Source organism: Saccharopolyspora sp. NPDC050642 (assembly GCF_040654735.1).
Taxonomy (GTDB): Bacteria; Actinomycetota; Actinomycetes; order Mycobacteriales; family Pseudonocardiaceae; genus Saccharopolyspora; species Saccharopolyspora elongata.
The window spans coordinates 284,016-511,462 of record NZ_JBFAIN010000002.1; the positions used below are offsets into that span (position 1 = coordinate 284,016).

The 227,447-nt window shown below is 70.5% G+C and carries 213 protein-coding genes, 6 tRNA genes, 1 other RNA gene and 2 pseudogenes (2 of these 222 cut by a window edge); 102 read left to right on the top strand and 120 right to left on the bottom strand.

Going from position 1 to position 227,447, the window contains the following annotated elements:
• Together AB0H93_RS05035 and AB0H93_RS05040 are read right to left on the bottom strand one after the other, a co-directional pair.
• Positions 1-93, bottom strand: partial view of a hypothetical protein gene (locus AB0H93_RS05035; RefSeq protein ID WP_358567592.1) — the 5' portion only. 198 nt of this gene lie to the left of the window's left edge; 93 of the gene's 291 nt are visible here — the first part of the coding sequence; its start codon is at positions 91-93; its stop codon lies beyond the left edge, outside the window.
• 186 nt (positions 94-279) lie between these two features.
• Positions 280-528 carry a zinc finger protein gene (locus AB0H93_RS05040; protein ID WP_358567594.1) on the bottom strand — a complete coding sequence of 83 codons (249 nt, stop codon included), beginning with the start codon at positions 526-528 and terminating at the stop codon, positions 280-282.
• 143 nt (positions 529-671) lie between these two features.
• Between AB0H93_RS05040 and AB0H93_RS05045 the strand changes: the two genes are divergently transcribed.
• Positions 672-1,529: a helix-turn-helix transcriptional regulator gene (locus AB0H93_RS05045; RefSeq protein WP_358567596.1), complete on the top strand. Its 858-nt coding sequence runs from the start codon at positions 672-674 to the stop codon at positions 1,527-1,529.
• Entirely contained in the window at positions 1,526-1,717 is a 192-nt protein-coding gene (locus AB0H93_RS05050; protein ID WP_358567598.1) for a DUF397 domain-containing protein, read from the top strand. Before AB0H93_RS05045 ends, AB0H93_RS05050 begins: the two co-directional genes overlap by 4 nt.
• Before the next feature lie 52 nt (positions 1,718-1,769).
• Here the strand turns inward: AB0H93_RS05050 and AB0H93_RS05055 are convergent, their stop codons facing one another.
• From AB0H93_RS05055 to AB0H93_RS05065, 3 genes are all read right to left on the bottom strand, one after another.
• Positions 1,770-3,002, bottom strand: a complete 1,233-nt coding sequence (locus AB0H93_RS05055) for a DUF6596 domain-containing protein (protein ID WP_358567601.1) — start codon at positions 3,000-3,002, stop codon at positions 1,770-1,772.
• Positions 2,999-3,361, bottom strand: coding sequence for a YciI family protein (locus AB0H93_RS05060; protein WP_093267318.1), 363 nt, complete (start codon positions 3,359-3,361; stop codon positions 2,999-3,001). The genes AB0H93_RS05055 and AB0H93_RS05060 overlap by 4 nt, the downstream gene beginning before the upstream one ends.
• A 127-nt stretch (positions 3,362-3,488) precedes the next feature.
• Complete coding sequence (locus AB0H93_RS05065; RefSeq protein WP_358567605.1) at positions 3,489-4,346, bottom strand: alpha/beta hydrolase; 858 nt, start codon at positions 4,344-4,346, stop codon at positions 3,489-3,491.
• A gap of 75 nt (positions 4,347-4,421) precedes the next feature.
• Between AB0H93_RS05065 and AB0H93_RS05070 the strand changes: the two genes are divergently transcribed.
• Positions 4,422-4,802 (top strand): helix-turn-helix domain-containing protein, encoded by a 381-nt coding sequence (locus AB0H93_RS05070; protein ID WP_358567608.1) that lies wholly within the window; start codon positions 4,422-4,424, stop codon positions 4,800-4,802.
• A gap of 29 nt (positions 4,803-4,831) precedes the next feature.
• Here the strand turns inward: AB0H93_RS05070 and AB0H93_RS05075 are convergent, their stop codons facing one another.
• Both AB0H93_RS05075 and AB0H93_RS05080 read right to left on the bottom strand, forming a co-directional pair.
• Entirely contained in the window at positions 4,832-6,529 is a 1,698-nt protein-coding gene (locus AB0H93_RS05075; protein WP_358567611.1) for an adenine deaminase C-terminal domain-containing protein, read from the bottom strand.
• A 245-nt stretch (positions 6,530-6,774) separates the two neighbouring features.
• Positions 6,775-8,094, bottom strand: a complete 1,320-nt coding sequence (locus tag AB0H93_RS05080; protein WP_358567614.1) for an NCS2 family permease — start codon at positions 8,092-8,094, stop codon at positions 6,775-6,777.
• A 93-nt stretch (positions 8,095-8,187) separates the two neighbouring features.
• Here AB0H93_RS05080 and AB0H93_RS05085 point away from each other — a divergent pair, with 93 nt between their 5' ends.
• Both AB0H93_RS05085 and AB0H93_RS05090 read left to right on the top strand, forming a co-directional pair.
• Entirely contained in the window at positions 8,188-9,165 is a 978-nt protein-coding gene (locus AB0H93_RS05085) for a LacI family DNA-binding transcriptional regulator (protein WP_358567617.1), read from the top strand.
• Positions 9,166-9,270: 105 nt separating this feature from the next.
• Positions 9,271-10,425 (top strand): aminotransferase class V-fold PLP-dependent enzyme, encoded by a 1,155-nt coding sequence (locus AB0H93_RS05090; RefSeq protein WP_358567620.1) that lies wholly within the window; start codon positions 9,271-9,273, stop codon positions 10,423-10,425.
• Positions 10,426-10,521: 96 nt separating this feature from the next.
• Here the strand turns inward: AB0H93_RS05090 and AB0H93_RS05095 are convergent, their stop codons facing one another.
• The 3 genes from AB0H93_RS05095 to AB0H93_RS05105 all read right to left on the bottom strand — a co-directional run bounded on the left by AB0H93_RS05095 (position 10,522) and on the right by AB0H93_RS05105 (position 14,031).
• A complete protein-coding gene (locus AB0H93_RS05095; protein WP_358567623.1) occupies positions 10,522-11,133 on the bottom strand; it encodes a class I SAM-dependent methyltransferase in 612 nt (203 codons plus the stop codon).
• 69 nt (positions 11,134-11,202) lie between these two features.
• A complete protein-coding gene (locus AB0H93_RS05100) occupies positions 11,203-11,859 on the bottom strand; it encodes a maleylpyruvate isomerase N-terminal domain-containing protein (RefSeq protein ID WP_358567626.1) in 657 nt (218 codons plus the stop codon).
• Positions 11,860-12,222: 363 nt separating this feature from the next.
• The gene (locus tag AB0H93_RS05105; protein ID WP_358567629.1) at positions 12,223-14,031 is read right to left on the bottom strand and encodes an FUSC family protein; all 1,809 of its coding nucleotides are present in this window, start codon (positions 14,029-14,031) and stop codon (positions 12,223-12,225) included.
• 291 nt (positions 14,032-14,322) lie between these two features.
• Here AB0H93_RS05105 and AB0H93_RS05110 point away from each other — a divergent pair, with 291 nt between their 5' ends.
• Complete coding sequence (locus tag AB0H93_RS05110) at positions 14,323-15,690, top strand: DUF4157 domain-containing protein (RefSeq protein ID WP_358567631.1); 1,368 nt, start codon at positions 14,323-14,325, stop codon at positions 15,688-15,690.
• A 33-nt stretch (positions 15,691-15,723) separates the two neighbouring features.
• Here the strand turns inward: AB0H93_RS05110 and AB0H93_RS05115 are convergent, their stop codons facing one another.
• The gene (locus tag AB0H93_RS05115; RefSeq protein ID WP_358567633.1) at positions 15,724-16,074 is read right to left on the bottom strand and encodes a hypothetical protein; all 351 of its coding nucleotides are present in this window, start codon (positions 16,072-16,074) and stop codon (positions 15,724-15,726) included.
• Between the two features lie 28 nt (positions 16,075-16,102).
• Positions 16,103-16,384, bottom strand: coding sequence for a hypothetical protein (locus tag AB0H93_RS05120; protein WP_132479048.1), 282 nt, complete (start codon positions 16,382-16,384; stop codon positions 16,103-16,105).
• 258 nt (positions 16,385-16,642) lie between these two features.
• Here AB0H93_RS05120 and leuA point away from each other — a divergent pair, with 258 nt between their 5' ends.
• Complete coding sequence (gene leuA, locus AB0H93_RS05125) at positions 16,643-18,436, top strand: 2-isopropylmalate synthase (protein ID WP_358567636.1); 1,794 nt, start codon at positions 16,643-16,645, stop codon at positions 18,434-18,436.
• A 102-nt stretch (positions 18,437-18,538) separates the two neighbouring features.
• Here leuA and AB0H93_RS05130 read toward each other — a convergent pair whose 3' ends face one another.
• Positions 18,539-19,246: a DedA family protein gene (locus AB0H93_RS05130; protein ID WP_358567639.1), complete on the bottom strand. Its 708-nt coding sequence runs from the start codon at positions 19,244-19,246 to the stop codon at positions 18,539-18,541.
• A 141-nt stretch (positions 19,247-19,387) separates the two neighbouring features.
• Between AB0H93_RS05130 and AB0H93_RS05135 the strand changes: the two genes are divergently transcribed.
• The 3 genes from AB0H93_RS05135 to AB0H93_RS05145 all read left to right on the top strand — a co-directional run bounded on the left by AB0H93_RS05135 (position 19,388) and on the right by AB0H93_RS05145 (position 22,914).
• Positions 19,388-20,623 carry a mandelate racemase/muconate lactonizing enzyme family protein gene (locus AB0H93_RS05135; RefSeq protein ID WP_358567642.1) on the top strand — a complete coding sequence of 412 codons (1,236 nt, stop codon included), beginning with the start codon at positions 19,388-19,390 and terminating at the stop codon, positions 20,621-20,623.
• Positions 20,624-21,043: 420 nt separating this feature from the next.
• Complete coding sequence (locus tag AB0H93_RS05140) at positions 21,044-21,298, top strand: hypothetical protein (RefSeq protein ID WP_235883238.1); 255 nt, start codon at positions 21,044-21,046, stop codon at positions 21,296-21,298.
• On the top strand, positions 21,274-22,914 hold the full coding sequence (locus AB0H93_RS05145) for a hypothetical protein (RefSeq protein WP_358567645.1): 1,641 nt from the start codon (positions 21,274-21,276) through the stop codon (positions 22,912-22,914). The genes AB0H93_RS05140 and AB0H93_RS05145 overlap by 25 nt, the downstream gene beginning before the upstream one ends.
• Before the next feature lie 120 nt (positions 22,915-23,034).
• Here the strand turns inward: AB0H93_RS05145 and AB0H93_RS05150 are convergent, their stop codons facing one another.
• Positions 23,035-23,934, bottom strand: coding sequence for a LysR family transcriptional regulator (locus AB0H93_RS05150; RefSeq protein WP_358567648.1), 900 nt, complete (start codon positions 23,932-23,934; stop codon positions 23,035-23,037).
• A 71-nt stretch (positions 23,935-24,005) separates the two neighbouring features.
• Here AB0H93_RS05150 and AB0H93_RS05155 point away from each other — a divergent pair, with 71 nt between their 5' ends.
• Positions 24,006-24,941, top strand: coding sequence for an EamA family transporter (locus AB0H93_RS05155; RefSeq protein WP_358567651.1), 936 nt, complete (start codon positions 24,006-24,008; stop codon positions 24,939-24,941).
• A 63-nt stretch (positions 24,942-25,004) separates the two neighbouring features.
• Here AB0H93_RS05155 and AB0H93_RS05160 read toward each other — a convergent pair whose 3' ends face one another.
• From AB0H93_RS05160 to AB0H93_RS05195, 8 genes are all read right to left on the bottom strand, one after another.
• The gene (locus AB0H93_RS05160; RefSeq protein ID WP_132479076.1) at positions 25,005-25,184 is read right to left on the bottom strand and encodes a hypothetical protein; all 180 of its coding nucleotides are present in this window, start codon (positions 25,182-25,184) and stop codon (positions 25,005-25,007) included.
• 121 nt (positions 25,185-25,305) lie between these two features.
• A complete protein-coding gene (locus tag AB0H93_RS05165) occupies positions 25,306-26,415 on the bottom strand; it encodes an ABC transporter ATP-binding protein (RefSeq protein WP_358567655.1) in 1,110 nt (369 codons plus the stop codon).
• 178 nt (positions 26,416-26,593) lie between these two features.
• Positions 26,594-27,592, bottom strand: coding sequence for an ABC transporter ATP-binding protein (locus AB0H93_RS05170; protein ID WP_358567658.1), 999 nt, complete (start codon positions 27,590-27,592; stop codon positions 26,594-26,596).
• Between the two features lie 14 nt (positions 27,593-27,606).
• A complete protein-coding gene (locus AB0H93_RS05175; protein WP_132479082.1) occupies positions 27,607-28,539 on the bottom strand; it encodes an ABC transporter permease in 933 nt (310 codons plus the stop codon).
• Between the two features lie 4 nt (positions 28,540-28,543).
• Positions 28,544-29,554 (bottom strand): ABC transporter permease, encoded by a 1,011-nt coding sequence (locus AB0H93_RS05180; protein WP_358567662.1) that lies wholly within the window; start codon positions 29,552-29,554, stop codon positions 28,544-28,546.
• Between the two features lie 100 nt (positions 29,555-29,654).
• Positions 29,655-31,349, bottom strand: coding sequence for an ABC transporter substrate-binding protein (locus AB0H93_RS05185; protein WP_358567665.1), 1,695 nt, complete (start codon positions 31,347-31,349; stop codon positions 29,655-29,657).
• 383 nt (positions 31,350-31,732) lie between these two features.
• A complete protein-coding gene (recR, locus tag AB0H93_RS05190) occupies positions 31,733-32,329 on the bottom strand; it encodes a recombination mediator RecR (protein WP_132479088.1) in 597 nt (198 codons plus the stop codon).
• Positions 32,330-32,418: 89 nt separating this feature from the next.
• Positions 32,419-32,742: a YbaB/EbfC family nucleoid-associated protein gene (locus tag AB0H93_RS05195; protein WP_237710797.1), complete on the bottom strand. Its 324-nt coding sequence runs from the start codon at positions 32,740-32,742 to the stop codon at positions 32,419-32,421.
• A gap of 158 nt (positions 32,743-32,900) precedes the next feature.
• Between AB0H93_RS05195 and AB0H93_RS05200 the strand changes: the two genes are divergently transcribed.
• On the top strand, positions 32,901-34,706 hold the full coding sequence (locus AB0H93_RS05200; protein WP_358567669.1) for an alpha/beta fold hydrolase: 1,806 nt from the start codon (positions 32,901-32,903) through the stop codon (positions 34,704-34,706).
• Between the two features lie 250 nt (positions 34,707-34,956).
• Here the strand turns inward: AB0H93_RS05200 and AB0H93_RS05205 are convergent, their stop codons facing one another.
• Positions 34,957-37,203, bottom strand: a complete 2,247-nt coding sequence (locus tag AB0H93_RS05205; protein WP_358567672.1) for a DNA polymerase III subunit gamma and tau — start codon at positions 37,201-37,203, stop codon at positions 34,957-34,959.
• Between the two features lie 67 nt (positions 37,204-37,270).
• Positions 37,271-37,365: signal recognition particle sRNA small type (gene ffs / locus AB0H93_RS05210), an RNA gene on the bottom strand.
• Between the two features lie 250 nt (positions 37,366-37,615).
• On the opposite strand from ffs, the gene AB0H93_RS05215 reads away from it, so the two are divergent.
• Positions 37,616-37,701: transfer RNA gene (locus AB0H93_RS05215), tRNA-Ser, on the top strand.
• Positions 37,702-37,811: 110 nt separating this feature from the next.
• The gene (locus AB0H93_RS05220; RefSeq protein WP_358567675.1) at positions 37,812-39,173 is read left to right on the top strand and encodes an FAD-binding oxidoreductase; all 1,362 of its coding nucleotides are present in this window, start codon (positions 37,812-37,814) and stop codon (positions 39,171-39,173) included.
• A 15-nt stretch (positions 39,174-39,188) separates the two neighbouring features.
• Here AB0H93_RS05220 and AB0H93_RS05225 read toward each other — a convergent pair whose 3' ends face one another.
• Positions 39,189-40,976: an endonuclease/exonuclease/phosphatase family protein gene (locus AB0H93_RS05225; RefSeq protein ID WP_358567678.1), complete on the bottom strand. Its 1,788-nt coding sequence runs from the start codon at positions 40,974-40,976 to the stop codon at positions 39,189-39,191.
• Positions 40,977-41,146: 170 nt separating this feature from the next.
• On the opposite strand from AB0H93_RS05225, the gene AB0H93_RS05230 reads away from it, so the two are divergent.
• Together AB0H93_RS05230 and AB0H93_RS05235 are read left to right on the top strand one after the other, a co-directional pair.
• Positions 41,147-41,464, top strand: a complete 318-nt coding sequence (locus tag AB0H93_RS05230) for a hypothetical protein (protein ID WP_358567681.1) — start codon at positions 41,147-41,149, stop codon at positions 41,462-41,464.
• Between the two features lie 110 nt (positions 41,465-41,574).
• Entirely contained in the window at positions 41,575-41,838 is a 264-nt protein-coding gene (locus AB0H93_RS05235) for a hypothetical protein (RefSeq protein WP_358567684.1), read from the top strand.
• A 301-nt stretch (positions 41,839-42,139) separates the two neighbouring features.
• On the opposite strand, the gene AB0H93_RS05240 is transcribed toward AB0H93_RS05235, so the two are convergent.
• The 4 genes from AB0H93_RS05240 to AB0H93_RS05255 form a co-directional block, all read right to left on the bottom strand.
• Positions 42,140-42,225: transfer RNA gene (locus AB0H93_RS05240), tRNA-Ser, on the bottom strand.
• Positions 42,226-42,269: 44 nt separating this feature from the next.
• Positions 42,270-42,830, bottom strand: coding sequence for a sigma-70 family RNA polymerase sigma factor (locus AB0H93_RS05245; protein WP_358567687.1), 561 nt, complete (start codon positions 42,828-42,830; stop codon positions 42,270-42,272).
• A 137-nt stretch (positions 42,831-42,967) separates the two neighbouring features.
• Complete coding sequence (locus AB0H93_RS05250; protein WP_132479104.1) at positions 42,968-43,444, bottom strand: nucleoside deaminase; 477 nt, start codon at positions 43,442-43,444, stop codon at positions 42,968-42,970.
• A complete protein-coding gene (locus AB0H93_RS05255; protein ID WP_093267246.1) occupies positions 43,441-43,929 on the bottom strand; it encodes a tRNA adenosine deaminase-associated protein in 489 nt (162 codons plus the stop codon). The genes AB0H93_RS05250 and AB0H93_RS05255 overlap by 4 nt, the downstream gene beginning before the upstream one ends.
• Before the next feature lie 122 nt (positions 43,930-44,051).
• On the opposite strand from AB0H93_RS05255, the gene AB0H93_RS05260 reads away from it, so the two are divergent.
• Positions 44,052-45,017, top strand: coding sequence for a prephenate dehydrogenase (locus AB0H93_RS05260; protein WP_358567691.1), 966 nt, complete (start codon positions 44,052-44,054; stop codon positions 45,015-45,017).
• Positions 45,018-45,494: 477 nt separating this feature from the next.
• Here AB0H93_RS05260 and AB0H93_RS05265 read toward each other — a convergent pair whose 3' ends face one another.
• Complete coding sequence (locus AB0H93_RS05265; RefSeq protein WP_358567694.1) at positions 45,495-45,689, bottom strand: antitoxin; 195 nt, start codon at positions 45,687-45,689, stop codon at positions 45,495-45,497.
• A gap of 262 nt (positions 45,690-45,951) precedes the next feature.
• Here AB0H93_RS05265 and AB0H93_RS05270 point away from each other — a divergent pair, with 262 nt between their 5' ends.
• The 3 genes from AB0H93_RS05270 to AB0H93_RS05280 all read left to right on the top strand — a co-directional run bounded on the left by AB0H93_RS05270 (position 45,952) and on the right by AB0H93_RS05280 (position 48,416).
• Complete coding sequence (locus AB0H93_RS05270; RefSeq protein WP_358567697.1) at positions 45,952-46,644, top strand: TetR/AcrR family transcriptional regulator; 693 nt, start codon at positions 45,952-45,954, stop codon at positions 46,642-46,644.
• A 34-nt stretch (positions 46,645-46,678) separates the two neighbouring features.
• Positions 46,679-47,860 (top strand): cytochrome P450, encoded by a 1,182-nt coding sequence (locus AB0H93_RS05275; protein WP_358567700.1) that lies wholly within the window; start codon positions 46,679-46,681, stop codon positions 47,858-47,860.
• A gap of 85 nt (positions 47,861-47,945) precedes the next feature.
• Positions 47,946-48,416: a YbaK/EbsC family protein gene (locus tag AB0H93_RS05280; protein WP_358567703.1), complete on the top strand. Its 471-nt coding sequence runs from the start codon at positions 47,946-47,948 to the stop codon at positions 48,414-48,416.
• Positions 48,417-48,541: 125 nt separating this feature from the next.
• On the opposite strand, the gene AB0H93_RS05285 is transcribed toward AB0H93_RS05280, so the two are convergent.
• On the bottom strand, positions 48,542-49,327 hold the full coding sequence (locus AB0H93_RS05285) for an SDR family oxidoreductase (protein ID WP_358567706.1): 786 nt from the start codon (positions 49,325-49,327) through the stop codon (positions 48,542-48,544).
• 46 nt (positions 49,328-49,373) lie between these two features.
• The gene (locus AB0H93_RS05290) at positions 49,374-50,387 is read right to left on the bottom strand and encodes a helix-turn-helix domain-containing protein (RefSeq protein WP_358567708.1); all 1,014 of its coding nucleotides are present in this window, start codon (positions 50,385-50,387) and stop codon (positions 49,374-49,376) included.
• Between the two features lie 43 nt (positions 50,388-50,430).
• Here AB0H93_RS05290 and AB0H93_RS05295 point away from each other — a divergent pair, with 43 nt between their 5' ends.
• The gene (locus tag AB0H93_RS05295) at positions 50,431-51,696 is read left to right on the top strand and encodes an MFS transporter (RefSeq protein ID WP_358567710.1); all 1,266 of its coding nucleotides are present in this window, start codon (positions 50,431-50,433) and stop codon (positions 51,694-51,696) included.
• Here AB0H93_RS05295 and AB0H93_RS05300 read toward each other — a convergent pair.
• A complete protein-coding gene (locus AB0H93_RS05300) occupies positions 51,665-52,279 on the bottom strand; it encodes an SRPBCC family protein (protein ID WP_358567712.1) in 615 nt (204 codons plus the stop codon). The genes AB0H93_RS05295 and AB0H93_RS05300 overlap by 32 nt on opposite strands.
• A gap of 126 nt (positions 52,280-52,405) precedes the next feature.
• On the opposite strand from AB0H93_RS05300, the gene AB0H93_RS05305 reads away from it, so the two are divergent.
• A complete protein-coding gene (locus AB0H93_RS05305; RefSeq protein WP_358567715.1) occupies positions 52,406-53,494 on the top strand; it encodes a hypothetical protein in 1,089 nt (362 codons plus the stop codon).
• Positions 53,495-53,503: 9 nt separating this feature from the next.
• On the opposite strand, the gene fxsT is transcribed toward AB0H93_RS05305, so the two are convergent.
• Positions 53,504-56,182: an FxSxx-COOH system tetratricopeptide repeat protein gene (gene fxsT, locus AB0H93_RS05310; protein ID WP_358567718.1), complete on the bottom strand. Its 2,679-nt coding sequence runs from the start codon at positions 56,180-56,182 to the stop codon at positions 53,504-53,506.
• 183 nt (positions 56,183-56,365) lie between these two features.
• Between fxsT and AB0H93_RS05315 the strand changes: the two genes are divergently transcribed.
• Positions 56,366-56,989, top strand: coding sequence for a DUF1707 domain-containing protein (locus AB0H93_RS05315; RefSeq protein WP_358567721.1), 624 nt, complete (start codon positions 56,366-56,368; stop codon positions 56,987-56,989).
• A 161-nt stretch (positions 56,990-57,150) separates the two neighbouring features.
• Here the strand turns inward: AB0H93_RS05315 and AB0H93_RS05320 are convergent, their stop codons facing one another.
• The 3 genes from AB0H93_RS05320 to AB0H93_RS05330 all read right to left on the bottom strand — a co-directional run bounded on the left by AB0H93_RS05320 (position 57,151) and on the right by AB0H93_RS05330 (position 59,329).
• Positions 57,151-58,278 (bottom strand): hypothetical protein, encoded by a 1,128-nt coding sequence (locus AB0H93_RS05320; protein ID WP_358567724.1) that lies wholly within the window; start codon positions 58,276-58,278, stop codon positions 57,151-57,153.
• Between the two features lie 103 nt (positions 58,279-58,381).
• Entirely contained in the window at positions 58,382-58,699 is a 318-nt protein-coding gene (locus AB0H93_RS05325) for a hypothetical protein (protein ID WP_358567727.1), read from the bottom strand.
• A 261-nt stretch (positions 58,700-58,960) separates the two neighbouring features.
• The gene (locus AB0H93_RS05330) at positions 58,961-59,329 is read right to left on the bottom strand and encodes a nuclear transport factor 2 family protein (RefSeq protein WP_358567730.1); all 369 of its coding nucleotides are present in this window, start codon (positions 59,327-59,329) and stop codon (positions 58,961-58,963) included.
• A 196-nt stretch (positions 59,330-59,525) separates the two neighbouring features.
• On the opposite strand from AB0H93_RS05330, the gene AB0H93_RS05335 reads away from it, so the two are divergent.
• The 4 genes from AB0H93_RS05335 (at position 59,526) to AB0H93_RS05350 (ending at position 62,426) form a co-directional block, all read left to right on the top strand.
• Positions 59,526-59,894 (top strand): metalloregulator ArsR/SmtB family transcription factor, encoded by a 369-nt coding sequence (locus AB0H93_RS05335; RefSeq protein WP_358567733.1) that lies wholly within the window; start codon positions 59,526-59,528, stop codon positions 59,892-59,894.
• Entirely contained in the window at positions 59,891-60,373 is a 483-nt protein-coding gene (locus AB0H93_RS05340; protein WP_358567736.1) for an SRPBCC family protein, read from the top strand. Before AB0H93_RS05335 ends, AB0H93_RS05340 begins: the two co-directional genes overlap by 4 nt.
• Position 60,374: 1 nt before the next feature.
• Positions 60,375-60,959, top strand: a complete 585-nt coding sequence (locus AB0H93_RS05345) for a TIGR03086 family metal-binding protein (RefSeq protein WP_358567739.1) — start codon at positions 60,375-60,377, stop codon at positions 60,957-60,959.
• 108 nt (positions 60,960-61,067) lie between these two features.
• Complete coding sequence (locus AB0H93_RS05350) at positions 61,068-62,426, top strand: MFS transporter (protein ID WP_358567742.1); 1,359 nt, start codon at positions 61,068-61,070, stop codon at positions 62,424-62,426.
• 496 nt (positions 62,427-62,922) lie between these two features.
• Here the strand turns inward: AB0H93_RS05350 and AB0H93_RS05355 are convergent, their stop codons facing one another.
• A complete protein-coding gene (locus AB0H93_RS05355) occupies positions 62,923-63,354 on the bottom strand; it encodes a hypothetical protein (RefSeq protein WP_358567745.1) in 432 nt (143 codons plus the stop codon).
• A 167-nt stretch (positions 63,355-63,521) separates the two neighbouring features.
• Between AB0H93_RS05355 and AB0H93_RS05360 the strand changes: the two genes are divergently transcribed.
• From AB0H93_RS05360 to AB0H93_RS05370, 3 genes are all read left to right on the top strand, one after another.
• The gene (locus tag AB0H93_RS05360; RefSeq protein WP_358568471.1) at positions 63,522-63,695 is read left to right on the top strand and encodes a GNAT family N-acetyltransferase; all 174 of its coding nucleotides are present in this window, start codon (positions 63,522-63,524) and stop codon (positions 63,693-63,695) included.
• A 1,093-nt stretch (positions 63,696-64,788) separates the two neighbouring features.
• Complete coding sequence (locus tag AB0H93_RS05365) at positions 64,789-65,169, top strand: hypothetical protein (RefSeq protein ID WP_358567748.1); 381 nt, start codon at positions 64,789-64,791, stop codon at positions 65,167-65,169.
• Between the two features lie 406 nt (positions 65,170-65,575).
• Positions 65,576-66,466, top strand: a complete 891-nt coding sequence (locus tag AB0H93_RS05370) for a hypothetical protein (RefSeq protein ID WP_358567751.1) — start codon at positions 65,576-65,578, stop codon at positions 66,464-66,466.
• Between the two features lie 124 nt (positions 66,467-66,590).
• On the opposite strand, the gene AB0H93_RS05375 is transcribed toward AB0H93_RS05370, so the two are convergent.
• Entirely contained in the window at positions 66,591-66,797 is a 207-nt protein-coding gene (locus tag AB0H93_RS05375) for a GntR family transcriptional regulator (protein WP_358567754.1), read from the bottom strand.
• A gap of 59 nt (positions 66,798-66,856) precedes the next feature.
• Here AB0H93_RS05375 and AB0H93_RS05380 point away from each other — a divergent pair, with 59 nt between their 5' ends.
• A complete protein-coding gene (locus AB0H93_RS05380; RefSeq protein WP_358567757.1) occupies positions 66,857-67,591 on the top strand; it encodes a site-specific integrase in 735 nt (244 codons plus the stop codon).
• 126 nt (positions 67,592-67,717) lie between these two features.
• Here the strand turns inward: AB0H93_RS05380 and AB0H93_RS05385 are convergent.
• From AB0H93_RS05385 to AB0H93_RS05400, 4 genes are all read right to left on the bottom strand, one after another.
• A tRNA-Arg gene (locus AB0H93_RS05385) sits at positions 67,718-67,790 on the bottom strand.
• Positions 67,791-67,833: 43 nt separating this feature from the next.
• A tRNA-Ser gene (locus AB0H93_RS05390) sits at positions 67,834-67,923 on the bottom strand.
• Between the two features lie 80 nt (positions 67,924-68,003).
• The gene (locus AB0H93_RS05395; RefSeq protein WP_358567760.1) at positions 68,004-69,998 is read right to left on the bottom strand and encodes an acetoacetate--CoA ligase; all 1,995 of its coding nucleotides are present in this window, start codon (positions 69,996-69,998) and stop codon (positions 68,004-68,006) included.
• Between the two features lie 91 nt (positions 69,999-70,089).
• Entirely contained in the window at positions 70,090-70,791 is a 702-nt protein-coding gene (locus AB0H93_RS05400; RefSeq protein ID WP_132479170.1) for a dienelactone hydrolase family protein, read from the bottom strand.
• Between the two features lie 263 nt (positions 70,792-71,054).
• On the opposite strand from AB0H93_RS05400, the gene hisC reads away from it, so the two are divergent.
• A complete protein-coding gene (gene hisC / locus AB0H93_RS05405; protein ID WP_358567764.1) occupies positions 71,055-72,116 on the top strand; it encodes a histidinol-phosphate transaminase in 1,062 nt (353 codons plus the stop codon).
• Between the two features lie 231 nt (positions 72,117-72,347).
• On the opposite strand, the gene AB0H93_RS05410 is transcribed toward hisC, so the two are convergent.
• Together AB0H93_RS05410 and AB0H93_RS05415 are read right to left on the bottom strand one after the other, a co-directional pair.
• Positions 72,348-72,821, bottom strand: a complete 474-nt coding sequence (locus AB0H93_RS05410) for a hypothetical protein (RefSeq protein ID WP_358567767.1) — start codon at positions 72,819-72,821, stop codon at positions 72,348-72,350.
• A gap of 57 nt (positions 72,822-72,878) precedes the next feature.
• Positions 72,879-73,673 (bottom strand): L,D-transpeptidase, encoded by a 795-nt coding sequence (locus AB0H93_RS05415; protein ID WP_358567770.1) that lies wholly within the window; start codon positions 73,671-73,673, stop codon positions 72,879-72,881.
• A gap of 17 nt (positions 73,674-73,690) precedes the next feature.
• On the opposite strand from AB0H93_RS05415, the gene AB0H93_RS05420 reads away from it, so the two are divergent.
• Complete coding sequence (locus AB0H93_RS05420; protein ID WP_358567772.1) at positions 73,691-73,933, top strand: hypothetical protein; 243 nt, start codon at positions 73,691-73,693, stop codon at positions 73,931-73,933.
• Between the two features lie 70 nt (positions 73,934-74,003).
• Here AB0H93_RS05420 and AB0H93_RS05425 read toward each other — a convergent pair whose 3' ends face one another.
• Positions 74,004-74,567 (bottom strand): hypothetical protein, encoded by a 564-nt coding sequence (locus tag AB0H93_RS05425; protein WP_358567775.1) that lies wholly within the window; start codon positions 74,565-74,567, stop codon positions 74,004-74,006.
• 338 nt (positions 74,568-74,905) lie between these two features.
• Between AB0H93_RS05425 and AB0H93_RS05430 the strand changes: the two genes are divergently transcribed.
• The gene (locus tag AB0H93_RS05430; protein WP_358567778.1) at positions 74,906-75,142 is read left to right on the top strand and encodes a Scr1 family TA system antitoxin-like transcriptional regulator; all 237 of its coding nucleotides are present in this window, start codon (positions 74,906-74,908) and stop codon (positions 75,140-75,142) included.
• Positions 75,139-75,324, top strand: a complete 186-nt coding sequence (locus AB0H93_RS05435; protein ID WP_358567781.1) for a DUF397 domain-containing protein — start codon at positions 75,139-75,141, stop codon at positions 75,322-75,324. Before AB0H93_RS05430 ends, AB0H93_RS05435 begins: the two co-directional genes overlap by 4 nt.
• A gap of 79 nt (positions 75,325-75,403) precedes the next feature.
• On the opposite strand, the pseudogene AB0H93_RS05440 reads toward AB0H93_RS05435, so the two are convergent.
• The 3 genes and pseudogenes from AB0H93_RS05440 to AB0H93_RS05450 form a co-directional block, all read right to left on the bottom strand.
• A pseudogene (locus tag AB0H93_RS05440) lies at positions 75,404-76,175 on the bottom strand (ABC transporter permease).
• Positions 76,172-77,155, bottom strand: coding sequence for an ABC transporter ATP-binding protein (locus AB0H93_RS05445; RefSeq protein ID WP_358567784.1), 984 nt, complete (start codon positions 77,153-77,155; stop codon positions 76,172-76,174). The pseudogene AB0H93_RS05440 and the gene AB0H93_RS05445 overlap by 4 nt, the downstream one beginning before the upstream one ends.
• Positions 77,139-77,630, bottom strand: a complete 492-nt coding sequence (locus AB0H93_RS05450) for a MarR family winged helix-turn-helix transcriptional regulator (protein ID WP_358567787.1) — start codon at positions 77,628-77,630, stop codon at positions 77,139-77,141. The genes AB0H93_RS05445 and AB0H93_RS05450 overlap by 17 nt, the downstream gene beginning before the upstream one ends.
• 88 nt (positions 77,631-77,718) lie before the next feature.
• Between AB0H93_RS05450 and AB0H93_RS05455 the strand changes: the two genes are divergently transcribed.
• The 3 genes from AB0H93_RS05455 (at position 77,719) to AB0H93_RS05465 (ending at position 78,781) form a co-directional block, all read left to right on the top strand.
• Positions 77,719-78,186 (top strand): MarR family transcriptional regulator, encoded by a 468-nt coding sequence (locus tag AB0H93_RS05455; protein WP_358568474.1) that lies wholly within the window; start codon positions 77,719-77,721, stop codon positions 78,184-78,186.
• Positions 78,187-78,235: 49 nt separating this feature from the next.
• Positions 78,236-78,320 (top strand) — tRNA-Ser (locus AB0H93_RS05460).
• A 134-nt stretch (positions 78,321-78,454) separates the two neighbouring features.
• On the top strand, positions 78,455-78,781 hold the full coding sequence (locus AB0H93_RS05465; protein ID WP_358567790.1) for a hypothetical protein: 327 nt from the start codon (positions 78,455-78,457) through the stop codon (positions 78,779-78,781).
• A gap of 24 nt (positions 78,782-78,805) precedes the next feature.
• Here AB0H93_RS05465 and AB0H93_RS05470 read toward each other — a convergent pair whose 3' ends face one another.
• Positions 78,806-79,150: a hypothetical protein gene (locus tag AB0H93_RS05470; RefSeq protein WP_358567793.1), complete on the bottom strand. Its 345-nt coding sequence runs from the start codon at positions 79,148-79,150 to the stop codon at positions 78,806-78,808.
• 74 nt (positions 79,151-79,224) lie between these two features.
• On the bottom strand, positions 79,225-79,866 hold the full coding sequence (locus AB0H93_RS05475) for a class I SAM-dependent methyltransferase (protein ID WP_358567796.1): 642 nt from the start codon (positions 79,864-79,866) through the stop codon (positions 79,225-79,227).
• Positions 79,867-80,081: 215 nt separating this feature from the next.
• Between AB0H93_RS05475 and AB0H93_RS05480 the strand changes: the two genes are divergently transcribed.
• Positions 80,082-80,966 carry a dihydrodipicolinate synthase family protein gene (locus AB0H93_RS05480; protein ID WP_358567799.1) on the top strand — a complete coding sequence of 295 codons (885 nt, stop codon included), beginning with the start codon at positions 80,082-80,084 and terminating at the stop codon, positions 80,964-80,966.
• Between the two features lie 123 nt (positions 80,967-81,089).
• Complete coding sequence (locus AB0H93_RS05485) at positions 81,090-81,626, top strand: DUF4352 domain-containing protein (RefSeq protein ID WP_358567802.1); 537 nt, start codon at positions 81,090-81,092, stop codon at positions 81,624-81,626.
• Between the two features lie 60 nt (positions 81,627-81,686).
• Here AB0H93_RS05485 and AB0H93_RS05490 read toward each other — a convergent pair whose 3' ends face one another.
• The 4 genes from AB0H93_RS05490 to AB0H93_RS05505 form a co-directional block, all read right to left on the bottom strand.
• Positions 81,687-82,220: an NADPH-dependent FMN reductase gene (locus AB0H93_RS05490; protein ID WP_358567805.1), complete on the bottom strand. Its 534-nt coding sequence runs from the start codon at positions 82,218-82,220 to the stop codon at positions 81,687-81,689.
• A gap of 273 nt (positions 82,221-82,493) precedes the next feature.
• On the bottom strand, positions 82,494-83,564 hold the full coding sequence (locus AB0H93_RS05495) for an alpha/beta hydrolase (protein WP_358567808.1): 1,071 nt from the start codon (positions 83,562-83,564) through the stop codon (positions 82,494-82,496).
• Between the two features lie 64 nt (positions 83,565-83,628).
• Positions 83,629-84,825, bottom strand: coding sequence for an endonuclease/exonuclease/phosphatase family protein (locus AB0H93_RS05500; protein WP_358567811.1), 1,197 nt, complete (start codon positions 84,823-84,825; stop codon positions 83,629-83,631).
• A gap of 184 nt (positions 84,826-85,009) precedes the next feature.
• On the bottom strand, positions 85,010-86,521 hold the full coding sequence (locus AB0H93_RS05505) for a M28 family metallopeptidase (RefSeq protein ID WP_358567813.1): 1,512 nt from the start codon (positions 86,519-86,521) through the stop codon (positions 85,010-85,012).
• A 187-nt stretch (positions 86,522-86,708) separates the two neighbouring features.
• Between AB0H93_RS05505 and AB0H93_RS05510 the strand changes: the two genes are divergently transcribed.
• Positions 86,709-87,686: an NAD(P)H-quinone oxidoreductase gene (locus tag AB0H93_RS05510; protein ID WP_358567815.1), complete on the top strand. Its 978-nt coding sequence runs from the start codon at positions 86,709-86,711 to the stop codon at positions 87,684-87,686.
• Between the two features lie 199 nt (positions 87,687-87,885).
• Here the strand turns inward: AB0H93_RS05510 and AB0H93_RS05515 are convergent, their stop codons facing one another.
• Positions 87,886-89,085, bottom strand: a complete 1,200-nt coding sequence (locus AB0H93_RS05515) for a cysteine desulfurase-like protein (RefSeq protein ID WP_358567818.1) — start codon at positions 89,083-89,085, stop codon at positions 87,886-87,888.
• A gap of 257 nt (positions 89,086-89,342) precedes the next feature.
• On the opposite strand from AB0H93_RS05515, the gene AB0H93_RS05520 reads away from it, so the two are divergent.
• From AB0H93_RS05520 to AB0H93_RS05540, 5 genes are all read left to right on the top strand, one after another.
• Complete coding sequence (locus AB0H93_RS05520) at positions 89,343-89,873, top strand: bacterial proteasome activator family protein (protein WP_358567821.1); 531 nt, start codon at positions 89,343-89,345, stop codon at positions 89,871-89,873.
• 100 nt (positions 89,874-89,973) lie between these two features.
• A complete protein-coding gene (locus AB0H93_RS05525; RefSeq protein WP_358567824.1) occupies positions 89,974-90,834 on the top strand; it encodes an ABC transporter permease in 861 nt (286 codons plus the stop codon).
• A gap of 17 nt (positions 90,835-90,851) precedes the next feature.
• The gene (locus AB0H93_RS05530; protein WP_132479199.1) at positions 90,852-91,670 is read left to right on the top strand and encodes an ABC transporter ATP-binding protein; all 819 of its coding nucleotides are present in this window, start codon (positions 90,852-90,854) and stop codon (positions 91,668-91,670) included.
• Positions 91,667-92,581 (top strand): glycosyltransferase family 2 protein, encoded by a 915-nt coding sequence (locus AB0H93_RS05535; RefSeq protein WP_358567828.1) that lies wholly within the window; start codon positions 91,667-91,669, stop codon positions 92,579-92,581. Before AB0H93_RS05530 ends, AB0H93_RS05535 begins: the two co-directional genes overlap by 4 nt.
• Before the next feature lie 167 nt (positions 92,582-92,748).
• On the top strand, positions 92,749-96,051 hold the full coding sequence (locus AB0H93_RS05540; protein WP_358567831.1) for an arabinosyltransferase domain-containing protein: 3,303 nt from the start codon (positions 92,749-92,751) through the stop codon (positions 96,049-96,051).
• A 108-nt stretch (positions 96,052-96,159) separates the two neighbouring features.
• Here the strand turns inward: AB0H93_RS05540 and AB0H93_RS05545 are convergent, their stop codons facing one another.
• Positions 96,160-96,675 (bottom strand): LppP/LprE family lipoprotein, encoded by a 516-nt coding sequence (locus AB0H93_RS05545; RefSeq protein ID WP_358567834.1) that lies wholly within the window; start codon positions 96,673-96,675, stop codon positions 96,160-96,162.
• Positions 96,676-96,938: 263 nt separating this feature from the next.
• Between AB0H93_RS05545 and AB0H93_RS05550 the strand changes: the two genes are divergently transcribed.
• On the top strand, positions 96,939-97,199 hold the full coding sequence (locus AB0H93_RS05550) for a hypothetical protein (protein WP_358567837.1): 261 nt from the start codon (positions 96,939-96,941) through the stop codon (positions 97,197-97,199).
• A gap of 177 nt (positions 97,200-97,376) precedes the next feature.
• On the opposite strand, the gene AB0H93_RS05555 is transcribed toward AB0H93_RS05550, so the two are convergent.
• A complete protein-coding gene (locus AB0H93_RS05555; protein ID WP_358567840.1) occupies positions 97,377-97,808 on the bottom strand; it encodes a GtrA family protein in 432 nt (143 codons plus the stop codon).
• A gap of 190 nt (positions 97,809-97,998) precedes the next feature.
• On the opposite strand from AB0H93_RS05555, the gene AB0H93_RS05560 reads away from it, so the two are divergent.
• From AB0H93_RS05560 to AB0H93_RS05580, 5 genes are all read left to right on the top strand, one after another.
• On the top strand, positions 97,999-99,363 hold the full coding sequence (locus tag AB0H93_RS05560) for an FAD-binding oxidoreductase (RefSeq protein ID WP_358567843.1): 1,365 nt from the start codon (positions 97,999-98,001) through the stop codon (positions 99,361-99,363).
• Positions 99,363-100,724 (top strand): FAD-binding oxidoreductase, encoded by a 1,362-nt coding sequence (locus AB0H93_RS05565; protein ID WP_358567846.1) that lies wholly within the window; start codon positions 99,363-99,365, stop codon positions 100,722-100,724. The genes AB0H93_RS05560 and AB0H93_RS05565 overlap by 1 nt, the downstream gene beginning before the upstream one ends.
• A complete protein-coding gene (locus tag AB0H93_RS05570) occupies positions 100,721-101,482 on the top strand; it encodes a decaprenylphospho-beta-D-erythro-pentofuranosid-2-ulose 2-reductase (protein WP_358567849.1) in 762 nt (253 codons plus the stop codon). The genes AB0H93_RS05565 and AB0H93_RS05570 overlap by 4 nt, the downstream gene beginning before the upstream one ends.
• Positions 101,483-101,753: 271 nt before the next feature.
• Positions 101,754-102,584: a hypothetical protein gene (locus AB0H93_RS05575; RefSeq protein ID WP_358567852.1), complete on the top strand. Its 831-nt coding sequence runs from the start codon at positions 101,754-101,756 to the stop codon at positions 102,582-102,584.
• 317 nt (positions 102,585-102,901) lie between these two features.
• Complete coding sequence (locus AB0H93_RS05580) at positions 102,902-104,203, top strand: hypothetical protein (RefSeq protein ID WP_358567855.1); 1,302 nt, start codon at positions 102,902-102,904, stop codon at positions 104,201-104,203.
• Positions 104,204-104,291: 88 nt separating this feature from the next.
• On the opposite strand, the gene AB0H93_RS05585 is transcribed toward AB0H93_RS05580, so the two are convergent.
• Positions 104,292-105,767, bottom strand: a complete 1,476-nt coding sequence (locus AB0H93_RS05585) for a hypothetical protein (RefSeq protein WP_358567858.1) — start codon at positions 105,765-105,767, stop codon at positions 104,292-104,294.
• 187 nt (positions 105,768-105,954) lie between these two features.
• Between AB0H93_RS05585 and AB0H93_RS05590 the strand changes: the two genes are divergently transcribed.
• The 4 genes from AB0H93_RS05590 (at position 105,955) to AB0H93_RS05605 (ending at position 112,225) form a co-directional block, all read left to right on the top strand.
• Positions 105,955-109,128: an arabinosyltransferase domain-containing protein gene (locus AB0H93_RS05590; RefSeq protein WP_358567861.1), complete on the top strand. Its 3,174-nt coding sequence runs from the start codon at positions 105,955-105,957 to the stop codon at positions 109,126-109,128.
• 424 nt (positions 109,129-109,552) lie between these two features.
• Entirely contained in the window at positions 109,553-110,566 is a 1,014-nt protein-coding gene (locus tag AB0H93_RS05595) for a glycosyltransferase (protein WP_358567864.1), read from the top strand.
• A complete protein-coding gene (locus tag AB0H93_RS05600; RefSeq protein ID WP_358567867.1) occupies positions 110,553-110,960 on the top strand; it encodes a GtrA family protein in 408 nt (135 codons plus the stop codon). The genes AB0H93_RS05595 and AB0H93_RS05600 overlap by 14 nt, the downstream gene beginning before the upstream one ends.
• Positions 110,957-112,225, top strand: coding sequence for an NAD(P)/FAD-dependent oxidoreductase (locus AB0H93_RS05605; protein WP_358567870.1), 1,269 nt, complete (start codon positions 110,957-110,959; stop codon positions 112,223-112,225). Before AB0H93_RS05600 ends, AB0H93_RS05605 begins: the two co-directional genes overlap by 4 nt.
• A 54-nt stretch (positions 112,226-112,279) precedes the next feature.
• Here AB0H93_RS05605 and AB0H93_RS05610 read toward each other — a convergent pair whose 3' ends face one another.
• Both AB0H93_RS05610 and AB0H93_RS05615 read right to left on the bottom strand, forming a co-directional pair.
• On the bottom strand, positions 112,280-113,044 hold the full coding sequence (locus AB0H93_RS05610) for an SDR family NAD(P)-dependent oxidoreductase (protein ID WP_358567872.1): 765 nt from the start codon (positions 113,042-113,044) through the stop codon (positions 112,280-112,282).
• A 21-nt stretch (positions 113,045-113,065) separates the two neighbouring features.
• Positions 113,066-113,836, bottom strand: coding sequence for an SDR family oxidoreductase (locus tag AB0H93_RS05615; protein WP_358567875.1), 771 nt, complete (start codon positions 113,834-113,836; stop codon positions 113,066-113,068).
• Positions 113,837-113,936: 100 nt separating this feature from the next.
• Between AB0H93_RS05615 and AB0H93_RS05620 the strand changes: the two genes are divergently transcribed.
• Entirely contained in the window at positions 113,937-114,761 is an 825-nt protein-coding gene (locus AB0H93_RS05620) for a helix-turn-helix transcriptional regulator (protein WP_358567878.1), read from the top strand.
• A 273-nt stretch (positions 114,762-115,034) separates the two neighbouring features.
• On the opposite strand, the gene AB0H93_RS05625 is transcribed toward AB0H93_RS05620, so the two are convergent.
• From AB0H93_RS05625 to glf, 5 genes are all read right to left on the bottom strand, one after another.
• Positions 115,035-116,609 (bottom strand): alkaline phosphatase D family protein, encoded by a 1,575-nt coding sequence (locus tag AB0H93_RS05625; RefSeq protein ID WP_358567881.1) that lies wholly within the window; start codon positions 116,607-116,609, stop codon positions 115,035-115,037.
• 203 nt (positions 116,610-116,812) lie between these two features.
• The gene (locus AB0H93_RS05630) at positions 116,813-117,703 is read right to left on the bottom strand and encodes a decaprenyl-phosphate phosphoribosyltransferase (RefSeq protein ID WP_358568476.1); all 891 of its coding nucleotides are present in this window, start codon (positions 117,701-117,703) and stop codon (positions 116,813-116,815) included.
• A gap of 334 nt (positions 117,704-118,037) precedes the next feature.
• The gene (locus AB0H93_RS05635; RefSeq protein WP_328592434.1) at positions 118,038-118,469 is read right to left on the bottom strand and encodes a phosphatase PAP2 family protein; all 432 of its coding nucleotides are present in this window, start codon (positions 118,467-118,469) and stop codon (positions 118,038-118,040) included.
• 160 nt (positions 118,470-118,629) lie between these two features.
• A complete protein-coding gene (locus tag AB0H93_RS05640) occupies positions 118,630-120,591 on the bottom strand; it encodes a glycosyltransferase (RefSeq protein ID WP_358567884.1) in 1,962 nt (653 codons plus the stop codon).
• A gap of 1 nt (position 120,592) precedes the next feature.
• Positions 120,593-121,783, bottom strand: a complete 1,191-nt coding sequence (gene glf, locus AB0H93_RS05645) for a UDP-galactopyranose mutase (RefSeq protein WP_358567887.1) — start codon at positions 121,781-121,783, stop codon at positions 120,593-120,595.
• Positions 121,784-122,067: 284 nt separating this feature from the next.
• Here glf and AB0H93_RS05650 point away from each other — a divergent pair, with 284 nt between their 5' ends.
• Positions 122,068-123,309 carry a glycosyltransferase 87 family protein gene (locus tag AB0H93_RS05650; protein WP_358567890.1) on the top strand — a complete coding sequence of 414 codons (1,242 nt, stop codon included), beginning with the start codon at positions 122,068-122,070 and terminating at the stop codon, positions 123,307-123,309.
• Between the two features lie 223 nt (positions 123,310-123,532).
• Positions 123,533-124,576, top strand: coding sequence for a peptidoglycan recognition protein (locus tag AB0H93_RS05655; RefSeq protein WP_358567893.1), 1,044 nt, complete (start codon positions 123,533-123,535; stop codon positions 124,574-124,576).
• 55 nt (positions 124,577-124,631) lie between these two features.
• Here AB0H93_RS05655 and AB0H93_RS05660 read toward each other — a convergent pair whose 3' ends face one another.
• Positions 124,632-125,444: an HAD family hydrolase gene (locus AB0H93_RS05660; RefSeq protein WP_358567896.1), complete on the bottom strand. Its 813-nt coding sequence runs from the start codon at positions 125,442-125,444 to the stop codon at positions 124,632-124,634.
• Between the two features lie 126 nt (positions 125,445-125,570).
• On the opposite strand from AB0H93_RS05660, the gene AB0H93_RS05665 reads away from it, so the two are divergent.
• Both AB0H93_RS05665 and AB0H93_RS05670 read left to right on the top strand, forming a co-directional pair.
• Positions 125,571-126,443, top strand: coding sequence for an LLM class flavin-dependent oxidoreductase (locus AB0H93_RS05665; RefSeq protein ID WP_358567899.1), 873 nt, complete (start codon positions 125,571-125,573; stop codon positions 126,441-126,443).
• 45 nt (positions 126,444-126,488) lie between these two features.
• Entirely contained in the window at positions 126,489-127,046 is a 558-nt protein-coding gene (locus AB0H93_RS05670) for a hypothetical protein (RefSeq protein WP_358567902.1), read from the top strand.
• Here the strand turns inward: AB0H93_RS05670 and AB0H93_RS05675 are convergent, their stop codons facing one another.
• Positions 127,047-127,637 carry an XRE family transcriptional regulator gene (locus AB0H93_RS05675; RefSeq protein ID WP_358567905.1) on the bottom strand — a complete coding sequence of 197 codons (591 nt, stop codon included), beginning with the start codon at positions 127,635-127,637 and terminating at the stop codon, positions 127,047-127,049.
• A 96-nt stretch (positions 127,638-127,733) separates the two neighbouring features.
• Here AB0H93_RS05675 and AB0H93_RS05680 point away from each other — a divergent pair, with 96 nt between their 5' ends.
• Positions 127,734-128,369: an endonuclease gene (locus tag AB0H93_RS05680; RefSeq protein WP_358567908.1), complete on the top strand. Its 636-nt coding sequence runs from the start codon at positions 127,734-127,736 to the stop codon at positions 128,367-128,369.
• Positions 128,370-128,468: 99 nt separating this feature from the next.
• On the opposite strand, the gene serS is transcribed toward AB0H93_RS05680, so the two are convergent.
• The 3 genes from serS to AB0H93_RS05695 form a co-directional block, all read right to left on the bottom strand.
• On the bottom strand, positions 128,469-129,731 hold the full coding sequence (gene serS / locus AB0H93_RS05685) for a serine--tRNA ligase (protein WP_358567911.1): 1,263 nt from the start codon (positions 129,729-129,731) through the stop codon (positions 128,469-128,471).
• A 137-nt stretch (positions 129,732-129,868) separates the two neighbouring features.
• Positions 129,869-131,038: a glutathionylspermidine synthase family protein gene (locus AB0H93_RS05690; protein ID WP_358567914.1), complete on the bottom strand. Its 1,170-nt coding sequence runs from the start codon at positions 131,036-131,038 to the stop codon at positions 129,869-129,871.
• Positions 131,039-131,041: 3 nt separating this feature from the next.
• Positions 131,042-131,713 carry a hypothetical protein gene (locus tag AB0H93_RS05695; protein WP_358567917.1) on the bottom strand — a complete coding sequence of 224 codons (672 nt, stop codon included), beginning with the start codon at positions 131,711-131,713 and terminating at the stop codon, positions 131,042-131,044.
• 138 nt (positions 131,714-131,851) lie between these two features.
• On the opposite strand from AB0H93_RS05695, the gene AB0H93_RS05700 reads away from it, so the two are divergent.
• The gene (locus tag AB0H93_RS05700) at positions 131,852-132,853 is read left to right on the top strand and encodes a septum formation family protein (RefSeq protein ID WP_358567920.1); all 1,002 of its coding nucleotides are present in this window, start codon (positions 131,852-131,854) and stop codon (positions 132,851-132,853) included.
• A gap of 25 nt (positions 132,854-132,878) precedes the next feature.
• Positions 132,879-133,229: a metallopeptidase family protein gene (locus AB0H93_RS05705; RefSeq protein WP_132479255.1), complete on the top strand. Its 351-nt coding sequence runs from the start codon at positions 132,879-132,881 to the stop codon at positions 133,227-133,229.
• Between the two features lie 129 nt (positions 133,230-133,358).
• Here the strand turns inward: AB0H93_RS05705 and AB0H93_RS05710 are convergent, their stop codons facing one another.
• Both AB0H93_RS05710 and pheA read right to left on the bottom strand, forming a co-directional pair.
• The gene (locus AB0H93_RS05710; protein WP_358567923.1) at positions 133,359-134,006 is read right to left on the bottom strand and encodes a histidine phosphatase family protein; all 648 of its coding nucleotides are present in this window, start codon (positions 134,004-134,006) and stop codon (positions 133,359-133,361) included.
• Positions 134,003-134,926: a prephenate dehydratase gene (pheA, locus tag AB0H93_RS05715; protein WP_358567926.1), complete on the bottom strand. Its 924-nt coding sequence runs from the start codon at positions 134,924-134,926 to the stop codon at positions 134,003-134,005. The genes AB0H93_RS05710 and pheA overlap by 4 nt, the downstream gene beginning before the upstream one ends.
• A 205-nt stretch (positions 134,927-135,131) precedes the next feature.
• Here pheA and AB0H93_RS05720 point away from each other — a divergent pair, with 205 nt between their 5' ends.
• The 6 genes from AB0H93_RS05720 (at position 135,132) to AB0H93_RS05745 (ending at position 140,208) form a co-directional block, all read left to right on the top strand.
• Positions 135,132-135,743 (top strand): macro domain-containing protein, encoded by a 612-nt coding sequence (locus tag AB0H93_RS05720; RefSeq protein WP_358567929.1) that lies wholly within the window; start codon positions 135,132-135,134, stop codon positions 135,741-135,743.
• Positions 135,744-135,847: 104 nt separating this feature from the next.
• Positions 135,848-136,360 carry a DoxX family protein gene (locus tag AB0H93_RS05725; protein ID WP_358567932.1) on the top strand — a complete coding sequence of 171 codons (513 nt, stop codon included), beginning with the start codon at positions 135,848-135,850 and terminating at the stop codon, positions 136,358-136,360.
• Between the two features lie 70 nt (positions 136,361-136,430).
• Positions 136,431-137,072, top strand: coding sequence for a response regulator transcription factor (locus AB0H93_RS05730; protein ID WP_165967919.1), 642 nt, complete (start codon positions 136,431-136,433; stop codon positions 137,070-137,072).
• A 50-nt stretch (positions 137,073-137,122) separates the two neighbouring features.
• Entirely contained in the window at positions 137,123-137,881 is a 759-nt protein-coding gene (locus AB0H93_RS05735; protein WP_358567936.1) for an AraC family transcriptional regulator, read from the top strand.
• 85 nt (positions 137,882-137,966) lie between these two features.
• A complete protein-coding gene (locus tag AB0H93_RS05740) occupies positions 137,967-139,388 on the top strand; it encodes an L-lactate permease (protein WP_358567939.1) in 1,422 nt (473 codons plus the stop codon).
• A 40-nt stretch (positions 139,389-139,428) separates the two neighbouring features.
• Positions 139,429-140,208: an NAD(P)-binding domain-containing protein gene (locus AB0H93_RS05745; RefSeq protein WP_358567942.1), complete on the top strand. Its 780-nt coding sequence runs from the start codon at positions 139,429-139,431 to the stop codon at positions 140,206-140,208.
• A gap of 4 nt (positions 140,209-140,212) precedes the next feature.
• On the opposite strand, the gene AB0H93_RS05750 is transcribed toward AB0H93_RS05745, so the two are convergent.
• From AB0H93_RS05750 to AB0H93_RS05765, 4 genes are all read right to left on the bottom strand, one after another.
• On the bottom strand, positions 140,213-141,370 hold the full coding sequence (locus AB0H93_RS05750; RefSeq protein WP_358567945.1) for a GAF domain-containing sensor histidine kinase: 1,158 nt from the start codon (positions 141,368-141,370) through the stop codon (positions 140,213-140,215).
• A 363-nt stretch (positions 141,371-141,733) separates the two neighbouring features.
• A complete protein-coding gene (cydD, locus tag AB0H93_RS05755) occupies positions 141,734-145,078 on the bottom strand; it encodes a thiol reductant ABC exporter subunit CydD (protein WP_358567948.1) in 3,345 nt (1,114 codons plus the stop codon).
• Positions 145,079-145,338: 260 nt separating this feature from the next.
• A complete protein-coding gene (gene cydB / locus AB0H93_RS05760; protein WP_358567951.1) occupies positions 145,339-146,352 on the bottom strand; it encodes a cytochrome d ubiquinol oxidase subunit II in 1,014 nt (337 codons plus the stop codon).
• A 15-nt stretch (positions 146,353-146,367) separates the two neighbouring features.
• The gene (locus AB0H93_RS05765; RefSeq protein ID WP_358567954.1) at positions 146,368-147,873 is read right to left on the bottom strand and encodes a cytochrome ubiquinol oxidase subunit I; all 1,506 of its coding nucleotides are present in this window, start codon (positions 147,871-147,873) and stop codon (positions 146,368-146,370) included.
• A gap of 219 nt (positions 147,874-148,092) precedes the next feature.
• Between AB0H93_RS05765 and AB0H93_RS05770 the strand changes: the two genes are divergently transcribed.
• From AB0H93_RS05770 to AB0H93_RS05785, 4 genes are read left to right on the top strand one after another with little or no spacing between them, the layout of a single operon-like run.
• Positions 148,093-148,632 (top strand): RNA polymerase sigma factor, encoded by a 540-nt coding sequence (locus tag AB0H93_RS05770; RefSeq protein WP_358567957.1) that lies wholly within the window; start codon positions 148,093-148,095, stop codon positions 148,630-148,632.
• Positions 148,629-149,432, top strand: coding sequence for a hypothetical protein (locus tag AB0H93_RS05775; RefSeq protein ID WP_358567960.1), 804 nt, complete (start codon positions 148,629-148,631; stop codon positions 149,430-149,432). Before AB0H93_RS05770 ends, AB0H93_RS05775 begins: the two co-directional genes overlap by 4 nt.
• 3 nt (positions 149,433-149,435) lie before the next feature.
• Positions 149,436-150,161, top strand: coding sequence for an ABC transporter ATP-binding protein (locus tag AB0H93_RS05780; RefSeq protein ID WP_358567962.1), 726 nt, complete (start codon positions 149,436-149,438; stop codon positions 150,159-150,161).
• Positions 150,158-151,378 (top strand): hypothetical protein, encoded by a 1,221-nt coding sequence (locus AB0H93_RS05785; protein WP_358567965.1) that lies wholly within the window; start codon positions 150,158-150,160, stop codon positions 151,376-151,378. The genes AB0H93_RS05780 and AB0H93_RS05785 overlap by 4 nt, the downstream gene beginning before the upstream one ends.
• Before the next feature lie 139 nt (positions 151,379-151,517).
• Here AB0H93_RS05785 and AB0H93_RS05790 read toward each other — a convergent pair whose 3' ends face one another.
• Positions 151,518-152,954: a PLP-dependent aminotransferase family protein gene (locus AB0H93_RS05790; RefSeq protein ID WP_358567968.1), complete on the bottom strand. Its 1,437-nt coding sequence runs from the start codon at positions 152,952-152,954 to the stop codon at positions 151,518-151,520.
• A 63-nt stretch (positions 152,955-153,017) separates the two neighbouring features.
• On the opposite strand from AB0H93_RS05790, the gene AB0H93_RS05795 reads away from it, so the two are divergent.
• Positions 153,018-154,178 carry a PLP-dependent aspartate aminotransferase family protein gene (locus AB0H93_RS05795; RefSeq protein ID WP_358567971.1) on the top strand — a complete coding sequence of 387 codons (1,161 nt, stop codon included), beginning with the start codon at positions 153,018-153,020 and terminating at the stop codon, positions 154,176-154,178.
• 33 nt (positions 154,179-154,211) lie between these two features.
• On the opposite strand, the gene AB0H93_RS05800 is transcribed toward AB0H93_RS05795, so the two are convergent.
• From AB0H93_RS05800 to AB0H93_RS05815, 4 genes are all read right to left on the bottom strand, one after another.
• Complete coding sequence (locus tag AB0H93_RS05800; protein ID WP_358567974.1) at positions 154,212-155,069, bottom strand: NAD(P)H-binding protein; 858 nt, start codon at positions 155,067-155,069, stop codon at positions 154,212-154,214.
• Positions 155,070-155,448: 379 nt separating this feature from the next.
• Positions 155,449-156,132, bottom strand: a complete 684-nt coding sequence (locus AB0H93_RS05805; RefSeq protein WP_358567977.1) for a helix-turn-helix domain-containing protein — start codon at positions 156,130-156,132, stop codon at positions 155,449-155,451.
• Between the two features lie 4 nt (positions 156,133-156,136).
• A complete protein-coding gene (locus AB0H93_RS05810) occupies positions 156,137-157,342 on the bottom strand; it encodes a fumarylacetoacetate hydrolase family protein (protein ID WP_358567980.1) in 1,206 nt (401 codons plus the stop codon).
• The gene (locus AB0H93_RS05815; protein WP_358567983.1) at positions 157,339-158,205 is read right to left on the bottom strand and encodes a hypothetical protein; all 867 of its coding nucleotides are present in this window, start codon (positions 158,203-158,205) and stop codon (positions 157,339-157,341) included. Before AB0H93_RS05815 ends, AB0H93_RS05810 begins: the two co-directional genes overlap by 4 nt.
• 294 nt (positions 158,206-158,499) lie before the next feature.
• Between AB0H93_RS05815 and AB0H93_RS05820 the strand changes: the two genes are divergently transcribed.
• On the top strand, positions 158,500-159,279 hold the full coding sequence (locus AB0H93_RS05820; protein ID WP_358567986.1) for a DUF2470 domain-containing protein: 780 nt from the start codon (positions 158,500-158,502) through the stop codon (positions 159,277-159,279).
• 160 nt (positions 159,280-159,439) lie between these two features.
• Here the strand turns inward: AB0H93_RS05820 and AB0H93_RS05825 are convergent, their stop codons facing one another.
• On the bottom strand, positions 159,440-159,799 hold the full coding sequence (locus tag AB0H93_RS05825; protein ID WP_358567989.1) for a hypothetical protein: 360 nt from the start codon (positions 159,797-159,799) through the stop codon (positions 159,440-159,442).
• A 121-nt stretch (positions 159,800-159,920) separates the two neighbouring features.
• Here AB0H93_RS05825 and AB0H93_RS05830 point away from each other — a divergent pair, with 121 nt between their 5' ends.
• The 3 genes from AB0H93_RS05830 to AB0H93_RS05840 all read left to right on the top strand — a co-directional run bounded on the left by AB0H93_RS05830 (position 159,921) and on the right by AB0H93_RS05840 (position 162,946).
• On the top strand, positions 159,921-160,721 hold the full coding sequence (locus AB0H93_RS05830; RefSeq protein WP_358568478.1) for a CPBP family intramembrane glutamic endopeptidase: 801 nt from the start codon (positions 159,921-159,923) through the stop codon (positions 160,719-160,721).
• Positions 160,722-160,885: 164 nt separating this feature from the next.
• Complete coding sequence (gene arcA, locus AB0H93_RS05835) at positions 160,886-162,088, top strand: arginine deiminase (RefSeq protein ID WP_358567992.1); 1,203 nt, start codon at positions 160,886-160,888, stop codon at positions 162,086-162,088.
• A 297-nt stretch (positions 162,089-162,385) separates the two neighbouring features.
• Entirely contained in the window at positions 162,386-162,946 is a 561-nt protein-coding gene (locus AB0H93_RS05840) for a ferritin (RefSeq protein WP_358567995.1), read from the top strand.
• Between the two features lie 9 nt (positions 162,947-162,955).
• Here the strand turns inward: AB0H93_RS05840 and AB0H93_RS05845 are convergent, their stop codons facing one another.
• On the bottom strand, positions 162,956-163,456 hold the full coding sequence (locus AB0H93_RS05845; RefSeq protein WP_358567998.1) for a hypothetical protein: 501 nt from the start codon (positions 163,454-163,456) through the stop codon (positions 162,956-162,958).
• Positions 163,453-163,953, bottom strand: a complete 501-nt coding sequence (locus AB0H93_RS05850) for a SigE family RNA polymerase sigma factor (RefSeq protein ID WP_235883265.1) — start codon at positions 163,951-163,953, stop codon at positions 163,453-163,455. The genes AB0H93_RS05845 and AB0H93_RS05850 overlap by 4 nt, the downstream gene beginning before the upstream one ends.
• A gap of 183 nt (positions 163,954-164,136) precedes the next feature.
• Between AB0H93_RS05850 and AB0H93_RS05855 the strand changes: the two genes are divergently transcribed.
• Positions 164,137-164,394 (top strand): winged helix-turn-helix transcriptional regulator, encoded by a 258-nt coding sequence (locus AB0H93_RS05855; protein WP_358568481.1) that lies wholly within the window; start codon positions 164,137-164,139, stop codon positions 164,392-164,394.
• Positions 164,395-164,475: 81 nt separating this feature from the next.
• Here the strand turns inward: AB0H93_RS05855 and AB0H93_RS05860 are convergent, their stop codons facing one another.
• The 4 genes from AB0H93_RS05860 to AB0H93_RS05875 all read right to left on the bottom strand — a co-directional run bounded on the left by AB0H93_RS05860 (position 164,476) and on the right by AB0H93_RS05875 (position 167,974).
• On the bottom strand, positions 164,476-165,426 hold the full coding sequence (locus AB0H93_RS05860; protein WP_358568001.1) for a DUF5926 family protein: 951 nt from the start codon (positions 165,424-165,426) through the stop codon (positions 164,476-164,478).
• Between the two features lie 21 nt (positions 165,427-165,447).
• Positions 165,448-166,299 (bottom strand): glycerophosphodiester phosphodiesterase family protein, encoded by an 852-nt coding sequence (locus tag AB0H93_RS05865; RefSeq protein ID WP_358568004.1) that lies wholly within the window; start codon positions 166,297-166,299, stop codon positions 165,448-165,450.
• Positions 166,300-166,733: 434 nt separating this feature from the next.
• Entirely contained in the window at positions 166,734-167,618 is an 885-nt protein-coding gene (locus tag AB0H93_RS05870; protein ID WP_358568006.1) for a DUF4328 domain-containing protein, read from the bottom strand.
• A 32-nt stretch (positions 167,619-167,650) separates the two neighbouring features.
• Entirely contained in the window at positions 167,651-167,974 is a 324-nt protein-coding gene (locus AB0H93_RS05875; protein ID WP_358568484.1) for a rhodanese-like domain-containing protein, read from the bottom strand.
• Positions 167,975-168,250: 276 nt separating this feature from the next.
• On the opposite strand from AB0H93_RS05875, the gene AB0H93_RS05880 reads away from it, so the two are divergent.
• Positions 168,251-168,469 (top strand): hypothetical protein, encoded by a 219-nt coding sequence (locus AB0H93_RS05880; RefSeq protein ID WP_358568009.1) that lies wholly within the window; start codon positions 168,251-168,253, stop codon positions 168,467-168,469.
• 78 nt (positions 168,470-168,547) lie between these two features.
• Here AB0H93_RS05880 and AB0H93_RS05885 read toward each other — a convergent pair whose 3' ends face one another.
• The 10 genes and pseudogenes from AB0H93_RS05885 to AB0H93_RS05930 form a co-directional block, all read right to left on the bottom strand.
• A complete protein-coding gene (locus AB0H93_RS05885; RefSeq protein WP_358568487.1) occupies positions 168,548-170,071 on the bottom strand; it encodes a cation acetate symporter in 1,524 nt (507 codons plus the stop codon).
• A gap of 308 nt (positions 170,072-170,379) precedes the next feature.
• Positions 170,380-170,691, bottom strand: a pseudogene (locus AB0H93_RS05890) (DUF485 domain-containing protein); the annotation flags it as partial.
• Between the two features lie 342 nt (positions 170,692-171,033).
• The gene (locus AB0H93_RS05895) at positions 171,034-172,776 is read right to left on the bottom strand and encodes a cation acetate symporter (protein ID WP_358568012.1); all 1,743 of its coding nucleotides are present in this window, start codon (positions 172,774-172,776) and stop codon (positions 171,034-171,036) included.
• Positions 172,777-172,824: 48 nt separating this feature from the next.
• The gene (locus AB0H93_RS05900; RefSeq protein WP_132479325.1) at positions 172,825-173,232 is read right to left on the bottom strand and encodes a hypothetical protein; all 408 of its coding nucleotides are present in this window, start codon (positions 173,230-173,232) and stop codon (positions 172,825-172,827) included.
• A 16-nt stretch (positions 173,233-173,248) separates the two neighbouring features.
• A complete protein-coding gene (locus tag AB0H93_RS05905; RefSeq protein WP_358568015.1) occupies positions 173,249-174,079 on the bottom strand; it encodes a LytTR family DNA-binding domain-containing protein in 831 nt (276 codons plus the stop codon).
• A 434-nt stretch (positions 174,080-174,513) separates the two neighbouring features.
• Positions 174,514-175,422, bottom strand: coding sequence for a S49 family peptidase (locus tag AB0H93_RS05910; RefSeq protein WP_358568018.1), 909 nt, complete (start codon positions 175,420-175,422; stop codon positions 174,514-174,516).
• Between the two features lie 9 nt (positions 175,423-175,431).
• The gene (locus AB0H93_RS05915; protein ID WP_358568490.1) at positions 175,432-176,676 is read right to left on the bottom strand and encodes a histidine kinase; all 1,245 of its coding nucleotides are present in this window, start codon (positions 176,674-176,676) and stop codon (positions 175,432-175,434) included.
• 176 nt (positions 176,677-176,852) lie between these two features.
• A complete protein-coding gene (locus AB0H93_RS05920; protein ID WP_358568021.1) occupies positions 176,853-177,704 on the bottom strand; it encodes a DNA-formamidopyrimidine glycosylase family protein in 852 nt (283 codons plus the stop codon).
• Positions 177,705-177,777: 73 nt separating this feature from the next.
• Positions 177,778-178,215 (bottom strand): DUF983 domain-containing protein, encoded by a 438-nt coding sequence (locus AB0H93_RS05925; protein WP_358568024.1) that lies wholly within the window; start codon positions 178,213-178,215, stop codon positions 177,778-177,780.
• Between the two features lie 184 nt (positions 178,216-178,399).
• Entirely contained in the window at positions 178,400-178,999 is a 600-nt protein-coding gene (locus AB0H93_RS05930) for a sigma-70 family RNA polymerase sigma factor (RefSeq protein WP_358568027.1), read from the bottom strand.
• A 113-nt stretch (positions 179,000-179,112) separates the two neighbouring features.
• Here AB0H93_RS05930 and AB0H93_RS05935 point away from each other — a divergent pair, with 113 nt between their 5' ends.
• Positions 179,113-179,523, top strand: a complete 411-nt coding sequence (locus tag AB0H93_RS05935; RefSeq protein ID WP_358568030.1) for a PPOX class F420-dependent oxidoreductase — start codon at positions 179,113-179,115, stop codon at positions 179,521-179,523.
• Between the two features lie 72 nt (positions 179,524-179,595).
• Positions 179,596-179,668: transfer RNA gene (locus AB0H93_RS05940), tRNA-Gly, on the top strand.
• Between the two features lie 271 nt (positions 179,669-179,939).
• Here AB0H93_RS05940 and AB0H93_RS05945 read toward each other — a convergent pair.
• On the bottom strand, positions 179,940-180,149 hold the full coding sequence (locus tag AB0H93_RS05945) for a dodecin (RefSeq protein WP_358568033.1): 210 nt from the start codon (positions 180,147-180,149) through the stop codon (positions 179,940-179,942).
• Between the two features lie 421 nt (positions 180,150-180,570).
• Between AB0H93_RS05945 and AB0H93_RS05950 the strand changes: the two genes are divergently transcribed.
• A complete protein-coding gene (locus AB0H93_RS05950; protein ID WP_358568036.1) occupies positions 180,571-181,617 on the top strand; it encodes an alpha-hydroxy acid oxidase in 1,047 nt (348 codons plus the stop codon).
• 66 nt (positions 181,618-181,683) lie between these two features.
• Here AB0H93_RS05950 and msrA read toward each other — a convergent pair whose 3' ends face one another.
• Both msrA and AB0H93_RS05960 read right to left on the bottom strand, forming a co-directional pair.
• Positions 181,684-182,352 (bottom strand): peptide-methionine (S)-S-oxide reductase MsrA, encoded by a 669-nt coding sequence (gene msrA / locus AB0H93_RS05955; protein ID WP_358568039.1) that lies wholly within the window; start codon positions 182,350-182,352, stop codon positions 181,684-181,686.
• Positions 182,353-182,373: 21 nt separating this feature from the next.
• Positions 182,374-184,236 carry an acyltransferase family protein gene (locus AB0H93_RS05960; RefSeq protein WP_358568042.1) on the bottom strand — a complete coding sequence of 621 codons (1,863 nt, stop codon included), beginning with the start codon at positions 184,234-184,236 and terminating at the stop codon, positions 182,374-182,376.
• A gap of 216 nt (positions 184,237-184,452) precedes the next feature.
• On the opposite strand from AB0H93_RS05960, the gene AB0H93_RS05965 reads away from it, so the two are divergent.
• Complete coding sequence (locus AB0H93_RS05965; protein ID WP_358568045.1) at positions 184,453-185,904, top strand: hypothetical protein; 1,452 nt, start codon at positions 184,453-184,455, stop codon at positions 185,902-185,904.
• Between the two features lie 136 nt (positions 185,905-186,040).
• On the opposite strand, the gene AB0H93_RS05970 is transcribed toward AB0H93_RS05965, so the two are convergent.
• Entirely contained in the window at positions 186,041-189,283 is a 3,243-nt protein-coding gene (locus tag AB0H93_RS05970; RefSeq protein ID WP_358568048.1) for a glycosyltransferase, read from the bottom strand.
• Between the two features lie 209 nt (positions 189,284-189,492).
• Here AB0H93_RS05970 and AB0H93_RS05975 point away from each other — a divergent pair, with 209 nt between their 5' ends.
• The 3 genes from AB0H93_RS05975 to AB0H93_RS05985 are packed head-to-tail and all read left to right on the top strand — an operon-like array spanning position 189,493 to position 191,868.
• Positions 189,493-189,741, top strand: coding sequence for a hypothetical protein (locus AB0H93_RS05975; protein ID WP_358568050.1), 249 nt, complete (start codon positions 189,493-189,495; stop codon positions 189,739-189,741).
• Positions 189,719-191,209, top strand: a complete 1,491-nt coding sequence (locus AB0H93_RS05980) for an ATP-binding protein (RefSeq protein ID WP_358568052.1) — start codon at positions 189,719-189,721, stop codon at positions 191,207-191,209. Before AB0H93_RS05975 ends, AB0H93_RS05980 begins: the two co-directional genes overlap by 23 nt.
• Entirely contained in the window at positions 191,206-191,868 is a 663-nt protein-coding gene (locus AB0H93_RS05985; protein WP_358498573.1) for a response regulator transcription factor, read from the top strand. The genes AB0H93_RS05980 and AB0H93_RS05985 overlap by 4 nt, the downstream gene beginning before the upstream one ends.
• A gap of 45 nt (positions 191,869-191,913) precedes the next feature.
• Here the strand turns inward: AB0H93_RS05985 and AB0H93_RS05990 are convergent, their stop codons facing one another.
• A complete protein-coding gene (locus AB0H93_RS05990) occupies positions 191,914-193,032 on the bottom strand; it encodes a hypothetical protein (protein WP_358568055.1) in 1,119 nt (372 codons plus the stop codon).
• A gap of 336 nt (positions 193,033-193,368) precedes the next feature.
• Here AB0H93_RS05990 and AB0H93_RS05995 point away from each other — a divergent pair, with 336 nt between their 5' ends.
• The 3 genes from AB0H93_RS05995 to AB0H93_RS06005 all read left to right on the top strand — a co-directional run bounded on the left by AB0H93_RS05995 (position 193,369) and on the right by AB0H93_RS06005 (position 197,134).
• Positions 193,369-194,268 (top strand): EamA family transporter, encoded by a 900-nt coding sequence (locus tag AB0H93_RS05995; protein ID WP_358568058.1) that lies wholly within the window; start codon positions 193,369-193,371, stop codon positions 194,266-194,268.
• Positions 194,269-194,460: 192 nt separating this feature from the next.
• Complete coding sequence (locus AB0H93_RS06000; protein ID WP_358568061.1) at positions 194,461-195,963, top strand: SLC13 family permease; 1,503 nt, start codon at positions 194,461-194,463, stop codon at positions 195,961-195,963.
• Positions 195,964-195,988: 25 nt separating this feature from the next.
• Positions 195,989-197,134, top strand: coding sequence for a glycerate kinase (locus tag AB0H93_RS06005; protein WP_358568064.1), 1,146 nt, complete (start codon positions 195,989-195,991; stop codon positions 197,132-197,134).
• A gap of 101 nt (positions 197,135-197,235) precedes the next feature.
• Here AB0H93_RS06005 and AB0H93_RS06010 read toward each other — a convergent pair whose 3' ends face one another.
• Together AB0H93_RS06010 and AB0H93_RS06015 are read right to left on the bottom strand one after the other, a co-directional pair.
• The gene (locus AB0H93_RS06010) at positions 197,236-199,038 is read right to left on the bottom strand and encodes a gamma-glutamyltransferase family protein (protein ID WP_358568067.1); all 1,803 of its coding nucleotides are present in this window, start codon (positions 199,036-199,038) and stop codon (positions 197,236-197,238) included.
• 246 nt (positions 199,039-199,284) lie between these two features.
• Entirely contained in the window at positions 199,285-200,595 is a 1,311-nt protein-coding gene (locus tag AB0H93_RS06015) for a UDP-glucose/GDP-mannose dehydrogenase family protein (protein WP_358568493.1), read from the bottom strand.
• Positions 200,596-200,752: 157 nt separating this feature from the next.
• Between AB0H93_RS06015 and AB0H93_RS06020 the strand changes: the two genes are divergently transcribed.
• The 4 genes from AB0H93_RS06020 to AB0H93_RS06035 all read left to right on the top strand — a co-directional run bounded on the left by AB0H93_RS06020 (position 200,753) and on the right by AB0H93_RS06035 (position 204,133).
• Positions 200,753-201,715: an aldo/keto reductase gene (locus AB0H93_RS06020; protein WP_132479359.1), complete on the top strand. Its 963-nt coding sequence runs from the start codon at positions 200,753-200,755 to the stop codon at positions 201,713-201,715.
• A 237-nt stretch (positions 201,716-201,952) separates the two neighbouring features.
• Positions 201,953-202,075, top strand: coding sequence for a hypothetical protein (locus AB0H93_RS06025; protein ID WP_358568070.1), 123 nt, complete (start codon positions 201,953-201,955; stop codon positions 202,073-202,075).
• Positions 202,076-202,179: 104 nt separating this feature from the next.
• Complete coding sequence (locus AB0H93_RS06030; RefSeq protein WP_358317518.1) at positions 202,180-202,938, top strand: SDR family NAD(P)-dependent oxidoreductase; 759 nt, start codon at positions 202,180-202,182, stop codon at positions 202,936-202,938.
• A 160-nt stretch (positions 202,939-203,098) separates the two neighbouring features.
• Complete coding sequence (locus AB0H93_RS06035) at positions 203,099-204,133, top strand: NAD(P)-dependent alcohol dehydrogenase (protein ID WP_358568073.1); 1,035 nt, start codon at positions 203,099-203,101, stop codon at positions 204,131-204,133.
• Between the two features lie 102 nt (positions 204,134-204,235).
• Here AB0H93_RS06035 and AB0H93_RS06040 read toward each other — a convergent pair whose 3' ends face one another.
• On the bottom strand, positions 204,236-205,984 hold the full coding sequence (locus AB0H93_RS06040; RefSeq protein WP_358568076.1) for an N-acetylmuramoyl-L-alanine amidase: 1,749 nt from the start codon (positions 205,982-205,984) through the stop codon (positions 204,236-204,238).
• Positions 205,985-206,150: 166 nt separating this feature from the next.
• A complete protein-coding gene (locus AB0H93_RS06045) occupies positions 206,151-207,779 on the bottom strand; it encodes a TM0106 family RecB-like putative nuclease (RefSeq protein ID WP_358568079.1) in 1,629 nt (542 codons plus the stop codon).
• Positions 207,780-207,948: 169 nt separating this feature from the next.
• Here AB0H93_RS06045 and AB0H93_RS06050 point away from each other — a divergent pair, with 169 nt between their 5' ends.
• The gene (locus AB0H93_RS06050) at positions 207,949-208,518 is read left to right on the top strand and encodes a DUF6474 family protein (protein WP_358568082.1); all 570 of its coding nucleotides are present in this window, start codon (positions 207,949-207,951) and stop codon (positions 208,516-208,518) included.
• 119 nt (positions 208,519-208,637) lie between these two features.
• On the opposite strand, the gene AB0H93_RS06055 is transcribed toward AB0H93_RS06050, so the two are convergent.
• Genes AB0H93_RS06055 through AB0H93_RS06075 form a run of 5 tightly spaced genes read right to left on the bottom strand, consistent with a single transcriptional unit; the run spans position 208,638 to position 213,939 of the window.
• A complete protein-coding gene (locus AB0H93_RS06055; RefSeq protein WP_358568085.1) occupies positions 208,638-209,651 on the bottom strand; it encodes a glycine betaine ABC transporter substrate-binding protein in 1,014 nt (337 codons plus the stop codon).
• Positions 209,648-210,415 (bottom strand): ABC transporter permease, encoded by a 768-nt coding sequence (locus AB0H93_RS06060; RefSeq protein WP_358568088.1) that lies wholly within the window; start codon positions 210,413-210,415, stop codon positions 209,648-209,650. The genes AB0H93_RS06055 and AB0H93_RS06060 overlap by 4 nt, the downstream gene beginning before the upstream one ends.
• Positions 210,412-211,596, bottom strand: coding sequence for an ATP-binding cassette domain-containing protein (locus tag AB0H93_RS06065; protein WP_358568091.1), 1,185 nt, complete (start codon positions 211,594-211,596; stop codon positions 210,412-210,414). Before AB0H93_RS06065 ends, AB0H93_RS06060 begins: the two co-directional genes overlap by 4 nt.
• A complete protein-coding gene (locus AB0H93_RS06070; protein WP_093260758.1) occupies positions 211,589-212,236 on the bottom strand; it encodes an ABC transporter permease in 648 nt (215 codons plus the stop codon). Before AB0H93_RS06070 ends, AB0H93_RS06065 begins: the two co-directional genes overlap by 8 nt.
• Positions 212,237-212,241: 5 nt before the next feature.
• A complete protein-coding gene (locus tag AB0H93_RS06075; protein ID WP_358568094.1) occupies positions 212,242-213,939 on the bottom strand; it encodes a BCCT family transporter in 1,698 nt (565 codons plus the stop codon).
• Positions 213,940-214,191: 252 nt separating this feature from the next.
• Here AB0H93_RS06075 and AB0H93_RS06080 point away from each other — a divergent pair, with 252 nt between their 5' ends.
• From AB0H93_RS06080 to AB0H93_RS06090, 3 genes are all read left to right on the top strand, one after another.
• Positions 214,192-214,776 carry a hypothetical protein gene (locus AB0H93_RS06080; protein WP_358568097.1) on the top strand — a complete coding sequence of 195 codons (585 nt, stop codon included), beginning with the start codon at positions 214,192-214,194 and terminating at the stop codon, positions 214,774-214,776.
• A gap of 73 nt (positions 214,777-214,849) precedes the next feature.
• The gene (locus AB0H93_RS06085; protein WP_358568100.1) at positions 214,850-215,605 is read left to right on the top strand and encodes a YcnI family protein; all 756 of its coding nucleotides are present in this window, start codon (positions 214,850-214,852) and stop codon (positions 215,603-215,605) included.
• Positions 215,602-216,138, top strand: a complete 537-nt coding sequence (locus AB0H93_RS06090; RefSeq protein WP_358568103.1) for a copper resistance CopC family protein — start codon at positions 215,602-215,604, stop codon at positions 216,136-216,138. Before AB0H93_RS06085 ends, AB0H93_RS06090 begins: the two co-directional genes overlap by 4 nt.
• Positions 216,139-216,239: 101 nt before the next feature.
• On the opposite strand, the gene AB0H93_RS06095 is transcribed toward AB0H93_RS06090, so the two are convergent.
• The 4 genes from AB0H93_RS06095 to AB0H93_RS06110 all read right to left on the bottom strand — a co-directional run bounded on the left by AB0H93_RS06095 (position 216,240) and on the right by AB0H93_RS06110 (position 221,970).
• Positions 216,240-218,900 (bottom strand): hypothetical protein, encoded by a 2,661-nt coding sequence (locus tag AB0H93_RS06095; RefSeq protein WP_358568106.1) that lies wholly within the window; start codon positions 218,898-218,900, stop codon positions 216,240-216,242.
• A gap of 300 nt (positions 218,901-219,200) precedes the next feature.
• Positions 219,201-219,503, bottom strand: coding sequence for a hypothetical protein (locus tag AB0H93_RS06100; protein WP_358568109.1), 303 nt, complete (start codon positions 219,501-219,503; stop codon positions 219,201-219,203).
• A gap of 144 nt (positions 219,504-219,647) precedes the next feature.
• Entirely contained in the window at positions 219,648-220,553 is a 906-nt protein-coding gene (locus AB0H93_RS06105; RefSeq protein WP_358568112.1) for an aminoglycoside phosphotransferase family protein, read from the bottom strand.
• A gap of 46 nt (positions 220,554-220,599) precedes the next feature.
• Positions 220,600-221,970, bottom strand: a complete 1,371-nt coding sequence (locus AB0H93_RS06110) for a helix-turn-helix transcriptional regulator (RefSeq protein ID WP_132479391.1) — start codon at positions 221,968-221,970, stop codon at positions 220,600-220,602.
• A 223-nt stretch (positions 221,971-222,193) separates the two neighbouring features.
• Here AB0H93_RS06110 and AB0H93_RS06115 point away from each other — a divergent pair, with 223 nt between their 5' ends.
• Entirely contained in the window at positions 222,194-222,439 is a 246-nt protein-coding gene (locus AB0H93_RS06115) for a hypothetical protein (protein WP_358568116.1), read from the top strand.
• Positions 222,440-222,452: 13 nt separating this feature from the next.
• The gene (locus tag AB0H93_RS06120) at positions 222,453-222,791 is read left to right on the top strand and encodes a hypothetical protein (RefSeq protein WP_358568119.1); all 339 of its coding nucleotides are present in this window, start codon (positions 222,453-222,455) and stop codon (positions 222,789-222,791) included.
• A 399-nt stretch (positions 222,792-223,190) separates the two neighbouring features.
• Here the strand turns inward: AB0H93_RS06120 and AB0H93_RS06125 are convergent, their stop codons facing one another.
• On the bottom strand, positions 223,191-224,282 hold the full coding sequence (locus tag AB0H93_RS06125; RefSeq protein WP_358568122.1) for an alkene reductase: 1,092 nt from the start codon (positions 224,280-224,282) through the stop codon (positions 223,191-223,193).
• A 26-nt stretch (positions 224,283-224,308) separates the two neighbouring features.
• The gene (locus tag AB0H93_RS06130; RefSeq protein WP_358568125.1) at positions 224,309-224,704 is read right to left on the bottom strand and encodes a RidA family protein; all 396 of its coding nucleotides are present in this window, start codon (positions 224,702-224,704) and stop codon (positions 224,309-224,311) included.
• A gap of 104 nt (positions 224,705-224,808) precedes the next feature.
• Between AB0H93_RS06130 and AB0H93_RS06135 the strand changes: the two genes are divergently transcribed.
• The gene (locus AB0H93_RS06135) at positions 224,809-225,231 is read left to right on the top strand and encodes a MarR family transcriptional regulator (RefSeq protein ID WP_358568128.1); all 423 of its coding nucleotides are present in this window, start codon (positions 224,809-224,811) and stop codon (positions 225,229-225,231) included.
• Between the two features lie 172 nt (positions 225,232-225,403).
• Here AB0H93_RS06135 and AB0H93_RS06140 read toward each other — a convergent pair whose 3' ends face one another.
• Positions 225,404-227,447 carry the 3' portion of an L-tyrosine/L-tryptophan isonitrile synthase family protein gene (locus AB0H93_RS06140; RefSeq protein ID WP_358568131.1) on the bottom strand. Its footprint extends 1,430 nt past the window's final position, so the window shows 2,044 of its 3,474 coding nt (coding positions 1,431-3,474); its start codon lies off the right edge, out of view; the stop codon is at positions 225,404-225,406.

Below are 227,447 nucleotides of genomic sequence, written 5' to 3' on the forward strand. Positions count from 1 at the left end.
GCCTCCGGCGTGCTGCGGGCGATCGGCCTTCCAGTGCATGGCGAGGAGGAAGAGCGCCGGGGCGGCGATGATCACGGCGATGGTCGGGAGCATTACGAGCATTCGGCGGGTCCTTCCGCGTTGGTCGGGGACTTTTCCCTGAGCAGTTGGGAGATTTCGTCGAGGAGGGCGGCAACGGCTTCGAAGTCGTCTGCAGTGCGGTGACCTGCGCCGACCTGGAAGGCGAGGTCGTCGAGGAGCCACTGGGCCCGCCGTAGCAGGACCGCCAGGACCGCGTTCTCAGCGCCCACGGCCCGGTGCCGTCGCCTGGAAACCATTGGCGTCGGGGCGAGTTCCGGCGATGCGGTGCGCCTCGGCGTTGCAGTCGCCGCAGGTGGACCACAGCCAGCCGAAATCCGAGTTGTCGGCCGGCAACTCCCGCTCGCACAACGTCGACACCGACATGCCGGTCGGATAGCCGCCGCCCGGACGGGAATCCAGGCTCGCGTGCCGCTGCCCATCCGCAGGAACCCAGTGGAACGGATACATCGACGACCACCTCTCTGGCTCGAAGCAGAACTTCGGATCAGACTTCAGCAACGTCTGTAGCCAGATTGCCTGTCTAGTAGACACTGATCAATTACACGATCAGGCGAAGTGCCTGGTAGTTAAACCTGCCTACGATGTGTCTCATGCCTGTAGACACAAGCGGCGTGACGCCACGCGCCCGCGCGCTTGCCGCTGCGATCCGCTCGGTTCGAGAGCGTTCTGGCATCAGTGGACGCGAGTTGAGCAAGCGATTGGGGCTCAGTCACGGGACGGTTTCGCACTGGGAAACCGGGCGCCGGGTACCGACTCCGGAGGACGTCGCATCACTGTTGACCGCAGCCGGAATCACCGGCAAGGAGAAGCAACGGCTGGTCGAGTTGGCGCGGCACGCCAGCGAGCCGAACTGGCTTACCGTTGGTATGCCGGGAATTCCCCACCAACTGGCAGGTGCCGTGGAGTGCGAGCGGTCAGCTTCATCGATCGTCGAGTGGGCGCCAGCGGTCATCCCCGGGCTGTTGCAGACACCTGAGTACGCTCGCGCGATCTCGACCGCAGGCGAGCTACCTGCTCACGAAATCGAATCCCGCGTGATGCTCCGGATTGCCCGCCGCGAGGTCGTGTCGGGCAAGAATCCGGTGCACTTCTTCGCATTGATCGGCGAGGATGCGCTACGAGACGGCATCGGCACGCCCGAGACGATGTGTGAGCAGCTCAAGTACCTGCTGGAACTCAACGCACGGGACAACGTGATGATCCAGGTGGTACCACCACGAATCGGTTGGCATCCCGGGTTGGTCGGCCCGTTCGTGCTCTACGACTTCCCAGACTCGCCTCCGGTTGTGCACTTCGAGCACTACAGCTCCGGCGCATTCGTCCCGGACGCCGACGACGTTCAGGCGTATCGGCACGCCATAGACAGCATTGTCAAGGTTTCCCTTGACGTAGAGGCCAGTTCGAAACTCATAGCAAAGATCATCGATGGGATGGAGCACACGCTATGAACGCGATACAAGGTTGGAAGAAGTCCACTTACAGCCATCCGAACGGCAACTGCGTCGAGGTCGGGCGGTTAGCCAGCGGCACCGCCGTGCGGGACACGAAAGATCGGTCGGCCGGGTACTTCGTCGCGGATGCGTCGCAGTGGTCCAGCTTCGTCGCTGCTGTTAAGGCTGGGCGGTTCGAGCGCTGACGCGCGGCTCAGGCTCGTGAGTGTTGAAGCCGGTAAGAACCGGCTTCAACACTCACGGGTCCAATCGCTGGGCGCGCGACGTGAGGTGTCGGCGTTCAGGCGCGCTCGTGGTTCGGCGGGCCGCTTCGCGGTACGCCTCTGCTGCGGCGGCGTGGTCGCCGAGGAGTTCCCGCAGGTGGGCCCGGGTGGAGAAAAGGCGGTGGTGGCGGGCGATCCGCTTGTCCTGCTCCAGGGTCGCCAGGAGTTCGAGGCCGGCTGCTGGGCCGTGGACCATCGCTACCGCGACCGCTCGGTTGAGCGTCACCACCGGGTTCGGCCCGGTTCGTTCCAGGAGTTCGTACAGGACCAGGATTTGCGGCCAGTCCGTGTCTTCCGGGCTCTCGGCTTCGTCGTGAACCGCGGCGATGGCCGCTTGGAGCTGGTACGGGCCGACCTGGCCGCGCGGCAGGGTTCGGCTGATCAGCTCGATGCCTTCGGCGATCAGTCGGTGGTTCCAGCGGCTGCGGTCCTGTTCCGCCATCGGGACCAGTTCGCCGTGCTGGTCGGTGCGCGCCGGACGGCGGGCGTCGGTGAGCAGCATCAGGGCGAGAAGTCCCGCTGTTTCGGTGTCTTCGGGCACCAGGCGGTGCAGCAGGCGGGCGAGGCGGATCGCCTCCGTCGACAGCTCCGGCGCCGTAAGGTCCGCGCCGTCCGTCGCGGTGTAGCCCTCGTTGAAGATCAGGTACAGCACGTGCCGGACCTCGTCCAACCGCTCGGCGCGGTCGGCTTCCTCGGGCATGGCGAGGGTCGAGCCGGCGGCCTTGATGCCCTGCTTCGCGCGGCTGATGCGCTGCGCCATGGTCGCCTCCGGCACCAGGAACGCGGCGGCGATCTGCGACGTCGTCAAGCCGCCGACCGCGCGCAACGTCAGCGCGACCCGGCTCGCCGAGGACAGCGCAGGGTGGCAGCACAGGAACAGCAGGGCCAGGGAATCGTCCCGATCGGTCTCCGGCGTGCTGTCCGCCGCGTGGCTGAGCAGCGCGGCCTGCGGAGTCGCCAAGGCTTCCTCGCGGCGACGACGTGCCGCCTCGCTGCGGACCTGGTCCACCAGCTTTCGCGAGGCGACGGTGATCAGCCAGCCCCGCGGGTTCTCCGGCACGCCCGCGTTCGGCCACTGCAGGGCCGCCGCGATCAGCGCCTCCTGCACGGCGTCCTCGCACGAGTCGAAGGCGCCGTACCGGCGGACGAGCGAGCCGAGGACCTGCGGCGCGAGTTCGCGCAGCAGGTCCTCAACACCGTGGCTCACATGTCCCCCGCGGCCTCGTGCAGCACCGGCCACAGCTCGACCGGCTCCGCATCGGCGAACGGCATGTCCGCCGCGATCTCCTGCGCCCGCTCCAGGGATTCGCAGTCGAGCAGGTAGAAGCTCGCGAGGTACTCCTTGGTCTCCAGGTACGGGCCGTCGGTGACCACCGGGGCGCCGTCCTTGCGGCGGATGAGCTGGGCGTTGGCCGCGTCGGCGAGGCCGTAGGCGCCGATCAGCTCGCCGGTCTCGCGGTACCTCTTGTTGAACGCGTCCTGCTTCGCGATCGCCTCGGGCCACTTCTCGGCCGGGTAGGAGTCCCACTTGGCCTGGTTGCCGTAGATCATCGCGACGTACTTCATCTCGGGTGTCCTTCCCGTCCCGCGCGCCCCGTCGGCGCGCTGTCACCCTCTGGTCGGAGCACGCGGCGGATCCTCGACATCCGGGCGCCAACTTTTTCCAACTTTTTCGAACGAGCCGCTGACCAGCCTAAACGCCCGCCAGGAAGGGGATCAGCAGCGACTCCAGGGTTTGGGGACGGTCGAGCGGGATGATGTGCCCGCAGTCCTCGACGAGGTGCGCCACGAGATCGTCGGCGATCGGGCGCAGCTGGCGTTCGAGGGCGCTGCCGACCGGGTGCGCGCCGATCGCCATGGTCGGCACGGTGAGCCTGGCCGCCGCGACCGCTTCGCGGATCTGGCGCGCGCTGGTGGGCATCTCGCGGTAGATCGAGAACGCGCAGCGCAGGGCTTCGCTTCCCGCGTAGGCGGCGGCGAACTCGTCGCGGATCTCCCCCGGGATGCCGCGGCCGCGGGTGCCCGTCGTGAGGAACCAGTCGACGTACTCCGCCTCGTGCCCGGCCAGGACGGTTTCCGCGAGCCCCGGGACCGAGTGGAAGCCGAACCACCACGGCGCACCGCCCGCGAGGAAGTCCTCGGCTCCGGGCAGCGTGCCCAGCAGCGACTCCATGACCACGAGCCGCCGAATCCGCTCGGGCCGCCGCATGGCCAGCAGGAAAGCGGGCGGCGTGCCCGCGTCGATGCCGACCACTGCGGCCGTCTGCTCCCCCAGCGCGTCGAGCAGCGCCTCGGCGTCGGCGGCGAGCGTGCCCGCGTCGTAGCCGTGGGCCGCTCTCGTGCTGGCACCGAGGCCCCGCAGGTCCGGGGCGATGACGCGGTGACGAGGCGCCAGCTGCGGGATCACCTCGGACCAGAGCCGCCAGGTGTGCGGAAAGCCGTGCAGCAGCAGGACGGCGGGGCCCGCGCCGGCCACCGCCACGTTGACGTCGATGCCGTTGGCCCGGACCCGGGCGATGTCGGGCACGATACCTCCACGAGTGGTTACCATTGGTTACTACGAAACCGTAGGTAACGGCACTCGAGGTGCCAAGACGGCACTTCCACGACAGGTGGTGAGCTCCAGGTGACCGCCCCGAAGGGCAGCTGCGGCGATCTCTTCGACCCCGGCTGCCCCACCCGCAGGCTGCTGGACCGGATCGGCACGAAGTGGACGTCGATGGCGGTCAAGGTCCTCGCCGACGCCGATCCCGAGGAAGTGCGCTTCGCCGAGCTGCAACGGCGAATGCCCGGCGTCTCGCAGAAGATGCTGTCCGCGACGCTGCGGAGCCTCACCCGCGACGGCCTGGTCGCCCGCCGCGTGGAACCGACCGTGCCGCCGAAGGTCCACTACCGGCTCACCGATCTGGGCCGCTCGCTCGAAGTGCCGCTGGCGGCGCTCCGGGAATGGGCGGAGGAGCACATGGCCGAGATAGACCGGGCCAACGCGGCGCCGCGATCCGGGTGAAGCCGATCGCGCGCCCCCGGCTTCGCGCGTCAGTGGCAGCAGTCGAGGACCTGCGGGGTCCAGTCGCGGGCCAGGACGTCGACCAGGCCGAGGTCGGTGATCTTGACGCTCGGCGAGACCGCGAGCGTCAGCGTCGAGACGCTCATGAACGGGTTCGCGTGCCGCCAACCCCAAGCCTCGAGCGCTTCGCGCACTCGGCGGCTGCCCGCCACGATCTCCGCCGTCGGCTCCGCCGACATGACGCCTCCGACGGCCAGCGGCAGCCGCGCCGCCACGCCTCCGGCGTGGGCGACCGCGACGCCGCCGTCGTCGGCCAGCACCGCTTCCGCGGTGGCTCGCATGGCTCGCCGAGTCGTTCCGAGAGTGACGAAGTTGTGGCTGTCGTGGGCGTAGGTGGTGGTCAGGGCTCCGTCGCCGAGGGACATGCCGATGACCGGGACGCACGAAGTGCTGGTGCGGCCGTGGCGGTTGCGCACCCAGAGCAGCGCGACGTGGCCCTCCCACTGCACTTCGCCGTCGACCACGTCGAGCCGCACCTCGGCCGCTTCGGTGTAGGTGTCGACCGGATTCACCCGCAGGGCGCGGAACTCGTGCTGACCATCCGGCAGGTCCAGCCGCCAGCGGAACTCGTCCGGCGCGATCTCGTCGATGTGCACGGAACCGGCGAAGGGGTGGTCGGTGACGTCCGGCGCCGGGTAGGTCGGCTCGCCGCCACGGGCCACCACCGCTCCACCGGCGATCACCGTGTGCACCGCGAAGTCGGCCAGCTCTCCGTCCAGCAGCAGCAGGTCCGCGCGCTTCGACGGCGCCACCACGCCGCGGTCGTACTTGCGGAGGCGCTGGGCCGGGTTCCAGGTCAGCGCGCGCAGGGCGTCCAGCGGCGCCAGGCCCGCCGCGACCGCCGTCCGTCCAATGTGGTCCAGGTGGCCCTTCGCGGCGATGTGGTCGGCCGCCAGGTCATCGGTCACCAGGCACAGCGGCGGCAGCTGCGGCAGCGACGTCAGCGCCGACACGACCTCCGGGAGCAGGCACTTCTCCTGCAGCATCACCGTCATGCCCAGGCGCGCCTTCTCGACCGCGACCGCCGGGGCGTTCTTGGTGTGGTCGGAGTCGACGCCGGTGGCCAGGTACTTGCTGAGCTCCTCGCCGGAGAGGTTCGGGCAGTGCCCGTCGAGGATGGTGCCGCGCTCGCGCGCGACCCGGACGATGTCGTGCATCCGCTGGTCACCGGCCACCACGGCGCGGTAGTCCATCACCTCCGCGAGGGCGGAAACGCCGTCCCAGCCGAGGAGTTCGTCGATGTCCTCGGGATCGAGGTGCGCGCCCGAGTACTCCATGCCCGCCAGCGCGGGCACGCATGACGGCACGCCCCAGAGCTGGGTCTGCGGGCTGCGCCTGCCGTCCTCGATCATCCAGCGCATCGCGGCCTTGCCCGCGACGTTGACGATCTCGTGCGGGTCGGCGAGCACCGTCGTGGTGCCGCGCGGGAGCGTCAGCCGGGCGAAGGCCGCGGGCGTCGCGAACGAGCTCTCGACGTGCATGTGGGCGTCGATGAAACCCGGGACGACCAGCCTGCCGCCGGCGTCGATCACCTCGGCCGCTTCCGGGCCGGCGCCGGGCGGCACGACGCCGCTGATCACCTCGCCGGTCACCAGCACGTCGGCGTCGAAGATCTCGCCGGTGAACGTGGAAACCACGCGTCCACCAGTGATCCGCAGGTCGGTCAAGGCAAGGCTCCTCAGGATTCGTCGCGGGCAGGTCGTCCGACGAGGTCTTCTCGACCGACGTCGTGGTCCGGACCCACCGCAATTTCCATTGAGATCGAAGGGACGATTTCCATTGAAGTTGCGGGAAGTTGTCCACAGGCACCGGTGTGTCGGGGTGCGACACGCCGATGGTCCGCAGTTTCAATTGAAACTGGACCTCCGATTTCAATGGAAATTGCGGGAGGTCGACACCGCCGGGGGACCCGCTAGTGGGCGGAGGTGATGAAGAAGAACACCAGGAACGGCAGCATGATCCACATGCCGAGGTGGACGTCGCGGAACTTGCCCGCCACCACCTTGATCAGCACGTACGCCGTCAGGGCCGCCGCGATGCCGTTGCCGAAGTTGCCCCAGAAGATCGTGCACGCCACCAGCAGCCCGGCCGGGATCGCCTCGGTCAGGTCGGTCATGTCGACCTTCTTGAAGCCGCGCATCATGCTCAGCCCGACCACGACCAGCACCGGCGCGGTCGCCGCCGACGGGATCATCGTGGCGAACGGCGTGAACAGCAGCAGCACCAGGAACAGGCCCGCGGTGGTCAGCGACGTCAGCCCGGTGCGGCCACCGGCGTCGGAGCCCGCCGCGGACTCCGCGTAGGTGGTCACCGACGGGGCGCCGAACATCGAGCCGCCGGTGATCGCGACCGAGTCGACCAGGAACGTCCGGTTGATGTTCGACTTCTGGCCCTCGCGCTCGGTCAGCCCGATCCGCTCGGTCACCGCCAGGACGACGCCGGTCGCGGAGAACAGCTCCGAGGCGAAGAACGCGAACAGGTACTGCAGGTACTCCGGCCGCAGGGCGCTCCAGAGGTCGATGTGGAACGCGACCGGGCCGACGCCGGCCGGCGCCTGGAACCAGTGGTCCGGCAGCTCCGTGACGCCCAGCGGGATGCCGATCAGGGTCAGCACCACGATGCCGATGACGAACGCGCCCGGCACCTTGCGCGCCTGCAGCGCGGCGACCAGCACGATGCCGCCGAGCGCGAGCAGCGGTTCCGGCGAGCTGAGGTCGCCGATCTCCAGCCCGCTCTTGCCCGGTTCGAGCATGCCGGAGAGCTTGAAGCCGATGTAGACGATGAACAGCCCGATGGCGGTGCCGATGGCCACCCGGATGTTCTGCGGGATGACCTTGGCGAGCAGCCCGCGCAGCCCGAGCAGCGACAGCACGAGGATCGCCACGCCGGACCAGAAGACCATGCCCATCGCGACCGGGTACGGCACGTGCTGCTGCTGCACCAGCGTCGCCGCGACCAGCGCGGTTCCGCCGAGCCCTGGTGCGAGCACGAACGGCATGTTGGCGAAGAAGCCGACCGCGGCGGTGGCCAGCACGATCGTCAGGATCGTGCCGGTGGTGGCCGCGGCGTGCGGCACGCCGGCCTTGGCGAGCATGCCGGGGATCACCACCACGGCGTAGGCCGACGCGAAGAACATGCTCAGCCCGGCCAGCAGTTCGGTGCGCACCGAGCTGCCGCGTTCGGACAACCGGAACCAGCCGTCCAGCTTCGATCCCGATCTCACGTCGGTCATCAGCGGTATCTCCCCTGGTGAAAGATGCAAGCGCTTGCATTGCAAGCGATTGCAGGGACGATAAGCGGCACGGTATGAAGGTGTCAAAGAGACGTGAGGGAGGACGCCATGGCGCGGCTGGCCGACGTGGCCCGCAAGGCCGGCGTGTCGGTGGCGACCGCGTCGCGCGCGCTGGTGCGGCCGGAGATGGTCGCGGAGCGGACCCGGCAGCGGGTTCGCGACGCGGCGATCGAGCTCGGCTTCCGCTACCACCCGTCGGCCCAGGCGCTGGCCACCGGCCGCACCAGGCTGCTGGCCATGATCGTCCCGGACCTGGCGAACCCGTTCTACGCGACGATCATCGCGGGCGCTCAGCGCGCCGCCGAGGAGGCCGGCAACGACCTGCTGGTCGTGGTCAGCGACGAATCGCCGGAGCGGGAACGCACCCTGATCGACCGGCTGCGCAACCGGGTCGACGGCTTCGTGGCCATCGCCCCGCGCGGCCCGGCCTCGCTGTTCACCCTCCCGGACGTGCCGATGGTGCTGGTCGACCGGCGGGCGCGCGGCGTGCCGTCGGTCGTCATCGACACCCCCGGCGGGCTGCACGAGATGGGCGCGCACCTCGCCGGGCTCGGCCACCGCCGCATCGCCTACCTCGGCGGGCCGCGCGGCTCGTGGGCGGACCCGCGCCGGCTCGACGGCCTGCGCAACGGCTCCGGGCACGAGGTCGTCGCGTTCGGCCCGCTGCCACCGACCTTCGAGGCGGGCAACCGGATCGCCGACGAGCTGGTGGCGAGCGGGTGCACCGCCGCCGTCGCCTACAACAGCGCGCTGTTCATGGGGCTGATGTACCGGCTGGCCACGCTCGGCGTGAAGGTTCCGGAGCAGCTCAGCGTGTGCTGCGCCGACGATCTCGCGGAGTTCGGCCTCGCCGTGCCGGAAGCGACCACGCTGCACGTCCCGACCGAGGACGCCGGCGCGTCGGCGGTGCGCACGCTGCTCGGCGTGGTCGACGGGCGGCCGCCGGAGCCGCGGCACCGATCGGTGCCGGTCGAGCTCGTGATCGGCGCGACCACGGCCGCACCCGCCTGAACGGCGCAGGCCACTGGGCCGTGGGCACCACGACTTCCACTGATGTTCGGCTCCTGAGCGCTTCACCCGTTACGGACCGTTGGGTCATGCGGTAAGACTTCACTCGTGTGGACCACCACCCGGCCGACGGCAGAGGCGCTCGATCGGACCGACCCGCTCGCCGATCTGCGCGCCCGCTACGACCTACCGCCCGGCCTGATCCACCTCGACGGCAGCAGCGGTGGCCCGCTGCCGCGCACCACACCCGACCGGCTGCGCCGGTTCGTCGAGCACCACCGGCAGCCCTACACCGGCCGCGTGTGCGGCGAATCCGAATGGCGCGGCGAAGCTCGGCTCGCGGCGGCGTCGCTCGCCCCGCTGATCGGCGCCGAGGCCGGGGAGATCACCGTCGCCGAGACGGCATCGATCAGCCTGTTCAACACGCTGCTCGCGGCCGCGCGGCTGCGCCCGGGGCGACCGATCCTCGCGGTGGGCCGGGACTGCTTCCCCGCCGACTGCCTGCTGGCCCGGTCCGCGGCCGACTTCATCGGCGGCCGCCTGCAGCTGATCCGCAGCAGCGCGGACCTGGCCGAGCTGCCGGCGGGCCAGGTCGCGGTGGTCGCCGTGTCGCACACCGACGCGCGGACCGGAGGCGTGCGCGACGCGGCCGCCATCACGGCCGAGATCCACCGGGCGGGCGCGCTGGCGCTGTGGGAGCTCAGCGGCTCGGCGGGCGCGCTGGACGTGGATTTGCACGGCTGGGACGTGGATTTCGCCATCGGCAGCGGCGACCGCTACCTCGGCGGCGGCTCGGGCGCGCCCGCTTACTGCTTCGTCGCCGACCGGCACCGCCACGAGGCGCCGAAGTCCTCCTGCACCGCGGCGGGCGCACTGCCTTCGCTGGGCGACGGGTTCGCGGGCTCCCTGTCGGTCGCCGAGCTGCGATCGGGACTGTCCATCCTGGACGGTGTGTCACCGGCGGCGCTCGCCGCGAAGACGGCGCGGCTGGCGGAGGTCTTCCTCACGCGGCTGGACGACTTCTGCGCCGACGCGCAGATCGAAGTCGTGCCGGTGCTCGAAGGGCTGCAGCGCGGCGCGCAGATCAGCCTGCGGCACGACAGGGCCCAGAGGATCGCGGAGGCGCTGTACGACCGCGACGTGCTGGTGGACTACGCCGAGGACGACCTGCTCAAGCTGAGCTTCGCCCCGTCGTGGCTGCGCTACGTGGACGCGTGGGAAGCGGCGGAACAGCTCCACGCGACGCTCCACGAAGTCGGGTAGCTTCCCCAATTCAGGCATGCGGGGACTCCGGGGCTCGGCGCCGTCGTTCCGGTGCGGATCGACCAGATCGACGGCGCCGGGCACCCACACGCGGGACTACTGGTCGGCGCGTACGCGCCGCGCGACGATGGCGGCGTGCGGTCGCCTGCCCGGATCAACGCGGCTTTCGGTCGCCTCCACCTGGAAACCCGATTCCACGAGACGCTGCGACATCTCCTCGATCGTCCAGAAGTAGGCGGTCGTCACAGCGTGCGGGAACGGCTCGACCTTCGTGCCCTCGAACATGCCGAGCAACAGGCTGCCGCCGTCGCACAGGCATCGCGCGAACTCGTCGAGGATGCGGGGCACGTTCTCGGGGTCGGTGTGGATGATCGAGTACCACGACAGGATCCCGGCCACCGAGCGATCGGGCACGCCGAGCTGATCCAGCTCGCCGACGCGGTACGGGACACCGGGAAACCGCGACCGGGCGATCTCGATGAAGCTCGGCACGAGGTCGACACCCTCGACGTCGCAGCCCTGGCCGCGCAGGAAGTCGGTCCACTGCCCCGGCCCGCACCCCACGTCGATCATGGGCCCGGACACCTCACCGGCCCACCTGGACATCAACTTCCGGTCCAGCTCGGCCATCCACTCCGCCGAAACGGCCAGATCGGCGTACTCCTCCGCCCGCCGGCCATACGCATCCCGCACATCACTCACCGACACCCGATACTCCCGTCAATGCAACAACCGGTCTCACCGAGACCGCACTTCAAAACATCCACAGTGGACTGATCAGCCGAGGACGAGCGGCAGTTTCGCGGCCAGGTCGCCCAATTCGGCCCGCTCCGCGTCGGTCGGAACCCGGCGCCCGGTGCCGATCAGCAGCGCGTCCTCGTCGGAGAACGACGCGGGGAACGCCGTCCCGGCGATCTCCTCCAGCATCTCGCGGGTCCGGGCGAGGCCGTCGGCGGGCGGGCCCGCGGCGTCCGGGAGATGTGCGATCAGGTCTAGGTGGTGCAGGGTCCACTCCAGGACGTACGCGGAGAGGTAGTCGCCCGCGGTGAGCACCATGTCCTGGGTGCTCACGGCGAGCTTCGGATCGGCGAGTTCGGCGGCGCGCCCGGCGGCGGAGCCGACGTCGTCGAGGTGGAACTTCAGCAGCTCCGGCTGCTCGTACGCGGCGGCCAGCCGGACGATCAGCGCGTCCAGCGGGTCGTCGCCGGTCGGCGGCGTGTCGGAGACGGCCCAGTAGGTCACCGCGTCGCGGGTCGGCTCCGCGTCGGCGGGGGTCACGAGGGTGATCAGGACGTCCTGGGCGTCGATGACCAGGTGGCACACCAGGTCTCGCACGAGCCAGCCGGCGCAGCCGGACGGCTGTGCGAAGTCTTCGTCGGAGAGTTCGGCGACCGCCGTCCGCAACGCAGCCCAAGAGCGCGAGAAGAGATCCACGGCCGCAAGCTATCAGCACCCACCCCGCCCGGCGACCGATTTCGCGATCGCGGTCGGCCGTGGCGGAGAACATCGTTGCCAGCGAAAGGGATTCGTCTATTCCGGGATCAGCTGGGCGACCCCGCCCAGGAGCCGCGACACGGTCACCTCCGCTGACGGCGCGGTCCGTGATTCCGTTGTCCCGCAATTTCAATGGAAATCAGAGGTCCGATTTCCATTGAAATTGCGGGAGTTGTCCACAGGCACCGGCGTGTCGTGTCCCGACACACCGGTTTCCAACAGTTTCAATTGAAACTGGACATGGATCGCGACTGGACATCGATCGGACTGTGCGTCGGTTGAGGGCGTGCGCCGGGGGCGGGGTCAGGGGGTTGGTTCGGCGATCCGCGCGTAGATCCGGTCCAGGTCGTCGCGGAAGTCCGCCGGGGATCCTGGGGTCGTGCGGAGTTGGCGGGTCGTCGACCTCATCGTCGACACCAGGCGTTGGGCCTTCTGGAGGTCTTGGGCGTCGTTGCGGACCGCCTTCTCCGTGGCCGCGTCCACCACTCGCTCAAGGACGATCACCGCAGGCCACCAGCTCTCCGCCGTCGCCGCCGTCGCCGGGTTCATCAGCTCCTGCTGGAGCGCCGCCCGGAGATCCGCCAGCTGGCGGTAGGTGCGGCGGCGGAGGGCCTGGCGGCCGTGGCGGACTCCCGCGAGCGACTGGGACACGTACTCCGAGACCGCCTCCACCGCGTCCGCGAACCGGCTCGGCAGCGCCGGTCCCCGGTGCAACGGCCGCAGCAGGAAACCGCCGGCCAGGACGATCGCGCAGCCGACGACCGTGTCCACCAGCCGGGCCGCCGGGAAGAACTGCGCGCTCTGGCTCATCTGCAGCAACACCAGCGCCGTCATGACCGCGGTGAACAGGCCGTAATGCCTGCTGAGCGCCTCGGGCAGCTTCGCGGCCAGCGCGACGATGAATGGCAGCAGCAACCAGCCGGTCGGCACGAGCGCGATCAGCGCCGATGCGACGAGCACGCCGATCACGGTGCCGACCGCGCGCAGCACGGTGCGGGCGAAGACCGAGCCCGAGTTCGGCTTCAGCACCAGCGCGACCGTCAGCGCCATCCAGTACGGCTCGTCCATGCCCGCCGCCAGCCCGATCCCCTCCGCGAGCGCCAGGCACAGCAGCATCCGGCACACCTGCGCCCAGGTGGAGCGGCCGAAGGTCAGCCGGAAGCGCTCGCGGTGATCGCCGGAAACCGGCGGGAGCTTCGCGCGCCGGAACGCGGCGACCAGGTCCGCGATGCCCCGGTCCAGGGCGCGTACCAGCGGTGATTCGTCGGAACCGGGCCGGTAGGGCGGCGGGAGGTCGCCGGTTCGCATGCAGCGCGCCAGCTCGCGCAGCGCTTCGCGAGCCCGCTCCGGCGGCTGCTTTCCGCTGTGCGCAAGGGAAACCGATGCTTCGACGATCGGCGTGGCGTAGGTGTAGACGAGGTAGAGGCGGTCGCGCACGCGGCTGCGCGACATCGATCCTCCGCTCACGAGCACGTCGTGCGCGTTGTCCAGCGCCTTCGTCAGGTTCTGCCGCGCGGTGATCGGCGACTCGGCGTCGAACATGCGCAGCGTCGCGTCGAAGACCGCCGCGACCGCGCCGCGCGCCGGGGCCGTGCCCCGCAACGGCCAGGTGGCGGCGATGATCGCGAGCACCAGCAACTCGCCGGCGAAGAACCACCAGACCTGCGCGCCGAGCGGCAGCGCCGAGCGCTGACCGGTCGCGACCACGCAGAACGTCAGCATGTGCGCGCCGCCGGACGACCAGAGATCGCCCATCCTGCTGGAAAGCACCGACGGCACCGCGACCGCGAGCACGATCGCCGCCGCCCACCACGGGCCCGGCGCGGCGGCCCCGGCCGCGAACCCGAGAGCGCCGAGGATCGCGGCCAGGCCCACCCGGCGCAGCCGGTACCCGTAGGAGCCGGTCAGGTCGGAGAAGCTCGCGCACAGCGCGCCGACCGAGGCGAGCACGGCCTCGTCGATCCGGCCGGTCAGCAGGCCCGCGACCTGCGGAAGTCCCACGCCGATGCTCGCGGCGCACGCCCGGGTCCAGTCCGCCGGAATCGGCGCCGGCCGCAACATCCGCAACAGCCAGGGCGGCAGCAAGGTGATGGGGAGCGCTCGGGTCGTCACACGCACATCCCTCCGGTGCTTGGGGACACGCGCTCCACGCCGAGCGGCATTGGGTTGCACCCGATTGTCACGCGCCGGAAGCCGTCGCACCGCCGAACGCCACCGGCGTCACACCGCGGGCTCGATCACATCCGGCCGAGAGCAGCGGATTCGACCGGAGCCCGGACGACGGGGCAGCGGCGGGGGCAAGACGGGCACCAACACTGCCCTCGATGATGTCCGCCCGACCCGTCCGCCGGACGAACCGGGCGAGCAGCCTGGCCAGAGGCACGATCTGCGGAGGGAGTTCGGGTGCGCGCGCACGAGCAGCGAGACGATCACGTCGGTCAGGTGGCCCGGACGCCGTCCCCGACCGACTCCCACCGGCCGGGGACCGGCCCGCTGACCCCTCAAGCGGTTCTCGCCCTGCAACGCGCCCTCGGCAACACCGCCGTCAGCAGGCTGCTCCAGCGCTCCACGGTCGACGAGGTCTTGCGCGCTCCCGGAAAACCCCTCGGCGACGGGATCCGGGAGGAGATGGAGGCGCGGTTGGGCGCCGACTTCGCCGACGTCCGCGTCCACAACGACGGCGCATCCCAGCGCTCGGCGGCCGAGATCGACGCCCGCGCCTACACCGCCGGCAACCACGTCGTCCTCGGCTCGAACGAGGTCGACAAGCACACCCTCGCCCACGAGCTGACCCACGTCATCCAGCAGCGCCAGGGCCCGGTGGCGGGCACGGACCGCGGCGACGGGCTGGCGATCAGCGACCCGGCGGACCGCTTCGAGCGGGCCGCCGAGGAGAACGCGTCCCGCGTGCTGGCCGAGCCCGTCCCGGCCCAGCGGGACGTCACGCCGGGATCTCCCGGCCCGGCGCGACCGGCCGTCCAGCGGGCGACGGACGAGGAAACCCCGGCTGATTCCAACTGGCCCGGGGCCTGGGCCGAGGAGATCGCCAACCTGGCGCGAAGCAACCACCTGCTGGGGCCGGGCAACAGGAACATCAAGAGATTGCCGGAAGCGATCAAGAACACGGTCTTGGCACTGGCCGCCGAGTTCGTCAGCACGCTGCAGGATCCGGAACAACCCGCGGAAAACGCGAAGGCGAAGCTCCTGGAAATGTTCGACGCCGCTCGCACCGACAACGACCGCAAGCAGCTGAAGAACCTGCCGGGGGGCGGCGGACCGGGGGCCCTCGGCCCCAGCCGCTTCCCATCGAGCACGTACAACGACCTGCACGAGCTGATCAACGCCAAGCGCCTCTGGTTGGCCGGCGATCACAGCCTGGGCCCGTGGCCGTTCGACGCAGACGCGAAGAAACCGGACTACGTCGTCGGCGAAGGCAACGCCGACGGCCAGACCGCAGACGAGTTCTACGAGAGCACCAGGGATGTCGGCGACCACGTGAAGGTGACCGGGAAGAACGACCTCGCCGCCGTGGTCAGCGATTTCGGGAAGAACGTCAAGTCGAAGATCAGCACCTACGACGGGAAGGGGGTCCGGGTCGTGGTGGACCTCACCGACAACGCGGTGCTGCACAAGTCCTACGACGACGATCTCGCCGCCCTCCTCGCGAAGGAGCTCTCGAACATCACCTCTGCCCTGCTCGACCGGCTCCTGGGCGTCGACGCCATCACACCCCAGGGCATCCTCACCTTCCGGCCGCCCTTCGGCGGGTGAAACCCCGGGAAGACGAATGTCCGAAGTGGACGATCAGGCGATGGCGCGGAGGATGCGGACCGCCATCGCCGTGGCGATCAGCCAGAACAGGGCCGCTATCCCGTAGTTGATCGCCACCGCGAGCTTCGGGTCGTCCGGCATGAACAGGTCCTCGAAGCCCAGCGCCAGCGGCTCCGCCCAGGACGCCACGAACTTGGCGATGCCGTTGTCCGGGTTGGCGCCGCCGATGGCGAACACCACGTGGATCGCCAGCAGCGCGGCACCCGCGTTGCCGACCCAGCGGACCACGTTGGCGAGCACGCCGACGACCCGAGCCCGGGCCCGTCGCAGGTCAGCGCGACGCACACCGTTCTCGTGCGCATCCGCGCTCACGTCTTCCGCCACGATCTCCAGTGTGGCACGACCGGGGCGGTCAGCCGAACATTCGTGCCAGCAGCCCGCCCACCAGCACCCAGAACACCGCCGCCAGGCCGTAGTCGAGCAACACCTGCAACACCTCGGCCGGCGCCTGCACCAGGCCGGGGAAGAACAACGCCAGCGGCTCGGCCGCCTGCGCCACGGACCTGGCCAGCCCGTTCTCCGCCGGGAAGCCGGTCACCACGAACAGGATGTGCAGCACCAGCATCGCGGCGAGCAGGAAGCCCGCACCGTTGATCAGCGTCGCGACCCCGGATCGCCCCTTCTTCGCCGCCATCGACCCTCCCCTTGATCCACCGACCACTCTGCCAGGCGGATCCGATCTCGTGCGAGGGAAGATCGTGACGTGTCACTTCCCACGATGTGGAAGGGGTGCTTGCATTTCGGGCCACTACTGCGGTTAGCCTAGTTCCGTGGCTCGCGTTCTCCTGCTTCGAAGCCGCGACGGGGTCTCCTAGACCGGCCCCTCGTCGCGGGGTTCGAACGCGCCGGTCGTCGGTCCAAGACCCGGTAATCGAGCAGGAGAACCTTTCGGATGAGCACCAATACGCCCGACTCCCAGGCCCCGTTCGGCGGCAAGGTGCGGAAGCCGTCCCGGCCCGCCCCCGCCGATCAGCAGCCGTGGAACCCGCAGCGGGGCAGCTCGATGCCCTACCACCGCTACCGCCCCTTCCACGAGCTGGTCGAGGACGTATCCCTGCCCGACCGGACCTGGCCCGACAAGCGGATCACCAAGGCCCCGCTGTGGTGCGCGGTCGACCTGCGCGACGGCAACCAGGCACTGATCGACCCGATGTCGCCCGCCCGCAAGCGCCGCATGTTCGACCTGCTGGTGCAGATGGGCTACAAGGAGATCGAGGTCGGCTTCCCCGCCGCCAGCCAGACCGACTTCGACTTCGTCCGCGAGATCATCGAAGACGGCGCGATCCCCGACGACGTCCGCATCCAGGTGCTCACCCAGTGCCGCCCCGAGCTGATCGAGCGGACCTTCCAGTCGCTGGAAGGCGCGCCGCAGGCGATCGTGCACATCTACAACTCGACGTCGATCCTGCAGCGCCGCGTGGTGTTCCGCGAGGAGCGCGAGGGCATCAAGAAGATCGCCACCTCGGCCGCCGAGATGGCCCTGGAACTGGCCGGCAAGTACTCCGACACCGACTTCCGCTTCCAGTACTCCCCGGAGTCCTACACCGGCACCGAGCTGTCCTACGCCGCCGAGGTGTGCGACGCGGTCACCGAGATCTGGCAGCCCACCCCGGAGCGGCCGGTGATCCTGAACCTGCCCGCCACCGTCGAGATGGCCACCCCGAACGTCTACGCCGACTCCATCGAGTGGATGCACCGGAACCTGGCCCGGCGCGACTCGGTGATCCTGTCGCTGCACCCGCACAACGACCGCGGCACCGGCATCGCCGCCGCCGAGCTGGGCTACCAGGCCGGCGCGGACCGCATCGAGGGCTGCCTGTTCGGCAACGGCGAGCGCACCGGCAACGTCGACCTGGTGGCGCTGGGCATGAACCTGTTCAGCCAGGGCATCGACCCGCAGATCGACTTCTCCGACATCGACTACGTCAAGCGCACCGTCGAGCACTGCAACCAGCTGCCCGTTGCGGAGCGGCACCCGTGGGGCGGCGAGCTGGTCTACACGGCCTTCTCCGGCAGCCACCAGGACGCCATCAACAAGGGCCTGGACGCGCTGCGCGACGCGGCGAACCAGGCCGGCACCCCGGTGGACGACCACCCGTGGGAGGTGCCGTACCTGCCGATCGACCCGAAGGACGTGGGCCGCACCTACGAGGCCGTGATCCGGGTCAACTCGCAGTCCGGCAAGGGCGGCGTCGCCTACATCATGAAGACCGAGCACCAGCTGGAGCTGCCGCGCAAGCTGCAGATCGAGTTCTCCAAGGTGGTGCAGGCGCACACCGACTCCGAGGGTGGCGAGGTCAGCCCGACGGCGATGTGGTCGGCGTTCTCCAGCGAATACCTGGAGGCCACCGCGCCGCTGAAGCTGGTCCGGCAGCGCGCCGCCGGCGAGAACGGCAACGAGTCCATCACCGCGACCGTCGTCGTGGACGGCGAGGAGCAGGAGATCACCGGCACCGGCAACGGCCCGGTCTCGGCGTTCGTCGACGCGCTGAGCAGCATCGGCTACGACGTGCGGGTCATGGACTACCACGAGCACGCGCTGACCGCCGGTGACGACGCGCGCGCCGCGGCCTACCTGGAGTGCGCGGTGGGCGACGAGATCTTCTGGGGCGTCGGCGTCGACACCTCGACGATCACCGCGATGCTGCGCGCGGTGGTATCCGCGGTGAACCGCGCCAACCGCTGACCGACGCAACGCGAACGGCCCGTTCACCCCGTCTGGCGGGGTGAACGGGCCGTTCGTTCTCGGACGGATCGCAGTTTCAATTGAAACTGCGGGCCAGCGGCGTCAGCGCACCTGGGCGTCGGTCTCGGGCTCCGCGCCTTCGGCCTTCGCCGATTCGCCGGTTTCGTCCGGGTCCTCGGTTTCGTCCGAGATCTCGGCGGCTTCCAGCTCCGCCTCGTCTTCTCGCTCCGCGCGGCGGCGGACGAAGCGCACGATCAGCCAGCCCAGGACCACCGTGACCAGCAGCGCCACCCACGAGAAGCGGTGGAACCACTGCCCGGCGACCACGCCGAAGATGTAGGCCAGGGTCGTCACCGTGCCCGCCCACGCGATGCCGCCCGTGGCGTTCGCGATCAGGAACTTGCGGTACGGCATGCCCAGGATGCCCGCCAGCGGACCGGCGAGGATGCGCAGCAGCGCCACGAACCGGCCGCCGAACACCGCCCACGCGCCGTAGCGGTCGAACGCGCGTTCCGCCTGGCGCACGGGTTTCGGCCCGAAGTGCTTCGGCAGCTTGCGACCGAGCCAGCCCAGCAGCGTGCGACCGTAGCGCTTGCCGACCGCGTAGCCGACCGAGTCGCCGATGATCGCGCCGCTCGCGGCGACGATGCCGAGCACGACCGGATTCGCCACGCCCTGCGACGCCGCGACCCCGGCACTGACGAGCATGATCTCGCCGGGCAGCGGGATCCCCACGCTTTCCAACCCGATGATCAGCCCGACCACCAGGTAGATCACCCCAGGGGGGATCGTGTCCAGCCACTCGATCATGTACGTCCATTCCGGTCCGAGAACGCGTCGCGCGGTCGCCGAAACGACCGGCGCCATCGGCCAGGGTACGTACCGGGGCCGGATTGGTGTCATCGACGACGCAGAAGCCGTGCGCATCTTTGGCGAAGCACAGCGGTTGGTGTGACGGTAGCCACACAGCAGTCGCGAGCGGCCTGGGGAGGTGTCGCCCGCGATGCCCTGGGGGAGGGCGTTTTGCGCATCATCGGCATCCGCAGCATCCCGGTCGCCGTGCCGTTCGACACCACCGAGAGGTGGGCCGCCGGCAGCCGCCGCGGCCTGGTCAGCGTGCTGATCGAGATCGACACCGACGAAGGCATCACCGGCCTGGGCGAGGCCCCGGCGTACCCGTCGGCCGAGATCGTGCTCGCCGCGCTGCGCTGGGTCGAGCGGTTCGCCATCGGCGAGGACCCGTTCCGCACCGAACGCATCGCGAGGCTGATCGACGTCACCGGCACCTCGAACCACGCGAGCACCACCGGCCCCGCGACGGCCGCCATCGACATGGCCTGCTGGGACATCGTCGGCAAGGCCTGCGACCAACCGCTGGTCAACCTCTTCGGCGGCCCGCTGCGCGAGGAGGTCGAATACCTGCACTACGTCCCGGCGGGCCCGCCGGAGTGGATGCGGGAGCAGGCCGTGCGGGGCGCCGCGGCGGGCTTCGAGAGCTTCTACGTCAAGGTCGGCGCCGCCGACCAGGCCACCGACGTCGCACGGGTGGCCGCGGTCCGCGACGGCATCGGCGCCGGAGCCGCGCTGCGGATCGACGCCGACGGCGCGTGGTCGCCCGCCGCCGCGCTCCGCGCCCTGCGCGCGCTGGAGCCCTACGACATCGAGTTCGCCGAGCAACCGGTCTCCGACCAGAACCTGCCGGAGATGGCCCGGTTGCGCGCCCGCACGGGCGTGCCGCTGCTCGCCGACGCGGCGTCGCGCACGCGGCACGACCAGCTGGACGTGATCAGGCAGGGCGCGGCGGACGCGATCTCGGCGGACAACGTGCTGGACGGCGGCCTGCTGAACCTGAAGCGCTCGGCCGGGATCGGCGAGGCCGCGGGCATCCCGGTCGTCAAGCAGAGCCTCGGCGAACTCGGCGTGGCGACGTGCGCCGCCGCCCACCTGATCGCCGCCACCCCGGGATTCCCCTGCGCCAACCAGTCCTACGGCCGGTTGCTCGCCGACGACGTGGTCGAGGACGGGCCGCTGCGCTATCCGGGTGGCCGGCTGCGCCTGCCGGACCGACCGGGCATCGGGGTCCGGCTGGATCGCGACCGGCTGGCCCGGTACGCGGAGTTGTACCAGGTCGCGGGGCACGAGTACGGCTTCGCCGAACCGCCGGGAGGGACCGAACCGCCGGCCTGAATACACCAGAAGTCGCATTTCGCTGCGCCGAGAATCGGCGTCCGGTCCGGTGAACACACTCGACCAAAGATGGTATTGCGCATTCCCCCGAGTCGGCACCATTGATGACGTCGCGGGATGCCAGGCGACGCCCCTGGGGAACACGGGGGCAGGGGGAGACGGGCCGGAGACGGGGGAAACGTCGGGGACGCCGGCCCCTCCCCCTGTTCCTTCTTTTTGCTTCCAGACTCACCTTGCGTGGCGGTGCGGGTGGCGGAACCTCAGAGGCCTTCTCGAGACAACAACCCGCCCTGCCGCTCGACGTCACAACGCCGTCGCGGACACTGCACGCCTCTATCACTCGATCGGTCTACCGGACTTGATGTCGGGCTGCCGTCGGGGTTCAGTCAGGCACCGAAGTGCAGCAGCGTTGAGGTGGACATGTGGCCGACCGAGGACCCGACCGAACAGCTCCGCTGGCGAATCCCGTGCACCACACCGGTCGATTCGGGCAACATGACGGTGCTGGTCGTCGGAGATCGGGTCGCCGTGGTGCTGCCGCCGGGCGAGACGCTCGTCTTCACTGCCGATGAAACCGATGACCTCGCAGCGCTGCTGGACGAGGCCGCCGGCTACCTGTCGCGCGGCGCCGAGGGATCGGAGGCACCTGCGTGGCCCTCATCGACACCGACCTGAGCTTCGACCCCCGCGACCCCTACTTCCCCGTCCCCGGCGCCGCCGGCGTGGAGTGGGCGGTGCAGGTGTTCACCACGACCAACGGCTACGGCATCGACGTCGAGCGGGCGCACGTCCGGGAAGGCGACCGCGTCCACGTGCACGCCGACCGGTACGCGCGGCTCGGCCAGCAGGTCCGGGTCGAGGCCGGCGAGGCCGACATCGAGGTGACCCGCGCGGCCGGTGTGCTGGAGTGGGCCATCACGGTCCGCCACGACGAGCCGATCAAGGCGGTGAAGCTGCTGCTGCGCGGCCTGCCGCCGGAGCAGCTTCGGGCCGGCTGGTGGACGCCGAACACCGGGCGCGGCTGGGCGCACGGCGTCAACGGCCAGCGGTTCCAGCTGGAATACCCGGGCTCGGACTGGGCGACGCCCTGGGTGGCGGCCGGGGACGAGGCGAACGGGCTGGCGCTCAGCGTCCGCGATCCGCTGGTGCGGCGGAAGATCCTGCACGTCCACCAGCCCCCGTACGCGCCGGGGCCGATCGCCGAGCTGGTGCACGTGCCGTCGGCGACGGCGCGCTCGACGACCTGCCGGGTGCCGTCGATCCGGCTGCGGCTGGGCACCACCGGGCACAGCGCCGACGCCGACCTGGACGAGCACCTGTCCTTCGTGGAGGGTTCGCAGAACCTGGTGCCGTGGTCCTCCCGCCCGGACGTGCCGGACTGGCTGCGGCGGACCGCGCTGGTGGTGACGCTGCACGGCCAGCACTGGACGGGCTACGTGTTCAACACGTTCGCGCAGATGGCCGAGTCGCTGCGATTCGTCGCGCAGCACATCGATCCGAGCCGAGTGCTGGCCTACCTGCCCGGCTGGGAAGGCCGCTACTACTACGCCTACCCGCGGTACCGGCCCGGCGAAGACCTGGGCGGCGCAGGGGGTTTCACCGAGCTCGCGCACACCGCGCGGCAGCTCGGCGTGCGGCTGATGCCGATGTACGGCGGGCACGGCGCGAACGTGGTCGAGTACCCGGGTTGGGAGCGGGCGGCGCTGCGCAACGACACCAACCGCTACGTGGAACTGCTGAACCGGCCGGACTGGGACGGCGACCGGGTCGGCGAGGGCGATCAGGTCTTCCTCAACCCCGGCGAACCGGAGTTCCGCACGCACCTGGTGGAGTCGATCTCGGCGATGGTGCGGGACTTCGGCGTCGACGCGGCGTTCCTGGACACCCTGGGCTACTGGTTCAACGACCCGCGCTACGAGGTGATCGACGGCTACCGCCGGCTCGCCGACGAGCTGCACCACCGCCACCCCGGGCTGGTGCTCGCCACCGAGGGCTGGTGGGACGCGCTGACGGCGATCTTCCCGCTGAGCCAGCAGTGGTACGGCGCGGACCGGGACCTGCGCAAACCCCGCGTGCTCACCCGGTACGCCCGCACCACCGGCCACCTCGCCGAGGGAACGCCGGGACGGGGCAGCACGGGCGTGCACGAGAAGGGCTTCCTGCACCGGCCGCCGGACGTGGCCCGCGAGGCCCACATCCCGGTCGTCGGCATCACCGACGACACGCTCCCGGCCCACGCCGAGGAGATCGCGGCGATCTGCCGCTGGGCCCGGGAGCACGCCCCGGAGTAGCCGGGCGATCTCGCGTTCCGCGGGCGCGGGGCCGTGAGTGCTTTGGACCGCTACGGCGATCCAACGTGCTCACGAGCCATGACCAGCGAAAACAGGGCCACTCTGGGGTGCTGGCGGGAGCTAGGCGCCGGTGACCGTGGCCGCCTCGGCGAGGAGCGTGTCGAGCACGACGCGGACCGCCGGGCGTTCCGTCGCTCCCTTCCGGGACACCACCTCGATGTTCCGGCCCGCGCGGACCCCGGCCAGCGGGCGCATGACCAGCCGGGGAGAGTCCACTGTGTACCTCGGCAGCAGCGCGACGCCGTGGCCGTCGGCGACCAGGGCCTTGGTGACCTGGAAGTCGTTGATCCGCTGCACCACCACCGGCCGGACGCCCGTGCGGACCGCCAGCGAGCGCAGCACGTCGTCGACCGGGAAGCCGACGTCCACGCTCAGCCACGGCTCGCCGACCAGCTCCGCCGGCTCGATGCGCTCCCGGTCGGCGAGCGGGTGGCCCGGCGGCAGCGCGACGTCCAGGGGCTCCCGCAGCAGCGGGGTGATCTCGACGCGCGCGCCGTCGAACGGCGGCGCCTGGTCGTCCCGGTGCGCCACCACCAGGTCGAAGTCGGCGGTCAGGACCGGCACCTCCGGCGGCGTCATGTCTACGTCGCGGCACTCCAACCGCACCTTGGGATGCGCCGCCATCCGCCGGAGCAGGCCGGGCAGCAGCAACAACGCGCCGGACGGGAAGATCGCGACCCGCACCACGCCGCGCGGCGTCGACCGGTAGCTGTCCAGCTCGGCCTCGGCGCGGTCCAGCGCGGCCAGCACCTCGTCGGCCCGGGCCGCGAGCGCCCGGCCGGCGTCGGTGAGGCGCAGCCCGCGACCGGCCGGTTCCGTCAGCGGCACGCCGACCTGCGCCTGCAACGCCCGGATCTGCTGCGACACCGCCGACGGGGTGTAGGACAAGGCCTTCGCGACGGCGGTGACCGTCCCGCGATCAGCGAGTTCGCGCAGGAGTCTCAACCTGCGGACATCCATGAAGGAATAGTACACATTAGCTGTAAATAGTATTGCTTGTTCTTCACAGAGCCGGGCCGCAGGCTGTCATGGTGAACTCACGAGACCGCTTGCTGGCCGTGGTGGTCGTCGTGCTCTGGGGCGCCAACTTCATCGCACTCGACTACGGGCTCGGCCAATTCCCACCGTTCTTCTTCGCCGGACTCCGCTTCGCCGTGCTGCTGCCGGTGCTGCTGTTCGTGCCGCGCCCGCGAGTGCCGTGGCGGTGGCTGATCGGGTACGGGCTGTTCTTCGGCGCCCTGCAGTTCGCGTTCCTGTTCACGGCGATGAACATCGGGATGCCGACCGGGCTGGCCTCGCTGGTGCAGCAGGCGTCCGCGCCCTTCACCGTGGTGCTCGGCGCGCTGCTGCTGCGGGAGCGGATCACGCCGGTGCAGATCGTCGGCATCCTCATCGCGGTGCTCGGCATGGTGGCGATCGGCTGGCACCGCGCCCAGAGCGCCACCCTGCTGCCGCTGCTGATCACGCTCTGCGGCGCTTTCTCGTGGGCGCTGGGCAACCTGTGCGGCCGGAAGGCGAACGCGCCGAACCCGCTGCACCTGACGCTGTGGATCGCCATCGTGCCGCCGCTGCCGATGTTCGCGCTGTCGGCGGTGGTCGAGGGACCGACGGCGGGCTGGGACGCGCTGGCGACGGCGTTCGACTCGCCGACCGGCTGGTACGCGCTCGCCGGGCTGGCGTACACGTCGCTGCTGGCGACGATCATCGGGTCGGGCCTGTGGACGACGCTGATGGGGCGCTACCCGGCCAGCATGGTCGCGCCGTTCTCGCTGCTGGTGCCGGTGGTCGGCTTCACGACGGCGTGGCTGGTCCTGGGCGAGCGGCCGCACCCGATCGAGCTCGCGGCGGGAGCCGTGGTGGTGGGCGGAGTGCTGCTGGGCAGCATCAAGCTGAGCCGCCGCAAGCCACCGGCGCCCGAAGCGCCACCCGAACCCGCCGAAGCGAGCGCCCCGCTCCGCGCCACCTGACGACACCGCCCGGCCGCGGACCGCACCCACCCGATTTCGCCTGGAATCGGGTGGGTTCCGGTGTCAGCGGACGGCTTCGCCCCTCTCGAAGTCCGGGTTGCAGAGGTGCACCCCGTTCCCCTCCGGGCAGTCGTAGGTCACCAGGACCTCGCCCGACTCCGCCACCAGGCGCTCTGCGGTCGCCCGCTCCAGGATCGCCCGGTGCTCGCACGCGGAGCACCGCGGCGCGCTGCTGTACCTCACTCACTGCCTCCGTTCCACCGGCCGCTGACGATCTTGTGAACCTAAGGGCCTAGCGCGCCGGGCGCGGTGGACAACGCGCGAAAACAGCGCGCCGGTTTCGAACGTCGGACGATCCGCGCGGTCAGGCCGGGGCCGAGGTGATGTCCAGGTCGCCGAAGTCCGCCGGGTTCACCGCCTCCGCCTCGACCTCGTGCGGCTTCAGCCTGCCGTCGCGGATCTCCTCCGCGTAGTGGCAGGCCACCCGGTGGCCCGGCTTGAGCTCGCGCAGTTCCGGCCGCTCCGTGTCGCACCGGGTCGCCTGCCGCCACGGGCACCGGGTGTGGAACCGGCAGCCGGTCGGCGGCGCGGCCGGCGAGGGCAGGTCGCCGGAGAGCAGGATCTGCTCCCGCTCGTCCTCCACCGTGGGGTCCGGCACCGGCACCGCCGAGAGCAGCGCCTTCGAGTACGGGTGCAGCGGCTCCTCGTAGAGATCGTCCGATGTGGACTCCTCCACGATGCCGCCCAGGTACATCACCCCGACCCGGTCGGCGATGTGCCGCACCACCGCCAGGTCGTGCGCGATCACCAGGTACGTCAGCCCGAACTCGGACTGCAGGTCCTCCAGCAGGTTCAGCACCTGCGCCTGCACCGAGACGTCCAGCGCCGACACCGGCTCGTCGGCCACCACCAGGTCGGGCCCCACCGACAGCGCCCGGGCGATGCCGATGCGCTGCCGCTGGCCGCCGGAGAACTCGTGCGGGTACTTGCGCAGCGACGTCGACGGCAGGCCCACGGCCGACAGCAGCTCGCGCAGCCGCTTGTCCGTGCCCGCCCGGCCGTTGTCCATCCCGTGCGCCCGCATGCCCTCGACCAGCAGCGACTGCACCGACTGCCGCGGGTCGAGGGAGGACAGCGGGTCCTGGAAGACCATCTGCATCCGGCGGCGCATCCGGCGCAGCGGCTCGCCCTTCATGCCGGACAGGTCGACGCCGTCGAACACCACCTTGCCGCCGGTCGGCCTCTCCAGCCGCAGCACCGCGCGCCCCAGCGTCGACTTGCCGCAGCCGGATTCCCCGACCAGGCCGTAGGTTTCGCCGCGCCGGATCGTCAGCGACACGCCGTCCACGGCGTACACGTAGCCGACCGTGCGGTCCAGCACCACGCCGCGCTTGATCGGGAAGTGCACCTGGACCTGGTCGATGTCGATCAGCACGTCCCGGGGGTTCCCCGCAGTTTCCGGGGTTTCGGTCATGACGCCTCCAGGGTCCGGCGCCGGGCACCGGCATCCGGTGCGGCCAACGGGTGCATGGTCCGGTCGTGGTGCTCCGCTGCGCCCCGACCGGGTGACTCCAACGCAATTTCAATGGAAATCGAAGGTCCGATTTCCATTGAAATTGCGGCAGAACCGGCAGGGTGCGGGAGCGGGGCGCTCATGACGCCTCCACCGGGCTCGACGTCGTCTCGCGGACCGGGTTGTGGCAGCGCAGCAGCCGCGCCCCCACGTCGATGCTCACGTCCGGCGTCTGCTGCTCGCACACGTCCTGCGCGTTCGGGCAGCGCGGGCAGAACGCGCACCCCGCGTCCCACGGGATGTTGTCGCTGATCGAGCCCTTGATCGGCGACAACCGCTGGCCGCGCGGCGAATCCAGCCGCGGGATCGAGGCCAGCAGGCCCGCCGTGTACGGGTGCCGCGGCCGGGCGAACAGCTCGTGCCGCGCGGCCCGCTCCACCACCCGGCCCGCGTAGAGCACGTTCACCTCGTCGCAGAGCCCCGCCACCACGCCCAGGTCGTGCGTGATCATGATCAGCGCGGTGTCGGTCTCGGCGACCAGTTCCGCCAGCAGGTTCAGGATCTGCGCCTGGATCGTCACGTCCAGCGCGGTGGTCGGCTCGTCGGCGATGAGCAGCCGCGGCTTGCAGGCCAGCGCCATCGCGATCAGCGCGCGCTGCCGCATGCCGCCGGAGAGCTGGTGCGGGTACTCCTTGAGCCGCCGCCGCGGGTCCGGGATGCCCACCCGCCGCAGCAGGTCCTCGGCCTCTGGCATCGCCTCCTTGCGGGGCAGCCCGCGGTGCCGCTCGATGACCTCGGACACCTGCAGACCTATCGGCACCACCGGGTTCAGCGAGGTCAGCGGGTCCTGGAACACCATGCTCAGGTCGCTGCCGCGGCGCTGGTCCAGCTCGCGCCGGGACAGCTGCAGCAGGTCGGTGCCGTCGAAGTCGATCGACCCGGACACCTCGGCGCCGGTGCTCGGCAGCAGGCCCATGATCGCCAGCGAGGTGACCGACTTGCCGCAACCGGACTCGCCGACCAGGCCGACGGTGCGGCCCGGTTCGACGTCGAAGGAGATGCCGTCCACGGCGGTCATCGGCGGCTCGCCCTTGCGGGCGAACACCACCGAGAGGTCGCGGACTTCCAGCAGTGCCATTCGTTCCCCCACCTCTAGCGCCGGCGCTTCGGGTCGAGCGCGTCCCGCAGGGACTCACCGACCAGCGTGAACCCGAGCGCGACCAGGATGATGCAGCCCGCCGGCCAGAACGCCAGCTGCGGATGCGAATCGATGATGTTCTGCGCGCCGCCGAGCATCTGGCCCCACTCCGGCACCGAGTCGTCGGCCGCGCCCAGGCCCAGGAAGGACAGCGCCGCCGCGTCGATGATCGCCACCGCGAGCACCAGGGTGGCCTGCACGATGACCGGGCCGAGCGCGTTCGGCAGCATGTGCCGGAACACGATCGCGCTCTCCTTCACCCCGAGCGCCCGCGCCGCGAGCACGTGATCGCTGGCTCGTTGCGCCAGCATCGTGCCCCTCAGCAGCCGGCCGAAGATCGGCACCTGCACGATCGCCACCGCCAGGATCACGGTGAACTGCGTCTGCTGCGCGAACAACGCGCCGATCGACACCGCCAGCAGCAGCGACGGCACCGACAGCATCACGTCCGCGACGCGCATGACCACCGAGTCGACCCAGCCGCCGAACGCGCCGGCCAGCAGGCCGAGCACCAGGCCGCCGCCGAGTCCGATCACCGTGGCCAGCACCGCTACCAGCAGCGTCTGCTGGGAACCCAGCAGCAGCCGGGAGAACAGGTCGCGGCCGTACTGGTCGCCGCCCAGCGGGAAACCCGCCTGCGGCGGCGGAATCGTGTTCTCCGCGCGGGAAACCTGCTGCTCCAGCAGGCGTTGCGCCGGATCGTGCGGGGCCAGCAGCGGCGCGAGCAGCGCCAGCAGCACGAACGCGGCGATGATCACCGCGCCGACCACGAACACCGGGTTGCGCCTCAGCCGCCGCCACGCCGACGCGGCCAGGCTCACCCCCGCGTCCGACGCCGTCTCCGCCAGCGCGTCGATCCGTTCCTTGCGCTGCGTTTTCAGCACCATGACCTCACCGTGTCCGCAGTCGTGGGTCGATCAACGCATATGAGAGGTCGACTATCAGGTTCACCAGCACGTACACCATGGCGGACGCCAGGATCACCACTTGCAGCACCGGGAAGTCCTTGCGCTGGAAGCCGATCGCCACCGCCTGGCCGACCCCGGCGATGTTGAACACCCGCTCGGTCAGCACCGCACCGGCCAGCAGCGCGCCGGTCTGCAGGCCGATCGTGGTCACCACCGGCAGCATCGCGTTGTGCAGGATGTGGCGGCGCCGGATCACCATGCGCGCCAGGCCCTTCGCCCGCGCGGTGCGCACGTAGTCCTCGTCCATCACGTCCAGCACGGCGGCCCGGGTTATCCGGAAGATCACCGCGAACGGGATCGTGGACAGCGCGATGGCCGGCAGGATCAGGTGCACGAACGAGTTCCACGCGGCGTCGAACTCGCGGGTCAGCAACCCGTCGAGGATGTAGAAGCCGGTCACCCGCGTCCCGTTCAGCCCGACGTCCTGGCGGCCGGAGGCGGGCAGCGCGCCGAGCTGGATGGCGAACACGAACTTCAGCAGGAACGCCAGGAAGAACACCGGCACGGCAACACCGATCAGCGACCAGGTGATGCTCACGTTGTCCAGCCAGCTGCCGCGCTTGCGGGCCGCCAGGTAGCCCAGCGGGATGCCGACCGCGACCGCCAGCAGCAGCGCCAGGATCGACAGCTCCAGCGTGGCCGGGAAGCGGGTCAGGAACACCTCCAGCGCCGGCGAACCGCGCTGCACGCCGGTCGACGTGCCGAAGTCGCCGGTGATGGCGCGGCCCAGGAAGCGCCAGTACTGCACGAAGATGGGCTGGTCCATGCCGAGATCGGCTTCCAGCTTGGCCCGCGCCGCGGGCGTGGCGCGGTCCCCCAGCAACGCCGACACCGGCCCGCCGGGCAGCATCCGCAGCCAGGCGAACAGAAGCATCGACAGCACGACGACGACCAGCGCCAGCTGCGCGAGTCGCCGGATGGTGAAGCGGAGCACGAAACCCCCGTTTGGTCAGTCCGGCAGCGAGCGCGCGATTTCGCGCGAAACCGACGGTCCCCGTGCGGGAGCCGCGCCGGTTTCGCGCGAAATCGTCAACTCACTTCTCCGAGACGCTCACCGACGCGAACTCCTCGGCGGTCAGCGGCGAGGTCTGCAGGCCGTGCACCCGCGGGCTGGTCACGATCGCCGGCGGCGAGTGCGACAGCGGCACGGCGGGCAGGTACTCGGACATCAGCTTCCGGTTGATGTCCTGGTACATCTGGTTGCGCTTGGCCTCGTCCGGCTCGCTGTCGGCGGCCTTCAGCTGCGTCGCCAGCTCCTCGCCCCACGGCGCACCGGCCGTGTAGAAGCGGTTGGTCGGCGTGCCGAAGAAGGTGCCGATGAAGTTGTCCGGCGTGTTGTAGTCGCCGGTCCAGCCGAGCAGGAAGATGTCGGCCTTGGCGTTGTCGACGTCGTCGATGTAGCCGCCGTTCCACGGCTTGCTCACCGGGTTGACGGTGAAGCCCGCCTCGCGCAGGTCCTCGGCGAGGGCGTTGTAGATGCCCTGCGGGTCCGGCATGTAGGGCCGGGTGACCTCGGTGGGCCAGTAGAAGTTGATCGCGAGGTTCGAGGCGCCGGCCTCGGCGAGCAGCTGCTTGGCCCTCGCCGGGTCGTGCGGGTACTGCTGGACGTCGTCGGCGTAGCCGTCCACGGTCTTCGGGTAGAACTGGGTGGCCACCGTGGCGCCTTCCGGCATGTTGGCCTTGACCAGCGTCTCCCGGTCCACCGCGTACGCCAGCGCCTGCCGCACCTTCAGGTTCTGCAGCGCCGGGTTGTTCTTCTGGGTGATGCCCAGGTACATGATGTTGAACGGGTCGCGGACCTGGACGTTGTTGCCGGCGTCGCGCAGGGCCTTGAGGTCGGCGGCGTTGGGGTAGTCGTAGCCGTCGATGGCGCCCGACTCCAGCTCCTGCTTGCGCACCGTCTCGTCCGGGATGATGCGGAAGATCAGCTCGTTGAGCTTGGCCTTCTCGCCCCAGTACTCCTCGTTGCGGACCAGCTTGATGGTGCCGTTGCTCTCGTCGTAGGACGCGAACTTGAACGGGCCGGTGCCGGTCGGGTGCGACCTGGCGTACTCGGGGTACACGAAGCTGTCGCCCTGCGCCTGCACGTTGTTGGCCTGGTACTGGTCCATCGCGGTCGGCGACTGCATGCTGAACGACGGCAGCCCGAGGATGTCCGGGAACTTCGAGCTGGCGCGGGTCAGGTGGACCACGGCCGTGGTCGCGTCCGGCGCGTCGCACGACTGGTACAGCGACGGGGCCTTGCCGTCGGCGAACCCGCCGAAGTTCTCGATCCAGTAGTAGGACAGCGCGTTGTTCTGCCCGGCGCCGGTCTGGTTGAACATGCGCTGGAAGTTCTTGCACACCGCGTCGCCGTTGAAGTCGGTGCCGTCGTGGAACTTCACGCCCTGCCGGAGCTTGAAGGTCCAGGTCTTGCCGTCCGGTGTGTGCTCCCAGCTGTCGGCGAGCTCCGGTTCGACGTCCGACGATCCCGGCTTGAACCCGACGAGGCCCTCGGTGATCTGGCGGGTGACCCGGAAGGTCTCGCCGTCGGAGGCGTAGAAGGGGTCGAACAGGTCGGGTGCGCCTGCCGCGCCGAAGGTGAGCGTGCCGCCTTCACCGCCGCCGCCGGTCTCGCGCTGCGATTGTGCGCAGGCCGCCAGCGAGGTCGCCGCGACGATGGCGATACCGGCGGTGGCGACACGGCGTCCCGTGCCGGATCCGCGGCGCGGCGATGGAGCTCTACTCATGGAAGCACCTCGGTGTGTCTCAGGTCTCAGAGTTCCGTGAGACTAACTCGCATTAGGAGTCCATTGGGGTACCTGAGGTTACGATCCCACTACTTAGGGACGCCTAAGGAAAACCCGAAATTTCGGGCATTCACCCAGGTGGGCGAGGGTGCTGGGCCTCTCGGATGTCCCGGAAGAACCGTTGAACAACCCGGGAATACCGGTAAAAACTGCGGAAAATTTTGATTCGGACAACAGATTCTGGCGACGGCCTGACACGTCCGGCGGTACCGCTCGCGGCCGGTCTTCACCGCACCGAGGCAGATGCAAAAAAGCTCGTGAGTGCTTGGACCGCTATGGCAGTCCAAGCACTCACGAGCCCGAAAAGCGTCGTCCCGTGGCGGCTACATCGCGCGGCGGCCGGAGAGGGCCCGGCCGAGCGTCAGCTCGTCGGCGAACTCCAGGTCACCGCCCATCGGCAGGCCGGACGCCAGCCGCGTGACCGAGAGGCCGGGGAAGTCGCGCAGCATCCGCACCAGGTAGGTCGCGGTCGCCTCGCCCTCGGTGTTCGGGTCCGTCGCGATGATCACCTCGGCGATGTCGTCCTGCCCGATGCGGGCCAGCAGCTCGCGCACCCGCAGCTGGTCCGGTCCCACGCCGGAAAGCGGATCCAGCGCGCCGCCGAGCACGTGGTAGCGCCCCTTGAACTCGCGCGTGCGCTCGATCGCCAGCACGTCCTTGGGTTCCTCGACGACGCACACCAACGTCTTGTCGCGCCGGGCGTCCCGGCAGATGCGGCAGGTCGTCTCCTCCGAGACATTGCCGCAGACGTCGCAGAACACCACGCCTTCCTTGACCTTCTGCAGGACCTCCTGCAGCCGGGTCACGTCCGCGGGCTCGGCCGCGAGCAGGTGGAAGGCGATGCGCTGCGCGCTCTTCGGACCGATGCCCGGCAGCCTGCCGAGCTCATCGATCAAATCCTGAACGGGACCTTCGTACACTTATCGCTCGTTTCCAGGGGTTCGGCGCAGTTTCAATTGAAACCGCACTCCCCGCCGACGACGGTGCGCAGTTCCAATCGAAACCGCGATCACATGCCCGGCAGGCTGAGACCGCCGAGGCCACCGCCGCCCAGCGCACCGGTGAGCGGGCCCATCTTCTCGGCCTGCAGCTCCTGCGCGGCCCGGTTGGCGTCGCGCACCGCGGCGACCACCAGGTCGGCCAGCGTCTCGGTGTCCTCCGGGTCGGCCGCCTTCGGGTCGATCGACAGCCCCTTCAGCTCGCCCGCACCGCTGACGGTCGCCGTGACGAGGCCGCCACCGGCGCTCCCGGTGACCTCCGCGGCGGCGAGCTCCTGCTGCGCAGTCATCAGCTGCTGCTGCATCTTCTGCGCCTGTTCCATGATCTGCTGCATGTTCGGCTGCCCACCTGGCTGCACCGTGATCCTCCTCCGGCTGGCGCGTGCACGTACCCCGATTCGGGCTACGCCACCAGCCTAGAGAATGCGCGGCCCGGTCTGCCTGGCGGTCCGCGCCCCTGGGCGGCGGGGGCGAAGCGTGACAGGGTGATCGCATGGCGGTGGACATCGTGCGGTTGCTCGAACTGACCAGCTGGCGGGCCTTCGACGTGGCCGACACCGGCCGGGTCCTTGCGGGCTCCGACGAATCCGGATCCACCCAGCTCGTCGAGCTCGCCGACGGCGAGCCCACCCCGCTGACCGCCTTGCCGGGCGCGGTCACCGGCCGCTACCTGCCCGGCGAGCGCGCCGTGGTCGTGCAGCACGACACCGACGGCAACGAGCGCGGCCAGCTTTCCCTGCTGCGCCTGGACGAACCGCGCCTCCGCCCGGCGCGGCTGCACGACCTGCAGCCGCTGGTCCGCGACCCGGCGCACGTGCACCGGCTGCTCGACGTCCTGCCCGGCCGGATCGTCTACGCGACCAACCGCCGCAACGGCGTGGACTTCGACGTGGTGATCCGCCACGTCGAGACCGGTGCGGAAGCGATCGCCTACGACCAGGGCGGCATGGTCCTGGAGGCGACGGCCTCCCCGGACGGCCGCCACCTGGCGCTGACCGTGCCCGCCGACCGCGCGATGTCCGACCGGCTGCTCCTGGTCGACACCGCAACCCGCGAAGTGCAGGCGCTGACCGGGCGCGAGGAGCCCGCGCGGCACGGCCAGATCGGCTGGCTGCCCGACGGGCTGGTCGTCACCACCGACGCCGACCGGGACCGCGCAGGCATCGCGCACATCGACCCGCGCACCGGCGCCCGGCACTGGCTGGTGACCTCCGACGAGCACGACCTCACCGGCTGGCTCTCGCCGGATGGTTCGACGCTGCTGGTGCAGGCGAACGACGACGGCGCCAGCAGGCTGGCGCTGCACGACGCCGCCACCGGCGACCTGCTGCGGACGATCCGATTACCCGCCGACGGCTGGTGCTCGTACCCGCTGCCGGCCCCGACCTGGTCGCCGGACTCGAGGTTCGTCGCACTGTCGTTCAGCGCCCCGGCGGTCCCCGGCGACGCGCTGCTGGTGCACGCCGCGACCGGCGAGTGCGAGTCGCTGACCGGTTCCGCGGCGCAGCTCGACGGCCTGGTCGAACCGAGTTCGCACCGGGTGCCGGCCCGCGACGGCGAACAGGTGCCGTGCTTCGTCTTCGCCCCGCACGAGGCCGATCCGCGGCTGGCCGGATCGGCGGTGCTGATCGTCCACGGCGGCCCGGAGAGCCAGGCGGTGCGAACGTTCAGCCCGATCGCCCAGGCCCTCGTCGCGCAGGGGCACACCGTGCTGGTGCCGAACGTCCGCGGCTCCACCGGCTACGGGAAGCGCTGGTACTCGGCCGACGACGGCCGCAACCGGCTGGAATCGGTGGCCGACCTCGGCGACCTGCACGACTGGCTGCCGTCGATCGGGCTGGACGCCGGGCGTGCGGCGCTGTGGGGCGGCTCGTACGGCGGCTACATGGTGCTCGCCGGGCTGGCGTTCCAGCCGGAGCGGTGGGCGGCCGGGGTCGACATCGTCGGAATCTCGTCGCTGGTCACGTTCCTGGAGAACACCGCCGCGTACCGGCGAGCGCACCGCGAGCGCGAGTACGGCTCGCTCGCGGCGGACGCGGAATTCCTGCGCTCGGCGTCGCCGCTGACCAGGGTCGCGGCCATCGCGGCGCCGCTGTTCGTGCTGCACGGCGCGAACGACCCGAGGGTGCCGCTGTCGGAGGCCCAGCAGATCGCGACGGCGGTCCGGGCGAACGGCCTGGAGTGCGAGCTGCGGGTGTACGACGACGAAGGCCACGGCCTGGCCAAGCGCACCAACCGCCTCGACGCCTACCCGAGAGCCCTCGCATTCCTGGCCCGCCACCTGGCAAAACAAGCCTGACCGCCCGCGACGGCGGTTGGTGGTCGTGCCCCGCGTTGGTAGTGGGGCGTCGGCATTCCCGGTTCTGCCCAAGGGGTCGTTCCAGAACGGTGCGCGGGCACGCGCGAGATGTGGCCGTCCGGTGTGCAGGGTGCCGTTTTCGCGCGAAAACGGCACCGGTACCGGGAACCTCCGGTATCAGCCGGGCGGAGCCCCCGACTTCAGGCGAAATCGGGGGCTCCGAAAGCCGGGGGCCGTTCGACGGGGTGGTTCAGTCGTCGATCCGGCGGGCGCCGAGTTCCCGTTCGAAGAGCTCGACCGCCGCCGTTTCCGGGTCCCGCCCCACCTGGGCGTTGGCGTCCATCGGGGAGGACTCGGCGAGCATCTTCTCCGGGTCTTCCTCGTCATCGGCGACCGGCTCCGGCGGCCTGGGCGGCTCCGGAGGCGGCGGGACGTCGTCCGGCGGCGGGGGCTCGTCCTCCGGCGGCTCGGGCGGCGGCGGGATGTCGTCCGGTTCCGGCGGGCGCGGCACCGAGCCCTGGCGCGCGGGCGAACCCGCCTGCGGGCGAGCGGGGTTCCGGCCGTTGGCCGCCTGGCCGGCCTGAGGATTCGCCGACTGGCCGTTCGTCGGGGCGGACTCGCTCTGCTGGGTCGACCGGCGCTGCACCGGTTGCTTGGGCGCGGCGGGACGAGCCGCAGGTGGCGGCGCGGCACCGGCCTCGACGCACTGGATCTCCCACTCGCCGCCGACGACCTCGCGCAGCGCGTCCCGGACGAAGTCCAGCCGTCGCTGCTGGGCGAGCTGCTTGACCAGCCCGGATGTCGGCATCGACAGCACCAGCGTGTTGTCGCCGCTGAGGTCCTGCACCGCGGCGTTGAGCAGCAGCGCCTGCGTCGGGCGGTTCCGCGTCGCGACCGCCTGCAGCACCTTGGCCCACACCTGCCGCACCTTCGCCGCGTCGAACCCGGCCTGCGCCGGCGCGGCAGCCTCCGCCGCTGGCGCGGCGGCCGGACGCGGTTCCGCCGCTGGCGCGGCAGTCGGACGCGGCTCCGCCGCTGGCTGGGCGGCCGGACGCGGCTCCGCCGCTGGTGGCGGGGCCTGCTCGGCCGCCGGAGGCGGCGTCGCAGGCGCGGGGGCAGCCGCCTTCGGCGGTGTCACCGGACGCTCCGCCGCCACGGGCTGCTCTGCCACTGCAGGCGCCGGACGCGCTGGCGCCTCCGTCTGCTGCGCTGCCTCCTGCGCTGCGCGCTCGTGCGGCCGCTGGAAGACGCGCTTCGGCCGCGCGTCGCCGTCCGCCACCGGCGCGGCGGCGACAGGAGCGGCAGCCTGGGTGACAGGGGCTCCCTCACCCGGCGCGATGGTCATGCGGCTCTCGACGCGCTCAAGCCGTTGCAGCAGCGCGACTTCCGAGTCCGATGCGGTCGGCAGGAGCATCCGCGCGCAGAGCAGTTCCAGCAGCAGCCGGGGCGCGGTGGCTCCGCGCATCTCGGAAAGTCCAGTGTGGACGATCTCGGCGAACCGGGAAAGCGTTGCCGCGCCGAGCTGTTCGGCCTGGGCCTGCATCCGGGCGAGCTCGTCGCCCGCGGCGTCCACGAGTCCGCGCTGCGCGGCGTCCGGCACCGAGTTGAGCAGCACCAGGTCGCGCAGCCGGTCGAGCAGGTCGGAGCCGAACCGGCGCGGGTCGTGCCCGGCCTCGACCAGCCGGTCGACCGTGCCGTAGACGGCGGAGCCGTCGCCCGCCGCGAGCGCATCGACCATGTCGTCGATCAGCGCGACGTCGGTGACCCCGAGCAGCGCCACCGCGCGCTCGTAGGTGACGCCTTCGGGCCCCGCCCCGGCGAGCAGCTGGTCGAGCACGCTCAGCGTGTCGCGGGCGGACCCGCCACCGGCCCGGATCACCAGCGGGAACACCGAGGGCTCGACCTGCACGCCCTCGTCGCGGCAGATCCGCTCGACCAGGTCGCGCATCACGCCCGGCGGCATCAGCCGGAACGGGTAGTGGTGGGTCCGGGACCGGATGGTGGTGAGCACCTTGTCCGGCTCGGTGGTGGCGAAGACGAAGATCAGGTGTTCCGGCGGTTCCTCGACGATCTTCAGCAGGGCGTTGAAGCCCTGCGTGGTGACCATGTGGGCCTCGTCGATGATGAAGATCCGGTACCGCGACTGGGCGGGCGCGAAGAAGGCGCGGTCGCGCAGTTCGCGGGTGTCGTCGACGCCACCGTGGCTGGCCGCGTCGAGCTCGACGACGTCGACGCTGCCGCCGCCTTCGGGCGCGAGCGCGACGCACGAGTCGCATTCCCCGCACGGGTCGGGGGTCGGGCCCTGCGCGCAGTTCAGCGAGCGGGCGAGGATGCGAGCGCTGGAGGTCTTGCCGCAACCGCGCGGCCCGGAGAACAGGTAGGCGTGGTTGACGCGGCCGGCGGCCAGCGCGGTCCGCAGCGGGTCGGTGACGTGGTCCTGCCCGACGACCTCAGCGAAGGTCGCCGGCCTGTACTTGCGGTAAAGGGCGAGCGCCACGGACAAAACCCTACGCGGTGAGCCCGACAACCCGAACGCGGCCTGATCCGGAGACCCGCCGGGGAAAATAAGGGGACCCCGTGCACCCGCCAGAGCCCGCTTACCCTTGCTGCCTTCCGGCCCTGGGGGAGTTCACAGGATGGACGCCGCACGAGGTCCACGGACAGTGTACCCCGACGGCGCGGGCGAGCCGCAAAGCGCCCCCAATCCGGCCCGTACCAGGGGCGATCGCCCCTGGCCGGCCGATGACGAGGAGGCGCGGGAGACCCCGGCCAACGTGGGCGAGCACCTGCGACGGTTGCACGCCTGTCCTCATCGACCCGGTACTGCGTCCTCGACCGGTCCGCGAGACCGAAACGCCTGCCCAAACCCGGCACCGGATGATCGACGGCGCCCTGCTAGGCTTCCGCACGGAGGATTGGCCGAGCGGCCTAAGGCGCACGATTGGAAATCGTGTTGGGTTAATAGCCCTCACGGGTTCGAATCCCGTATCCTCCGCTGGTCAGAGCCCTGGCCGCGGATTTCGCGGCCAGGGCTCTTTCGCGTTCTCGCAGGCCGTACGTCCCTGTCCTTTCGCATGGGTTCGCCGCACCGTTGCGGTTGTGGGGATGACCGTCGCGCAGTTGCAGGAGCTGGTTCGCGGGGCCGTGATCGACCGGGACGACCCCGGGTTCGACGAGGCCCGCCGCGTGCACAACGCCATGATCGACCGCCGCCCGCAGGTCGTTGTGCGGTGCCGCAACGCCGGGGACGTCGTCGCCGCCGTCGACTACGCGCGGGAGAACGGGCTCGACCTCGCCGTGCGCGGTGGCGGGCACAGCGTGCCTGGGTTCGGGACCTGCGACGACGGGGTCGTGATCGATCTGGCGCCGATGCGGGGCGTGCGCGTCGTTCCGGGTGCGCGGACCGTGCGGGCCGAAGGCGGCGCGACCTGGGGCGACGTCGATGCCGCGACTCATGCGTTCGGGCTCGCCACCACCGGCGGCATCATCTCCAGCACCGGCATCGGTGGGCTCACGCTCGGCGGCGGCATCGGGCACCTCGCCCGGGGTCAGGGTTTGACCTGCGACAACCTGATCTCCGCCGACGTCGTCACCGCCGGCGGCGGGCTGGTCGTGGCCGACGAGCAGCGGCACGCCGACCTGTTCTGGGCGCTGCGCGGTGGGGGCGGCAACTTCGGCGTCGTGACGTCGTTCGAGTTCCGGCTGGCCCCGGTGCGCGACATCTACGGCGGCCTGATCTTCTTCGAGCTGGACCAGATCCCGAACGTGCTGCGGGCCTACCGCGAGATCATCGCCGACGCTCCGGAGCAGCTCAGCGCGTTCCCCGCCTTCCAGATCGCCCCGCCGCTGCCCTTCATCCCGGAAGAGCGGCACGGCGACGCGCTGATCGCGATCGTCGCGTGCTGGGCCGGGCACGTCGATGCCGGGCCGGCCGCCGTCCGGCCGCTGCGCGACATCGCCCCGATCGTCGCCGAACACCTCGGACCGATGCCCTATCCCCAGCTCAACGGGGCTTTCGACATGCTCGTCCCGCCCGGGCTGCAGCACTACTGGAAGGCCAACTTCGTCGTCGAGCTGACCGACGAGATGATCGCCGCGCACGTCGAGCACGGCCCACGGGTGCCGGTGGTGAACTCGACCGTGCACATCTACCCGATCAACGGCGCCTGCCACCGGGTCGCGCCGGATGCCACCGCATTCGCCTACCGGGACGCGAACTTCGCGACGGTGATCGCCGGGATGTGGCCCGATCCGGCCGACAACCCGGCCAACATCGCCTGGGTGCGCGACTACTACGCCGCGACTTCACCGCACTCCGAGGAGGGCGGGTACGTCAACTTCATGGCCGGCGACGACCAGGACCGGATCAGGGCGAACTACCGGGGGAACTACGACCGGCTGGTCCAGGTGAAGAAGGCCTACGACCCGGACAACCTCTTCCACCTGAACCAGAACATCCGGCCTTGATGCCCGCTCGTGAGCTCAGAACCGCAGGCGGGCCACCTGGGGGTCGTGGTCGCTGGCCTGGTCGGCGAACTCCGCGTTGATGTGGACCACGTCGTACTCCGCCGTGATCGCCGGGCTCACCAGGATGTGGTCCAGCTGCTGGGAGTTGCCCTCGTAGACGTAGCTGTAGCGCTCGGCCGGCGGCAGCGAGTCGGCCAGCGGCACCAGCGCCCCGGTCAGCGGCGCCAGGGCCGGGGAGAAGCCGTAGTCGTTGAGATCGCCGAGCACCACGATCCGGGCCTCGTCGTCGATGGCGCGCACCTCATCGACGAAGCCGCGCACCGCCTGCGACTGCTTCACCCGCTGCTCCTCCGAGACCCGCGCCGGCGGCTGGAACCGGCCGTGCAGCGGCTGGTCGCCGCCCTTGGAGGCGAAGTGGTTGGCCACCACGAACACCTGCTCGCCGCGGAACAGGAACTCGCCCACCAGCGGCTTCCGGCTGTCCCGCCACGCCTCGTCGGCCGGGGCGATGCGCCCCGGCGAGGCGCTCAGCGCGAGCCGCGAGCCGTTCTCCACGGGGTGCACCGGCGTCGTCGCATCGCCGCCCGGTCGGTCCACAAAGGACACCCGGGCCGGGTTGTACAGGAAGGCGACCCGGATGTTGCCGCCGGGCTGGCCGCCGTCGGCGTTGTTCTGCGGGTCGATCTGCCGCCACAGGTAGCGCGGTCCGCCCGCCGCCTCGATCGCGTCGGTGAACTCCCGCAGCGTCTCCTCCGCGGCCACCACGCCGTCGTCGGTCGGCCCGGAGTTGTCCTGAACTTCTTCCAGCGCAACGATGTCCGGCGCCGCGAGCCGGTCGACGACGCCTTCGGCGAGCCGGGCGAACTTGGCCGGATCGCTGCCCGCGGCGAGGTTCTCGACGTTGTACGTGGCGACCGCGAGCTCGCCGCGGCCCTGCGGCCGCGTCGTCTCCGGCTGCAGACCGCCCGGCACGTGCTCGCCGAGCCGCGCGGCCTCCAGCACGTATCCGCCGAACCGGCTGTAGTCCAGCGGTCCTTCGGTGCCGCCGCGCAGCCGGTCGCCGACGTTCGCGGTGGGGAACGGCGCGTCCGCCAGGGATTCGACCTTGAGCCGGCCCGCGTTCGCTTCGTCGTAGCCGGTGTAGGTGGTGCCGCCGCGGCCGTTCGCGTTCTGCTCGGGCTTGCTGGTGATCCACAGCGCGCGGTACGCGTCGGTCGGGCCGACCACGCGCGCGTCGTCCACGCGCAGCACCATGCCCTCGCGCGACTCGTAGTAGTCCAGCGCGTAGCGCTGCGGCTCCAGGTCGAGCTTGTCGATGTTGGCGTCCTGCGGCGCGAACTCCGCCGGGACCGTCTCGGGCCCGACCGCCTCGGCCGGGACAGCCCCCTTGCCGGTGACCTGCCAGGTCGCGCCGGTGAGCTCGGTGACCGACTGGTTCGGCGTGGTCTCCGGCGTCTCGCCCGAGGCCACCGGGTAGTACTCCACGACCCGCCCGTCGACCGCGACCGCGTCGCCGACCGCCACCTGCGGCGTCTGGTCGCCGGTGAACACGAACAGCCCCTCGCTGGTGCGCGGGTCCGCGTCGGGCTCGGTGTCCTGCAACCAGAAACCGCGGGCCTGGCCGAAGCCGCGCACCCCGGTGACCACGCCCGGCACCCCGGTCACCTGCCGACCGGCCAGCGGCGAAACCCGCGTGGTGCCTTGGATGTCGTGGATCCGGACCTGCTGCTGCGCTACCGCGGTCGCCGCGGGTGCGATGGACAGCAGTACCCCGGTGGCGGCAAGCAGTGACGTGACGCGCACTTCGGCTTCCCCTCGCCAAGCGACATGATCGACGAGAAGTTACCCGCCCGAAGCGACGCGCGACACACGATCACGTGAACAAAGCCGAGCGGAACCCGCGCGACCAGGCGGACGTCGTAGCGCGGGAAGGAACGGTTGACGGAGGCCGACCATCGCGGGGAAGGACGTCGATGACCGAGGTGGAGGCGCCGCTGACCGGCGCGCGGACGTTGGTGGCGATCGCGACCACTGCCGTGCTGCTGCCCTGGCTGCTCTTCTGCCTGCTGGTGGTCGTGGTCTCCTTGCCTTGGGAGACAGGTCCCACCTACTACTCCACGATGGCCGTGTGGGGCGCGCTCGGCGTGATCGGGCTGCTGATCGGTGGCGCCCAACTGGTGATCGCGCTGAGCGGCCGGACGCGGAAATCCGTCCTGCTCCGAGGCATTCCAGCGCTCGTGCTGGCGCCGTTGGCGCTGTGCTGGTCGATCGCGTTCCTGTTCTTCGCCTGAAAACCCCCGGATGGCGCAGCGCGGGCGAACCCGCGGTGGCGCACGGGTGAGGTGTTCGAATCCCGCATGCCGGTCGAAGGTGAGGACGCGAACCGCGAGCTTCGATCCGCGTGCTGACACCATCCGCAGCGCCGCGGCGAGCTGGAGGCGGTGTCCGGAGCCTGACCGGTCACGGCCAGTCGGTCGGCACCGCGCTGCGCACCACCGCGAAGCCCTTCTCCGACCTGACCGGCGGCGTGCAGGTGCTGCCGGAGCGGGTCGAGCTGACGGCGATCCCGGGACACGACGATCGGCACCCGCCCGGCCTGTCCGAACGCGACCTCGGCCCGCCCCGCGTCGACCGGCAACGACCCGCACCTGCAGGCCTGCGGTGATCAGCAGACCGGCAAGTCGACGCTGGTGTCGAGCCTGCTGACGCGGCGGCCGGGCGGCGCGTCCCGCTTCCTGTTCGAGCCGTTTCCCCAGGTCCTGGGCAGCCCGGGCGTGCTGTTCTCCGGCGACCGGATGGAGGGCCGCCTGGTGAACACGACGGCGTCGCGGAACCTCCCGGCCGGGCCCTGCTCGCCCGCCGCGCCATGCCATCCGTGCAGGTCCAGACGGCGACGCCGCAGGTGGCCACCCCTGGACGGAGCGAAGGGCCGGTCCCGCAGATCGCAGGACCGGCCCTTCGTCGAGCGGTAGCGGTGGGATTCGAACCCACGGAGGCTGTTAACCTCACACGCTTTCGAGGCGTGCTCCTTCGGCCGCTCGGACACGCTACCGCCGACTAGGCTACCGGTCCCCCGATCCGACCCGGCACAGGGGGTCACCGCCAGGCGCGCATCCTGTCGGCGAGGCTCGCCCGGGCCCGCGACAGCCGACCGCGAACGGCCTGCTCACCAGCGCCGACGCGCTGGCCGATCTCGCCGTAGGACAGGCCGTCGACCTCCGCGAGGACCCAGACGTCGCGCTGCTTGGTCGGCAGGCCCGCGAGCGCGTGCCGCAGCGCCAGCACGCCCGCTCGCGCTTCCGCGGCTCGCTGCGGGTCGGCGATCACCGTGGCGGCTCCCACGGCGGCTCGGTGCTCGGGCAGCGCATCGACCGGCTCGGTGCGGCGTATCCGTCGGCGGCGCAGCACGATCAAGCAATGTCGGCGCGCGATCTGGAACAACCAGGTCCGCAACGCGGCGGGCTCGACGAGCTCACCGGCCCGCCGCCACGCCGTGATGAACACGTCTTGCACAACGTCCTCGGCCTCGGCCCGGTCTCCGAGCATCCGCAGCGACATCCCGAATATCCCGTCGGAGTACCGGCGCACGACCAGCTCGAAGGCACCGGTGTCCCCGTTCGCGATGCGCGTGGCCAGAACTGCATCATTCGGCTCCACGTCACCCCTCTGCAACGCGATCAGTCCGCCCTAGCTGAAGGCGGACCGACCAATCGTCACAGGCCGCGATGACGATCACGGCGAAGACAGGGTCACCCGAACCGGTGGAATATGACAAAAGCTGTAACGCTCGGCCGCTACTCGCGATGCGTGGCGAAGAACTCCTCGAGCACCGCGGCGCACTCGTCGGCCAGCACCCCACCGACGACCTCCGGCCGGTGGTTGAGCCGGCGATCCCGCACCACGTCCCACAGCGAGCCCACCGCGCCGGTCCGCGGCTCCCACACGCCGAACACCACTCTGGCCACCCTGGCCAGCACCAATGCGCCCGCGCACATCGTGCAGGGCTCCACGGTGACCGCCAGCGTGCAGCCCTCCAGCCGCCAGCCATCGCCGTGCACGGCGGCAGCGGCGCGCAACGCGAGGATCTCCGCGTGCGCCGTGGGGTCCTGCAGCGCCTCGCGCTGGTTGTGCGCCCGCGCGAGGACTCGACCGGCCTGGTCGACCACGACCGCGCCGATCGGAACGTCCCCTGTGGATGGTGCTTCGGCGGCGACCCGCAGCGCGTCGCGCACCAGCTCGGCGTCGCCGGCGCGGACACCGGATGTGCTCACTGCTCCAGCTTCTCCAGCACCTTCGCGAAGTCGTCCCCGAAGCCGCAGCGCTGGGCGATCATCTCCAGCTGCTCGTCCGGGTAGAGGTCGACCTCTTCGATGATCACCAGCAACTCGCCCTCGGGCAGCCCGAGATCGGAGAGGATCGCGAGGTTGCCCTCCGGCCAGACCTCTTCGTCGTCCTCATCGGGCGGGTCGATGCGCAGCAGGTCGAGGACGTCCGCCGCGATGTCGTAGTCCAGCGCCGCGGCCGCGTCCGACAGCAGCAGATCAACGCCGCCGGGCACCGGTCTGATCAGCACGAAGAACTCGTCGTCCACATTGCACATACCGAACACCGCGCCGGTGGAGCGCAGCTCGCGCAACGCCGTGATCGAGGCGTCGAGGCCGGCCAGCACCGTTTGGTCCATCGTGCTGCACCGCCACCGCCCGTCCTCCCGCACCACGGCGACGGCGAAGCCAGCGACCGGCTCCTGCACCGTCATGAGGACACCGTAGAGCGTACTAACGCCACCCGAAAGCACTATTGCGCGCTCGTAACCTTCCGGGCACCGATTCACGCTCGACCGGGTACGTGGCCGACGGAGAGTTCGGGCAGGATGGACCGATGCGTGCCGTGTGCGTGATCGGACTGGGACTCATCGGCGGCTCGGTGCTGCGAGCCGCCAAAACCGCCGGACGCCCCGCCTGGGGCACCACGACCTCGGAAGCCGACGCCGCCGGCGCCCGGGCCGAGGGTTTCGAGGTCCTCGACGTCGAACCGGCCCTGCGCCGCGCCGCCGAGGAAGAGGCGCTCGTGGTCGTCGCGACGCCGCTGACCGCCGTGCGCACGGTGCTGCGGCAAGTCGCCGAGCACGCTCCCGGCGCCTGGCTGACCGACGTGGTGAGCGTCAAGGAGCCGGTCGACGCCGAGGTCCGCAGCCTGCTGCCCGCCGGCCGCTACGCCGGCGGCCACCCGATGGCCGGGGTGTCGAGTTCCGGCTGGTCGGCGGGTTCCGGCGAGCTGTTCGCCGGGGCGGCCTGGGCGGTGACCATCGAAGAAGGCACCACGCTCGAAGCGTGGCGCGAGGCTGCCCGGCTCGCGCTCGACTGCGGCGCGCAGGTGGTGCCGACGTCGGCGGCCTCGCACGACTTCGCGGTCGCGCGCATCTCGCACCTGCCGCACGTGTTCGCGGCGGTGCTCGCGGCGGTCGGGGCCGACGGCGGACCACTGGCGCTGTCGCTGGCGGCCGGCTCGTTCCGCGACGGCACCCGGGTCGCGGGCAGCGAGCCGGAGCTGGTGCGGGCGATGACGGAAGGCAACCGGATCGCACTGCTCGACGCCGTGGACGACGCCCTCGGCAGGCTCGGAGCGGCCCGCGGCTCCCTCGCCTCCACCGGAGGCCTGAAGTCCACAGTGGATGCGGGCCACGAAGCGCGCCGAACGCTCGACGAACTCGCGATCAACGAGCGAGTACGAGCGACGGTCCAACTCAACGACACGGCCCTGGAGCGCCTGCGAGAGCTCGGCGAACGCGGCAGCCGGGTCGTGGCCCTCACGGAGACAGCCGCCGAGGTAGAGATCCCAGTGTGACGCCTCGAAGCCGCGCCTCGGCGTGACGCCCCGGCGTGACGCCTCGAAGCAAGGCCCCGACCGTCGCGCTCCCGGCGTCGTGCGCCCGCAATTTCAATGGAAATCAGAGCTCTGATTTCCATTGAAATTGCGGGACTCATCCACAGCATCCGGCGTGTCGTGGCCCGACATACCGACGGGTGTGGACAACCGCCCGCCAGTTTCAATTGAAACTGTCGATCGACTTCGGGCCGTTCGCCCGGGTGCCGGCGGATCTTCTGGGTCCAGTGGCGTTCTCCCGGGGGCCGGCCGCACCAGCCAGGAGCAACCCCGGGGGTCCGGGCCGATCTCCCGGGGCCGGGCATGAAGAGGGGCCGGGCATGAAGAGAGGCCGCCCTGTGCGTTGGGCGGCCTCTCCATGATCCGCTCCGACCACTGCGAGCGGGATGGCCCTCACCTCTTCCCGCTCTGCAGCCTGGGTCGGGCGGCGATGTTCCGTTAGCGCTGTTCGCCGGGGCCCTGGTCGTTGCCGCCGAGGAATTCCTTGCCCTTCTCGACGGCATTGTCGATCTGGTCCTCGTGGCCGAACTTCTCCTTCGCCGCTTCGGCCGCCTTGTCCAAGCCCTGCTCGATCTTGTCGCCGCGTTCCTTGCCCAGATCTTGCAGGCGATCCTTGAACTCTCCGAATCCCATGGTGCTCCCTTCGGGGCGGCGGGAAAAGCCCTTTCGGCTGCGTGCTGCCCGCCGAACCTAAGCCCACCCGGACTCCGGCGCGCGCCGGGGTTCGCCCGTCGGAGGCGTGGGTTGGTGCTTCCGGGTGATGCGTCAAGACGGCGTCAAAGCGGCCCCGGGAGCCATTGCCCGATCTTCCTCGCGAGGTCTATCGTGACCCATGACTGGTTGACCAGATTTCAAATCTGGTCAACAGATCGAGCTCGAAGGCAGGAGACGCCCCATGACGCAGCCCACCGAACGTGCCGACCGCATCCTCGACGCGGCCGGGGAACTGATGATTCGGCTGGGCTACCGGAAGGTGACCATCGAGGACATCGCCAGGCAGGCCGGCATCGGCAAGGGCACCGTCTACCTGCACTGGCGCACCAAGGAGCGGCTGTTCGAGTCGCTGTTCCTGCGCGAGTCCGCAGACCTGACGGCCGAGCTCATCGACCGCGTGCGCCGCGATCCCGAAGAGGTCCGGCCGCACCGGTTCATGCAGACCTCGTTCCTGGCCACCCAGCGCAGACCGCTGATGCGGGCGCTGGCCACCGGGGACGTGGAACTGCTCGGCAACCTCAAGCAGGGCGATGCGCAGAGCCGCGGCCAGGAGTTCACCGAACGCTACGTCGAGCTGATCACCAAGTACGGCCTGGTGCGCGATGACGTGCCGCACCTGATCTTCTCGCTGTACGCCACGGTCACCGGGTTCTTCCTGCTGGAGAACCTCAACCCGAACCTGGAGGCCCTGGACGACCAGGCCAAGGCGGAGGCGCTGGCGCGGACCATCCACCGCGCCTTCGAACCCGACGACGGGCCCGACCGCTCCTCGCTGACCGCAGCGGCGGCGGAGATCAGCGCGCTCTTCGACGAGATCAACGCGAACTACCGGAAGTGGATCTACACCTCCGGGATAACCAGCGAGCGCGCCTGACCGGCGGCGCTCGTCCATCAGGAAGGGGCAACACATGACGACCCTCGCCGACACCTGGGGGATCAACGAAGCGCAGTTCTGGCTGCGCGGCGTCCGACCGGAGCAGCCGGTCGAACATGATTCGGCGGCCGGGATCTGGAACGTCTACGGATACCCCGAAATCCTGCAAGCCCTCAGCGACCCCGCCACCTTCTCGTCCGACACCCGGCGGCTGGTGCCCGAGCTGGCCGGGAACGACGAGGGCAACCTCGTCCAGATGGACCCGCCGGAGCACCACAAGCTCCGCAAGCTGGTCAGCCACGCCTTCACGCCCAAGGTCGTCGCCGACCTGGAGCCGCGGATCGCCGCGCTGACCAACGAGCTCCTCGACGCCGTGTCCGACCGGACCGAGCTGGTCCGGGACCTGGCCTACCCGCTGCCGGTCATCGTGATCGCGGAGCTGCTGGGCGTGCCGAGCAGCGACCGGGGCCTGTTCAAGAAGTGGGTCGACGCGATGTTCGCCAGCTCCAACAAGTTCTCCCTCAAGGAGCGCTCGAAGGAGCAGGAGGAGTACATGGCGAAGGCCATGGAGCAGGTCCAGGAGCTGTCCGAGTACCTGCTCGGACACGTGCAGGAGCGGCGGCGCACGCCCCGCGAAGACCTGCTGGGCAAGCTCGTCGCGGCCGAGGTCGACGGCGTGCAGCTCACCGACACCGAGGTGGTCAACTTCGGGATGGTGCTGCTGATCGCCGGGCACATCACCACGACCATGCTGCTGGGCAACACCGTGCTGTGCCTGGACGCGCACCCCGACCAGCTCGCGGCGGTGCGGGCGGACCGGTCGCTGGTGCCCTCCGCGATCGAGGAGTCGTTGCGCTACTTCAGCCCGTTCGCGGCGGTGTCCCGGGCGACCAACCGGGAGGTCGAGCTCGGCGGCACGGTGATCCCGGCCGACCAGCTGCTGCTGCTGTGGATCGCGGCCGCCAACCGCGACCCCCGGCAGTTCACCGACCCGGACGCCTTCGACGTCCGCCGGGACCCGAACCCGCAGATCGGCTTCGGCCGCGGCATCCACTTCTGCCTGGGCGCGCCGCTGGCCCGCCTGGAGGGCCGGATCGCGCTGAACATCATGCTGGACCGGTTCCCGAACCTGCGCACCGATCCGGCCGAGGGCCCGGAATTCCTGCCCAGCCCCAACATGACCGGCGTCAGCAAGCTCCCGCTGCTGCTGGGTTGACGGGGTCCAGACGGGTGCCGACGCCGGCACCCGTCCGGGCAAAATGACTTGTTCCTGCCGGGCGGACTGGGGAATTCTGCGCGGCATGAGCAATGCCACCGACACCTTCACCGCCTGTCTGCGCGATCTCGGCGTCGCGGGTTCCGTCGTCGAGTTCGAAGCGGAGCTGCCGACCGCGGCGGCGGCCGCGGAGCGGCTGGGCTGCGAGCTCGGCGCGATCGCGAACAGCCTGATCTTCACCGCCGACGACGAGCCGCTGCTGATCATCGCCAGCGGCGCGCACCGGGTGGACACCAAGCACGTCGCGCGGTTGCTCGGGGTGCGCAAGATCCGCCGCGCGACCCCGGAGTTCGTGCTGGAGGTGACCGGGCAGCCGGTCGGCGGCGTCGGCCCGGTCGGGCACCCGCGGCCGATCCGGACCGTGGTGGACCGGATGCTGGCCGACTTCCCGGAGGTGTGGGCGGGCGCGGGCGCGAAGCACGCGATGTTCCCGACGTCGTTCGACGAGCTGGTGCGGATCACCGGCGGCCTGGCCGCCGAGGTCGAGAAGGTCTGAGCGGCCGGGCCCCGCGAGGGTCGTGAGTGCTGGCTCCGGTTCTTACTGGAAAACTCGCTCACGACCCCGTGCACCGGCTCGTGAGCGGTAACTCCGGTTCACGACCCTGCGCTGTCGCCGGCGGATCAGACGTTGGGCTCGAAGCGGCCGTCGATCGCCGTCCAGCCGCCTTCCACCAGCTGGAGGCTGCCCGTGACGTACGACGCGGCGTCCGAGGCCAGGTACACCACGGCTCCGGCGATCTCGTCGGCGTTGGCCCACCGCTTCAGCGCGGTCTTCTCCGCGTACGCGCCGTACCAGGTCTGGTCGGACTTGATCTGCTCGGTCAGCGGCGTCTCGAACGGGCCGGGCGCGATCGCGTTGACCCGCACGCCCTTCGGCCCCAGCTCCGCGGCCAGCGCGCGGGAGAGCTGCACGACGCCCGCCTTGGTCGCGGCGTAGATGCCCTGGCCCGGTTCGACCACCTCGGCGCGGAAGCTGGCGAAGGTGATGATGCTGCCGCGGCCGCGCTCGGCCATCCGCGCGCCGAAGTCCCGCACCAGCCGGTAGGTGCCCTTCAAGTTGACGTCCACGACGCGGTCGAATTCCTCGTCGACGGTGTCGAGCAGGCGCTTGCGGACGTTGATGCCGGGCGTCACGACGAGCACCTCGGCGTCCGCCTCGGCCTCCGCGAGCCGCTGGATCTGCGCGCCGTCGCGCACGTCGAGCTCGCGCCGGCTCGCCTCGTGGCCGAGGCTCTTGATCGCCTCCACGGTCCCCTCGGCGCCGTCCGGATCCACGTCCGCGACGATCACCTGCGCGCCGAACTCGGCCAGCGCCACCGCGCTGGACCGGCCGAGGCCGCTGCCACCGCCGACGACGACCGCCTTGCGCCCGTCGAGCCGGAAGAGGTTGGCGAGCCGATTCGTCATGATGCTTCCTCCCGCGAGGTGGACCGGTGGTCTGACCATCAGATCCTCAACCAGGCGGGAGGGCGGCGGCAAGGGTTCCCCGGAAGGTGCCGCGGTAGGCGCTGGGCGACACGCCGAGCGTCGCCTGCAGGTGCTGCCGGAGCGAGGCCGCGGTGCCGAAGCCCGCGTCCGCCGCGATCCGGTCGACGGACAGATCGGTCTCCTCCAGCAGCTGGCGGGCGCGCTCGATGCGCTGCTGGGTGAGCCACTGCAGCGGCGAGACGCCGACCTCGTCGCGGAACCGGCGGGTGAACGTCCGCACGCTCATCGACTCCCGCACGGCCAGTTCGCGCAGCGTCAGCGGCCGGTCCAGGTGTTCCAGCGCCCACGCCCGGGCCTGCGCGGTCGAGGCGGACTGCGGTTCGGGCATCGGCCGCCGGATGTACTGGGCCTGGCCGCCGTCGCGGTGCGGCGGCACCACGGTCGTCCGCGCCACCTCGTTGGCGACCGCCGCGCCGTGGTCGCACCGGATCATGTGCAGGCACAGGTCGATCCCGGACGCCTCGCCCGCCGAGGTCAGCACGTCGCCGTCGTCGGTGTAGAGGACGTCGGGGTCCAGCCGGACCGCCGGGTAGAGCCGCCGGAACTGGTCGCAGGACCGCCAGTGCGTCGTCGCCCGGCGGCCGTCGAGCAGCCCGGCCGCGGCCAGCACGAACACCCCGGTGCAGATCGATGCGATGCGGGTGCCCGGCCGGATCAGCGCGAACGCCGCGGCGAGCTCCGCGCCGAGCCGGCCTTCGGTCTCGGTCTCGTCGGGCTCGTGCGTCGCCGGGAAGATCACGGTGTCCGCCTCCGCCAGCGCTTCGGGGCCGTGGGCGACGTGGATCGGGAAGTCCGCGTCGGTGCGCACCATCCCGGGGACGAGCGCGCAGGTCACGACCTCGTACAGGGGTTCTCCGGCGGGCGAGAGGGCCCGCCCGAACAGTTGGTGCACCAGGCCCAGCTCCATCGGCATCACGCCGTGGCGGACCAGCACCGCTACTCGACCGGCCATGGCCCGATCCTTGCACATGTTGGCCATCAGGCCACTCGTTTCGCGGCGGGCGGCGGCGCAGGGTCGGGGCATGACGATCGAAACAGCCACCCGGACGGGCATCCACCGCGCGTGGTGGGTCGCCGCGGTGACCGCGCTGGTGGTCATCTGCGCGGGCGCCTGCGCCACCACCGCCGGCCTGCTCATCACCCCGCTGCACCACGAATTCGGCTGGTCGCGCGCCGCCATCGGCGTCGCGGTCTCGGTGAACATGGCGCTCTACGGGCTGACCGCGCCGTTCTCCGCGGCGTTGATGGACCGCTTCGGCATCCGCCGGGTGGCCGTCGCCGCGCTGCTGCTGATCGCCGCCGGCGCCGGGCTGACCACGGTCGTTTCCGATTCCTGGCAGCTGGTCGTGGGATGGGGGCTGCTCGTCGGCGTCGGTTGCGGCGCGCTGGCGATGGCGTTCGCCGCGACCGTGACGCACCGCTGGTTCGTGGCCCGGCGCGGCCTGGTGACCGGCCTGCTGACCGCGGCGAGCGTCTTCGGCCAGTTCGCGTTCCTGCCGGTGATGTCCTGGGTCATCGACCACTTCGCGTGGCGCTCGGCGACCGTGGGCCTCGCGCTGATCGCGCTGGCCACGGCGCCGCTGGCGTGGTCGGTGCTGCGCGACCACCCCGCCGATCTCGGCCTGCGCCCGTACGGCGCAACGGTTTTCGAGGCGAAGCCGGAGCCGGTGCCGGGCGCGGCCCGGCGCGCGGTGCGACTGCTGTTCGACGCGGCGCGGACCGGCCCGTTCTGGTTGCTGGCGGGCACTTTCGCGATCTGCGGGGCGTCCACCAACGGGATCATGTGGACCCACTTCGCCCCTGCCGCGCACGACCACGGCATGCCGACCACGATGGCGGCCTCGCTGCTCGCGGTCATCGGCGTGGTGAACGTGGCCGGCACGATCGGTTCCGGCTGGCTCACCGACCGGTTCAGCCCACAACTTCTCCTGGCCGCTTACTACGCGCTGCGCGGCCTCTCCCTGCTGGCGCTGCCCGCGCTGTTCGGGCCGACGGTGCAGCCGGCCATGATCGGCTTCGCCGTTCTGTTCGGGCTGCTCGACGTCGCGACCGTTCCGCCGACGATCGCCCTGTGCCGCCAGGTCTTCGGGGCGGGCGGAGCGATCGTCTTCGGCTGGGTGAGCGCTGCGCACCAGGTGGGTGCCGGGCTGATCGCCTACTTCGGCGCCGTGGCACGGGACCTGCTCGGTTCCTACGACGCGGTTTGGATCGGAGCCGCCGCGCTGTGCGCCGCGGCCGCGCTGATGGCCGTCGCGATCAGGCGGTCGTCTGGTCCAGATCGGGCGTGAACCGGGCGCTCGCCGCGGCCACCCCGTCGGCGATCTGGTCGCCGTCGGCCGTGCCGGAATCCGCGGTCGCGGCGGCCCACGCCTTGATGGCCTGCCGGGAGAACTCCTGCACCGCAGCGGAGTTCTCCCACCCGGGCACGTGTTCGCCCCGCAGGTACCGGTCCAGGCCGAGCAGGTCGACGTCCCAACCCGGGCCGACGAACAGCGCGCCCGCGCCGCTGCTGATCGGCTCCATCGGGACCGAATGCATCATCTCGAGCCCGGTGCCGTCGTCGGTCTCGGCGAGCCGCAGCTCCAGAACGCTGTCGCCGAACGTGATCTTCACCAGGCGCGGTGCCGCGCAGCGCAGGATCTGGCCGCCGGCGTTTCCCTCGAACTGGTAGCGGCCGCCTTCCCGGAGTTCGCCGGTGATCGGCAGGAACCAGCGCCGCAGCCGGTCCGGTTCAGTGAGGGCGCGCCAGAGTTCCTCGATCGGGGCGGCGTAGTTGCGGCGCAGCAGCACGCTGACCTGCGCGCCACCGACGACCGAGTGCTGGCTGACCACGCGCTGCACGGAGGTGACCTGCCTGGTGATGTCGAACATGTGGTGCCTCCCAGTCCGGACTCCCGCGGGCCATCATCCGGCCTCGAACCGCGGTCCGCTCGCTCCCGACTCGTCCGGGTCGCCCATCCCCCACACCGGCGGGCGGGCGCCGCTTAGGATGTGATCATGAGTGCTCAGGAGGCGGAATTACGCCTGTTCACAGGCGATGTGAGCGCGTCGGAGTTGGGCGTGTCGGCGAAAGTCCGCTACGAGCACGTCGAAGAGCACGGCTTCCCGAACGAAGAAGACGCCTTCCGCCAGGCGGGCACGGCCGCCTACCGCGCCGCTCCCCTGCTGCGACTCATCGGCGAACGCGGATCGCGCAAGCTGATCACGGGCCGGGTGCGCATCGCGGTGCGGCCGGACGCGGCGCCGTCGGTCACGATCCTGGTGACGGCGCTGTGGTCGGAGCGCGACCGCTGGACGCAGGTGCAAGACGTGCGATCGCAGCTGGACGACGCGCTGGCCGCCTCGCTGGCCGAGCCTCCGCATCCGGTGCACGGCGACGCGCGGGACGTGGCCGCCATCCTCGCCAAGGCGGTGGCCGAGTCCTCGCACAACGAGGTCACGAAGGTCCGCGCGCTGCGCTACGAGCTGGAACGGCGACTCGCCGACCAGCTGGCCAACCGCAAGCAGGAGCCGATGCGGCGGCTGCTGGCGGAGGTCATCGAGCTGTCGATCGCGTTCAACCGCGCCCGGGACGAGGCGCGCGCGGCGATCCGCGACGACCTCTGGCGACGCGACGAATCGGCGCACCAGCACGGCGAGGCCACCGAGCCACCAGGCCCGGAAACCCCGGTCCCGGACCGGATGCACTACAACGCGATCCGGCACTGCCGTTCGATGAGCAGCCTGCTGGAGGAGGAAACCGCGCGCCTGCACTCGTTGCAGGACAGCATGTCGACGATCTCGGTGGCGCAGGACGCCGAAGCGCAGCAGAACTTCAACCTGTTCGCGGCCGCGGCGGCCGCGGGGCTGGGGCTACCGGCGCTGATCCTGTCGTTCTACGGAGCCCAGACGTACCTGCCGCTCACGTCGTTCGACCGCGCGGCGCGGGCGCTCCTCCCGGTCGGCCTGACGGCCCTGGTGGCGGTGATGATCGTGCTCCGCCAGATGCCGTGGCGAGCGCGATTCCGCCACTACGCAGGAGGTTTCACGCTCGTCGTGTGCGTGCTCGCCGTGCTGTGGGTGGCGGGAGCACTGGCACCGCACTGATCGCGGACATCAGCGCCGCTTCGACGGCCGGGGTTTGGACCGGAGAATGGGTTTCAGCTGTTCCTCGGCTTGCCGCACCTGGTCCGCACCTTCTCCGAACTTGCGCCGGTACCCGGCTATGGCGCTCTCGGCCACATGTCGTGCCCGTGCGGCCTTTCCCACCTTGTGGAGCGCTAGGGCCAGCGCAGAATACGTCTGCAACACATCTGGATGATCGGAGCCGAAGATCGCCCGTTGCCGCGTGTGCACATCGGCCAACAACTGTCGGGCCTGAGGTGCTCGATTCACCCGAATCAAGTCCACACCGCAATGAACGGCAGCAACCAGAGTGTAGGGGTGGTTCGCACCTCGCACTCGAACGTACCTCTGCCACGCCTCACGCCTCAACCGGCAGGCCTCCTCGACCTCACCGAGTCTTTCCAGCACGAACGCAGCACTGTCCATCGAATTCAAGACGTCCGGATGGTCTTCACCGAGCAAATCCCTGCGCTTCACCCACGCTTCGTCGCACAGCGCACGCGCGCGATGAACCGCGCCGACAGCAGCCAACGCCGTCGCCAAGCTGGTCATCGAACGTAGGACGTACGGATGGGCATCGTCCAATACCTGCCGGAGCTTCCCCAATGCCGCCTCGTGCAGCTCGAGCCCGCGTTTTTCCTCACCTGTGCGGACCAGACCGTTTGCCAAATTCGTCATCGAGTGCAAAGTTTCCGGGTCATCCTCGCCCAGGTGCCGACACCGCTTCTCCAATACAGTCTCTTGCACTTCGCAAGCCGACGCGCGATGGCCCAACTCATCGAGAATCACACCGAAGTCACTCATGGAACGCAGCGTTCCGGCGTGGTCTCCGAAATTCGCTTGCCATCTGGGCAAAGTGTCCTCGATTAGCGCATGGGCCTCGTGATACTCCCCGAGCAGGTACTGGCTGTGGGCCACCTCGTTCGCCGCGGTCAACGTGTGGATGTCGTCAGGGCCGATGCGGTCACGCCACTGCTCGTAAAGGCGCCGGACGAAAGGCATGGCCGACGTGACGTCTCCGCGGCGCAACAGGTACAAGACAGCACTGCAGGCGAGCGAACGCAGTCGTTCGCTGTCAGTGGTCGCCGGATCCGTCTCGACCAGGTGCGGCAGGAGCCGCGCCCACTCCGGCCACGCCACCGGATCCTCGGTGCTTCCCGGATCAACCTCGGCGAGCAGGGCTTCTGCGCTGGCGCGCAACGCCTTTCGCCGGTCGGCCGACAGCTGGTCGCGGATGACCGACTGCACCAGGCGGTGGAGGCGGATGGTCGCGTTGCCGACGCGGGCCAGGCCGATGCGGCCGATCCGCGCGACCAGCTTGCCGAACGCGAGCGGATCCCCGGCGACCTCCGCCAACTCGTCCGGCAGCGCCTCGGGCCTGCTCAGCCAGCCCGTCGGGATCGGCTCCGGCGCGAACATCGCGCACACCTGGAGCAGCGCGACCGCAGCAGGTTCGTCCGCCGCCAGCCGCTCCATCGACACGCGCACCGCAGCCGCCAGCGAGGTCGAGTAGGAACTCGGCGGCTTCTCGTTGAGCACGTCGTTCGTGCGGCTCGCCAGCAGTCGGAGGTACTCCGGCACCGACAGGCCGGTTTCCGCCAGGGTGCCTCCTGCCTGCGCCAACGCGAGCGGCAGGTCGCCGAGCTCGTCGGCGAGCCGGTCGGCTTCGGCGTCCGCGAGATCAGGTTGGCGGGAGCGCAGCAGAGCGATCGACTCCTGCCGCTGGAACTCCTGCACCTCGGTGCGCGTCCCGATCTCGTTCCAGGCCGGGTTCCGCGAGGTGATCAGCACATGCCCGGCGGCCCCGGAAAGCCAGGGCCGCACGGCATCCGGGTCCTCGGCGTTGTCAAAGACGAGCAACCAGCGGGAGTTCTCCCGAAAGTACTTGCGCACCGCGAGTTCCGCCGCGGTGTGGTCGGTGTTCGTGCCGACCAGGCCCGCCGCGACGGCCAGCGCCGCGAACTGCTCGCTGATCAGGCCGGTCCGCTCGGAGTCGATCCACCACACCAGGTCGTACCCGGCGGCGAAGCCGTGCGCGTACTCGATCGCCAGCTGCGTCTTGCCGACGCCGCCGATCCCGTGCAGGACCTGCGTGTTCTTGCCGGAGAGCAACCGCTCCCGCAGCGGCACCAGCACGCCGTCCCGGCCGGTGAAGTCCGAGTTCCGCCCGGGCACGTTCCACACTGCCGGCGGGCGCCCCGGAACCCGCGGCCTGGACCCGGCCTCCTGACCGCGGGCCTGCGCGCTGGGCGGGAACTCCGGCCGCCCGTCCGGGCGCTGCGGGCCGCGAGCCGCGTCCAGCAACGCCTTGCGGGCCTGGTCCTCGTCCAGTCCGAAGAGCTTCTGCGCGATCAGCGGGCGCAGCAGCTGCGGCGGCTCGCACTCCTCCACCACCAGCGGCAACAGCCTGGGACGCTGCTGCTCGTCGTGCACGAAGGCGCTGGCCCACTCGTCGGTCGTGTAGCGCTGCGGTTCGAAGTAGGCGGGCGAGAACAGGGCCACGACGCGTTCGGCATCGTCGAGCGCGGCGGCCATCTTCGTGACGAAGTTGTCCCCGGCGGCCCAGTCCCAGGTGTCGAGCTCGACGGTGTAGCCGGCGTCGACCAGGTGCCAGGCCACCCATTCCGCCCACGCCCGGTCCCGGCCCGCGTGGCTGATGAAGAAGTCCACCCCAGGTAACCCCCAGCTGCCCGGTCGAGAACTGCGAAACGCACCGGAACGAGATGCCGAACCAGCAGGGTACCGCGCCGTGATCGCCGGAAGCCCCGAAGCAGCGATGTCCACATAGGACTCCAATGTCAAAATGTCCGGTATTCCGACGTGGCGAAGTCGCCCGAGCTCTAGACTGCTGGCATGAGCAGCACAGACGGGAGCGACGACCGATCCCTCCGCGCATCGGACGACGAACGCGCCGAGACCGCGCAGCAACTCACCGAGGCGGTGGGGGCCGGACGACTGACCCTGACCGAGTTCACCGACCGCGTCGACGCCGCCTACCAGGCGGTCACGCGGGGCGAGCTCGCCGAGCTGGTGACGGATCTGCCCGCCGCGCCGTCGAACCTGCCCGCCGAACCCGCCGAACCCGCCAACGAGACCAAGCGCCGGTGGAAGATCGCGATCATGGGCGGCTCCGACTACAAGGGCCGCTGGCAGGTGCCCCGCAAGTCCGGCTACTTCGCGCTGATGGGCGGCTCCACGATCGACCTGCGCGAGGCGACGCTGCCCGGCCGGGAGATCGAGATTGTGCTGGTGTCGATCATGGGCGGCAGCGATGTGATCGTGCCGCGCGGGGTCCGAGTGGTGGTCGACTCAACGGACTTCATGGGCGGCAACACGGTCAAGGTCGACGAGGACGCGGAGATGCCGAACGCCCCGGTCATCCGCATCCGCACCTACTCGTTCATGGGCGGCAACGACATCAAGCACCCCAAGCCCAAGAAGAACTGGCTGGCCCACTGGCACCGTGATCCACAGTAGACACTTCAAGCGGGCCTGACCAAGGGGGTTTCAGGAAGCCTTCGGGAGCCCCCATGCCGAAGGCGCCGGGTGTCTGGTCCCGGTGGCGATTTCGCGCGAAACGGCAGCCCGCGCCCCTCGGTGTCGTCGCCCACCGGAACTCGCAGGTCCCCGGCGAAGGATCAGCGCGGATCGCGTTCTGGGATTCCGAGAGCGGGGCGCAGCATGTCGAGCAGCGCTGCGGAGGTCTCCTGGGGCGACTGGCCCGTGGTGTCGAGGACCATCCGGGGTTCCCCGGAACTTCGCAGCCGCTCCGCCTCCGCCGCCGCTCGGACCGCCACCCGGCTCTGCACTTCCGGCGGCGCGGCGCGGAGTTCGTCGCCCGCGAGCAGCGCCGACTCGCCATCGGCCCGGCGTCGGATGCGGTCTTCCAGCGCAGCGGCATCGGCGTCCAGCCGGACGACGGTGACGAGCTCCTCCGCCAGTGCGCCCATGAGGTCCGCGTCCGGCTCGCGGGTCACGAGGATCAGCGACTGCGCCCCCGCCTGCCGGTAGCCGCGCCACAGCGCCGCGAGTTCGGCCGCCTGGAGAACGGGATCCGGCCCGGGATGGACGAATCCGAGCTGGTCGAGGTCGATGTACGCGGTCGGCGCGCCGCTCTGCCAGAGGTCGCGCAGCACGCTCCACGCGGCGGTCGACTTGCCCACCGCGGTCGCTCCGGTCACGACGACCACCGGCATCGGCGGCAACCCGTCGCCCGCGGGGGCCAGCGGCTGCACCGGGCCGGGCCGGACGACGCAATGCCCCATCAGGGCATCGACGGTGTCGTCGGGGCGATGGCCGGTCGTGTCCAGCGGGGTGCCGATCGCCGCGCGGTCGATCCGGTCGACCACCTCGAACAGCTCCCCCAGCATGCCGGCCGGCGATCCGCGCCCGAGGAACCGGCTGCGCAGTTCCTCCCGGTCGCAATGCAGCCGCACGAGCGCGAGATCGATGTGAGCCGCCTCTGCGCTACCCGCGAAGAACGGTTCGACGCCCAGCTCCGGATCCACGACGCCGGACACGATCACCTGCTGCACGCCGCGCTGCCGCAACACGGCGATCACCCGCAGCAGGTTGGCGGCCTTGATCTCGTGGCTCGCCGCGCCGCCGCCGGGTGGTGGCCCGATCAAGCCGAGCTGATCGATGTCGACGTACGCGACGCTGCCGCCCTGCCCGGAGATGCGCGTGAACAGCCCCCAGCCGGACGTCGACTTCCCCGCTCCAGGCGCACCGGTCACCCAGAGCACCGGAATCGTGCTGCTCCCCATACCCAGTGAGCCTAGGAACCCCGGTCAACCGAAATTCGCCGAACGAAGCCAGGAACCACGAGGCGCCGAACGAGATGCCGCGGTCGCCGAAGATCAGGGGCCGCTACTTCGCGCTCCATTCGCCCTCCGGTGCGCCATCGACCGCCTGAGCGGCCCTGTCCCGCCGCCCCTGAGCCAGGCTCCGCGGCACCAGGACGACCAGCGGCACGGCGAGCACCGCGGTCAGGACCAGCCAGCCGATCAGCCAGAACCACATGTCGTCGGCGGAACCACTCGCGTCGCCGTCCGGGACGGCGACCAGGACCGCGGCCAGCGGCAGCAGCGGGGCGAGGATCGCGGCGAGGACGCACCCCACCACGACCTCCCGGCGCTGCACCTCGGTGCCGCATCCATCGGGCCTCGGTTCGGATTCCGCCTGCATGGCCAACCCTCCGTCCGGCTCGTGCCCCATTGCGGCAGACGCACGAGCACGGACGAGGTTGCCTTCCGAAGCTGCCAGGCCCTCCGGTTCCGCCGTCGGTCAGCGGAGCAGGGCCGCGTCCAGTTCCGCCAGCAGTTGCGCCTTCGGCCGGGCGCCGACGACCCGGCCGCGCAAAGCGGCCGAAAAGCAAGAATCCCCCTGCAAGAAGGGGTTTCTGCTGTCTCGACCGGCCGTGCGCCCGATCCGAACCGGGCGCGCCCGTCAGCGGTAGTCGTTCTCGTTGAGCGGGATCACCCACGCGCGGCGCTCGCAGATCTTGCCGTCGCGCATGCGGAACACCTCGGCCATCGACATGCGCACCTCCTCACCCGCGGCGCGCTTCGCCGTGCCGTTGATCTCCGCCATCACCACGTCGTCCTGCTCCACCAAGCGCACGACCTCCAGCTCGGGCGGGTCGATGAACTCCGGCGCACCGTCGATGGCCTTGTCGTAGGCCTCCTTGCCGGTCAGCTGGAACGCACCGAAAACCGTCCACCGGATGTCCTCGGTCAGGCAGGACAGGATCTGCTCGTGGTCGTTCTTGCGGAAACCGTCCAGGTAGGTGTTGACGGTCTCGATGTTGCGCGACATGGGTGCCCTCTCGCCCTCCGGTGAACCGCTTGCAATCCGCAAGCATCGAGAAGGCCAGAGGAAGCAGTTTCAAAACGCAAGCAGTCTTCGTTCGCAATCAGTGATGCGCACAAAGAGGGGCTTCCTCAACCGCTCGGTTGACAACGAGGAGAAGGCGTCCTAGCTTGATATTCAACCGATTAGTTGAGGAAGAATCGTGGACGAGAGCACGGAGCGGCTCAACCGGGCGTTCGCGGCATTGGCCGACCCGACCCGGCGCGAGCTGGTGGCCCGGCTGGCCGGCGCGGACGCGACCGTGGGCGAGCTGGCCGAGCCCTACGACATGAGCCTCCAGGCGATCTCCAAGCACGTGAAGGTGCTCGAGGAGGCCGGCCTGGTGACCCGCAGCAAGGACGCCCAGCGCCGGCCGGTCCACCTGGACGCGGAGGTGTTCGACCTGATGTCGAAGTGGATCGAGCGCTATCGCCGGGAGGCCGAGGAGCGCTACCAGCGCCTCGACGCCCTGCTGGGCCGGATGGCCGACGACGAGAACAAGAACCAGTACCGCACGGAGGACGCATCATGACCAAGCACGAGACCCAGATCCTGGCGGACGAGAAGGTTCCGACGATCGAGATCCTCCGGGAGTTCGACGCGGCTCCCGAGCAGGTGTACCGCGCCCACGTCGATCCCGAGCTCTACGCGCAATGGGTCGGGCCGCGTTCGCTGACCACGAGGGTCATCCGGTGGGACGCTCGCACCGGCGGCTCGTGGGCCTTCGCCAACGATCGCGGCGGCGAGGAGATCGCCTCCTTCTACGGCAGCTTCCACGAGGTGCGGCCGAACGAGCGGATCGTGTGGACCTTCACCTACGAAGGCCTGCCCGACGGAGTCGCACTGGAGACGCTGACGTTCGAGGAACTCGAGAACGGGCGCACGCGACTGCGGATTCTGAGCGTGGTGCAGGACTTCGAGACCCGCGACGGCATCCTGTCCAGCGGCATGGACGTCGGGGTCAACGAGGGCTACGACAAGCTCGACGAGCTGCTCGCGAAGAAGGCCTGAGATGACACCTCGAGGCCCAGCCCAGCAACACGCTCACGACGCCGACCGGTTCACCGAACTGGTCGAGTCCGCCGCGGCCGACGACTGGGCGCGCCCCAGCCCGGTCGCGGAGTGGACGGCCCTCGACATCGTGAAGCACCTGGTCGAGTGGTCCCGCGGCTTCCTGGCCGGTGCCGGAATCGAGCTCCCGCCCCTGGACGTCGAGGCCGACCCGGTCGCCGCCTGGAAGCAGCACGTCACCGACATCCAGGCGATCCTCGACGCCCCCGCCGGGCGGATGCTCAGCAACCCGCACACCGGCGCCAAACCGGTGGACGAGGCGATCGACCGGTTCTACACAGCCGACGTCTGGATGCACACCTGGGATCTCGCCAAGGCGCTCGGCCGCGAGCCCGACCTGGGCCAGGAGCGCTGCCGCGCCGCGCTGGCGGCCATGAAGCCCGTGGAGCAGATGCTGCGCGACAGCGGGCAGTTCGGTCCCGCCGTGCCCATCGCCGACGGGGCCTCCGCGCAGGACGAGCTGATGGCCTTCATCGGCCGCGATCCGGCCTGGCCGTCCACCGGCCGAGCCGTCGCGAACGACTAGCTCCCGCCGACGTTGACACATACCCCATAGGGGTATATAAATCCTCCCGACATGAATACCCCTCTGGGGTATGCAGCGGTGACTGCGGTCGCCCGGGAGGAGACGGACATGGGACTGTTCGCGATTCGCGACTACCGGCGGCTGTTCAGCGCTCAAGTCATCGCGTTGTTCGGCACCGGCCTGGCCACCGTCGCGCTGGGCCTGCTCGCTTACGAGCTCGCGGGCCCACGGGCCGGCGCGGTTCTCGCCACCGCGCTGACGATCAAGATGGTCGCGTACGTGGTCGTCGCACCTCTAGCGGCCGCGTACGTCGACCGGCTGCCCAGGCGTTGGTTCCTCACGATCCTCGACGTGGTGCGCGCCCTGGTGGTGATCGCGCTGCCGTTCGTCACCGAGGTGTGGCACATCTACGTCCTGATCGGGGTCCTCCAGACCGCGTCAGCGGCGTTCACGCCAACGTTCCAGGCGGTCATCCCGGACATCGTGACCGAGGAGGCCGACTACACCCGCGCGCTGTCCGCATCGCAGGTGGCCTCCACCATGGAGAGCCTGCTGAGCCCCGTGCTCGCGGCCGTGGCGCTCACCTTCATGTCGTTCAACCTGCTGTTCCTCGGCACCTCGGCCGGATTCGCCGTGTCCGCGCTGCTGGTCCTGTCCACGCGCATCCCCAACGCGCGCCCCAGCTCGCACGCGAACGCCTGGGACCGGGCCGTGGCGGGGATCCGCACGTTCGCGGCCACCCCGAGCCTGCGCGGCGTCATGGCGCTGAACCTCGTGGTCGCCGCCGCCGGCTCCATCGTGGTCGTCAACACCGTGAACTACGTCCGCGACGTCCTCGGCGGAACCCAATCCGACGTGGCCTGGATGCTCGCCGCGTCCGGAACGGGGACGCTGCTGGTGGCCGTCGTCCTCCCGCGCGTCCTGGACCGGGTGGCGGACCGGTTCGTGATGCTGATCGGTGCCGCGGTGCTGGTGCTCGCGGTCGGCGCGGCGGTCACGACATCCGCGGCGAGCATCGCCGCAGCACTGCCGACCGGGGTGATCTGGGTGGCGATCGGCGGCGGGATGGCGCTGATCATCACGCCGACCGGGCGGGTGCTCCGCCGGGCGGTCGATCCCACCGGAATTCCCGAGGTCTTCGCGGCCCAGTTCTCGCTGTCCCACCTGGCCTGGCTGGTGACCTACCCCATCGCCGGATGGGTCGCCACGCAAGCGGGCTTCACGACCACGTGGACCCTGCTTGCAGGCCTGGCGGCGATCGGAGCGGTCACGGCACTGGCGGTCTGGCCTCGCGATGAGAAAGCCGAAGCCGGAGGGCCTGCGGCAGTGGCGGTCCAGCCACGAATCAGGAAGACCGAGGCTCAAGCCCAGGTGGCGGTCGCGACCGAAGTCGCCACCCGGGAAGCCGCAGAAGCTGCGGAGGGCACGCTCGCGGCATCCCAGTGCGCCTGCGTCCGCACCATCTGAGGCCGCCGGCCAACACCGCGTAGAACTCCGTTGAGGACGAGCACTTCTCGCCCACCGGTCAGCCGGGGCGAGATGTGCTCGTCCATTGCTTTGCGCACAACACGAGCGATCGGGCTGCCGAACCGAACGGCATTCATCCCGCCCGACGCACATCGATGAACGACTGCGAGAGGCATCACACCACGCGTGCCGAAAAGACCCGAGACAGCAAGAAGCCCCCTGCAAGAGGGGGCTCCTAGCTGTCTCGACCAGACTTGCGCCCGAAGGGATTCGAACCCCTAACCTCCTGATCGGGTTTCCGTGGTCAACAAATTTTGCCGTTGTTCGTCGACGCCTGCTATGAGCTGCGGCAACACCGATGGGAGGTTCGTGGTTGCTTGCCGTTGTCTGCCGTCTCCTACGGCGGGTTCTTGGCAATTTCTTGGCAACCTGTACGTCCCGCCGCCAGAGATGAAGTTCTGCCCCGGCCGTGTCACGTGTTCTGCCGATGAAGGGATCAGTCCGGGTAATGCCCGCCGAGTCGCCGCCAGTGCTCAACCAGCTCGGGCTGCACCGGTGCTGCCAAAACCTCAGCGAAGTCCTTCTCAGCCCTACGAGCAACCTTCTCGGTGGCCTGCCGAACCTCTTCGTCAAACCGCGCATCCGACTTGCTCGAATCCGGCAACTTCTCCCTGATGAGCCGCATGCTGGCGGTTCCACGAAGTTCCGCCAGACTCTGATCAAGCGCGATCTGATTACTCCGTAGCTCGTCAGCCCAACCAAGCTCCGCGGTGTGTCGGTCATCGAGGATGATGCCGGCACTCGACAGCACACCGTGACGGACCGCGATCCGTAGAAGGTCAGCGCTGAAAGCACGAGCCTCGGCGAGCGCCCACGGTAGCTTCTCGAAGTCCGCCTCGGGATACTGCTCAATCGTGCGGCCGGGCACGTCGCACCAGGTGACGCTGGCAGGGGGCAGAGACGGTAGAGCATCTACAGGTCCTATCCGGAGCGATTGGCTCCCCGTCGCAGATGGCGGAACTCCGCCTTGACGTTTGATGTGTCGCCCAAGCCGCAGCTCATCGTTACGGGGTCTGAGGGTCTGCCTCCCAGCAGATCTATGGGTTTTCTGTTGCCCCCGAGCCCCAGGGGCGGGGAGTGGGGAGTGCACTACTACAGGCAGTCCGGCAGGAGGCTGCCGCTCGGGACGCACGCCGGATTACGTTGCGAGTGCTTGGTACCAATGCCCGAGCTCAAAGCGCTCTACCGTCGACATGGCTATCAGGTTGAAGGGATCCTGCGGGAAGAGTTCTCCCTGCAGGGGCAGTACGTCGATGACGTCCTGATGGCGTTGGACCTCAGAGCTGAAGTTTGATCAGACGGCACCCCCTCCGTGGCTCCCGGCCGCCGAGGTCTCGGTAGCAAACCCCCAGGCCTCCTGCCCTTGGTTTGCGTGGCGCCCCGGCGATCGAACCTCGAACCCGCGGATTCTGAGGCCACGTCCCCGGTTGCCTCCGGTCACTTCTCATTACCGCGTATGACCTGCCGTCCGCAACCAGTGCTTGAAACAGCGGTCGGCGTTCGGGCTTGCTGTCATAGTGGACGCCGTCTACCACGGGAGTGCGGATCGATGAATACCGAAAGGATGCGCGTTGCACAGCCTTACCCTGCGGTCCTGGTCAGTTTTATGACCCCTCTAAGTAGTTTCTCTCACTACCAACGTTGTCGCTTGATCGTCCTATTTCGCGACGTTGGCAAGTTCGAGTAGATTTGCCGTGTGCATAGATCAACAAGCAAGATCCTGGCCGGACTGATGGTAATTGGACTCCTGCTGGGCGGTGGACAAGCTGGTGCGTCCGAGCAGGCGGCGCCACTGGACCCTCCGCCAATTCCACCGCCGCCGTGTGACGTTAACGAGTTCAACTGGGGCGGTGGAACACTGGACCCCGGTTCTATCGAAAGCTTCAAGCCCGGCCTAGCACCTGGTTCGATGGAACTATGGGCCGACTACGATCCTCAAGGAAACCCTATCGCAGTAAAGTACGAGCACCAGGCCGTTGGCAAATACGTCTCCGGCGCGAATGACGCCAACTTCCGGGATGTACTCCGCGTCAACAACCAGGCAACTGTGCCGCGAACCCCGCACGACGGGTACTCGCCTACCTATCGCATACACAGCGACAATGCAGATTACGTGCTGGAAAATGGAGTCCGAGTAGGCTGGAAGAAGGGTGACATTGTCAGCATCCTGGTAACATCTGAATTTTTCCCAACCAACACATGGGGGAGCGCAACCGCCTCCTGCACACTCTAGTTTTTATTTCATGAAGAATGCAGCCTAGAGTGCAGGCGACCGAGGGAAATTACTGGTACCATGAGCGACATGTCCGACCCGACTAGGTTGCTTGAACTTACAGACAGTTCAATCGGAAAAACCTTCACGCTTACCAACATCACCCTAGATGGCCGCAGGCTCGAATTCAAATATTTGCTAAGCCCGGGATACGCATCGGATCAATTCGGCGGTGTCGAGATAAGACGTGGGATTCCACAATTTTCGGCTACTGTAGAATCAGGCGATAACCCTACCCTCTACGGAAGTGGCGGCGTGGAGCCTGGCGATCCAACCTGGGGGCATTATATCTTTGAGTTGACTGAGGATGTTGCCGCAGAAGACATTGTTGTGACAATTCGACCGTTCGCCGCGCGACATTCTTCGCTGTCGCTTCCCTTGTTCACATTCTTAGGGCGCACCGACGGCTGACTGGGTGATCTACTTTCGGTCCCCGCTAAGCCTTCTAATCATAGTGGGTTCACGGCCGGCGGACCGAGAACTTGCGCCGCCGGTCGACGGATACAACGCCGTCTTTTCAATAAGGCTGAGCAATGAGTGGGCAAGATCCGCCGCGCGATCGAAAAACAACTCTGGCCGCCTGATCGACAAGATCTTCTGGGAGACCAAGCAGGGCTGAGGTCACGAGCTTGACCAAGACGCCGACCAGCGAAAACATGCCATCGTTGGTCGGCGTCTTTTTCGTCTTTCGGCCTGCTTACAGCCTGGGATTGTCCAAATTAGACATCCTGCTGCTGGCTCTTCGGTCGGGACCAGAAGCGGGCAACCCCGTTCGGCAAGCAACGGCTCGGTATCAGCTTTCACCGGCCAACTCGATTTGTCCGGAGCGAGCCTGACGGCCACCAACGGCCCCGCACTGCACGCAGACGGACTCACCGTCAACGGCGACATGCACCTACGCGGGGGTTTTCAGGCCAGCTCCGACAGCAGCCTCGGCACCCTCCGCCTGTCCGGCGCGACCATCACCGGCCAACTCAGCCTGCGCAACGCCGAGATCAGAAACACCGGCGCGACGGGGCTTGCTCTGGACGTCAATGGAGCCAAGGTGCAGGGGGATCTCTTCCTTCCCCTGGACGCCTTTCCCTCGGATACCGATCGTCCGTTCCGGGTCAGTCTCGACGGGTTCTCGTACCCGTTCGTTCCTGGAGATGCGACCCTTCAGGACTGGCTTCGACTGCTGGCCAAACACACATCTGGCTACGCCGCCCAGCCCTACCAGCGGCTTGCCACTGTTCACCGCGCTGCCGGACACGACCGAGACGTTCGGCGGATCTTGATCGCTCAGCAGATTGACCACCGCCGCCGTGGCAACCTCGGCAACCGTGCCCAGAAGCTCCTCCACCGCGCCAGCGGGGCGTTCATCGGCTACGGACACCGCCCCTGGCGCGCCCTGCTGTTCCTCGCAGCCGCCTGCGCCCTCGCAGTAGTCGTCACCGTCTCCGCGAGCCTGCTCGGCCTCGCCGTCCACCCCACCAAGACCCCCGGCGAACCAGTCACCCCCTGTGCACCAGCCGAAGCCATCGGCCTCGCGCTGGACACCTCCGTCCCTGTGCTCAAACTCGCTGGCGAGAAACGATGCGAGATCGCAGCAACCACCGGCTGGGGCCAGATCTTCTACCTCGCCAGCTACATGCTTCAGGCGCTCGGCTGGGCCTTTACCACTCTCTTCGTCGCCGGATACACCGGTCTCCTCCGCAAAACCACCTGAGGCCAGCGCCTGGTGCGCCAGATAGGCCGGCCCTTTAGCGCGCAACTCAACTCGGCCGCGTGCGTACCAGTGCGGACGCGACTGGCATGGTTACTCGCGCTCCTGCCGGCGCTGGTCGGCACGCTCACCGATTCGCCGCCACGAACGTGCCTCGACCGTGCACCACGGCCAGCACGCCGCGCTCCTTCAGCTCGGCGACGGCGCGCCGAACCGTCACCCTGGCGACCCCATACAGCTCGGCCAGTTCAAGCTCCGTCGGCAGCTTCGAGCCCGGTGCCAGCTCGCCCGACTCGATATCCGCCACCAGGTCGTCAGCAACCTGCTGCCACAACAGTGCAGGGCCGTCGTGGTTGATGCGGCTCGAACGATCCTCTCAAGCACGTCAAGGCCGTGATCAGCCACATCATGATCTTCGCGATGGAGGCCGGCGTGGCGGAGAAGAACCCGGTCAAGGGGATTGCTCCGCTGACCGAGCGGCGGGCGAAGACCAAATGCAAGAAGGCGCGGTCTCTGACCCGGGACGATGTGTTCGATCTCCTCGGGAAGCTCGATACCGACGAGGAGGCCCAGCGACGGGACCTGCCGGATTTGGTGCGGTTCTTCATCGCCACCGGCGAGCGGTCTGGGGAGGCTCTCGGGGCTCGCTGGACGGACTTCGATGCCAAGAAGAAGAAACTCCGCATGGACGGCAACATCATCCAGGCGCGCGGCAAGGGGACGGTCCGCAACGACGGCAAGTCCGAGACTGCGGGGCGTGACATCCCTCTCACCGACTGGTGCGTGCAGATGCTCTTGGAGCGCAAGGCCAGGCTCGGCGTCGTCAACGAGGACATATCGGTCTTCACCAACACGAAGAACGGCTACCTCAACGCCTCCAACGTGATCAACTGGGTGTGGGTGCCGTTCCGCACGCGGGCCGGGTACGAGTGGGTGACCTTCCACACGCTCCGCAAGACGTTCGCCACGCTCCAGGACGAAGCCGGGCTGACGGCCCGTCAGGTGGCGGATCTGCTGGGGCACTCGCACGTGTCGATGACGCAGGACAACTACTTCGGGCGGGGTCAGGAGTCCCGTGCGGGCGCTGAGGCGCTGGACTTCCTGGACCCCGGGGCTCACCGTGAGTAGCCGAGGAAAGTTGGCAATTTATTGGCAACCCGGGGCCTGAACGGCAGTCAGCAACCCGGCCGTTTCGAGCCCTGAAAAGCAGCGAACCCCCTGCTGGAGGGGGTTCGCGGCTGTCTCGACCAGACGTGCGCCCGAAGGGATTCGAACCCCTAACCTTCTGATCCGTAGTCAGATGCTCTATCCGTTGAGCTACGGGCGCGTTCTTCAGTTTTGTGATCTCCACCTGGCGGTGGAGGCCACAGCGGAGGCTCCGGGATTTGAACCCGGGAGGGGGCGTAACCCCCAACCGCATTAGCAGTGCGGCGCCATAGACCAGACTAGGCGAAGCCTCCCGGTAACCCTCGCGGCCACCGGAGAAAAGATTACACACCCCTCCGAACGGCCGAAACAGGGGGGTCGGTTTTTCCGTCCGTCACCCGTTCAGGTCGGCACTGAGCTGCACGAACGGGTCCAGGGACGCCGGGTTCTGGAGGGCGTCGCGGCTGACCGCCCGCTCCGGAGGCGTGCCGGCGAGGATCTTCTTCACCGGAACCTCCAGCTTCTTGCCGTTGAGGGTGCGCGGCACCTCGTCGACGACGATGAACCGGTTCGGCACGTGCCGCGGCGAGAGCTCCGCGCGCAGCGCCGCCTTGAGCCGCGGCTTGACCTCGTCCAGCTCGGCGCGCTCGGCCAGCACCAGGAAGCACAGCAGTTTCCCCTCGGCCTCGCCCGCGCCCGAGGTGTCGATCACCAGCGAGTCGACGATCTCCGCGAAGCCCTCCACCACCCGGTAGAACTCCGCGGTGCCCATCCGGACGCCGCCGCGGTTGAGGGTCGAATCACTGCGGCCGTAGATCACGAAGGTGCCGCGGTCGGTGAGCCGCACCCAGTCGCCGTGCCGCCACACCCCCGGGAACACGTCGAAGTACGCCTCGCGCAGCCGGGAGCCGTCCGGGTCGTTCCAGAAGAACACCGGCATCGTCGGCATCGGCTTGGTCAGCACCAGCTCGCCGACCTCGTCGTGCAGCTCCCGGCCGCACTCGTCGTAGGAGGCGACCGCCGCGCCGAGCAGCGCGCAGGAGATCTCGCCCAGCCACACCGGCACATCCGGCGCGGCGCCCACGAACGCGGTGCACAGGTCGGTGCCGCCGGAGACGCTGGCGATCTGCACGTCCTCGCCGATCGCGTCGGCCACCCAGCGGAAGCCGTCGGTGGTCAGCGGCGCCCCGGTCGAGCCGACCGTGCGCAGCGCGGACAGGTCGAAGTCGTCCCCCGGGCGCAGGCCGCGCTTCAGGCAGCTCTGGATGAACGGCGCCGACGTGCCGAAGTAGTCCACCCGGTGCCGGGCCGCCAGTTCCCACAGCGCCGACAGCGTCGGGTAGCCCGGATTGCCGTCGTACAGCACCAGGGTCGCGCCGGCCAGCAGCCCGCCGGCCAGGAAGTTCCACATCATCCAGCCGGTCGTGGTGAACCAGAAGAACCGGTCGCCCGGGCCGAGGTCGCAGTGCAGGCCGATGGCCTTGAGGTGCTCCAGCACCATGCCGCCGTGGCCGTGCACGATGCCCTTCGGCAGGCCGGTGGTGCCCGAGGAGTACAGCACCCACAGCGGGTGGTCGAACGGCACCGGGTCGAACACCAGCGGCGCGCCGCGGTGCCGCGCGAGCAGGTCGTCCCAGCCGATGGCGCCCGGCAGTTCGGCCGCCTCGCCGAGGTAGTCGACCAGCACCGTGCCGACCAGTCCCGGCATCGCCTCGCGTAATCGATCCACAGTGGACCGAATGTCGAAAGTCCTGCCGCCGTAGCAATATCCGTCGACCGCGATCAGCACCTTGGGCTCGATCTGCACGAAGCGGTCCGCGATCGCCCGCGCGCCGAAGTCCGGCGAGCACGACGACCAGGTCGCGCCGAGGCTTGCCGCGGCGAGGAAGGCCACCAGCGTCTCGGGGCAGTTCGGCGCCAACGCCACGACGCGGTCGCCGGCCTGCACGCCCAGCTCCGCGAGGCCCGCCCGCGCGGCGGCGACCCGCTCCCTCAGCTCGCCGTAGGTGATCTCCTCGCCGCGGCCGTCCTCGCGGGCGAAGATCACCGCCAGGTCGTCGTCCGCCTTGCCCGCGCCGTCGCGGAGAGCGTGCTCGGCGTAGTTCAGGGTGGCGCCGGGGAACCACTGCGCGCCGGGCATGACCTCGGCGACCAGGACCTGCTCGGCGCGGTCGTGGAAGCGGACGTCGAAGAACTCCGCCACCGCCGACCAGAAGGCGGTCAGATCCGACACCGACCACTGCCACAGCGCCCGGTAGTCGGCCAGGTCGATGCCGCGCTCGGTGCGCAACCACTCGCGGAACGCGGTCATCCGGCTCGCGGCCACGCGTTCCGGGCGGGGCCGCCACAACAGCTCGGGAACCTGCTCGGGATCGGTGCTCGGTGCCATGGCCTTTGATAACCCACCGAGGCCCGGTTCAGCCAGCCTTCGACGCCGCTGAGCTGCCGGTTCGCACCGGCAGCCCCAGGCGTCACAGGCGTCAGCGCAGGTGGAGGTCCAGCCAGTTGCGGGCCCGGCGCCACGCCTCCGCCGCCGCTTCCGCGTCGCGGTCGAAGCGGTGCCCGGCGCCCTCGTAGCGGACCACGTCGCTCACCGCCGGCGCGGCGTCGGTGACCTCGCGGAGCTTCTCGACCTCGCCGGCCTCGATCTCGTCGTTGTCCCCGTACAGGCCCAGCCACGGGCAGGACAGCTCGCCGGCGATCTCCACCAGCGGCGGCAGCCCGGCCGACAGCGGTTCGAGGATCCCGTGCCCGCCGACGCTCACCGCGGCACCCACGGTGCGGCTGGCCGCCACCACCAGCGCCGCCGAACCGCCGATGTCGAACCCGATGACGCCCTGCCGGTCGGCCGGCACGCCGCGGTCGGAGAGCCAGAGGAACGACGCGTCGGTGTCGGCCAGGATCGTGTCCCCGGACAGGCGTTGCACCTGGTCGAGCACGTGTTCGTCCGGGTGGTGGTCGTGGAACTCGTCGGTGCCGTCTCGGTGGTAGAGGTGCGGCACGACGGTGAGCCAGCCTTCCTCGGCGAGGGCGCTGCTCAACCGGCGCACCCGCTCCGTGACACCACGGGCCTCGTGCAGGACGACGAGCCCGCCGCGTACCACGGTGTCCGGTTCGGCGATGGTGAGCCGGAGTTGCGTGCCGTCGGTGAGCGCAAGCGTCTCGGTCCGGGTTTGGGTCATGCCGTGCAGGTAATCACGCCGAAGTGAACATGAGTCAACGACTTCAACCGGTCGGACGAGTGAATTCAACGGATGGTCACCAATACGAGGCACCCGATTGGGCCATCCGCAGCACACCCCCATCCGTGAACCTCGTCACGCGCACAACTTGCACAGTCTCCAGCGCTCATCGGCCACTCCCGCTGCACAAAATGACCCGTGCCGCCAATTCCTCGCTCAGGAGCGTTAACGTCCAGGTGACCGACCTGAGCTAGGAGTCGTAAATGACCGTGCGCACTCGTGCCGACCTCGACCAGTTGCCCGCTTATGTCGCGGGTCGCACCATCCCCGGCTCGATCAAGCTCGCCAGCAACGAGGTTTCCGAGGGCCCGCTGCCCAGCGCGGTGGCGGCGATCAACCAGGCGGCCGGCGAGGTGCACCGCTACCCGGACATGGGCGTCGGGCTGCTGACCGAAGCGCTGGCCGCGCGGTTCGACGTGGATCCGGAGCGGATCGCCGTCGGCTGCGGTTCCGTCGCGCTGTGCGAGCAGCTGGTGCAGGCCACCTGCACCGCCGAGGACGAGGTCATCTTCCCGTGGCGGTCGTTCGAGGCCTACCCGATCATCACGCACGTCGTGGGCGCCAAGCAGGTGCGGGTGCCGCTGACCGCCGGGCACGCGCTGGACCTGGAGGCGATGCTCGCCGCGATCACCCCGGCCACCCGGCTGATGTTCGTGTGCACGCCGAACAACCCGACCGGCACGCTGCTGCGGCGGGCCGAGCTGGAGTCGTTCCTGGACCGGGTGCCGTCGGACGTCCTGGTGGTGCTCGACGAGGCGTACTTCGAATTCGTCAGCGACCCGGACGGCCCGGACGGCGTCGAGATCGCGAAGCAGCGCGAGAACGTCGCGTCGATGCGGACCTTCTCCAAGGCCTACGGCCTCGCCGGGCTGCGCGTCGGCTACACCGTCGCGCCGCCGGAGGTCGCGGCCGCGCTGCGGAAGGTGTCCATCCCGTTCAGCGTCAACGCCCTCGCCCAGGTCGCGGCGATCGCTTCGCTGGAGGCGCAGGACGAGCTGCAGAAGCGGTGCGCGAACGTGATCGCCGAGCGGGAGCGGGTGCACCGCGAACTGGTGGCCATCGGCTACGAGGTGCCCGAGACGCAGGCGAACTTCGTGTGGCTGCCGCTGGGCGAGCGCACCACCGAGTTCAACGAGCACTGCCTGGAGAACCGGGTCGTGGTCCGCGCCTTCGTCGGGGAGGGCGCGCGGGTCACCATCGGTCAGCCGGAGGAGAACGACGCGTTCCTGGCCGCGGCCCGCTCGTTCGGCCGGATCGGCGGCTGACCGGAATTTCCCGGTACGGCTGGAAGAACAGCGGTGGTGCCCGACGAAGAGAGGGGGAGTACTTCGTCGGGCACCACCACCGGGGGTGTGATCGTTTGAGCCGAAACGACCACGTGGAGCGCGTAGTGATCTACGCAGCACCGGAATCTAGTGCTGATCAACCGGAACGGGCCAGCCGACAACTTAGGCATGTACCCATTCGAGTGAAATAAACCAATCGGTCGGATGATCTCAGCCCGTAACGGCGTGGTGCCCGCGGACGGCGACAGGGGTCGGCGCGGTCGGCAGCGGCTTGGCCGTCGGCACCCTCTCGATCGGCCGCGGGGTCGACCCGCCGGGGTCGCAGCCGAGTCCGCCACCGGGGCCACCGGGGTTGCGGACGCCAGGGGAGCCCTGCCCGCCGGGAACGCCCGGCGGGCAGGGCTCAGGGGTGGGGGTGTGCGGCTTCGGCTTCTCGGGGACGGTCGGGTGGTCCACGATCGGCGCGTTGACGCAGTCGTTGGCCTGCGGCGACAGGATCGGCACCACGGCGCCGAGCACCGCGATGTTGTTGCCGCACAGCTGGATCGGCAGCGCGCTCAGGTTGTTGTCGTTGCCGATGTTGATGCCGTCGTTGTCGGCGCTGTCCGCGAAGGCCGGCGCGGTGCCGGCCAGGATCCCGGTGCCGGCGGCGAAAATCCCGGCGAGGCAAGCCGTCTTGCGCATACTTCGCACTTCCTTTTCTGTCGTAGTTCGGGAGGGGAGGATTCCCACCCGCGGCGATCACCGCAGGTGGACGATGGTGCCCAACGGCAAGGTCATGAGCAGCCGAAGCGCGTCGTCGGGGACCCGGACGCATCCATCGCTGCCGGCCTGGCCGAACACCGAGGGGTCGGGCCAGCCGTGCAGCGCGACGGTTCCGGGGCCGCCGCCGTAGGTGCTGAAGGTTTCCGAGTGCGTGCCGAGCGGCAGGATGATCGGACTGAACCGGGTCACGGTCTCCTCAATCGCCGCCATGATGAAGGTCCGGCCGCGCGGCGTCTGGGTGTTCGGCGCGCCGACGCCGACGGTCCACTCCCCGACCGGCGCGCCGTCCTTGCGGACCACGAGCCGCCGCGCGTCGATGTCGACGTCCACGACGTATGGCGACCGCGCCCGCTCGACCTCGCCGCCGGTGCGCACCCAGCCGACCGAGCCGTTGGGCCGGGACGGGAGCAGGACCTGCAGCCACGGCCCGCGCTCCGCGATCACCGGCACCCAGGTGGGGTTTTCCAGCTGCGTCGCGGGGAGCTTGGCGAACACGGGGCCGCCGGGCGCGGTGTGCACGGCGACGTCCTGCTTGACGCGCAGCACGACGCCCTCGGTTTCCGCTTTCGGCGCGGGATCCTGCGGCGCCTTGGGGAAATCGGCGAAGGTCGTCGCGGCCGCCTCCATGCCGAGGTCGGCCCGCGCCATCGCGGTGGCCGGCTCGATCGGCGACGCGCCGGAGCAACCGGCGAGGCCGAGGCAGAGCGCGCCGAGCGTGGCCGCCGTGGCGACGCGTGCGCGGCGTCTGGTACTTGTTGTGCGCAGCCTCATGATCAGCTCCTGGCCCGTTGGCGTACCTGTTGTCGGCAGCGTCCGGCGATGGCCGGGAAGCCTGCGGCAGCGACCTGATCGAAGAGATCAAGTGCCGCCGGGACGCTAACGCGGGTGCCGGGAGCGCCGACGCGGGCTGGCAGGTGTCCGATCACCGGCGCGCATGGCCTGATCAGTACAAACGGGCCAGCGCGATCATCAGGTGCGGAGCGTTACTGAAACTAGATCGCACGATCGTGTCGGGTTTTTACCTCTACTGAGCGACAAAAAGGCCGGGCTGTCCGCGTCGAGGGGCGACTCGGACAACCCGGCCCAGAGGGCCTCGCGGCGTCACTTCCAGGTGGCGAGCAGGCCCAGCGGCTTGCTGTCGACGTCGGTCGGCGAGTACTCGACCTTCAGGCCGGTGGCGTCCGCCGGCACGTCGTAGATGATCTGGCCGGTCTCGGCCTTGCCCTTGTCGGTGAGCAGCTTGATGAACGAACCGGAGATCTCCATCGAGGCGATGGCCGGCTCGTACCGGTTGCCGTTGGCGTCGACGAGGATGAACTCGTCCTCGCTGACGTTGCCCGCGACGCCCTTGGCCAGCTCCGCCGACGCGTCGATGACGACGTACTTGCCCTTCTCCGCCTCGAAGTCCGCCTGGCCGGTGAAGTCGGTCGGCGCACCGATGGTCAGCTTCAGCTGGGTGCCCTTGTCGGTGGAAACCGTGGCCGGCTGTCCGAAGGAAACGCTCTGCGGACCAGTGGACTCGGACTCTCCGCCGCTCTCGGTGCTGCTGCTCGACGAGGAGGACTTGGTGTCCCCTCCGTCGGACGTGCTCGGCTTCGAACCGACACCGCAACCGGACAGGGTGATCAACAGCGCCACGGATAACGGCGCAATCAGCCTCTTCAATTTTCCTCGCTAGCACGAAAAGTACTTCAGGCCTACTCCAACGCGCGGAACTTTCCCACAAGCACCCAGACGGAACAATCGGAATGACAAATGTCCTGTAGGACACTTGGGTTGAACTCCGGATTCGTTGCCCGACACGCCCGGAGAACACCGCCACGACCAGGGATTACGCCGCCGAAAGTGGCCGCCACCGGCCGGGATATATGCGTCCCCGTGTCTGAATTGTGGCCTACCTCATGCGGCTGTCGTGAGTGCGCAACCGGGCCAGAACCTGCTTCACCACTCACGACCAGGGCGCAGCCGGCGCGAGATCGGAGGCATCGGCATCGAGCCGGATCGTGCCGTTCGACCTGGGCTCCTACGGCGCCATGCCGGGCGGCCTCACGATCATCGGTCACGGCGATCCCGACGACCCACCAGCCGTCTATCTGGAGTACGCCGGTGGCGGTTCGCGGGTGGAGAATGTGAGCGACGTTAAACATTTCGCGGACATGTTCGCCGAGATCGCTGGATCGGCGCTCAGCGCCGAGAAGTCGGCCGAACTGATCCGCGCACAGGCGAGGGCGTGGGGATGAACAACCTGAAGTGGCGCAAGAGCAGGAGAAGCGGCACGAACAACTGCGTCGAGTTGGCCATCGGCGAGTCGGCGACGCACATCCGCGACACCAAGGACCGCGGCGGCGGCACGCTGCGCGTGAACCAGCGCGCCTGGGCCGGGTTCCTCGGCGGCGTCAAGGCCGGTCGCTTCGACCGGTGACCGATCCGTGCTGGTCAGGGCCCGCGCGTACTTCGTGCTGCTATAGCGGCAGAAAGTACGCGCGGGCCCATCGCAGCCGTCAGTCCAGGGCTCGGCGGAGGAAGAACTTGATGCCGAGGGCTCCGAAGATCACCGTGGCGATCAGCAGCGCCAGGACGCAGACCCACAGCGGCATGTGCGGGACCTCCGGGAGGAGGGCTCCTCGCATGCCTTCGCTGACGTAGGTCAGCGGGTTGATCGCGCACAGGATCTGGAACCAGCGCAGGTGTTCCAGCTGCGCCCACGGGAACTGCGTCGCCCCGGTGAACATCAGCGGCGCCAGGATCACCGCGAACATGATGTTGATGCGCCGCGGCGGCACCGCCGCGCCGACCGTCAGGCCGACCGCCGCGCCGGCGAGCGAACCCAGCACCATGCACAGCAGCGCGAACGCCAGGCCGGCCAGGTTCCAGCCGATCTCGCCCAGCATCACCATGCCGATCGGCACCATCAGCACCGCCGCGAACAGCCCGCGCAGCGCGCCGAAGAGCATCTTCTCCACCGCCACCCAGCTGATCGGCAGCGGCGCGAGCAGCCGGTCCTCGATCTCCCGCGAGAACGAGAAGTCCAGCACCAGCGGGAAGGACGTGTTCTGCAGCGACACCAGGAAGGCGTTGAGCGCGATCATGCCCGGCCAGCAGGATCTGCGCGTAGCCGGGCTGGGCGTAGCCGAGCTCGCTGAGCACCTTGCCGAAGATGAACAGCAGCGCCACCGGCTGCACAAGCACCTGCGCCAGGAAGCTCGGCAGTTCCCGACCGGTCACGAAGACGTCGCGGCCCAGCACCGCCGTGAACGCGCGAACCGGACTCATCGCAGCTCCCTCCCGGTCAGGTCGATGAAAACGTCCTCCAGCGTCGCCGAACCCAGCGACAGGTCGCTGACCGAAACCCGCTGCTCGTGCAGGGTTTGCGCGACCGGCCCGAGCAACGCCGCGGGCTCCTCGCCCACGTAGAGCCGCAGCCGCAGCTCCGCCGCCCCGTCCGAGGCGGTGCCGGCGCCGACCTGCTCGACCCGCTGCACTCCATCCACATTGGACAGCAGCTCGGCGACCCCGGCCGGATCGTGGCCGTCGGGCCGCAGCGTGGCGTCCACCGTGCCGCTGCCGGGCAGCGACTTGATCAGCGCCTCCGGGGTGTCCAGCGTCAGCAGCTTGCCGTGGTCGACCACGCCGACCCGGTCCGACAGCTTCTCCGCCTCGTCCATGTCGTGCGTGGTGAGCACCACCGTCACGCCCTCGGCGCGCAGGTCGTTGATCCGGTCGTGGACGAACAGCCGGGCCTGGGGGTCGAGCCCGGTGGACGGCTCGTCCAGGAACAGCACCTCCGGCTTGTGGATCAGCGCGCGGGCGATCATCAGCCGCTGCGCCTGCCCGCCGGAGAGGTCGTCGACGCGGGCCTTCGCCTTCTCCGCCAAGCCCATCCGGTCGAGCAGCTCGTCGGCGAGCCGCTTCCGCTCACCGCGGGAGACCCCGTGGTATGCGGCGTGCCAGATGAGGTTCTGCCGGGCGTTGAGCGACCGGTCCAGGTTCACCCGCTGCGGTACGACCGCGACCTTGCTGCGGGCCGCGACCGGGTCGCCCGCCACGTCGACGCCCGCGACGCGCGCCGTCCCGCTGGTCAGCAGCACCCTGGTGGTCAGGATGCCGACGGTGGTCGTCTTGCCCGCGCCGTTCGGGCCCAGCAGCCCGAAGATCTCGCCCGCCTCCACCTCGAAGCTGAGCCCGTCCACCGCATTGCCCTTGGCCTTGGGATACCGCTTGACCAGGTCGGTCACTTCAACCGCTGTGGTCACATCCGCCTTCTTCCTCGCTCAGTTCGCCGAGGATCGCGAGCAGGTACTTCCGGACCACCGCCGCTTCCGCCGGGTCGGTCCTCGGCTCGATCCGCCGGAACTCCGCGCTGACGCCCCGCCACGCGGCGTCCAGCGCCGCCCGCCCCGCCGGGGTGATGCGCAGCCGGACCACGCGCCGGTCGGCCGTGTCCCGCCGCCGGGTCAGCAGCCCGTCGGACTCCAGGGCGTCGATGACCGGCGTCAGCGTCGCCGGTCGCACCCAGCAGCGCTGGGCGACCTCGCGATGCGTCGGATCGTCCTGCTCGTCGATCGTGGTCAGCGCCATCAGCGCCGTCTTGCTCAGGTCGGTGCTCTGGGCCACGGCTCGCTCCCAGTGGTGCGCCAGCCGCCGGCCGGCCAGGCCCACCAGCCGGGTCAGCGGCATGCGCTGCGGATCTTGTTCCAGGAAGCCGGGCACGGATTCGATCGTACTCACGCCGAATGGTTAGGAAGCAAATTGTTTTCTCCGTGCGAATCGCCGCCGCGGACCACGAACCTCCCGGTAGCCTGGCCGCGTGACCGAGATGACCGAGCAGCGCACCAAGTGGCTGGACGACTGCGAGATGGCATCCTGGCGGTCCTACATCGTCGGCAGCGCGCTGCTGGACTACCGCCTCAACCGCGAGCTGCAGCTCACGCACGGGCTCTCGATCGCGGACTACGAGATCCTGGTCTGCCTGTCCGAACAGCCCGACCTGCGAATGCGGATGAGCGAGCTGGCCATGGAGGTCGCGCACTCCAAGAGCCGGATCTCGCACCAGATCCGCCGCCTGGAGACGGCCGAGCTGGTGCGCCGCGACGAATGCCCCAACGACGGCCGCGGCGTGCTCGCGGTGCTCACCGACAAGGGCATGACGAAACTGCGCGAAGCGGCACCGGCGCACGTCGAGGGCGTCCGGGAGCACATGATCGACCTGCTGGAGCCCCACGAGCTGAAGGTCCTGGCGGGGGTTTTCCAGCGCCTGACGGCACACCTGAGAGCCCTCGACTGACCCGGACCGGCTGTAGGAAGATCACGTCCGGTTGACTACGCTGCGGCGTGGAAGCGTGGCAGAGCGGCCGAATGCACTCGCCTTGAAAGCGAGCGTCGCGAGAGCGACCGGGGGTTCGAATCCCCCCGCTTCCGCTCGTGTGACCAGCACGAACAGAGCCCGGCGAGGATCTCTCCGCCGGGCTCTGTTCGTGCTCGCCTCAACCGTCGGCCATGGGACTTGCCGGATGACTGACGGCGGGCGTCTGCTGCGGGCATCATCCTCGGCCATGGGGGTCCAAGAGTTCGACGACAGGCGCGTGTGCCGCGACACCGATCGTCCCACCTACATGGTCGAGCTGTGGTCGTGGGAAGTGCGGGGCGACGGTTCCCGCCGCAGCCTGGTGTGCGATACCCGCGTGCTGATCGGTTGTGACGTACTGGAGGCGCTGTCGTGGTGCCGCGAAAACCAGCCGAACCCCGGTTGTTTCGTGCTCTACGCCGGCACCTGGACGAACACCGGCCACCTGGAACGGCTGTGGCTCACGGGCCAGGCCCCGCAGTCGACGATGGGAGATCCGCGAAGCGGTGCCGTCAGCTACCTCGCCGCCGAATGAGCGAGAGCCGCCTTGGACCGGCTGCTACGGGCGGTGGGCGAGCTTTCGGGCGTCGGCCAGCGTCGAGCTGCTGTACGAGTCCGGGGCGAGGCGGTGTTGGAGGCTGCGCAGCCAGGCTTCCGCCGTCTGACGGCTGCCGCCCGCGCTGGATGTCGCTATCAACGCGGGCAAGGCGACGCAGAAGCAGGCCTGTTGCCAGAACTGGATCGTCCCCGGCGCCAGCTGCGCGAACAGTCCTCCGATCGTCACCGCGAACCAGGCTGCTCCGGCCAGCAGTGCCGCGGCCATCCCGATCCACAGCCAGCGGCGGGCTTTGAGGTAAGCGCGGGCGGCTTCTCCCAGGGCCGCCTCGGCGTTGTTGATCGACATCCGGCGAGTCTGGCACGCCGGATGCGCGCGTGTACCCGGATCGCGCGCATGCGCAGCTGGAAGTCCTTTGTGGACTATCCGGTCGGTTCGGCGTGGACGACCCTCAGTTCCGTCAGGTATCGCTTGGTGATGCGGCCGCCGTGGCGCTTGTCGATCAGGTTTCCGATGCACTCCAGCAACCCGTTCCGCGCAGCCGGCGGCAGCGCCCGGTGACCGGAGTAGGTCCGCATGACGTCCAGGTACTCCTCGGTCGAGTACGTCAGGTCCCGCTCGTAGCGGCGGAAGACCGGCTTCCCGAACCTGGCCGAGCCGGTCAGCTCTTCGTCGTCCGGCGGGATCTCCGACGGCGCCAGGAGGCGCACGCCCGGCGGCGTCGACGGGTCGAACCGCTCGTAGCAGCCCTGGACTTCGGCGAAGCACGCTTCGGTGCCACCCGCCACGTGGTGCGTCGCCATCGTCGCCAGGGCGCCTCCTGGACGCAGCGCGTCAGCCGTTTTCGCCAGCCGGACCTCGGGGTCGATCCAGTGGAACGCCGTCGCCGCCACCACCACGTCGAACGGTCCGGCCGGCAGCGGCCAGTCCTCGAACGCCGCGTTCACGACCTCCACCTGCAGGAAGGCCGCCAGGTTCCGGCGCGCCACCTCGGTCATCGCCGCGCCCAGCTCCACCGCCTCGGTGAACGTCCTGCGCAGCCGGTCCCGATCCACCGCCGCCATGCGAGAACAGTACGAGGACGGCCATGCCCGTCGACGCCCAGTTTCAATTGAAACTGGGGTCAGTTGTTCACGACTCGGGCCTTTCCTTGATCGCCGTCTGTTCTCATGGTCCTGAAGTGGCATCTCAAAGGAGGTGTTGACTGGCTCTTTGGGGAGGCCACTTCTTGCGGCAGGCTGGGGTTCGGTCGTCCGCACGCCGAAAGGAAACGTCCGCCATGTTCACCGGCCTGAGCGCCTTCCCGCTCACCCCCACCAGCGAAGACGGCATCGACGAACGCGGCTTCGCGAACCTCGTCGCCCGGCTTTCCGCGGCGGGCGTCGACTCGATCGGCGCGCTCGGCTCGACCGGCGGCTACGCCTACCTCACCCGCGAGGAGCGCGCCCGCGCCGCGCGGATCGCCGTCGACGCCGCTGGCGGCGTGCCCGTCATGGTCGGCATCGGCGCGCTGCGCACCTCCCAGGTCCGCGCGCACGCCGAGGACGCCCAGAACGCCGGAGCGTCCGCGGTGCTGCTCGCGCCGGTGTCCTACCAGCCCCTCAACGCGGACGATGTCTTCGGACTCTTCGAGGACGTCAGCCGCGAGCTGAGCGTTCCGCTGTGCGTGTACGACAACCCCGGCACCACGCACTTCACGTTCAGCGACGAGCTGCACGGGCGCATCGCCGCGCTGCCGAACGTCGCCGCGGTGAAGATCCCGGGCATCCCCGCCGACCAGGCGCGCGAGCGGATCGCCGCGCTCCGCGGCAAGCTCCCCCGGGACGTCGCCATCGGCGTCAGCGGCGACCAGTTCGCCGCCGGCGGCCTGAACGGGGGCGCCGACCTGTGGTTCAGCGTCCTCGGCGGCCTGCTGCCCGAGCAGTGCCTCGCCATCACCCGTGCCGCGGCCGCCGGCGACAGCGGCGAGGCCACCGCCCTGTCCGACCAATTGAGTCCTTTGTGGACATTATTTCGCCGGTACGGCAGCATTCGCGTGGTCTCCGCCGCCGCCGAACACCTCGGCCTCATCGCCGGTCCGAACCTCCCCCGGCCGCTGCGCGGGCTCGACCCGGCCGCCCGGAAAGAGGTCGCCGCGGCGCTCGATCAGATCCTCGCCGAATAGCGCAAACGGGCATCTCCGGTTCAGTTCAAATGAATTCCGGATCAGTTAGTTGATCTTGTTGTTGCGGGTGCCCGGGACTGGCACCATGCCAACGTTCGCATTCGTTCGAACCGATGAGGAAAAGTGCAGAAACTGATCGCCCCGCTTTCCGCCTTGCTGCTGATGGGCCTGGTCGGCTGCGGAAGCGGGGAGGCCCCCGACGCGGCGGCGCCCGCGGAAAGCACCGCCGAGGCGGCCGCGGAGCCCCAGCAACCCGCGGAACAACTGCCACCGGAGGCCGCTTTCGGGGAAAAGGCCGGCGCGGCCAACGACGGCAGCCAATTCGCGATCACCGCTAGCGCGCCGAAGGACTTCACCGAATTCTCGGAAGCGCCGGTGGAAGGCAAGTACGTCGTCGTCGACGTCCAGGCGGAACTCCTCGGCGGCGACGGCGGGGCCGTTGCGGCGACGTCGTTCATGCTGGCCGACGCCTCCGGCACCGAGTACCCCAACGCCGCTCCCAACGGCACCAACATGGACGGGATGTTGTTCGCGACGCTGCTTTCCAAGGGCGACACCGGAAGCGGCAAGGTCGTGTTCGACGTCCCCGCCGACGCAACCGGATTCGTGCTGAAGTACCAGCCGATCGGGGCGACCGAGGCCATCGCCACCTGGCGCTGACGCACCAGCGGCGATCGGGGCGGGCGTCGGTTTTGTCCCGGGACCGACGCCCGTTTTCGGTCACCCCGCCACGTGCTTCGCGATCGTGCGCAGGACATCCCGCAGCCCCTCGCGGACCTGCGGATCCTCGATCGTCTCGTCGGGCCCGACGGCGCCGCGGGGAACGGTCAGGCGGACGCAGGCCGCATCGACGATGTCGGTGCTCAGGTAGCCCAGGACCGTCCTGAGCGTCTCGGACGCGCCGTTCCCGCGCCCCTCCGGAGCGACGTTGACCCAGGCCACCGGCTTCTCGTGCATCTCCGGGCCGCCGACGGTCCAGTCGAGCAGGTTCTTGAAGCTGCCGGGCAGCGTGCCCGCGTATTCCGGCGTGCAGAACAGCAACGCGTCCGCCGAAGCGATCCGGCCGCGCAGAACAGCGGCCGGTGCGGGCAGCGAATCGGTGTCCTGGTCGGGGTTGAACGCCGGAAGCTCGGCCAGCCCCTCGTAAAGCGCGACCGTCACGCCGTCCGGCGCGGCCTCCAGCGCGGTGCGCAGCGCAGCGGTGTTCGTCGAACCGCTCCGCGTGCTGCCCGTGACCAGCAAGATCTCGACCACTGCCCCACCTCTCCCAGCCCGGCATTCGCCGTGCGACATCCCGATTTTGCCTAAGATCGGGAGCCTTCGACGCGCCCCGGCCTTCCCCGCAGGGGCGTTCCAGAACGGCGGGCGGGCACGTGCGGACCTGGCCGCCTGGAACGGTGCCAGGCACCTTGCCCGGAGCCCTTCCGGAACGCCCCTGGATGGGAGTCTTCGACGCGCGTGGGCCTCCCGATCTTGCCTGAAATCAGGCAGGTCCGGTGCCGTCGGATTCGTCTGGGACCCGGGCCGTCACGGGTTCTCGAAGCGGACTTCGGGGTAGCGCGGGGACGGGCCGTCCAGCAGGTGCTGCGGCCGTTCCCGCAGGTGCAGGTCCACGAACGCGGCGACGTAGTCCCTGGTGATCTGCGCTGTGCGATCGCCGGTCATCGGCTCGCCTCCCACGTCGATCCCCAGCTGCTCCGCCAGGATCGAGTAGTCCGTGAACGACGAATGTGCCGTGCCCGCGACGGAAAGCCAGCGCTTCCAGCCCGTCAGGTGCGGCCAGCTGGCGTCCCAGGTTTCGTCCGCGCCCGGCCGACCGTGCTCGTCCGCGCCCAGCATCAGGAACGGGCGGTCGAGGTCCTCGGTCAACTCCGGGTGGAAGGTGCCGTCCATGTTGACCCCGGCGCGGATCCGCGGGTCTTCCCGCACCGCGTGCGCCGCGGCCGCGCCGCCCAGGGAATGGCCGGCCATCGCGATGCGGTCCGCGTCGATCAGGCCCGATCCGGTCAGCTCGTCGATCACGAACGAGACGTCGATCGCGCGGTTCCGCGCGATGGTCGGCCCGTCCGGTTTCGTTTCGCAGATCAGGCATTCGGTGATCCGGCCGTCCGGGAACGTGATCGCGCTCGCCTCGTAGGTGTGGTCCACGGCCGCGACGGCGTAGCCGCGGCTGGCGAGGTCCTCGGCCAGCCCGGTCAGCGACGAGCGCGAGAAGCTGTGTCCGGGCGAGAGCACCACCAGCGGCAGTTTCCGGTCCAGCGGCTCCGCATCCGCCACCGCATGGGTGCGGGTCGTGCTCAGGATCTCCTCGGGAACCCCGGTCACCCGCAGGCCCGCCAGGATCAGGCGCGACTCCTCGGGCGTGACGTACTCGGCGCGCGGCCCGTCGCGGTCCTCGGTCGGGTAGAACAGCGACACCATCAGCTCGCGGTTCTCCTGCGGCACCCACGGATCGGGGCGGTCGTGGTCGACCAGGTGCAGCGTGGTCTTGCCGACCGCGAGCGGGCCGGTCGGTTCGGGGAGCGCGAGGGGCGCGGGCTCGGCCGCGGCCGGGGCCAGCAGGACGCCTGCCGCTACCGCGGCTATCAGTGTTTTCATGCCGCCAAGCCTCGAACGGCGGCCGTGCCGGGCGAATCCGGTGATTCCCTGATTCGCCCCCCGATCAGGCCAGCAGGTCGGCCCAGACGAGGTGGTGGTCCGAGGCGTCGTTGAGGCGGGCGAGCTCGTCGTTCGACGCCGGCCAGAAGACCCCGGCGCGCAACGGGATCAGCGGCGCCGACGGCAGGACGTAGTCCACGCGGAGGTTGCCGGGCGCCTTGTCGTTGAAGTCGCCGGTGTCGAAGTACGGGTTGCCGCGCTGCGCCGCGTTCGCGCCGCCCTGGGCCAAGCTCGCCTCGATCGCTCCGGCGCTGCCCGGCAGCGGGTCGATGACGCGTGGGGCGCGCAGGATCTGGCGGGCGCCGTTGCTGTCGCCGTCGACCGGATCGGAGTTCTGGTCGCCCGCGATGACGAACCGGGCGCCGGGCGCGAGACCGCCGGGCGCGCCCGCGTCGTCGTAGATGTAGCCGCCCCGGCCCGGGCTGACGTAATCCGCCCAGAAGCGGATCTCGTCGTGGTTGCGCAGGGCGTTCCGCTTCTCCGGGCCGCCGAAGGCCGGCGGCGTCGGGTGCGAGGTCAGGAAGTGCACGGTCCGCCCGCCGACCTCGATCGGCAGGTCCCAGTGCGACTTCGACGACAGCCGCAGGGCCGCCAGCTGCTCCGGCGAGTACCAGTCGCTGGGCTTCGGCGTCGCCGGGTCGTCGGGCAGCTGCGCGCCCGGCATGTCCACCCACCGGAACTGCTGGAACGTGCGGGCCTCGCCGATCGGGTACTTCGACAGCACCACCATGCCGTACTGGCCGGGGAACGCGCCGAAGCCGTAGGCGTCGCCCGGGCCGCCGATGGTGCCGTCCTTGTCCAGGTCCATGCCGGTCTGCACGCCCGTGTTCACCGGGGCGGTGTAGGCGTACGGGTAGTCGATCGGGTCGGCGCCGCCCTGGCCGTGCGCCAGGTAGTTGGCGCGGAAGGCGTCGACCGCCGCGCCGCCCTCGACGTGGTCGAACTCGTTGAGCAGCAACACGTCCGGGCGGACCCGCTGCACCACCTCGGCCACCTCGCGGGCCTGCGGATCGTCCGGTGTGGACAGATCCGCGAGCAGCTCGCCCTCGGCGGCGCGGTTGAGGGAGGCGTTGAACGTCGCGAAGCGCACCGGCTGCGCCGCGTCGGCGGCGGGCGCCACCAGAGCTGCGGCGGGCGCGGTAACGGCGGCTACCGCGGTGACGGCGGTGACGGCGGTGACCGCAAGAACGGCACGTTTCACGACATCCCCTTCGATCGGACTACGACAACCACCCCACCCGGTGAGTTTTTCCGCAATTTCAATGGAAATCGGACCTCTGATTTCCATTGAAATTGCGGACCACCGGGAAGCGGCGGGGCACTTCCGGGCAGGTTAGTGGCCGGAAGTGCCCCGCGCGCTGTTCGAACCTTCCCGCAGCTGTCGATCAGGCCAGGTTGTGGTGACCGGCCTTGGGCAGCACCGGGGCGTCGTGCTGCGCCATCATCGTGACCTGCGCGGCACGCAGCTGCGCGCGCTCGGCGCGGCTCTGCATCCCGTTCACCGCCTCGGTGCTCTTCGAGTAGCCGTCGATCACTGCGGCCAGCGCCTTGGCGTTCCGCTCCAGCGCGACACGGTCCACATTGGACAGATTGTCGCCCGGCGCGTGGTAGTTCGGGTCGAAGGCGACGCCCGCGGTGCCGCCCCACTTCGCCGCCTGCTCCTCGGTCTTGAGCTCCTCGACGCCGGTGTTCAGGCCGCCCGCCGGGATGCCCACCGCGATGAACTCGCCGTAGTCGGAACGGCCGTCGAACTCGTCGCCCTCGACCTCGACGCCCTGCTTGGCCATCGCGGCGGCGAAGTCCTGCTCGATCTGCGCCGAGCCCTGCGGACCCGTCGGGCCGCCGGTGGAGCCGTCGCCGTCGTAGACGAAGTAGCCGGCGTTCGGCGAACCGATCATGTCGAAGTTCAGGTACAGCGCGATGTCGAGCTGCTGCTCGAAGCTCAGGCCCTGCACGTACTGCGTCGACCCGACCAGGCCGGACTCCTCCGCGCCCCAGAACGCGAACCGCACGGCGTTGTTGACCTTCGGGCTACCGCCGAGCTTCAGCGCCGCCTCCAACAGGCCCGCGCTGCCGGTGCCGTTGTCGTTGATGCCCGGACCCTCGGGAACGCTGTCCAGGTGCGCGCCGGCCATCACGACGTTGTCGGTGCGACCGGTGCGGGTCTGCGCCACGATGTTGCGGGTGGTCACGGTCTCCAGGCGCGCCTGGACGTCCAGCTTCACCTCGGCGCCGGCCTGCCCGGCGAGCGCCTCGCCGGCCTGCTTGGTGACCCCGGCGGCCGGGATCTTCGAGATGTCCGGGTCGCCGAGCGTGCCGTTGAGCGCACCGTCCACGTTGTTGTAGATGATCGCGCCCACCGCCCCGCGCTCACCGGCGAACTCCGCCTTGTCCCCGAAGGTGCACGCGCCGCGCTGGATCAGCACGACCTTGCCGGTGATGTCCTGCCCGTCGTAGTCGCTGGCGGAGCAGCCCGGCGTTTCGTCGACCGGGGCGACGGCCAGCGGCGCGGTGATGCCGCCCTGCGGGGTGGCCGGCGAGTACTCGAGCGCGTCACCCTCGACCGGCTGACCGGCCACCGCAAGGCTGAACGAGTCCAGGAAGTACGCCTGATAGGTGAACTCCGGCGTGGTGACGTCGAAACCCGCGCCGCGGAGCTTGCCCGCCACGTAGTCGACGCTGGCCTCGTAGCCGGGCTGGCCGGACGCGCGGTTCCCGCCGTTCTGGTCGGCGATCCGCTGGAACGCGATCAGGTGACGGTTCACGGCGTTGGCGTTGATCTGCGAGCCGAGGTCGGCCGGCGCCGCGCTGGCCGGGGTCACGGTCAACAACGCGGCCGCGCACGTCGCGGCCAGCGCCGCCGCCGAGCGCTTGGGTGTGATGGTTCGCAAACTCATCATGCTCCCCGCTTCGGGTGGACTTTTGTGTTGGCTAGCCTTGAGAGGATCACTCAACGAAGTCAAGGCCGCACCGAGAAGAGTTAAGAAGCAGGGATTATTTCCCATTTTTCCCGAGTTGTCCGGTCGACTTCGGACTCCCGCACCACGCGCTGCGAACCCTCCGTCGCTGACTACCGTCCAGGGCATGTACGCGATTTCGATCCGCGAGCCGGGCGAACCGGACGTGCTGGAATGGACCGAACACCCCGACCCGCGGCCCGGTCCGGGTGAAGTGCTCATCGACGTCGTCGCGAGCGCGGTCAACCGCGCCGACCTGAGCCAGCGGCAGGGCAACTACCCGCCGCCGAAGGGCGCCAGCACCATCCTCGGGCTGGAATGTTCCGGAACCATCGCCGAAATCGGCGAAGGCGTCACCGGATGGCAGGTGGGCGACGAGGTTTGCGCGCTGCTCGCCGGCGGCGGCTACGCCGAACGGGTGGTGGTGCCCGCCGCGCAGGTGCTGCCCAAGCCCGCCGGCGTGGACCTCGTCGAGGCCGCCGGATTGCCCGAGGTCAACTGCACCGTGTGGTCGAACGTGGTGCTGGAGGCCGGGCTCCGGAGCGGACAGCTGCTGCTCGTGCACGGCGGCGCCGGCGGCATCGGCACCAGCGCGATCCAGATCGCCAAGGCGATCGGCGCGCGCGTGGCGGCGACCGCCGGATCGGCCGCGAGCCGGCAGCTGTGCGCCGACCTGGGCGCGGACCCGGTCATCGACTACCGCAGCGAGGACTTCGTCGCGGTCGTCAAGGAGCTCGGCGGCGCGGACGTCATCCTGGACAACATGGGAGCGTCCTACTTGGACCGCAACCTGTCCGCGCTGGCGCCCGACGGGCACCTGGCCGTGATCGGCATGCAGGGCGGCCGGAAGGCCGAGCTGGATCTGGGGAAGATGCTGGTCAAGCGGCTGCACCTGTCGGTGCTCGGGCTCCGCGGGCGGCCGGTGGAAGGGCCGCAGGGCAAGGCGGCGATCGTCGCCGACGTGCGGGAGCGGCTGTGGCCGCTGGTCGAGGCGGGCGAGGTGCGGACGCTGGTGCACGAGCGAGTGCCGCTGCCGGAGGCGGCGCGAGCGCACGCGATGCTGGAGGCGGGCGACGTCCGCGGCAAGATCCTCCTCGTCCGCTGACGGTCCGACGACAGTTTCAATTGAAACTGCGCCCCAGGACTGGCGAACTGCGGCTCGTGAGTGGATGTTCCGGCAGGAACCGGAAGGACCACTCACGAGCGGCATGCTGTGGACAACTCACCCTGACTGTGGACAACTTCCGCAATTTCAATGGAAATCGGACCTTCGATTTCCATTGAAATTGCGGTGGCACCCGGGCTCAGCCGAGTTCGGCGACGGCTCGGACCAGCTGGTCCACCTCGGAGGCGTTCGTGTAGTGCGCCAGGCCCACCCGGACCGCGCCGCCGACCTCGCCGACGCCCAGCACCGCGAACACCCCGTGCGTGCCCGGATCCGCGAACGCGCAGACGCCCCGCTCCGCGAGGTGCTCCACCGCGTCCTCCGCCTTGACCCCGTTCACCGTGAACGCCATCGACGGCACCCGGCGCATCGCGTCGCCGATCACCATCACGTGCCGCATCTTCCGAAGCCCGTTGGTCAGGTTCGCCAGCAGGCCCGCCTGGTACGACTTCACCGAGCCCAGCGACGTCAGCAGGCGCTCCCGGCGCGGCCCGACCGCCGAATCGTCCAGCTCCGCCAGGTAGTCCACCGAGGCCACCAGCCCGGCCAGCAGCGGATGGGCGTGCGGGCCGAGCTCCAGCCGCTCCGGGCCGCGCGCGCCGGGCTCCAGCGCCACCGACGGCAGCTGGTCGAGCATCGCCGGGTTCTTGAACACCAGCGCGCCGACCGGCGGCCCGCCCCACGCCGAGGCGTTCACCGCCACCACGTCCGCGCCCATCGCGGTGATGTCCAGCGGCACGAACGGGGCCGCCGCGGACGCGTCGACCACCACCAGCGCGCCCTGCTCGGCCGCGGCGTCCGCGGCCTGCCGCACGTCCGGTCGGGTGCCGACCGCACCCGACGCGGCCGTGATCGCGACGACCTTCGTGCGCGGGGTGACCAGCTCCTGGTACTGCCAGGTGGGCAGCTCGCAGGTCTCGATGTCGACCTCGGCCCACCGGACCGTGGTGCCGGAGCGCTGCGCCGCGCGCTGCCACGGCGCGACGTTGGCCGGGTGGTCCAGCCGAGAGACGACGACGTCATCGCCGATCATCCAGCCGTCGCCGAGCGCATCGGCGAGCCGCTGCAGCAGAACGGCGGAGTTCGGCCCGAGCACCACCCCGGCGGGGTGGGCACCGATGAGGTCCGCAAAAGCGCGACGGGCGGCCTCCACGATCGCCTCGGCGCGCTGCGATGCGGGGAAGATCCCGCCCGGACCGGATACCGGGGCCCGCAGCGCGGTGGACGCCGCGGTCGCCACTTGTTCAGGAACCTGCATGCCCGCCGGGGCGTCCAGGTGCACCCACCCGTCGCCCAGCGCGGGGAAGAGCCCGCGAACAGCCGCGACGTCGAACGCCATGGGGAACACGTTACGTACGGGGCGCGGCGTTCTCGCTGCCGGGTGGCAGATATCGCATCACTCGCGCCGCGCGGGCGAACCGCCGCGCGGTTTCCGCACAGGCTTCGGTTTCGCCTGGTCATGGCCCGTGAGCGGATTGGGGTGCTATAACGCCCCAATCCGCTCACGGGCGTCTACCTGGCCAAACAGCCGCTGGGACGGCCGCGCGCGGGGCACCCTGAATTACGGATGCGACATCGACCCGCCAGGATGGAGACATGACCCACGATCCGAGTGAGGGCCGGCCGCAGGTGTTCGTCGTCGGCGAGGACGGCAAGCCGGTCGGGGCCGCCCTGAGCTCCGACGAACAGCCGGAGCGCGGCGAGGACATCAACGACCTGGTCGAACAGCCGGCCAAGGTGATGCGCATCGGCACCATGATCAAGCAGCTGCTGGAGGAGGTTCGGGCGGCGCCGCTGGACGAGGCCAGCCGCACCCGCCTCAAGGAGATCCACCAGTCGTCGATCCGCGAGCTGGAGCAGGGCCTCGCCCCGGAGCTCATCGAGGAGCTGGAGCGCCTCTCGCTGCCGTTCGCCCAGGAGTCGACGCCGTCCGAGTCGGAGCTGCGGATCGCCCAGGCCCAGCTGGTCGGCTGGCTGGAGGGCCTGTTCCACGGCCTGCAGACGGCGCTGTTCGCGCAGCAGATGGCCGCCCGCGCCCAGCTGGAGCAGATGCGCCGAGGCCTGCCGGCGGGCAGCGGCGGCGAGGTCGAACCCGGCCACACCCGGGGCACCGGCCAGTACCTGTGACGCTCCGTGGAGGCTGCGCGCCCGTCGTCAGGCGGGCGCTGCGCCGTCGAGTGATGCCCACGCCGGAGGGGCACACCCGAGGTCGGTACTCTGACGCACTGTGCAGTCCACGAGCACGGTAGACAGCCCCCCCGCGCCCCCCGAAACGTCGTCGCGGACTTGGCGCAAGGCGTTCAAGGACATCAACGACGGGCTCCAACAGCGACAGCTGTGGGCGCACCTCGGATGGCAGGACATCAAGCAGCGCTACCGGCGCTCGGTCATCGGCCCGCTATGGATCACCATCGGCATGGGCATGACCGCGACGGCGCTCGGCCTGCTCTACTCGCAGCTGTTCGGCGAGGAGATCCGGACGTTCCTGCCGTACCTGACGGTCGGCTTCATCGTCTGGAACTTCATCCTCGGCTGCCTGACCGAGGGCACCGAGGTCTTCATCGCCAACGAGGGCCTGATGAAGCAGCTGCCCTCGCCGATCAGCGTGCACGTCCTGCGCCTCGTCTGGCGGCAGTCGCTGCTGTTCGCGCACAACATGATCGTCTACTTGGTGGTGCTGGCGATCTTCCAGATGCCGATCAGCTGGACGGTGATCGCGGCCATCCCGGCCTTCATGCTGCTGATGCTCAACGGCGGCTGGGTCGCGCTGGTGTTCGGCATCATCGCGACCCGGTTCCGGGACATCCCGCCGGTCATCAACAGCCTCTCCACGCTGCTGTTCTTCATGACCCCGATCGTCTGGAACGCCGACATCCTGACGAAGAAGGCACCGGAACTCGGCTGGCGCGCGAACCTCGCGGACCTGAACCCGCTCTACCACTACATCGAAATCATCCGCGACCCGCTGATCGGGCAGGATCAGTTGCTGTACCACTGGATCGTGGTCCTCGCCTGCACGATCGTGGGATGGGCGCTCGCATTGGTCGTCCTGCGCAACTACCGCGCGCGCATCACCTACTGGGTCTGATCGGGAGCTGAGGAACTGTGGTCAGCATCGACGTCTGGAACGCAGCGGTCGACTTCCCGATCTTCGACGCGAAGTCCCGCTCGCTGAAGAAGGCCGTGCTCGGCAAGGCGGGCGGCAAGATCGGCACCGACAGCCGGGTCCCGATCATCGAGGCGCTGCACGACATCAACCTGTCGCTGCGGCACGGCGACCGCGTCGCCCTGGTGGGCCACAACGGCGCGGGCAAATCGACGCTGTTGCGCCTGCTCAGCGGCATCTACGAGCCCACCCGGGGCAGCGCGCGGGTGGTCGGCAAGGTCGCCCCGGTTTTCGACCTCGGCGTCGGCATGGACCCGGAGATCTCCGGGTACGAGAACATCATCATCCGCGGCCTCTTCCTCGGCATGAACCGCAAGGAGATGGAGAAGCGGATCGACGAGATCGCCGAGTTCACCGAGCTCGGCGACTACCTGGCGATGCCGCTGCGCACCTACTCCACCGGCATGCGCGTGCGGCTCGCGCTGGGCGTCGTGACGTCCATCGACCCCGAGATCCTGATCCTGGACGAGGGCATCGGCGCCGTCGACGCCGAGTTCCTGGAGAAGGCGCGGGACCGGCTCAACGACCTCGTGAAGCGATCGGGCATCCTGGTCTTCGCCTCGCACTCCGACGAGTTCCTGATCGAGCTGTGCAGCACCGCGATCTGGATGGACAAGGGCGGAATGCGGGAGCAGGGGTCGCTGCGCGAAGTGCTGACGCACTACAAGGGCTACGACCCCTTCGAGCACCTCAGCGAGGAAACCCTGGCCCGGATCGGCGAATCCGCGGCCACGATCGGGAGCAAAGAAGGCTCATGAGCACCGACTCCGCACAGCAGCTGCCCGCCGGATCCGTAGTCGCGGTGATCGTCACCAGGCACCGTCGCGAGCTGCTGGCCGAGTCCCTGAAAGTGATCGCGAGCCAGACCAGACTCCCGGACCACCTGGTGGTGGTCGACAACGGACCGGACCAGCCCGCGCAGGACGTGGTGGCGGACTGCCCGATCCCGTCGACCTACCTGGTCTCGCAGCGCAACCTCGGCGGCGCCGGCGGCTTCGCGCTCGGCATGTTGCACGCGCTGTCGCTCGGCGCGGAGTGGGTGTGGCTGGGCGACGACGACGGCCGGCCCGCCGACGAGCACGCGCTCTCGACGCTGCTGGACGTCGCGAAGAAGCGGCGGCTCGCCGCGGTGTCGCCCGTGGTGGTGAACATCGACACCCCGGACAAGCTGGCGTTCCCGCTGCGCCGCGGCCTGACCTGGAAGCGCCGGGTCAGCGAGCTCGGCGGCGACGACTTCCTGCCGGGCATCGCGTCGCTGTTCAACGGCGCGCTGTTCCGGGCCTCGACGCTGGACGTGGTGGGCGTGCCGGACTACCGGCTGTTCTTCCGCGGCGACGAGGTGGAGGTGCACCGCAGGGTGGTCCGCTCCGGGCTGCCGTTCGGCACCACGCTGAAGACCCGCTTCCTGCACCCGGACGGCTCGGCGGAGTTCAAGCCGATGCTGGGCGGCCGGTTCCACGCCCAGGACCCGTCGGACGCGGCGAAGCGCTACTACACGTACCGCAACCGCGGCTACCTCCTGTCGCAGCCGGGGATGCGGAAGATCGGCGCGCTGGAGGTGCTCCGCTTCGGCCTGTACTTCGTCGGCCAGAAGCGCGACCCGAAGGCGTTCAAGGAGTGGCTGCGCCTGCTCCGCCAAGGCCAGCAGGAGAAGTTCTACCGCCGCTGATCCGTGTCAGTTTCAATTGAAACTGCGGTCACCGGACGGTTACGGGAGCCTGAGACTGGCCTGAGAGCTACCTGAGATCGCAGCTCACGGCACCGGTCCGAGTGGTGGTTCGCACACCGGCCGAATGCCGCGAAGGGGCCCGGACCAGCGGCTACTATCCTCCACCCGTGCTCAGTGGCCAGGAAGAAAGCCGCCGAACGGACGATGCTTCGGCGCAATCCGAGACCGAACGCCGGCAACCCTCCGCCAAGCGGCTGAAGCTGTTCGCGTCGATCTTCGGGCTGCTCGGCACGGTGCTCGCACTGGCGGTGCCGTTCCTCCCCGTCGACTACAACATCACGACGCTGAAGTGGCCGACGGCGGAAGGCACCAAGTCGGTGTCGGCGCCGCTGGTGAGCTACTCGCCGGTGTGGCTGAACGCCGAGGTGCCGTGCGCCGCCGTGCGCAGCCTGGACGCCCGCACCAACGGTCCGGCCACGGTGCTGAGCACGAACCCGCCGACGTCGGACTACGGCAAGCTGACCGGCCTGACTCTGCAGGTCGACAACGGCCACCTGACGATGCTGACCAAGGGCCAGCAGGTGGGCACGGTGCCGCTGCCCGCGGGCGACTGCTCGTTCTCGCTGCACTCCGACGCGTACGGCACCACGGCCGGCGTCGGCGACGAGTCGCTGGCGAACCTGCGCGGCGACCAGCGCCCGCAGCTGACCGGCATCTACTCCGGGCTCAACGACGGCATCGACGACGTGCGCGGCCTGTCCTTCGAGGCCCGCGTCGACAACCGCTACGAGAGCCAGGCGACCACGATCAAGGGCGTCGCGATGGCGCTGGCGGTGCTGGCGTTCATCGGCTCCGTGGTCTGCCTGCGGCGGCTGGACGTGCGCGCCGGCCGCCGCCCGCCGAAGTGGGCCCCCGCCGGTTGGTGGAAGCCGACGTTCCGCGACGCCTCGGTGATCGGCGCGCTGGTCGTCTGGTGGGTCATCGGCGCGATGACCTCGGACGACGGCTACATCCTGACCATCGCGCGGGCGCGCGAGAGCTTCGGCTACGTCAGCAACTACTTCCGCTGGTTCGGCGTCCCCGAGGCGCCGTTCGGCTGGTTCTACGAGCTGTACTCGTTGTGGGTGCAGGTCTCGACGGCGACGCCGTGGGTGCGGCTGCCCGCGCTGCTGATGGGCATCGTCAGCTGGTTGCTGATCAGCCGCGAGGTGCTGCCGCGGCTCGGCCAGCAGGTGCGGCGCAGCAACGCCGCAGGCTGGGCCGCCGCCGCGGTGTTCCTGGCGTTCTGGCTGCCCTACAACAACGGCCTGCGGCCCGAGCCGGTCGTGGTGCTGTTCTCGCTGCTGGCGCTGTGCTCGGTCGAGCGCGCCGTGGCGACCGGCCGGCTGATGCCCGCCGCGCTGGGCCTGGTCGTCGCGGCCCTGTCGGTCGGGGCGAACCCGCACGGCATGGTGTCCGTGCTGCCGTTCGTGGCGGCGCTGAAGCCGCTGTTCCGGCTGGTCCGCAAGCGGGCCCAGGAGTTCGGCTGGTTGCCGGTGCTGGCGCCGATCGCAGCCTCCGGGTTCGTGATCCTGACGCTGGTGTTCTCCGACCAGACCTGGCAGTCGGTCATGGACGCCACGAAGCTGCGCACCGAACTCGGCCCGAGCCAGAGCTGGTACGAGGAGCTCAGCCGCTACAACCTGCTGTTCAGCCAGACGCCGGACGGCTCGCTGACCCGCCGGTTCCCGGTGCTGCTGGTGATGCTCTGCCTGGCCACCTGCGCCGTGGTGCTGCTGCGGCGCGGCCGCATCCGGGGCGCGGCGCTCGGCCCGAGCCGGCGACTGCTCGCGGTCACCACGCTGTCCTTCGTGGTGCTGGTCCTGACCCCCACCAAGTGGTCCCACCACTTCGGCATCTTCGCCGCCTTCGGCGGTGCCCTGGCGGCGCTGACCGCGCTGGCCACCAGCAGCACCGTGCTGCGCTCCCGGCGCAACCGGGCGGGCTTCCTCGCGATGCTCATGGTGATCCTGGCGTTCACGGCCACCGGCCCGAACGCCTGGTGGTACGTCTCCGGCTGGGGCGTTCCGTGGTTCAACATGCCGCCGGAGATCAGCGACTACAAGCTGAGCACGATCTTCCTCGTCGTCGCCGGGATCGCGCTGATCGTGGCGTTCATAGAGCACCTGCGCATCGACGAGAACAACCCGAAGGTCGTGGACGAGCGCTTCGGGCGCGAGGAGAAGCGGAGCCGCGCTCTGCGGCTGGGCACCGCGCCGCTGTCGATCCTGTGCGCGCTGCTGGTGCTCTTCGAGCTTGCCAACTTCGGCAAGGTCATCCAGAAGCAGTGGGGCAGCTACAGCCTCGGCTCGGACAACATCAAGCAGATCGTCGGCTCCAGCTGCGGCCTGTCCGACTACGTCTACGTGGAGACCAACCCGCAATCCGGCATGCTGCGGGTGTCCGGCGAGCAGCCGGGCACCGCGGCGCCGTCGGAGGACCAGGACATCGGCATCCCGCCGAAGCGGCTGGAGGGCAAGGAGGACGCCGACCAGTACATGCGGGCCAAGATGGTCGGCTTCAACCGGCCCGGCCTGCCGCCCGGCGACGGCTCCGACATGCAGGAACCCGACTGGAAGCCGCCGCACCAGTTCGGCAACGACAACGCGCCAGTGTGGGGCAGCTACGACGCGGCCGGCCTCGGCACCGGTGAGCTGCGCACCCAGTGGTACGACCTGCCGGAACGGGCGAAGACCGGCGAGGTGCCGGTGGTGCTCTCGCTGGCGGGCGCGGAGCTGGGCGCGAACTCGGTGGCGCTGGAGTTCGGCCGCGACACCGACGCCGGTTTCCTGATCACCGAGCGCAAGTACGTGGTGCAGCAGCCCGGCCCGGCGTGGCGGGACTTCCGGTTCACCGTCGGCGGCAAGTCCGAGGGCGCCACCAAGATGCGCGTGGTGGCCACCGACAACTCGCTGGGCCCGAACGGCTGGGTCGCGGTGAGCGCGCCGCGGGCGCCGCAGCTGGTGAACATGACCGACTTCGTCCGGGACCAGCCGACGTTCGTGGAGTGGACGGCCGCGCTGGTGCACCCGTGCCTGCAGCTGCCGGGCGTGCACAACGGCATCGCCGAGATCCCGAAGTTCCGGGTGGCGGCCGGGGCCGAGGTGCGCGACATCGGGCAGGGCTGGTCGTCGCCGGACGCGGGCGGGCCGTTCGGCTGGCTCAACGTGTCGACCAGCATGCGCGAGCTGCCGACGTACCTGAAGAACAACATCCACCGGGACTGGGGCTCGCTGTACGCGGTCGACCCGTACGAGCCGGACGCGCTGCCCGCGCAGGCGGCGATGGACGTGCACCAGGAAACCCATTGGGGCACCTGGACGCCGGGCCCGCTGTCGAAGACGGTCCACCTGCCGGGCGATGTCCCGAGCAGCGACGACCGCAACGACGTGAAGGCCTTCGAGCCCCCGGAGGAAGAACCCGAGCAGTAGGGGCTTCCCCGTGCGGGGTCCCTGGAGCGAAGCACCAGCCTTCGGCCGCGCGCCGAAGGCTGGTTGCTTTCCGGCTCCGGGGTGAACCGACCGGCTCAGCCCGGGTGATCAGTAATCACCGGGGTAGTTCGGTTCGAAGCCGACCGGCGGCTGGGCGTCGAGCTGCCCGTTCTGCACCGTGATCGTGTGCTGCGTCGGCGTGCCGCTCGGGCAGCAGCTCGGATCGCCGGCGGCGTACACCGGGAACTCCACCCGCACCGCCTTGCCGTCCTGAGACAGGATTTTCACCAGGCCGACGTCCACCCGGTGCACCAACTGCTGCCCGTCGAAGAAGAAGACCGCCTGGCAGCGGCCGTTGGCGCTGCCCGTGCAGGTCGCGTGGATCGCCCGGATCGGCCCGCTGAGCCGGCCTTCCGGCGGATCCGGGGTGAACCCCTGCCCCTCGATCAGCGCCAGCGCCGCGGCGAGGTCGAAGGGGTCGGGCACCGGGGCGGGCTGCGCTGTCGTCCGGGGCGACGACGCGGTCGGTGCGGGCTGATCGGCCGGAGCCGACGGCGGCGCACCGCATCCGACGAGCAGAGCGGCGAGCAGGGGCAACGCCCCGACGAGATGGCGACGACGCATCACAGAAGAACCTCCACGTTCGCAGGCGAACGACCGCCCACGCCTATCCCGTTCGACGCAGGCACCGGAAATCGGTTCCGCCCGGCCGAAGCGGGTACGCCGTGAGCGAAAAGCGCCGGTGGGACCGGGTTCTCGAGTCCGCTCAGGGTGAAATCGGGTGTTCGGGCACGGGGATTCGTGGTCGGCTGGGGCGTGGAAGCCCTCGCGCTGCGGGGAAACTCCGCCTCGGCGGGTCGCCGGGGCGGCTGCGATTGGGAGATCCGATGCCCGAGACACGCCCCGGACTCGTGCTGCACCTCGCCGGAGCCAGCCAGCCGCTGCACATCGCGCTCGACCCGGCCGAGGCCGACGCGCTCCGCGACGTGCTCGCCGACCTGATGGCCAACGGCAGCACGAAGTCGCTCACCACCGCCGACGGCGGCCGCTTCGCGGTGAACTTCGCGCACGTGGCCACGGCGCACTTCGAAGGGACTCGCTCCGACGCCTTCGGCGCCCCGGCCCGCGGCACCGGCTTCCGAAACTGACACCGGTCACCGATGTTCCGCAGTTTCAATTGAAACTGCGGAACATCGGCGTGTCGCACCCCGACACGCCGGCGCCTGTGGACAACTCCCGCAATTTCAATGGAAATCGAACCTCTGATTTCCATTGAAATTGCGGACCACCGGGGAACCGGGGCCGTGCCGTGACGTGACGTGACGTCAGTCGCGGAAGACGACCCACTTGAGCATCACGAAGTTGATCAGGGTGCCCAGACCCTGCGCGACGATCCAGCACACCGCGTAGCGGAGCTGGTCGTTGAAGTCGGGCAGCGTTTGGTACAGCAGCTCGTTGGTGCCCACGTTGACGAAGAAGGTCACGGTGTAGACGACCGCGAACCCGACCGCCTTCGCCTTGGCGTTGCCCGTGCTCGCGCCGCTGAACGTGAACTTCCGGTTGATCAGGTAGGAAGCCGTGGTGCCGAGGATGAACGACACGGCCTTGGAAGCCCAGTTCGGCAAGCCCAGAGAAAGCAGGAGCGCGTAGACCCCGGCATCGATGATGGCGCAGAAACCGCCGATGGCCACGAAGCGGAAGAGCTGGTTGAAGACGCTTAGGCGCTTCTGTTCGGTCTGGGCTGCGGGTTCGGCCACGGCCACTGGTTCACCTCGGGATCCGACGACAGGGCATTCGGTACCTGGGGCACCCGGCTGGACGCCGAAGACGTGGGAGATCGAACTCCGCGAACGTCCCAGAAGAGTGTAGCGATGACGCATCGCACACCGCCGGGGACCGGATGAACCCGCCCGTATCGGCCGCTCCAGCGCGGATAGACTCGGCTGGGTGGGATCGGTAAAGGACGAGCTTCAGACGCTGACCGGCTGGGGGCGCACCGCGCCCACCAGGGCGCACGTCGTCAGCACCCCGGACGTCGAGGCGATCGCCAAGGCGGTCCGCGAGGCCGGTGAGCGCGGCGTCATCGCGCGCGGCCTGGGCCGCAGCTACGGCGACCCGTCGCAGAACGCGGGCGGCACCGTCATCGACATGACCGCCCTCGACCGGGTGCACCAGATCGACGTCGACAACGCGACCGTCGTCGTCGACGCGGGCGTGTCGTTGGACACGCTGATGCGTCGGCTGCTGCCGCACGGCCTGTGGATCCCGGTGCTGCCGGGCACCCGCCAGGTCACCATCGGCGGCGCCATCGGCTCGGACATCCACGGCAAGAACCACCACTCGCAGGGCTCGTTCGGCAGCCACGTGCTGTCGCTGGACCTGCTCACCGCCGACGGCGAGGTCCGCACGCTGACCCCGGACGGCGAGGGCGCCGAGCTGTTCTGGGCCACGGTCGGCGGCATGGGCCTGACCGGCATCATCACCAGGGCGACGATCAAGCTCAAGCGCGTCGAGACCGCGTACTTCCTGGTCGACAACGTGCAGACGAAGAACCTCGACGAGCTGATCGAGCACTTCACCGACGGCTCGGACGACAACTACGTCTACTCGGTCGCCTGGTTCGACTCGCTGGCCCGCGGCGACAAGCTGGGCCGCGCGCTGCTCACCCGCGGCAACTCGGCCCGGATCGAGGACCTGCCGAAGAAGCTGCGCAAGGATCCGCTGAAGTTCAACGCGCCGCAGCTGATGACCGCCCCGCCGATCTTCCCCAACGGCCTGGTGAACAAGTTCACCATCACCGCGTTCAACGAGGTCTGGTACCGCAAGGCACCGACGAAGTTCGGCCTCGTGCAGAACATCACCCAGTTCTTCCACCCGCTGGACCTCGTCGGCGAGTGGAACCGGGTCTACGGCTCGAACGGCTTCCTGCAGTACCAGTTCATGGTGCCCTTCGGGCAGGAAGCGATGTTCCGCCGCTCGATCGACAAGATCAGCTCGTCCGGCCACGTGTCGTTCCTGAACGTGCTCAAGACCTTCGGCGAGGGCAACCAGGCGCCGATGTCGTTCCCGCGCAAGGGCTGGACGCTGACCGTCGACATCCCGATCACGCCGGGCCTGGACCGGTTGTGCCGGGAGCTCGACGAGATGGTGCTGAACGCGGGCGGCCGGTTGTACCTGGCCAAGGAGTCCCGCACGTCGGCCGAGATGATCGAGCAGATGTACCCGCGGATCGAGGAGTGGCGGAAGATCCGCGCCTCGGTCGACCCGGAGGGCATCTTCCGCTCCGACCTCTCCCGGAGGCTCAGTCTCTGATGACCGCGTTCGAAACCAAGGAACTCTTCGGCTGGGGCCGCACCGCGCCGACTCAGGCTCGCGTGCTGAGCACCACCGACGTCGGGAAGATCGCCGAGGCGGTGCGCACGGCCGACGAGCGCGGCGTCCTCGCCCGCGGCCTGGGCCGCAGCTACGGCGACGTCGCGCAGAACGCCGGCGGCGTGGTCGTCGACATGACCCGGCTGAACCGGATCCACGACATCGACCCGGACACCGCGATCGTGGACGTGGACGCCGGCGTCAGCCTGGACCAGCTGATGAAGGCGGCGCTGCCGCACGGCCTGTGGGTCCCGGTGCTGCCGGGCACCCGGCAGGTGACCATCGGCGGCGCGATCGCCAACGACATCCACGGCAAGAACCACCACAGCGCGGGCAGCTTCGGCAACCACGTGCTGTCGATGGACCTGATCACCGCGGACGGGCAGGTCCGGACGGTGACGCCGGACGGCGACGAGTCAGACCTGTTCTGGGCGACCGTGGCGGGCATCGGCCTCACCGGCATCATCATCCGGGCCAAGATCAAAATGACCCGGACCGAGACCGCGTACTTCGTGGCCGACCTCGAGCGCACCGACAACCTCGACGAGACGTTGGAGCTGGTCAGCAACGGTTCCGAGGACAAGTACACGTACTCCTCGGGCTGGTTCGACGCCATCTCCACCGGCCCCAAGCTGGGCCGCGCCGCGTTCAGCCGCGGCTCGCTGGCCAAGCTGGACGAGCTGCCGCCGAAGCTGCGCGCGGACCCGCTGAAGTTCGACGCGCCCAAGCTGGCGACGCTGCCCGACGTGTTCCCCAACGGGCTGGCCAACAAGCTGACCTTCAGCGCGCTCGGCGAGGCCTGGTTCCGCAAGTCGCCCAAGCGCAAGCTCGGCGTGGTGGAGAACCTGACCGCCTTCTACCACCCGCTGGACATGTTCGGCGAGTGGAACCGGGCCTACGGCTCCAAGGGCTTCCTCCAGTACCAGTTCAGCACGCCGCTGAACGCGCACGAGGACCTGCGCCGGATCCTGCTGCGGATCGCGCACTCCGGGCACTACTCGTTCCTCAACGTCTTCAAGCAGATGGGCGAGGGCAACCGGGCGCCGCTGTCGTTCCCGCACCCCGGCTGGATGGTCTGCGTCGACTTCCCGATCAAGCCGGGCCTCTCCCGGCTGTGCTCCGATCTCGACGAGATGGTGCTCGGCATCGGCGGTCGGCTCTACACCGCGAAGGACTCGCGGACCACGGCGGAGACGTTCCACCAGATGTATCCGCGAGTCGACGAGTTCCGCAAGATTCGCCAATCCGTTGACCCCGAAGGCATTTTCGCTTCAGACATGAGCCGGAGGCTTGAGCTGTGATCGACGCCGTTGGAAACCCCCAGTCCCTGCTCGTGCTCGGCGGCACCTCCGACATCGCCTTGGCGACGGCGCGGAAGTACGCCGAGCAGCGCCCGTTGCGCATCATCCTCGCGGACCGCCCGGAGGAGCAGGCGCGCTTGGACGAGGCCGCCGAGCAGCTGCGCAAGACCGGCAGCACGGTGTCGATCATGACGTTCGACGCCCGCAAGCCGGAGACGCACGCCGAGGTCATCGACAAGGCCTTCGCCGACGGAGACGTCGACGTCACGCTGATCGCCTTCGGCATCCAGGGCGACAACGAGAAGGGCTGGACCGACGTCGAGGCGGCCCGCGCGGTGGCCGACATCAACTACCTGGCCCCGGTGTCGCTGGGCGTGCTGCTGGCCGAGAAGCTGCGCAAGCAGGGCCACGGCAACGTCGCGGTGATGTCCTCCCCCGCCGGTGAGCGCGCGCGGCGGTCGAACTTCGTCTACGGCTCCTCGAAGGCCGGCCTGGACGTGTTCTTCTCCGGCCTGGGCTACGCGCTGGAGGAGCACGGCGTCAAGGTGACCGTCGTGCGGCCGAACTTCACGCACACCAAGCTCACCGAGGGCATGAAGGCCGCGCCGATGGCGAACACCCCGGAAAGCGTCGCCGAGGTGATCGTGAACGGCGTCCGCAAGGGCAGCCCGCTGGTGTACGCCCCCGCGCAGTTCCGGTTCGTGATGTCGATCCTGCGGCACGTGCCGCGCGCCATCTTCCGCCGCCTGCCGATCTGATCGGTTTTCCGCAGGGCCGCCGGGGCAACGCCTCGGCGGCCCTTCGACGTTGCGGGAGCGTTGGGCGGCACGGGGATTCGGCTTCCGCAGTGGGCCGTCCGCATGAAACCGCAGCATTCGGAGGAAGGGGTACCCCTGCGATTCCGAGGGTTATCCCGCACGTTCCCCGTTCTGCACGAAAACAGGGCGGTTGTCGCGGAGAATCGGGAATCAGCACGGGTGCGCACCACGATGGCACCGCCAACCCGATTCCGCGCCGCACGAGGGCCAGATGTCCGCCGAACAACCGAGACGCTCCCGCGAGATCAAGCCCGATCACGTGATCCTGGCGTTCCGCGTGATCGCGCACCTGGTCTTCCCGTGGCTCGCCGCCAGGTTCGTGTACAAACCGCGCGTCGGGCGGCAACAGCGGGACCGGGTGCTGGATCGGCTGGCGTTCTGGCGGTCGGCGGTCGGCCTGCTCGCGGTGCTGGTGACGACCAACGCCTACCTCTCGCCGTTCATGGTCTTGGGCGACAACTACGCCAAGGCGTTGCGCACCGCGGCATTCGCCATGCTGGCCGCGCCGCTGCCGTTCCTGGTGCTGCTCGCCGTGACCCGATCCGGGTACCGCTACGAACTCCTCCCGGGCGGCCGGCGCATGTTGGGTCGAGGGGCGCTCGCACTGGCAGCGTTCGCGCTGCCGCTGGCCTTGCTCCTCGCCACCGACGGCGGCAGCTACGAGGTCACCACGCTGGCAGGGCTGCTCGTCGCGTTGATCGTGGTGGCCGTGATCGGCTGGTACGCGGCCTTCTGCCTCTGCACGCTCTACTGGGCCGCTCGCACCAGCTTCTGGATCAGCGAGATCCACCCGCTGCTGGCACCGGTCGCCTCGTCGTTCTTCGTGCTGCTGATCACCGGGCAGGAGATCATCAGCCTCGACACCAAGGGCGTGCCCGCTCCGCTGTGGCTCGGACTGAACCTCTGCGGGGTGGCCTCGACGTTGGTGCTCGCCGTCTTCGAGTACCGGCACGCCTGGTTGACCGGTTACCGGTTCCGCGGTGGACCGCGGCCGGTGGCCGCGCCAGCGCACCGGGATGGAACGGAGCCGACCGGACGGTAACGAAAGGCGCAGAAATTTCGCTCCAGAGGCAACGTTTCAAGTCTCTCCGGCGATCATCGATGTGACGGCGCCGTTAAGGCGTTCCGTCCGATATGTGACTTCCCGACGCGCTTCGCGCAGAGGAAGCGCGGATGCCCGGCGAAGTGGGGTTCATCGGGTGCCCGTGTCCGTGGGTCCTCCACCTGCCCATAACGTCTGGAGGACCCACGGAACGCACCGATTCTGCCCGTCGGTCCGTTCAGGGGAAAACCGCGAATCCGGGCAACCTGCGGGGGTCTTTCGGCGATCACCAGATGACCTGACCGAAAGGGTTGCGAGTGAACGTCAAACGACTCGTGGCGGCCGTGGCCGCCACCGCAGCGATCACCGGGCTGGCCACCGCCGCGCCGGCGGTCGCGCAGACCGAACCGACGACCTCGGCGCCGAGCACGTCCGCCGAGGTCCCGAGCGAGCCGACCACCTCGGCACCTGTCGAACCGACCACGTCGGCACCCGTCGAGCCGACGACTTCCGCGTCGTCCGAGCCGACGACATCGGCTCCTGCTGAGCCGACGACCGCGGCGCCGGGCGAAGCCGGTCCGGGCGAGGGCGCGATCCAGCAGCGCTACGAATCGATGTCCGCCGAGGAGAAGGCGCAGGTCGGCGCGCCCGCCGGGCAGGAGGTCGTCGAGGACGAGGGCCTGCGCTGGCAGGACTTCGAGAACGCCCGCTTCTACTGGACTCCCGACACCGACGTGACGGTCGTGCGCGGGATGATCTACCTGGGGTTCCTGGAGCGCGGCGGGCACGACGCGCTGGGCGTGCCGATCACCGACGAGCTGGCCAGCAGCGGCGGCGGCCGGTACAGCGACTTCCTGACCCGCGACGGCGTGATCCACTCGGCCATCTACTGGTCGACGCGCACCGGCGGGCACCTGGTCGTGGGCCCGGTCCTGGAGCACTTCCGCGAGCTCGGCGAGGACGCCCGCTTCGGCTACCCGGCGACCGACACGCGGCTCACGCCGGATGGTTTCGGCGCCTACAACCACTTCCTGACGCCGAACGCCCAGCACGAGAACGCGTCGATCTACTGGACGCAGCCGTCCGGGGCGAACGCGGTGCAGGGCGCGATCCGGGAGAAGTGGGCCGCCACCGGCTGGGAACGCGGCCCGCTGGGCTTCCCGGTCACCGACGAACTGTCCACACCGGACGGTGTGGGGCGCTACAACCGGTTCAACGGCGACGGCAGCTTCCCGGCCGGGATCGTGTGGAGCCCGCAGACCGGCGCGCACTCGGTGCAGGGCGTGATCGCGCAGCGCTACATCGAGCTGAGCGGCCCGGCGGGCGTGCTCGGCTACCCGACCACCGATGAGCTCGGCACGCCCGACGGGCGGGGCCGCTTCAACCACTTCACCGGCACCGGCGGGGCGTCGATCTACTGGACGCCGCAGACCGGCGCGCACGAGGTGTACGGCGGCATCCGCGCCCGCTGGTCGCAGCTCGGCTGGGAGCGCTCCTACCTGGGCTATCCGGTGACGGGCGAGCACGACGTCCCGCAGGGCCGGGCGAGCGAGTTCGAGCACGGCTCCATCGAGTGGCACCGCGACTCCGGCGCGGTCGTCGACGTCCCGAAGGGCTGAGCAGGGGCGGGCAACCGGAGATCGGCGGGGCGATTTCCGGTTGCCCGATCCGTGGCCGTCGCCCGCGACGCTTCCGCAGGTCCGGGCGTCAGCGGGGTTCGAGGACCAGGTGGGCGTGTTCCGCCCAGGTCGAGCCGATGTCCCAGCGCGGGTCCGGGCCCGGGCCAGGTTCGCGGCGGAGGACCACGTCGATCGGGCGCGGTTCGGTCGGGGTGAAGTGGCGGTAGTTGAACTCCAGCAGCGCGCGGACGAACGGCGTCGCGTCGGCCAGCCGCTGCTCGATCTGGGGCGCCAGGTAGCCGCGGTCGGAGAAGGTGTCGACGATCGCGCAGTCGCAGAAGTACGCGAGCGCGCCGATCTCGCCCGGGCTGGTGACCGTGCGGTCGCCGACGAGGCGTCCGAGGTCGGTGCCGATGCGCTCGTACTCGGCCGCCGTCGCCCAGTTCGTCATGATCGCCGCCTCGCGCCACGGCAGGCCGTGCTGAGCGGCGAACCAGAGCTGCGCCGCGAGCACCGCGCACCCGGCCAAGCCCGCCAACGACCACCGGGCCGCGACCGCGCCGATGCCTCCAGCCAGCAACAACGACAGCCCGATCAGGCTCGGCGCGTAGTACCAGTGGTACGGCGGAACGCCCATGAGCGTGTAGACGTAGTAGTGCGCGACCGCGCCGAGCCCGATCAGCGCCCACGGCCACAGCGGCACGGCGCGGCGGAACGCCCGCAGCACGCACGCGATCGGCAAGCACACCAGGCCGAGCACGGCCGGGATCAGCGAAACCACCACGGCCGTCGGGAAAACCCCGTGGTAGAGCTCCAGGCCGTTGCTGAAGTCCCAGTCGCCCCAGGACTTCTGCAGCTGCTTGATCACCAGCGTGTCCGGCACTGCCGAGCCGAAGTACAGCCAGCTGAACGCGAACCACGGCACCACGATCGCCGCGGCCGCCGATAACCAGCGCCACCAGCCGCGCCACAGGCCCGGCCGGCCGATCAGCACCACCAGCACGAACACGCCGAGGTCCAGCCGCGTCAGGGCGAGCAGCCCGGCGGCGACGCCGAACAGCACCGGCCGGCGTTGCACCGCCGCCAGCAGCAGCACGCCGAGCAGCGCCGAGGCGAGCGTCATCTCCAGGCCCACCGTCGAGAGCACCAGCGGGTTCGCCGCCACCAGCAGCGCCCCCACAGCGCCCGTCCAACCGGGAAAACCACTGGTCCGCGCCGCGCTGCGGAGCGACACCGCGAGCAGGACGTTGGCCAGCACGAACACCACGCCCAGCGCCACGACCGGCTGCCGCACCACCGCCGTGACCGCGGCGAGCACCAGCACGTTCAGCGGCGCGGTCGCGGAGTTCGAGACTTCGGCGCCGATCAGTCCCCAGTGGCCGTGGAACGCCAGGTTCCGGGCATAGCTCAGCGTGATGTAGCTGTCGTCGATGAGCGCGCTGTGGACGACCCAGAACAGCGCGCCGGCCACGACGCCGACCACCAGCGGCAGCCAGAACGAGCCGGCGGGCCGAGTCCGCTCCCGCTGCTCCTCCGCGACCGCAACTTCCGCAACGCCCACCATGTGCCCGCTCCTGTCTGTCCGACACGTGCACGCCGGAGCGGGGCGACGGGTTGCCCGCCGCGGGCAACCTGCGCGGCGCCCCGATCGTCAATCGGCTGGACGAATTCGGCGCGCCGCCGCCGTGCGTCGCGCGCAGCGTTGGCCAGGATTGAGCAGGCGAGGAAAATTCCGATCTGCGAGGAGCGCGGTGAAGTACTTGAGCAGTCCGGCACAGCTCGATCCGCCGGCCGAGCCGCAGACCGGCGGAACCGGTGCCGACCGCCCGCGGCGATCCCGCGCAGGCCTGTGGGTGGCGCACCTCCTGGCGTGCTGCATCGGCATCGTCGGGCTCGGCTGTGCGCTCGCGCTGCCGTTCGCGCCCGTCTGGGTGGATCGCACCGAGGTGAGCTGGCCGGCCGCCGAGGCCCGGTCCACCACGGCGTTCTTCGCGCCCTACCGGCCCGCGTCGTTCGACGCGTCCGTGCCGTGCCCGGTGCTGCGCGCCGCGCTCGACCGGCCGGCGCGGACGACCGTGCTGACCACCCTGCCGCCGGGCAGCGACCGCGAAGGCCTGGTCCTGACCACCCGCGACGGCAAGCCGGAGCTCGTCCTCGACCAGCACCAGGTCCCGCTGCCGCCCGGCACCTGCGAACTGTCGATCCACGCGGACTCGACGCGATCCGTGGTGACCGCGGGCGGCCGCCCGCCGATCGTGCTGCCCGGCATGGCGGCGCCGGAGATCTTCACCTTCGCCACCGACCTCGAACCCGAGGAGCTCGCCGGGATCTCGGTCACCGCGCGCACCTTCTCCTGGTTCGACACCTCGCCGACCGACATCAAGAGCACCCTGATCACCACCACGCTGGTGCTCGCGCTCGTGTCGCTGGTCCTGCTGTTCGTCCACGCCCCGCCCGCCCTCGGCCGGATCCGCGTGTCGCCGCTGCTCCTGCCGGTCGACGCGCTGGTCGCGGCGGTGCTGGCGGGCTGGCTGGTGATCGGGCCGCTCACCGACGACGACGGCTTCGCGATGATGACCGTCCGCAACTACGACGACGCCGGCGACATCGGCAACTACTACCGCTGGTTCAACGCCTCCGAGACGCCGTTCACGCTGGTCCAGCACCTGATGCGGTGGGTGTCGGAGGAGAGCCTCGCGCCCGCCTGGCTGCGCGTGCCCAGCGCGATCGCCGGGCTGCTGACCTGGCTCGTCGTCAGCCGCGGCATCGTCCTGCCGGTGTGCCGGGGCACGCGGCGCCTGCCGTTGCACCTGCTCACCGCGGTGTTCTTCCTGGCCTGCTGGCTGCCGTTCGGGCTGGGCATCCGGCCGGAGCCGTTCGTCGCGCTGGGCACGTCCGCGCTGGTCGCGGCGCTGCTGAAGATGGGCCGGACGCGCGCGCCGCACTTCTGGCTGGGCGTCGCCGCGCTGATCGCCGGGCTGACTATGTCCGTCACGCCGACCGCTGTGAGCGCGCTGCTCACCGTGCTCGTGTTCGCCCCGCGCATCTGGCGGGTGCTGGCGCAGCGCGGTGCCCTGCCGCGGTGGGTCAGCCTGCCCACGCGCGTCGTGCTGCTCGGCTGCGCGGGCTCGGTCGGCCTGGTGGCGATGTTCGCCGACTCGACGCTCAACGGAGTCCGGAGCGCGACCGCGATCCACGACGAGTTCGGGCCGAGCCTCGGCTGGTACCAGGAGATCGACCGGTACGCGAACCTGCTGGGCACCAGCATCTGGGGCACCGCCACCAAGCGGCTGGTCGTGTTCCTCGTGGTGGCCGCCGTGCTGATCGCGGCGGCGTGCGCGATGCGCCAGGTGCACCGCTGGACCGAGCTGCCCGACCTGCCGATGGTGCTCGGCTCCGTCGTCGCGGTCCTGGTCGCGCTGTGGTTGACGCCGTCGAAGTGGACCCACCACTTCGGGGCGCTCGCCGGGGTCGGCTCGGCGCTGCTCGCGGTGACCGTCGTGCTGCTGGGCCGGATCGGCAGGATAGAGCGGGCCAAGCGCGAGGCGCGGCTGGTCGGCGTGTTCGGCGGGATCGCCGCATCCGTGGCTGCGGCCCTGGCGTTCATGGGGCCGAACGTGTGGCCGATGCAGTCCGACATGGCCGTGCCGTGGTCCGACACGCCCGTCCGGCCCGGCCTGCCGCTGGACAGCCCGGCGCTCTGGCTCGCCACCGGCGTTGCGGTCGGCGTGCTCACCTTCTGCTTCGTCCGGATCCGCGCGATGCTGTCTCGGCCCGCCCCTCGCGGTCTTATGTGGACGGTCATGCCGATGTCGGTGCTCGGGTCGGCCGCGCTGGCGTCGGTGGCGGTGCTGCTCGGATCGTTCATCGTCGCGCCGCAGACGATGGGCGACCGCTTCTCGATCGCGCGGATGAACTCGCAGAGCATCCGGGGCAGCAGCTGCGGGCTGGAGAACGAGATCGAGGCGCTGCCGATCGCCGAGCGGCTCGCGCCGATCGCCGGGACCGCCGACCTCGACGGCTTCACCTCGGCCGGTGGGCCGCCGCAGGAGCCCGACCTGCGCGAAGAGCACCCCGGCGAGCCGCTGCTGGCGAAGCGGCCCGACGACCCGAAGGCCCCCGAGGGCGAGGTGGCGACGACGGCGGCGAGCCAGTTCGCCTGGACCAGCACGACGGGCGGGCCGCAGACGACCGGCTCGCTGACCTCGGCCTGGTTCGGCCTGCCCGGCCTCGCCGGCGACCAGACGCTGTCGGTGTGGGTGTCCGGCCGGCCCGAGCAGGGCAACTCGCTGGCCCTGGAGTTCGGCACCGCGGGCGGGCCGGTGGCGACGCGCGAGCTGCGCGATCCGCCGCCTACCGAGCTGCCGTTCGACGACCCGCGCCACGGCAGGCCGATCGACTGGCGGAACTTCCGCGGCTGGCGGCTGCTCACCGTCGAACCCGGGCAGATCCCGGCCGGGGCCGACCGGGTCCGGGTGCTCGCCGAGGACCGCACCACCGACCAGCAGGGCTGGCTGACGGTCAGCGGCCCGGCGGTGCGGGACGTGGTGCCGCTGCGGCAGGCGCTCGCGGAGCGGGAACCGGTGCTGATCGACTGGACGATGAGCTTCGTGTTCCCCTGCCTGTCCGACTACCCGCGGGTGTCGCACGGCGTCGCCGGCACTCCGCGGATGCTGATCACGCCGCCCCTCGGCGAGGGTTCGATGGCGTTCGGCCCCGACATCGGCGGCGTGTTCGCCGGGGTTCCGATGCTCTCCCAGCGCTACGAGCTGCCCAGCCGCCTGCGCGACGCCCCCGGCAACACCTGGGGCCACGTCCTCTACGCGCGCTACCCGATCGAACGCGACGCGTACGCGACGACGCAGCACCGCGAGCGGATCGGCGGCGCCGCAGGCGATCCGGCATACCCCTTCGAAGAGCACTGACCCACGAGTCACCGTTCCCGCTGGTCAGGGCCCGTGCGTGCGTTGTGCTGCCAGAGCGGCACAAAGCACGCACGGCCCTGGAGCCCGCCGATCACGATCACTCCAACGGCGTCGACACCGCCCGATCGGGCGCATCGTTTCGGCGCGCCGGGCGGGGTCGGGGCCGTTACCCTGACGGCGGTTTTCGCACCGTGATCGGCGCAGGAGCACTGGGGGTAGCGGTGGCGATCTCGATCTGCTCGTCTATCCGGCCGGGCGACGGCAATTCCACCGAAGCGCCCGCGACCGGGCCGTCCGAGGCCGGAAGAACCCTCGACTACGCCGAACGTGACCACCTGATCGGGGTGGATTACCCGCTGCCGGGCAACGCCCCCGGCGCGAGGGGCGTTCCTGTTCCACGGTGGGGTTGGCGAGGGGAGTGACCATGGCCGACACGATGCACCAGCAGGTCCGGGTTCCGGTCCCGCAACAGCAGCGGAGAGCCACCGGCGAGGGCGCGCCGCCGCTGATCTCGTACGTGCTGCCGGTCTACAACGAGGTCGCGGGCATCAAGCGGTTCCACGAGGAGCTCACCGCGGCCACCGCCACCCGGGCCGAGTTCGACTACGAGTTCGTCTACGTCAACGACGGCTCCTCGGACGGTTCGCTGGGCGTCCTGAAGGACGTCGCCAAGAACGACCCGCGGGTGCGGGTGGTGGACTTCGCCCGCAACTTCGGCCACCAGATCGCCATCACCGCCGGGCTGGACCACGCGGGCGGCGACGCGGTGATCGTGATGGACACCGACCTGCAGGACCCGCCGCAGGTCAGCCTGGAGCTGATCGACGCGTGGCTGGACGGCGCGGAGATCGTGTCCGCCCGGCGGCGCACCCGCCGCGACACGCCGTTCAAGCGCGCCACCGCGCACACCTACTACCGGGTGCTGCGGCGCTGCGCCGAGGTGGACATCCCGGTCGACACCGGCGACTTCCGGCTGCTCGACCGGCGGGCCGCCGAGGAGCTGCGGGGCTTCCGGGAGCGCAGCCGGTTCATCCGCGGCATGGTCGCGTCGATGGGCTTCGAGCAGCAGGAGGTGCTGTTCGACCGCGACGAGCGGGTGGCGGGCGAGACCAAGTACCCGATGCGCAAGATGCTGCGGCTGGCGGCCGACGGGGTCACCAGCTTCTCCACGGTGCCGCTCAAGCTGATCACCCGGATCGGCTTCATCACCCTGGTCCTGGCGATGCTCGGCATCGTCTACGCGGTGGCGCTGCGGCTGTTCTTCCCCGCGATCACCGTCTCCGGGTGGACCATGCTGATGGTCGCGATGCTGTTCCTCGGCGGGCTGCAGATGGTGTCGCTGGGCGTCATCGGCAGCTACGTCGGCCGGATCTACCACGAGGTGCAGCAGCGCCCCCTCTACATCGTGCGGAACGTGATATCGCATGACGAGGACTGAGCCCGTCGAGGCCCGCGACCGGCTGATCAGCCGGTCGCTGCTGCTGTACGCGGTGATCGGCGCGAGCGGCGTGCTGCTGGACTACCTGCTGTTCCTGCTGCTGTTCAACGCGGCCGGGCTGCACGAGCAGCTCGCGAACGCGATCAGCACGACGGCCGGGATCACCAACAACTTCGTGCTCAACACTCTGTTCAACTTCCGCAAGCGGGACCGGATCGCAGTGCGGTTCCTGCGGTTCTACGCCGTCGGCGTCGCCGGGATCGGCCTGACGTTCGTGCTGCTCCAGGCGTTCTCCGGCTGGCTAGGCATCGACCCGAACCTGGTCAAGGCCGGTTCGCTGCCGGTGGTGCTGATCTTCCAGTACACGATCAACAAGAAGTGGAGCTTCGGATGAGGGTGGGCATCGTCGGGGCGGGCGCGACCGGGCTGACCGCGGCGTTCGACGCGGTGAAGGCCGGGCACGAAGTGACGGTGCTGGAAGCGTCGTCGGAGCTGGGCGGGCTGGCGGCGTCGATCGAGGTCGGCGGGACGCCGCTGGAGCGCTTCTACCACCACAGCTTCCGGACCGACCGGGCGATGATCGAGCTCGTCGAGGAGCTCGGGCTCGGGCACCTGCTGCGCTTCCACCGGCCCAGCACCGGCGTGTACGTCGACGGGGAGCTGCACGACTTCGGCACGCCGCAGGAGATGCTGCGGTTCCCGAAGTTCTCGCTGCTGGACCGGTTCCGCTTCGGGGCGTCCTCGGCGGCGCTGAAGTTCGTCCGGAACGGACAGCGGTTCAACTCGGTTCGGGCGCTGGACTGGATGCGCCGCTGGGCCGGGCCGCGGGTCACCGAGAAGATCTGGGAACCGCTATTGACCGGCAAGTTCGGCGCCCACGCGGAGCAGATCTCGATGGCCTGGCTGTGGGCGCGGATCCACTACCGCACCTTCGAACTCGGTTACGTGCGCGGCGGTTTCGAGCGGGTGTACCGGGCGCTGCTGGACGCGGTGACCGAGCGCGGCGGGAAGGTCGAGTTCGGCAAGCCGGTCGAGACGATCCGCCAGCCCGGGGCGACGGTGCTGGTGGGCGCTCGGGACGGCAGCAGCTACGAGTTCGACCGGCTGATCGTGACGGTCCCGCAGCCGGTGTTCGCGAAGGCGGCGGGCATCGACGCCGACAACGTGCTGTGGCAGAACCAGTACCTCGGCGCGACCTGCTTCATCCTGGAGTGCGACCGCAGCGTCATCCCGCACTACTGGCTGAACATCAACGACACCGCGTTCCCGTTCCTGGCGGTCGTCGAGCACACGAACATGGTCGACCGCAGCGAGTACGGCGGCCGGCACGTCGTGTACGTCGGCAACTACGTGCCGCGCGACGACTGGCGGTTCACCACCGATCCGGCCGAGCTGCTGGAGCGCTACATCCCGTGGCTGCGCAAGCTGAACCCGGACTTCGACCGCTCCTGGATCCTGGACTGGCACTTCTCCAAGGCGGGCTTCGCCCAACCGATCGTGACGCCGCAGTACCGCGCCCTGATCCCGGGCCACCGGACGACGATGCCGGGAGTGACCCTGGCGACGATGTCCCAGATCTACCCCCAGGACCGAGGCCAGTCCTACGCCATCGCAATGGCCCACGAAGTAACCCGCCACCTCGGCCTCAACCACGGCTGACGCGCAATTTCGCGAGAAATCGCACGTCACCCGGGTGACGGCAGGCGGGGGCGCTTATTGGGCGGTGAATCCGCCGTCCACGGCGATGAGGGCGCCGGTGATGAAGCTCGCCGCGTCGGAGACTAGGAATGCGACCGCCTCGGCCACTTCTTCGGGGCGTCCGATGCGGCCGATCGGGTGCGCCTCGCCGAAGGAGGCGAGCATCTCGCGTCCGTTCTCCACGACACCTTCCATGATGTCGGTGTCGATGACCCCGGGGAGCACCACGTTGGAGCGGATTCCCTTGCGGCCGCCTTCGATTGCGAGCACGCGGGTGATCTGGGCCAGGGCTCCCTTCGATGCGGCGTAAGCGGTCTGGGTCTCGAAGGCGACGACCGAGGAGACCGACGCGATCGAGACGATGGCACCGCCTCCGGCGGCTTCCATCGCGCGGAACGCCTCGCGCGCCTGGACGAAGTTGCCGCGCGCGTTGACACGGAGGATGGCCTCGAAGTCCTCCACCGTGGTCTCGATGATCGGCTTGTTCAGGGTTCGGCCCGCGTTGTTGACGAGGATGTCGAGCCGTCCGAACCGATCGGCGGCCAACTCCATGGTCTCTCGCGCGAGCTCCTCGTCGGCGACGTCGCCGACGAGCGCGGCCACGTGGTCCGGGTCGGCCGCGGCGAGCTCCTCGACGGCCTCGGAGCGGTCGGTGACGACCAGGCGGGCGCCGCGCTCGCGCAGCAGTGCGGCGGTGGCGCGGCCGATGCCGCGAGCGGCTCCGGTGATGACCGCTACGCGGCCGGTGAGATCCCAAGCGGTGGGAAGAGCGGTGGTCATGGGTTCCTTCTCGTGATGGGGTCAGCGTTGCCGGGCCGGGCGCACGACGATCTCGTTCACGTCGACGTCGCCCGGCTGGTCCAGGGCGTACGACACGGCTCCGGCGATGGCGTCCGCGTCGATCGCGTGCGCGCGGTAGGTGCGCATCGCCGCGGCCGCGCCGCTCTCGGTGATGGAGTCCGCGAGTTCGGAGGCGACCACCCCGGGAGAGATGGTCGTGACCCGGATCGAGGGGTCGGACTCCTGGCGCAGCCCCTCGGTGATCGCCCAGGCCGCGTACTTCGTGCCGGAGTACACGGCGCTGGTGGGCACGACCTGGTGGGCTCCGATGCTCGCGATCGTCACGAAGTGGCCCGATCCCTGAGCCGTGAAGTGCGGCAGGGCGGCGGCGATCCCGTGCAGGAGGCCGCGGACGTTCACGTCGACCATCCGGTCCCACTCGTCGACCAGCAGGCTGTCCAGCCGCGACAGCGGCATGACGCCGGCGTTGTTGACGAGGACGTCGATGCGCCCGAAGCGTTCGCGGGCCTGCGCGACGAACGCTTCGACGTCGGCCCGGTCCGTGACGTCCAGCCGCACCGGGTGGAGGCTGCCGCCCGAACCGCGGGCCGTCTGCTCGGTGCGCTCGGCCAGCTCCCGCAGCCGGTCTTCCCGGCGTGCACCCGCGACCACGTGGTGGCCTCGGCCGAGCAAACGGGACGCGATGGCCTCGCCGATCCCGCTGCTGGCACCGGTGACGAGCACGACCTTGCCCTCGGCAGGATCGCGGCCCTGTGACTCGTTGATGGACACGCCACGACGATGGCCGTCGCGGCATCCCGGCGGGAGGGCGCTGTCTTCATGGGAGCGCTGCACCCACGACATCGCCTGGCGGGACGTTTACGCTGCTGACGTGGCACGATCCGAACTCGGGGCCTACCTCAGCGACCGGCGGGCGCAGCTCGGCCCGGACGAGGTGAACCTCGCCAGCACCGGGCCCCGCCGGGTCCCCGGCCTGCGGCGCGAGGAAGTCGCCCTGCTGGCAGGCGTGAGCGTCGACTACTACATCCGCTTGGAGCAGGGGCGCGAGCGAACGCCCTCGGCGCAGGTCGTCGACGCACTGGCCGTCGCCCTCCGGCTCGGCGAAGACGGCCGCCAGCACCTGTTCCGCCTGGCCGGGCTCAGCCCGCGCGACCGGGTCGCCGCGGTGCCCGACCGCGTCGACCCGAGCCTGCTGTCCCTCATGTCGGCATGGCCGAACAACCCGGCCATCGTCTACAACCGGGCCTACGACGTGCTGGCGTCCAACGAGATCGCGGACGCGCTCTTCCACGACTGGACGCACTCGCGCAACCTGATGCACGTCGTGTTCACCGACGCGACGGCGCGGACGTTCTACCGGGACTGGTACGACGTCGCCCGCAACTCAGTCGCCGGCTTCCGCCTCGGCCACGGCAAAGCCCCGGACGACCCGCGGATCCAGCAGGTGCTCGGGGAGCTGCTGGCTGATAGCCCCGAGTTCGCGGAGCTGTGGCGCAGCCACGACGCTCGCGGCAAGGCGCTGGAGCGCAAGCGCTTCGAGCATCGCGACGTCGGAGCGCTGACGCTGACCATGCAGACCTTCGACGTTCGATCCAGCCCCGGCCAGGAGCTCGTCGTGTACCACGCCGAGCCGGGCTCGCCGAGCAGCGAAGCCCTCACCCTGCTCGGCACGCTCGCCGCCACCCAACGCGGCTGACGAAGAAGGATGCAGGATCGGTTTGCGTGGCTCGCCCAGTTTCAATTGAAACTGGGCTCCTCCGGAGTGTCGGGCCACGACACGCCGGAACCTGTGGACAACTCCCGCAATTTCAATGGAAATCGGACCTCTAATTTCCATTGAGGTTGCGGCACCACCGGCCGGCGGCGTTCGCGTTCCCTTGATGCGCGGTGACGGCGACGGGCATCAGGACCCCAAGCCGGCTGACGAAGGGTGGCGCGCAGCCCGGTGGTGCTGCGCGCCACCTCCGGATCAGGCCTTGTTGAGGCCCGGCTTGCCGTCTTCGACCACGAACGATGCCAGGGTTTCCACCGGGGCGCCCGGCTTCGAGACGTACGGGACCACTCGGTAGTCCGCCCGCAGCTCGTCCGCCGTGAACTTCGTCCGGATGTAGCCCCGCTGGTTGTTGTACAGGCGGACGTGCGGGTTCTCCGCCAGGTAGCCCTTCTCCTTGTTCGTCAGGTTCGGCGAGCCGTCTCCGCCGCTGGTGATCGACGTGGTCGTCAGCTCCGTGCCGACGATCTTGTCGCCGTCGTGGATGTCGTTGGCCCAGTTGGTGTGCACGTCACCGGTGAGCACCACCGGGTTCCGGGTCTTAGCCTGCTCCCAGCCCTTGATGACGCGGGTCCGCGAGCCGACGTAGCCGTCCCAGGCGTCCGGGTTGTAGGCCTTGTCCGGGCCGTTGAGGTAGTCGATCTCGGCGAACATGACCTGCTGGCCGAGCACGTCCCACTTGGCGTTGGAGCGGCGCAGGCCGTGCAGCAGCCAGCGCTCCTGCTCGGCGCCGGTGAGGCTGCGCTTCGGGTCCAGCCGGGCCGGGTCCTGGGTCGGGAACTTGTCGCCGCCGACCTGGTCGTCGCGGTACTGCCGGGTGTCGAGCATGTGGAACGTCGCCAACCGTCCCCATTGGACGCGGCGGTGCAGCCGGAGGTCGATGCCGTGCGGGACCTGCGCGCGGCGCAGCGGCATGTTCTCGTAGTAGGCCTGGAAGGCGGCCTTGCGGCGCTCCAGGAAGTTCGGCTGCGGGATCTCCGGCTTCTCGGGGATCTCGTCCGCCCAGTTGTTGTCCACCTCGTGGTCGTCCCACACCACGACCCACGGGGCCACCGCGTGCGCCTGCTGCAGGTCCGGGTCGGCCTTGTACTGGGCGTGCCGCTGGCGGTAGTTGGCCAGCGTCTCGGTCTCCGGTCCGGCGTGGTCGCGCGGGTTGCCGCCCGGCGCGACGTAGACGCCGGCCTTGTACTCGTACTGGTAGTCGCCGAGGTGCAGCACCAGGTCGGGGTGCTCCTCGGCGAGGTGCCGGTATGCGGTGAAGTAGCCGTGCTCGTACTGCGAGCAGGACGCGAACGCCATCGACAGGCTGGTCAGCGCGCCCGGCAGCGGCGCGGTGCGGGTGCGGCCGGTCGGCGAGAGCGAGCCCTCGGCGCGGAAGCGGTAGAAGTACTCGCGGTCCGGGCGCAGGCCGAAGAGCTCGACGTGCACGCTGTGCCCCAGCTCCGGCGCGGCCTGCGCCTCGCCGCGCTGCACGACGCGCTTGAAGCTCTCGTCCTCGGCGACCTCCCACTGCACCGGGAAGGTCCGGTTCGGCATGCCGCCCATGCCGTCCTCGGCCAGCGGGTTCACCGCCAGGCGGGTCCACAGCACGACGCCGTCGGGCGCGGGATCGCCGGACGCGACGCCGAGCGCGAAGACCTCGCCCCGCCGGGCGACGCCGGCACCCTGCTGCGCGACCGCCGGCAACGCGGCCACAGTGGACAGTGCGGCGGCACCCGCCAAGGTACCGCCGAGCAACACGCTGCGCCGCGAGACGCCGGTGGGTTCAGACAAGACGACCTCCATCGTTCGGGAAACGCCCCAACTCTCGCCCCGAACGATGAAGGCACCCTGCCCACCGGGTGATCAGCGAATGAACAACCAGCACCTCACCGCGGCAGGATCAACGGTCGACCGGGCGAGCACGTGGTGGACGCCCGAAATGCAGCGGCGCCCCCGGCCTGATTCGGTCGGGGGCGCCGCTGTGTTCGTCCTCTTCACAGGTAGAACGCCAGGAAGAGGCAGCCGGCGAGGATCACGCCGAGGACCATCAGGACCTTGTCCTTCAGGACCACTTCCTCCGGCTCCCCGGCCACGCCCTTGTCGATGTCCACCGCGTACCGCAGGATCGCGACCACCATCGGGATGATCGAGATCAGGCCCCAGCGGGACGCCTCGTCCTCCTGGATGGCGTACGCCCACAGGGCGTAGCACATGATCGTGATCGCCGCCGCGATCGCCCACACGAACCGCAGGTACGACGGCGAGTAGGCCTTCAGCGACTTGCGGATCTTCGCGCCGGTCTCCGCCGCCAGCTTCACCTCGGCGTAGCGCTTGCCCGCCACCATGAACAGCGAGCCGAACGCCACGATCAGGTAGAACCACTGCGTGATGACCAGGTTCGCGGCGGCACCACCGGCGATGGCGCGCAGCAGGAAGCCGGAGGCCACGATGCACAGGTCGATCACCGGCTGGTGCTTCAGGCCGAAGCAGTAGCCCAGCTGCACGGCGATGTAGACCGCCATCACCGCGAACAGCTGCATGCTGGTCACGGCCGAGATCAGCAGCGAGCCGCCGAGCAGCAGCACGCACACCGCGTATGCGATCGGCACCGGGATCAGGCCGGCGGCGATCGGGCGGTTCCGCTTGGTCGGGTGCTGCCGGTCCGCCTCGACGTCGATCGCGTCGTTGACGAAGTAGATGCCGGACGCCGCCATCGAGAACACGATGAACGCGACGACCGAGTGCCACAGCACGCCCGGGTTGAGGATCTCGCCCGCCGCGAACGGCACGGCCAGCACCAGGACGTTCTTCACCCACTGCTTGGGGCGCAGTTCCTTGATCAGGCCGGTGACCAGGCCCGCCGTGGTGCCCGCCTTCGCGGTCACCTTCGCGTGGTAGGCGTCCGAGGACTTGTCCTTGATGTCGTCGGACTTGACCGGAGCGGCCTCCAGCACCTCGTCGCCGAACTCGGCGCCGATCGTGCCGTCCGCGTCCGCCTCGACCTCGGCCAGCTTGGCCTTCGCGGCCTTGTCGGCACCGGACTCGTCCGCGTCGGACTCGTCGTCATCCGACTTGTCAGCGCCGGACCCGTCGGTGTCGGGCTTCTCGGCGCCGCTCAGCACCGCGTCGCCGACGGCGGCACCGTTGCTGCCTTCCGCCTCGGCCTCGACCTCGGCCGAGGCATCGGGCTTCCCGGTGTCGACCTCGGTTTCGTTCTTGTCAGCCACGGTTCCTCCGCCGTCTCATGAATCGCCGCACGCCCCACGCCACGGCACCGCCGAGCGCCGAACCGGCGACCACATCGCTCGGATAATGAACCCCCAGGACAAGCCGGCTGACCATCATCGGCGGCACCAGCACCGGGGTCAGCTTCTTGCCCGTCATCCCGCCGTAGAGCACCGCGGCGGCCGTCGTGGACGTCGCGTGCGAGGACGGGAAGCTCAGCTTGCTCGGCGTGCCCACGAGCACCTGCACCTCGGGGTCGGCGGGCCGCCGGCGCCGCACCACCCGCTTCACCGCGATCGACGCCGCGTGCGCGGCGGCGACCCCGGCGGCGGCGGTCAGCCACTCGCCGCGGCGCTTGCGGTCCACCAGCGCGCCGACCGCGCCGATGGCCAGCCAGCCACCGGCGTGCTCGCCGAACAGCGACATCGCCCGCGCGGTCTTCACCACCGCCGGTTTCGCCAGCGCGCCCTGCACCTTGCGCAGCGCGACGGTCTCGGGGGTGACCGCCGCCGATGCCTCTTCAGCGAGTTCTTCGGGGGCGGTCGCCGTCGTCAGCTCTGCCACATCGTCTCCGGGTGAGTCGGGGTCACTTCTTGTCGAAGACCTGTTTCCAGGACTCCGCACTGGTCAGCTCGGGCAGCGCGGCGCGGTAGGCCGACCGCAGCCGGCCCCACTCCTGCGCCAGCCGCTTGTAGTTCGCCAGCGCGCGCAGGCCGAGCCGGCGGAACTCCTCCGGGTCGCGGCGCCGGAACGCCACGCCGCTGCCGTCGGCGTTCGACACGGTCGCGCTGTCCAGGTTGCCCAGCAGGAACCACCGGGCGGCGGCAGCGGGCACGTTCAGCTGGGGCCTGTCGGAGGCCGCCTTCGTCGGCTCCTTCAGGTTGTGCAGCAGCGCCTTGGACGCGCGGGCCGCGATCACCGCCGGGTTCACCGGCGGCTTGAGCAGGCCCTCCGCCATGATCGGGTCCGCCGACGGCGGCGGGAACTCGCGGGCCGACGGCAGCGTCTTCGCGTCGTCGTAGTCCTTGCGCAGCTCGCGGACCTCCGGCAGCGCCGTGCGCAGCGTCTCGAACAGCCCGTCCGGGCCGGCCATGAAGTCCTCGATCGCCTTCTGCTGCACCGCGACCGTGGAGTACTCCATCGACAGCAGGTGCCGGAGCGTGAGCTTCAGGCCCTGCTTGACGATGTTGGACTTGACTTCCTCCGGGCTGTGCAGCGCGGCCAGGATCAGCCGGTTGCGGGTGTGGAAGTACGCGGTCCAGTCCGTGGCGTCGTTCTTGTCGGTCCACGGCATGTGCCAGATCGCCGCGCCCGGCAGCGTCACCGTCGGGAACCCGTGCCCGCCCGCGCGCAGGGAGTACTCGGAGTCGTCGTGCTTGATGAACAGCGGCAGCGGCAGCCCGGTGCGCTCGATGACCTCGCGCGGGAACAGGCACATCCACCAGCCGTTGTAGGTGGAGTGGATGCGCTGGTGCAGCTTGGCCGTCTTGCGCAGCGGCTTCTTGGCGAAGTCGTGGTCGGTGACCGCGCCAGGCGCGGCCCGCCAGATGCCCTGCGCGAGGTCGACGACCTCGCCCATGGTGTGCAGCCGCGAACGGGCCTGCAGGTTGAGCATCTGGCCGCCGACGATCACCGGGTTCGACGCCGCGCGCGCGAACGCGTTCGCGCGGAGCACGCCGTCGGGCTCCAGCGCGATGTCGTCGTCGATGACCATGACCTGCTCGGCGTCCGAGTTGTGCACGCCCTCGTACATGACGCGGGTGAAGCCGCCGGAGCCGCCGAGGTTGTCCTGCTCGATGACGTGCAGCTTGTCGCCGATCCGGCGGGCGGCCTCGTCGAAGCCCTCGGTGTCGCGGATCTTCTGCGGGCCCTGGTCGGCGACCACGACCCGCTCCACGACCGCCATCACGTCCGGGTCCTCGCCCAGCGTCTGCAGCGCGAGCACGCAGTCGGCGGGCCGGATCGTGGTGGTGCCGATCAGCACCTTCTGCTTGGGCAGCGGCACGTCGGTGGTCCACGCCGCCTCGTCGATCTCCAGCGAGGCGTCGTTGGTGAACAGGTCGAACCAGATCCAGCCGCCGTCCTCGAACGGCGTCAGCGCCACCCGGAACTCCAGCGAGGTCCAGTCCGGGCTGTCGACCGGGCTGCCCTGCAGGTGGACGCTGTCGCCGTTGGCCTTCGAGCGGTAGACGTCGAGCCGACCGGCCCCCTTGACCTTCAGCCGCAGCACGACCTCGTCGACCTTGGTCCAACGCTTCCAGTAGCTGGCCGGGAAGGCGTTGAAGTAGGAGGCCAGTGAGATCTTGCTGTTCGCGGGCACCACCAGGCGGCGGCGCGACACGACGATCGCGGAGCTGTTCAGCGCCGTGGGCTCGTCGATGTACAGCGGGCGCACGTCCAGCGGGTCCTCGCCGCGCGGGAACACGACGCGCTGCAGCACCTGCTCGGGCGCCACGTCGGCGGTCCCGGTGCGCATCGATGTCACGTCGCTGAGCTTGCTCTCGCCCGCGGCGGCGGCACGGTCCTCTCGAGGGGTCCGGTCGGTCACGTCAGTCCTCCAGCGAGCCGTCCAGCGAGCGCCCCTCGGTGAAGTACGGGGCGATCTTGTTGTCGAACATGCTCAGCGCCGAACCGATGGCCATGTGCATGTCCAGGTACTTGTAGGTCCCGAGCCGCCCGCCGAAGACGACCTTCCGCTCCTTGGCCTCCATCTTGGCCAGGTCGCGGTAGGCCTCCAGCTTGCGCCGGTCCTCCGGGGTGTTGATCGGGTAGTACGGTTCGTCGCCGCTCTCCGCGGCCCGCGAGTACTCGCGGACGACGACCGTCTTGTCCTTCGGGTAGTAGTCGCGCTCCGGGTGGAAGTGCCGGAACTCGTGGATCCGGGTGTACGGGACTTCCTGGTCGGCGTAGTTCATCACCGACGTGCCCTGGAAGTCCCCGGTCGGCACGACCTCGGTCTCGAAGTCCAGGGTGCGCCAGCCCAGCTCGCCCTCGACGTAGTCGAAGTAGCGGTCCAGCGGGCCGGTGAAGACGACCGGCACGTCGGCGGGCAGCTCGGCGCGCACGTCGAAGAAGTCGGTGCTCAGCCGGACCTCGATGTTGTCGTGGTCGGCCATCTTCTGCAGCCAGGCCGTGTAGCCGTCGACCGGCAGGCCCTCGAAGCTGTCGTTGAAGTACCGGTTGTTGAAGTTGTAGCGGACCGGCAGGCGGCTGATGACGGCCGCGGGCAGTTCCTTGGGGTCGGTCTGCCACTGCTTGGCCGTGTACCCGCGCACGAACGCCTCGTACAGCGGGCGGCCGATCAGCGAGATGGCCTTCTCCTCCAGGTTCTGCGCGTCCGCCGTGTCGATCTCGGACGCCTGCTCGGCGACCAGCGCCTTGGCCTCGTCCGGGGTGAACGAGCGGCCGAAGAACTGGCCCAACAGGCCCAAGTTCATCGGGAACGAGTAAATCTGCCCCTGGTACTTGGTGAACACCCGGTGTTGGTAGTCCGTGAACTCGGTGAACTGGTTCACGTAGTCCCACACGCGTTTGTTCGAGGTGTGGAAGAGGTGCGCGCCGTAGCGGTGCACCTCGATACCCGTTTCGGGCTCCGCCTCCGAGTAGGCGTTGCCCCCGATGTGGTCACGTCGGTCCAGCACCAGCACCCGCTTGTCCAGCTGGGTGGCGGCGCGCTCTGCGATCGTGAGGCCGAAGAATCCGGAACCAACAACGATCAGGTCATAGCCTGCGAAGCTCACAGCCGTCGAGGGTAGCGGGGACGAACCACCGGCCCGAAACCGCGTTGACGTTCCAGGCTACGCATGGCTACGGGGCGTGTCGATATCGCGTCAGCGAGGCGCATTTCCGCTCTTGATCAGGCATTTTTCGCAACAGCGGGTGATTCCGGCAGTACCGTTCGCAGCTATTCCCGAATGTTATTACTCGTCAGGCGACCCGACCGGCGTGTCGTGCCTTCGATAACATCGCGCCCGGCGCGACGCGAGTGCGCCGCGCCGCATTCCAGGGGCGGTGAGCATCGGTTTTGGCACGCGCACGTGATGGGCGGGTACTGCTGGTCGCGGCGGTGATCGTCGAGATCCTCGCGATCTGGTTCGTGCACTGGATCGACACCCGCGGCTACATGGACACCGAGATCTACCGGCTCGGTGCCCGCGCGTGGCTGAACGGTGACCAGGTGTACGGCGCCGACCTGACGCCGGAGACGCCGGACTACGGCACGTTGCCGTTCATCTACCCGCCGTTCGCGGCGCTGCTGTTCATCCCGCTGACCTGGCTGTCGGTGGACGGCGCGGTGGTGCTGGTGGCGGTGCTGTCGCACATCGCGATCCTCGTCACCGCCTACTCGCTGGCCCGCTCGTCCAGCTACCTCGCGCCGCGCGCCGGGCAGGTCGCGGTGGCCACGGCGGTGCTGATGCCGTGGTTCACGCTGATCGAGCCGTCCCGCGAGACGATCAACTACGGCCAGATCAACCTGGTGCTGATGGCGCTGGTCGCGGCCGACTGCCTGCTGCCGCGCACCCGGTGGCCGCGCGGGCTGCTGGTGGGCATCGCGGCGGCGATCAAGCTCACGCCGCTGGGCTTCCTGCTGCTGTTCCTGCTGCGCCGGGACTACCGGGCGATGGCCGTGACCGGCGCCACCTTCGCCGCCACCGTGCTGATCGGGTGGATCGCCGCGCCGAAGGACTCGGCCGACTGGTGGCTGGACAAGATGCTGTCCACGGGGGACTCCTTCGGCACCGTCTACGCCGGCAACCTCACGCTGCGGAGCCTGCTGGCGAAGCAGTCGCTGACCGGGTTCGAGCTGAACTCGCTGTGGCTGCTCGGTTCGGTGCTGCTGCTCGTGCTGGCGGTGCTCGGCATGCGGTACGCGTTGCGGATGGACAACGTGCCGCTGGCGCTGGTGCTCAACGCCGTGCTGGTGCTGCTGGTTTCGCCGATCTCCTGGTCGCACCACTGGGTCTGGGCCGGGCCGGCGTTGGCGCTGCTGTTCGCGATGTCGCTGCGGCACCGCTGGTACGGCGTGCTGCTCACGGTCGGGTTTTGCGCGCTGACGGTGCTCGTCGGTCCGCAGTGGTACCTGCCGAACACCGAGGACCGCGAGCTGGACTGGACGTTCTCGCAGCAGGTCGTCGGCAACGCCTACACGCTGATCGGCATCGGTTTCCTGATCGCCGCCGCGGTCGCCTACCTCCGCTTCCGGCCGGACCCGGGCGCCCCGCAACTTCCATTGAAATCGAAGATCCGATTTCCATTGAAACCGTAGAAGTTGTCCACACCCTCCGGCGTGTCGCGTGCCCGACACGCCGGAGTCCCGCAATTTCAATGGAAATCGAAGATCTGATTTCCATTGAAATTGCGGAAGTTGTCCACATCGGACGGCGGAGGGTGGTCACTCGTCCAGAGCAGTTGGAGCGGCGGCTGATCGGCGCCCACCGCATACTCGCCTCGCACAGCCCCGATCGCCGCGCGGAAGCGAGGTATCGCCCATGCGTCTCCGGTTGAGCGTTCCGATCGCACTGCTGCTCGCCTCCGCCACACTGCCTTCCACGGCGGAGCCCCCCGAGACCACCAGCACCCGAATCGCGTTGCGCGACGCGCCGCTGACCCGCGACGCGACGCGGGAGGTGCACGCCGACCGCGCTTTCGACCTGGTCGGACTGACCTGGCGCGGGCCGGCGCCGGAGCGCATCGAGGTGCGCACCCGGACCGGTTCCGGCTGGACCCCGTGGACGGCGCTGGAGCCGATCGACTCGGCTCCCGACCGCGGCACCCTGCAGGGCAGCGAACCGCTGTGGACCGGCCGCGCCGACTCCGCGCAGGTGCGGGCCAGCCGGGGCGGCGTCGACGTGACCGGTGATCTGGAGCTCGTCGCGATCGACCCGGGCACGGCACCGGCCGCGGCGCCCCGGTCGAACGCTCCCGGCCAGCCGCCGGTCGTCGGCCGCGCGCAGTGGGGTGCCGACGAGGGCCAGATGACCTGGCCGCCGGAGCGCACCGAGACCAAGGCCGTCGTGGTGCATCACACCGCCGGGACCAACGATTACGGCTGCCGCGAGTCGGCCGCCCTCGTGCGGGCGATCTACCGCTACCACGCCGTCGAGCTGAAGTGGGGCGACATCGGCTACCACGCGCTGGTCGACAAGTGCGGCACGATCTTCGAGGGCCGCGCGGGCGGGCTGCGCGACGCCATCGTCGGCGGGCACGCGCGGGGCTTCAACCATGGCACGTTCGGCGTGTCGATGATGGGCAACTACGACCACGTCGTGCCGTCCCCCGACACCGTCGAGTCGGTCGCGGCGATCAGCGCGTGGAGGCTGGGCACGGCCCGGGTGGCCGCGGACGGCCGCACCGAGCTGATCGCGGGGCCCGCCGACAACTCGCACTTCCCGGCCGGTGCGGCGGTCCCGCTACCGACGATCTTCGGCCACCGCGACGTCAGCAAGACGGCCTGCCCGGGTCAGCGCGGCTACGAGCAGCTCGACGAGATCCGCGCCCGCGCGACGGCCCTGCAACGCGACCACCGGCCGTAACCCCGCGACCGAGGTCCCGGTGCCGGAGTGACCGCAGTTTCAATTGAAACTGCGGTCACCACCAGCGGTCGAGGACGTGCGCGACGCCGTCCTCGGCGTTGGTGATCGTGACCTCGTCGGCCGCCGCCAGGGCCTCCTTGTGGGCGTTGCGCATCGCCACGCCGTGGCCCGCCCACTCCAGCATCGGCACGTCGTTGGGCATGTCGCCGAAGGCGATCACGTCCTCCTGGGCCACGCCGAGCTCCTCGGCCACCGCCGCCAGCCCGGTCGCCTTGTCCACGCCCGGCGCCGACAGCTCGATCAGGCCCGCCGTGGTCGAGTAGGTCAGCTGCAGCTGCGAGCCCAGCACCTCGCCCGCCGCCGCGGCCATCTCCGCGCTGGTCATGTGCTCGTGCAGGACCAGCAGCTTCACCGCCGGCTTGCCGGTCAGCTCGTCGGTGCCGGCCACCCGGATGTCCGAATTCGGCCACGCCCGGCGGAAGTCCACCTCGGCGAGGAACTGCTCGTGCGGCCGGTCCCGCGCCCCGTCGGTGGTCCGCTCCACAGCGAAGGCGCAGCCCGGCAGCTCGTGCCGCAGCTCGCGGGCCACGTCGTGCAGCAGCATCGGGTCGATCACGTGGCTTTGCAGCACCCGGTCGGCAGCCGCGTCGTAGAGCACCGCGCCGTTCGCGCACACCGTCACCCCGGACACGCCCAGGCCCTCGACCACCGTCGGCATCCAGCGCGGCGGACGCCCCGTGACCAGGATGAACGGCGTTCCCGACGCCACCACCCGCTGCACCGTCCGCGCGGTTCGCGGGCTCACCCGCTCCATCGGGTCGAGCAGGGTTCCGTCCACGTCGGATGCCACCAGGCCAGGTTTGCGCACGACGCCATCCTGCCTGCTCCCGGTCGCCGCCCGGGAGCCGAGGACCCGCCGCCGCGACCCGGGCCACGTTTCCGCATCACCTGATCGGGTCGATAAGGGCGGGGCGGTACCAGTACGGTCGACGGCGTGCGAGTTGGGATCGTGATTTTGCCCGAACACCGGTGGTGGGCGGCCGAGCCGCTGTGGCGGATGGCCGAGGAGTACGGCTTCGCCCACGCGTGGACCTACGACCACCTCGGGTGGCGGTCCCTTGTGGACAAGCCGTGGTTCGACGCGGTTCCGACGCTGACCGCGGCCGCCACGGTCACCTCGACGATCCGGCTGGGCACCCTGGTCGCGTCGCCGAACTTCCGGCACCCCGCGCACTTCGCGCGGGAGCTGACCGCGCTGGACGACATCGCCGACGGCCGCATCACCCTGGGCATCGGCGCCGGTGGCGTCGGCTTCGACGCGCACGTGCTGGGCCACCCCGAGCTGACCGCCGGGCAGCGCGTCGAGCGGTTCACCGAGTTCGTCGAGCTGCTCGACCAGATCCTCACCCGCGACTGCACCGACCACTCCGGCGAGTACTACACGGCCGTCCAGGCCCACCGGGCGCCCGGCTGCGTGCAGCTGCCCCGGATGCCGTTCGTGATCGCCGCCAACGGGCCGCGGTCGATGCGGCTGGCGGCCCGGTACGGCCAGGGCTGGGTGACCACCGGACGGGAGGCCGACGACCCGGAGGCCTGGTGGCGGTCGGTCGCGGAGCTGTCGCTGCGGTTCGCCGAGGTGCTCGCCGAGCAGGGCCGGGACCCGGCGAAGGTCGACCGGTACCTGCAGGTGGACGCCGGTCCGGTGTACTCGATGTCCAGTGTGGACCACTTCCGGGACGTGGTCGGCCGGGCCGCCGAGCTCGGCTTCACCGACGTCATCACGCATTGGCCGCGGGCCGACGAGCCCTACGCGGGCAAGGAGTCCACCGTCGAGGAGATCGCCTCGGAGGTCCTCCCCGAGTTGTGACCTCTCCATGACAACTCGAGCACGCTCCGGCGCATCTCACGGAGTATGCAAAGCACCACACGATCCCGCCGATTCGCCGTTCTGCCGTTCGCCGCGCTCGCGCTGACCGCGCTGGTCACCGCGGGCTGCGGACAGACACCGGGCGGCACCACGGCAGCGCCGCCGCAGCCCGCGGCGGGCACCGAGCAGAGCCAGCCGAGCACCGGATCGGACGAGAACACCGGATCCACCGAACCAGAGCAGAAGAAGCGCTTCCCGAACACGACCTTCTACGCCGAGGTCGGCCACTACGACCGCGACAGCGGCATGCTGGAGTTCAAGGTCGCCAAGTACCAGGACCCGGGCCCGGACGCGGTGAAGGACAAGAAGTTCCTGGCGCCCGACCCGGCCGACCCGAAGACCCACCAGCTCCACCTGTCCCCGGACGCGAAGGTCACCGCCGTCTACGGGCTCTGCTCCGACGAGCCCGCCATGGAGAACAAGACCTGCACCGGCAGCGATCTGGGCGCGGCGCGGCGGTTCAACTCCGACACCATCTACGCCGAGTTCAAGGTCGACGCGGGCGACAACATCACCGAGGTCAAGGAGATCTGGCAGGAGTGATCAAGCCTCGCCGCGGGGCGACGTCTGCAGCGTCGCCCCGACCGCGAGGAACTCCGCGGGCTCGCCGCCGAGCGCCGAGAGCCGGTGCGGGACCCGGGAGCTGAAGCTGACGCTGTCGCCGGCCCGCAGCATCGTCGTCCCCTGGTCGAACTCGACGTGCAGCTGCCCGCTGAGCACGTAGAGCCAGTCGTGGCCCTCGTGCCGAACCGGCCGCACTCCCTCGCTGGACGGCGAAATCCGGTAGCGGGCGGCGTAGAGCCCGGGGATCACCGCGCGCGGTGTCAGCACCTGGAGGGCCATGCCGTCGGTGTCGACCGTCGGCGCCTCGTCGCCGCGCAACACCATCACGGCCGGCCCCGGCTTGTTGTCGGTGAACAGCTCGGACAGCCCGACGCCCAGCGCGGTCGCCAGCTGGGCCAGCACGTCCAGGGACGGTGTCGCGTCGCCGCGCTCCACGTTCCCCAGCAGCGCCACGCCCAGGCCGGCCCGCTCCGCCAGGTCCGCCTGGTCCAGCCCGTGCGCCGCCCGCAGCCGGCGGATCCGGTCGCCGAGACCGGCCAGGGCGCGGGCCTGCGAAGGAGTGTCCGACACGCCCCCACCATAAGTCGGGCACCGCGGGTTCGCCGTGACCGCAGGTGTGCCCCCGGCGGTCGCCGGGTAGGCCTTGCGCGGCAGGAGGTGGTGACGATGTCGGCGGAGAACGTCGTGCAACGCCTGCTGGACGAGGCGGGCACCACCTACGCCGCCCAGGCCGGGATCTCGCTGGCGAACAAGCCCGCCCCGCTGTACCGGCTGCTGGTGCTGGCGGTGCTGATGTCCACCCGGATCAAGGCCGAGCTGGCGGTGTCGGCCGCGCGGGAACTCGCGGAGTTCGGGACGCCGCAGAAGATGTGCGATGCGACCTGGCAGCAGCGCGTCGACGCGCTCGACCGAGGGCACTACGCGCGGTACGACGAGAGCACCGCGACGGCGCTCGGCAAGGGCGCGCAGCTGCTGATCGACCGGTACCACGGGGATCTCCGGCGGATCCAGGCGAAAGCGGACGGAGACATCGACGTGCTGCAGGAGAGGCTCACCGAGCTGCCCCGGCTCGGCCCGGTGGGCACGGACATCTTCTGCCGCGAGGTGCAGCTGGTGTGGCCGGAACTCCGGCCTTTCTTCGACAAGAAGGCGCTGGCGGGCGCGGAGAAGCTGGGCCTGCCGACCGATCCGGACGAGCTCGCGGAGCTCGTCGAAGGGCACGAACTCGCCCGCCTGGCGGCGGCCCTGGTGCGGGCGACGCTGGACCGCGGCCTCGCCGCGGAGATCACCAAGGCCGCCTGAGCCGCTGGTCACCTGTTTCCGCAGTTTCAATTGAAACTGCGCACCAGACACGGGCCGGGCCGCAGTTTCAATTGAAACTGCGGCCCGGCCCGTGGTCGATCACTTGGGTTCGAGGACCTCGCGGCCGCCGAGGAACGGGCGCAGCGCCTCGGGCACTCGCACCGAACCGTCCGGCTGCTGGTGGTTCTCCAGGATCGCGACGATCCAGCGGGTCGTCGCCAGCGTGCCGTTGAGGGTGGCGGCGATCTGCGGGCGGCCGTCCTCGTCGCGGTAGCGGGTGTTCAGCCGCCGCGCCTGGAACGTGGTGCAGTTCGACGTCGAGGTCAGCTCGCGGTACGTCTGCTGGCTCGGCACCCACGCCTCGCAGTCGAACTTGCGGGCCGCGCTGGCACCGAGATCCCCCGCCGCCGTGTCGATCACCCGGTAGGGCACCTCGATCTTGGCGAGCATCTCCTCTTCCCACGCCAGCAGCCGCTCGTGCTCGTCGCGGGCCTCGTCCTCCCGGCAGTAGACGAACATCTCCAGCTTGTTGAACTGGTGCACGCGGATGATGCCGCGGGTGTCCCGGCCGTAGGACCCGGCCTCCCGGCGGAAGCACGTCGACCAGCCCGCGTAGCGCAGCGGCCCGGCGGAGAAGTCCACGATCTCGCCCGAGTGGTAGCCGGCCAGCGGGACCTCGGAGGTGCCGACCAGGTAGAGGTCGTCCTCCTCCAGCCGGTACACCTCGGTGGAGTGCGCGCCGAGGAACCCGGTGCCCTCCATGATCTCCGGGCGCACCAGCACCGGCGGCACGACCAGCGTGAAACCGGCGGCGGCGGCCTGCGCGGCGGCCATGTTCAGCAGCGCCAGCTCCAGCTGCGCGCCGATGCCGGTCAGGAAGTAGAACCGGGCGCCCGCGACCTTCGCGCCGCGCTCCATGTCGAAGGCGCCGATCGCGGTGCCCAGCTCGACGTGGTCCTTGATCTCGAAGTCGAACTCCCGCGGCACGCCGACGTGCTTGAGCACGGCGTAGTCTTCCTCGCCGCCCGGCGGCACGTCGGGCTCGACGATGTTGGAGACGGCCTTCTGGGCACGCAGCAGCTCCTCGTCGCCGGCCGACTGCTCCGCCTCGGCCTCCTTGACCTGGGCGGCGAGCTCCTTGGCGCGGGCCAGCAGGGCGTCGCGCTCCTCGCCCTTGGCCTTGCCGACCTGCTTGCCGAGCTGCTTCTGCTCCGCGCGCAGGTTGTCCGCCCGGGACACCGCGGACCTGCGACGCTCGTCGGCGGACAGCAGCGCATCCACCAGGGACGCGTCCTCTCCTCGCGCGCGCTGCGAAGCGCGCACCGCTTCCGGATCATCGCGTAGCGTCTTCAGGTCGATCACAGCTGGTCAGCGTAGTCCGCACCGTCGACCTACCGACCCGCAGGGTGCGCTCAACGCCGTCGCCTGCGCGCACGGGCGCGAGCCACCCGATTTCAGGCGAAACCGGGAAGCCGATCCTGCGGGTCGCGGGGTAGGTGTCAGGCGGTGCCGGGGATGCGGTGCGGGACGAACGCCGCGCCGTCGTCGGTGATCAGGCCCGCCGTCTCGCGGATGCCCAGGCCGGCCGAGGAGTCGCCGACCACCCAGGCGCCGAGCGCGGGGCGCATCCCGTCGAACTCCGGCAGCGGGTCGAACGCCTGGTAGACGTAGCCCTCGTCGCCGTACACGCCGCTCGTCTCGGTCTCCCAGCCCGGCGCGACGACCTGGATGTTGTTGCCCTCGCGGCCCAGGCGGGGCTTGCGCACGTACTCCGTCAGCAGCCCGGGCTGGTCCAGGAACGTCGGCAGCAGGTTCGGGTGCCCCGGGTGCATCTCCCACAGGATCGCGAGCAGCGCCTTGTTGGACAGCAGCATCTTCCACAGCGGTTCGACCCACTGCGTGGCCGGCAGCGTCTTGACGGCGTGCTTGCCGAAGTCGTCGTCGACCATCCACTCCCAGGGGTAGATCTTGACGACGGAGTTCATCGGCGCTTCTTCGAGGTCGACGAAGCGCTCCAGCAGGCTGTCCCAGCCGATCTCCTCGATGGGCAGGCCGACGGTGTCCAGCCCGGCCTCCGCGGCGGTCTCCTGCAGGTAGGCCGCGGTGATGTTGTCCTCACCGGTGACGTCGGCGGACGACCAGGTGAAGTGCGCCTCGTTGGTGGCCAGCTGATCCTTGATCTCGCCCCAGCGCTCGACGAGCTTCTCGTGGATGGAGTTCCACTGGTCGTCGCCCTCGTGGCACTCGGTCAGCCAGTGCCACTGCACGACCGCCGCCTCCAGCAGCGACGTCGGGGTGTCGGCGTTGTACTCCAGCAGCTTCGCCGGGCCGGTGCCGTCGTAGCGCAGGTCGAACCGGCCGTACAGGTGCGGGTCGTGGCGCTTCCAGGACTCGGCGATGTGCGGCCAGACCCACTCCGGGATGCCGAAGTCCTTGTAGCGCTCGGTGGTGACGACGTGGTCGACGGCGTCCAGGCACATCGAGTGCAGCAGCTCGACGTCCGCCTCCAGCGAGAGCACCTCGTCGAGGCTGAACTCGTAGTGCACGCCCTCGTCCCAGTAGGGCCGGGCCGAGCCGTCGGCCGCGCGCGCGGGCGTGCCGAAGACCAGCCCGAGCTCCTCGACCTTGGCCTGCCAGTCCGGTCGTCGTGCCGTGGTCCTGCGCCGCACTCGTCAGCTCCCGCTACTGCCGCTCTTGTTGTTGATGCCGAACCCACCGCGCTGGATGGTCTTGCCGCTGCTGTCCTTGATCGTCGAGCCGGACGGCTTGGTGAACGACGACCCGGACGCGGGCGAGCCGATCGGCGGCGCCGACACGCCGGCGGGTGTGTAGGCGTACCGGTAGGAGTTGTAGCCGCCGATCCCACCGCCGGGCAGGAAGATCGGCATGAAGAACATGCCGCCGCTGTGATAGCCCTGGTGGGAGTTCACGTAGTTCTCGTCGCAGAACTGGTCCTGGTCGCGGACTCCGGGCTGGCCCGACTGGTCCGTGGCGCAGTACTCCTGGGAGGCGTTGGCTTCGTTGCTGATCTCCGACGCGGAGTACATCGCGGCCACCAGCGCCACGACGCCGACCGTCGCGCCGCCGCCGATCATGATGCGGCGCCGCCTCTTCGTCTTCGCCTCCGCTGCCGCTAGCTCGGCGCGGTGCTGCTCCTCGCGGCGCTTCTCCGCGGCGATGCGGGCGCGCTGCTCCGCCAACGTCGGCTCGCGCGGCGTCGTGCTCTCGTCCTGGTACCGGATCCGGCCGCGCCCCGCCGACTCGGGCGACACCGGTTGCTCCGGTTGCTCCGGGTTGCCCGGCGGGTTCCCCCCGCCCCACTGCTGCCGGTCGTCGTCTGCCACTGGCTTGCCATCTTCCGTCATAGCCCCACTCCCGAACGCAACATTACCTACCGTGGCGACGTGTCCGGCAACGAATCGGTTCCGAACATCTGCGATGGCGCCGCGCACGCCGCCACGCGGCGAGGCATCATGTGATCGATGGCAGCGCCCGATTCCCCTCCCAGACCAGGCCGGAACAAGCCCAACACCCGGCTCGTGATGATCTCGGCTGCCATCGGCGCCCTCCTGATCCTGGTGGTCAGCGCGGCGCTGAACTGGCCGACCGGCGGCGGACCCGGCGTCGGCGGGTCCGGCAGGATCGGCTCGGCACCGGCGCCGGAGGTGGTCTTCGAGGCCGCCGCGGGCGACTGCCTGAACTGGACCGAGCCCGACGCCGCCGACATCCGCAAGGTCACCTGTAACGAGCCCCACCTCTTCCAGGTCACCGGCAGCGCGGAGCTGGGCCAGGAGTTCGGCCCCGCCGCCCCGTTCCCGGGCACCGAGCAGTGGCAGCAGCTCAAGCAGCAGCACTGCACCGAGGTGTCGAAGCAGTTCCTGTCGAACCGGTTCGACCCGCACGGCAGGTTCAACGTGGGCGCGTTCACCCCGAGCGAGGAGGGCTGGGGCAACGCCGACCGGACGCTGCACTGCGGCATCCAGCAGCCCGGGCCGTCCGGCAAGCTCTACCCGATCACCGGCAGCGCGGCGAACACGGACCAGTCCAACGTCTACCCGGTCGGCCGCTGCCTGGGCATCAACGGCACCGCCGTGTGGGACCCGGTGGACTGCGCCCGGCCGCACGCGGTGGAGATCACCGGCCTGGTCGACCTGGGCGCGCAGTTCCCCGGCGGCTACCCGGAGGAGAAGCCGCAGGACGACTTCCTGGCGACCAGGTGCGAGGAGCTGACCGGCCAGTACGCGGGCGGCCCGACCGTCGCCAAGGACAAGGGCCTGATCGTCTACTGGGACACGCTGGCGCCGGAGAGCTGGGACGCCGGATCGCGGCAGGTCAACTGCAAGGTCAGCGCGCAGCTGCCGGACGGCAGCGGGCTCGCGCCGGTGACCGGCGGCGTCAAGGGGCAGGTGCAGGTCGGCAGGGAACCGGCGCCGAAGGACACCGCGCCGATCGAGCCGGGCGTGCCCGCGACCGAGCCCCGCTGACGCCCGGGTGCGGTAGAACGGGGTCATGCCGGTGGAGATGACCCGCGTTCGGTTCGAGGAGCTCGTGGGCGACGCCCTCGACCTGCTGCCCGCGGAGTTCGCGGCGGCGATGAACAACGTCGTGGTGCTGGTGGAGGACGCCAACCCCGAGGACCCGTCGCTGCTCGGGCTGTACGAGGGCATCGCGCTGACGGAGCGGGACAGCACCTACAGCGGCGTGCTGCCGGACCGGATCACGATCTACCGCGAACCCCTGCTGGACATGTGCGCGGACGAGGAAGAAGTGGTCGACGAGGTGGCCGTGACAGTGGTGCACGAGATCGCGCACCACTTCGGCATCGACGACGAGAAGCTCCACGCCCTCGGCTGGGGCTGAGCCCACCACCGATGGTGTCCAGTTTCAATTGAAACTGGACACCCGAGACCCCGGAAACCGCAGTTTCGATTGAAACTGGTTCATCAAGTCCTCCAGGGTTCCGACCTGCAGTTTCAATTGAAACTGGGGTCAGGGCGTGTCGAGGCCGTCCCAGGAGAGGCAGCGCCAGCCCGTCCGGGCGTCGGGGTCGGCTTCGAGGACGATCACGCCCGTGTTCGGCAGGTATCTCGCGTTGGCATGGGCGCCGTCGACGTTCGCCGCCAGGGCGCACGCCGCGAGCCGCAGCATCGCGCCGTGGCTGACCAGCGCCACCGCGCCGTCGCCCGCTCCGTTGATGGCGTTGCGAGCCCCCTCAACGAACCGGGTCACCGCCTCGCGGCCGGTTTCCCCGCCGGGCATCGGCACGTCGAGCCGCCCGGCGTGCCAGCTCTCGTAGACGTCGTCGAAGATCTGCAGCGCCTCCTGGTCGCCGCGGCCTTCCAGCTCGCCGACGTAGACCTCGTGCGTTCCGTCGACGACCTCGAGCGGCAGCCGGTGCCGCTGCGCCAGCGGCTGCGCCGTCTGCTGCGCGCGCACCGCGCGGCTCGCGTGCACCGAGATGATCTTCTCATCGGCCAGCCGCTCGGCGAGCCGGGCCGCCTGCTGCTGGCCGAGCTCGGTCAGGCCGGGGCCCGGCGGCAGCGTGTCGAGCAGGTGCGCCACGTTGGCCGGGGTTTGCCCGTGGCGGGCGAGGATCAGGCGCAATCCGGTCGGCGCTTCCAGCAGCAACTCGGTCATGCCAACCGCCCCGCCCGGACGTCGTCGAGCCACTTCGCCGCGACTTCGAACGCCTGCTCCGAGGCCGACGGGCGGACGCCGGCCGGCGAGCGGTCCGCCTTCGGGTAGGAACCGAGGAACCAGACGGTGCTGCAGCGGCGGTGCAGCGCGGTCAGCGCGTCGCCGATCCGGGCGTCCGCGACGTGCCCGTCGAAGTCGAGGAAGAACCGGTACTCGCCGAACCGCTCGCGCAGCGGCCGGGACTCGATGCGGCTGAGGTTGATGCCGCGCAGCGACAGCTCGGCCAGCATGTCGGCCAGCGTGCCGACCTCGTCGCTGATCACCGCGCACACCGACGTGCGGTCCGCGCCGGTGGGCTCCGGCAGGGCGCCGGGGCGGCGGACCAGCAGGAAGCGGGTGACCGCGTCGCGCACGTCGGCGACGCCGCCGGCGAGCCGCACCAGCGACGGGTAGTGCTCGATGGCCACCGGCGCGGAGATCGCCGCGTCGAACTCGCCGGCCGCCGCCGCGGCCGCCCCGGCGGCGGTGGAGCTGGCGGCGTGGACGCTGGCGCCCGGCAGGTTCTCGGCCAGCCACCCGCGGACCTGCGCGAGCGCGTGCGGGTGGCTCGCGACGGTGGCGATCTCGGACAGCGCGATGCCGGGCCGGGCCAGCAGGTCGAACTGCACCGGCAGCACGGCCTCCTGCACCGCGACCAGCGGATCGTCGGTGGTCAGCGCGTCCAGCGTGGCCGGCACCGAGCCTTCGACGGAGTTCTCCACCGGCACCCCGGCGGCAAGCACGTCGCCGGCGCGCACCGCGGCCAGCGCCAGCGGCACGGTCTCGAAGGGCACGAGTTCAGCGTCGAAACCACCGGTCAACTGCCGGGTGGCCTGTTCGGTGAAGGTGCCCGGCGGGCCGAGATACGCGATTTGTGGCACCCGCCCAGACTAAGAGGAGACGTCCCCGGCACGCGGGCAGGTTCCGATGGCGCAACCGAGACACCCGGAAGCCGTACCCGACGATCGTCCGGATGCGCGGCCGGATTGCGTCGGCCTTCCGAGTCCTGCGGCACCCGAGGGACCGGCGGCCGGAATCGGCGCCAGGTGTGACCTACCCGATGCCACCGCGCCGCGCATTCCTGCGATGCTGTGGGGCGTGACCGCAGATTCGGGGCGCTCAGCGGATGGAGCGAAGCCGGAGCTGCAGCTCGTCCTCTGCGCGCTGGACGAGCCGCTGGCCGCCGCCTGGCACGACATCGCCGACAGCCGAGCCGGCCTCTCCGTTCACCAGGGATCGGTCCTCGACCTGCAGGTCGACGCGGTGGTGAGCCCCGCGAACTCCTACGGCTGGATGCGCGGCGGCATCGACGCGGTGTACGCCCGCACCTTCCCCGAGGTGGAGGAGCAGGTCCGCAGCGCGGTGCTGGCTTACCACGGCGGCGAGCTGCCGGTCGGCGAGGCGTTGCTGGTGCCCACCGGCGCCCCGAACCCGATCTGGCTGATCAGCGCTCCCACCATGCGGGAACCCGGCGAGCGGCTGCCCGCCGACACGGTGCACCCGTACCTCGCGGCGCGGGCCGTGCTGCGGCTCTGGGCGAGCGCGGTCCTGGAGAACGGCACGCCGGTCCGGCACGTGGCCCGGTCCGTCGCGATGCCCGGCCTGGGCACCGGCGTCGGCGGGGTGTCGCCGGAGCTGTGCGCGCGGCAGGTCGCCGCGGCGTGGGACGAGGTCTTCGCCCGCGTCGAACAGCTCTGACGAGCCGCTCCCGCGAGGTTCGCCCGGCGGTGCGGACGATCAGGCGGACCCGGATCCGAGTGAGTACCGTCGGGCGCACCGGCCGACCACCCAGGAGGTCCCAGATGCTCATTCGCCGTTTGGCCCGGCCGATGCTCGCCGCGATCTTCATCTACGGCGGGATCGGGGCGTTGCGCGATGCGCCGAGCCACGCGAAGGCCGCCGCGCCGCTGTTGGAGAAGACGACGGCACCGCTCAAGGACTCGCTTCCCGAGCACTTCCCGACCGATCCGGAAACGCTGGTGCGCATCGACGGGGCGGTGAAGATCGGCGCCGGGACCCTGCTGGCGATCGGCAGGTTCCCCCGGCTGGCCGCGCTGCTGCTCGCCGGGAGCGTCGTGCCCACGACGCTGGCCGCGCACGCGTTCTGGGAGATCGACGACCCGCAGGAACGCGCCAACCAGCAGATCCACTTCCTCAAGAACGTCGGGCTGCTCGGCGGGCTGCTGATCACCGCGGTCGACACCGGCGGCAAGCCGTCCGTCGGCTACCGGGCGAAGCGCCGCGCGCGCAAGGTCTCCGCGCACACCCACCAGACCGTCGGCGCGATCAAGGGTGCGAAGAAGGTCAAGAAGTAGCCGCGAATTCCCGGTTTGTCAGGCAACCCTCAGCTCACCACCCGCCGAGCACGTACGTAGCGTGGGGTGCGTGCCAGTGAGGGTCCTGCTAGTCGATGATCATGAGGTGGTCCGGCGCGGGCTCCGCGACCTGCTGGACACCGAGGACGACGTCGAGATCGTGGCGGAGGCCGGCGGCGTCGGCGAAGCCCTGGTGCGAGCGCAGGCGACCGGGCCCGACGTCGCGGTCATCGACATGCGGCTGCCCGACGGCGACGGCCTGGAGCTGTGCCGCAAGCTGCGCGCCCTGCCCGAGCCGCCGTACTGCCTCGTGCTCACCGCCTTCGACGACGAGAGCGCGCTGGTCGGCGCGATCAACGCCGGGGCGTCCGGCTACCTGCTGAAGCAGGTGCGCGGGCAGGACCTGGTCAACGCGGTGCGCGAGGTCGCGGCCGGGCGGTCGCTGCTGGACCCGGTCACCACCGGCCGGGTGCTGGACAGGCTGCGCAAGTCCACCAGTCCCGAACCGGACGAGCTCGCGGCGCTGACCGAGCGGGAGCGCAAGGTGCTGGAGCTGATCGGCGAGGGGCTGACGAACCGGCAGATCGCCGAGCGGCTGTTCCTGGCGGAGAAGACGGTGAAGAACTACGTGACCTCGGTGTTGGCGAAGCTCGGCATGGAGCGCCGCACCCAGGCCGCGGCCTGGGTCGCCCGCCGCCAGGGCCAGAGCTGACCGCGGAACGCGAGCACGCGCGGCTGTGGGCCGCGCCCGGCGGTTCGCAGGTGGAGCTGCTGGCCGCCCGCTTCGAGCGCTTCGCCTTCGACCGGCACAGCCACGAGCAACTCGCCGTCGGCGTCATCGAGCAGGGCGCGGAGGGGCTGCACATGGCGGGCGGCAAGGTGGTGATCCCGGCCGGGCAGTTGGTCGTCTTGAACCCGGGTCAGGTGCACACCGGCTTCGCCGCCGACGAATCCGGCTGGCGGTACCGGATGTTCTACTTCGACACCGCGATGGTCGCCGAACTGGCCCGCGAGCACCTCGGCACCGGTGACGTCTGGTTCCCCGACACCGCCGTGCGGGACGCCGCGCTGTTCGACCGGCTGCGCCGCGCTCACCGGGAGCAGGAGCACGCCGGCGACCCGCTGACCTCGGAGTCCCTGCTGCTCGGCGGCCTGGGTGCGGTGCTGCACCGGCACGCCCGCACCGGGCGGGCGGCCTCCCCCGCGTCCGCCGGGCGCCGCGGCCCGGCGCTTGCCCGGCAGCTGCTGCACGACAGGTGGACCGAGCCCGTCACCGTGGCGGAGCTCAGCGCCGCCGCCGGCATGCCGCGGGCCTCGCTCATCACCGCCTTCCGCCGGGAGTACGGACTGCCGCCGCACGCCTACCTGCTGCGGCTGCGCGCCAACCGCGCCCGCCGGCTGCTGCTGGCCGGGCAGCGACCTGCGGAGGTCGCCGCCACCACCGGCTTCGCCGATCAGGCCCACCTGACCCGCATCTGCAAGCGGTACTTCGGGGTCACGCCCGGCGCGATCCGCCCCTGAACTTTCGTTCAAGACCGCCGCCGGTCGCGCCGCGAGGCTAGGGCCGAGCCGGTGCGGAGCGAAAGGCGGAACGATGGTGTGGGCGATGGCGGTGTCCCCGCTCGTCATGGTGCTGGGAATGATCACGGTGCTGCGCCGGCCGGCGCACTGGGCGGCGGTCGCGGGCGCCGTGCTGGCCGCGCTGCTGACCTGGTGGCTGCCGGACTTCGCGCTGCCGGACGACGCGCTGACCGACGGGGTCGGCGGGGCCGGCCTGCTGGTGCTCAACGCCGCCGCGGTCATGCTGCCCGGCGTCTACCTCAGCCAGGTGCTCACCCGCCGGGGCGTGCACCGATCGCTGCAGGAATGGGTGCGCGGGCTGCCGCTGCCCGGCCCGGCGAAGATCGCCCTCGTGGTGGCGGGCATCGCCCCCACGGTGGAGGCGCTCACCGGATTCGGGGTGTCCCTGCTGGTCACCGTGCCGGTACTGCTCGCCCTCGCGCCGCCCGAGACCGCGCTGCGGCAGGCAATGCTCGGCATGAACATCATGCCGTGGGGCACTCTCGGGCTCGCGACCGTCATCGGCGCCGCGCTCGCAGGCACGGACGTGGCAGTCCTGGGCATCGCCACCGCGGTCACCAGCTGCCTGGTCTTCCCGCTGGTCACCGCGTGGGCGGCGCTGCTGGCCCGCCCGCAGCGCCGGCTCCGCGCCGCCATCGCGGCGGTGCTCGCGGGCGGGTCGCTCTCGCTCGGTTTGCTGGGGCTCGATCTGGCGGGCGTGGTCCAGCCGGCGGGCGTGCTGGCCGGGCTGCTGACCACGGCGATCGGGCTGGTGGTGTGTGCGGTTCGCCGCACCGAGCCGGGCGGTCGGCTGCTGCCGCCGCGGGCGGTCCTGCAGGCCTACGGCCTCGTCCTCGGCGGCATCGCCCTCACCCGCGCGGCGACGGCGGCCGGAGTTCCTCCCCTGGAGCTGCACGCGGGCAACGCGAGCTTCGCGCTGCTGTCCTCGCCGTGCCTCCCGCTGCTGGCCGCCGCCCTGCTGCTGGACCGCGGCCGCCCGCACGCCCCGGATGCTCGCGCCGCGCTGGCTCGCGTCGGACGTCCGCTGCTGGCCCTGACCGGTTTCGTCGTGCTCGGCCGGCTGATGGCGGACAGCGGCATGATCGAGCAGCTGGGCGCGGCGGTCGCCACGGCGCCACCGCTGGTCATCGCGCTGGCCGCGCCCGCGCTCGGCATGCTCAGCGGCTTCCTCACCGGCTCCAACGTCGGCGGCAACGCGCTGATGATGCCGCTGCAGGGGCAGCTCGCCCCGAGCGGCCTGGACGTGTGGTTCGCGGCCCTGCAGAACAGCGCGGCGGGCCACGCCGTCTTCACCTCGTTGCCGATGATCATGCTGGTCCTGGCCGTGGCGGGCGACCGCGCGAAGGGCGCGGGCGTCGCGGAGCACGCCCTGCTGCGCTTCGGCCTGCGGGTGGCGGTCGCGGTGTACGCGGCCTTGGCGGTGACGGCGGTGGCCCTGGTTGTGTGACTGCTGCTCCCCTGACGGACCCCAGAAGCGGAGGTGCGCGATGACCGATCGCGTCGGGATCATCGGCGTCGGCGAGATCGCCCGCGCCATCGTGGAAGGCCTGTGCGCGGGCGTGGACGACCCACCGGAGATCTTCCTCTCCCCCAGGGGCGCGGACGCAGCCGCCGAGCTGGCCCAGCGCTTTTCGCGCGTTCGGGTGTGCGCCGGCAACCAGGACGTGGTCGACCGCGCCGCGGTGGTGATCGTCGCGGTCCGCCCCGCCGACCGCGACGAGGCCCTCGGCGGGCTGGCGGTCGCCGCGGACAAGGTCGTGGTCAGCGCCATGGCCGGCGTGGACGTCGACGAGGTGCGCCGAATCCTCGGCACCGAAGCGCCGGTCGTGCGCTCGATCCCGCTGCCCGCCGCGCGCGAGCGGAAGTCGGTCACCGTCATCTACCCGTCCCACCCGGCCGCGACGGCGCTCTTCGACCGGCTCGGCGGGGCGCTCCCGGCGACGGACGAAGATTCGTTCAACGTCTTCTCCGCGATGACGGCGACCATCACCTCGCACTACCGGTACCTGGTCACGATCGCGGAATGGGCTGCCCGGCAGGGGATTCCGGCGGATGACGCGGACCGGTACGTCCGCGGCCTGTTCCAGGCCGCTGGCCGGGCGCTGGGCGACGAGTCGCGGCCGCTGCCCCGGATCGCGGCCGATCACGAGACGCCGAACGGGACCAACCAGCGAATCCGCACCACCTGGTTCGACGCGGCGAACGTCGGCGCGCTGAACGCGGCGCTCGACGCGCTCCTCGCCGGTTTCAAGTCACCGCGGAGCTGACGCCTCAGGTGGCCGCCGTCAGCGGTACCTCCCAGGTGACCGTGGTGCCGCTGTCCGGCGAAGACGTGATCACGCAGCGGCCGCCTGCCGCGACCGCGCGCTCTTCGAGGTTGCGCAGGCCGCGCTTGCTCACGTCGCGAGGAATTCCGCAGCCGTCGTCCACCACCTGCAGCAACAGCCCCGATTCCGAGCGCCGCACCCGCACCAGCACGGTTTTCGCGCCGGCGTGCCGGACCACGTTGGACAGCGCTTCGCGGAGCGCGGCCCGGGCGTGGTCGGCCACCGGCACCGGCACGTCGCTGAGGTCGCCTTCGATCTCCAACCGCGGCGGCCGGCCCAGCAGTTCCCCGGCGATCTGCACCTCGGAACGCATCGAATCGTCGAGCGCGGGCGCGTGCGCCGGGCCCTCCGGGTCCGCCGAGCGCAGCGTGCGGGCGGTGGCGCGGACCTCGGCGATCGCCTGGTCGATCTGCTCCATCGTCTCGGACAGGCGGGCGGCGTCGGCGGTGTCGAGGCGGCCGGACAGCCGCCGCTCCAGGACCTCCAGCTGCACGCCGGTGGCGTAGAGCCGCTGGACGATCACGTCGTGCAGGTCGCGCGCGATGCGCTCCCGCTCCTGGTAGACGGCGATGCGCTGGCGCGCCGTGGAGCCCTCCGCGAGCACCAGCGCGAGCCCGGCCTGCGCCGCGAACGAGGTCAGCACGTCCACCGCGACCCGGGTGAAGGTGCTGGCGCCGCGCCGCCGGTACACGGCGAGCGCGCCGAGCCGCCGCTCGCGGGTGCCGAACGGCGCGACCGCGAACGGGCCGTAAACCCGCAGCGCAGCGGGGACGTATGGGGCGGTGAGCGGGTCGTCGATCAGGTCGTCGACGACGACCGGCACGCCGCTGCGGGCGACCCGCGCCGCGGCCGAACGCGACGAGAGGACCGTGCCGACCGGGTCGCCGAGCGGGCCGGTCGCGGTGGGCGCGCCGTAGGCGGCCTCGACGGTCAGGCGGCCGTCGTCGGCTCGCACGGTGACGACGCCGAGGTCGGCCTCCGCGAGTTCGGCGGCGCGGCGGACGACCAGCGGGAGGACGGCCTCCGGATCTTCGGCGGACAGCGCCAGCCGGGTGATCTCGGTGGACGCCGCCAGCATGCGCTTGGCGAGGGTGGAATCCATGTCATGCACGAGGCTATAGCTCCCGCGAGCGCGAAGGCGGGTCCGGACGACGCAGGTCACAGCCCATCCGCGGCCCATGCCCGGCCGTCGCGGCGGTCCCGCAGGCCCGGGGCCGTGAGCGCCCCGGCTTGGTGCAGAGGCTGTTCGGGACGTTGCTCTGCGCGCCGATTTCGCGCGAAAACGGCGCCCTCCACGCCTGCCGGATGACGGTTTCGCGCGAAAACGGCGTCCCGCGCCGCGCGGCCGGCCTCCGGCTTCGACACGTCGAAGACGAAGGTCCGCCGCTACCGAGTCCCCGCACCATCGCAGCCAGAACAGCCCCTGCAACGCCCAACGCGCTCACGGCTCCGAAGCTCGCGGCGGTCACGGGAGGGCGCCTTCTCGCTGGGCCTCGCGGACGACCGCGATCTCGCCGGCCTCGACGCGCAGGACGATGTCCGCGTGTTCGGTCTCCGACCAGCGGTGCGTCACGTGGATGACGGTGCGGTCGCGCAACGCGTGGCGCAGGCGGGCGAGCAGCGCCTCCGCGGTCGGCACGTCCAGGTGCGCGGTCGGCTCGTCGAGCAGCACCAGCTCCGCGTCCGCGGCCAGCAGGGCCCGGGCCAGCGCGAGGCGCTGCGCCTCGCCGCCCGACATCGCCGTGCCGCCGCTGCCGACCATCGCGTCCAGCCGCTCCTCCCAGCCCGGCAGCCCCGCCACCCGGAGCGCCTCGCCGAGCTCGCGGTCGTCCGCCTCCGGCGCGGCGAGCCGCAGGTTCTCCCGGACCGTCGTCGACACCAGCTGCGGCTCCTGCGGGCACCACGCGACCTTCCGCGGCACCTGCACGTCGCCCCGCTCGGCCTCCAGGAATCCCAGCAGCAGCGCCAAGATCGTCGACTTCCCGCCGCCGGACGGCCCGACCACCGCGACGTGCGCCCCGGCGGGCACCCGCAAGTCCGCGCCCCGCAAGGCGATTCCGCCCGAACCCGGCCACCGGACATCGACGCCGGTCAGCTCGACACCGGACCGTGCCGCCGGATCAGCGGCGCGGCGTCCCGAATCGGCAGGGACATCACCACCGCGCGCCACCGGATCAGCGGAAAGGGATCCACCGTCCGAGCCGACCGCCAGCAGCGGCGCCAGACGCGCTTGCGCTGCGCGCAACGACTTCCACTGCTGCGCAGCGGGCGGCAGCAACGCGACGGCTTCCGCCGCGGCGAGCGGCACCAGTCCGAGCAGCGGAGCCAGCTCCGGTGCCAACCGGCCTTCGGCCACCGCCGCCGCCCCGAACCACGCTCCGCCGAGCACCGCGATCCCGACGAGGAGCGTGTTCACGGCCGTGGCGGCGCCCGCGCCGAAGGCCGCTCGGCGGGCACGGGCAGCGAGGCGCTCGTCGGCGGCGGCCAGTTCGGCTCGACGCTCCTCGTGCGCGCCGAAGGCGAGCAGTTCCGCCGAGCCGTCGAGCAGCGCGAGGACACGAGCCGCGACGTGGCGGCGCCCTTCCGCCACGGCAGCGGTCGCGCGGCGCTCCGCGGCGAGCGCAGCGAGCGGACTCGCGACGAAAGCGACGAGCAGCGCAGCTGCGAGCACCGCGCCCGCTTCGGGGAGCACCAGCGTTTGGAGCACCACCGCAGCGACCACGACGACCGCCGCGACCAGCGGCGGGAGGATCACGCGCGGCTCCAGGTCGCGAACGGAGTCGACATCGTCGACGAGGCGCGCGACGCCCTCGCCGCGGCGGAGCCCGGCGGTGCGCACCGGCCCGAGTCGCACGAGGGCATCCCACAGCTGCCGCCGGAGGCGGCCGGAGAGCCGGAAGGCGGCGTCATGCGTGACGAGCCGCTCCGCGTAGCGGAGCACCGCGCGCGACAGCGCGAAGGTGCGCACGCCCACGACCGCGACGGAGAGCGTGAGGATCGGCGGCTGCTGCGAAGCGCGGGCGATCAGCCAGGCCGACGTCGCGGTCAGCGCGAGGCCGGAGAGCAGCGAGAGCGCGCCGAGGCCGACGCCGAGGAGCGTTCGCGGCGTGATCAGGTCGCGGATGCGACCGGTCGCCGCAGGCAGGTCGGGCGGGGCGGCCGGAAGGGCCGCGGTGGCCGCTTCGGGTTCGGCTTCGGCCGCCTCCGGGCGGTGGCTGGCGAGCACGACCGTCGCGCCCGCTTCGGCGGCGCGGCGGACCGCCTCGTTGACCTGGTGGGCCGTTGCGGCGTCCAGGTGCGCGGTCGGCTCGTCGAGCAGCAGGATCTTCGCGTCGCCGCGCAGCCTCAGCAGGGCGCGGGCCACCGCGACCCGTTGACGCTCCCCTGTGGACAGTTCGTCGATGCGGCGGTCGCGGAGATGGGCGGCGGCCGCGTCGGCGAGCGCTTCGTCGACGTGCGCCGTCAGGTCGGGTTGGTCGGCGGTGGCGACGGTGAGCTCGTCTGCGACGGTGCCGCCGGTGAACGTCGGGCGCTGCGGCACCCACGCGATGCGGCGGCGCCACTCGGCCGGGCCCAGCTCGGCGATGTCCACGTCGTCGCAGGTGATCGTGCCGCTTTCCGGGGCGGCGAAGCCGAGCAGCACCGACATCGTCGTCGACTTGCCGCTGCCGCTCGGCCCGATCCCGTCGAAGCCCTCCAGCCGCACGATCTCGCCGGGCCGCGCCACGAAGCTCAGGCCGTCCGGCGCGAACCCGTCCCGCCGACGCACCCGCAAACCGGCCACCCGAACCGTCCCGCCCGAGCCCCCGGGTTCGCCGGTTCCCCGCACCGCAAGACCGTCCCGCCCGGGTTCGGGGTGACCGTCCCGCACGATCTCGTCGACCCGGCGGACGGCTTCGACGCCGTCTTCGCTCGCGTGGTGCGCCGCTCCCGCCGCGCGCAGCGGCAGATAGCACTCCGGCGCGAGGATCAGCACCAGCAGGCCCGTCGCCAGGTCGAGGTCGCCGGAGACCAGCCGCAGGCCGATGCCGACCGCCACCATCGCCACCGACAGCGACGACAGCAGCTCCAGGACCAGCGCGGAGAGGAAGGCGATGCGCAGCGTCGCGATCGTGGTGCGGCGGTGCGAGTCGCTGACGCGGCGGACGACCTCGCCCTGCGCTCGCGCCCGCCCGAACGCCGTCAGCACCGGCAGCGCCCGGATCAGCTCCAGCAGTTGCCCGGACAGGCGCTGCACCGCGTCGGCGGCGCGCGAGGTGCGCTGCTCGGTGTACTTGCCGACGAGCCACGCGAACAGCGGGATCAGCGGCACGGTGATCACGATGACCAGCGCGGAGACCCAGTCGGAGAACAGGATCCAGGCCCCCACCAGCGGCGGCACCACCGCGGCGGTCACCAGCGCGGGCAGGTACTTGGTGAAGTACGCGTCGAGCGCGTCGAGGCCCTTGGTGGCGAGCGCGGTCAGCTCGGCCGGGCCGCGCCGGTGGATCCACTCCGGGCCCCGCCGCAGCGCGGAATCCAGCAGCAGGCCGCGCAGCTCCTCCTTCGCGCCCGCCGCCGCCCGGGCGGACACCGACTCGGTCGCCCAGCCCAGCGCGGCCCGCGCCACCACCGCGCCGGCGAGCACCACCAGGTGGTCGCCGATCTCCTCCGGCGAGGCAGCGCTGGTCACCACGGCCGCGAGCGCGCTGCCCAACGCCCAGGCCTGCACGATCAGCGCGGCCGCGTTGCCGACGGAGAGCAGCCCGGCCACGACGAGCGCGCGCCGGGCCGACCCCGAAAGCCGGGGCAGAGCTCCGAGCGGACCCATCACGAACTCCCTACTGTTTCCAGGCTCGTCTTGCGTAGCGGTGCGGGTAGCGGCCCCCCTGCGGGAATTACGGCCGCCTTCTCGCTGTGGGATCCCCGACTTACGTATGACCAATACGCGGCATCGGGGCTGTCCTCGCGAGAAGACGTCTGAGAACCCGCGGCGGTGCAAGTTGCTCAGGTGGGCTAAGCGGCTGCGCCGCTTCAACGACAAAGATCAAACCTGGATTGTTTCAGCAGATGGCGAGCCAGCTGAAACCGTCAGGCACTGGGCACGTGCACCGGCGGGATGTGCTTGGTGCCGATGCGCTTGCGGAACACCCAGTACGTCCAGCCCTGGTAGATCAGCACCGCCGGGGTGCCGAAGGCCCCGACCCAGGTGATCACCGTCAGCGTGTACGGGCTGGACGCGGTGTCCGCGATGGACAACGACCACGCCGGGTCCAAGGTGGACGGGATCACGTTCGGCCACAGCGCGCCGAACAGGGTCACCACCACGCTGGCCAGCGCCACGCCCTGCAGCGCGAACGCCTGGCCGTCCCGCCACCGGTACAGCCGGGCCAGCCCGGCCAGCGCCGCGACCAGCGCGATCACCAGCGGCACCCAGGTCCATGCCTCGCCCTCCCGGAGCTGCGCGATGACCACCAGCGCGATCACCGGCAGCAGCAGCGGCACCCCGGCCCGCAGCGCGAACCGCCGCGCCCGCTCCCGGATCTCGCCCTCGGTCTTGAGCGACAGGAACACCGCGCCGTGCAGCAGCGAGAACGCGCACATCGCGAGCGCGCCGATCACGTTCGGCAGCGCGAAGATCGTCCACCAGCCGCCGACCCGGTCGCCGTTGGCGTCCAGCGGCAGCCCGAAGACGCTCGCGGACAGCACCAGCCCCACGATCAGCGGCGAGATCCACGAGGCGAGCACGATCACCACGTCCCAGGTGCGCCGCCAGCGGGCGGTGTCCACCTTGCCGCGGTACTCGAACGCCACGCCACGCCCGATCAGCGCCAGCAGCAGCACCAGGAGCGGCAGGTAGGCCGTGCTCAACAGGGACGCGTACCAGCCGGGGAAGGCGGCGAAGGTCGCGCCGATCGCGACGATCAACCAGACCTCGTTGCCGTCCCAGACCGGGCCGATCGTGTTGATCAGCACCCGCCGCTCCTCGTTGCGGCGGCCCAGCACCGGCAGCAGCATGCCGACGCCGAAGTCGAAGCCCTCCAGGAACAGGTAGCCCAGCCACAGCAGGGCGATCACGCAGAACCAGAAGGTGGGCAGATCCATCGCAGGTGCAGCCTCTCAGTACGCGAAGGACAGGGCTTCGTCGTCGGACTTCTCCTCGCCCTCCGGCGGTTTCGGCGGCATCACCCCGTCGAAGCCGCCGCGCACGTAGCGGACGATCAGGAAGATCTCCACGATCGCGAGCACCCCGTACAGCACGGTCAGGGCGATCACCGAGGTCAGCAACTCGCCGGGGGACACCCCCGAGGACACGGCCGACGCGGTGAACATCCACACGCCGTCGACGCCGGACGGATCGGGGTTGGGCACCACCACGAACGGCTGGCGGCCCATCTCGGTGAACACCCAGCCGGCGATGTTGCCGAGGAACGGCAGCGCGATGCTCAGCACCGCCAGCGGTGCCCACCACTTGCCCGGCGGGAACTTCCGCTTGCGGGTCAACCAGAGCACGAACACCGCACCGAGCGCGGCCAGGCCGCCGAAGCCGATCATGAACCGGAAGCCCCAGTAGGTCACCGGCAGGTTCGGCGTGTAGTCGATCGGCTGCCCGGCGAACGAGCCCAGCCGCGGGTCGTCCGGGTAGTGCGTGCCGTACTTGGCCTGGTACTCCGGGATCAGCGCCTGCACGCCCTTGACCTCGCTGGAGAAGTCGCCTTCGGCGAGGTAGGACAGGATGTAGGGCACCGTGATGCTCTTGACGTTCTCGCAGTCGGGCCGGCTGACGTCGCCGATCGCGAAGATCGAGAAGCTGGCGGGCGCCTCGCTGTGGCACAGCGCCTCCGCGGACGCCATCTTCATGGGCTGCTGCTGGAACATCAGCTTGCCCTGGATGTCACCGGAGATCGCCAGCCCGGCGAAGGCGATCACCGCGACCCACGCGCCCAGCCGCAGCGAGCCGTGCCAGGCGCGGCGGTCCTCGTCGTCCGGGTCGGACTTGCGGTGGTGGCGGGCGATCTGCCAGGCGGCGATGCCGATCAGGAACGAGCCGGCGACCGCGAAGCAGCCGAACACGGTGTGCGGGAACGCGGCGAGCAAGGTGTTGTTGGCCAGCACTTCCCAGATCGAGGTCAGCCGGGGCCGGCCGTCGACCACCTCGATGCCGACCGGGTGCTGCATCCACGAGTTGGCGGCCAGGATGAAGTACGCGGACAGCACGGTGGCCAGCGAGAACGCCCAGGCGCAGGCCAGGTGCACGCCCTTGGACAGCCGGTCCCAGCCGAAGATCCACAGGCCGAGGAAGGTCGACTCGACGAAGAACGCGAGCAGGCCCTCCATGGCCAGCGGCGCGCCGAAGACGTCGCCGACGAAGCGCGAGTAGGAGCTCCAGGCCATGCCGAACTGGAATTCCTGCACGATGCCGGTGACCACGCCCATGGCGAAGTTGATCAGCATCAACTTGCCCCAGAACTTGGTCATCTTCAGGTAGCGCCGCTTGCCGGTGCGGTACCAGGCGGTCTGCATGCCGGCGACCAGGATCGCCAGCCCGATGGTCAGCGGCACCATCAGGAAGTGGTAGACGGTAGTGATCCCGAACTGCCATCGGGCGATGTCGAGCAGATCCACGGCTCCACCCTGCCGCCCGGTACTGCGAATGCGCAGAGGCAAGGGCCCTATCTCGCCCGGTCGAGAGTCCTGTCCCGGACGGGACCTTGGTCCCGGTCACGCACAGCAGCCGAAATCACCGGATCGATTACTTGTACCAAGCGATCCGGCGACGCGAAAGACCTCTGCGTGAACACGCCGACCGAAAACCGTTCCGGCCTTCCGTGCGTCTAGAGGTGTGTGCGCGATCAAGAGCGGGAAGACGAGCGGTTGCTCAGGCGGGTCGCACGTGGCGACCGGGCCGCCTTCGACGAGCTCTACGAGCGCAACGCGGGCTGGCTGGCGGTCCGGCTGCGCCGCCGCTGCGGCGATCCCGAACTGGCCGCCGAGGTGCTGCAGGACTGCTTCCTGACGGCGTGGCGATCGGCGGGCGGATTCGACCCGTCGCGCAGCGCCGCCGGCTGGCTGTGGACCATCGCGACGAGCCGGCTGATCGACGCGCACCGCCGCCGCAACGTCCGCATCCAGCCCGTCGGCGAGCCGGTCGATTCGGCGATCACCGCGGAATCCGCGGAGGACGAGGTGCTGGCCCGGGCCTTCAGCCCCGAGCTGGCCGGCGCCCTGCACCGGCTCTCCCCCGAGCTCCGGGCGGTCCTGCAGGCCACCGTGCTCGACGGCCGGACCGTGCGGGAGACCTCCGAGCTGCTCGGAATTCCCGAGGGCACGGTCAAGACCCGCGCGCGCAAAGCCCGCCACATCCTGAAGGAGGCACTCGCATGACGCACGAGCACTTCCCCGCGTCCACCCTGCGTGCCTACGCCGCGGGGCTGCTGCCGGAGGCGGACGAGGTGGAGGACCACGCCCTCGACTGCGCCGCCTGCCGACGGCTGATCAACGACGCGGCGTCCAGCAATCCGGTGGTGTTGCATGCGCAGGCCGGCCTCGCCACGCTCCCCCCGCAGTTCCCCCGGCCGAGCCGGTGGCGCCGGCTGCGGGTGCTGCTCAACGCCGCCCCCGCCGTGCGCGGCGCCTGGCTGTTCGCCGTGCTGGCCGCGCTGGCCTGCGCCGTCGGGATGGACCTGCTCAGCATCGAAGAACCCGGCGGCTGGTGGTCGCAGCACGGCTCCGCGCTGCTGCTGATCGCGCCGATCCTGCCCGTCGCCGGCGTTGCGCTGTGCTTCGGCAGGCTGGGCGACCCGGCCTACGAGATCACCGCGGGCACCGCGCTGGGCGGGCTGCCGCTGGTCCTCTGGCGCACCCTGTCGATCCTGCTCACCACCGTGCCGGCGAGCGCGGTGATCGGCGCGATCACCGGCCGGACGTCGATCGTCGGCTGGCTGCTGCCGTGCCTGGCGCTGACCGGCCTGACCCTGGCGCTCGGTTCGCGGTTCCGGCTCGAACCGGTGGCCGCCGCGGTCGCCACCGGCTGGCTGGTGCTCGCCGGCGGCCCGCTGGTCGGCGACCAGGTGCCGGTGCTGCTCGACCGGCCGCTGCCGCTGCTGTGGTCGTCGCTGATCGTCCTGTCCGCCGCAGTGCTCTACCTCCGCCGCACGAACTTCCAGCACACCTCGAGGAGCTGAACCGTGCCCGCCATCGAGATCCAGGACCTGGCCGTGCGATTCGGCCGCCGCCGCGCGCTCGACGCGATCACCGCGGACTTCGGCACCGGCGTGCACGGCCTGCTCGGGCCCAACGGTGCCGGGAAGTCGACGCTGATCCGGGTGCTGGCCACGCTGACCGCGCCCTCCGGCGGCTCGGTCCGGCTGCTCGGCCACCCGCCGGCCGGCGCCGATCTGCGCCAGCTGCGGCGCGAAATCGGCTACCTCCCGCAGGAATTCGGCTGGTACCCGAGGTTCACCGCGCGCGAGTTCGTGGAGCACTTCGGGTGGTTGAAGGAGGTCCCGGCCGCGGAGCTGATGCCGGCCGTGGACCGGGCGCTGCGGCACGTCGGGCTCGGCGACCGCGCCGACGAGAAGCTGAAGCGCCTCTCCGGCGGGATGCGGCGCCGCGTCGGCATCGCGCAGGCCATCGTCAACGATCCCGGGCTCCTGCTGCTCGACGAGCCGACCGCCGGGCTCGATCCCGAGCAGCAGGACGAGTTCCGCGAGCTGCTGCGCGAGCTCGGGCGGGATCGGTGCGTCGTGCTCTCCACGCACCTCATGGGCGATGCGGAGGCGTGCGACCAGGTGCTGGTGCTGGACGCGGGACGGCCGGTCTTCCGGGGGGCGCCGGCGGAGCTGGCCGATAGCGGCGATCTGGCGGACGGCTACCGCGCGGTGCTGGGCGCGAGCCGGGCGGGTGCGGCATGAACAGGAGGGCCTTCGGGAACGAGTTCTACCGCGGCACCGCGGGCCCGCTCACGATGACGATGCTGATATCGCTGGTCGCGGCGCTGTTCCTGCAACCGTGGTGGGCGGGTAGCTGGAACGCGCTCGCCGGGGTCGTCCGCACCGATCTGATCTTCACGTGGCCGCTGGTGGCGACCGCCGGAGCATGGGCCGCCGGGCGGGAGAACCGGCGCGGCACCGCAGAGCTCCTCGCGACAGTGCCCCGGCCGAGTTGGCAGCCGTTCCTCGTGGCATGGACGACGCTCACGCTGGGCGCGGTGCTCGGCATCGCGACGGCATGGGGAATCGCGGCGCTCTTCGTCCTCCCGATCGCCACCGCCAGCAGCGGCGACTGGATCGCGGCGCTGCTGGTCTGCGCCCCCGCGCACGGCGCAGCGGCCGCCTTCGGCATGGCGCTCGGCCGCCTCGTCCGCTGGCGCTTGGTAGTCCTGCTGACCCCGGCGTTGGCATACCTGGCGTACCTGGCGGCCAGCCGGACGAGCTGGGTGTTGGGGAACGACTCGCTGTTCGCGATCCTGTCCCCCACAGGGTTTTACGGCGCGAGGATGTACGCGACGTCGTCGAGCGCGCTGCAGGCGGTGTGGTTCGCGGCGATCGCAGCGACTTTCCTCGTCCTGGCCATGTCACGTCGGGGATGGCTCGCGCTGGTACCGGCGGCTGTCACCGCCGCGCTGACGCTGCTGATCGCGTCGATCTCGGTGGATCGGCACGTGGTCACCGATCCGGTGGCGATGCAGGAGGTGTGCACGACACGCGGGCCAACGATCTGCGTCGGGCGCTACAACTCGCACGTGCTCGCCGAGCTCGCCGAACTCGGCCAGCCGATGCTGGAGAAGCTCCGCGGCATCCCAGGTGCTCCGGAGGAGTTGCGGTTCAGCAGCTCGGAATACCCGGATCTGCCCGCGTACCAGTACGACACGACCGCCACCGGGCGGTTCGCGGATCCCGTGCAGGAGCGCGAACGGCTGGCGGCCATGTTGACGGGCACGGTCCCGACCTGCGACGGCGAACCCTTCCAACAGGCTCTCCAGGCCGCGCAGTCGTGGCTGCTCGACGATGCGGAAGGCGCGACGCGGCTGCTCGGGAACGGACGCGCCCCGGATCGCGAATGGATGACCGCCTATTTCGCGGCACGCGTCGACTGCGACACCGATGCGACGTCGGCGCTGCTGAACTAGCTACTTCGCCGACGAGCTCAACTTCATCGCGGCGGGGCTACGGCCGCCACTCCCGCCGATATCGTCCACTTTAGACACATTGTTCCCGGATTCGCTGGTGGCGCTGCGCATTCCGCCGATGCACCGAACTCCCCGGCGCTCAGACGACCAGCGCGTTCACCGCGGCGACCGCGGCCGTGCCGTCGTAGGAACGCCACGCCTCCGCCATCCGGCGCACCGCATCGGCGAGTTCGTCCGGCGGGTAGTGGAACGGGATGCGCAGGCAGCGGTCGCTGCGCCGCTGCGGATCCAGCGACTGACCTGGCAGCACCGCGACGCCGAACCGCAGCGCGTGCTGGGCGAAGGCGCTCGCGTCGCCGTAGGGCAGCGTGGCCCAGAGCGTCTGCCCGCCGGCAGGCACCCGGAACGTCCACGGCAGGTTCGCGTCGAGTTCCGCGCAGAGGCGGTCGCGCCGGGCGCGGAGTTCGGCGATCCGCCGCTCGCGCACCTCGTCCAGCCGCGGCAGCAGCGCGGTGGCCAGCCACTGGTCCAGCACCGGGCCGCCGAGATCGTGCACCGCTCGGAGCCGCGCCAGCCTCGTGATCAGCGGCTCGGGCGCGCGCACCCAGCCGACCCGCAGGCCGCCCCAGACCAGCTTGCTCAGCGATCCCACGTTGATGACCGCCGCACCGTCCAGCGGCTCCGGGGCCGCGTCGTCGAGGTCGAGCTCGGCCAGCACCTCGTCGTCGACCAGCGGGACACCGTGCCGCTCGCAGGTCTCCGCCAGCCGACGGCGCTGCAACGTCGGCAGCAGTTCGCCGGTCGGGTTGTGGAACGCGGTGATCACGTACGCCAGGGCCGGACGATCCGCCACCGCGCGCAGGTAACCAGCCAGGTCCAGCCCGTCGTCGGCGCGGACCGCCCGGATCCGGGCGCCGGCCTCCTGCGCCAACTCGAACGATCCCGGATAGGTCGGGGCGGCGAGCAGCACCTCGTCGCCGGGCGCCACGAGCAGCCTGATCAGCAGCGAAAGGGCTTGCTGCGCCCCGTTCACGACGAGGATCTGCTCGGCGCGGGTCGGCACGCCGCGCTGCGCGTAGCGGTCGGCGATCGCCTGCCGCAGCTCGGGAACGCCGGCCGGGTGGTAGCCCATGTCGGGGCCGATGGCGGCGAGCCGGCCGGTCACCGCGGGCAGCAGCTCGGCGAGTTCCGGTGGCGGCAGCAGCGGGCTCGCGCACGTCAGCTGGATCGCGCCGTCCGCGGGTTCGAGCAGGTGCAGGTACATCGGCCCAACCGACTCGACGGCGGCGGTGCGGGCGGCGGTGAGCCACGCCGACGTGACCCGGGTTCCGCTGCCCTGGCGGCGTTCGAGTCGGCCTTCCTCGCGGAGCGTCCGGTAGGCGGCCACGACGGTGTTGCGGCCGACCGCGAGCGCGCCGGCGAGCGCGCGGTCGGGCGGCAGCACGGTGTCCGGCGGCAGGCTGCCGTCGTCGATCAGCTGGCGCAGCCGTCCCGCGAGCAGCTCGTGCAGCGCGCCGCGCTGCGCGGACCAGCGGCCGAGCAATCCCACGACGCGGTCCAGCGAAATTGGTTCCATCGGGGAGCCAATCTACCTGGATTGGCGCTTCCCGCGACCGCCGCAGCGGGGAAACCTGGTCCCATGACCCACCTGAACACCCGCTGCGTCCACGTCAAGACCCCGGAGGCCCCCGAGGGACGGCCGCTGACCGCGCCGCTCTACCAGACCTCAGGCTTCGCCTTCGCCGATCCCGCCGTCTTCGCCGACGGCATGGTGAACCCGGACGGCGCGCCGGTCTACTCGCGGATGGGCAACCCCACCGTGCGGGCGTTGGAGGACACCGTCGCCGAGCTGGAGGGCGGGCAGGCCGGCTTCGCGACCGGCTCCGGCATGGGCGCGATCAACTCGGTGCTGCTGACGCTGCTGAGCAGCGGCGACCACGTGATCGCCCAGCGCAGCCTCTACGGCGGCACGTTCGCGTCCTTCGAGAACCTCGCGCACCGCTGGGGAATCGAGGTCAGCTACGTGTCGGACCCGGCGGAGGCGCGGCAGGCGCTGCGGCCGAACACCAAGCTGCTCTACGCCGAGACGATCTCGAACCCGATGGTGGAGGTCGCCGACCTGCCCGGGATGTTCGCGGTGGGCCGCGAGGCGGGCCTGATCAACGTCGTGGACAACACCTTCGCCACCCCGCTGCTGTGCCGCCCGATCGAGCAAGGCGCGGACGTCGTCGTGCACTCGACGACGAAGTACCTCGGCGGCCACTCCGACGCGCTGGGCGGGGTCGCGGTGTTCGCGGACGCCGACCTGCACCGCGAGCTGTGGCCGGAACTGGTGGAGATCGGCGCGTCGGCGGATCCCTTCGCGGCGTGGCTGACGCTGCGCGGCGTGCAGACCCTCGCGCTGCGGATGCGCCAGCACTGCGAGAGCGCCCAGTTCATCGCCGAACGGCTCGCCGAGCACCCGGCGGTGCGCGCCGTGCACTACCCGGGCCTGCCGTCGCACCCCAGCCACGAACTGGCGCGGAAGCTGCTGACCGGCAACGGCGGCGTGCTGACCTTCGACCTGGGCAGCAGGGCGGCCGGGCTGGCCTTCGTGCAGGCGATCCGGCTGGCATCGCTCGGCCCGTCGCTGGGCGGCGTCGAGACGCTGGCGCTGCACCCGGCCAGCACCTCGCACCGCCAGCTCACCGACGAGCAGCTGCGCGCGGCCGGCATCGGCGAAGGCGTCATCCGCGTCTCGATCGGCATCGAAGACCCCGACGACATCTGGGCCGACCTCGACCAGGCCCTGCCCAGGTGAGGGCGTCCCGCACCGGGCGCGGGACGCCCCCGGTCACGGGCGGAAGTCGGCGGCGTGGTCGCGGGCCCACTCGGCGAAGCCGCGGGCCCGGCCGGTGACCGGCTCGGCCGTCGGCATCGCCGCGCTCGCGTCGAACTCCGCGGCCTCCGCCGGATCCTGCTCGGCGCCGGAGTAGTCCTCGAAGCCGAGCAGGAAGTCCGCGTTCGCCGCCGCGAACCCGCCCTGCGCGAGGTAGAGCTCGCGCGCCCGCTCCCGGCCGATCACCTCGAAGCGGATCTCGCGGCCGATGGCGTCCCCGATGGCCCGGACCTGCTCGCGGTAGGTGAGCAGGTCCGGACCGTTCACGTCGTAGGCCCGGCCCGCGTGCCCGTCCGACAGCAGCGCGGCGGCGGCGACCTCGGCGATGTCCAGTTCGTGCGTCGGATACCAGGCGACGTCCGGGTTCGGATCGCGCACCACGCCCTCGGCCCGGATCGACGGTCCCCACAGGGCCAGCTTGTTCATCGCGAACTCGCCGGGCCGGACGTGCGTCCACTCCAGGCCGGAGTCCTGCACGGCCCGCTCGACCGGCAGGTGGAAGTCGGTGTCGAAACCGCTGGTCACGGCGCCGGAGGACAGCACCACGATGCGCCGCACCCCGGCCCGCTTCGCGGCATCGACCACGTCGCGCGCGGTCTGCGGCACGGGGAACAGGAAGAGCCGGTCGACGCCGCAGAGCGCGGCGTCCAGGGTGTCCGGCGCGGCGAGGTCGCCCAGGGTGGCCTGCACCCCGGCGGAGAACTCGGCGCGCGGATCGCGGGTCAGCGCGCGCACCTGCTCGCCCTCCGCTGCCACCAGTCGCAGCACGTTGCGGCCGACGTTCCCGGTCGCGCCGGTGATCAGGATGGTCATGACGTCCTCTCGACGATTGCCTGCGGGGAGGGCGTCGAGCGCTCGACGACGCTCCATCTCTACCCGGGTGATCACCCCGGAAGCAAACATGAACGTGGTGTTCGCATACGCTTCTGACCTGCGAAGATGTCACCTGATCAAGATCGTCTAAAGGCGCGGGTTTCGACCCCGGAAACACCCGCTGAACAGGCCCGACCGAAAAACCGGACGCCAATTTCAGGAAAAGTCGGAATTCCCCGCCACCGCGGAGCGGATTCCCGATTCCAGGCGGAAACGGAGCCCGCCCGGCGCGGTTCGGAGCGCTCGAGTTCCAGGATGCAGCGCGAGGCGTGACCGGCTGGAACGCAAGGCGCCGTTTTCGCGCGAAATCGCCACCCGCTCAGCGCAGGGCTTCGGCGACCGCCTCGGCCGTCTCCAGCACCAGCGGCCCGATCTCCTCCGGCGCCAACGGCTGCAGGGCCACCACGCCGACGCTGGCGCGCAGCCCCGGCACCCCGCGCACCGGCGCGGCCACCGCGAACGCGCCCGGCTGCAGGTCGCCGCTGCTGGCGATCCACGCCGGCCCGCCCGGCGGCAGGTCCACGGCGCGCCCAGCCGCGCCGCGCTGCACCGGATGACGACTGCCGACCCGGTACGACACGTGGTAGCTCGTCCACGACGGCTCGACGACGGCCACGGCCTGCGCCTCGCTGCCGTCGGCCACGGTCAGGTGCACCGTCGCGCCGACCTTCTCCGCCAGCGCCCGCAAGGCGGGCAGCGATGCGATGCGCAGCTGCGGCAGCACCCGCCCGGCCAGCCACAGCACGCCGAGCCCGAGCCGCACCTTCGAACCCTCGCGGCGCACCAGGCCGCGGCTCTGCAGCGGCCCGAGCAGCCGGTACACGGCCGCGCGGCTGACGCCGACGGTCGCCGCCAGGTCGCTGATGGTGGGAGCTTCGCTCTCCGCGTCCGCCACGGCCTGCAGCAGGCTGAGCCCGCGGTCGAGCGTCAGCGAGCTCTCCTTGGTGCCCGGCTGGGGCAGGCCCATCGGGCCGCGAATCGACTCGGGGCTGGGTTGGGCCATCGCGTCACCTCCGAGCCGCGGCCAGCACCGTGCCGGTCACCTCGCCGAGCCCGATCACCGAACCGTCGGGCCCCGGCGCGCTGCCACTCAGTGTCACCCGGTCGCCGTCCTGGAGGAAGGTCCGCTGCTCGCCGTCCTGCAGCGTGATCGGCTCCGCTCCGCCCCAGGTCAGCTCCAGCAGGCAGCCCCGCTGGTCGCGCTCGGGCCCGGACACGGTCCCGGACGCGAACAGGTCGCCGGGGCGCACCGGCGCGCCGTTCACGGTCATGTGCGCCAGCTGCTGCGCGGGCGACCAGCTCATGTGCTCGAACCGCGGCGAGGCCAGCAGCGTCTCGTTGCAGCGCACCTCCAGCCGCAGGTCCAGCCCCCACGGCTCCTTCTCGACGAGGTAGGGCTGCAGCGCGTGCGCCGGTTCTGGAATCGGCACCCTGGCCTGCTCGAAGGCCTCCAGCGGCGTGATCCACCCGGCGACGGAGGTGGCGAACGACTTGGCCAGGAAGGGCCCCAGCGGCTTGGACTCCCAGGCCTGGATGTCCCGCGCCGACCAGTCGTTGACCAGCGCCAGCCCGAACACGTGCTCGGCGAAGTCCGAAGTGGACACCCGGGCGGCCGGTTCGCCGCCGCAGACGAACCCGACCTCCGCCTCGAAGTCCAGCCGCCGCGTCGGGCCGAACGCGGGCTGCAGGTCGCCGGCGGCCTTGCGCTGCCCGCTCGGGCGGTGGATGTCGGTGCCGGAGACGTACACGGTGCCCGCGCGGCCGTGGTAGGCCACCGGCAGGTGCGACCAGTTCTCCGGCAGCGGCTCGGCGGTGCGCCGGAAGATGCGGCTGACGTTCTCGGCGTGGTGCCGCGACGAGAAGAAGTCGACGTAGTCGCCGACCGCGAACGGCAGCACCAGGGTGTGCCAGTCGGTGCGCACCAGGCTCGCGCCCGCCGGTGCCCGATCGGCCGCGACGAGCTCGCTGAGCCGCTCCCGCAGCTCGCGCCAGCGGTCGCGGCCCGCGGCCAGCAGCGGATCGAGCGAGTCGCCGGAGACCAGCTCGGCGAGTCGAGGACCGAGTTCACCGGCGATGCCGCGCAGCAGCAGCGCGTGCCGCCCGACCCGCACCGCGATGACCGGGCCGCTGCCGGTCACCAGCACCCCGTAGGGCAGCGTCTGCGGGCCGAACGGCTTGTCCGGCGCGAACTCGGGGTCCTCGATCCAGGTCAAAGCAGTCCCAATCCTTCGAGTTCGGCGACGGGGTCCTGCAACGAGCACGAGCCGTAGGAGGCGAAGACGTCGCGCACCGCGTTGGCCGCGTCGTCGGACAGGGCGCGCGCCTCCTCGGCCAGCGCGGCGCCGTCGGTGCTGGCCAGCGCCGCCCGGACGTCCTTGCCGGACAGCGAGCGCGCGGTGGCGACCAGGACGTTGAGGAAGCCGTGGTGGGTGAACCCGGTCTCCTGGTCGGTGCCGCGCACCGCGGTGTGCAGCCCGGCGGTGGCCTTGAACGGGACGTCGAGGGTGCCCGCCACCGCGAGGAAGTCGGTGACCACGTCGATGGACGGCACCGATTCGGCGGTCTGCCCGCCGCAGCGCAGCTTGGGCCAGCAGCCGTGCTCGGCGACCCGCCGGATGCCGTCCAGCCAGCCGTCGCCGCCGCGTCGCGGCTCGACCACGCGGATGATGTCCTCCGGCACGAACTCCGACACGCGCTCCAGCCAGATGTCGTCGACGTCGGACGGCGCGGGCATCTCGACCATCCGCAGCGCCAGCAGCTCCTGCCGGCCCTCGATGATCGACAGGGCCTTGGGCACGCCGCCGAGCCCGGTGTCGCACACCAGCGAGAGCGGCACCGGCGACGCCGGCTTCACCTTCGCCAGTTCGGTGATCAGCTCAGCCAACCGGGACGCCTTGCACAGCATCGGCCCGAGCAGACCCGTGAACGCGCCGCCGCGCGCCTCGAGGTGGTCGGCCACCGCCTGCGGCACTGCGGCGGTCCCCGGCGGGAACAGCGCCGCGTCGTCAACCAATCGGGCGAACAGGGGCGGGATGCCGCGCGGACCGGGCGCGCGAAGCTCAACAGCGCTTGACACGGCTGACACGCTAATGCCGTACCGGCCAGTGAACAAAGGTGCCCGATAAACGGACGTCGGGCGGGGTCATGTAGGCCTCCCTCGCCTGGTTTGGACATCATCATCCTCCCTGGTCCGACGGCGCTCGCACCGCCCCTGGGAGCACTACTCCGGTTGCCGCCCCACGGGAGCGTTCCAGCTGGTACTAAGAGGATGCGCGGGCGGTGGGGCCGCTTCGGCGACCGTGTGCGCCCGATGAGGCGACTTCCCCGCGCAACACATTTAAGTTAGGCTTACCTAAGTTGGAGGTGAGCAGTGGGTGAGACGACCATTCGCCGGCCCGCGACGCCGAGCGCTGCCGAACGTGCCAGGAGCATCGCCAAACGCGGCGGCCGCGCAGCGCTCCTGCCGGCCGACGAGAACGCGGCGCGCATCGCGCCGTTGCTGCACCACGTGCACGCCGATGGCTCCGCAACCGTCCTGCTGGCGGACGAGCACCCGCTGATCGCCGCCGCCTGGCAAGCCCCGCGCGCCGAACTGGCGGCGGTCCTGGAACTCACCGACCCGACGCCGGTCCGGCTGCGCGAGCCGGTGCGCGGACTGCTGTGGCTGACCGGCTGGGTGCGGCTGCTCGACGACGCGGAGGCCCGCGACGCCGTGCTCTCGGTCGCCGACGAGCGCCCGGACCCGCGGCTGCTCGACGCCGGGCACGGCGCGAGCGTCCTGCGGCTGGAATCCGCGTCGCTGGTGCTGGCGGATTCGGAGGGCACCGGATCGGTGGATCCAGCGGATTTCCAGGCCGCCACGCCGGATCCGTTCTGCATGCAGGAAGACGCGTGGCTGCGGCACCTGGAGCTGTCGCACCGCGACGTCGTTGGGCTGCTCGCCCGGCACCTGCCGGAGAAGCTGCGCGGCGGGCACATCCGCCCGCTCGGGCTGGACAAGTACGGCCTGCGGCTGCGGGTGGAGTCGGCCGACGGCGACCACGACGTGCGGCTGGCGTTCTCCCGCCCGGTCAGCACGACCGAGCACCTCGGCGTGGAGCTCCGCCGTCTCGTCGGCTGCCCCTTCCTCGCCCAGCAACGCCAGGGCTGACGCCGCCGAAACGGAGCGAACGGACCGTTCACCTCAGTAGCCAACGCGAACGGACCGTTCACCTCAACCAGCCGTTCACCCACCCCGCGCACCGAACGGCGCGAACGGACCGTTCACCTCGGTAGGCGGCGCGAAGAGGCCGTTCGCGCCGATCCCGACGTCAGTCGTCCGGGCAGCGTTCGGAGTTCTCGGGGGTCAGGCGCTGGATGCGGCCGTCGCGGAAGCGCAGCGACTCGGCACCCGGGCCCACCAGCATCGCCTCCTCCACCGCCGCGCCGCGGGTGATCACCCAGAGGAACGCGCGCGCCACGATCGCCGATTGGCCGGGCCATCGCCCGTCGGTGAACCGCACCAGCAGCCCGCCCGGATCGCTGTGCCGGATCTCGACCAGGACCCCGTCCCGGATGCCGAACAGATCGGCCGAGCCGAGCGGCCCGTCGAGCACGTCGAAGCGGCGCAGCGCCTGCAGCACGCGCACCGCGCGTTCGGTGTCCGCCGCGCCCCACACGAACACGTCCATGCCGATCCGACGCGGCGGGGGCGGTGACCAGTTCCGCACGCGGTTTTCCCGGTATTTCCAGACCTTCGAGCGCCCGGCCGGCGGCGTCACCGATCCGGGTACGGTTCGACGCGTGAGCACCCTGCGCGCATGGCTGACCCCGACCCGGCCCGGCGAGCCCGCGACGATCGCGGACCGGTCGGAGCGCAGGGCGATCATCATCGAGCTGTTCGTGGTCTTCACCGTGACGCTCGGGCTCTCCGGCGTGCAGAGCCTGCTGTCGCTGCTGGACGCCCTGCTGCGCCCGGAACCGCTGGCCGACCAGCACGCTGCGATCAACGTGCCGCAGGCGGAGCTCGGGCTGCTCGACATGCTCGCGCAGCTGACGAACGTGCTGCGGCTGTGCGCCTGGGGCGGCTTGGGGCTGTACCTGCTGTGGCGCGGCGGGCTGGCGCTGCGGCAGGTGGGCCTGGACCGCTCCCGCCCCGGGCGGGACTTCGCGGGCGGGCTGGGCCTGGCGGCCCTGATCGGCATCCCCGGCCTCGGCCTGTACCTCGTCGCGCACTCCCTGGGCCTCGCCCTGACCGTCCAACCCTCCACTTTGGACGCGGCGTGGTGGCGCGCGCCGGTGCTGGCGCTGGCCGCGTTCGGCAACTCATTCGCCGAAGAGGTCCTGGTGGTGGCCTACCTGCTGACCCGGCTGCGGCAGCTGGGCTGGTCGGAGAACCGGGCGCTTTGGGTGTCGGCGGTGCTGCGCGGCAGCTACCACCTGTACCAGGGCTTCGGCGGCTTCGTCGGCAACGTCGTGATGGGCCTGGTCTACGGCCGGGCCTGGCAGCGCACGAACCGGCTGTGGCCGCTGGTCGTCGGCCACGCGCTGATCGACGTGGTGGCCTTCGTCGGCTACGCCGCCCTGCGCGGCCGCGTCGGCTGGCTCCCCTGACCCGAGAGCTGCCGATTCCAGGCAAGGTCGGAAGCCCATCGGCAACGAACCGATCGTCCATTTCACGCAACGATTCGATGGCCGAGATGGCTTTTCGTTTAATGATTGATCGAAATCATCGCCGATGACGGACGTTTCCGTTAGTCACGGTTAGGCTGCTCATCGTGAGCGAACCACACGTCCAGAGCGAGGTCGGCCCGCTGCACGCGGTGCTGCTGCACCGGCCGGGCACGGAGCTGAAGCGGCTCACGCCGCGCAACAGCGACCAACTCCTGTTCGACGCGATCCCGTGGGTCGACCGCGCCCAGGAGGAGCACGACGCGTTCGCCGAGGTGCTCCGCAACCGGGGCGTCGAGGTGCTGCTGCTGCGCGACCTGCTCACCGAGGCGCTGCGCGACACCCGCGCTCGGGCCGCGGCCGTGCTCGCGGGCGTGGACGAGCTCAGGGTGGGCACGGAGATCGCCGACACGCTGCGCTCGCACCTGTCCAGCGTGGACGATTCGGCGCTGGCCGGGATCCTCATCGCGGGCATGACGTTCGAGGAGCTGCCCGCCGCGGAGGGCGAGTCCCTGGTGCGCCGGATGCACCACCCGCACGACTTCGCCATCGATCCGCTGCCGAACCTGCTGTTCACCCGGGACTCGTCGGTGTGGATCGGCGACCGGGTCGCGATCGCGGCCCTCGCGATGCCGGCGCGCCGCCGCGAATCCGCGCTCACCGACCTGATCTACGCCTACCACCCGCGGTTCTCGCACTCCACCCGCGCCTACGGCGCGCACTCCGCGCCCGTCGAGGGCGGCGACGTGCTGCTGCTCGCGCCGGGCGTGGTGGCCATCGGCGTCGGCGAGCGCACCACGCCCGCCGGCGCGGAGTCGCTCGCCCGCTCGCTGTTCGCCGACGACCTGGCGCACACCGTGCTGGCCGTGCCGATCGAGCAGGCCCGGGCCTCGATGCACCTGGACACGGTGTGCACGATGGTCGACCGCGACGCCGTGGTGATGTACCCGGCGATCCAGCACTCGCTGGAGGCCTTCGCGCTGCGCCCGCTGGACGGCGAGCTGAAGGTGTCCGGCCCGGCCCCGTTCCTGACCGCCGCGGCGGAGGCGATGGGGATCGACCACCTGCGGGCGATCGACACCGGCCTGGACCCGGTGACCGCGGAACGCGAGCAGTGGGAGGACGGCAACAACACGCTCGCCGTGGCGCCCGGCGTGGTGGTGGCCTACGAGCGCAACGCCGAGACCAACGCGCGGCTCGAGGACGCCGGGATCGAAGTGCTGCGGATCAGCGGTTCCGAACTCGGTTCCGGCCGGGGAGGCCCGCGGTGCATGTCCTGCCCCATCACCCGCGCCCCGCTGAATCCGTGAACTCGTCCTATTCCCATTCCATCACTTGATCGAGTGACGAATGAAGGGCGCTCCAACCAGAAAAGCCGATCATGGACGCCCTTCGCCGAACAATAGCCACTCGAATTGGTGACGCGACGCGAAACATTCACCACCGGCAGCGACGACAGCGTCGCCACCAGCCAAAACAGCACAGGTTTGGCTTGGCTTATTTATCTGAGGATTGCCTTGGCTAAAACGCGATCAGCCAAGGTTAACCATAGGATTATTAGGTTTACCTGAAATGTATCTGGACTCATTCCAGAGTATATTGGGGGCATGGCTGTCACCGCGAAGAAGATTCAGCACAAGGAATCCCGTTTCGAGCACCTGCTGCAGGAACAGGTGCGCAATGAATTCACCGCCTCGCAGCAGTACATCGCCGTCGCGGTCTGGTTCGACAACGAGGACCTGCCGCGGCTGGCCGCGCACTTCTACAAGCAGGCGCTGGAAGAGCGCAACCACGCGATGATGATCGTCCAGTACCTGATGGACAACAACATCAAGCCGGTCATCCCGGCCATCGAGCAGGTGCGCAACGACTTCACCGAGACCCGCGAGCTCGTCGCGCTCGCCCTGGAGCAGGAGCGCGAGGTCACCCGCGAGATCGAAACGCTGGCCAAGACCGCCCGCGAGGAGGGCGACTACCTCGGCGAGCAGTTCATGCAGTGGTTCCTGAAGGAGCAGGTCGAGGAGGTCGCCTCGATGTCGACGCTGCTGAACGTGGTCGACCGCTCCAAGGGCAACCTCTTCGACGTGGAGAACTACCTGGCCCGCGAAACGGTCGGCGACGAAGGCGCCGACGCGACGGCACCCCGGACCGCCGGCGGCGCCCTCTGAGCCCTCGCGCTACCCGCCGGGCGAATTCGGTTCGGTGGCGGGGTTCTGGGACGAGGTCGGGTTCGGCTTGGAGGTCTGCGACGCCGAGGTCGTCGGGTCCGGCTCGGAGGTCGTCGTCAGCAGGATCTCCGGCGGCAGCGGTTTCCTGGTCGGCGGGGTCGTGAGGCTCGGCAGCTGCGGCGGCTGGCCCGGCTGCTGGTGCACCGGCGGCGGGGCCGGAGGCTGGTGCGTCGGTTGCAGCGGCGCGGTCGAGCTCGGGTTCGGCTCCGGTTGCACGACGGGCGGCACCGCTGGCTGCACCGGCTCGCCCGCTTGGTGACCGATCAGCGCGATCCCGCCGCCGACCAGCAGCGTCGCGGCGAGCGCGCTGCCCGTCGCGGCCAGCACACCGTTGCGCTGCCTGCGGCGACGCGCTCCGGCCACCAGCGACCACTCGGCGCCGGTTCGCACCGGGATCTCCAGCCGGTCGTCCCGGAGGACCCGCTGCAGCTCGTCCTCCAGATCCATCACGCGTCACCTCCTCCCACCAGCGGCCCGAGCCGCTTGCGCAACGTCGCCATCGCCTTGCTGGCCTGGCTCTTCACCGTTCCGCAGCTGATGCCGAGCGTGTCGGCTATCTCCAGCTCGGAAAGTCCCTCGTAATAACGAAGCACGACCACCGCGCGTTGCCTCGGCGGCAGAGATCGCAGCGCGACCCACAGCGGCTCGTGCTCCAGGCGATCCTGCTGGATGGCGGCGGGGATGTCCGGGAAGTCCGCGAGCAGCGTTTCCCTGCGCGTCCGCCGCCACCGGCTGACGTGCGTGTTCGCCATCGCCTTGCGCACGTAGGCGGTGGGGTCCGCGCAGTTCCGGCTGATCTTCGACCAGCGGGCGCCGACCTTCTCCAGCACGGTCTGCACCAGGTCCGCGGCATCGTGCGGGTTGCCGGTCAGGGCGTGGCCATAGCGCATCAGCCCGGGTAGTGCTACCCGGACGAACTCCGCGAAATCGTCCTCTGCCGCCGCCATGTCCCCCCGACGTGCCCGCCCGCGATAGACACCGGACGCCTCGGTGGCGGTCGGCACTGCCGGCAGGTGCGTGGTCAACCCTCCACCCCCTAAACGTCGGGTATCGCCGGGGATGACACGCCGCAACGCGCCGATCGGTTGCCCGACCAGCGCGTTGATCACCCGTTCGGCCCAACGACAACGGTGGACCAGTTTCAATTGAAACTGCGCGCAGCACCGGGTTCGGGCTTCCGGAGCAGCTCGACCAGCGCCGAGATTATCCTGCAGCTCAAGGAGATGGTGGTGAGCGGCCTGGTGCACCGCGAGATGTACCACCAGGTGCCGCCGAAGGTGGAGTACTCGCTGACGGAGTTCGGCCGCTCGCTCATCGAGGCGCTGATGCCGTTCGGGGAATGGGGCGAGCAGAACATGGCTCGCATCGAGGCGATTCCCCGCGACTAGGGGAGAATTCCAGCGGCCGACGCATCGGTCCACTGTGGAGCTATGTCGGGCGGTTCCGGCCGGAACCGCCCGACACCGGGCTCAGCGAATGGTGACCTGGCGGCCGCGGAGGCCGTCGCGGGCGCGCCGCTCCGCCGCGTTCAGCGGCTCCGAGTCGAGCGAGCCGAGGGCATCGGCCAGCCGGCGCCCGAGCTCCGCGGCGGGCTCGTCCCACTCGCGCGCGTGCTTCTCGCGGTCGAGGTCCCACACCGGCACCAGCAGGCCGTGCGCGCGGAACGATCCCGCGTACTTGCTGTCCTCGCCGAGCGCCAGCTCGCCCCGGGCGGACAGCCGCGCGAGCGCCGCCAGCAGCTGCTCCTCGGGCTCCGGGCGCACCCAGCGCAGGTGGGCCTTCTCGCCCGCGTCGACCCAGTACGCGGATTCCACACCTTCGGAGGTCAGCCGGTCGGTGGGCATGATCGCCGCGTTCGCCCGCTCCAGGGACAGCGCGACCTCGCCGGTCGGCTCCACGTCGCCGGGCAGCCACCAGGCGAAGTCCTCGTGCAGCTCGACCTCCAGCGGCGCGGCCGGGTCGAGCAGGTCCTGCAGGCGGGCCGGAATGGTGCCGGGCTCGGCCGTCTCCGGGCCCACCACCGACAGCGACTCGCCGATCTCTGCGGTCTGCACCCACTCGACGGCCCGCGCGAGATCCCGGCTGATGTCACCGGAGTGGGTCTGCACCTGCAGCCCGATGAAGGACTTGTCGTCATTGCGCCGCAGCGCGGCGGCGGCCATCGGCAGCACGGTCGCGAGCGTGACCGTGCCCTCGCCGCGCAGCGGCAGCTTCGCCGTCGCCGACGGGACGAACTCGCGCAGCGCGACCAGCTCGCATTCCGCGGCCAAGCCCTCGAACGGCCTGGTCACGATCACGTCAGCGGCGCCGCCCGCGGCGCCGTGGCAAGCCTTGTAGCGCTTCCCCGAACCGCACGGGCAGGGCTGGCGCGGCTTGATCCCGGTGTCCGCCTGGGGCTTGGGTGCGGTTCGCTTCGACACTGCAGATCCCCTCGCTCATGGTCACTTCGCCGTGACGCTACCGAACTGCGCGAGGCCCGATTCAGCCAGGTGGAAGCGGGTGGACGCGGGCGCATTGGTGGCCACGAAGCGCACTCCGGAGCGGGCGCACAGCTCGATGTCCGCGGGGTCGTCGACGGTCCAGCAGTACGTGTCGCGGCCGAGCGCGGCCGCGCGCGCGACGAATCCCGGGTCCTCGCGCAGCAGGCGGATGCCCGGCCCGGCGAGGTCCGCCCACGGCGGGAGCACGCCGGAGCGCAACGGGCCGCGGAACCGGTCGAACAGCAGGACCGTCGGCACACCCGGCGCGGCCTCGTGGAACCGGCGCACCGCGGACTGCGCGAACGACATCATCAGCACCGGCGAGTTCTCCCGGTCCGCCGGCGTCGCCAAGCCGTGCCGGGCCAGCAGCGCGACCAGCTTGCGCTCCACCAGCCCGCCGTAGCGCACCGGGTGCTTGGTCTCGATGAACAGCCGGACCGGGCGCGAGTCGTCCCGCAGCAGGCCGAGGAGTTCGTCGAGCAGCAGCACGCCGTGCTCGGGCTCCGCGGCCGGGCCGCGCACCAGGTCGTCCGCCGACTGGGGCGGTTCCTGGTGCCAGCCGCCGAAGTCCACTTCGGACATCGCGGCGACGGTGAGCTCGCTGACCACGCCGCGGCCGCTGGAGGTCCGGTCGATGCGCCGGTCGTGCACGCACACCAGGTGGCCGTCCCGGCTGACCCGGATATCGCATTCGAGCGCGTCGGCGCCCTGTTCGAGGGCCAGTTCGTAGGCACCGCGGGTGTGCTCGGCGCGATGCGCGGAGGCTCCTCGGTGCGCGACGACGTCGGGGGTCGGTTGCCGCACGGCGCCCATTATGCGGGCGATCCAGATCCACTTCCGGCATCTGTGACGCACCGCAACAGCGGTGTCACCGAGGACTCGCACCCACACTGCGACGCGAACGGCCCGCCCGCAGCCTCGTGGTGCCGCAATTCCCATTGAGCGTTTCTCATCCTGGTCGGCCCGCAGCCGCGGGCCGCAAAGCTGCACGTCGACAGGACGCCGCAGGCGCATAACCCACCCACGACACTCGCACCGCCGCGGGTTCACGGTGCCCACCCCTCCGGGGTTCCCTCGGCGAGGACGGCCCCTCCGCCGTGTATTGGACATACATAAGGAGGGGCACCCACAGACCAGGGAGCCTCTGAGGTTCCGCCACCCGCACCGCCACGCAAAACGAGGTTGGAAAACCTCACTGAAACTGGATCCGCAGTTTCAATTGAAACTGCGGACCCTCGGACGTGCGGTCAGCGCGGAGCGCTGGTGGGGCGGGTGGCCCGGGGCGCGGGTGGCGCGGCGCGGACCGCGCGGACCCGGAGTTGCTTGAGCTCCGTCGGGTCCAGCGGGGCGAGCAGCCGCATCAGGTGCTTGATCAGCAGCGCCGTCATGATCGCCAGGGTCGTGACCAGGGCGTTGTTGAGCGCGTGCAGCACGACGCCGTCCGCCTGGGCCTGCACGCTGCCGAAGAATCCCCAGCCGAACGAGAGCCAGCCGAGCAGCAGGGTTCCCACCCACGCCGCCCACCAGAACCGGACGCGCAGCGTCGGGAACGGCCGCTCGCCCCGGCGGCGCACGCCCTCCGCGACGAGCACGGAATGCTCCAGCTCGGCCAGCGTCGAGCCCGGCACGGACAGGTTCAGCCCCGGCACCAGGACGCCTACGACCACCTGCCAGTCGGGCCGGGCGCTCTGCACCCCGATGCGCGCCGCGGCCGCGGCGCGCGCCCGCAGGCCCCACAGGACGACGAAAACACCGGAGAGCACGCCGAGCACCCAGAGGATCGAGCCGGTCGTGCCCACCAGCACGTCGGAGATCGCCAGCGGCGTGCGCGGAAGCGCCTGGCTGCGGCTGATCAGCAGCAGCACGTACCGCCAGCACTCCGCGAAGGTGGCCAGCGCCGCCACGCCCGCAGTGATCCACAGCGTCACCACCGCCGTCCCGGCGGCGGACACCGCCCGCAGCATCGGATCGACGTGCGGCCGCAGCGGCAGCGCCAGCGGCCACCGCCACGCGAGCAGCGGGAAGCCCCAGCGCGGCACGGCCGGGTAGGCCGGCGGGCCGGTGTAGCGGCGCGGTCGGCGCGGCGGCCGGATCCGCCGCGGGCCGCCGGGCGGGGTGGCGACCCACTCCACGCTCGGCCGCCCGGGGCCGGGAGGTCGGGCCGTCACAGCACGTACGGCTCGCCGTCGGCGTCGTCGGAGACCAGCGGCCGCCCGATGGCGGACCAGCCGTTCATGCCGCGCTCGACGTTGATCGCGTCCCAGCCGTTGGCGTTGAGGTACGCGGCGACCTTCGCCGATCGGCCGCCGGAGCGGCAGATCACGAAGACCTGGTCGGCCTCCGGGATCTCGTCGAGCCGCTGCACGAGCTCGCTCATCGGGAGGTGCACGGCCTCGGGCGCGTGCCCGGCCTGCCACTCGTTCGCCTCGCGCACGTCGAGCAGCACGCTGCCCTCGGGCAGCTGCGCGGGCAGCTCCTCCGGCTGCACGCCGGGCACCTGATGACCGGGAACTGGAGTAGTCACACCCCGATGCTGCCACGCGATGCGTGGTGCCCGCGTAAGAGACTCGCATTTCGCGCCGACGGACGCCTCACACCCCGGGAAAACCCGCCCTCACCTGCGATAACACGAGACCATTTCGTAGTTGATCACGCTTTCGGTCGGAGATCTCGAAGATATCGCCGTTTTCGTGAGACCCCGTGCCACAGTGTGCTTGTTCGATTCAGATCCGTTCGCGGAATCCGCCCGGCAGGAAGGAAAGCCATGTCTCGTCGAGCCATTCTCCGCTGGCCGAACGGCAGTGACTGGGGACATCTGGCGACGGTTCCGGAGGACGGCGGAGCGCCGCGGTTCGCCGGGTTCGTGCGGATGACCGACCCGCGCGTGCAGGCCCTGCTGATTCGCGTCCCGCCCCGCCGGGCCGACGGCGACATGTGGGAAGTGCACTTCACGGCCGCCGAGTCCGAGCTGAGCGCTGCTTGACGCGAACGACCGACGAAAGCGCCCCGCCCGGCTCGCGGCCGGACGGGGCGCTCGTTCGAGGTGGAGCGGTTCAGCGCGTCAGTGCGAGACGGCCTTCTCCGCGCCGGCGCCGGTCAGCGACCGGACCTCCATCTCCGCCTGCTTGGCCTTGTCGGCCGAGTCCTTGCTCAGCACCGTGCCGACGTAGCCGAGCAGGAAGGACACCGGGATCGACACCAGGCCCGGGTTCTTCAGCGGGAACAGCGCGAAGTCCAGCGACGGGAACATCGAGTCCTCGGCACCGGAGACGGCGGGCGAGAAGACGATCAGCCCGATGGTGACCGCCAGACCGCCGTAGATGCTCCACAGCGCGCCGTTGGTGTTGAACCGCTTCCAGAACAGCGAGTACAGCAGCGTCGGCAGGTTCGCCGAAGCGGCGACCGCGAACGCCAGCGCCACCAGGAACGCGATGTTCTGGCCGTTGGCCGCGATGCCGCCCAGGATCGACACGATGCCGATGACCACCGCGGTGATCCGGGCTACCTTGACCTCCTGGCCCTTGTCGTCGACCTTGCCCTTCTTGATCACGTTCGCGTAGATGTCGTGCGCGAACGAGGCGGACGCGGTGATCGTCAGGCCGGCGACGACCGCGAGGATCGTCGCGAACGCGACCGCGGAGATGAAGCCCAGCAGCAGCGGGCCGCCGATCTCCAGCGCCAGCAGCGGCGCCGCCGAGTTCACGCCGCCCGGCGCCTTCTTGATCACGTCGGAGCCGACCAGCGCTCCGGCACCGTAGCCCAGGACCAGCGTGAACAGGTAGAACAGGCCGATCAGCCAGATCGCCCAGACCACCGAGCGGCGGGCCTCCTTGGCGGTGGGCACGGTGTAGAAGCGCATCAGCACGTGCGGCAGACCCGCGGTGCCGAGCACCAGCGCGATGCCCAGCGAGACGAAGTCCAGCTTGCTGATCTCGGTCTTGCCGTACTGGGCGCCAGGGTTGAGCACCTTGTCGCCCGCGACCTCGGCGGCCGCGCCGAGCAGACCCGAGAAGTTGAAGCCGTACATGGCGAGCACCCAGATGGTCATCACGAAGGCGCCCGCGATCAGCAGCACCGCCTTGATGATCTGCACCCAGGTGGTGCCCTTCATGCCGCCGACCAGCACGTACACGATCATCAGCGCGCCGACGACGAAGATCACCGCGGCCTGGCCGGTCTTGTTCGTGATGCCCAGCAGCAGCGCGACCAGGCCGCCGGCACCGGCCATCTGCGCGAGCAGGTAGAAGAACGTCACGGCCAGGGTGGACAGCGACGCGGCGGTGCGCACCGGACGTTCCTTCATCCGGAAGCTGAGCACGTCGCCCATCGTGTACTTGCCGGTGTTCCGCAGCAGCTCCGCGACCAGCAGCAACGCCACCAGCCAGGCCACCAGGAAGCCGATCGAGTACAGGAAGCCGTCGTAGCCGTAGACCGCGATCGCCCCGGCGATGCCGAGGAACGACGCCGCCGACAGGTAGTCACCGGCGATGGCGATGCCGTTCTGCGGGCCGGTGAACGCGCGGCCGCCGGCGTAGTAGTCGGAGGCGGTCTTGGTGTTCCGGCTGGCGCGGAACACGATGACCATGGTGACCACGACGAACAGCGCGAAGATGCCGATGTTGAGCGCGCTGTTGTTCGCGGTTTCGCCCTGGGCCAGCGGGGAAAGTGCGGCGATCACTTCTGGCCTCCCTCGGAGTCGTCCTTCTTCGCGCCGTCGTCCTTCGCGCCGTCGTCGCCGCCGTCGCCGTCGTCATCAGCGGCGGCGGTTTCCTTCTCGGCGCTGTCGTCCGCGGACTTCTCCGGGGCTTCGTCGGTCGAGTCCTTCGCGGTGTCCTCCGCCTTGTCGCTCGCGGTGTCCTCCGCGGTGTCGCTCGCGGTGTCCTCCGCCTTGTCGCTCGCGCCGCCCTCGAGGGATTCGCGGATCCCCTCGGCGATCGGGTCGAGCTCCCGGTTGGCGAATCGCACGTACCAGGTGGTGATGGCGAACGTGGACACGAACTGCAGCAGGCCCAGCACGAGGCCGACGTTGATGTTGCCGACCAGCTTGATGCTCATGAAGCCGTGCGCGTAGTCGGCGAGCAGCACGTAGACCAGATACCAGGCCAGGAACAGTGCCGAGACCGGGAAGACGAAGTTGCGCAGTCTGCGTCGCAGGGTGGTGAATTCGGGGCTGCTATGGGCAGCGGCCCAGGTTTCGGCGTCGATACCGGACCCGGACCCGATTTGGTCCGTGGTGCTCACGGTGTCCTCCCACAAGAAAAGGCTCCGTCCCGGGTGCCGCCGGTACGGGAGCCTGCTGAATCAGTTCAACGCGGGAACGCTACGTAGTTCGACCACGGCTGTGAAGCCCCGTTGGGAGTACGCAAGCTAACGATCGAGTGAAGTTATTCGAGGCCAAGCGGACGCGCTGAATTGCATCTCGCCAGATCGATTTCACCCGTTCAGCCTATTGATTTTCCAATGGTTTATACCAGCAAACACGAAAGGTGATTGCATTCGTCTCGCAATCCACCCAAAAAGTTCAAAGAACACGACGCATGATCACGTTCAGCGTTGGTGGCGGCCCTCGGTCGGCGCCTGCTCCGCCGGCTCCGCGCTGAGTCGGCCGTCGAAGAAACCGAGCCGATCCGGCGCGTGCAGCCGCAGCATCACCCGGCCCACCCCGGCCGGCACCCGCGCCCGGGTAGCCACGCTGACCAGTCCGGTCACCGCGAACGCGATCGGCACGGTGACCAGCGCGGGCTGCCTGACCAGCGTCGCGAACCAGCCCGCCCCGTCCCCGACGAATTGCGTGCACGTCACCGCGATCAGCACCAGGCAGCCGCCGACCACCATGCCACTGGCGGCGCCGACCGCGGTGAGCCCGCGCCACCAGATCCCGAGCACCAGCACCGGGCAGAACGTGGAAGCGGCCATCGCGAACGCCAACCCCACGCTGCGCGCGATGTCGTGGTTGTCCGCGGGCAGCGCGAGGAGCGTCGGCACCAGGCAGCCCAGCGCGGCCGCCAGCCGGAAGTCGAGCGTCCGGCCGCGGAGCGCGTCGCGAGAGGACAGCACCCCGGCCACGCTCACCACCAGGCCGGAAGAGGTCGACAGGAACGCGGCGAACGCCCCGGCCGCGGTGATCGCCGCGAGCAGCCCGCCCACCCAGTTGTCCAGCATCGCCTGCGGCAGCAGCAGAACCGCCGCATCGGCCTCGCCGGTGACCAGCAAGTGCGGCACGTACAGCCGGGAGAGCATCCCGAAGATCGTCGGGAACAGGTAGAACGCGCCGAGCAACGCCAGCACGAACAACGTGGTGCGGCGCGCGCCGGACCCGCTCGGGTTGGTGTAGAAGCGGGCGAGCACGTGCGGCAAACCCATGGTGCCGAGGAACGTCGCGATCAGCACCGAATACGTTTCGAGCAGCCCGGAAGCGCCGTCACCGTGCGGCCGCAGCCAGGTCGCGTTGTCGGCCTCGGCCGCCGCGACGACCGGGACCGCCGCGCCCGCCGGGAACCGCAGCTCGGTGCCCGCCGTCATCGAGTACTCGCCGGGCTGCAGGTAGATCGAGCCGGTGCCTTCGGCCGCCCACACCGGCTCGCTGACCCGCAGCTGCACGTCGGTGTCGATGTACACCGTCGTGTCGTGCGGGAAGAACGGCGGCAGCGGCTCGTCGAGCGCCTGGTGCGGCGGCGCGTTGACAAAGACCACGCACAACGCGAACGCGGGCACCGTGATCGCGAACAGCTTCACCCAGTACTGGAAGCCCTGCACCAACGTGACGGCGCGCAGCGCGCCGGTCGCCACGGTCAGCAGCACGATCACCGCGACCGCGAAAACCCCCACCCAGTAGTGCAAGCCGACGATCGCCGCCAGCGTCATCCCGGCGGCCTGCAGCTGCGGCACCAGGTAGAGCCAGCCGATCAGCACCACCATCGCGGTGCACAGCGTCCGCAACCGCAGCGACCCCAACCGGGCCTCGGCGAAATCGGGCAACGTGTACGCGCCGGAGCGACGCATCGGCGCGGCGACGAACAGCGTCAGCGCCAGGTACCCGGCCGCGAAGCCGATCGGGTACCACAGCGCGTCCACCCCGTCCTTGAGCACCAGACCCGCGATGCCCAGGAACGACGCCGCCGACAGGTACTCACCGGAGATCGCCACCGCGTTGCGCTCTTCGCGCACCAGCTGCCGCGCCGCGGAGAAGTCGGAGGTGGTGCGCGCCGACCGGGAAGCCCAGATCCCGATGCCCAGGGTCGCCGCGACGATCAGCACGATCCCTAGCAGGGACCAGGAATTCGAAACCATCGCACCGCGCCGCCCCTGGTGTGTCGAAATCCGTCGTCGATCATGCGGTCACTGCTCCACCATGTGGATGAAGTCCCGCTCGTGCCGCTCCGCGCTGCGGGTGCACAGGTACCCGATCAGCAGCAGGAACGGGTAGACCAGCACGCCGAGCAGCAGCCACGGCAGCCGGAAGCCGAGCACCTCGAAGTCGCCGATCGACGGCACCGCCCAGAACAGCACCGGCAGCCCGAGCAGCACGACGGCGACCACGCCGGTCAGCACCAGCGCGCTGCGCAGCTGCACCTTCACCAGGTGCCGGACCAGCACCTCGCCGACGCTGGTCTGCTCCTCCAGCTCCATGATGGTGCGCGCGACCTGCCGGGTCCGGCGGTCGGCGAGCACGACGCGCTTGCGGCGCGGGCGGGGCGTCGAGTCGCCCAGCCGCGCGCGGATGTCGAAGCCGTGGTCCGGGCTCATCCCGCCGAACCGCGGTTCATTGCTGGCCCCAGCCCTGCCGCGGCGCCCGGACCAGCCGGTCCTTCAGCTCTCGGGTGTGCCGCCTGCTGACCGGCAGCTCCTTCGACGGCCCGCCGCCGAGCACCACCGAGTACCCGGACGACGACATGCGCAGCTCGGTGACCAGCGGCAGCGACACCAGGAACGACCGGTGGATGCGCAGGAAACCGGCCTCCGCCCAGCGTTCTTCCAGCTGCGCCAACGGGATCCGCACCAGGTGCGAGTCCTCGGCGGTGTGCAGCCGGGCGTAGTCGCCCTGCGCCTCGACCCAGCGCACGTCCTTGCGCGGGATCATCCGGGTGGTGCCGGCGAGTTCGACCGGGATGACCTCGTCGTCGTCGGCCGCCGGCGCCTCCAGCGCGCGGGATCCCTTGGCCGCCTGGGCCTTGTTCTTCTCGATGGTGCGCAGCGCGCGGTCGACGCGCTCGGCGTTGGCCGGCTTCATGATGTAGTCCAGCGCGCCGACCTCGAACGCCTCCAGCGCGTTCTCCTCGTGCCCGGTGATGAACACCAGGGCAGGCGGATTGCGGAAGGCGGTGAGCACCCTGGCCAGCTCCATCCCGCTGAGCCCGGGCATCGACACGTCCGCGAAGACAGCGTCCACAATGGACTCGTCACCGTCCCGCCTGCCGAGCAGCTCGGGATCGTCGCTGCGCAGCAGCCGCAACGCTTCGGCGGCGTCGAACGCCGTCAACACCCGTCCGACCCGCGCGTTGTTGCCGAGCAGGTACTTCATCTCGTCCAGCCCGGCCATCTCGTCGTCGACGGCCAGAACGACAAGACCCGCCGGATTCTCTCGTGTACTCACTGCAACGCCATATCCTGCCGCGCCCACGGCGCACTGTCCATGATCGAGTGTCGGCCCCCACCCGCTGACGCAGCCTCGTGCCACCCGAGAGCCGACGAGTGAGGTCAGTCACGCCTGCCAACCAAACTAGTCGCTAACGGAGCGCACTGGACACCAGGGGGTGCACAGTGCGGAAATCCGCTCAGCGGCACGACTTTTAGCCCGATCAGCCCAGCGTCTGCGGCCGAACGAGTGACGGTCCCGAAACCATGATCTACGCAGTGCGATCACGCCGATTACCCAGCGTTCGCAAGGGATTCGCCGGTCCCGGAAACGAGTCTGCCTGGGCCCGTGAGCGTTTTGGGGCGCTATGGCACCCCAAAACGCTCACGGGCACTGATCCGGCTTCAAATCCCGGGAATCTCGATCGAGCCGCTCGAAAACGGCTTTGATCCTCACAGCCCGAAGCGGTTCCACATGGCTCGGTGCTCCAGCGCCTCCACCGCGGCGAGCACGGTGTCCGCCCCGCCGCTGCCGCCGAGCCGGACCGAGGACGACATGCCGAGCCGGGCCAGCAGCGGCTTCCGCGGCTCCACCGTCAGCAGGTGCGCGTCCGGGAACTTGTCCTTCACGATGCCCCGCAGGGTGCCCAAGCCGTCGACCAGCCCGAGCTCCTCGGCCTTCACGCCGGTCCAGATCTCGCCGGAGAACAGGTCGTCGTCGGCGCCGCCGAGCTTCTCGCCGCGGCGCTTGCGCACCCAGGCGCGGAACTGCTCGTGCAGCTCGTCCTGCAGGCCGCGCAGCCACTGCACGTCCTCGTCCTTCTCCGGGCTGAACGGGTCGAGCCGCACCTTGTGCGTTCCCGCGGTGTGCACCCGGCGCTCCACGCCGAGCTTCTCCAGCAGGCCGGTGAGCCCGAAGCCCGAGCTGACCACGCCGACCGAACCGACCAGCGACGTCGAGTGCGCGTAGATCTCGTCGGCCGCGCAGGCCAGCCAGTAGCCGCCCGAGGCCGCGACGTCCTCGCAGAACGCCAGCACCGGCACCTGCTTCTCCTCGGCCAGGCCCCGGATCCGGTCCGCCACCAGCGCCGACTGGGTCGGCGATCCGCCCGGCGAGTTGATCGACAGCACCACGGCGCTGAGCCGGTCGTGCCCGAACGCGCGCGTCAGCGCGGATTCCACGTTCTGCAGCGAGATCGTCGGCCGGCTCATCGGCGATGCCGTCGGCGTGATGACGCCGTGCAGCTTCACCACGGCGACCACCGGGCCGCGCTCGGCGCGCTCGGCGAGCTTGCCCGGCAGCTTCGCGGACAGCTTCCCGGTCAACATGTCGGTGAACTTCTGCGGCGCCTTCTCGTTCATACCTCGACGTTACCGGCTGAGCTGCGGCCCGGCCGCCAACCCGACGCTCGGCTCGTCGATCGACTGCGGCGGGACCGGCCGCACGCCCGGCGCGAACTTCGGCACCCGCATGATGACCTTCATGCCCGCGCCCTTCTCGGTCTCCACGACCAGCCCGTAGTCGTTGCCGAAGGTGGCCCGCATCCGGTTGTTGATGTTGCCGAGGCCGACGTGCGCGCCGGTCAGGTGCGCGTTGGCCAGCTCCGCGTCGAGCAGCTCCGGATCCATCCCGATGCCGTCGTCGTCCACGCTGATCAGCGCCTCGGTGCCGTTGTCCTCGGCGATCACCGACACCGTGCCGCCGCCGGGCTTGGTCGCCAGGCCGTGCCGGACGGCGTTCTCCACCAGCGGTTGCAGCGCCAGGAACGGCACCACCACCGGCAGCACCTCAGGGGCGATCTTGAGCTGCACGTTCAGCCGGTCCGGGCCGAAGCGGGCGCTCTCCAGCGTGAGGTAGCGGTCGATGTTGCGGATCTCGTCGGCCAGCGTGGTGTAGAGCCCGCTGGTGCGGAACGAGTAGCGGGTGAAGTCGGCGAACTCCTGCAGCAGGTCGCGCGCGTGCTCCGGGTCGGTGCGGATCAGCGAGCCGATGGTGTTCAGCGCGTTGTAGATGAAGTGCGGCGAGATCTGCGCCCGCAGCGCCCGCACCTCGGCCTTGGCCAGCCGCTCCTTGGACTCCTGCAGCTCGGCCAGTTCCAGCTGGGTCGACACGTGGTTGGCGACCTCGGCGGCCGCGCGCAGCAGCCGCTTGCGGTCGCCGCCGGCGATGACGGTCAGCGCGCCGCGGTTCTCGCCCTCGACCTCCAGCGGCACCACCACGGCGTGCCGCATCGGGCAGGGCCGGTGGTCGCAGGTCACGTCGCCGTGGTCGAGGAACTCGCGCTTGCCGGTGCGCAGGACCTGCTCGATCTTGGTCCGCAGGTCGGCGTAGTGGTAGTTCGCCTCGCCGTCCCAGCTCAGCAGCGTGCCGTCGGCGTCGACGATGCCGACGGCGACGCACGCCAGCAGCTCGCGCAGGTGCGGCGCGGTCTTGTCGGCGGATTCCTGGGTGAGCCCGGCCCGCAGGTGCGGGGCCGCACTGGTCACCCGGTGCAGCGCCGCCAGCGTGGCGTCCTCCACCGACGTGCTCACCCGGCGCGCCCGGCACAGCAGTACGAACATGCCGAGCACGGCGAGTGCGGCGAGCGTGGTCAGGACCGTCCGCTCAGTCAACATCTCGGGCACAACATCAATCTTCACGTCCGCCACGCTTGGAATCAAGGCGGCTACGCTCAGTGCACCGTTTCCATCGGTAAGCGGTACCTTACTATTCCGTTCAGCGGGAACGGTGCGTCCGACCAGCGGCAACGTCCTGTGCACAACCGGCCGATCTGTCCACAGGCTGTGGACAACTACTTCAGCAGACGGGACAACCGGCGATCCGCGAGCGGCTTGCCACCGGTCTGGCAGGTCGGGCAGTACTGCATCGACCGGTCCGCGAAGGACACCTCCCGGACCGCGTCACCGCACACCGGGCACGGCAATCCGGTGCGCGCGTGCACCCGCATCCCCGACCGCTTCTCCGCCTTCAGCCGCGCCGCGTCCTGCTTCAGCGAACGCGCCACGGCGTCCTGCAAGATCTCCCGCATGCTGCCGTGCAGCCGCTCGACCGCGGCGGCGTCGAGCTTGCCCGCCGTCGCGAACGGCGACAGCTTCGCGGCGTGCAGGATCTCGTCGGAGTAGGCGTTGCCGATCCCGGCCAGCGCGGACTGGTCGGTGAGCAGCGTCTTGATCCGCTCGGTGCGCCCCGCCAAGACCTCGGTCAGCCCGGCCAGGTCCAGGCCCAGCGCATCCGGACCCAGCTTCGCGATCCCCGGCACCTCCGCGGGCGACGCGACGACCCACGCCGCCAGCTTCTTCTGGGTGCCGGCCTCGGTCAGGTCGAAACCCGCGCCGCCCAGGTGCACCCGCAGCGCGATCGGCCCCCTGCCGGGCTTCGGCGGCGCCGAGGACAGGTTGTCCGACCAGCGCAGCCAGCCGGCCCGCGCCAGGTGGCAGACCAGGTGCAGCCCGCCGCAGTCGAGATCCAGGTACTTGCCGTGCCGCACCGCATCGGTGACGGCACGACCGTGCAGCTCGGTCCACGGCGGGCTCGCCGTCTTCAGCACGCTCATCGACGCGACGTCGACGCGCTCGACGGTCCGGCCCACGACGTTGTCGCGGAGGTGCTGGGCCAACGCCTCCACCTCGGGAAGTTCCGGCACCGGTCCAGTGTGCAGACAGAACCCGCCAAAAGCAGTTCGTTCGAGAACTCATCTTGCGTGGCGGGTGGCGGGACTACTCGACGGGCTGCAGGCTGCCGTTCATGTCCGGCTCGGCGTACAGCTCGATGTGCCGGGACACCGACGAAACCTCCTGGCGCACGTCGACGAAGCCGCGCACCACGCCCACCCAGGTCTCCGGCGGGTTCTCGTCGTGATCACCCGGGGTGGCGGCGGTGACCGTCCACGGGCGCCGCAGCACCCAGCGGACCGGGAAGAACAGCACGGCCGCGATCAGCAGCAAGATCAGCCAGCTCGGCACGTACACCTCGTCCGGCGTCCACACCACGAACATCACGACCAGGAACAGGAACACCGCGCCCATCAGGATCGCCGGCGCCGAGCCCCCGTTCACGTCGTGCTCGAACTCGTCCGCCGCGATCGGGTTGGACCACTCCAGGTTCGCCTTGATGGTCCACTCACGGCCGTCGGAACCCCGCACCACCCGGTTCATCGTCGCCTCCCCGCCCACCCGGGCTGGTCGCTTCGGAACATCGTTTCGCCACTCGAATCCCGTCGGTCACCGAGCGTGAAGCAACGGTACCGCGTACGTCATGGGCCCGACGGGTGATAGTCATCCCCGAACCAGGCCCATTGTCGATCATGAGCGGCGCCCGGCCAACCCCGAACGCGACCGATCAACCGCGGCGCGAACACCCCGCAGCCCGGCGGCCGGACACCGCGGCCGCCTCCTCGTACGCCTCCCGCAACCCGCGCCGCGCCCGGTGCGCCAGCACCGCCGTCGCATTCGGCGTCAACCCCAGCTGATCGGCCAGGCTGGCGGGCCGATGCCCCTCCACCTCGGTCCGCCACAGGACCTCGCGCCAGCGCGCCGGCAACCGGTGGAACGCGCGGGCCAGCAACTCGCCCTCGGCTTGCACGAACTGGTGATCGCGTTGCCGCGGCGCGTGCTCGCCCAGCTCGTCGGCGTTCATCGGCTCGTCCCGGCGAGCGGCCGCCCACTCCCCCAGCACCCGGCGCACCACCGTGAACAGGTAGGTGCGGATCGCATCCCGCGGCCCGCAGCCGCCCCGAACCGCGCGCAATGTGCGCAAGAACACCTCGGCGACCACGTCGTCGACGTCGATCCCGGGCCGCGGCATGCTCAACGCGAACCGCCGCACCGCAGGCGCATACCGCCGGTACAGATCGCCGTAGGCGAGATCATCGCCCGCCCGCAACCGCGCCAGCAGCACCCGGTCATCCGGCTGCAGACCCCCGGCGACATCCTCACGCATCCCCATGAACTCCCCCCAACGACCAGCCGCGACGAATACCGCGCGACCAGCGCAATCGCTACCGTGGACCCCCAAGGCCACGGCTGTCACCAGGCACCGCACGGGAGGTCGGAGTGGATCTCGACGAAGCCCGCGAAGTGATCGGCAACCAGCACCGCGCCGTGCTCAGCACGCTCCGCGCCGACGGCACACCCCAGATGACACCGGTGCTGACCACCACGGACAGCGCCGGACACGTCACCGTCAGCACTGTCGCTGGCGCCGCCAAAGTGCGCAACCTGCGCCGCGACCCGCGCGCCTGGCTGTGCGTCCTGCCCGACCAGTTCTTCGGCCGCTGGATCCAGGTCGAAGGCACCGTCGAGATCGTCGAGCTCCCGGCCGCCCTCCCCCTCCTGGAGGAGTACTACCGCAGCATCTCCGGCGAACACCAGGACTGGGCCGCCTACCGCCGGGCCATGCAGGAGGAACACCGCGTCCTCCTGCGCATCACCCCGACCCGCGCGACCAGCTCTCCGAGCCGTTGAGGGACCCCCGGTGAACGGGCTTGAAACGATGGGCTAAAGTAGTCGTCAACAGCCCAACAGGGCGCTGAATACGCGGATGTAGCGCAGCTGGTAGCGCATCACCTTGCCAAGGTGAGGGTCGCGGGTTCGAGTCCCGTCATCCGCTCGGAGCTGGGAGCCGTGTGTCGACTTCGTTCGACCTCGGCTCCTCGCCATTTCATTGGGGGGATCGAATCCCCCCAAACCCCCCTACGGTGCGGTGATCGGGTTTCGCTTGCTCCTTGCGTGGGGTGGGGTTCCCGGCCTGGGTAGGGACCAGCTTCTTTCGGCTTGCTTCGCTGCGGCCGACTCCATCGCAGCCTTGACATCAGGGCCGCCTTGGCATCATCGCGCCTTCACATCGGGGCCGCCGTCTTGCTTTGCTTTGGGGGCTTCTTTCAGGTTTCGAGGCGGAAGCCTATTTTCAGGGTTACCTGGTAGTGGGCCAGTTCGTTGTTCTCCACGTGGCCTCTCACGTTCGTCACCTCGAACCAGTCCACGTTTCTCAGCGTTTGGGATGCTCTTTTCACCGCTTTTCTTATTGCGTCGTCCACTCCCTCTTTCGAGGAGCCCACTACTTCGGTTACTCGGTACACGTGGTCCGTCATGGGTCGATGGTTGGGCTCGGCGCTGTCGTTCGCAAGCCGATGTTGCCGTGGGTCGTCGGCCTTCGGCCGTGTTGGTGGTGACGTGCTGGTTCGTCGGCCTTCGGCCGTGAGGTGACGTGCTGGTTCGTCGGCCTTCGGCCGTGAGGTGGGGTGGTGGGTTGTCGGCCTTCGGCCGTGTTCTGGGTTTTGGCGGCCTTCGGCCGTGGGGTGGGTTTACCGGGCTTCTCCCCTGGCTTTCTTCCCTGGCTTTCCGCCCGGGCTTTCTTCCTCGGGGTTTGTCCTGGGGCTTGTCCTGGGTTTTGGTTGTTCGGGTTGGGTTTTCTGACTTTTTCGTTTGGCAAGCAGCTGAATGGACCTTTTTGGGGTGGGGGGTGGGGGTCATCATGGTTTCGTTGGTTTTGGTGGGAGGAAGGTCGTTGCTATGGCGGAGGAACCACCTGCGCCTTTCACCCCTGCTGGCGAAGAGGCCGCCGCTCGGGCGGTGCTCAGCTTGCCCACCTGGGCTTTCGTCTTCGGGGCCGCCGGGGCGGAGGAGACCTCGAAGGTCGCCAACCGGCGGGCTTGGGACCGCGTCTTCCTCGAACATCGGTTGCCCTCCGACGTTTCTCGGCGGTCCAGTGGTTCCGTCGTGTTCGGGGTTGCTTCGGAGGCTCCGATCGCCGTTGCTCCGATGGGGATCCCCGCTCAGGTTTGGCCGCACGGGGATCTGGAGATCGCCGCCGCTTGCGCCGAGGCCGGGGTTCCCGTCGCCGTTTCGACCATGGCTTCCGCCCGGATCGAGGACATCGCCAAGTCCGGGGCGCGCTGCGCTTTTCAGCTCTACTGGTTGCGGGACGCCGCTCTGCGGCGACAGTTGGTCGCGCGCGCCGAGGACGCCGGGTGCGTCGCGCTGCTGATCACCGTGGACGCGCCCGTTCGGCGGGGCTCGGAGCGGGAGCGGCTCGTCGGCTACCGGCCCGGGGTCGACGTCGAACCCGTCATGGCCGGTAGCGCCGAGATCGATCCCTCGCTGAGCTGGCCGGACATCGAAGAGCTCATCGCTTCGACGCGGTTGCCCGTGTACGTCAAGGGAATCCTGTCGGCCGAGGGCGCGCAGCGGGCCCAGGCCGCCGGCGCGGCCGGGGTGGTGGTGTCCAACCACGGCGGGCGGCAACTGGAGTGCGCACTGCCGACCGCGTTTGCCCTGCCGCGCGTGAACCGGGCGCTGCACGCGACCGACCGCGGCTTCGACGTGGTGGTCGACAGCGGCATCACGACCGGCACGGACGTGGTCCGGGCGCTGGCACTGGGCGCGTCGTCGGTGCTGATCGGGCGCCAGGTCCTCTACGGCCTGGCCCGCGGCGGAATGCAAGGAGTCCTGAGCGTTCTGCGCCGGATAACGGCGGAGTTCTCGCAAACCCTGATGATGACGGGCTGCACGACCCCGGCCGAGGCCGCCAACCTCCACCCGCACATCCTCGACGCCTGATCCGAATTCGCGACGGCGTTCCGGACCTGCGCGGGTTCTCGCCGGTCCGGAACTCGTCGGCCTTGATCAGCTCTCGGTCGGGACGTTGAGGCCGACCGGGCAGGAGACTCCCGTGCCTCCCAGGCCGCAGTAGCCGTTGGGGTTCTTCGCGTCGCTCAGGTACTGCTGGTGGTAGGTCTCCGCGTAGTAGAAGTCCTTGAGCGGGGCGATTTCCGTGGTGATCTCGCCGAGGCCCGCCGCCGTCAGGGCCTCCTGGAAGGCCGCCGCGCTGGCTTCCGCTTCCGCCTTCTGGGCCTCGTCCGCGTAGTAGATCGCCGAGCGGTACTGGGTGCCGATGTCGTTGCCCTGGCGCATGCCCTGCGTCGGGTCGTGGTTCTCCCAGAAGACCTTCAGGACCTGCTGGTAGCTGATCGCCGCCGGGTCGAACACCACCAGGACCGCCTCGGTGTGGCCGGTCAGGCCCGAGCACACCTCTTCGTACGTCGGGTTTGGCGTGACGCCGCCGGCGTAGCCGACCGCCGTCGACCACACGCCGTCGGTGCGCCAGAAGGTTCGCTCCGCGCCCCAGAAGCAGCCCATGCCGACCACCGCGGTGGCGTACCCCTCCGGGAACGGCGGCACGATCCGGCGGTCCGGGAACACCGCGTGCTCCGCCGCCACCGGGAGCGGGGTGGACCGGCCCGGCAGGGCCTCGGCCGGGTCGATCAGCCTGGTCTTGTCACCGAAAAGCGCCATGCACCCGAGGGTACGCGGTGCTCACTGACCGTCCTGCCGCTTGGGGTACGGCCGGACCGGCCGGGTTTCCTCCGCCGGGACGGGCGGCGGCTCGGGGCGGGCATGGCGGCCACCGGTACGGCGGACCGGCGGCCGGGCCGGTGGCGGTCCGGAGTCCAGATCCCCGGACAGCCGCTTGGCCAGCACCGATTCGTCCGGCGGCGGCGCGGGCAGGCGGGCCGGCCGTTGCTCCGCCGAGCGGCGGGTGCGCGCGGGCGGCAGCGGGGCGCCGTTCATCGGCAGGCCGTTGAGGCGGGCGCGCGGCGGGCCGTCCGGTCGGGGTGCGGGTGCGCCGTCCGGCCGGGGTTGGCCGTCCGGTCGGGGTTGGCCGTCCGGTCGGGGCGCGCCGTCGATCCGCGTGCCGCTCGGCGGAGTGCCGGGGCGCGGCCTGTCGACGCCGTTCGGAGCGCCTCCCGGGCGCGGGGCGTCGCTCGACGGCCCGGCTGGGCGCGGGGTGCCGCTGCCCGGGCGTGCGGCATCGCCCGGGGATCCGGCGGGGCGTGGAGTGCCGCGGGGTGGGGTGCTCGGCCGCGAGGCGCCGCTCGCGGGCCGACCGGCCTGGCGGCCGGGGTGGGCGCGGGGCGGCTCCGGGCCGGGCGCCGGTGGGCGCGGCAGCGGGCGGCGCTTCGTCGTCGCCTCGTGCGCGGGCGTGACCGCCTCCGGCTCCCCCGGTTCCAGGTCGTCCAGGTCGTCGAGGTCTTCCGGGTCCTCCTCGACCTCGTCGAGGTCATCGAGATCGTCCTCGACCGGCTCGGGTTCCTTCTTCTTCGGCGCCGGGGTGAAGTAGTGCCGCAGCTTCAGCGTCGGCTCTTCGACGAACTTCCAGGACAGCGTGCCGATGCCGTAGGCCAGCGGTGCGGCGCAGATCAGCATCAGCCACTGGTTGTGGATCCCGGCCATCGCCAGCAGCTGCTGGATCGGGAATCCCCACACGTACACGCCGTAGCTGCCGTTGACCCACACTCCCGGCACCGTCAGCCGCGCCGGCCAGAAGTGCCCGGCCACGACCACCGCGTAGCTGACCGCGAAGGTCATCCAGAACGACCCGGTGATGCTGTTGGGCATCAGCACCAGCACCGCCAGCCCGGCGCCGGCCGCCAACGGCGACAGCGGGATCCGGTACAGGTTGAGCACCACGCCGAAGGCGAACGCGACCAGGAACGCCACCAGCGACTCGACCGGCACGCTGAAGAACGAGCCCGCCGACTCCGAACCCGGCAGTTGCTCCAGGTGCCGGTCCCACGCGATCAGCCCGATCAGCGCCACCGCCATCACCCAGCGGTAGCGGTGCTTCGCGGCGCCGACCAGCAGCAGCGCGTAGAGGCCCGCGTAGGCGATCAGCTCCATCGGCAGCGTCCACAGCGACCCGTTGACCGCGTTCGGCCACGGGTTGTCCACGAACACGCCCGGCAGCTCGTGCTTCAGCGTGAGCAGGCCGGCGTTGTTGACGACGTAACCCCAGGTGCCGTTGGCCGCGAAGTACTCGCCGACGGACAGGGTCGTGATCATCGGGCCGACGATCAGCGCCATGGCGAACGAGACCGTGAGCATGGGCGGCCACAGGCGCAGGACCCGCTTCGCGGCGAACCTGCCCGGATGGGGGTCCCGGACCCAACTCTCCGTGATCTGGAATCCGCTCATCGCGAAGAAGCCCATGAGAACGCCCTCGTCGGGCTGCAGCGGCCAGTCCGACGGGAACAGGTCGCCCGTTCCGGCCAGCGGCGAACTGTGCCCGTAGATCACCACGAGCGCGCCGATCATGCGGATCCAGGCGAATCCGTGGTGCGGCTCGGCGAACCACTCGGGGCGAGCGTGGACGACCCGCGCGTCATCCACCCAGATCACCCCATCAAGTCATGTCCCCGGCCGGCGAAGTCAACGCTGCGTAGCCTAGCCCGCGACCTGAGGGTTGTGGACCCATTACCTCCTCGCGACCCGGTCGGGCCAGACCACGCCTCGGATCGTTATCCGGCCGGTGCCCCGCGTTCCCCCTTGCGGGTGCCAGAATGGCGGTCGATCGCAATGGGGGCGTTCGAGCGAATTCTGGGAAAGGGCGCATCGGTGACCTGGCAAGACGAGCTGCAAAATCTCGACGCCGAACTCGCGGCGGGGCGGATCTCCGCCGAGGAGTACCGCCAGCGGCGCGACGCCGTGCTAGGTCGGGCCCAGAACGGGCAGGGCGGACCCGCGTCCGGCGGATTCCCGCAGCAGGACCCGTCCTCCGGCGGATTCCCCCAGCAGCAGCCGCAGGCCGGACCGCAGTCCGGGGGTTTCCCCCAGCAGCAGCCGCAGACGGGACCGTCCTCCGGCGGATTCCCCCAGCAGGACCCGCAGGCCGGACCGCAGTCCGGCGGATTCCCGCAGCAGGCGGGGCCGTCCTCGGGTGGGTTCCCGCAGCAGCAGCCGCAACAGCAGCAGTCCAGCCCGTTCCCCCCGGCGTTCAGCTGGGGAGACGCCGCCCAGTCCGCTCCTCAGCAGCAGCAACAGCCGCCGCAGCAGCAGGGCGGGGCGCCGAGCGAGGCCACGCAGGTCGTGCCCAACCCGCTCGCCCAGCAGCAAGCTCAGCAACAGCAGCAGGCGCAGCCCCAGCAGGCGCAGCCCCAGCAGGCGCCGCCGCAGCAGCCTCAGCAGCAGGCGCCGCCGCAGTCTGACTCCGAGAGCACCCAGGTGGTCAGCCTCAGCCAGCAGCCGCAGTGGGGTCCGCCGCAGCCGCAGTGGGGCCCGCAGCAGGGCTGGGGTCCCGTCGAGAGCACCGGTACGCCGTGGGGCGACGACCTGCCGGGGACGCCGGAGCACGGCGACGCGTCGTGGATGCGGCAAGGCCCCGAGGTGTTCGAGACGGCGAGCAAGCCCGGCAAGGGCAAGCTGATCGCCGGGCTGTCCATCGGCGGTGTGCTGCTGGTCGGCCTGATCGTCGCCGGGATCTTCTACTTCACCTCCGGCGGCGGGACCACGCCGACCGAGACGACCGCCGCTCCGCCGCCACCGCCCCCGGTGCAGACCCAGGAGCTGCCCGCGCCGCCGCCGGCGCACCCGAATCCCCCGGCCAGCCCGCAGGAGGTGCTGGTCGCCGCGCCCGGCCCGGCGCACCCCTGGTCCGGGCCGCTCGACCTGCCGAGCCTGCAGGGCGCCAAGGCCGGTCTGCTGCAGCCGAAGGCGGTGCTCGACTCCGCGATCCAGCGCGGGCTGATCGACGGCTGGTTCAACGGCGCCGAGGGCACCCCGAGGACGACGATGCTCGCGCTTCAGCTGCCCGACGCGAACGCCGCCAAGCAGGTGGTGGACCAGTACCTGGGCGCCCAGCAGGGTCTGTCCGAAGTGGACGACCTGTCGTACCAGGGTGTCAAGGTGGTGAACGCCGGCGGCGTCTACCGCACCGCCTACGTCGCGCACAACTGGGCGATCATCATCGACGCCACCGGCCCGTCGGACCAGAAGTCGGCGGTCCAGCAGTCCTTCAAGTCGACCCTCGACCAGCAGGTCAACCACCTGCCGCCGACCGTCCGCGACTGACCCCACCCGCCGTCCCCCGCAATTTCAATGGAAATCGAACCTCTGATTTCCATTGAAATTGCGGGGGTTCGGTGTGTCTGGGCCCGACACACCGGGGCGTGTCGGGCCCAGCCCCATCGGGTCAGGCCGTGTCGGGTCAGGCCTCGTAGTCGGTGGTGTCGAGGAGGCCTTCGAGGGCCGCGCGGGAGACGTCCGGGCCGAACTGGGCCGCGATGCCCTTCTTGCCCGCCTCCGACATCCGCCGCCAGGCGTCGTCGTCGGTGAGCAGCCGGACCGCCGCCTCCGCGAGCCCCGCCGCGTCGTCGGCGACCAGCACGTCCTCGCCGTTCGTCAGGTGCATGCCCTCGGTCGCCACCGACGTGCCGACCACCGGCACCCCGAGGCTGAGGCTCTCGCCGACCTTGCCCTTGACGCCGGCGCCGAACCGCAGCGGTGCGAGGGTCGCGCGGCTCGCCGCGTACTGCGGCTCCAGCTCCGCGACCCAGCCGTGCACCTGCACGCCGCGCCCGGCCAGCTCGCGAACCTCGTCGGTCGGGTTGCTGCCGACGACGTGCAGCACCGCGTCCGGGCACTTCTCCCGCACCAGCGGCATGATCTCGGACGCCGCCCAGCGCACGGCGTCGACGTTCGGCGGGTGGTCGAAGCTGCCGACGAACAGCAGGTCCTTGCGCCCCTCCGGCTTCGCCTGGCTCCAGTCGACCTCGTGCACGTTGGACAGCACCCGCACGTCGGCGTCCGGCACCAGCTCGCGCAGCAGCACCTGCTCCGCCTCGGACACCACCAGCGTGACGTCGCAGGAGCGGGTCAGCCCGAGCTCCATCTGCCGCGATGCGAAGGCCTTGCGCCGCAACGCTTCCGCCCGCGCCGCATCGCCCTGCTGCTCGGCGACCTCGGCCTGCCGCTCCAGCCGGAGGAAGTGCACGTCGACGGTGTCGTAGGCGATCACGGCCTGCGGCGCGCAGGTGCGCAGCTCCTCGACGAGGCTCCACGCGACCTGCGGGCGGGACAGCAGGGCCAGCGAGATCTCCGAGCCCGCCTCGTGCAGGAACGCCTGCTGCAGCTCGGGTTCCGGCAGCACCGTGACGCCGAGCTGCTGCAGCTGCGTGGTGTAGGGCTCCAGGCGCGCGTGGTTGCCGGGGAAGAACACCACCCGGCAGCCGAGCTGGACGAACTGCTCCAGCACCCGGCGGATCCGCACCGAGCCGGAGTCGAAGTCCGGACGCGGCACCTGGTGGTCCTTGACCAGCACGATCGGCCCGTGGTGGCCGCGGGTGCCGCGCTGCCGGGCGAGCCAGAGGTTGCGCGGCGAGACTTCCGGCAGGTGTTCGGCGGCGAGCGTGTCGGCCCACTTCTCCACGAACACCTTGCGGTTGAGCTCCTGGTGCTTCTTCACGCCGGTGCTGAGGTCGGTGCCGTTGGACACGCCCTCGTGGTGCACGACGACGGCCTTCGGCTGCACCACGGTGCGGTAACCGGCCGCGCGCACCGCGAACGCCAGGTCGGTGTCCTCGTAGTAGGCGGGCGCGTACCGGGTGTCGAAGCCACCGACCTGCCGGAACACGTCGGTGCGGACCAGGATCGCCGCGCCGGAGCAGTAGTCGACGTCGCGCACGACGTCGAACTCGGCGCCGCCGTTGGTGGTGTTGCGGCCGTAGTTCCAGCCGTTGCCGTCGGCCCACACGATGCCGCCGCACTCCTGCAGCCGGCCGTCCGGGTAGACCAGCTTGGCGCCGACCAGCCCGATGCGTTCGTCGCCGCGGATGGTGTCCATCAGGATGTCCAGCCAGGACTCGGTGACCTCGGCGTCGTTGTTCAGGAAGAACAGGTACTCGCCGCGCGCGTGCTCGGCGCCGAGGTTGCAGGCGCCGATGAACCCGAGGTTCCGCTCGGCGCGCACCAGCCGGACGCCCTCGCAGGCGGCGAGCTTCTCGGCGCTGTCGTCCGGCGAAGCGTCGTCGACGACGATCACCTCGAACGGCACGGACACCAGGTGCCCGCCGAGGAACCGCAGGCACTGCCGGGTGTAGGGCCACTTGCCGTGCACCGGCACGATCACGCTGACCAGCGGTTTGTCGCTGTGCGGCACCGGCAGCGGCCCGGTCTCGACGGCCTCGTCGACCTGCGGCACGCCGGGCTTGCGCCCGAGCGCGATCTCGTACGCGTCGCGCCGCGCGGTGCCGCGCGGCGCTACGCGCTCGATGACCTTCCGGTACTTCGTCACCGCGCGCTGCACCAGCGCGGAGTTCTGCGCCGCGAGCTCCGCGTTCGCGGCCCCGAGCTCCGCCGCTTGCCGCTCGGCGTCCGCTACGCGTCCTTCGAGCCGCGCGACGGTGTCGCGCAGCCACTCGATGCGCGCCGCGTCGCGCTCCGCGCTCTGCTGGCTCTCCTGCAGCTCGCCGCCGATGCGATCCAGCTCGGCTCGCAGCTGCGCCTGCTCGCGGACGCCCTGGTCGGCGCGACGCTCTTCCTTCTTGCGCAACTCTTCGAGCCGCGTTATCGAGTTCTTGAGCTCTTCGGCCTCGGCGCGGTTGCGCTGGTAGAGCTCGTTGAGCTTGGCGACGTCCGCGACCGCCACGTCGCGTTGTTCGATGATCGGCGCGACGTCGCCGCCGCGGCGGATCAGGGTGAGGTCGGCGTCGGTCAGCAGCGCCGCGGCGGGCAGTTTCGGCAGGTGCTTGTCGGAGGCGATGCCGAGCAGGTAGGTGTGCGGCACGCCCTGCCGGACCGACCACTCGCCGTCGCGGCCCTGGATGGTCTGCAGCCGGACGCCTTCGATCGCGGTGTCCGGGTCGCCGTGGTCGGCGGGGGTGAGCAGCGATCCGACGGTGACGTTCTGCTTCAGCACCGCCACGTGCCGGAACGCGTCCTCCAGCAGCTTCTCGTACTGGTCCGCGGTGAGTTCCTTGACGTGGTACGGGTTTTCGTTCCCGTGCTCGTGCGAGTAGACCGCCGTGTCCGGGGTGCTGCTCAGGAACAGTCCACCTTGGACGAGCCGGGACCTGACCAGGGCCAGCACCGCGTCGTGGTCTTCGACGTGCTCGATCGCCTCGAAGCAGACGATCACGTCGAAGGGCTTGGCGTCGGCGAGCAGCTCGGGGTCGGTGATCGAGCCGACCTCGAAGCTGACGTCGCGGCCGCCGTAGTTGTGCCGGGCGTGCTCGACCGTCGCCGGGTCGATGTCCACGCCGACCACCTCGGCGCCTTCGGCGGCCAGCAGCGCCGCGCCGTAGCCCTCGCCGCAGGCGAGGTCGAGCACCCGCTTGCCGCGCACGAAGCGGGCCGCGAGGGCGTAGCGGTGGTAGTGCTCGTAGATGACTTGGACGTCATCGGTCCACGGCACGCATCGCTCGCCGGTCCAGTCGATCAGCCGCTTGTCCATCCGGTCCCTTACGACGTGATTGAGTCCCACAGCAGGCTAGCGCCCCGATCGGGTAACTCGTCGCCGGTTCGGCCATTGCGGCGCAGCCGGCAGTTTCAATTGAAACTGGGCACCTGCGTGCGGTTTCGATTGAAACTGCGGGCCGGGAGATGAAAAACCTCTCATGTTGTTTTCATGCTCGGCTCCCGGCAGGCGGCGAGAGTGGTGCCATGAGGTCGGTTCCCAAGGCGGTTCTGCTGATCGCGGCGTTGGCGCTGCCGATCGCCGCCGTGCTGGTGAGCTTCGCGCTCACCGACGGGCCGCGCACCCCGCAGGTGCCGGCCACCGTGCAGGTCGGCAGCTCACCGGGCCCCGAACCCAGTCGGCCGGCGCCACCGGCCTCGACCGTCGTGCCCACCGAGCTCCCGCCGCCGGCCCCCGACGACGATGACGACGATGACGACCACGACGACGACTGAGCCCACCGCGACCAGGTCGTTCGCCAAGCTCCCCGGCCGCCGCGGCACCCGCATCCCGGCGCGCGCGCAGATCATGGGCTGGCTGCTGCTGGTGCTGGTCGTGGTGCTGCTGGCGGTGATCCTGATCGTCCGCTCGTTCCTGCACAACGACGTGAACGACCAGGTGACCGCGTCGATGGAGCAGGAGGCGCACGAGTTCGTCACGTTTGCCGAGCGGGGCCGCGACCCCGCCACCGGGCAGCTGTTCACCGCGCCGGAGCAGCTGTTCACCTCCTACCTGTCGCGCCAGTACCCGGACCGCGACGAGGCCCTGATCGGGGTGTGGGAGACGCCGACCGGCCTGCGGCCGCTGTCCCAGGAGCAGGACGACGAGATCGACCGGTTCGCCAAGGACCAGACGTTGCTGCACCAGATCGTGGCCGCCCCGAACAACTACGGCTGGCTCGACACGCCCGCCGGGCGGATGCAGTGGCTCAAGGTGCAGACCGAGTCCGAGCAGGGCGGCCGTGCCTGGTTCGTGGTCGAGCGCTACACCGCGTCGGCGATGGCCGACGCCGACCGGACCGTGCAGGTGCTGCTGCTGGTCAGCGGCCTCGGCGTGGTGATCGCGGCGCTGTCGTCGTGGGTGGTGGCCGGGCTGATCCTGGCGCCGGTGCGGGCCGTGCGGCAGGCCGCGGCCGAGATCAGCGAGCACGACCTGACCAGGCGCATCCCGGTCGAAGGCCGGGACGACATCGCCGCACTGGCCGACCAGTTCAACGCGATGCTCGACCGGCTGGAGGACGCCTTCCGCATCCAGCGCCAGTTCGTCGACGACGCCGGGCACGAGCTGCGGACGCCGATCACGATCGTGCGCGGCAACCTGGAGCTGCTCGGCGACGACCCGGCGGAGCGGGAAGAAGTGGTGCGGCTGTGCACCGACGAGCTGGACCGGATGACCCGCATCGTCAACGACCTGCTGATGCTGGCCAAGGCCGACCGGCCCGACTTCGTCACCGCGGCGCCGGTCTCGCTGGCCGAGCTGACCAGCGACATCGAGGCGAAGGTGCGGTCGCTGGCGGACCGCCGCTGGGTGCTCGACGACATCGGCGAGGGCGAGGTGCTGGTCGACGAGCAGCGGATCACCCAGGCGATGGTGCAGCTGGCGCAGAACGCGGTGCAGCACACCGAGCCGGGTTCGGAGATCCGCATCGGTTCCTCCCTCGCCGACGGCGCGGTGCGGCTGTGGGTGACCGACCACGGCCCGGGCATCGATCCGGCCGAGGTGTCGAAGATCTTCGACCGCTTCACCCACGGCAGCAGCCACGGCAAGGGCGGCGCCGGGCTCGGGCTGGCGATCGTCAAGGCCATCGCGGACGCGCACCACGGGCGGGTGCGGGTCGTGTCCCGGCCCGGCGAAGGCGCCACCTTCGCCCTGGAACTGCCCGCCGCCCCACCCCACAACGCGACCGAGGAGACCACTGCATGAGCAAGATCCTGATCGCCGAGGACGAGGCGCGGATCGCGGCGTTCATCGAGAAGGGGCTGCGGGCCAACGGCTTCACCACCACCGTCGTCGGCGACGGCGACGCCGCCCAGGACTACCTGCTGACCGGCGACTTCGACCTGGTGGTGCTCGACCTGGGGCTGCCCGGCAAGGACGGCTTCTCGGTGCTGCGGGCGGTGCGGGCCCAGCACGTGACCGTGCCGGTGATCATCCTGACCGCGCGGGACGGCGTGCACGACACGGTCGCCGGGCTGGAGGGCGGCGCGGACGACTACATGACCAAGCCGTTCCGGTTCGAGGAGCTGCTGGCGCGGGTGCGGCTGCGGCTGCGGCCGGTCGACCGGGTCCCGGAGATCACGGTGCTGCGCGACGGCGAGCTCTCGCTGGACCTGCGCACGCGGCGCGCGCAGGTGCCGGAGGGCACGGTCGACCTGACGGCGCGCGAGTTCGCAATGCTGGAGCTGTTCCTGCGGCACTCCGGGCAGGTGCTCTCCCGCGAGCAGATCCTGTCGCACGTGTGGGGCTACGACTTCGACCCGGGCTCCAACGTCGTGGACGTCTACGTGCGGGCACTGCGCCGCAAGATCGGCACCGAGCGGATCAGCACCGTCCGGGGCATGGGCTACCGGCTGGGCGCGTGAAAGCTCGTGCCCGTTCCGGTGAGAACCGGGACGAACGCTCACGAGTCATGGGGCGTAGCGGAGGATCGCCGCGGTCGCGCCGCCTCCCGGGATGTCCTCGCTGCGCACCGCCATGACCCGGCCGCCGGTGAGCCAGACGCGGCGGGCTATCTCGTCCACCACGCCGTAGGACACCGCGTCGTCGGCCTGCTCGAACGTCACCGCGCCCGCCTCGTCGATGAAGCCCGGGACCACGTTGTCGATGTCCACGAACACCGTGTCGACCGCGCCCATCGTCGCGTGCCTGGCCACGTCCGCGATGTCCGTGACCGCCCGGCCCTGGCCGGTGCGCTGCTCGAACAGTTCGCGCAGCTCGCGCAGCCGGTCGGCGTGCAGGTCGTCGAGGACCTCGCGCGTCGCCGACGCCAGCTCGCGGTCGCTGCTCTCCTCCGGGTTTCCGGTCAGGCCGACCGAGGCGAGCTCCGAGGCGGTGCTGACCGACCGGAAGATGCTCGCCAGCGGCTCGGTCGCGGCCAGGACCAGCGGCACGTCGCCGCGCAGCACCGGCCGCAGCGCCCGGTCGACCTGGCGGGAGAACTGGCCCATCCGGACCTTCGGGCCCTCGCCGCCCTGGAACCGGCGGCGCGGCAGGCGGTCGGTGACCGACTCCTTGCCCACCGAACTGGCCAGGTCCGCGGGCATCCCCGCCACATCGACGACGACCGGGTCCATCTCGGGCACGACCTCCAGCAGCCGCACCGAGTTCTGCGCGAGCGCCAGCAGCAGCGCGGTCTGCGGGAAGGTGATCGAGCGCAGCAGCGGCTTGAGGTGGAACCGGTCGGACACCTCGACCACCGCGTTCAGGCGGTTGGGCAGCCGGAAGGTGGTCAGCGAGGTCGGCGTGGCGAACAGTGCGAGGCTGCGGGCCTGGAAGCGCCAGAACTCCTCGTCCTCGGCCAGGTCGGCCAGCTGGCCGGTGATGCCGGCCACGTCCTCCTTGGCGGCGCCCGCCCGGCGGAGCTGGTCGGCCGCCTGCCCGGCGAGGTTCTTCAGCTCGATGCGCTCGGCCTCGCCGCCGGAGGCCGGGCTGGTCGGCAGGTACAGCGAGACGCTGATCGGTTCGCGCGCGGTCAGCAGCCCGTCGACCTGCGCCCGCGTCGGGATGTCGGTGTGCAAGATCGCCATCGGTGCCCTCCCCAGGCGGAACGTCCGGCACCGGCGACGCTACCGAGGTCCCGGGGAACCGGCAGGGCGACGGAGCTCACCCGGCTTCGCCCGTTCCGACGGGCCCGTACCTGCGGTTAAGGTGGTCGGCGTGAACTCGCACTGGCACCGCGTTCTGCCGCCCCCGTCCCGCTGACGGGCGGCGAACCTCCAACACCCCGAAGACGCCGCAGTTTCAATTGAAACTGCCAGGTCCGGGTCCTCCCACGCAGTTTCAATTGAAACTGCACGCACCCGCCGGGGTTGACGCGCGCCCGTTCGACGAGTCCTGACGGTTCGCGAACGGAAGAGTTCACCTTGACTGATCAACTGCTCACCGCACCCGCTCCTGCCCGCAGCTTCGTCGCCGGTCCGCTGCCGGTGCTGCTCGCGGCGTTCCTGTGGGGCACCACGGGGACGGCCGCCAGCTTCGCCCCGGCCGCCGCGAGCCCGCTGTCGATCGGCGCCGCCACCATGGGCGTCGGCGGCGTGCTGCTGCTCGTGATCGCCGGGCGGTCCGCGTTCGACATGCTGCGGTCCGGCCGGACCGGGCTGCTGCTCGTGGGCGCCCTGGCCGTGGCGGTCTACCCGCTGGCGTTCTATTCGTCGATGGCGCTCGCCGGGGTCGCCATCGGCACCGTCATCACGCTCGGCTCGGCGCCCGTGTTCGCCGCGATCCTGGAACGCGTCGTCGACGGCGTCCGGCTGGATCGCCGGTGGGCGCTGGCCGCCGCGGTTTCGGTGCTCGGCTTGCTGCTGATCACCGTCGGCGGCGAGAGCGGGGTCGGCGCGGACGTCGTCGTGGGCGCCCTGCTCGGCTTGCTCGGCGGTGCCGCGTACGTCGCTTACTCGTGGGCGGCCGCGCGGATGATGCGCGGCGGCCACGGCTCGCGCGCGGTGATGGGCGCGATGTTCGGTGCCGGCGCTGTCGTGCTGCTGCCGGTGCTGGCGTTCACCGGCGGTCCGCTGCTGAGCTCCCCGTCCGGTCTGCTGGTGGCGGGCTACCTCGCGGTGATCCCGATGGGCCTCGCGTACCTGCTGTTCGGGGCCGGGCTGCGCCGCACGTCGGCCAGCGTCGCGACGACGCTGAGCCTGCTGGAGCCGGTGGTGGCCGCGCTGTTGAGCGTGCTCGTCGTCGGGGAACGGCTGGGCATCGCGGCGTGGTTCGGCGTCGCGCTGATCGGCATCGGGTTGGTGCTGGTCAGCACGCGCCGCTGAGAACCTGTGCACAGCTGTGGATAACTTTCTCCACAGCTGTGCACAACCCGGTCGCTCGACCAGGTGTTTTCGCAGCTGAGCACCCTGTTGACAAAGTTGTCCACAAGCTTGTGGACAACTGCGCGGCAAAGATGAAGTGCTCCTCATGGGCGGTTCACGCGCGGTTCAGCCGCGGGACAGATCGTTCATGGCGTGAACAGCCACGAGGACACCGCGCAGCTGGTGCGCACCGAGTTCGCCACGAGCCCGGTGCGCACCGCCCGCGTGGCGTCCGACCCGAGCGCCGGGCGCGGCTGGGCCATCGGGATCACCCTCGGCGCGCTCGGCCTGCTCGGGCTGATGGCGGTGCTGACCGCGCCGGAGGACGCCGGGACCGACCAGCTCGGCCGGTCCGGGCTGATCACCATCCTGGTGTTCGCCGCCGCCGTGGCCGGCTGGATGAGCAACCGGCTCGACGACACCTTCGTCGCGCTGTCCGCGGCGGCCGTGCTGGTGGTGCTGGGCGCGCTGGACGCCGAGGAGCTGTTCGAGTCGCTCGGCGCGGACCAGATCTGGCTGCTGGTGGCGGCGTTCGTGCTGGCCGCCGGGATCAACCGGACCGGCCTGCCCGCCCGGCTGGCGATCGCGCTGGTCGGCCGCGCCCGATCGGCTCGCGGCCTGGTGCACCTGATCACCGCGGGCCTGGTGATCACCGCGCTGCTGGTGCCGAGCACGAGCGGGCGCGCGGCGCTGGTGCTGCCCATCTTCCTCGCGCTGGCGGGCGCGTTCGCGCACCGGCCGCGCCTGGTCCGGGCCCTCGCCGTGCTGTTCCCGACCGTCGTGCTGCTGTCGGCGATCGCGACGCTGGTCGGCGCCGGGGCGCACCTGATCACCAGCCAGGTCCTGGACAGCACGATCGGCACGGGCATCGGCTTCGGCCAGTGGCTGCTGTGGGGCCTGCCGTTCGCCGTGGTCAGCTCGCACCTGGCCGCGGAGCTGGTGCTGCTGCTTTTCACCGGCCGCGCGGAGCGCCGGGCTCGGTTGAGGGTCGACGCCGCCGCGTTGCGCGAGCAGCTCGACGTGCCGCCGCAGATGCGGCGCACCGAGATCCGCGCCATCGGCCTGCTCGGCACCATCGTGCTGCTCTGGAGCACCGAGCCGCTGCACGGCCTGTCGCCCGCACTGATCGCGCTGGCCGGGGCGCTGCTGATCGCCTCGCCGCGGTTCGGGACGGTGCACATCGGCGCCGCGATCTCCGAAATTTCCTGGTCGCTGCTGCTCTTCATGGCCGCCACCACGGCGCTCGGCGCGGCGCTGGCCGAGTCCGGGGCCGCCGGCTGGGTCGCCGCGAACGCGCTCGTCGGCGACAGCACCGGCGCCATGCTGATCGCCGTCGTCGCATTGAGCGTCGCCGCACACCTGCTGGTGCAGTCGCGGTCGGCGCGGTCGGCGGTGCTGATCCCGCTGATCGTGCCCGCCGCCTTCGCGGTCGGCATGAACCCGGTCGCGCTGGCCTTCGCCTCGACCGCCGCCGCGGGCTTCTGCCACACGCTGCCGTCCTCGGCCAAGCCGGTCGCGATGTTCGCCCGGCTCGACCACGCCTACACCCCGCGCGACCTGCTCAAGCTGTCCGCCCTGCTCGGCCCCGCGCTGGGCGCGCTCGTCGTGCTGTTCGCCCTGTTCGTCTGGCCGGCGCTCGGCCTGCCGCTCACCTGATAAGTCCACAGTGGAGGAGAACATCATGCTGCGCTTCGCCGTCGCCCCGAGCGGGTTCAAGGAGTGCCTGGACGCCGAGGCCGTCGCCGACGGGATCCGCGCCGGCATCCGCCGGGTGGTGCCCGCCGCGGCCATCGACACCATCCCGCTGATCGACGGCGGCGAGGGATCGGCGCGGCTGCTGGCCCGGTCGACCGACGGCGAGCTGGTGCCGGTCACCGCCACCGGCCCGGTCGGCGAACCGGTGGAGTCGCACTTCGCGCTGCTCGGCGACACCGGCTTCGTGGAAATGGCCGCCGCCGCCGGGCTTTCCCTGGTGCCGCCGGGCCGGCGCGATCCCGGCGCGACGACCAGCCGCGGCGTCGGCGAGCTGATCGCCGCCGCGCTCGACGCGGGCGTGAAGAAGATCGTCATCGGCTGCGGCGACTCCGGGACCTGCGACGGCGGTGCCGGTGCGCTGCGGGCGCTCGGCGTTCGCGTGCTGGACGCCGACGGGACGGAGATCCGCGACGGCGGCGCGGAACTGGTCCGCGCCCGGCGGCTCGACGCGACCGGACTGGACCCGCGACTGTCCGAAGTGGAGCTCGTGGTCGCGGTGAACCCGACGAACGTGCTGTGCGGGCCGGACGGCGTCGCGCGCCGCTACGGGCCGCAGAAGGGCGCCGCGCCGGAGCGCGTCGAGCAGCTCGCCGCCGCGATGCAGGTCTGGGCGGAAGTCCTGCGCCGGCACAGCGGAACCCGGTTCACCGACCTGCCCGGCGGCGGCGCCTCGGGCGGGCTCGGCGCCGGGCTGGCGGGAGTGCTCGGTGCGCGGCTGGCCTCGCGGTTCGACGTGTTCCTCGAAAGCAGCGACCTGGACCAGCGGCTGCGGGCCGCCGACCTGGTGATCACGGCCGAGGGCGCGATCGACGCGTCCACCGCGCTCGGCAAGATCCCGACCGAGGTGGCGCGGCGGGCGAAGCGGCACGGCAAGCCGGTGATCGCGCTGTGCGGCACGATCGGCCCCGGCGCGGACGCCAGCTACGACCACGGGATCGACGCGATCACCGGCATCCTGACGGAACCGGTGGACCTGGCGGACGCGATCACCCGCGCCCCGGAGCTCATCGCGGACGCCACCGCCCGAACCCTCCGCATGCTCCTCGTCGGCCGCACCTTACGAGCGGCCTGACGCGGCCGATCGGCACGCCACCTTCCCCGGGCCGCAATTTCCAACTGAAACCGGATCCGCAGTTTCAATGGAAACTGCGGATCCCCTGGTGCGTCAACCGGTCAGCGGCCTGCGGCGTAGCCCTGGGCCCCGCGGGCGTTCGCCGCCGCGCGCAGCAGGCCGGAGTCCGGGTCCCGCGAGACCGCCGACAGGCGGCCGAGCGCCCACGGCCCGGCGTCGAGCACGTCGTGGCCGCGGCGGCGGAGCTCGGCGAGGGTTTCGGCGCCGAGCCGCGACTCCGCGACGACCCGGCCGGGTTCCCAGGCGCGCGGGTAGAACGAGCCCGGGAACGCGCCGGTGTGCCAGGCCGGCGCGTCGATCGCCGCCTGCAGGTTCAGTCCACCGTGGACGTGCGCCAGCCAGAAGCACAGCTGCCACTGGTCCTGCTGGTCGCCGCCCGGGGTGCCGAAGGCCATGGTCGGCACGCCGCCGCGCAGCGCCAGCGACGGGCTCAGCGTGATCCGGGGCCGTTTGCCCGGCGCCAGCGAGTTCGGCAGGCCCTCGTCCAGCCAGAACATCTGCGCCCGGCTGCCGAGGCAGAAGCCCAGCTCGGGGATGGTCGGCGAGGACTGCAGCCAACCGCCGGACGGCGTCGCCGAGATCAGGTTGCCCCACCGGTCGACCACGTCGATGTGCACCGTGTCGCCGCGGCTTTCGCCGGTCGGCGACACCGTGGGCTCGCCGATGCCGACGCCGCTCGGGTCCTTCTCGCCGTCCACGCCGCGCCCCTCGGCGACGTGCGCGGCCAGGATCGCGTCGCGACCGCCCGGCGAGCCGGGGCGCAGCTCCAGCGAAGCGCGTTCGCCGATCAGCGCTCGGCGGGCCGCGGCGTAGTCGCGGGACACCAGGTCGGCGAGGACGCCGGGGTCGGCGGAGTCGCCGTACCAGGCCTCGCGGTCGGCGAAGGCGAGCTTGGCGGCCTCGACCGCGAGGTGCACGGTGTCCGCGTCGGCGACGCCGTCGACGTAGTTGATCCGGTCGCCCTCCAGGAGGCGCAGCTGCTGCGCCAGCGCGGGGCCCTGGGACCAGATGCCGAACTTCGCCAGGGTCCAGTCGCCGGGGAGGTCGACGGTCAGCGGGGTTTCGTAGCCCGCCTCGAACTCGGCCATGTCCTGCGCGGTGATGACGCCCGCGTGGTCCCGCCCGGAGTTGTCCCGGTGCGGCGTGCGCACGAACTTCTCGACCGCCTCGGCGACGAAGCCTTGCGACCAGGCGCGGCGGGCCGCGTCGATCTGCACCTCGCGGCCGGGCCCGGCCGCCTCGCCCTCGGCCAGCAGCCGCTCCCACGTGTCGGCCAGCACCGGGTTCTTGAGCACGCTGCCGGGCTTCGGCGCGGCGCCGTCGGTCAGCCAGAGCTGGGCCGAGCTGGGCCAGTGCTCGGTGAACATCGCGCGGACGGTGTCGATGGTCGTGCTGATCCGCTCCACGATCGGGAACCCGTCGCGGGCGTAGCCGATGGCGTACTTCAGCACGTCGCGCAGCGGCTTGGTGCCGTGATCGCGCAGCAACAGCAGCCAGCCGTCCCAGGCACCCGGCACGGTGGTGGCCAGGAATCCGGTGCCGGGCACCAGGTCTAGGCCGAGCTCGTCGCGGTAGTGGCCGATGGTCGCCGCGGCGGGCGCCGGGCCCTGGCCGCAGAGCGCGCGGGGGCGCGGGTCGTCGGCGGTGGTGAACAGCGCGGGAACCTCGCCGCCCGGGCCGTTGAGGTGGGGTTCCACGACCTGCAGGACGAACCCGGCGGCGACCGCGGCGTCGAAGGCGTTCCCGTCGTCCTCCAGCACCGCCATGCCCGCCGCGGAGGCGAGCCAGTGCGTGGAGGCGACCATCCCGTGCGTGCCGGCGAGTTCCGGGCGAGTCGTAAACACGTCAACCACCTTAGGCGGACGCCACCCGTCCGAGCGATAGTGAAGCGAGGACGTCCCCTGCGCCCAGCACCAGCCGCCCGAGTCCCGAGCCGGGCAGGAGGGCTCCCAATTTCGCGTGGGATGTCGTTTCAGGATGGCCCGCGTGAAGTGGCGGTTTCGCGCGACACCGGCGCTCTACGCCTCAGCCGGCCACGCCCTCACGTGCCCGCGCACCGTTCTGGACCGACGCCCGAAATCGGGAAGCTCTCAGGCGGGCGTGCCCGCGACCGGGGTTCGGCCGACGCCTCGCCAGGACAGGCCCGCGCGGCGCAGGACGTCCGGGTCGAGGTGGTTCCGGGTGTCGACCACCACCGGGCCGCGCAGTACCTCGGCCACGCGGTTCCAGTCCAGCGTCCGGAACTCCTGCCACTCCGTCAGCAGCACCAGCGCCGCGGCTTCCTTCGCCGCCTGGTACGGGTCGTCCACCAGCTCCACCTCCGGCGGCAGCGCCGGCTCGTCGCCGCGCAGCCCCGGGTCGTAGGCGACCAGCTCCGCGCCGCGCTCGGCCAGCAGCCGGGCCACTTCCAGCGCCGGGGAGTCGCGCAGGTCGTCGGTGCCGGCCTTGAACGTCAGGCCCAGCAGCCCGAGCCGCACCCCGTCGAGGGAGCCGCCGCAGGCGTCGGCGACCTTCGCCACCATCCGCTCGCGCTGCCGGGTGTTGGACGAGATCGTCGCCTGCAGCAGCGGGAATTCGAAGTCGACGGCCTCCGCCACCTGCAGCAGCGCCGCGGTGTCCTTCGGCAGGCACGAGCCGCCCCAGCCCGGCCCCGGCTGCAGGAACGACTGCCCGATCCGGCGGTCGTAGCCCATTCCCTCGGTGACGTCCGAGATGTCCGCGCCCAGCCGCTCGCAGAGCTCCGCGATCGCGTTCACGTACGAGAGCTTGGTCGCCAGGAAGCAGTTCGCCGCGTACTTCACCATCTCCGCGCTCGCCGCGTCCGTGAGCACCGTCGGGGCGCCGAGCCGCGCGTACAGGGCGGCCACCCGCTCGGCCGCGTCCTGGGTGTCCGAGCCGACCACGATGCGGTCCGGGTTCAGGAAGTCGTGCACCGCCGAGCCCTCGCGCAGGAACTCCGGGTTGCTGACCACCGCGACGTCCTCGCGGCCGACCAGCTCGCGCAGCCGCGCCGACGTGCCCACCGGCACCGTCGACTTCGTGACCAGCACGCATCCCGCGGGCAGCAGCTCGCGCACCTCGTGCGCCACCGCCTCCACCACGGCCAGGTCCGCCTTGCCGCCGGCCCCCATCGGCGTCGGCACGCACAGGAAGACCACCTCGGCCTCGGCGACGGCGGCCGCCGAACCGACCACGAACTCCAGCCGCCCGGCCGCGATGCCCTCCTGCACCAGCTCGGCCAGCCCGGGCTCGTGGATCCGCACCTCGCCGCGGGAGAGCTGCTCGACCTTCGCGGCGTTCACGTCGCTGCACACCACCCGGTGCCCCAGCGACGCCAGGCACGCGCCGGTCGTCAAGCCGACGTACCCGGTGCCAACAACGACGATTCGACGGGCGAACACAGTCCCCACACCCCCTTCACCTCGCACGACCGTTCGGTCGTGGCCCCCTTGGGCATCGTGGCACATCGCCCGCACAGCGGAACCTGCATCGCCAAACGTTCACGCGCCGTACGTCCTGCGTGACGTGCCGGTGAACCGGCGTTTAGGCTCACCGGCCGTGGAGCAGCGACGTTTGGGCGAGTCCGGTCTGGTGGTCAGCGCGGTCGGTCTGGGTTGCAACAACCTCGGCCGCCCCGGCACGGCCACCGAATCCCTGTCCGGCGTTCGAGCCGTGGTGGACGCCGCGCTCGACGCCGGGATCACCTTCTTCGACGTGGCCGACGTGTACGGCTCGCCCCGCGGGCGCAGCGAGGAGCTGCTCGGGCAGGCCCTGTCCGGCCGCCGCGAGCACGCGATCATCGCCACCAAGTTCGGCATGGACATGCAGGGCGGCAACGGGCCCGACTTCGCGGCGCGCGGTTCCCGCCGCTACGTGCGGCGCGCCGTCGAGTCGTCGCTGCGGCGGCTGGGCACCGACTGGATCGACCTGTACCAGCTGCACCGGCCGGACCGGCTGACGCCGATCGACGAGACCCTCTCGGTGCTGGACGACCTGGTGCGCGAGGGCAAGATCCGCTACGTCGGGCACTGCAACCTCGCGGGCTGGGAGCTCGCCGACACGTCGTGGACGGCGTCCTCGGCCGGGCTGGCCGCGCCGGTGTCGGCGCAGAACCACTACTCGCTGCTCGCACGGGAGGCCGAACGCGAGGTCGTGCCGGCCTGCAAGCGGTTCGGCGTCGGGATCATCCCGTACTTCCCGCTGGCCAACGGGCTGCTCACCGGCAAGTACCGGCAGGACCAGGAGCCGCCGGAGGGCAGCCGGCTGGCGAACCGGAATCAGATGCTCGCCGACGCTCCGTGGGAGCGCATCGAGCAGCTGCGCGCCTTCGCGGAGGAGCGCGGCATCCCGATGACCGCGGTGGCGGTCGGCTGGCTGGCGGCGCAGGAGGTGGTGGGCTCGGTGATCACCGGCGCCACCACGCCGGAGCAGGTGCAGGCGAACGCGGTGGCGGGCGCCTGGCGCCCCACCCAGGCCGATCTGGACGCCATCGACGCGATCTGCCCGCCCACCGAGCGCTAGGCCCAGACGACGGTGGTGGCGCTCCGTCACCACCGCCTTCGTTTCCGCAGGTGGTGGACGATTTCGAGAGAAGCCGGCCGCCACCGGGTGAACGCCGATTCCTCGCGGAATCGCGCTTCAGCCACGGCTTCGCGGGTCTTCCGAGCACCGTCGGTGATCGGCCTTTCGCTCGGACGGACCCGAGAATCGCACCGGTGGCAGACGCGGCGGCCCCGGCCAGCGGACCAGGCTCTGAACATGGAGCTGATCGGGATCGCCACACTGTTCGCCGGCCTCGCGTTGCTGGCCGCGCTGCCGCTGGTCGCGCTGCTGGCGTTCGTCGAGATGAGTTCGCAACGACGGGTACGCCGCCATCACTGAGCGCGGGTTCGCCGCCTGTCCGTTCCGCGTCAGGTGCTGGGCACGACCGTTCCCAGGTGTTAGACATGCCTGGACACCAGCAACGAACGCAAAGGAACGAGCAGATGCTGATCACCGACACCGCGGCGATCGTCACCGGCGGGGCTTCCGGCCTTGGCGCGGCCACCGCACGAGCGCTCGCGTCGCGCGGCGCGCAGGTCTTCGCGGTGGACTTGCCGGACTCGGTGGCCAACGCGCCGGTCGTTGACGGGGTCACCTACACGGCCGCCGACGTCACCGACGCGGACCAGGTGCAGACCGCCGTCGACCAGGCGGCCGGTGCCGGGGTTCCGCTGCGGATCGTGGTGAACTGCGCGGGCATCGGGCCGTCGGCGCGGATCGTCGGCCGCAAGGGCCCGCACGACTTCGACCTGTTCCGCAAGGTCATCGAGGTCAACCTGATCGGCACCTTCAACGTGCTGCGGCTGGCCGCCGCGGCGATCGGCCAGACCGAACCCGGCGAGCACGGCCAGCGCGGCGTGGTGATCAACACCGCCTCCGTCGCCGCCTTCGACGGGCAGATCGGCCAGGCCGCGTACTCGGCGTCCAAGGGCGGCGTGGCGAGCCTGACGCTGCCGGCCGCGCGCGACCTGGCGTCGTCGGGCATCCGCGTGATGACCATCGCGCCGGGCATCGTGGACACGCCGATGCTGGCGACCATCAGCGAGGAGTTCCGCACCGGGCTGGCCGAGAGCGTGCCGTTCCCGAAGCGGCTGGCCACGCCGGAGGACTTCGCGAAGCTCGCGCTGGACATCGTCGAGCACGACTACCTCAACGGCGAGGTCATCCGGATGGACGGCGCCCTTCGGATGGCGCCGCGGTAACGACCAGGGCTTTCGGGGTCGTGAGTGCTTTTGGTTGCCATGGCGGCCAAAAGCACTCACGACCCGTTGCGCTGCCGAGAGGTGCGTCGGAAAGCGATCCGCCGGAGGATGAGCACCGGTTCAGGTGAACGCCGAAGGGAGCTCGATCATGGGCGGGGGCATGAAAGCCGTGCAGTACCAGCAGGTCGGGGCGGCGCCGGTGGTCGTCGAGGTCCCGAAACCCGAGCCGGGTCCCGGGCAGGTGCTGCTGAAGGTGACCGCCGCCGGGATGTGCCACTCCGACATCGGGGTGATGAGCTGGCCCGCCGACAAGCTGCCGTTCGAGCTGCCGCTCACCCTCGGGCACGAAGGCGTCGGCACCGTCGCCGGGCTCGGGGCGGGCGTGCGGGGCGTCGCCGAGGGCGACTCCGTCGCGGTGTACGGGCCGTGGGGCTGCGGGGTGTGCTGGAAGTGCGCGCAGGGCAAGGAGAACTACTGCACCCGCGCCGCAGAGCTGGGCATCCGCCCGCCCGGCCTCGGCAGTCCCGGCGCGATGGCCGAGTACCTGCTGGTGGACGACGTCCGGCACCTGGTCCCGCTGGACGGGCTGGACCCGGTGCAGGCCGCGCCGCTGACCGACGCCGGGCTCACCCCGTACCACGCGATCAAGCGATCGCTGCCGAAGCTGGTCGGCGGCAGCACCGCGGTGGTCATCGGCGCCGGCGGCCTCGGGCACCTCGCGGTGCAGATCCTGCGCGCCACCACCGGGGCGCGGGTGATCGCGCTGGACGTGGCCGACGACAAGCTGGCGCTGGCCCGCGAGGTCGGCGCGCACGACGTGGCCCGCTCGGACGAGAACGCGGCGCAGCGCGTGCGCGAGCTGACCGGCGGGTTGGGCGCGGACGTGGTGCTGGACTTCGTCGGCATCGCGCCGACGGTGCAGATCGCGGCGCAGTCGGTCGCGGTGGAAGGCGACATCACCATCGTCGGGATCGCCGGAGCGCCGCTGCCGGTCGGTTTCGGCCTGCTCCCGCACGAGGTTTCGGTGGCGTCGCCGTACTGGGGCTCCCGCGCGGAGCTGATCGAGGTCTTCGACCTGGCGCGGCAGGGCGCGCTGCGGGCGCACGTGGAGACCTTCGGCCTCGACGAGACGCCGGAGGTCTACGAGCGCTTCCACCACGGCCAGATCAAGGGCCGGGCGGTCATCGTCCCGTAGCCCTGGGACCCGCATCAACCGATCCGATCGTGGGCGAGCGCGAGCGGAAAAGCCGGGTGCCCCGAACCGGTTTCGGTTCGGGGCACCCGTGCGCGTTGCGCGTCAGTACGGCCGGTCGGTGACGTTGCCGGTCGCGGCGTCCCAGACGACGTAGCCGTGCTGGAAGTCGCTGCGGCGCCCGCCCGGGACCGCGTACTCGTCGCTGGTCGGGTAGCCCAGGTACGACCGCTCCCAACCCAGCTGCGCCCAGCGGTCCTTGATCGCCCCGCGGATCTCGTGCGCGCCGGTGCCCGGCGTCCAGTAGACCGAGCCGTTCGACCGGTCGAAGTGGTTGTAGCGCCCCACCCCGTCGGGCGTGCCCAGCTCATCGGTGCGCGGGTAGCCCAGCGGGCCGTTCTCCCACCCGAGCTGCGCCCACTTCGCCTTGATGAGGCCCCGGATCTCGTGCGCCCCGGTCCACGGCGTCCAGTAGATGGAACCGTCGGCACCGGCGAAGTGGTTGTAGCGACCGGAACCGTCCGGTGTGGACAGTTCGTCGGTGCGCGGGTAGCCCAGCGCCCCGGCCTCCGCGCCGTGCTCGCGCCACTTGTCCCGGATCATGCCCTCGATCAGCGACGCCTCGGTGGCCGGGGACCAGTACGCGGACTTGGCTCCGCGCGCGAACGTGGTCTGGCGCCCGCCGTCGGCGGCATCCTGCTCCAGCTCGTAGGCGCCGCCCAGCGGGCCCGCGTCGGCGCCGGCGGCCTGCCACTTCTGGTAGATCGCGCCCGCGGTCCAGTCGCCCATCAGCTCGGCCACCCGCTGCCGCAGCGCCGGGAGTTCCTGGTAGGCCAGGTCGCCGGGGCATTCGGTGTAGCCGACGTCGCGGTGGCCGTGGATCATCGGCAGGGTCACCGCGGTCCCGAGCGGGTACTTCGCGGACGATCCCCCGTAGCCGGACACCATCGTGACCTCGCCGAGCGGGTCGCGGTAGTTGCCGGCGAGCTTCCACGCCAGGACCTGCGCCACGGATTCGAGCTGCGTCGCGCTGGGCGCCACCGAGGTGAACTCGCCGAGCATCGACACGCCGACCGTGTCCTTGTTGAAGCCCTGCGCGTGCGCGCCCCACACCGGGAGTTCCAGGCCGCCGTAGCGCCCTTCGAAGACCTGCCCGAACTTGTCGACCAGCACGTTGTAGCCGATGTCGCACCACTGCAGTTCGCTCGCGTGGTAGGCGTAGATGCCGCGCACGATGCGCGCGGAGTCGGCCGCGGTGTAGTCGTTGCTGCCCGCGGTGTGGTGGACGATCGCGGCCTTGACCGTGTCGCCGTACTCGACGCCGACGCCCTGCTGCTGGAAGCACTGGGTGCGCAGCGACTCGTCGGCGCCCCATTCGGCGCGGCTGATCGCGGTGGGCTTCGCGGCGGTGCTCGCGGCCTGCGCGGTCCCGGGGTCGATCAGCAGCACGGACACGGCTTTCGCGTCGACCGGGGCGCCGTCGGATTCGGCGCGCACCCGGATCGCGGTCGAGTCGCCGAGCCAGGCCGCTTCGCTCGCCTGGTCCTTGCCTGGTCGGCCGCGGTCCTGCCCGTCCACCGCGGGCAGCCGCAGCCACTCGCCCCAGGTGCCGTCGAGGTGCTGCGCCTGCACCTCGACGAGGTCCGGGTTCTTGCCGTTCCACCGCAGGGCGGCCATCGCGAACGGCTTCGACCGGCGGATTTCCCGTCCCTTGCCGGGGACCTCAGGCGCGGCGTCGGCGAGCGGCACGCGGTCGACGGACACCTTCTTCGACGGCGGCTCGGCGGTCGCGGACGGCGCTGCGACACCCGCGGACAGGACCACGATCAGCGCAGCAAGACATCGACGGATCACGCTACTCCCTTACCGAACGATCACGAACGGTCGCGGGGGAAGCGGCGACCACGGAGATATTAACCCGATCGGATGAAAAAGCTAGTCCACAATGGTCACTGATCGTGTCGACTTCCCGCGGCGAGCGGAGATCACCGCTCGCCGCGCCGGACGGCCGGCACAGCCGTCAGAGGTCGGCGGCGTAGGGGATCTCGTTGGATGCTTCGGAGGTCATCCAGCGGCGGATCGTCCAGGTCGCCCGGACGTCGTCCTCGTTGTAGTCGAGGATCCGGTCGCGCTGGGACAGGACCTGCACGCCGCCGCCGAGGCCCACCGCGTCGCGGTACCAGCGCATCGAGTTCTCGCCGCTGGCCTCCGCGTCCCGCCAGCCGAACCCGGCGCTCGGCGCGATCACCTTCAGGCCCTTGCCGTTCGGGCACAGGAACTGCTCCCGCACCGACGCGAACAGGTCGACCCACTCGGCCGAGCCGATGAACTCGCGCACCTCGGCCACCGATGGCACGCCCGGCTTGCCGGCGAACCGCTCGGCCGAGGCGAGCATCCAGCGGTTCTCCGCGAGCTCGTTGTAGCAGTAGGCGCGGAAGCTCAGGCCCCGCTCGTACGCGCGGCGGCGCACCGAGCAGAACCACGTCCAGAACTCCGCGAACGACCGCGCCTCGTCGTCGGACGGCAGCGGCTCCCAGCTGACGAACGCCCGGTAACCGGGCTCCTCGCCGATGTCCGCACCGGACAGCCAGCAGCCCCACAGGTAGGCCCCGGCGTCGGCGTAGCTCTCCATGTCCACGTCGACTTCCACGTCCGCGCGCGGCACGGACAGGTCGCGGACGCGCCGCACCAGCGGCAGGTTCCGCAGCCACGCCTTGGCGAGCAGGATCGCGTCGGTGTTGCGGACCCCGGTCAGCGGCAGCGATTCCGCCTCCGAAAGCGGCATCGCGGCCAGTTCATCCACTGTGGACACGCCGACCTCGCGCAGCGCCACCGCGTCCTCGCCGCGCACCACCAGGCTGACGTCCCGGCCCTCGCGCAGCTGGGACTCGCAGGTCGGCCACCACGGGCAGCCCTTGCACTCGTTGATCCGCGAAGGCAGCGCGAGCGGCTCCGCCTCCGCGGCGGCCGCCGAGGCCACCGCCAGGCGATCGGCGAACCGCGCCTCGTACTCGGCGATCGCGGTGCGGCCGCCGGGCCAGTTCGGCACGTCCAGGTAGTGCCAGACCACCACGTCGGCCTCGACGCCGATCACGCCGCCGAGGTTCGGCGCCGCGCTCATCCCGCACGCCTCCAGCAGCCGCAGGGCGTGCGCCAGGCGCAACTGGTCGCGGGGCTGCGCCCGCACCTTGCGGCCCTGGTCGATCCGGGCGGCCCCCGGCACCGGCCGGTCGATCGGCGACACCCGGGCACCGCTGCCCGGATCGGTGATCTTGTGGCGCACCACCAGCACCGGAACGTAACCGTCGCCGCTGCGCACCAGCAGGTCGACCGAACCGCGGCGGCCGCCGACGGGGTCGGCGGGCAGCTGGGCGGCGGAGATGTAGGGCGTGCCGGCGCGCATCGCGGCGAGCGTCAGCTCCTCGCGACCGGCCGCGGCCCCGCGCGGGATCTCCACCCAGTCCTCGCCGAACGCGTTGCCCAGCAGTTTCGCGACGTACCGGCGGTGTTCCGCGGCATCGGCGATGCGCTGCTCGATGCCCAGATCCATCTGCGCGGGCGGTTCGTCCTGCGCCGGATCGTTCTCGAGGTGCACGCGTCGACGGCACCGTGTTACGACGCCCGCGTCGAGCAGCACCTTCTCCTTCACGTGTGAAGCGTATGCCGTCGCTCCGACAGACGCGCCCATCACCCCGGTGACACGCCTCCGAGGCGACTACCCACCGTGCCCGAACGGGCGCGGCTCGATGTCGTGCCGCCCGAGGTCCGGTCTTAAGGTGATCGCAACGCCAGCGCAGGACGGGGAGGTGTCGGCCGCGGTGAGGAAGCGCACGACCGGACGCGGGGTCCGGAAGACGGGCACGAGAGGCTCCCGCAAGGCCGTCAAGGCGGCGAAGAAGGCGGACAAGAAGGCCGCCAAGGCGATCGTGAAGGGCGAGCACGGGCGCATCACCCCGGGCAACGCCAAGAAGATCATCGGAGTGGCCAAGGTGGTCGGCCCGGTGATCGCGCCGTTCGCGATCCACGCGGCGTCGGTGGCGCGCGAGCGCTACGAGCGGATGCGCGCGCATCGGCTCGGCGTGCCGGTGGACCAGCTGGGCAGCTTCACCGGCCGGGGCGCGGCGCTGCACGCGCGGATCGCCGGCGACGGCGAAGCGCTGCGCGAGCTCCGCGAGCAGTCGGCGAGCGGCGAGGAGGCGGCCGTCGCGGAGCAGTACGCGGAGCGGACGGCGACGCGGCTGGCGCAGCTGACGAGCGCCGTGCGGGCCGCGGAGCGGATGCCCGCGCAGCGGCGGAAGTCCGCGCACCGCGCGGTCGACGCGGAGCTCGGGCGGATCGAGGACGACCTGCTCAGCCGCTTCGGCGTCGCCACCCGCCACACCAAGTAACACACGCCCACCTCTGCGGGTTCGTCCACAGTTTCAATTGAAACTGTGGACGGAACGCCGAGGACCACAGTTTCAATTGAAACTGTGGTCCTCGGCGGGGTGGGGCCGGAGGCGGCAGGTCAGCGGCCTGCGGCTTCTCCGCCGGGGAGCTTCACCAGGCCCTGCTGGACCATCCACTCCCTCGCCACGTCCGCCGGGTCCCGGCCGTTGACGTCCACCTGGGCGTTCATCTTCAGCAGTTCCGCGTTCGTCAGCTTCTCCGACACCTGCTCGAAGACCGACGTGATCTGCGGATAGCGCTTGAGGAGCTCGTCGCGGGTCGTGATGCCGAGGTTGTACCTGGGGAAGAACTGCCGGTCGTCCGCCAGGACCTTCAGGTTCAGCGCCTGGATCCGCCCGTCGGTGGTGAACACCTCGCCGAAGGTGCAGGTCCCGTTCTGGGTGGCCTGGTAGATGCTGCCCTCGGTCAGCACCTTCACCTTCGACCGGTCCGCGGTGAAGCCGTACTCCTCCTCCACCCCGGGCATGCCGTCGTTGCGGCTGGCGAACTCGGTGTCCACGCAGAACGAGGCCTCGTCCGGCTTCTCCGCGATGATCTTCGGGAGCTCGGAGAGCTTCTCCACGCCCAGCCGCTGCGCCGCGTCCTGGTTGACCGCGAACGCGTACGTGTTGTCCACGTTGTAGGTGATCGCCGTCCAGGCGACGCCGTTGCGCTCCAAGTCCAGCTTCTTGACGGCCTCGTACTGGGCGCGGGCGTCCGGGATCGGGTCGGTGTTGCCGTTGTAGCTGATCCAGGACGATCCGGTGTAGTCCCACAGGATGTCGATCTGGCTGCTCTCCAGCGCCTTCCGGGCGCTGGCCGAGCCGACGATGCTGGTCAGGTCGCGGACGTCGGCGCCGGCCGCGGACAGCGCGAACTCGGCGATGTAGCCGAGCACCAGCTGCTCCGTGAAGTCCTTGGAGCCGACGGTGATCGTGACGCCCTGCAGCTCCGGCACCGGCCGGATGGTGCCCGGCTCCACCGCGAGCGGCACCGAGCCGCCGGAGCTGAGCCCGCAGCCGGTCAGCAGCACGCCGGTCACCGCCACCGAGGCCAGCTTGAACGCGCCGCGGCGCGACATCTTCCGGTTCATCGCAACCCCCTCGGCGACAGGTACGTCTCGGCCAGCGCGCCCAGCCAGTCGACCAGCAGCGCCAGCGACATCGCCAGCACCGCGCCGACGACCATGACGGTCCAGTCGTTCAGCTTGTACCCGGTGTTGATCATCTCGCCGAGCCCGCCGGCGCCGACGAACAGCGCCAGCGTCGCGGTGCCGACGGCCAGGACCAGCGCGGTGCGCAGGCCCGCCAGGATGTAGGGCACCGCCAGCGGCAGCTCGATGCGCGCCAGCACGCCCGTCGCCGACATGCCGATGCCGCGGCCCGCGTCGATCAGCGAGGGATCGACCTGCTGCAGGCCGACGATGGTGTTGCGCAGCACCGGGAGCAGCGCGTAGAAGGCGATCGGCAGCACCGCGATCCAGAACCCGGTCGTGCCGCCGGTGATCAGGAAGAACAGCACCAGCAGACCCACCGAGGGCGCGGCCTGACCGATGTTGGCCAGGCCGATGACCAGCGGCACCGCCCGCCGCGCCCAGCTGCGGCTGAGCACCACGCCCAGCGGCACCGCCACCACGACGACGATCACCGCGACCGCAAGGCTGAGCAGGAAGTGCGTCCAGGTCAGGCTGAGGATCGTGGTCGAGTTGACGCTGCGCGCGGTCACCTCGTCGTTGTCCTGGCTGAACGCCCAGCCCAGCACCCCGGCGACCAGCGCCACGACCGCGATCGGCTGCGCCAGCAGCCGCAGCCGCTCCGCCCTGCGGGACCCGGAGTCCGAAGCGAACTGGCTGCTCATGACTGGTCCTCGGTCGGTTCGTCGTCGGCGTGCTCCTCGCGCAGCGCCTTGATCGTGTTCATCACCGTGTCGATGTCGACCACGCCGACGTACTCGCCGCGGGAGCCGGTGACCACCGCGACGCCGTCGTCGTCGGTGAGGATCGCCTCCAGCGCGTCCTGCAACGTCGAGGCCAGCGCCACGCTGTCCTCCACCGGCCGCCCGGCGCGGTCCAGCGTGGACACGGCGCCGGCCTCGCGGGCGGTCGCCCAGCGCAGCGGGCGGTTGCGCTTGTCCAGCACCAGGCCGATCGCGCCGCGGCGGGTGCCCAGGCGCTCCTTCAGCACCGCGGGCGACTCGTCGATGGTCGCCGTCGGCACCTGGCCCACCTCGATCTCGCGGACCCGCCTCAGGGTGAGCTGCTTGAGCGCGGCACCGGCGCCGACGAAGCCGGCCACGGTGTCGTCCGCCGGGTTGGCCAGGATGGCCTCCGGCGTGTCGTACTGCAGGATCTTGGAGCGATCGCCCAGCACCGCGATCCGGTCGCCGAGCTTGACCGCCTCGTCGAAGTCGTGCGTCACGAACACGATCGTCTTGCCCAGCTCCGCCTGCAGGCGCATCAGCTCGTCCTGCAGGACCCCGCGGGTGATCGGGTCCACGGCTCCGAAGGGCTCGTCCATCAGCAGCACCGGCGGGTTGGCCGCCAGCGCCCGCGCCACGCCGACGCGCTGCTGCTGACCGCCGGAGAGCTGCCGCGGGTAGCGGTCGCGGAACTCGCCCGGGTCGAGGTTGACCAGGTCGAGCATCTCGTCGACCCGCTCGCGGATGCGCTTCTTGTCCCAGCCGACCAGGCCGGGCACCACGCCGACGTTCTCGCCGACGGTCAGGTGCGGGAACAGGCCGGCCTGCTGGATCGAGTAGCCGATCTCGCGGCGCAGCTTGTCCGGGTCGAGGCCGAGGACGTCCTGCCCACCGATGGTGATCTTGCCGGCCGTCGGCTCGATCAGCCGGTTGATCATCCGCATGGTGGTGGTCTTGCCGCTGCCGGACGGTCCGACCAGCACCACGGTCTCGCCGGCCGGGATGGTCATGGTCACCGACTCCACCGCGGACAGCTTCTGCCCGGGGTAGCGCTTGGAGACCTCTTCCAGGCGGATTTCGACGCCGTGCCCGCCGGCGGGGGTGTTCTTGTCGTCAGCCACGAATACCTCTCGATGTCGTCAACCGCCCGAACAGCACGAAGAGGGCGTCCAGCAGCAGCGCCAGGATGATCACGCCGACGGTGCCGGCGATGGCCATGTTCAGCGCGTTCGCGCCGCCCAGCTGGCTCAGGCCGCTGAAGATCAGGTTGCCCAGGCCGGGGCCTTTGGCGTAGGCCGCGATGGCGGCGATGCCCATCAGCATCTGGGTGCTAACCCGCATGCCCGCGAGGATCGCGGGCCAGGCCAGCCGCAGCTCGACGCGGGTCAGCACGCCGAACCGGCTCATGCCGATGCCGCGGGCCGCGTCCAAGATCGGCTGGTCGACTGTAGACAACCCGACGATGGTGTTGCGGATGATCGGCAGCAGCGCGTACAGCACCAGCGTCACCACCGACGGCGCCACGCCCAGCCCCAGCACGGGGATGAGCAGGCCGAACAGGGCGAACGACGGGATGGTCAGGATCGCGCTCGAGAGAGCGGTGGCGATCGCCGCCCCGGCGGGGCTGCGGTAGACCGCAACCCCGACCAGGACGCCGACGATCGTCGCCAGCACGATGCACTGCACCACCATGCTGGCGTGCTGGTAGGAATCCACCAGCAGCGATTGCCACCTGGATGCGACGTAGTCCAGGAAGTTCACGCTTCTTACTCTTTTCCGCCGGCAGGTGCCGTCGCGGTGGCCTCGCTTTCGTCGGCCTCGGCCGGCGTGGTCACCAACTGGAACTCGCCGTCGTGCTCCTCGGTGCCGGCGATGACCGCCTGCTCCAGCACTTCGGCGCCCTTGGCGTCGCGCAGCGTCACGTCGTCGCTGCGCAGGTCCTTGAGCAGGGCCACGCACATGAACACCATGACGATGGCGAAGGGCAGTGCTCCGATGAAGGTCAGGTTCTGGATGCCGTCCAGCGCCTTCTCCTCATCACCGCCTGCGCTGCCGATGACCAGCATGATCGCGGCCACGGCACCGGTCGCGGCACCCCAGAAGACCACCACCCACTTGCTCGGCTCGATGGCGCCCCGCTGGGACAGCGTGCCCATCACGATCGACGCGGCGTCGGCACCGGAGACGAAGAAGATCGCCACCAGGACCATCACCAGCACCGAGGTGACCGTCGCCCACGGCATGGTCCCCAGCACGTCGAAGGTCTGCGCCTCCGCGGAGCCCTCGCCGTAGACGTTGGCACCCGCCTTCTGGGCGTCGATCGCGGCGCCGCCGAAGATCGCGAACCAGACGAGGCTCACGCCGCTGGGCACCAGCAGCACGCCGGCCACGAACTGCCGGATGGTGCGGCCGCGGCTGATGCGGGCGATGAACATGCCCACGAAGGGCGTCCACGAGATCCACCACGCCCAGTAGAAGATCGTCCAGCTGGCCAGCCAGCTCTGCATCTCGTCGCCGCCGGTGGCGCCGGCGCGCGAGGCCATCTCGCCGAACTCGCTGATGTAGGACCCCACCGAGGTGGGCAGCAGGTCGAGGATGAACACCGTCGGGCCGACGACGAACACGAACAGCGCCAGCACGCCGGCCAACACCATGTTGATGTTGGACAGCCACTGGATGCCCTTCTCCACGCCCGATACCGCGGACAGGATGAAGCACACCGTCAGGACGACGATGATCGCCACCAGGACGGTGCTGCCGGCCGAGTCCTTGGCCAGCCAGCCCGCGCTCTCCAGACCGCTGCGGATCTGCAGGGTGCCGATGCCCAGCGAGGCTGCGGAACCGAACAGCGTCGCGAACAGCGCGAGGATGTCGATCACCTTGCCGAGCGGGCCCTCGGAGTTGCGCTTGCCGATCAGCGGCAGGAACACGGCGCTGATCGTCTGGCGGCGCCCGCGGCGGAAGGTGCTGTAGGCGATCGCCAGACCCGCCACGGCGTAGATCGCCCACGGGTGCAGCGTCCAGTGGAACAGCGAGGTGGCCATGGCCGTCTTGATGGCCTCTTCGCTCTCCGCGGGGGACGTCCCCGGTGGCGGATCGACGAAGTGACCCAGCGGCTCGCTAACGCCGAAGAACATCAAACCGATGCCCATACCGGCGCTGAACATCATGGCGATCCAGGAGATCGTCCGGAACTCCGGCTGCTCCCCGTCCTTGCCGAGCGGGATCCGGCCGAACTTACTGAAGGCCAGGTACAGGGCGAAGATGACGAACGCGGTGGCCGCGAGCACGAAGCCCCAGCCCGTGTTGGTCAGCAGCCAGTTCAGTGCCGCCTTCGACGCGGTGCTCAGCGAGTCGGTGCCCACCGCACCCCAGAGCACCACGGCGAACATGATGGCCGCGGTGACTCCGAACACGACCCAGTCCGTGCGCGGTTTCCCGAGGAACTCGGGGCTTCCTGTCAATCCAGTTGTATGGTGGCCCTCGGTGGGCTCACCACTTTGTTTTGTTTCGGTCGACACAGGTTTCGGCGCCGACTTTCGGCGACGCCCCCTCCTCTCCGTCGTCAGTTACGACGATCTGGAACTAAGTGGCCGGCAAATGTGCAGCTGGTAGCTCCGGACCGTCTGCAACCCGTAAACCGTGACCCAATCGGGTGAACAAGGCAAGCTCACCTGCGGTCAGCGTGGCCGAACCGACACCTAGACTTGGCTGCCGTGGCAGCCGGAATCAGACCTACGCAGGGCGCGTTGCGCGTCCTGCGCGGTGCCGGTTTGGCCACCACGTCGGCGTCACTGTCCGTGGCCGCACATGCGGCCGCCGGGGGGTCGTTACCCGATCCGGGCACAACCTTGGTGATCACCGGCCTGTTGGCCGGTGCCGGTGTGGCACTCGCTGATCGCAAGCGCGGGTCGTGGGGCATTCTAGGGGCCTTGAGCGCCAGCCAGCTGGCACTTCACGTATTTCTCCAGCTCGTGGCGTCACACCAGGACGGCCCAGGGCACCCCGGGATGCGGTTCTCGCCGCTGGTCATGACGCTCGGGCACGCCGTCGTGGTGCTGCTGACCGGGCTCGTGATGGCCCGCGCCGAGCGGGCACTCTTCGTAGTCGCGCGCCTCCTCGGATCCATCCTGCCCCGCAGGTCTACCCCACTAACGGTGGTTGCGCAGCCGCGCACGGTGTGCGTCACGGTGGTCACGGTGCGTACTCTGGCGCAGCTGATCTACCAGCGCATTCATGCCCGTCGCGGGCCGCCGGAATCTCCTGCCGCCGGCGGCGATCACGTGGAATTCGCCACCTGATCGTTGCTCTTTCGTCATTTCGTCGCGTATCCGCGCGCGCGAATAGCTCGAAACGCAGGAGATTCAAGTGAACATGTCGACAAATCGATCCGCGGTTCGATCCGCGGCGCTGACCGCTGCTTGCGGGATTGTTGCGCTAATTGGCGCAGGCACGGCGTCCGCGCACGTTTCCGCACAGCCCGGCGAGGCGGCCAAGGGCGGCTACGCCAAGGTCGCCTTCCGCGTCCCGAACGAGCGGCCGAACGCCGGAACCGTGCAGGTCAAGGTGAACCTGCCGGAGCAGTACCCGCTGAGCTCGGTGCGCACCAAGCCGATGCCGGGCTGGACCGTCGAGGTGGAGCGGGTCGCGATCGCGCCGGTCGAGGTGGCGGGCGCGCAGGTCACCGAGACTGTGCGCAGCATCACGTGGACCGCGCAGCCGGGCAACCGGATCGGGCCGAACGAGTTCAACGAGTTCGAGGCGACGCTCGGCGCCCTGCCGACCAACACCGACGAGCTGCTGCTGCCCACCACCCAGACCTACGACAACGGCGAGGTCGTGAACTGGGACGCTCCGACGCCGCCGAACGGCGAGGAGCCGGAGCACCCGGCCCCGACGCTCAAGCTGGTCGAGGAGGCCGAGGAGGGGCACTCGCACGGCGGGAGCTCGCACGGCCAGGAGGCCGGCGAACAGGCCGTCGGCGCCGGTGACGACACGGCCCGCTGGCTGGGCGGCGCCGGACTCCTGGTCGGCGCGCTCGGCCTGGGCGTGGGGGCCGGTGCCCTCGCGCGCAGCCGGAACGCCGGACAGGCTGCGAAGCAGCAGGAATCCGGGAAGGACGAGTCGTGAAGCGGTTGATGGCGATCGCGGTGCTGGCGCTGGCCGCGCTGCTCGGCGGCGCGGGCACGGCGCTCGCGCACAACGTGCTGGTCAGCAGCGACCCGCCGGAAGGCGCGCAGCTGGCCACCGGGCCCCGTGAGGTCCGGTTGACCTTCGACCAGCCGGTGCGCACCGGCGAGGGCTACAACACGGTCAACGTGGTCGGCCCGGACGGCGCGTACTGGACCGACGGGGAGGTTCTGGTCGAGGGCAACTCGGTCGTCGCACCGGTCCGCGAGCTCGGCCCGGCGGGTGTCTACACGGTCGGCTACCGGGTGCTGTCCAACGACGGCCACCCGGTGCCCGGCAAGGTCACCTTCACGCTGACCGCGCCGGGCAAGGGCACGCCGGCACCGGCCCCGCAGAACGCTGACCAGCCCGGCCAGCAGGCGGAGTCGGCGGAGTCCGGCGGCATGCCGATCTGGCCGTGGATCGTGGGCGCGGTGGTCGTGGTCGCCCTCGGCCTGGTCCTCGCCCTGCGCCTGGGCAAGCCGAAGAACTGACGCAAGAAGGGGCGCCCCCGGCCGAGCCTCTCGGCCGGGGGCGCCCTCGTTTTCACACCGGGTCGGTCGAGCACCTGGCCTCTCCTGCGCGAGGCGACCGGTCACTTGCTGCGCAGCCGGATGCGGTCGAAGACCGCCGGGTCGAGCGTCCCGGCGCGGTCCACGGCCCGGGCCTGGACCATGAACCACGGCTGGGCGCTCTCCCGCGCCGCGCACACCGGCACGAAACCCTGGTCCACCAGCGAAATCGCGTAGTCGACCGACACCTCGCAGAGGTCGTTGAGCGCGGCCGTGCCGTGCCACGGCATCACCCCGGCGCCGCCGAGCGGGACGAACCGCAGCCGGCCCGCCGCCGGGCGGATGGACAGGCTCATCCGCACGCAGCCCTCCCGCCACAGCACCGAGTAGTCGAGCTCCTCGTCGACGTGCTTGTTCGCCAGGTACGTGATCGTTTCCCGCCATGCCGTCGCCAGCAGGTCGCCGCGCGCCCGGCGGACCTCGGCCGGCACCGCCGGATCGGTCAGGTCGAAGGGATTCGCGTAGATCCGCTGCGACCACGCGAACGGATCGCCGCCGGGGCAGGGGACGTCGACGGCCTGCAGCACGGAGCGGAACAGCTCGGCGAACCGCGGCCGCCCCGGCCCGGCCGGATCCCGGGCGTCGGCTTCCCCCAGCGCCGCCCGCGGATCGCGGCGGACGTCCAGCCCGGCGAACGCCGTGGCGTACCGGTCGCGGTGCTTCGCCAGCAGCTCCGGCCGCTGTGTGCGGTCGCCGCACCGCGGATGCGCGTCGGCGGCGTCGTCGAAGTCCTCGACCGCGACCACGTCCCGCAGCCCCGCGCTTTCCACCTGCGCGACCAGCTCCCGGTGGTAGCCCGCGTAGCGGTCCGGCTCCCGGAACCTGAAGTGGCTGGCATCGGTGAGCGCCCGCACCGCGATGCCCGGCGGGTGGATCTGCCGGACGGCCTCGTCGAGCTGCCGCAACCGGATCAGCATGGCCAGCTCGGCGAGATCGGGCAGCCCGCCGAGCGCCTTCAGCCGGGAGCCGTCCTGCTTCAGCGACGGCCCCACCACGACGAACGGGATGCGCTCACCGGCCTCGATCGAGGCGAGCATGTCCCGTTCGGCCGCCTCGGGCGGATACGCCGTCCTGGACGCGCCGAACGGCTTCGCCGTCACGACCCGCCACACCGCGCGGCAGATCGCCGCCGGATCGGCGCGAGCACCGACCTCGCGGCCGAGCCGCCGCCCGTCGGCCACCGCGGCCGCGACCAGCGACTCGACGATCCGCGACTGCTCCTCCGCGGTCAGTTCCACGCCGTGCGACCAGATCGTGGGGCGGGTGCTGAGATCCCCGATCCGCAGCCTGCTCAGCGACGTCACGTGCGACAGCTGCGGTGCGTCGGCCGAGTGCCCGCGCCCCAATGGAACCGGCTGCGGGAGCGACTCGAACGCCCTTATCCCGCAACGAGTTTGGTCTCCACCGTCCACAGTGAACCCGGGCGGACGTGCGGCCACCACCGAGGCGGCGGGGAACGCCGCCCGCAGCGCTTCGCGATTGTCGGCCGAGTCGTCGAAGGCGGCGACGAGCTCGTGCTCCGGCATGTCGAGCAGGGCCGCGACCTTCTGCCCCGCGACCGGCCCGTCATCGGTGGTGCGCAGGTCGAGGTGGTCGAGTCCGTGGCGGCTCAGCACCTCTTCGGTGGCGGCCCGCATCCGGTGGCGGCGACCGGTCAACCAGACGACCCGGGCACCGGCCTGTTCCAGGTCCCGGACGAATTCCACCAGGCCCGGCGCCGGTTCGTCGGTCAGCAGGGCTTCCCGGTGCCACGCGATGTTCTGGCGGTACTCGGCGTACAACGCGTCCCAATCGAGTTCGGGATACCGCGCCGGCAGCCCGTTCGCCGCCAGGAACGGGCGCCAGCCCGGCCGGTACAGCCCGGGCAGCACGTCGAGCTGCGCCGGGGCGGCGAACTCGTCGATGCCGTGCGCTTCGCCCAACCGGCGCAACGCCTCGCCGACCCGGTGCTTCGGGTGCAAGGCGCAGAAGTCGAGGTCCACGGCGACCAGCGGGCGCGGCAGGCCCGGCTCGTTCCGGCACCGCGCGCTGCGCGCCCGGACCAGCCGGACGACCCGGCTGAGGATCTCGTGCTGCCCCGCCGCGACGACGTGCACGAAGCGGAGCCACGGGTGGTCACCGGCGAACGCGGCCGCGGTCGACTCGGCCAAGTGGCGCAGTTCCTGCGCGATGACGCGGTCGAAGGCGGCCCGGACCCGGTCCTGCTCGTCGACGCTGATGAGCACGCACGCGGCCGCCAGCTCGTCCAACTGCTCGTCCAGCGCGGTGACAACGCCAGGCACCGCGGACCGCGCGCGGCGGATCCCGCCGAGCACGATGCGCCCGGTGGCCGCCGCCGCCGAGTCCAGCTCGACGCCGAGCTCGCCGGCCGGCAGGAAACCCCGCGCCAGCAGCCCGCGGAACGTGATCAGCAGCGGCCGGACCACGAACTCGGCGAGGTGCTCCGGCGCCGTCCAGCCCGGCGGCCGGCCGGCCACGATCCGCTTCAACCACAGCACATCGCCGGGGAACTCCCAGCGCGCCAACTCACCCAGGGGGATCGCGTTCCGCGCCGCGGACAGCTCTCCCACCGCCCGGTGCTCGCCGGTCCCGGCCGCCGCCACGCAGTAGAGCCGCAGCAGCGGATCCTCGTCCAGCAATTCCCCCAGCCGCTCCGACCGGACATCCGGACCGCACAAAACCATCTCCAATCCAACAATTCCGGAAAAAACGCACGCACCACGAAGTCCCGCTCGCGTGCGCGAGCGGACAGTGCAAAAATCAGCGATCACGCCCGAGCGAATTCGCCCGCACTCGGACAAGAAACACCGGCACCGCGGGCACTACCGGCTCGCGATGCCGGAAAAAACGACTACTACCAGGGAAAACGTCGAATTCGCCCCGACCGAACCGGCCCACGCCGATCGTCGAACCCCCAGTTCAACCGGCACGTCGGCGCGCAGACACCCGACGGGCCCGCCGATGACGCGCCCGTCGCCGAGTGGTCATTCACCATCGGCGAGCTGCACGAGCGGGACGCAGCAGTCGCCTTCCAGCCGCTGCACCGCGATCCGGCCGCAGCGCTCCAGCTCCTGCCGGGTGATCCAGCCCGCGGCGTAATGGCGATAGGCCTGGGCCAGCAGGACGAGCTCCGCGAGGTGATCGGCGTGCCGGCGTCGGAGGTCTTCGGGCAACCGGGGCAGCGAGCCGGCCTGGCTGTCCACCACTTCGTCGAGCACCTGCGCAGCGCACAACGCGTGCGCACGGCGCCAACGCGGCAGCCGCGGCAAGAACTTCGCGATCCTCATCGACAGCCCGTCCCGTAGCAACGCACCGATGCAGCAGTTCGCCCGTATGGTTTACCCCTTCCACCGAACGCTCGTCAGCAGAAATTGCCCAACGAATGCGGCGATCGACCCAACATCGCCCGTTCGGCCTAGCAATCGACCGGATCAGCTGTACGGCACCCATTGCGTGAAGAGATCTCCGTCCCTGATCGTGCGCAACCGCTGGTGCAGTTGCTCGCGAACCCCGGGATTGCTGCGCAGGATCGGGAGCACCCCGGTGGTGATCTTCAGCTCGCGCAGTTCGCGCAGCACCGGAAAGCCTTCCCAGCGCGTGATGTCGAATCCGTAGGCCCTGGCCAGGTCGTCGTGCCAGCCCGGCGGGTGCCCCATCCGCAGCCGCCCCACCGCGATCGGCGTCAGATCCCACTCCGGCGGGCCCATGCACAACGAATCCAGGTCGCACAGCAGCGGCCCGTCCGCGCCGCCGATCACGTTGCCGAGGTGCGCGTCCGCGTGGATGACGCTGCGCGCCAGCGGGAACCGCAGCTCCGCCAGGCGCTCTTCCAACACGTCGCAGCGCTGCGCGAGGAACCGGTGATCGGCCGGATCGATGTCCACCGCGTCGGTCAGCCGGCGCCGGATGTCGGCCATCGGCTGCCAGTCCAGGAACGTCGGGGACGGCGGTTTCGAGTGCATCTGGCGCAACAGCTCGCCGAGGTCGGCGCCGCCGGGCATCGGCCCGGTCTCGGGCACGTACTCCCAGAAGGTCGCCAGGTGTTCGCCCACCTGGACCGGCTGCTCAAGACCCGGCAGCAGGCGCACGGCGGGAACCCCGTGCGCGGCCAGCCAGCGCGCGGCTTCCACGGCGTTGAAGGCTCGATAGGTGAACGACGGGGAAAGCACGACGCGGACGACCACACGGTGGTCCCGAAGCAGGAAAACCCCGTTGTTGACGATTCGGAGCAATCGCGCGGCGGTCGGGTCGAGGCCGACGGCGGCGCAGATCTCGGTCAGTGCCAGCTCCAGCTCCGGCGGGATGCACCGACCCTGTTCCAGTGGTTGTGTCTTCATGCTCATCGTTTCGGACCGACGGCACCGCTGCCCCGGCGCGCCGAGCTCACACCCGGCGGAACCGCCGGACGGCCTCGAACAGGTCCCGTACGTCGGAATTCATCCGGTGCTTGCTCGCTTCGAGCTCCAGCGGCTTGAGCCGGTCGGCGACGCGCTGGGACTTGACCCGCTCGCCGTGCTCCAGCGCCCGCCGCCCGACCTTGACGCCCTCCTGCAGGTCGCCGGCCCGGATGTGGTTGGTGGCCTGCAGGCTGAGGCCGAAGACGTGGGTGCGCGCCATGTCCGCGCCGTAGGCCTCGTTGCACTTGATGGTCTCGGCGACGGCGATCGACGCGTGCTTCTTGGGGTCGAACACCGACAGCGCGTCGTGCGCGGAGCCGATCATGCCGTGCAGGTCGTTCTCGGTGAAGAAGCGCACCCAGTCGGGCGCCTCGTCGGCGCGGGCGCGGGCGAACTCGTCCTTGGTGCGGCCGACCATCTTCTGCACCTGGTCCGGCTTGTTCAGCATGCCGTAGGCCCAGGCCTCGTTGGCGCACAGCACGGCCACGGTCAGCGCGGAACCGGAGTCCTGCGCGGCGATCTGGCCCAGCTGGAACAGCTTCAGCGCCTCGTTGGGCTCCTCGTAGTGCAGGTAGACGCGGCCCATCCGGTACAGCACGCTGGCCACCAGGCCGTCGTCCTCGGCCTGCTTCGCGAACTCCAGCGCCTTGCCGAAGTGACCGCGGGCGGGGTCGAGCAGGCCCACGTCGAACGAGGTCCAGCCGGCCAGGCTGTGCATGTCCGCCAGCGCCACGAAGAGCTGCTTGCGCACGGGTTCGGCGGCGCTGGACTCGAGCAGCTGCTGCGCCCAGGACAGCTGGGCCACCACGGCGTCCCGGCAGGTTCCGCCGCCGTATCGGTAGTCGAGGTCACGCAAGGCCTTGGTGGCGGCGTGGATCTGCTGCACGTCGGTCATGCCGATCCGGGTCGGCGCCGGGGTCTGGGCGTTGGCCGGCAACCAGGAACTGGTTTCGGTGCCGAAGACCGCGGCGCCCATCGTCACCGCCGCGGCGTGGGACAGGAACTTCCTGCGCTTCACCGACTCGTCCTCCTCAGCGTCGGGGGCGTTGGTCGCCTTCGCGACCCGCATCGCGGTCGCCCCGTCGTACGCGAGGCCCATGTAGCCCCGCGGGATACCCAGCCCGTCGGCGATCCGGGCGAGCACGTCATAAGCCATGACCTGCCGCCCCTTGAGGATCTCGGACACCTCGGATTGCGACTGCCCCGTCGAGGCTGCAATCTGTCGCTGCGAAACGCCGTGCCGGCGAAGCTGCCGGTAGATCTCACTGACGTCCCGCCGGGCCAGTGCATCCCGCATTTCCCGCTCGTTCCAAACGTCGGGTGTAACGGGAGAGCCGCCAGAACCGATGATGTTCATTTAGACCCCCTGACGCTCTGCTCGGGCGTTGGTCGCAGAGTAAGGGCACTGCTGCATCCCGGTGAAGCGCGTATCGGTAGAGGTGATCGGCAGCGGTGAAGTCCACCGACCGCTCGTCGTTGCCGTTGGCCCGGTTATCGCCTGCGCCCTAGGCGCGACGCCCCGGTCCGTTCCAATCTAGTCACCACAGGCAACCGAGCACGAACGGGAACGGTGACGCGAGATGCGGGAAGCACAGGGTGGGAACGGCCGGTCGGCCGGCTTCCCCTCGGCCCCCGCGGACAGCCGCCGGTGGTGGCGAGTGGACTGCCGAGACGTGGCGAACTCGCACCGCTTCCTGGACGTGCTGGTCAACCGGGACAGGGTGGTGCTCGTCGGACCGCCCGGCCACTCCGCGACGCTGTCGGCCATCGGCCTCGGCCAGTTGTCGGTCGCGTTGCGGGATGCCGCTGTGCAGGCGAGAAAGTGACGGTGACGTTTCGGTGGATGAGATCCTGGGTCAGGTGCTGCGAAGTGCGGTGCGAGAGCGGCTCGACGTGTTGACCGAGCTCGCGAACCGCGCGGACGCCCCTTCCTTGCTCTCCGTTGCGCGTTCCGAACTCCCCCGGCTCACGGAGGGGTGGCGGACGCTGCTCACCGCGCACGACGCCGACGAAAAGGGCAACTGCCCGGAGTGCTCCAGCCGCTGGCGCTCGCAGAAAGCACCGTGCTCGGTGTGGCGCACGGCTTATGAGCACCTGGTAGCAGGAGCCCTGGCACCCCGTCCCGCACGGCACCAGCGCCCGGCGCACGCTTTGCGCCCGGCCGCGCCGGTGCCGTAAGCCGGCGGACTCGGCCCCGGACAGCATCACCTCCTCCCCGACCCGGGTAGCCGAGAAACCGCCAGGCGGCGGTCGATGAGCGGATGGTCGTGTTTCCCCGACCTCGACCACTCGATCATCGGCCGCCGCCGCGAAAACTCCACATCGGACCGGCTGGCACGCCAGCGCGGTCACCCAGATTTCCGCGGGCCGGTGCTGACGCACTCCCCTCCCCCCGACCGGTGCCGGTCCGCGGAACTCCAACCACTCCGGTCACGCCGTTTCCCCGGACGGCCCCGGAGTCTGGAAAGGCCCTGGAGCTCGATTCCCCGACCGAGCCCAGGGCCTTTCCATGTCCGCATGACCGACCCCCGCGTGCACTTCTTGCTGCTATGGCGACAAGAAGTGCGCACGGGTCTCTCAGCGGAGGCGGGCCTCGGCTGCCGGGTAGTCGGTGTAGCCCCGCTCGCCGCCGCCGTAGATGCGGCCGGCGTCCACCGGTGCGAGCGGGTGGCCGCCTGCGAACCTGGCCGGCAGGTCGGGATTGCTGATGAACAACCGGCCGTAGGACATCACGTCGGCGAGACCGGATCGCAGGACGCGTTCCCCGGCTTGCCGCGTGGTCGGTTCGGGGCCGTTGAAGTTCGCGATCAGCGTTCCCGGCCACCGAGGCCGCAGATCCGCCAGCGCCGGGTAGTTCCCGCGTTCCACGATGTGCAGGTAGGCGAGCCCGAGCGGTCCGACGGCGTCGAGCAGGGCCCGGTAGGTGCCTTGCGGATCCTGCTCGGCGATGTCGTTCTCGGGGTTGTCCGGCGAGATCCGCAGTCCGACGCGGTCGGCGCCGACCTCCGCGGCCACCGCTTCGACCGCTTCCACCGCGAGCCGCAACCGGCCGCTGCGGGAACCCCCGTAGCCGTCGCCGCGCACATTGGTGTTCTCCGCGAGGAACTGCTGGATCAGGTAGCCGTTGGCGCCGTGCAGTTCCACGCCGTCGAAGCCCGCCCGGATCGCGTTCCTCGCCGCCACGCCGAAGTCCCGGATCGTGGCGTCGACCTCGGCGGTGGTCATGGCCCGCGGCGTGACGTGGTCGAGCAGGCCGTCGGCGGTGAAGATCGTGCCGGAGACCGCGCGGGCCGACGGCGCGACGGGGAGCTCGCCGAGCGTCCTCGGGTGGCTCATCCGGCCGACGTGCCACAGCTGGGCGAAGATCCGGCCGCCGCTGGCGTGCACGGCATCTGTGACGTGCCGCCAGCCGGCGACCTGCTCATCGGTGACCAGGCCGGGGATCCCGGGGCCGCCCTTGCCGAGGGGGTTCGGCCAGATCCCCTCGCTGACGATCAGCCCGGCGGCGGCGCGCTGGGCGTAGTAGTCACCGGTGATCGCGGCGGGCACGCCGGTGCGGTCGTCGGCTCGTCCTCTGGTCATCGGGGCCATCGCGATCCGGTTCGGCAGGCTCAGGCGCGCGCCGCGGTACGGCTGCAGCAGCGGACCGGTGGTCTCAATCGTGGTCATGGGTGGCTCCTGGAGTTCCGGTGCGGTCAGCGGGCGAGGGCGATCGCGTCGATCTCGATCTGCCAGTCCGGTCGGGCCAGCGAGGACACTTCCAGCAGCGTGTCGGCGGGGTACGGCTCGGCGAGGAATTCTTCGCGCAGCTCGATGACCGCCGGCAGGTTCGCGGCCATGTCCCGGACGAGGATGGTCACCTTGACGACGTCGGCGAGGGTGGCCCCGGCCGCGGCGAGCACCCGCTCGATGTTGGCGAACGCCTGCCTGCCCTGGGTCTTGAAGTCGTCGCCGACGGTGCGGCCGCGTTCGTCGATGCCTGCCTGGCCGGAGACGTGGATGAACCCACCGGCCTTGATCGCCTGCGAGATCCGGTACGGCTCGTACCAGTCGGGATCGGTGGCGATGCGCTCGATGTCGGTGGCGGTCATGGCCGTCCTCCAAGTTCATGCTCAGTATTTGTATGTGCATGCATATCTTGAGCATTCATGTACCTTGATGTCAACCACGACCTACGCGACACCTGGGAGACCCGATGGCCGAGCCCGCCGCGGACGATCAGCTGTGGAGCCGGGTCGTCACGTTGTCCGGCCGGGTGGAGAGCGAGCTGGCCAAGGCCATGCAGCGCAAGCACCGGCTGGGCCTGTCGGAGTACCGGGCGCTGTGCCACCTGGCCGGCGCGGACCAGGGCGAGCTGCGGATGCAAGAGCTCGCCGACGCCGTCGGGCTGAACCAGAGTTCGGCGAGCCGCCTGGTCGCCAGGCTGGAATCCGCCGGGCTCACGGTCCGCGACCACTGCCCGGCCGACCGCCGCGGCGTCTACAGCGTCATCACCGAGGCTGGGCGCGAACTGCACGCAGCGGCCCAGCCCACCTACCTGGCGGCGCTGGCCGCCGCGCTGGACCGCGCCGCCGCCGACCCCGACCTGGCCACCACCGTCAAGGCACTCCGCGGGTAGAACGTTCCGTTCGGCGAAATGACCCGTGCGCACTTTTTGCTGCTATGGCGACCAGAAGTGCACACGGGTCAGCAGACTCCCCGCCTCGGACGAGTAGCAGGACCGCACGCTCACTCCGGTGGACGCTCGACGCATCCGAACCGTCCACAATCGACGTTCGGGTACTTCCGGACTACTTCCGGCGGAGGCGGGCCCTGGCCGCGAAGTCCGGGTCGAGCCGGATCCCCGGCGGGGTCCGCGATCCCCTCGGGGCCGGGACCGCCGCGCCGATCGCGCCCGTCAGGTGGGTTCGCTGGGACGGGACCATCAGCCACGGCTGGCGGGGGCCGAGCAGCGGCGAGTACACCGGCACGAAGCCCTGGTCCAGCAGTGAGATCGCGAAGTCCACCGCCACGTTGCCGCGGTCGTCGAGCACCCCGGTGCCCTGCCAGGGCAGCAGGCCGGAGCCGCCGAGGTAGGTGAACCCGAGGCAGCCCTTGCGGACCGCGCTGAGCGTCAGCCGCACCCGGTTCGGGAACATCCGCTCGTAGCCGAACTCCTCGTCGACCTGCATCGTCGCCATGTAGCGGAGCACCGTGTGCCAAGCCCGGCGCAGCACCGCGCAGCGCGCCTGGCGCACCTCGGCCGACACGGTCTGGTCGGTCACGTTGTAGATGTCCGCGTAGACCGCCGTGGACCACTCCAGCCGGTCCGTGCCCGCGGGCACCACGACCGGCACCGAATACACCAGCGACATCAGGATTTCCCGGAACAGCCCGATGACGTGCGGCGCGAACTCGCCCATTTCGGCGGTGCGCAGGTGCACCAGCTCCAGGGTCCGCAGCGGGTTGTCGGTGATGTCGAACGACCTCAACGACTCGGCGAGCAGCCGGCGGTAGCGGGCCACTCGCGACGCGTGCTCGGCCTTCAGCCCGGGTAAGCCGAGCCGCTGCTCGGCGACCGCGTCGATCTCCTCGACGGTGGTCCGGTCGCCGATGCCGACCAGGTCGACGTACTCGCGCAGCTTCTTCTGGTACGCGTCGGTGATCGCGTGCGGGCGGCTCCGGAAGTGCCTGCCGTCGGTGAGGATGTTGAAGTGCAGGCCGGGCCGGTGCACCGCGCTGACCGCCTGCTGGAGCTCCCGAAGCCGCGCCATGGCACCGAGTTCGGCGAAGTCCGGCAGCGGGCCGCCGGCCTTGAGCCGGTTCAGGCACTGCTTGACCGGGAAGCCGAGCAGCACCACCTCGATGGGCTCGCCGCGGCGCACGAACGGTTCGGCGTCGCGCCGCAGGTCGGCGGGTTGGTAGTTGGCGCGGGAGCCCTTGATGAACTGCTTGCGGGTGAACACGTGGTGCAGCGCCGCCAGCACCTGCTCGGGTTCGCTGCGCTCGTCGATGCCGAACTTCGCGACCGCGCTGCGCCCGGTCCGCGCCGCCGCCCGGTCCGCGTCGGCCACCACCGAGTCCACGATGGACAGCGATTCCTGTTCGGTCAGGTGCACGGCCCAGCGCTGCGCCTGGCGGTTCTTGCGCAACGCGCCGATCTGCAGTTCTTCCAGCGAGTGCGTGTTGGACAGCCGCTGACCGCTGCGCGTGCCGGGGCGCGGCGTGGTCTCGAAGGTGGCGATCACCGAGGCGGCGTCGGCCACCGGCTGCGCCGGGAGGCGTTCGGCGGCCAGGCCGGGGATCTCGACGGCGACCGGGAGCGCCCCGCCGAACTCCTTGGTCAGGGCGATGCGGTTCGCCAGCTCGTCGTCGAAGACCGCCACCACGTCGACATCGCCGAGCTCGCGGAGCTTCTCCACCTTCAGCTCTGTGCGCGGGCGGCCGCCGTCCTCGGACAGGCACAGCAACGTCGCGTCCGGCACCCCGGCGGCGGCCAGCACCTCCTCGGTGTGCTCGCGGAACCGCTCGCGCCGACCGGTGCAGAACACCACCCGCCCGCCGGCGTCCTGCACGTCCCAGACGAACCGGGCCAGCCCGGCGTTCACGCTGTCGGTGCGCAGCTTCTCCCGCGGCCGGGCCAGGAACGAGCGGGTGAAGTCGGCGCGCACCTCTTCCCAGTCGACGGACGGGTAGCGCTCGCGCAGCCCGCTGAGGGACACGAAGTTGTGCCAGGTGGCGGCCGCGTGGGTCGGCAGCACCGGCAGCGTGCCGGGGCCGGCCAGCTCCAGGATGCCGTCCGGCGCGCCCGGCCGAGGCCCCGAAACCGAGCGGGCGGCGTCCAGGATCCGCTGC

Coding starts and splice junctions, on each gene's coding strand:
- AB0H93_RS05040 (WP_358567594.1), bottom strand. CDS start 528: ATGTATCCGTTCCACTGGGTTCCTGCGGATGGGCAGCGGCACGCGAGC.
- AB0H93_RS05045 (WP_358567596.1), top strand. CDS start 672: ATGCCTGTAGACACAAGCGGCGTGACGCCACGCGCCCGCGCGCTTGCC.
- AB0H93_RS05050 (WP_358567598.1), top strand. CDS start 1,526: ATGAACGCGATACAAGGTTGGAAGAAGTCCACTTACAGCCATCCGAAC.
- AB0H93_RS05060 (WP_093267318.1), bottom strand. CDS start 3,361: ATGAAGTACGTCGCGATGATCTACGGCAACCAGGCCAAGTGGGACTCC.
- AB0H93_RS05065 (WP_358567605.1), bottom strand. CDS start 4,346: ATGGTAACCACTCGTGGAGGTATCGTGCCCGACATCGCCCGGGTCCGG.
- AB0H93_RS05080 (WP_358567614.1), bottom strand. CDS start 8,094: ATGACCGACGTGAGATCGGGATCGAAGCTGGACGGCTGGTTCCGGTTG.
- AB0H93_RS05120 (WP_132479048.1), bottom strand. CDS start 16,384: ATGGCGGCGAAGAAGGGGCGATCCGGGGTCGCGACGCTGATCAACGGT.
- leuA (WP_358567636.1), top strand. CDS start 16,643: ATGAGCACCAATACGCCCGACTCCCAGGCCCCGTTCGGCGGCAAGGTG.
- AB0H93_RS05130 (WP_358567639.1), bottom strand. CDS start 19,246: ATGATCGAGTGGCTGGACACGATCCCCCCTGGGGTGATCTACCTGGTG.
- AB0H93_RS05140 (WP_235883238.1), top strand. CDS start 21,044: ATGTGGCCGACCGAGGACCCGACCGAACAGCTCCGCTGGCGAATCCCG.
- AB0H93_RS05150 (WP_358567648.1), bottom strand. CDS start 23,934: ATGGATGTCCGCAGGTTGAGACTCCTGCGCGAACTCGCTGATCGCGGG.
- AB0H93_RS05165 (WP_358567655.1), bottom strand. CDS start 26,415: ATGACCGAAACCCCGGAAACTGCGGGGAACCCCCGGGACGTGCTGATC.
- AB0H93_RS05170 (WP_358567658.1), bottom strand. CDS start 27,592: ATGGCACTGCTGGAAGTCCGCGACCTCTCGGTGGTGTTCGCCCGCAAG.
- AB0H93_RS05175 (WP_132479082.1), bottom strand. CDS start 28,539: ATGGTGCTGAAAACGCAGCGCAAGGAACGGATCGACGCGCTGGCGGAG.
- AB0H93_RS05185 (WP_358567665.1), bottom strand. CDS start 31,349: ATGAGTAGAGCTCCATCGCCGCGCCGCGGATCCGGCACGGGACGCCGT.
- AB0H93_RS05195 (WP_237710797.1), bottom strand. CDS start 32,742: ATGCAGCAGATCATGGAACAGGCGCAGAAGATGCAGCAGCAGCTGATG.
- AB0H93_RS05200 (WP_358567669.1), top strand. CDS start 32,901: ATGGCGGTGGACATCGTGCGGTTGCTCGAACTGACCAGCTGGCGGGCC.
- AB0H93_RS05220 (WP_358567675.1), top strand. CDS start 37,812: ATGACCGTCGCGCAGTTGCAGGAGCTGGTTCGCGGGGCCGTGATCGAC.
- AB0H93_RS05230 (WP_358567681.1), top strand. CDS start 41,147: ATGACCGAGGTGGAGGCGCCGCTGACCGGCGCGCGGACGTTGGTGGCG.
- AB0H93_RS05255 (WP_093267246.1), bottom strand. CDS start 43,929: ATGACGGTGCAGGAGCCGGTCGCTGGCTTCGCCGTCGCCGTGGTGCGG.
- AB0H93_RS05260 (WP_358567691.1), top strand. CDS start 44,052: ATGCGTGCCGTGTGCGTGATCGGACTGGGACTCATCGGCGGCTCGGTG.
- AB0H93_RS05265 (WP_358567694.1), bottom strand. CDS start 45,689: ATGGGATTCGGAGAGTTCAAGGATCGCCTGCAAGATCTGGGCAAGGAA.
- AB0H93_RS05270 (WP_358567697.1), top strand. CDS start 45,952: ATGACGCAGCCCACCGAACGTGCCGACCGCATCCTCGACGCGGCCGGG.
- AB0H93_RS05275 (WP_358567700.1), top strand. CDS start 46,679: ATGACGACCCTCGCCGACACCTGGGGGATCAACGAAGCGCAGTTCTGG.
- AB0H93_RS05280 (WP_358567703.1), top strand. CDS start 47,946: ATGAGCAATGCCACCGACACCTTCACCGCCTGTCTGCGCGATCTCGGC.
- AB0H93_RS05285 (WP_358567706.1), bottom strand. CDS start 49,327: ATGACGAATCGGCTCGCCAACCTCTTCCGGCTCGACGGGCGCAAGGCG.
- AB0H93_RS05290 (WP_358567708.1), bottom strand. CDS start 50,387: ATGGCCAACATGTGCAAGGATCGGGCCATGGCCGGTCGAGTAGCGGTG.
- AB0H93_RS05295 (WP_358567710.1), top strand. CDS start 50,431: ATGACGATCGAAACAGCCACCCGGACGGGCATCCACCGCGCGTGGTGG.
- AB0H93_RS05300 (WP_358567712.1), bottom strand. CDS start 52,279: ATGTTCGACATCACCAGGCAGGTCACCTCCGTGCAGCGCGTGGTCAGC.
- AB0H93_RS05305 (WP_358567715.1), top strand. CDS start 52,406: ATGAGTGCTCAGGAGGCGGAATTACGCCTGTTCACAGGCGATGTGAGC.
- AB0H93_RS05315 (WP_358567721.1), top strand. CDS start 56,366: ATGAGCAGCACAGACGGGAGCGACGACCGATCCCTCCGCGCATCGGAC.
- AB0H93_RS05320 (WP_358567724.1), bottom strand. CDS start 58,278: ATGGGGAGCAGCACGATTCCGGTGCTCTGGGTGACCGGTGCGCCTGGA.
- AB0H93_RS05325 (WP_358567727.1), bottom strand. CDS start 58,699: ATGCAGGCGGAATCCGAACCGAGGCCCGATGGATGCGGCACCGAGGTG.
- AB0H93_RS05330 (WP_358567730.1), bottom strand. CDS start 59,329: ATGTCGCGCAACATCGAGACCGTCAACACCTACCTGGACGGTTTCCGC.
- AB0H93_RS05340 (WP_358567736.1), top strand. CDS start 59,891: ATGACCAAGCACGAGACCCAGATCCTGGCGGACGAGAAGGTTCCGACG.
- AB0H93_RS05345 (WP_358567739.1), top strand. CDS start 60,375: ATGACACCTCGAGGCCCAGCCCAGCAACACGCTCACGACGCCGACCGG.
- AB0H93_RS05350 (WP_358567742.1), top strand. CDS start 61,068: ATGGGACTGTTCGCGATTCGCGACTACCGGCGGCTGTTCAGCGCTCAA.
- AB0H93_RS05365 (WP_358567748.1), top strand. CDS start 64,789: ATGTCCGACCCGACTAGGTTGCTTGAACTTACAGACAGTTCAATCGGA.
- AB0H93_RS05395 (WP_358567760.1), bottom strand. CDS start 69,998: ATGGCACCGAGCACCGATCCCGAGCAGGTTCCCGAGCTGTTGTGGCGG.
- AB0H93_RS05400 (WP_132479170.1), bottom strand. CDS start 70,791: ATGACCCAAACCCGGACCGAGACGCTTGCGCTCACCGACGGCACGCAA.
- hisC (WP_358567764.1), top strand. CDS start 71,055: ATGACCGTGCGCACTCGTGCCGACCTCGACCAGTTGCCCGCTTATGTC.
- AB0H93_RS05410 (WP_358567767.1), bottom strand. CDS start 72,821: ATGCGCAAGACGGCTTGCCTCGCCGGGATTTTCGCCGCCGGCACCGGG.
- AB0H93_RS05415 (WP_358567770.1), bottom strand. CDS start 73,673: ATGAGGCTGCGCACAACAAGTACCAGACGCCGCGCACGCGTCGCCACG.
- AB0H93_RS05435 (WP_358567781.1), top strand. CDS start 75,139: ATGAACAACCTGAAGTGGCGCAAGAGCAGGAGAAGCGGCACGAACAAC.
- AB0H93_RS05455 (WP_358568474.1), top strand. CDS start 77,719: ATGACCGAGCAGCGCACCAAGTGGCTGGACGACTGCGAGATGGCATCC.
- AB0H93_RS05465 (WP_358567790.1), top strand. CDS start 78,455: ATGGGGGTCCAAGAGTTCGACGACAGGCGCGTGTGCCGCGACACCGAT.
- AB0H93_RS05470 (WP_358567793.1), bottom strand. CDS start 79,150: ATGTCGATCAACAACGCCGAGGCGGCCCTGGGAGAAGCCGCCCGCGCT.
- AB0H93_RS05475 (WP_358567796.1), bottom strand. CDS start 79,866: ATGGCGGCGGTGGATCGGGACCGGCTGCGCAGGACGTTCACCGAGGCG.
- AB0H93_RS05480 (WP_358567799.1), top strand. CDS start 80,082: ATGTTCACCGGCCTGAGCGCCTTCCCGCTCACCCCCACCAGCGAAGAC.
- AB0H93_RS05495 (WP_358567808.1), bottom strand. CDS start 83,564: ATGAAAACACTGATAGCCGCGGTAGCGGCAGGCGTCCTGCTGGCCCCG.
- AB0H93_RS05505 (WP_358567813.1), bottom strand. CDS start 86,521: ATGAGTTTGCGAACCATCACACCCAAGCGCTCGGCGGCGGCGCTGGCC.
- AB0H93_RS05510 (WP_358567815.1), top strand. CDS start 86,709: ATGTACGCGATTTCGATCCGCGAGCCGGGCGAACCGGACGTGCTGGAA.
- AB0H93_RS05515 (WP_358567818.1), bottom strand. CDS start 89,085: ATGGCGTTCGACGTCGCGGCTGTTCGCGGGCTCTTCCCCGCGCTGGGC.
- AB0H93_RS05520 (WP_358567821.1), top strand. CDS start 89,343: ATGACCCACGATCCGAGTGAGGGCCGGCCGCAGGTGTTCGTCGTCGGC.
- AB0H93_RS05535 (WP_358567828.1), top strand. CDS start 91,667: ATGAGCACCGACTCCGCACAGCAGCTGCCCGCCGGATCCGTAGTCGCG.
- AB0H93_RS05545 (WP_358567834.1), bottom strand. CDS start 96,675: ATGCGTCGTCGCCATCTCGTCGGGGCGTTGCCCCTGCTCGCCGCTCTG.
- AB0H93_RS05550 (WP_358567837.1), top strand. CDS start 96,939: ATGCCCGAGACACGCCCCGGACTCGTGCTGCACCTCGCCGGAGCCAGC.
- AB0H93_RS05565 (WP_358567846.1), top strand. CDS start 99,363: ATGACCGCGTTCGAAACCAAGGAACTCTTCGGCTGGGGCCGCACCGCG.
- AB0H93_RS05575 (WP_358567852.1), top strand. CDS start 101,754: ATGTCCGCCGAACAACCGAGACGCTCCCGCGAGATCAAGCCCGATCAC.
- AB0H93_RS05585 (WP_358567858.1), bottom strand. CDS start 105,767: ATGGTGGGCGTTGCGGAAGTTGCGGTCGCGGAGGAGCAGCGGGAGCGG.
- AB0H93_RS05595 (WP_358567864.1), top strand. CDS start 109,553: ATGGCCGACACGATGCACCAGCAGGTCCGGGTTCCGGTCCCGCAACAG.
- AB0H93_RS05600 (WP_358567867.1), top strand. CDS start 110,553: ATGACGAGGACTGAGCCCGTCGAGGCCCGCGACCGGCTGATCAGCCGG.
- AB0H93_RS05605 (WP_358567870.1), top strand. CDS start 110,957: ATGAGGGTGGGCATCGTCGGGGCGGGCGCGACCGGGCTGACCGCGGCG.
- AB0H93_RS05610 (WP_358567872.1), bottom strand. CDS start 113,044: ATGACCACCGCTCTTCCCACCGCTTGGGATCTCACCGGCCGCGTAGCG.
- AB0H93_RS05635 (WP_328592434.1), bottom strand. CDS start 118,469: ATGTCGCTGTTCGGCGAGCACGCCGGTGGCTGGCTGGCCATCGGCGCG.
- AB0H93_RS05655 (WP_358567893.1), top strand. CDS start 123,533: ATGCGTCTCCGGTTGAGCGTTCCGATCGCACTGCTGCTCGCCTCCGCC.
- AB0H93_RS05670 (WP_358567902.1), top strand. CDS start 126,489: ATGCAAAGCACCACACGATCCCGCCGATTCGCCGTTCTGCCGTTCGCC.
- AB0H93_RS05680 (WP_358567908.1), top strand. CDS start 127,734: ATGTCGGCGGAGAACGTCGTGCAACGCCTGCTGGACGAGGCGGGCACC.
- AB0H93_RS05700 (WP_358567920.1), top strand. CDS start 131,852: ATGGCAGCGCCCGATTCCCCTCCCAGACCAGGCCGGAACAAGCCCAAC.
- AB0H93_RS05705 (WP_132479255.1), top strand. CDS start 132,879: ATGCCGGTGGAGATGACCCGCGTTCGGTTCGAGGAGCTCGTGGGCGAC.
- AB0H93_RS05710 (WP_358567923.1), bottom strand. CDS start 134,006: ATGACCGAGTTGCTGCTGGAAGCGCCGACCGGATTGCGCCTGATCCTC.
- AB0H93_RS05720 (WP_358567929.1), top strand. CDS start 135,132: ATGCTGTGGGGCGTGACCGCAGATTCGGGGCGCTCAGCGGATGGAGCG.
- AB0H93_RS05725 (WP_358567932.1), top strand. CDS start 135,848: ATGCTCATTCGCCGTTTGGCCCGGCCGATGCTCGCCGCGATCTTCATC.
- AB0H93_RS05740 (WP_358567939.1), top strand. CDS start 137,967: ATGGCGGTGTCCCCGCTCGTCATGGTGCTGGGAATGATCACGGTGCTG.
- AB0H93_RS05745 (WP_358567942.1), top strand. CDS start 139,429: ATGACCGATCGCGTCGGGATCATCGGCGTCGGCGAGATCGCCCGCGCC.
- AB0H93_RS05750 (WP_358567945.1), bottom strand. CDS start 141,370: ATGGATTCCACCCTCGCCAAGCGCATGCTGGCGGCGTCCACCGAGATC.
- cydD (WP_358567948.1), bottom strand. CDS start 145,078: ATGGGTCCGCTCGGAGCTCTGCCCCGGCTTTCGGGGTCGGCCCGGCGC.
- cydB (WP_358567951.1), bottom strand. CDS start 146,352: ATGGATCTGCCCACCTTCTGGTTCTGCGTGATCGCCCTGCTGTGGCTG.
- AB0H93_RS05775 (WP_358567960.1), top strand. CDS start 148,629: ATGACGCACGAGCACTTCCCCGCGTCCACCCTGCGTGCCTACGCCGCG.
- AB0H93_RS05785 (WP_358567965.1), top strand. CDS start 150,158: ATGAACAGGAGGGCCTTCGGGAACGAGTTCTACCGCGGCACCGCGGGC.
- AB0H93_RS05790 (WP_358567968.1), bottom strand. CDS start 152,954: ATGGAACCAATTTCGCTGGACCGCGTCGTGGGATTGCTCGGCCGCTGG.
- AB0H93_RS05795 (WP_358567971.1), top strand. CDS start 153,018: ATGACCCACCTGAACACCCGCTGCGTCCACGTCAAGACCCCGGAGGCC.
- AB0H93_RS05800 (WP_358567974.1), bottom strand. CDS start 155,069: ATGACCATCCTGATCACCGGCGCGACCGGGAACGTCGGCCGCAACGTG.
- AB0H93_RS05805 (WP_358567977.1), bottom strand. CDS start 156,132: ATGGCCCAACCCAGCCCCGAGTCGATTCGCGGCCCGATGGGCCTGCCC.
- AB0H93_RS05825 (WP_358567989.1), bottom strand. CDS start 159,799: ATGGACGTGTTCGTGTGGGGCGCGGCGGACACCGAACGCGCGGTGCGC.
- AB0H93_RS05840 (WP_358567995.1), top strand. CDS start 162,386: ATGGCTGTCACCGCGAAGAAGATTCAGCACAAGGAATCCCGTTTCGAG.
- AB0H93_RS05850 (WP_235883265.1), bottom strand. CDS start 163,953: ATGGCGGCGGCAGAGGACGATTTCGCGGAGTTCGTCCGGGTAGCACTA.
- AB0H93_RS05865 (WP_358568004.1), bottom strand. CDS start 166,299: ATGGGCGCCGTGCGGCAACCGACCCCCGACGTCGTCGCGCACCGAGGA.
- AB0H93_RS05880 (WP_358568009.1), top strand. CDS start 168,251: ATGTCTCGTCGAGCCATTCTCCGCTGGCCGAACGGCAGTGACTGGGGA.
- AB0H93_RS05885 (WP_358568487.1), bottom strand. CDS start 170,071: ATGGTCATCGTGTTCCGCGCCAGCCGGAACACCAAGACCGCCTCCGAC.
- AB0H93_RS05895 (WP_358568012.1), bottom strand. CDS start 172,776: ATGGTTTCGAATTCCTGGTCCCTGCTAGGGATCGTGCTGATCGTCGCG.
- AB0H93_RS05900 (WP_132479325.1), bottom strand. CDS start 173,232: ATGAGCCCGGACCACGGCTTCGACATCCGCGCGCGGCTGGGCGACTCG.
- AB0H93_RS05910 (WP_358568018.1), bottom strand. CDS start 175,422: ATGAACGAGAAGGCGCCGCAGAAGTTCACCGACATGTTGACCGGGAAG.
- AB0H93_RS05915 (WP_358568490.1), bottom strand. CDS start 176,676: ATGTTGACTGAGCGGACGGTCCTGACCACGCTCGCCGCACTCGCCGTG.
- AB0H93_RS05925 (WP_358568024.1), bottom strand. CDS start 178,215: ATGAACCGGGTGGTGCGGGGTTCCGACGGCCGTGAGTGGACCATCAAG.
- AB0H93_RS05930 (WP_358568027.1), bottom strand. CDS start 178,999: ATGCGTGAGGATGTCGCCGGGGGTCTGCAGCCGGATGACCGGGTGCTG.
- AB0H93_RS05945 (WP_358568033.1), bottom strand. CDS start 180,149: ATGACGGACCACGTGTACCGAGTAACCGAAGTAGTGGGCTCCTCGAAA.
- AB0H93_RS05950 (WP_358568036.1), top strand. CDS start 180,571: ATGGCGGAGGAACCACCTGCGCCTTTCACCCCTGCTGGCGAAGAGGCC.
- msrA (WP_358568039.1), bottom strand. CDS start 182,352: ATGGCGCTTTTCGGTGACAAGACCAGGCTGATCGACCCGGCCGAGGCC.
- AB0H93_RS05970 (WP_358568048.1), bottom strand. CDS start 189,283: ATGGACAAGCGGCTGATCGACTGGACCGGCGAGCGATGCGTGCCGTGG.
- AB0H93_RS05975 (WP_358568050.1), top strand. CDS start 189,493: ATGAGGTCGGTTCCCAAGGCGGTTCTGCTGATCGCGGCGTTGGCGCTG.
- AB0H93_RS05980 (WP_358568052.1), top strand. CDS start 189,719: ATGACGACCACGACGACGACTGAGCCCACCGCGACCAGGTCGTTCGCC.
- AB0H93_RS05985 (WP_358498573.1), top strand. CDS start 191,206: ATGAGCAAGATCCTGATCGCCGAGGACGAGGCGCGGATCGCGGCGTTC.
- AB0H93_RS05990 (WP_358568055.1), bottom strand. CDS start 193,032: ATGGCGATCTTGCACACCGACATCCCGACGCGGGCGCAGGTCGACGGG.
- AB0H93_RS06005 (WP_358568064.1), top strand. CDS start 195,989: ATGCTGCGCTTCGCCGTCGCCCCGAGCGGGTTCAAGGAGTGCCTGGAC.
- AB0H93_RS06025 (WP_358568070.1), top strand. CDS start 201,953: ATGGAGCTGATCGGGATCGCCACACTGTTCGCCGGCCTCGCGTTGCTG.
- AB0H93_RS06030 (WP_358317518.1), top strand. CDS start 202,180: ATGCTGATCACCGACACCGCGGCGATCGTCACCGGCGGGGCTTCCGGC.
- AB0H93_RS06035 (WP_358568073.1), top strand. CDS start 203,099: ATGAAAGCCGTGCAGTACCAGCAGGTCGGGGCGGCGCCGGTGGTCGTC.
- AB0H93_RS06055 (WP_358568085.1), bottom strand. CDS start 209,651: ATGAACCGGAAGATGTCGCGCCGCGGCGCGTTCAAGCTGGCCTCGGTG.
- AB0H93_RS06060 (WP_358568088.1), bottom strand. CDS start 210,415: ATGAGCAGCCAGTTCGCTTCGGACTCCGGGTCCCGCAGGGCGGAGCGG.
- AB0H93_RS06085 (WP_358568100.1), top strand. CDS start 214,850: ATGTCGACAAATCGATCCGCGGTTCGATCCGCGGCGCTGACCGCTGCT.
- AB0H93_RS06095 (WP_358568106.1), bottom strand. CDS start 218,900: ATGGTTTTGTGCGGTCCGGATGTCCGGTCGGAGCGGCTGGGGGAATTG.
- AB0H93_RS06100 (WP_358568109.1), bottom strand. CDS start 219,503: ATGAGGATCGCGAAGTTCTTGCCGCGGCTGCCGCGTTGGCGCCGTGCG.
- AB0H93_RS06105 (WP_358568112.1), bottom strand. CDS start 220,553: ATGAAGACACAACCACTGGAACAGGGTCGGTGCATCCCGCCGGAGCTG.
- AB0H93_RS06110 (WP_132479391.1), bottom strand. CDS start 221,970: ATGAACATCATCGGTTCTGGCGGCTCTCCCGTTACACCCGACGTTTGG.
- AB0H93_RS06115 (WP_358568116.1), top strand. CDS start 222,194: ATGCGGGAAGCACAGGGTGGGAACGGCCGGTCGGCCGGCTTCCCCTCG.
- AB0H93_RS06125 (WP_358568122.1), bottom strand. CDS start 224,282: ATGACCACGATTGAGACCACCGGTCCGCTGCTGCAGCCGTACCGCGGC.
- AB0H93_RS06130 (WP_358568125.1), bottom strand. CDS start 224,704: ATGACCGCCACCGACATCGAGCGCATCGCCACCGATCCCGACTGGTAC.
- AB0H93_RS06135 (WP_358568128.1), top strand. CDS start 224,809: ATGGCCGAGCCCGCCGCGGACGATCAGCTGTGGAGCCGGGTCGTCACG.